This window comes from Pseudomonas sp. ICBG1301, from assembly GCF_016918385.1.
In the GTDB taxonomy this organism is placed as follows: domain Bacteria; phylum Pseudomonadota; class Gammaproteobacteria; order Pseudomonadales; family Pseudomonadaceae; genus Aquipseudomonas; species Aquipseudomonas palleroniana.
Genome location: NZ_JAEKGB010000006.1, coordinates 115,344 through 345,281, shown reverse-complemented (window position 1 = coordinate 345,281; position 229,938 = coordinate 115,344). Strand labels below are relative to the sequence as shown.

General features: G+C 59.8%; 208 protein-coding genes, 4 tRNA genes and 1 pseudogene (2 of these 213 running past the window's edge). 87 read left to right on the top strand and 126 right to left on the bottom strand.

Annotation, left to right across the window (positions count from 1 at the left end):
• The 7 genes from JBE38_RS16895 to JBE38_RS16865 form a co-directional block, all read left to right on the top strand.
• Positions 1-141: the final stretch of a sigma-54-dependent transcriptional regulator gene (locus tag JBE38_RS16895; RefSeq protein ID WP_060754170.1), read on the top strand. The gene continues 1,368 nt to the left of window position 1, outside the view; 141 of the gene's 1,509 nt are visible here — the last part of the coding sequence; its start codon lies beyond the left edge, outside the window; the stop codon is at positions 139-141.
• A 406-nt stretch (positions 142-547) separates the two neighbouring features.
• On the top strand, positions 548-931 hold the full coding sequence (gcvH, locus tag JBE38_RS16890) for a glycine cleavage system protein GcvH (RefSeq protein WP_060754171.1): 384 nt from the start codon (positions 548-550) through the stop codon (positions 929-931).
• Between the two features lie 10 nt (positions 932-941).
• Positions 942-3,782, top strand: coding sequence for an aminomethyl-transferring glycine dehydrogenase (gene gcvP / locus JBE38_RS16885; RefSeq protein ID WP_205344710.1), 2,841 nt, complete (start codon positions 942-944; stop codon positions 3,780-3,782).
• A gap of 148 nt (positions 3,783-3,930) precedes the next feature.
• Positions 3,931-5,307, top strand: a complete 1,377-nt coding sequence (locus tag JBE38_RS16880; protein ID WP_090368888.1) for an L-serine ammonia-lyase — start codon at positions 3,931-3,933, stop codon at positions 5,305-5,307.
• A gap of 39 nt (positions 5,308-5,346) precedes the next feature.
• Positions 5,347-6,471, top strand: a complete 1,125-nt coding sequence (gene gcvT, locus JBE38_RS16875) for a glycine cleavage system aminomethyltransferase GcvT (RefSeq protein WP_090368886.1) — start codon at positions 5,347-5,349, stop codon at positions 6,469-6,471.
• A 390-nt stretch (positions 6,472-6,861) separates the two neighbouring features.
• A complete protein-coding gene (locus JBE38_RS16870) occupies positions 6,862-7,074 on the top strand; it encodes a cold-shock protein (RefSeq protein WP_205344709.1) in 213 nt (70 codons plus the stop codon).
• A 95-nt stretch (positions 7,075-7,169) separates the two neighbouring features.
• Positions 7,170-7,658, top strand: coding sequence for an RDD family protein (locus tag JBE38_RS16865; RefSeq protein WP_104994683.1), 489 nt, complete (start codon positions 7,170-7,172; stop codon positions 7,656-7,658).
• Positions 7,659-7,722: 64 nt separating this feature from the next.
• On the opposite strand, the gene nadA is transcribed toward JBE38_RS16865, so the two are convergent.
• Both nadA and JBE38_RS16855 read right to left on the bottom strand, forming a co-directional pair.
• On the bottom strand, positions 7,723-8,781 hold the full coding sequence (nadA, locus tag JBE38_RS16860; protein WP_060754176.1) for a quinolinate synthase NadA: 1,059 nt from the start codon (positions 8,779-8,781) through the stop codon (positions 7,723-7,725).
• Positions 8,782-8,942: 161 nt separating this feature from the next.
• On the bottom strand, positions 8,943-9,350 hold the full coding sequence (locus tag JBE38_RS16855) for a hypothetical protein (protein WP_205344708.1): 408 nt from the start codon (positions 9,348-9,350) through the stop codon (positions 8,943-8,945).
• 133 nt (positions 9,351-9,483) lie between these two features.
• Between JBE38_RS16855 and JBE38_RS16850 the strand changes: the two genes are divergently transcribed.
• The 6 genes from JBE38_RS16850 (at position 9,484) to pstB (ending at position 20,136) form a co-directional block, all read left to right on the top strand.
• Positions 9,484-11,196 carry a ShlB/FhaC/HecB family hemolysin secretion/activation protein gene (locus JBE38_RS16850; protein ID WP_446731249.1) on the top strand — a complete coding sequence of 571 codons (1,713 nt, stop codon included), beginning with the start codon at positions 9,484-9,486 and terminating at the stop codon, positions 11,194-11,196.
• A gap of 99 nt (positions 11,197-11,295) precedes the next feature.
• The gene (locus JBE38_RS16845; protein ID WP_205344707.1) at positions 11,296-16,239 is read left to right on the top strand and encodes a hemagglutinin repeat-containing protein; all 4,944 of its coding nucleotides are present in this window, start codon (positions 11,296-11,298) and stop codon (positions 16,237-16,239) included.
• A 172-nt stretch (positions 16,240-16,411) separates the two neighbouring features.
• Positions 16,412-17,428: a phosphate ABC transporter substrate-binding protein PstS gene (pstS, locus tag JBE38_RS16840; RefSeq protein WP_205344706.1), complete on the top strand. Its 1,017-nt coding sequence runs from the start codon at positions 16,412-16,414 to the stop codon at positions 17,426-17,428.
• A gap of 64 nt (positions 17,429-17,492) precedes the next feature.
• A complete protein-coding gene (pstC, locus tag JBE38_RS16835) occupies positions 17,493-18,488 on the top strand; it encodes a phosphate ABC transporter permease subunit PstC (protein ID WP_205344705.1) in 996 nt (331 codons plus the stop codon).
• Positions 18,485-19,357 (top strand): phosphate ABC transporter permease PstA, encoded by an 873-nt coding sequence (pstA, locus tag JBE38_RS16830; protein ID WP_090368874.1) that lies wholly within the window; start codon positions 18,485-18,487, stop codon positions 19,355-19,357. Before pstC ends, pstA begins: the two co-directional genes overlap by 4 nt.
• A complete protein-coding gene (gene pstB, locus JBE38_RS16825; RefSeq protein ID WP_090368872.1) occupies positions 19,357-20,136 on the top strand; it encodes a phosphate ABC transporter ATP-binding protein PstB in 780 nt (259 codons plus the stop codon). Before pstA ends, pstB begins: the two co-directional genes overlap by 1 nt.
• A gap of 105 nt (positions 20,137-20,241) precedes the next feature.
• Here pstB and JBE38_RS16820 read toward each other — a convergent pair.
• From JBE38_RS16820 to JBE38_RS16740, 17 genes are all read right to left on the bottom strand, one after another.
• Positions 20,242-20,317, bottom strand: a tRNA-Lys gene (locus tag JBE38_RS16820).
• A gap of 215 nt (positions 20,318-20,532) precedes the next feature.
• Positions 20,533-21,180 (bottom strand): 7-carboxy-7-deazaguanine synthase QueE, encoded by a 648-nt coding sequence (gene queE / locus JBE38_RS16815; RefSeq protein WP_104994690.1) that lies wholly within the window; start codon positions 21,178-21,180, stop codon positions 20,533-20,535.
• A gap of 164 nt (positions 21,181-21,344) precedes the next feature.
• A complete protein-coding gene (gene ybgF / locus JBE38_RS16810; protein ID WP_060754184.1) occupies positions 21,345-22,181 on the bottom strand; it encodes a tol-pal system protein YbgF in 837 nt (278 codons plus the stop codon).
• Positions 22,182-22,187: 6 nt separating this feature from the next.
• Entirely contained in the window at positions 22,188-22,688 is a 501-nt protein-coding gene (pal, locus tag JBE38_RS16805; protein ID WP_003209827.1) for a peptidoglycan-associated lipoprotein Pal, read from the bottom strand.
• Between the two features lie 55 nt (positions 22,689-22,743).
• Positions 22,744-24,024, bottom strand: coding sequence for a Tol-Pal system beta propeller repeat protein TolB (gene tolB, locus JBE38_RS16800; protein WP_060754185.1), 1,281 nt, complete (start codon positions 24,022-24,024; stop codon positions 22,744-22,746).
• 17 nt (positions 24,025-24,041) lie between these two features.
• Entirely contained in the window at positions 24,042-25,115 is a 1,074-nt protein-coding gene (tolA, locus tag JBE38_RS16795) for a cell envelope integrity protein TolA (RefSeq protein ID WP_090368866.1), read from the bottom strand.
• Complete coding sequence (tolR, locus tag JBE38_RS16790) at positions 25,115-25,567, bottom strand: protein TolR (protein WP_161549410.1); 453 nt, start codon at positions 25,565-25,567, stop codon at positions 25,115-25,117. Before tolR ends, tolA begins: the two co-directional genes overlap by 1 nt.
• Before the next feature lie 23 nt (positions 25,568-25,590).
• Positions 25,591-26,286, bottom strand: a complete 696-nt coding sequence (tolQ, locus tag JBE38_RS16785) for a protein TolQ (protein WP_060754188.1) — start codon at positions 26,284-26,286, stop codon at positions 25,591-25,593.
• A 1-nt stretch (position 26,287) separates the two neighbouring features.
• Complete coding sequence (ybgC, locus tag JBE38_RS16780) at positions 26,288-26,743, bottom strand: tol-pal system-associated acyl-CoA thioesterase (RefSeq protein WP_060754189.1); 456 nt, start codon at positions 26,741-26,743, stop codon at positions 26,288-26,290.
• Positions 26,744-26,882: 139 nt separating this feature from the next.
• Positions 26,883-27,941, bottom strand: a complete 1,059-nt coding sequence (gene ruvB, locus JBE38_RS16775; protein ID WP_090368863.1) for a Holliday junction branch migration DNA helicase RuvB — start codon at positions 27,939-27,941, stop codon at positions 26,883-26,885.
• A complete protein-coding gene (gene ruvA, locus JBE38_RS16770) occupies positions 27,942-28,553 on the bottom strand; it encodes a Holliday junction branch migration protein RuvA (protein WP_034128582.1) in 612 nt (203 codons plus the stop codon).
• A 67-nt stretch (positions 28,554-28,620) separates the two neighbouring features.
• Positions 28,621-29,145: a crossover junction endodeoxyribonuclease RuvC gene (gene ruvC, locus JBE38_RS16765; RefSeq protein ID WP_025854762.1), complete on the bottom strand. Its 525-nt coding sequence runs from the start codon at positions 29,143-29,145 to the stop codon at positions 28,621-28,623.
• Positions 29,146-29,299: 154 nt separating this feature from the next.
• Entirely contained in the window at positions 29,300-30,046 is a 747-nt protein-coding gene (locus JBE38_RS16760) for a YebC/PmpR family DNA-binding transcriptional regulator (protein WP_060754191.1), read from the bottom strand.
• Positions 30,047-30,196: 150 nt separating this feature from the next.
• On the bottom strand, positions 30,197-31,972 hold the full coding sequence (gene aspS, locus JBE38_RS16755; RefSeq protein WP_060754192.1) for an aspartate--tRNA ligase: 1,776 nt from the start codon (positions 31,970-31,972) through the stop codon (positions 30,197-30,199).
• 107 nt (positions 31,973-32,079) lie between these two features.
• Positions 32,080-32,301, bottom strand: a complete 222-nt coding sequence (locus JBE38_RS16750; RefSeq protein WP_010208103.1) for an FmdB family zinc ribbon protein — start codon at positions 32,299-32,301, stop codon at positions 32,080-32,082.
• Positions 32,302-32,483: 182 nt separating this feature from the next.
• On the bottom strand, positions 32,484-32,825 hold the full coding sequence (locus JBE38_RS16745; RefSeq protein ID WP_205344704.1) for a ribbon-helix-helix domain-containing protein: 342 nt from the start codon (positions 32,823-32,825) through the stop codon (positions 32,484-32,486).
• A 182-nt stretch (positions 32,826-33,007) separates the two neighbouring features.
• Positions 33,008-33,481 (bottom strand): Dps family protein, encoded by a 474-nt coding sequence (locus JBE38_RS16740; protein WP_090368861.1) that lies wholly within the window; start codon positions 33,479-33,481, stop codon positions 33,008-33,010.
• A gap of 428 nt (positions 33,482-33,909) precedes the next feature.
• Here JBE38_RS16740 and JBE38_RS27820 point away from each other — a divergent pair, with 428 nt between their 5' ends.
• A complete protein-coding gene (locus JBE38_RS27820) occupies positions 33,910-34,512 on the top strand; it encodes a cold-shock protein (protein WP_090368859.1) in 603 nt (200 codons plus the stop codon).
• Between the two features lie 73 nt (positions 34,513-34,585).
• On the opposite strand, the gene JBE38_RS16730 is transcribed toward JBE38_RS27820, so the two are convergent.
• Positions 34,586-34,792: a SlyX family protein gene (locus JBE38_RS16730; RefSeq protein WP_090368857.1), complete on the bottom strand. Its 207-nt coding sequence runs from the start codon at positions 34,790-34,792 to the stop codon at positions 34,586-34,588.
• Positions 34,793-34,795: 3 nt separating this feature from the next.
• Complete coding sequence (locus tag JBE38_RS16725; protein ID WP_060754196.1) at positions 34,796-35,221, bottom strand: HIT domain-containing protein; 426 nt, start codon at positions 35,219-35,221, stop codon at positions 34,796-34,798.
• A gap of 743 nt (positions 35,222-35,964) precedes the next feature.
• Between JBE38_RS16725 and JBE38_RS16720 the strand changes: the two genes are divergently transcribed.
• Entirely contained in the window at positions 35,965-37,266 is a 1,302-nt protein-coding gene (locus JBE38_RS16720; protein WP_205344703.1) for an OprD family porin, read from the top strand.
• A 187-nt stretch (positions 37,267-37,453) separates the two neighbouring features.
• Here JBE38_RS16720 and JBE38_RS16715 read toward each other — a convergent pair whose 3' ends face one another.
• Together JBE38_RS16715 and JBE38_RS16710 are read right to left on the bottom strand one after the other, a co-directional pair.
• Positions 37,454-38,296: a mechanosensitive ion channel family protein gene (locus JBE38_RS16715; protein WP_060754198.1), complete on the bottom strand. Its 843-nt coding sequence runs from the start codon at positions 38,294-38,296 to the stop codon at positions 37,454-37,456.
• A gap of 135 nt (positions 38,297-38,431) precedes the next feature.
• Complete coding sequence (locus tag JBE38_RS16710) at positions 38,432-38,917, bottom strand: YajQ family cyclic di-GMP-binding protein (protein WP_060754199.1); 486 nt, start codon at positions 38,915-38,917, stop codon at positions 38,432-38,434.
• 123 nt (positions 38,918-39,040) lie between these two features.
• On the opposite strand from JBE38_RS16710, the gene JBE38_RS16705 reads away from it, so the two are divergent.
• The 3 genes from JBE38_RS16705 to JBE38_RS16695 are packed head-to-tail and all read left to right on the top strand — an operon-like array spanning position 39,041 to position 42,619.
• The gene (locus JBE38_RS16705) at positions 39,041-39,958 is read left to right on the top strand and encodes a putative 2-dehydropantoate 2-reductase (RefSeq protein WP_205344702.1); all 918 of its coding nucleotides are present in this window, start codon (positions 39,041-39,043) and stop codon (positions 39,956-39,958) included.
• 46 nt (positions 39,959-40,004) lie between these two features.
• Positions 40,005-42,038, top strand: coding sequence for a sensor histidine kinase (locus JBE38_RS16700; protein ID WP_090368849.1), 2,034 nt, complete (start codon positions 40,005-40,007; stop codon positions 42,036-42,038).
• A gap of 2 nt (positions 42,039-42,040) precedes the next feature.
• Complete coding sequence (locus JBE38_RS16695; RefSeq protein ID WP_060754202.1) at positions 42,041-42,619, top strand: cob(I)yrinic acid a,c-diamide adenosyltransferase; 579 nt, start codon at positions 42,041-42,043, stop codon at positions 42,617-42,619.
• Positions 42,620-42,729: 110 nt separating this feature from the next.
• Here the strand turns inward: JBE38_RS16695 and JBE38_RS16690 are convergent, their stop codons facing one another.
• From JBE38_RS16690 to secA, 3 genes are all read right to left on the bottom strand, one after another.
• Positions 42,730-43,674, bottom strand: a complete 945-nt coding sequence (locus JBE38_RS16690) for a Nudix family hydrolase (protein WP_060754203.1) — start codon at positions 43,672-43,674, stop codon at positions 42,730-42,732.
• 20 nt (positions 43,675-43,694) lie between these two features.
• Positions 43,695-44,912, bottom strand: a complete 1,218-nt coding sequence (argJ, locus tag JBE38_RS16685) for a bifunctional glutamate N-acetyltransferase/amino-acid acetyltransferase ArgJ (protein WP_060754204.1) — start codon at positions 44,910-44,912, stop codon at positions 43,695-43,697.
• Positions 44,913-45,035: 123 nt separating this feature from the next.
• Entirely contained in the window at positions 45,036-47,771 is a 2,736-nt protein-coding gene (gene secA, locus JBE38_RS16680) for a preprotein translocase subunit SecA (RefSeq protein ID WP_090368847.1), read from the bottom strand.
• Positions 47,772-48,075: 304 nt separating this feature from the next.
• Here secA and JBE38_RS16675 point away from each other — a divergent pair, with 304 nt between their 5' ends.
• Positions 48,076-48,531 carry a DUF721 domain-containing protein gene (locus tag JBE38_RS16675; protein ID WP_060754206.1) on the top strand — a complete coding sequence of 152 codons (456 nt, stop codon included), beginning with the start codon at positions 48,076-48,078 and terminating at the stop codon, positions 48,529-48,531.
• Between the two features lie 3 nt (positions 48,532-48,534).
• On the opposite strand, the gene JBE38_RS16670 is transcribed toward JBE38_RS16675, so the two are convergent.
• On the bottom strand, positions 48,535-50,013 hold the full coding sequence (locus JBE38_RS16670; RefSeq protein ID WP_060754207.1) for a helicase HerA-like domain-containing protein: 1,479 nt from the start codon (positions 50,011-50,013) through the stop codon (positions 48,535-48,537).
• 205 nt (positions 50,014-50,218) lie between these two features.
• On the opposite strand from JBE38_RS16670, the pseudogene JBE38_RS28050 reads away from it, so the two are divergent.
• A pseudogene (locus JBE38_RS28050) lies at positions 50,219-51,250 on the top strand (HAMP domain-containing protein); the annotation flags it as partial.
• 93 nt (positions 51,251-51,343) lie between these two features.
• Positions 51,344-52,108 (top strand): methyl-accepting chemotaxis protein, encoded by a 765-nt coding sequence (locus tag JBE38_RS28045; RefSeq protein ID WP_372241681.1) that lies wholly within the window; start codon positions 51,344-51,346, stop codon positions 52,106-52,108.
• A 34-nt stretch (positions 52,109-52,142) separates the two neighbouring features.
• Here the strand turns inward: JBE38_RS28045 and JBE38_RS16660 are convergent, their stop codons facing one another.
• Positions 52,143-52,313: a hypothetical protein gene (locus JBE38_RS16660; RefSeq protein WP_178126881.1), complete on the bottom strand. Its 171-nt coding sequence runs from the start codon at positions 52,311-52,313 to the stop codon at positions 52,143-52,145.
• A gap of 80 nt (positions 52,314-52,393) precedes the next feature.
• On the bottom strand, positions 52,394-53,242 hold the full coding sequence (purU, locus tag JBE38_RS16655) for a formyltetrahydrofolate deformylase (protein WP_005790961.1): 849 nt from the start codon (positions 53,240-53,242) through the stop codon (positions 52,394-52,396).
• A 350-nt stretch (positions 53,243-53,592) separates the two neighbouring features.
• On the opposite strand from purU, the gene mvaT reads away from it, so the two are divergent.
• Positions 53,593-53,967 carry a histone-like nucleoid-structuring protein MvaT gene (mvaT, locus tag JBE38_RS16650; protein WP_003175830.1) on the top strand — a complete coding sequence of 125 codons (375 nt, stop codon included), beginning with the start codon at positions 53,593-53,595 and terminating at the stop codon, positions 53,965-53,967.
• Positions 53,968-54,055: 88 nt separating this feature from the next.
• Here mvaT and sbcB read toward each other — a convergent pair whose 3' ends face one another.
• The gene (gene sbcB, locus JBE38_RS16645; protein WP_090368841.1) at positions 54,056-55,483 is read right to left on the bottom strand and encodes an exodeoxyribonuclease I; all 1,428 of its coding nucleotides are present in this window, start codon (positions 55,481-55,483) and stop codon (positions 54,056-54,058) included.
• A 167-nt stretch (positions 55,484-55,650) separates the two neighbouring features.
• Here sbcB and JBE38_RS16640 point away from each other — a divergent pair, with 167 nt between their 5' ends.
• From JBE38_RS16640 to JBE38_RS16615, 6 genes are read left to right on the top strand one after another with little or no spacing between them, the layout of a single operon-like run.
• On the top strand, positions 55,651-56,343 hold the full coding sequence (locus JBE38_RS16640) for an RDD family protein (protein WP_060754210.1): 693 nt from the start codon (positions 55,651-55,653) through the stop codon (positions 56,341-56,343).
• Complete coding sequence (locus JBE38_RS16635) at positions 56,340-57,320, top strand: stage II sporulation protein M (protein ID WP_205344700.1); 981 nt, start codon at positions 56,340-56,342, stop codon at positions 57,318-57,320. Before JBE38_RS16640 ends, JBE38_RS16635 begins: the two co-directional genes overlap by 4 nt.
• Positions 57,307-58,836 carry a DUF4129 domain-containing protein gene (locus JBE38_RS16630; RefSeq protein ID WP_205344699.1) on the top strand — a complete coding sequence of 510 codons (1,530 nt, stop codon included), beginning with the start codon at positions 57,307-57,309 and terminating at the stop codon, positions 58,834-58,836. Before JBE38_RS16635 ends, JBE38_RS16630 begins: the two co-directional genes overlap by 14 nt.
• Positions 58,833-59,990: a DUF4350 domain-containing protein gene (locus tag JBE38_RS16625; protein ID WP_090368836.1), complete on the top strand. Its 1,158-nt coding sequence runs from the start codon at positions 58,833-58,835 to the stop codon at positions 59,988-59,990. Before JBE38_RS16630 ends, JBE38_RS16625 begins: the two co-directional genes overlap by 4 nt.
• The gene (locus tag JBE38_RS16620; protein ID WP_090368834.1) at positions 59,987-60,982 is read left to right on the top strand and encodes an AAA family ATPase; all 996 of its coding nucleotides are present in this window, start codon (positions 59,987-59,989) and stop codon (positions 60,980-60,982) included. Before JBE38_RS16625 ends, JBE38_RS16620 begins: the two co-directional genes overlap by 4 nt.
• 7 nt (positions 60,983-60,989) lie before the next feature.
• Positions 60,990-62,321 (top strand): DUF58 domain-containing protein, encoded by a 1,332-nt coding sequence (locus JBE38_RS16615; RefSeq protein WP_205344698.1) that lies wholly within the window; start codon positions 60,990-60,992, stop codon positions 62,319-62,321.
• Between the two features lie 57 nt (positions 62,322-62,378).
• Here the strand turns inward: JBE38_RS16615 and JBE38_RS16610 are convergent, their stop codons facing one another.
• Positions 62,379-62,738, bottom strand: a complete 360-nt coding sequence (locus JBE38_RS16610; RefSeq protein WP_090368830.1) for a PilZ domain-containing protein — start codon at positions 62,736-62,738, stop codon at positions 62,379-62,381.
• Positions 62,739-62,960: 222 nt separating this feature from the next.
• Entirely contained in the window at positions 62,961-63,335 is a 375-nt protein-coding gene (locus JBE38_RS16605; protein WP_060754217.1) for a tetratricopeptide repeat protein, read from the bottom strand.
• A 175-nt stretch (positions 63,336-63,510) separates the two neighbouring features.
• Between JBE38_RS16605 and pyk the strand changes: the two genes are divergently transcribed.
• Positions 63,511-64,962: a pyruvate kinase gene (gene pyk, locus JBE38_RS16600; RefSeq protein ID WP_060754218.1), complete on the top strand. Its 1,452-nt coding sequence runs from the start codon at positions 63,511-63,513 to the stop codon at positions 64,960-64,962.
• A gap of 173 nt (positions 64,963-65,135) precedes the next feature.
• On the opposite strand, the gene JBE38_RS16595 is transcribed toward pyk, so the two are convergent.
• Entirely contained in the window at positions 65,136-66,068 is a 933-nt protein-coding gene (locus tag JBE38_RS16595; RefSeq protein WP_090368827.1) for an iron-sulfur-binding ferredoxin reductase, read from the bottom strand.
• Positions 66,069-66,282: 214 nt separating this feature from the next.
• On the opposite strand from JBE38_RS16595, the gene JBE38_RS16590 reads away from it, so the two are divergent.
• The 4 genes from JBE38_RS16590 (at position 66,283) to JBE38_RS16575 (ending at position 72,686) form a co-directional block, all read left to right on the top strand.
• Positions 66,283-67,806, top strand: coding sequence for a fumarate hydratase (locus tag JBE38_RS16590; protein ID WP_104994706.1), 1,524 nt, complete (start codon positions 66,283-66,285; stop codon positions 67,804-67,806).
• A 190-nt stretch (positions 67,807-67,996) separates the two neighbouring features.
• Positions 67,997-69,763: an ATP-binding protein gene (locus JBE38_RS16585; protein WP_205344697.1), complete on the top strand. Its 1,767-nt coding sequence runs from the start codon at positions 67,997-67,999 to the stop codon at positions 69,761-69,763.
• A complete protein-coding gene (locus JBE38_RS16580; protein ID WP_205344696.1) occupies positions 69,757-71,082 on the top strand; it encodes a sigma-54-dependent transcriptional regulator in 1,326 nt (441 codons plus the stop codon). Before JBE38_RS16585 ends, JBE38_RS16580 begins: the two co-directional genes overlap by 7 nt.
• A gap of 284 nt (positions 71,083-71,366) precedes the next feature.
• Positions 71,367-72,686: an MFS transporter gene (locus JBE38_RS16575; RefSeq protein WP_060754223.1), complete on the top strand. Its 1,320-nt coding sequence runs from the start codon at positions 71,367-71,369 to the stop codon at positions 72,684-72,686.
• A gap of 121 nt (positions 72,687-72,807) precedes the next feature.
• On the opposite strand, the gene JBE38_RS16570 is transcribed toward JBE38_RS16575, so the two are convergent.
• The gene (locus tag JBE38_RS16570; RefSeq protein ID WP_060754224.1) at positions 72,808-73,563 is read right to left on the bottom strand and encodes a COG4705 family protein; all 756 of its coding nucleotides are present in this window, start codon (positions 73,561-73,563) and stop codon (positions 72,808-72,810) included.
• 193 nt (positions 73,564-73,756) lie between these two features.
• Between JBE38_RS16570 and JBE38_RS16565 the strand changes: the two genes are divergently transcribed.
• Positions 73,757-74,389: a flavin reductase family protein gene (locus JBE38_RS16565; protein ID WP_205344695.1), complete on the top strand. Its 633-nt coding sequence runs from the start codon at positions 73,757-73,759 to the stop codon at positions 74,387-74,389.
• Between the two features lie 115 nt (positions 74,390-74,504).
• Here the strand turns inward: JBE38_RS16565 and JBE38_RS16560 are convergent, their stop codons facing one another.
• Both JBE38_RS16560 and JBE38_RS16555 read right to left on the bottom strand, forming a co-directional pair.
• Positions 74,505-74,783 (bottom strand): hypothetical protein, encoded by a 279-nt coding sequence (locus JBE38_RS16560; protein ID WP_060754226.1) that lies wholly within the window; start codon positions 74,781-74,783, stop codon positions 74,505-74,507.
• Positions 74,784-74,791: 8 nt separating this feature from the next.
• Positions 74,792-75,133: an antibiotic biosynthesis monooxygenase family protein gene (locus JBE38_RS16555; protein ID WP_071484314.1), complete on the bottom strand. Its 342-nt coding sequence runs from the start codon at positions 75,131-75,133 to the stop codon at positions 74,792-74,794.
• Positions 75,134-75,461: 328 nt separating this feature from the next.
• Here JBE38_RS16555 and JBE38_RS16550 point away from each other — a divergent pair, with 328 nt between their 5' ends.
• Positions 75,462-76,391, top strand: coding sequence for an AraC family transcriptional regulator (locus JBE38_RS16550; protein ID WP_060754228.1), 930 nt, complete (start codon positions 75,462-75,464; stop codon positions 76,389-76,391).
• A 123-nt stretch (positions 76,392-76,514) separates the two neighbouring features.
• On the opposite strand, the gene JBE38_RS16545 is transcribed toward JBE38_RS16550, so the two are convergent.
• From JBE38_RS16545 to edd, 4 genes are all read right to left on the bottom strand, one after another.
• The gene (locus JBE38_RS16545) at positions 76,515-77,942 is read right to left on the bottom strand and encodes an ATP-binding protein (protein WP_199777944.1); all 1,428 of its coding nucleotides are present in this window, start codon (positions 77,940-77,942) and stop codon (positions 76,515-76,517) included.
• A gap of 31 nt (positions 77,943-77,973) precedes the next feature.
• Positions 77,974-78,708 carry a response regulator gene (locus JBE38_RS16540; protein ID WP_060754230.1) on the bottom strand — a complete coding sequence of 245 codons (735 nt, stop codon included), beginning with the start codon at positions 78,706-78,708 and terminating at the stop codon, positions 77,974-77,976.
• A 141-nt stretch (positions 78,709-78,849) separates the two neighbouring features.
• Positions 78,850-79,806 carry a glucokinase gene (locus tag JBE38_RS16535; protein WP_205344694.1) on the bottom strand — a complete coding sequence of 319 codons (957 nt, stop codon included), beginning with the start codon at positions 79,804-79,806 and terminating at the stop codon, positions 78,850-78,852.
• Complete coding sequence (gene edd, locus JBE38_RS16530; protein ID WP_205344693.1) at positions 79,803-81,629, bottom strand: phosphogluconate dehydratase; 1,827 nt, start codon at positions 81,627-81,629, stop codon at positions 79,803-79,805. The genes JBE38_RS16535 and edd overlap by 4 nt, the downstream gene beginning before the upstream one ends.
• Before the next feature lie 221 nt (positions 81,630-81,850).
• On the opposite strand from edd, the gene gap reads away from it, so the two are divergent.
• The 7 genes from gap (at position 81,851) to JBE38_RS16495 (ending at position 90,773) form a co-directional block, all read left to right on the top strand.
• Positions 81,851-82,852 carry a type I glyceraldehyde-3-phosphate dehydrogenase gene (gene gap, locus JBE38_RS16525; RefSeq protein WP_090368816.1) on the top strand — a complete coding sequence of 334 codons (1,002 nt, stop codon included), beginning with the start codon at positions 81,851-81,853 and terminating at the stop codon, positions 82,850-82,852.
• Between the two features lie 165 nt (positions 82,853-83,017).
• Positions 83,018-83,536, top strand: coding sequence for an RNA polymerase sigma factor (locus tag JBE38_RS16520; RefSeq protein WP_060754234.1), 519 nt, complete (start codon positions 83,018-83,020; stop codon positions 83,534-83,536).
• A gap of 74 nt (positions 83,537-83,610) precedes the next feature.
• Positions 83,611-84,579, top strand: a complete 969-nt coding sequence (locus tag JBE38_RS16515) for a FecR domain-containing protein (protein WP_205344692.1) — start codon at positions 83,611-83,613, stop codon at positions 84,577-84,579.
• A gap of 116 nt (positions 84,580-84,695) precedes the next feature.
• Positions 84,696-87,254 carry a TonB-dependent receptor gene (locus JBE38_RS16510; protein ID WP_205344691.1) on the top strand — a complete coding sequence of 853 codons (2,559 nt, stop codon included), beginning with the start codon at positions 84,696-84,698 and terminating at the stop codon, positions 87,252-87,254.
• Between the two features lie 135 nt (positions 87,255-87,389).
• Positions 87,390-87,998, top strand: coding sequence for a biliverdin-producing heme oxygenase (locus JBE38_RS16505; RefSeq protein ID WP_060754237.1), 609 nt, complete (start codon positions 87,390-87,392; stop codon positions 87,996-87,998).
• Positions 87,999-88,093: 95 nt separating this feature from the next.
• On the top strand, positions 88,094-88,495 hold the full coding sequence (locus JBE38_RS16500; protein ID WP_060754238.1) for a YbaN family protein: 402 nt from the start codon (positions 88,094-88,096) through the stop codon (positions 88,493-88,495).
• A gap of 139 nt (positions 88,496-88,634) precedes the next feature.
• Positions 88,635-90,773, top strand: coding sequence for a methyl-accepting chemotaxis protein (locus JBE38_RS16495; protein WP_090368810.1), 2,139 nt, complete (start codon positions 88,635-88,637; stop codon positions 90,771-90,773).
• Positions 90,774-90,884: 111 nt separating this feature from the next.
• Here JBE38_RS16495 and JBE38_RS16490 read toward each other — a convergent pair whose 3' ends face one another.
• Positions 90,885-91,448 (bottom strand): NAD(P)H nitroreductase, encoded by a 564-nt coding sequence (locus JBE38_RS16490; protein ID WP_090368808.1) that lies wholly within the window; start codon positions 91,446-91,448, stop codon positions 90,885-90,887.
• Between the two features lie 139 nt (positions 91,449-91,587).
• Between JBE38_RS16490 and JBE38_RS16485 the strand changes: the two genes are divergently transcribed.
• The 3 genes from JBE38_RS16485 to JBE38_RS16475 are packed head-to-tail and all read left to right on the top strand — an operon-like array spanning position 91,588 to position 95,211.
• Positions 91,588-93,015, top strand: a complete 1,428-nt coding sequence (locus tag JBE38_RS16485; RefSeq protein WP_205344690.1) for a di-heme oxidoreductase family protein — start codon at positions 91,588-91,590, stop codon at positions 93,013-93,015.
• A gap of 31 nt (positions 93,016-93,046) precedes the next feature.
• Positions 93,047-94,111 (top strand): imelysin family protein, encoded by a 1,065-nt coding sequence (locus JBE38_RS16480; RefSeq protein ID WP_060754242.1) that lies wholly within the window; start codon positions 93,047-93,049, stop codon positions 94,109-94,111.
• 2 nt (positions 94,112-94,113) lie between these two features.
• Positions 94,114-95,211, top strand: coding sequence for a DUF1513 domain-containing protein (locus JBE38_RS16475; protein ID WP_205344761.1), 1,098 nt, complete (start codon positions 94,114-94,116; stop codon positions 95,209-95,211).
• Positions 95,212-95,277: 66 nt separating this feature from the next.
• On the opposite strand, the gene JBE38_RS16470 is transcribed toward JBE38_RS16475, so the two are convergent.
• The 5 genes from JBE38_RS16470 to colR all read right to left on the bottom strand — a co-directional run bounded on the left by JBE38_RS16470 (position 95,278) and on the right by colR (position 99,049).
• The gene (locus JBE38_RS16470; RefSeq protein ID WP_205344689.1) at positions 95,278-95,505 is read right to left on the bottom strand and encodes a hypothetical protein; all 228 of its coding nucleotides are present in this window, start codon (positions 95,503-95,505) and stop codon (positions 95,278-95,280) included.
• On the bottom strand, positions 95,502-96,221 hold the full coding sequence (locus JBE38_RS16465) for a lipopolysaccharide kinase InaA family protein (RefSeq protein WP_060754245.1): 720 nt from the start codon (positions 96,219-96,221) through the stop codon (positions 95,502-95,504). Before JBE38_RS16465 ends, JBE38_RS16470 begins: the two co-directional genes overlap by 4 nt.
• Positions 96,222-96,225: 4 nt before the next feature.
• Complete coding sequence (locus JBE38_RS16460; protein WP_060754246.1) at positions 96,226-96,906, bottom strand: class I SAM-dependent methyltransferase; 681 nt, start codon at positions 96,904-96,906, stop codon at positions 96,226-96,228.
• Between the two features lie 189 nt (positions 96,907-97,095).
• Positions 97,096-98,376, bottom strand: coding sequence for a sensor histidine kinase (locus tag JBE38_RS16455; protein ID WP_060754247.1), 1,281 nt, complete (start codon positions 98,374-98,376; stop codon positions 97,096-97,098).
• Positions 98,366-99,049, bottom strand: a complete 684-nt coding sequence (gene colR, locus JBE38_RS16450; RefSeq protein ID WP_060754248.1) for a two-component system response regulator ColR — start codon at positions 99,047-99,049, stop codon at positions 98,366-98,368. Before colR ends, JBE38_RS16455 begins: the two co-directional genes overlap by 11 nt.
• A gap of 205 nt (positions 99,050-99,254) precedes the next feature.
• Between colR and JBE38_RS16445 the strand changes: the two genes are divergently transcribed.
• The 4 genes from JBE38_RS16445 to JBE38_RS16430 all read left to right on the top strand — a co-directional run bounded on the left by JBE38_RS16445 (position 99,255) and on the right by JBE38_RS16430 (position 104,796).
• Entirely contained in the window at positions 99,255-101,204 is a 1,950-nt protein-coding gene (locus JBE38_RS16445; protein WP_060754431.1) for an LTA synthase family protein, read from the top strand.
• An 88-nt stretch (positions 101,205-101,292) separates the two neighbouring features.
• Positions 101,293-101,991, top strand: coding sequence for a response regulator transcription factor (locus tag JBE38_RS16440; protein ID WP_205344688.1), 699 nt, complete (start codon positions 101,293-101,295; stop codon positions 101,989-101,991).
• A complete protein-coding gene (locus tag JBE38_RS16435; RefSeq protein ID WP_090368797.1) occupies positions 101,981-103,282 on the top strand; it encodes a sensor histidine kinase in 1,302 nt (433 codons plus the stop codon). Before JBE38_RS16440 ends, JBE38_RS16435 begins: the two co-directional genes overlap by 11 nt.
• Before the next feature lie 86 nt (positions 103,283-103,368).
• The gene (locus JBE38_RS16430; RefSeq protein ID WP_090368795.1) at positions 103,369-104,796 is read left to right on the top strand and encodes a glycosyl hydrolase family 8; all 1,428 of its coding nucleotides are present in this window, start codon (positions 103,369-103,371) and stop codon (positions 104,794-104,796) included.
• 74 nt (positions 104,797-104,870) lie between these two features.
• Here JBE38_RS16430 and groL read toward each other — a convergent pair whose 3' ends face one another.
• The 5 genes from groL to JBE38_RS16405 form a co-directional block, all read right to left on the bottom strand.
• Positions 104,871-106,517, bottom strand: coding sequence for a chaperonin GroEL (gene groL, locus JBE38_RS16425; protein WP_060754252.1), 1,647 nt, complete (start codon positions 106,515-106,517; stop codon positions 104,871-104,873).
• A gap of 50 nt (positions 106,518-106,567) precedes the next feature.
• A complete protein-coding gene (locus JBE38_RS16420; protein WP_060754253.1) occupies positions 106,568-106,861 on the bottom strand; it encodes a co-chaperone GroES in 294 nt (97 codons plus the stop codon).
• A 247-nt stretch (positions 106,862-107,108) separates the two neighbouring features.
• Positions 107,109-107,585: an FxsA family protein gene (locus JBE38_RS16415; protein WP_053257817.1), complete on the bottom strand. Its 477-nt coding sequence runs from the start codon at positions 107,583-107,585 to the stop codon at positions 107,109-107,111.
• Between the two features lie 66 nt (positions 107,586-107,651).
• Positions 107,652-108,383, bottom strand: a complete 732-nt coding sequence (locus JBE38_RS16410) for a HugZ family pyridoxamine 5'-phosphate oxidase (protein ID WP_205344687.1) — start codon at positions 108,381-108,383, stop codon at positions 107,652-107,654.
• 114 nt (positions 108,384-108,497) lie between these two features.
• Positions 108,498-109,505: a DUF481 domain-containing protein gene (locus JBE38_RS16405; protein WP_090368791.1), complete on the bottom strand. Its 1,008-nt coding sequence runs from the start codon at positions 109,503-109,505 to the stop codon at positions 108,498-108,500.
• A 192-nt stretch (positions 109,506-109,697) separates the two neighbouring features.
• Here JBE38_RS16405 and JBE38_RS16400 point away from each other — a divergent pair, with 192 nt between their 5' ends.
• From JBE38_RS16400 to JBE38_RS16385, 4 genes are all read left to right on the top strand, one after another.
• The gene (locus JBE38_RS16400; RefSeq protein ID WP_232965689.1) at positions 109,698-110,012 is read left to right on the top strand and encodes an MGMT family protein; all 315 of its coding nucleotides are present in this window, start codon (positions 109,698-109,700) and stop codon (positions 110,010-110,012) included.
• A gap of 43 nt (positions 110,013-110,055) precedes the next feature.
• Entirely contained in the window at positions 110,056-111,588 is a 1,533-nt protein-coding gene (locus JBE38_RS16395; RefSeq protein ID WP_060754258.1) for an AmpG family muropeptide MFS transporter, read from the top strand.
• A 199-nt stretch (positions 111,589-111,787) separates the two neighbouring features.
• The gene (locus JBE38_RS16390; RefSeq protein WP_060754259.1) at positions 111,788-113,503 is read left to right on the top strand and encodes a proline--tRNA ligase; all 1,716 of its coding nucleotides are present in this window, start codon (positions 111,788-111,790) and stop codon (positions 113,501-113,503) included.
• 20 nt (positions 113,504-113,523) lie between these two features.
• A complete protein-coding gene (locus JBE38_RS16385) occupies positions 113,524-114,477 on the top strand; it encodes a hypothetical protein (protein WP_205344686.1) in 954 nt (317 codons plus the stop codon).
• A gap of 130 nt (positions 114,478-114,607) precedes the next feature.
• On the opposite strand, the gene dinB is transcribed toward JBE38_RS16385, so the two are convergent.
• A complete protein-coding gene (dinB, locus tag JBE38_RS16380; RefSeq protein ID WP_205344685.1) occupies positions 114,608-115,666 on the bottom strand; it encodes a DNA polymerase IV in 1,059 nt (352 codons plus the stop codon).
• A 279-nt stretch (positions 115,667-115,945) separates the two neighbouring features.
• Between dinB and JBE38_RS16375 the strand changes: the two genes are divergently transcribed.
• The 4 genes from JBE38_RS16375 (at position 115,946) to JBE38_RS16360 (ending at position 120,648) form a co-directional block, all read left to right on the top strand.
• Positions 115,946-116,022 (top strand) — tRNA-Met (locus JBE38_RS16375).
• 341 nt (positions 116,023-116,363) lie between these two features.
• Positions 116,364-116,440, top strand: a tRNA-Met gene (locus tag JBE38_RS16370).
• A gap of 279 nt (positions 116,441-116,719) precedes the next feature.
• Complete coding sequence (gene mprF, locus JBE38_RS16365) at positions 116,720-119,362, top strand: bifunctional lysylphosphatidylglycerol flippase/synthetase MprF (RefSeq protein ID WP_090368783.1); 2,643 nt, start codon at positions 116,720-116,722, stop codon at positions 119,360-119,362.
• Positions 119,362-120,648, top strand: a complete 1,287-nt coding sequence (locus JBE38_RS16360) for a virulence factor family protein (RefSeq protein ID WP_060754263.1) — start codon at positions 119,362-119,364, stop codon at positions 120,646-120,648. Before mprF ends, JBE38_RS16360 begins: the two co-directional genes overlap by 1 nt.
• A gap of 133 nt (positions 120,649-120,781) precedes the next feature.
• Here the strand turns inward: JBE38_RS16360 and recJ are convergent, their stop codons facing one another.
• A complete protein-coding gene (recJ, locus tag JBE38_RS16355; protein WP_205344684.1) occupies positions 120,782-122,491 on the bottom strand; it encodes a single-stranded-DNA-specific exonuclease RecJ in 1,710 nt (569 codons plus the stop codon).
• Between the two features lie 51 nt (positions 122,492-122,542).
• Complete coding sequence (locus JBE38_RS16350; RefSeq protein WP_090368781.1) at positions 122,543-123,085, bottom strand: YaeQ family protein; 543 nt, start codon at positions 123,083-123,085, stop codon at positions 122,543-122,545.
• A 149-nt stretch (positions 123,086-123,234) separates the two neighbouring features.
• Here JBE38_RS16350 and JBE38_RS16345 point away from each other — a divergent pair, with 149 nt between their 5' ends.
• Positions 123,235-124,434: a CaiB/BaiF CoA transferase family protein gene (locus tag JBE38_RS16345; RefSeq protein ID WP_205344683.1), complete on the top strand. Its 1,200-nt coding sequence runs from the start codon at positions 123,235-123,237 to the stop codon at positions 124,432-124,434.
• Positions 124,434-125,318 (top strand): TIGR02285 family protein, encoded by an 885-nt coding sequence (locus JBE38_RS16340; RefSeq protein ID WP_205344682.1) that lies wholly within the window; start codon positions 124,434-124,436, stop codon positions 125,316-125,318. The genes JBE38_RS16345 and JBE38_RS16340 overlap by 1 nt, the downstream gene beginning before the upstream one ends.
• Before the next feature lie 170 nt (positions 125,319-125,488).
• On the opposite strand, the gene JBE38_RS16335 is transcribed toward JBE38_RS16340, so the two are convergent.
• The 5 genes from JBE38_RS16335 to xerD all read right to left on the bottom strand — a co-directional run bounded on the left by JBE38_RS16335 (position 125,489) and on the right by xerD (position 130,744).
• Complete coding sequence (locus JBE38_RS16335; RefSeq protein WP_060754268.1) at positions 125,489-125,773, bottom strand: DUF3509 domain-containing protein; 285 nt, start codon at positions 125,771-125,773, stop codon at positions 125,489-125,491.
• A 280-nt stretch (positions 125,774-126,053) separates the two neighbouring features.
• The gene (thrC, locus tag JBE38_RS16330) at positions 126,054-127,463 is read right to left on the bottom strand and encodes a threonine synthase (protein WP_205344681.1); all 1,410 of its coding nucleotides are present in this window, start codon (positions 127,461-127,463) and stop codon (positions 126,054-126,056) included.
• Between the two features lie 67 nt (positions 127,464-127,530).
• Positions 127,531-128,835, bottom strand: a complete 1,305-nt coding sequence (locus JBE38_RS16325) for a homoserine dehydrogenase (RefSeq protein WP_060754270.1) — start codon at positions 128,833-128,835, stop codon at positions 127,531-127,533.
• Between the two features lie 130 nt (positions 128,836-128,965).
• On the bottom strand, positions 128,966-129,697 hold the full coding sequence (locus tag JBE38_RS16320) for a thioredoxin fold domain-containing protein (protein WP_060754271.1): 732 nt from the start codon (positions 129,695-129,697) through the stop codon (positions 128,966-128,968).
• A gap of 150 nt (positions 129,698-129,847) precedes the next feature.
• On the bottom strand, positions 129,848-130,744 hold the full coding sequence (gene xerD, locus JBE38_RS16315) for a site-specific tyrosine recombinase XerD (RefSeq protein ID WP_090368769.1): 897 nt from the start codon (positions 130,742-130,744) through the stop codon (positions 129,848-129,850).
• 107 nt (positions 130,745-130,851) lie between these two features.
• Here xerD and JBE38_RS16310 point away from each other — a divergent pair, with 107 nt between their 5' ends.
• Positions 130,852-132,660, top strand: a complete 1,809-nt coding sequence (locus JBE38_RS16310) for a cation:proton antiporter (RefSeq protein ID WP_205344680.1) — start codon at positions 130,852-130,854, stop codon at positions 132,658-132,660.
• Position 132,661: 1 nt separating this feature from the next.
• Here the strand turns inward: JBE38_RS16310 and JBE38_RS16305 are convergent, their stop codons facing one another.
• The 6 genes from JBE38_RS16305 to ffh all read right to left on the bottom strand — a co-directional run bounded on the left by JBE38_RS16305 (position 132,662) and on the right by ffh (position 136,728).
• Positions 132,662-133,075, bottom strand: a complete 414-nt coding sequence (locus JBE38_RS16305; RefSeq protein ID WP_003193963.1) for an acyl-CoA thioesterase — start codon at positions 133,073-133,075, stop codon at positions 132,662-132,664.
• Positions 133,076-133,156: 81 nt separating this feature from the next.
• Positions 133,157-133,507, bottom strand: coding sequence for a 50S ribosomal protein L19 (gene rplS, locus JBE38_RS16300; RefSeq protein WP_003175895.1), 351 nt, complete (start codon positions 133,505-133,507; stop codon positions 133,157-133,159).
• 45 nt (positions 133,508-133,552) lie between these two features.
• Complete coding sequence (gene trmD / locus JBE38_RS16295; protein ID WP_174554031.1) at positions 133,553-134,326, bottom strand: tRNA (guanosine(37)-N1)-methyltransferase TrmD; 774 nt, start codon at positions 134,324-134,326, stop codon at positions 133,553-133,555.
• Positions 134,308-134,844: a ribosome maturation factor RimM gene (gene rimM / locus JBE38_RS16290; RefSeq protein ID WP_060754274.1), complete on the bottom strand. Its 537-nt coding sequence runs from the start codon at positions 134,842-134,844 to the stop codon at positions 134,308-134,310. Before rimM ends, trmD begins: the two co-directional genes overlap by 19 nt.
• A gap of 5 nt (positions 134,845-134,849) precedes the next feature.
• Positions 134,850-135,101 carry a 30S ribosomal protein S16 gene (gene rpsP / locus JBE38_RS16285; protein WP_025854836.1) on the bottom strand — a complete coding sequence of 84 codons (252 nt, stop codon included), beginning with the start codon at positions 135,099-135,101 and terminating at the stop codon, positions 134,850-134,852.
• Positions 135,102-135,351: 250 nt separating this feature from the next.
• Complete coding sequence (ffh, locus tag JBE38_RS16280; protein WP_060754275.1) at positions 135,352-136,728, bottom strand: signal recognition particle protein; 1,377 nt, start codon at positions 136,726-136,728, stop codon at positions 135,352-135,354.
• Between the two features lie 234 nt (positions 136,729-136,962).
• Here ffh and JBE38_RS16275 point away from each other — a divergent pair, with 234 nt between their 5' ends.
• From JBE38_RS16275 to JBE38_RS16265, 3 genes are all read left to right on the top strand, one after another.
• Complete coding sequence (locus JBE38_RS16275) at positions 136,963-137,775, top strand: cytochrome C assembly family protein (RefSeq protein WP_060754276.1); 813 nt, start codon at positions 136,963-136,965, stop codon at positions 137,773-137,775.
• A 12-nt stretch (positions 137,776-137,787) separates the two neighbouring features.
• Positions 137,788-139,026: a transporter associated domain-containing protein gene (locus JBE38_RS16270; RefSeq protein ID WP_090368765.1), complete on the top strand. Its 1,239-nt coding sequence runs from the start codon at positions 137,788-137,790 to the stop codon at positions 139,024-139,026.
• Positions 139,027-139,247: 221 nt separating this feature from the next.
• Complete coding sequence (locus tag JBE38_RS16265; protein ID WP_205344679.1) at positions 139,248-140,558, top strand: MFS transporter; 1,311 nt, start codon at positions 139,248-139,250, stop codon at positions 140,556-140,558.
• 252 nt (positions 140,559-140,810) lie between these two features.
• Here the strand turns inward: JBE38_RS16265 and purT are convergent, their stop codons facing one another.
• The 5 genes from purT to JBE38_RS16240 all read right to left on the bottom strand — a co-directional run bounded on the left by purT (position 140,811) and on the right by JBE38_RS16240 (position 144,066).
• Positions 140,811-141,992: a formate-dependent phosphoribosylglycinamide formyltransferase gene (gene purT / locus JBE38_RS16260; protein WP_205344678.1), complete on the bottom strand. Its 1,182-nt coding sequence runs from the start codon at positions 141,990-141,992 to the stop codon at positions 140,811-140,813.
• Between the two features lie 70 nt (positions 141,993-142,062).
• Positions 142,063-142,530, bottom strand: coding sequence for a VUT family protein (locus tag JBE38_RS16255; protein WP_090368762.1), 468 nt, complete (start codon positions 142,528-142,530; stop codon positions 142,063-142,065).
• Between the two features lie 160 nt (positions 142,531-142,690).
• On the bottom strand, positions 142,691-142,906 hold the full coding sequence (locus JBE38_RS16250) for a DUF1289 domain-containing protein (protein ID WP_090368760.1): 216 nt from the start codon (positions 142,904-142,906) through the stop codon (positions 142,691-142,693).
• Positions 142,903-143,427, bottom strand: a complete 525-nt coding sequence (locus tag JBE38_RS16245; protein ID WP_060754281.1) for a gamma carbonic anhydrase family protein — start codon at positions 143,425-143,427, stop codon at positions 142,903-142,905. The genes JBE38_RS16250 and JBE38_RS16245 overlap by 4 nt, the downstream gene beginning before the upstream one ends.
• 36 nt (positions 143,428-143,463) lie before the next feature.
• On the bottom strand, positions 143,464-144,066 hold the full coding sequence (locus tag JBE38_RS16240; protein WP_090368758.1) for a CoA pyrophosphatase: 603 nt from the start codon (positions 144,064-144,066) through the stop codon (positions 143,464-143,466).
• A gap of 146 nt (positions 144,067-144,212) precedes the next feature.
• On the opposite strand from JBE38_RS16240, the gene JBE38_RS16235 reads away from it, so the two are divergent.
• The 7 genes from JBE38_RS16235 to nagE all read left to right on the top strand — a co-directional run bounded on the left by JBE38_RS16235 (position 144,213) and on the right by nagE (position 152,726).
• Positions 144,213-144,761 carry an NUDIX hydrolase gene (locus JBE38_RS16235; RefSeq protein WP_090368756.1) on the top strand — a complete coding sequence of 183 codons (549 nt, stop codon included), beginning with the start codon at positions 144,213-144,215 and terminating at the stop codon, positions 144,759-144,761.
• A 38-nt stretch (positions 144,762-144,799) separates the two neighbouring features.
• The gene (locus tag JBE38_RS16230; protein WP_060754284.1) at positions 144,800-145,303 is read left to right on the top strand and encodes a L,D-transpeptidase family protein; all 504 of its coding nucleotides are present in this window, start codon (positions 144,800-144,802) and stop codon (positions 145,301-145,303) included.
• A 263-nt stretch (positions 145,304-145,566) separates the two neighbouring features.
• Positions 145,567-146,325: a GntR family transcriptional regulator gene (locus JBE38_RS16225; RefSeq protein ID WP_060754285.1), complete on the top strand. Its 759-nt coding sequence runs from the start codon at positions 145,567-145,569 to the stop codon at positions 146,323-146,325.
• Positions 146,326-146,335: 10 nt separating this feature from the next.
• Positions 146,336-147,442 (top strand): N-acetylglucosamine-6-phosphate deacetylase, encoded by a 1,107-nt coding sequence (gene nagA / locus JBE38_RS16220; protein ID WP_205344677.1) that lies wholly within the window; start codon positions 146,336-146,338, stop codon positions 147,440-147,442.
• Complete coding sequence (locus JBE38_RS16215; protein WP_104994728.1) at positions 147,423-148,445, top strand: SIS domain-containing protein; 1,023 nt, start codon at positions 147,423-147,425, stop codon at positions 148,443-148,445. Before nagA ends, JBE38_RS16215 begins: the two co-directional genes overlap by 20 nt.
• 36 nt (positions 148,446-148,481) lie before the next feature.
• Positions 148,482-150,992: a phosphoenolpyruvate--protein phosphotransferase gene (ptsP, locus tag JBE38_RS16210; protein ID WP_205344676.1), complete on the top strand. Its 2,511-nt coding sequence runs from the start codon at positions 148,482-148,484 to the stop codon at positions 150,990-150,992.
• 27 nt (positions 150,993-151,019) lie between these two features.
• Positions 151,020-152,726, top strand: a complete 1,707-nt coding sequence (nagE, locus tag JBE38_RS16205) for an N-acetylglucosamine-specific PTS transporter subunit IIBC (RefSeq protein ID WP_205344675.1) — start codon at positions 151,020-151,022, stop codon at positions 152,724-152,726.
• A gap of 151 nt (positions 152,727-152,877) precedes the next feature.
• Here nagE and JBE38_RS16200 read toward each other — a convergent pair whose 3' ends face one another.
• The 3 genes from JBE38_RS16200 to purL all read right to left on the bottom strand — a co-directional run bounded on the left by JBE38_RS16200 (position 152,878) and on the right by purL (position 157,565).
• Positions 152,878-153,165, bottom strand: coding sequence for a hypothetical protein (locus tag JBE38_RS16200; RefSeq protein WP_126870614.1), 288 nt, complete (start codon positions 153,163-153,165; stop codon positions 152,878-152,880).
• Positions 153,166-153,352: 187 nt separating this feature from the next.
• Entirely contained in the window at positions 153,353-153,664 is a 312-nt protein-coding gene (locus JBE38_RS16195; protein ID WP_090368747.1) for an NGG1p interacting factor NIF3, read from the bottom strand.
• Positions 153,665-153,668: 4 nt separating this feature from the next.
• Positions 153,669-157,565, bottom strand: coding sequence for a phosphoribosylformylglycinamidine synthase (purL, locus tag JBE38_RS16190; RefSeq protein WP_205344674.1), 3,897 nt, complete (start codon positions 157,563-157,565; stop codon positions 153,669-153,671).
• A 287-nt stretch (positions 157,566-157,852) separates the two neighbouring features.
• Between purL and mltF the strand changes: the two genes are divergently transcribed.
• Positions 157,853-159,313: a membrane-bound lytic murein transglycosylase MltF gene (mltF, locus tag JBE38_RS16185; protein WP_060754293.1), complete on the top strand. Its 1,461-nt coding sequence runs from the start codon at positions 157,853-157,855 to the stop codon at positions 159,311-159,313.
• Between the two features lie 124 nt (positions 159,314-159,437).
• Here the strand turns inward: mltF and JBE38_RS16180 are convergent, their stop codons facing one another.
• From JBE38_RS16180 to treP, 5 genes are all read right to left on the bottom strand, one after another.
• Entirely contained in the window at positions 159,438-159,716 is a 279-nt protein-coding gene (locus JBE38_RS16180) for a PTS transporter subunit EIIB (protein WP_060754294.1), read from the bottom strand.
• A gap of 2 nt (positions 159,717-159,718) precedes the next feature.
• Positions 159,719-162,244 carry a phosphoenolpyruvate--protein phosphotransferase gene (gene ptsP / locus JBE38_RS16175; RefSeq protein WP_205344673.1) on the bottom strand — a complete coding sequence of 842 codons (2,526 nt, stop codon included), beginning with the start codon at positions 162,242-162,244 and terminating at the stop codon, positions 159,719-159,721.
• Positions 162,245-162,353: 109 nt separating this feature from the next.
• Positions 162,354-163,574: a maltoporin gene (locus JBE38_RS16170; RefSeq protein WP_090372312.1), complete on the bottom strand. Its 1,221-nt coding sequence runs from the start codon at positions 163,572-163,574 to the stop codon at positions 162,354-162,356.
• A gap of 70 nt (positions 163,575-163,644) precedes the next feature.
• A complete protein-coding gene (gene treC / locus JBE38_RS16165; protein ID WP_090368741.1) occupies positions 163,645-165,291 on the bottom strand; it encodes an alpha,alpha-phosphotrehalase in 1,647 nt (548 codons plus the stop codon).
• 125 nt (positions 165,292-165,416) lie between these two features.
• Positions 165,417-166,859 (bottom strand): PTS system trehalose-specific EIIBC component, encoded by a 1,443-nt coding sequence (gene treP / locus JBE38_RS16160; RefSeq protein WP_104994736.1) that lies wholly within the window; start codon positions 166,857-166,859, stop codon positions 165,417-165,419.
• 249 nt (positions 166,860-167,108) lie between these two features.
• Here treP and treR point away from each other — a divergent pair, with 249 nt between their 5' ends.
• Positions 167,109-167,813, top strand: a complete 705-nt coding sequence (gene treR / locus JBE38_RS16155; RefSeq protein ID WP_205344672.1) for a trehalose operon repressor — start codon at positions 167,109-167,111, stop codon at positions 167,811-167,813.
• A 13-nt stretch (positions 167,814-167,826) separates the two neighbouring features.
• Positions 167,827-168,597 carry an APH(3')-II family aminoglycoside O-phosphotransferase gene (locus tag JBE38_RS16150; RefSeq protein ID WP_205344671.1) on the top strand — a complete coding sequence of 257 codons (771 nt, stop codon included), beginning with the start codon at positions 167,827-167,829 and terminating at the stop codon, positions 168,595-168,597.
• Between the two features lie 183 nt (positions 168,598-168,780).
• On the opposite strand, the gene JBE38_RS16145 is transcribed toward JBE38_RS16150, so the two are convergent.
• From JBE38_RS16145 to JBE38_RS16110, 8 genes are all read right to left on the bottom strand, one after another.
• Positions 168,781-168,969, bottom strand: a complete 189-nt coding sequence (locus tag JBE38_RS16145) for a hypothetical protein (protein WP_205344670.1) — start codon at positions 168,967-168,969, stop codon at positions 168,781-168,783.
• 291 nt (positions 168,970-169,260) lie between these two features.
• Positions 169,261-170,961, bottom strand: coding sequence for an ADP-ribosylglycohydrolase family protein (locus JBE38_RS16140; RefSeq protein ID WP_205344669.1), 1,701 nt, complete (start codon positions 170,959-170,961; stop codon positions 169,261-169,263).
• Positions 170,958-171,617 (bottom strand): DarT ssDNA thymidine ADP-ribosyltransferase family protein, encoded by a 660-nt coding sequence (locus tag JBE38_RS16135; RefSeq protein WP_205344668.1) that lies wholly within the window; start codon positions 171,615-171,617, stop codon positions 170,958-170,960. The genes JBE38_RS16140 and JBE38_RS16135 overlap by 4 nt, the downstream gene beginning before the upstream one ends.
• Complete coding sequence (locus tag JBE38_RS16130; RefSeq protein WP_205344667.1) at positions 171,617-173,020, bottom strand: UvrD-helicase domain-containing protein; 1,404 nt, start codon at positions 173,018-173,020, stop codon at positions 171,617-171,619. Before JBE38_RS16130 ends, JBE38_RS16135 begins: the two co-directional genes overlap by 1 nt.
• A 238-nt stretch (positions 173,021-173,258) precedes the next feature.
• Complete coding sequence (locus JBE38_RS16125) at positions 173,259-175,094, bottom strand: hypothetical protein (RefSeq protein WP_205344666.1); 1,836 nt, start codon at positions 175,092-175,094, stop codon at positions 173,259-173,261.
• Between the two features lie 2 nt (positions 175,095-175,096).
• Positions 175,097-175,603, bottom strand: a complete 507-nt coding sequence (locus JBE38_RS16120; protein WP_205344665.1) for an ABC-three component system middle component 2 — start codon at positions 175,601-175,603, stop codon at positions 175,097-175,099.
• On the bottom strand, positions 175,600-176,736 hold the full coding sequence (locus JBE38_RS16115; protein ID WP_205344664.1) for an ABC-three component system protein: 1,137 nt from the start codon (positions 176,734-176,736) through the stop codon (positions 175,600-175,602). Before JBE38_RS16115 ends, JBE38_RS16120 begins: the two co-directional genes overlap by 4 nt.
• Positions 176,737-177,096: 360 nt before the next feature.
• Positions 177,097-177,468, bottom strand: coding sequence for a plasmid mobilization protein (locus JBE38_RS16110; RefSeq protein ID WP_205344663.1), 372 nt, complete (start codon positions 177,466-177,468; stop codon positions 177,097-177,099).
• A 766-nt stretch (positions 177,469-178,234) separates the two neighbouring features.
• On the opposite strand from JBE38_RS16110, the gene trbJ reads away from it, so the two are divergent.
• The 4 genes from trbJ to JBE38_RS16090 all read left to right on the top strand — a co-directional run bounded on the left by trbJ (position 178,235) and on the right by JBE38_RS16090 (position 182,260).
• The gene (gene trbJ, locus JBE38_RS16105; protein ID WP_240202527.1) at positions 178,235-179,128 is read left to right on the top strand and encodes a P-type conjugative transfer protein TrbJ; all 894 of its coding nucleotides are present in this window, start codon (positions 178,235-178,237) and stop codon (positions 179,126-179,128) included.
• Positions 179,129-179,318: 190 nt separating this feature from the next.
• The gene (gene trbL / locus JBE38_RS16100; RefSeq protein ID WP_205344662.1) at positions 179,319-180,929 is read left to right on the top strand and encodes a P-type conjugative transfer protein TrbL; all 1,611 of its coding nucleotides are present in this window, start codon (positions 179,319-179,321) and stop codon (positions 180,927-180,929) included.
• Between the two features lie 2 nt (positions 180,930-180,931).
• A complete protein-coding gene (locus JBE38_RS16095) occupies positions 180,932-181,252 on the top strand; it encodes a hypothetical protein (protein ID WP_122576273.1) in 321 nt (106 codons plus the stop codon).
• 390 nt (positions 181,253-181,642) lie between these two features.
• Complete coding sequence (locus tag JBE38_RS16090; protein WP_126844901.1) at positions 181,643-182,260, top strand: hypothetical protein; 618 nt, start codon at positions 181,643-181,645, stop codon at positions 182,258-182,260.
• A gap of 282 nt (positions 182,261-182,542) precedes the next feature.
• On the opposite strand, the gene JBE38_RS16085 is transcribed toward JBE38_RS16090, so the two are convergent.
• Together JBE38_RS16085 and JBE38_RS16080 are read right to left on the bottom strand one after the other, a co-directional pair.
• On the bottom strand, positions 182,543-183,877 hold the full coding sequence (locus JBE38_RS16085; RefSeq protein ID WP_205344661.1) for a replication protein: 1,335 nt from the start codon (positions 183,875-183,877) through the stop codon (positions 182,543-182,545).
• Between the two features lie 72 nt (positions 183,878-183,949).
• Complete coding sequence (locus JBE38_RS16080; protein WP_058423359.1) at positions 183,950-184,171, bottom strand: helix-turn-helix transcriptional regulator; 222 nt, start codon at positions 184,169-184,171, stop codon at positions 183,950-183,952.
• Between the two features lie 83 nt (positions 184,172-184,254).
• Between JBE38_RS16080 and JBE38_RS16075 the strand changes: the two genes are divergently transcribed.
• Positions 184,255-185,229, top strand: a complete 975-nt coding sequence (locus JBE38_RS16075; RefSeq protein ID WP_240202526.1) for a LuxR family transcriptional regulator — start codon at positions 184,255-184,257, stop codon at positions 185,227-185,229.
• A 64-nt stretch (positions 185,230-185,293) separates the two neighbouring features.
• Here the strand turns inward: JBE38_RS16075 and JBE38_RS16070 are convergent, their stop codons facing one another.
• The 5 genes from JBE38_RS16070 to JBE38_RS16050 all read right to left on the bottom strand — a co-directional run bounded on the left by JBE38_RS16070 (position 185,294) and on the right by JBE38_RS16050 (position 191,525).
• Entirely contained in the window at positions 185,294-186,502 is a 1,209-nt protein-coding gene (locus JBE38_RS16070; protein WP_205344660.1) for a tyrosine-type recombinase/integrase, read from the bottom strand.
• A 306-nt stretch (positions 186,503-186,808) separates the two neighbouring features.
• A complete protein-coding gene (gene guaA / locus JBE38_RS16065) occupies positions 186,809-188,386 on the bottom strand; it encodes a glutamine-hydrolyzing GMP synthase (RefSeq protein ID WP_060754301.1) in 1,578 nt (525 codons plus the stop codon).
• 80 nt (positions 188,387-188,466) lie between these two features.
• The gene (gene guaB / locus JBE38_RS16060; RefSeq protein WP_060754302.1) at positions 188,467-189,936 is read right to left on the bottom strand and encodes an IMP dehydrogenase; all 1,470 of its coding nucleotides are present in this window, start codon (positions 189,934-189,936) and stop codon (positions 188,467-188,469) included.
• A 129-nt stretch (positions 189,937-190,065) separates the two neighbouring features.
• On the bottom strand, positions 190,066-190,614 hold the full coding sequence (locus tag JBE38_RS16055; RefSeq protein WP_060754303.1) for a hypothetical protein: 549 nt from the start codon (positions 190,612-190,614) through the stop codon (positions 190,066-190,068).
• Positions 190,615-190,757: 143 nt separating this feature from the next.
• Positions 190,758-191,525 (bottom strand): sulfite exporter TauE/SafE family protein, encoded by a 768-nt coding sequence (locus JBE38_RS16050; RefSeq protein WP_205344659.1) that lies wholly within the window; start codon positions 191,523-191,525, stop codon positions 190,758-190,760.
• A gap of 99 nt (positions 191,526-191,624) precedes the next feature.
• Between JBE38_RS16050 and JBE38_RS16045 the strand changes: the two genes are divergently transcribed.
• The 4 genes from JBE38_RS16045 to leuA all read left to right on the top strand — a co-directional run bounded on the left by JBE38_RS16045 (position 191,625) and on the right by leuA (position 196,731).
• Positions 191,625-192,515, top strand: a complete 891-nt coding sequence (locus JBE38_RS16045) for a LysR substrate-binding domain-containing protein (RefSeq protein WP_205344658.1) — start codon at positions 191,625-191,627, stop codon at positions 192,513-192,515.
• Positions 192,516-192,524: 9 nt separating this feature from the next.
• Positions 192,525-193,904, top strand: a complete 1,380-nt coding sequence (xseA, locus tag JBE38_RS16040; protein ID WP_205344657.1) for an exodeoxyribonuclease VII large subunit — start codon at positions 192,525-192,527, stop codon at positions 193,902-193,904.
• 3 nt (positions 193,905-193,907) lie between these two features.
• A complete protein-coding gene (locus JBE38_RS16035; protein ID WP_090368730.1) occupies positions 193,908-194,729 on the top strand; it encodes a peptidoglycan DD-metalloendopeptidase family protein in 822 nt (273 codons plus the stop codon).
• A gap of 322 nt (positions 194,730-195,051) precedes the next feature.
• Positions 195,052-196,731 carry a 2-isopropylmalate synthase gene (leuA, locus tag JBE38_RS16030; protein ID WP_205344656.1) on the top strand — a complete coding sequence of 560 codons (1,680 nt, stop codon included), beginning with the start codon at positions 195,052-195,054 and terminating at the stop codon, positions 196,729-196,731.
• Between the two features lie 180 nt (positions 196,732-196,911).
• On the opposite strand, the gene JBE38_RS16025 is transcribed toward leuA, so the two are convergent.
• From JBE38_RS16025 to trmJ, 21 genes are all read right to left on the bottom strand, one after another.
• Entirely contained in the window at positions 196,912-197,703 is a 792-nt protein-coding gene (locus JBE38_RS16025; RefSeq protein WP_205344655.1) for an amidohydrolase, read from the bottom strand.
• Entirely contained in the window at positions 197,691-198,839 is a 1,149-nt protein-coding gene (locus JBE38_RS16020; RefSeq protein ID WP_205344654.1) for a pyridoxal phosphate-dependent aminotransferase, read from the bottom strand. The genes JBE38_RS16025 and JBE38_RS16020 overlap by 13 nt, the downstream gene beginning before the upstream one ends.
• Positions 198,840-198,954: 115 nt before the next feature.
• Entirely contained in the window at positions 198,955-200,424 is a 1,470-nt protein-coding gene (der, locus tag JBE38_RS16015; RefSeq protein ID WP_205344653.1) for a ribosome biogenesis GTPase Der, read from the bottom strand.
• Positions 200,425-200,556: 132 nt separating this feature from the next.
• Complete coding sequence (gene bamB, locus JBE38_RS16010; RefSeq protein WP_090368721.1) at positions 200,557-201,708, bottom strand: outer membrane protein assembly factor BamB; 1,152 nt, start codon at positions 201,706-201,708, stop codon at positions 200,557-200,559.
• Positions 201,701-202,342: a YfgM family protein gene (locus JBE38_RS16005; protein ID WP_060754313.1), complete on the bottom strand. Its 642-nt coding sequence runs from the start codon at positions 202,340-202,342 to the stop codon at positions 201,701-201,703. Before JBE38_RS16005 ends, bamB begins: the two co-directional genes overlap by 8 nt.
• 40 nt (positions 202,343-202,382) lie before the next feature.
• The gene (gene hisS, locus JBE38_RS16000) at positions 202,383-203,672 is read right to left on the bottom strand and encodes a histidine--tRNA ligase (RefSeq protein WP_090368718.1); all 1,290 of its coding nucleotides are present in this window, start codon (positions 203,670-203,672) and stop codon (positions 202,383-202,385) included.
• 21 nt (positions 203,673-203,693) lie between these two features.
• Positions 203,694-204,803, bottom strand: coding sequence for a flavodoxin-dependent (E)-4-hydroxy-3-methylbut-2-enyl-diphosphate synthase (gene ispG / locus JBE38_RS15995; protein WP_060754315.1), 1,110 nt, complete (start codon positions 204,801-204,803; stop codon positions 203,694-203,696).
• Between the two features lie 2 nt (positions 204,804-204,805).
• Positions 204,806-205,807, bottom strand: a complete 1,002-nt coding sequence (locus JBE38_RS15990) for a RodZ domain-containing protein (RefSeq protein WP_090368716.1) — start codon at positions 205,805-205,807, stop codon at positions 204,806-204,808.
• Positions 205,808-205,809: 2 nt separating this feature from the next.
• Positions 205,810-206,565 carry a type IV pilus biogenesis/stability protein PilW gene (pilW, locus tag JBE38_RS15985; RefSeq protein ID WP_205344652.1) on the bottom strand — a complete coding sequence of 252 codons (756 nt, stop codon included), beginning with the start codon at positions 206,563-206,565 and terminating at the stop codon, positions 205,810-205,812.
• 12 nt (positions 206,566-206,577) lie between these two features.
• On the bottom strand, positions 206,578-207,726 hold the full coding sequence (gene rlmN, locus JBE38_RS15980) for a 23S rRNA (adenine(2503)-C(2))-methyltransferase RlmN (protein WP_205344651.1): 1,149 nt from the start codon (positions 207,724-207,726) through the stop codon (positions 206,578-206,580).
• 29 nt (positions 207,727-207,755) lie between these two features.
• Positions 207,756-208,181: a nucleoside-diphosphate kinase gene (ndk, locus tag JBE38_RS15975; RefSeq protein ID WP_060754319.1), complete on the bottom strand. Its 426-nt coding sequence runs from the start codon at positions 208,179-208,181 to the stop codon at positions 207,756-207,758.
• Positions 208,182-208,272: 91 nt separating this feature from the next.
• Positions 208,273-208,473, bottom strand: coding sequence for a Fe-S cluster assembly protein IscX (iscX, locus tag JBE38_RS15970; RefSeq protein WP_060754320.1), 201 nt, complete (start codon positions 208,471-208,473; stop codon positions 208,273-208,275).
• 14 nt (positions 208,474-208,487) lie between these two features.
• Positions 208,488-208,829 carry an ISC system 2Fe-2S type ferredoxin gene (fdx, locus tag JBE38_RS15965; RefSeq protein WP_032890689.1) on the bottom strand — a complete coding sequence of 114 codons (342 nt, stop codon included), beginning with the start codon at positions 208,827-208,829 and terminating at the stop codon, positions 208,488-208,490.
• Positions 208,830-208,832: 3 nt separating this feature from the next.
• A complete protein-coding gene (gene hscA / locus JBE38_RS15960) occupies positions 208,833-210,695 on the bottom strand; it encodes a Fe-S protein assembly chaperone HscA (RefSeq protein WP_205344650.1) in 1,863 nt (620 codons plus the stop codon).
• A 51-nt stretch (positions 210,696-210,746) separates the two neighbouring features.
• Positions 210,747-211,268, bottom strand: coding sequence for a co-chaperone HscB (gene hscB / locus JBE38_RS15955; RefSeq protein WP_060754322.1), 522 nt, complete (start codon positions 211,266-211,268; stop codon positions 210,747-210,749).
• 8 nt (positions 211,269-211,276) lie between these two features.
• Positions 211,277-211,600 (bottom strand): iron-sulfur cluster assembly protein IscA, encoded by a 324-nt coding sequence (gene iscA, locus JBE38_RS15950; protein ID WP_010565230.1) that lies wholly within the window; start codon positions 211,598-211,600, stop codon positions 211,277-211,279.
• Between the two features lie 28 nt (positions 211,601-211,628).
• Entirely contained in the window at positions 211,629-212,015 is a 387-nt protein-coding gene (gene iscU, locus JBE38_RS15945; RefSeq protein ID WP_007929523.1) for a Fe-S cluster assembly scaffold IscU, read from the bottom strand.
• Between the two features lie 99 nt (positions 212,016-212,114).
• The gene (locus JBE38_RS15940; RefSeq protein ID WP_205344649.1) at positions 212,115-213,329 is read right to left on the bottom strand and encodes an IscS subfamily cysteine desulfurase; all 1,215 of its coding nucleotides are present in this window, start codon (positions 213,327-213,329) and stop codon (positions 212,115-212,117) included.
• Positions 213,330-213,379: 50 nt separating this feature from the next.
• Positions 213,380-213,871 (bottom strand): Fe-S cluster assembly transcriptional regulator IscR, encoded by a 492-nt coding sequence (iscR, locus tag JBE38_RS15935; protein WP_003194020.1) that lies wholly within the window; start codon positions 213,869-213,871, stop codon positions 213,380-213,382.
• Positions 213,872-214,173: 302 nt separating this feature from the next.
• Positions 214,174-214,956, bottom strand: coding sequence for a serine O-acetyltransferase (gene cysE / locus JBE38_RS15930; RefSeq protein WP_060754324.1), 783 nt, complete (start codon positions 214,954-214,956; stop codon positions 214,174-214,176).
• Between the two features lie 2 nt (positions 214,957-214,958).
• Positions 214,959-215,729 carry a tRNA (cytosine(32)/uridine(32)-2'-O)-methyltransferase TrmJ gene (trmJ, locus tag JBE38_RS15925; protein WP_060754325.1) on the bottom strand — a complete coding sequence of 257 codons (771 nt, stop codon included), beginning with the start codon at positions 215,727-215,729 and terminating at the stop codon, positions 214,959-214,961.
• Positions 215,730-215,874: 145 nt separating this feature from the next.
• On the opposite strand from trmJ, the gene suhB reads away from it, so the two are divergent.
• The gene (gene suhB, locus JBE38_RS15920) at positions 215,875-216,690 is read left to right on the top strand and encodes a type III secretion system regulator SuhB (RefSeq protein WP_005791195.1); all 816 of its coding nucleotides are present in this window, start codon (positions 215,875-215,877) and stop codon (positions 216,688-216,690) included.
• Positions 216,691-216,894: 204 nt separating this feature from the next.
• Here suhB and JBE38_RS15915 read toward each other — a convergent pair whose 3' ends face one another.
• The 6 genes from JBE38_RS15915 to queA all read right to left on the bottom strand — a co-directional run bounded on the left by JBE38_RS15915 (position 216,895) and on the right by queA (position 222,984).
• Positions 216,895-217,437 (bottom strand): glycine zipper 2TM domain-containing protein, encoded by a 543-nt coding sequence (locus JBE38_RS15915; RefSeq protein ID WP_205344648.1) that lies wholly within the window; start codon positions 217,435-217,437, stop codon positions 216,895-216,897.
• A 124-nt stretch (positions 217,438-217,561) separates the two neighbouring features.
• Positions 217,562-218,476, bottom strand: coding sequence for a protein translocase subunit SecF (gene secF / locus JBE38_RS15910; protein WP_090368705.1), 915 nt, complete (start codon positions 218,474-218,476; stop codon positions 217,562-217,564).
• Between the two features lie 9 nt (positions 218,477-218,485).
• Complete coding sequence (secD, locus tag JBE38_RS15905; protein WP_090368703.1) at positions 218,486-220,354, bottom strand: protein translocase subunit SecD; 1,869 nt, start codon at positions 220,352-220,354, stop codon at positions 218,486-218,488.
• Between the two features lie 62 nt (positions 220,355-220,416).
• A complete protein-coding gene (gene yajC, locus JBE38_RS15900; RefSeq protein WP_003175975.1) occupies positions 220,417-220,755 on the bottom strand; it encodes a preprotein translocase subunit YajC in 339 nt (112 codons plus the stop codon).
• 43 nt (positions 220,756-220,798) lie between these two features.
• On the bottom strand, positions 220,799-221,914 hold the full coding sequence (gene tgt / locus JBE38_RS15895) for a tRNA guanosine(34) transglycosylase Tgt (protein WP_199777945.1): 1,116 nt from the start codon (positions 221,912-221,914) through the stop codon (positions 220,799-220,801).
• 5 nt (positions 221,915-221,919) lie between these two features.
• On the bottom strand, positions 221,920-222,984 hold the full coding sequence (queA, locus tag JBE38_RS15890) for a tRNA preQ1(34) S-adenosylmethionine ribosyltransferase-isomerase QueA (protein WP_205344647.1): 1,065 nt from the start codon (positions 222,982-222,984) through the stop codon (positions 221,920-221,922).
• 108 nt (positions 222,985-223,092) lie between these two features.
• On the opposite strand from queA, the gene JBE38_RS15885 reads away from it, so the two are divergent.
• A tRNA-Leu gene (locus JBE38_RS15885) sits at positions 223,093-223,177 on the top strand.
• Positions 223,178-223,404: 227 nt separating this feature from the next.
• On the opposite strand, the gene JBE38_RS15880 is transcribed toward JBE38_RS15885, so the two are convergent.
• From JBE38_RS15880 to JBE38_RS15865, 4 genes are read right to left on the bottom strand one after another with little or no spacing between them, the layout of a single operon-like run.
• A complete protein-coding gene (locus JBE38_RS15880; RefSeq protein WP_158683646.1) occupies positions 223,405-223,599 on the bottom strand; it encodes a hypothetical protein in 195 nt (64 codons plus the stop codon).
• A complete protein-coding gene (locus tag JBE38_RS15875) occupies positions 223,596-225,653 on the bottom strand; it encodes an FUSC family protein (RefSeq protein ID WP_205344646.1) in 2,058 nt (685 codons plus the stop codon). The genes JBE38_RS15880 and JBE38_RS15875 overlap by 4 nt, the downstream gene beginning before the upstream one ends.
• Positions 225,653-226,555 (bottom strand): efflux RND transporter periplasmic adaptor subunit, encoded by a 903-nt coding sequence (locus JBE38_RS15870; RefSeq protein WP_205344645.1) that lies wholly within the window; start codon positions 226,553-226,555, stop codon positions 225,653-225,655. Before JBE38_RS15870 ends, JBE38_RS15875 begins: the two co-directional genes overlap by 1 nt.
• A 12-nt stretch (positions 226,556-226,567) precedes the next feature.
• A complete protein-coding gene (locus tag JBE38_RS15865) occupies positions 226,568-226,756 on the bottom strand; it encodes a DUF1656 domain-containing protein (RefSeq protein WP_060754331.1) in 189 nt (62 codons plus the stop codon).
• A 143-nt stretch (positions 226,757-226,899) separates the two neighbouring features.
• Here JBE38_RS15865 and JBE38_RS15860 point away from each other — a divergent pair, with 143 nt between their 5' ends.
• From JBE38_RS15860 to JBE38_RS15850, 3 genes are all read left to right on the top strand, one after another.
• A complete protein-coding gene (locus tag JBE38_RS15860; RefSeq protein ID WP_161550071.1) occupies positions 226,900-227,700 on the top strand; it encodes an AraC family transcriptional regulator in 801 nt (266 codons plus the stop codon).
• A gap of 113 nt (positions 227,701-227,813) precedes the next feature.
• Positions 227,814-228,194, top strand: a complete 381-nt coding sequence (locus tag JBE38_RS15855) for a cupin domain-containing protein (RefSeq protein ID WP_060754333.1) — start codon at positions 227,814-227,816, stop codon at positions 228,192-228,194.
• 189 nt (positions 228,195-228,383) lie between these two features.
• Positions 228,384-228,713: a hypothetical protein gene (locus tag JBE38_RS15850; protein ID WP_205344644.1), complete on the top strand. Its 330-nt coding sequence runs from the start codon at positions 228,384-228,386 to the stop codon at positions 228,711-228,713.
• A 24-nt stretch (positions 228,714-228,737) separates the two neighbouring features.
• Here JBE38_RS15850 and JBE38_RS15845 read toward each other — a convergent pair whose 3' ends face one another.
• On the bottom strand, positions 228,738-229,373 hold the full coding sequence (locus tag JBE38_RS15845) for a LysE family translocator (protein WP_060754338.1): 636 nt from the start codon (positions 229,371-229,373) through the stop codon (positions 228,738-228,740).
• 176 nt (positions 229,374-229,549) lie between these two features.
• On the bottom strand, positions 229,550-229,938 hold the 3' portion of the coding sequence (locus JBE38_RS15840; RefSeq protein WP_205344643.1) for a helix-turn-helix domain-containing protein. Its footprint extends 91 nt past the window's final position; 389 of the gene's 480 nt are visible here — the last part of the coding sequence; its start codon lies beyond the right edge, outside the window; it ends in the stop codon at positions 229,550-229,552.

The following is a 229,938-nucleotide window of genomic DNA, read 5'->3' as shown; positions in this document are numbered from 1 at the left end:
GTGGAAGACTTCGAGCGCAACCTGCTGGAGACGCTCTACACCAGCTACCCCTCGACCCGCCAACTGGCGAGCCGCCTGCAAACCTCCCACACGGCCATCGCCCATCGCCTGCGTAAATACGGCATCCCCAACAAACCCTGACTGAACAGCGATCCAATTGTGGGAGGGGGCTTGCTCCCGATGGCGGTGTGTCAGCCAACACATGAGGTGTCTGATTTGCCGCCATCGGGAGCAAGCCCCCTCCCACAGGTGAGTGCACTGCAAAATCAGGTCCAGGAACGACATTGGCTGTACTGAAAGCGCTACAGCGTAACGATATCGCTACAACCCTGTTTTTTGCGCGCCATGCAAGGCTTTGATCCGCATAGGCTTTTTTTCGCAGGTCGCGCTGTAGCGAAATCGCTACAGCCAAAACGCATAGCGCTATAACCATTTTTAATAACTGACTGATTTATAACGGTTTTATAAGATTGGCCGCAATATTGCTAAGCAACTCCCCATTATTCCAATCCCGTCCACCAGACGAATCTGGCCCTGAGGAGTTTCCATGAGCGAGTTGCGTTTCACTGAAGATCACGAATGGCTGCGCGCCGAAGCTGACGGCAGCGTCACCGTGGGTATCACCGCTTTTGCGCAGAATGCGCTGGGTGACGTGGTTTTCGTGCAACTGCCGGAGTTGCAGAGCTACGACAAGGGTGCCGAAGCGTCCACAGTGGAATCGGTAAAAGCCGCCAGCGGTGTGTACATGCCGCTGACCGGCGAAGTGCTGGCAGTGAACGAAGCCTTGAGCGACAGCCCGGAACTGGTCAACGAAGACCCGATGGGCGAAGGCTGGTTCTTCCGCTTCAAACCGGCTGATGCCGGTGCAATGGCTAAGCTGTTGGATCAGGATGCGTACGACCGCCTGATCAAAGCCAACGCTGACGCTTGAGGAGCCCGCCATGACGATCAATCTCAGCACCGCCAACGAATTCATTGCCCGCCACATCGGCCCGCGCCAGGCGGATGAGCAGCAAATGCTCGCCAGCCTGGGTTTCGATTCCCTGGAAGCCCTGAGCGCCAGCGTGATCCCGGAAAGCATCAAGGGCACCAGCGTGCTCGGCCTGGAAGATGGCCTGAGCGAGGCCGAGGCCCTGGCCAAGATCAAGGCCATCGCCGGCAAGAACCAGCTGTTCAAGACCTACATCGGCCAGGGTTACTACAACTGCCACACCCCCTCGCCGATCCTGCGCAACCTGCTGGAAAATCCGGCCTGGTACACCGCCTACACCCCCTACCAGCCGGAAATTTCCCAAGGCCGCCTGGAAGCGCTGCTGAACTTCCAGACCTTGATCAGCGACCTCACCGGCCTGCCGATCGCCAACGCCTCCCTACTCGACGAAGCCACCGCTGCCGCCGAAGCCATGACCTTCTGCAAGCGCCTGAGCAAGAACAAGGGCAGCAATGCCTTCTTTGCCTCGGTGCACAGCCATCCACAAACCCTCGACGTGCTGCGTACGCGTGCCGAGCCGCTGGGCATTGACGTGGTGGTGGGCGATGAGCGCGAACTGACCGACGTCAGCCCGTTCTTCGGCGCCCTGCTGCAATACCCGGCCAGTAACGGTGACGTGTTCGACTACCGTGAGCTGACCGAGCGCTTCCACACCGCCAACGCCCTGGTGGCCGTGGCGGCTGACCTGCTGGCCCTGACGCTGCTGACCCCACCGGGTGAGTTCGGCGCAGACGTGGCGATCGGCAGCGCACAGCGCTTCGGCGTCCCCCTGGGCTTTGGTGGCCCGCACGCGGCGTACTTCTCCACCAAGGATGCGTTCAAGCGCGATATGCCGGGGCGTCTGGTCGGCGTGTCCGTGGACCGTTTCGGCAAGCCGGCACTGCGCCTGGCCATGCAAACCCGCGAGCAACACATCCGCCGCGAAAAGGCCACCAGCAACATCTGCACCGCCCAAGTGCTGCTGGCCAACATCGCCAGCATGTACGCCGTGTACCACGGTCCAAAAGGCCTGACCCAGATCGCGCAGCGCGTTCACCAGTTGACCGCGATCCTGGCCAAGGGCCTGACCGCCCTGGGCCAACAGGTCGAACAAGCGAATTTCTTCGACACCCTGACCCTCAACACCGGCGCCAACACCGCAGCCCTGCACGACAAGGCCCGCGCCCAGCGCATCAACCTGCGTGTGGTGGATGCCGAGCGTCTGGGAGTCTCGGTGGATGAAACCACCACCCAGGCCGATATCGAAACCCTTTGGGCGATCTTCGCCGACGGCAAAGCCTTGCCGGACTTCAACGCCAGCGCTGAAAGCAGCCTGCCGGCCGCCCTGCTGCGCCAGTCGCCGATCCTCAGCCACCCGGTGTTCAACCGCTATCACTCGGAAACCGAGCTGATGCGCTACCTGCGCAAGCTGGCCGACAAGGACCTGGCACTGGATCGCACCATGATCCCGCTGGGCTCGTGCACCATGAAGCTCAATGCCGCCAGCGAAATGATCCCGGTGACCTGGGCCGAATTCGGTGGCTTGCACCCCTTCGCCCCGGCCGAACAAAGCGCCGGCTACCAGCAACTGACGTCCGAGCTGGAAGCCATGCTCTGCGCGGCCACCGGCTACGACGCGATTTCGCTGCAACCGAACGCCGGTTCCCAGGGTGAATACGCTGGCCTGCTGGCCATCCGTGCCTATCACCAAAGCCGTGGCGAAGAGCGCCGCGACATCTGCCTGATCCCCTCGTCGGCCCACGGCACCAACCCCGCGACCGCCAACATGGCCGGCATGCGCGTGGTTGTCACCGCGTGCGACGCGCGTGGCAACGTGGATATCGAAGACCTGCGGGCCAAGGCCATCGAGCATCGCGACCACCTCGCCGCGCTGATGATCACCTACCCGTCTACCCACGGCGTGTTCGAAGAAGGCATCCGCGAGATCTGCGGCATCATTCATGACAACGGCGGTCAGGTGTACATCGACGGCGCCAACATGAATGCCATGGTCGGGCTGTGCGCGCCGGGCAAGTTCGGCGGCGACGTGTCCCACCTGAACCTGCATAAAACCTTCTGCATCCCCCATGGCGGTGGCGGCCCGGGCGTTGGCCCGATTGGCGTGAAATCCCACCTGACGCCATTCCTGCCGGGCCATGCGGCCATGGAACGCAAGGAAGGTGCGGTGTGCGCGGCGCCGTTCGGCAGCGCGAGCATTTTGCCGATCACTTGGATGTACATCAGCATGATGGGCGGCGCGGGCCTCAAGCGCGCTTCGCAGTTGGCGATCCTCAACGCCAACTACATTTCCCGTCGCCTGGAAGAGCACTACCCCGTGCTGTACACCGGCAGCAACGGCCTGGTCGCGCATGAATGCATCCTGGATCTGCGCCCGCTGAAAGACAGCAGCGGCATCAGCGTGGACGACGTGGCCAAGCGCCTGATCGACTTCGGCTTCCACGCGCCGACCATGTCGTTCCCGGTCGCCGGGACCTTGATGATCGAGCCGACCGAAAGTGAATCCAAGGAAGAACTGGATCGCTTCTGCAACGCGATGATCGCCATCCGTGAAGAAATTCGCGCGGTTGAAAACGGCACCCTCGACAAGGACGACAACCCGCTCAAGAACGCGCCGCACACCGCGGCGGAACTGGTGGGTGAATGGTCGCATCCGTACAGCCGTGAACAAGCGGTGTACCCGGTGGCGTCGTTGATCGAAGGCAAGTACTGGCCACCGGTGGGTCGTGTGGACAACGTGTTTGGCGACCGTAACCTGGTGTGTGCGTGCCCTTCGATCGAGAGCTACGCATAACCGAAAGGTCAACTCGGTCCCCTGTGGGAGGGGGCTTGCTCCCGATAGCGGTGGGTCAGCTACAGATTAGCTGGCTGAACCACTGCAATCGGGAGCAAGCCCCCTCCCACACTGACCCAGCCAAATAATAAGAAACCGGAGAACAACCATGTCCCTCAGCGTGTTCGACCTGTTCAAGATTGGCATCGGCCCCTCCAGTTCCCACACCGTCGGCCCGATGCGCGCCGCCGCTCGCTTTGTCGAGGGGCTCAAGCGTGACAACCTGCTGAGTGCCACCGCCTGCGTCAAGGTGGAACTCTATGGCTCCCTCGGCGCCACCGGCAAAGGCCACGGCAGCGACAAGGCCGTGCTGCTGGGCCTGGAAGGCGAACACCCGGATACCGTGAATACCGACACTGTGGCTGCCCGCCTGGCCCACATGCGCCAAGATGGCCGCCTGAATCTGCTCGGTGAACACAGCATTGTGTTCAACGAGAAAGAACACTTGGCGATGATTCGCAAACCCCTCGCCTACCACCCCAACGGCATGATCTTTCGCGCCTTCGACGCCGCCGGCATCCAGATCCGCAGCCGCGAGTACTACTCGGTCGGTGGTGGTTTCGTGGTGGATGAAGACGCGGCCGGCGCCGACCGGATTGTCGAAGACGCCACGGCCCTGACCTTCCCGTTCAAGAACGCCAAGGAGTTGCTGGGCCATTGCACCACCTATGGGTTGTCCATCAGCCAGGTGATGTTGACCAACGAAAGTGCCTGGCGGCCCGAAGTGCAAACCCGCGTCGGCCTGCTGAAGATCTGGCAGGTGATGCAGGACTGCGTGGACGCCGGTTGTCGCAACGAAGGGATTTTGCCCGGTGGCTTGAAGGTCAAGCGCCGTGCGGCCGCCCTGCACCGGCAGTTGTGCAAGAACCCGGAGTCCTCGCTGCGCGACCCACTGTCGGTGCTCGACTGGGTCAACCTCTACGCCTTGGCGGTCAACGAAGAAAACGCCAACGGCGGGCGCGTGGTCACGGCGCCCACCAATGGTGCAGCCGGGATCGTGCCGGCGGTGCTGCATTACTACATGCGCTTTATTCCGGGCGCGAATGAAGATGGCGTGGTGCGCTTTCTGCTCACCGCCGCCGCCATCGGCATTTTGTACAAGGAAAACGCCTCGATCTCAGGCGCCGAAGTCGGTTGCCAGGGCGAGGTCGGCGTGGCCTGTTCCATGGCGGCCGGTGCGTTGTGCGAGGTATTGGGCGGCACGGTATCCCAGGTAGAAAACGCCGCCGAGATCGGGATGGAGCACAACCTCGGCCTGACCTGCGACCCGATTGGCGGGCTGGTGCAGGTGCCCTGTATCGAGCGCAACGCGATGGGCTCGGTCAAGGCGATCAATGCCGTGCGCATGGCCTTGCGTGGCGATGGGCAGCACTTTGTGTCCCTCGACAAGGTGATCCGCACCATGCGCCAGACCGGCGCCGACATGAAAAGCAAATACAAGGAAACCGCCCGTGGCGGTTTAGCCGTCAACATTATCGAGTGCTGACGCCCCACGGCGCGCCGGCACGTTTTTCAGGAGCTGAATATGTCCACCGAAACCCTGTTGAAAACCCCACTGCATGCGCTGCACATCGAACTCGGCGCACGCATGGTGCCCTTCGCCGGCTACGACATGCCGGTACAGTACCCGTTGGGCGTGATGAAGGAGCACCTGCACACCCGTGAACAGGCCGGGTTGTTCGATGTGTCCCACATGGGCCAGATCCGCCTCACCGGCGCCAATGCCGCCAAAGCCTTGGAAACCCTGGTACCGGTCGACATCATCGACCTGCCGGTCGGCATGCAACGCTACGCGATGTTCACCAATGAGCAAGGCGGCATCCTCGACGACCTGATGGTGGCCAACCTGGGTAACGACGAACTGTTCCTGGTGGTCAACGCCGCCTGCAAGGACCAGGACCTGGCGCACCTGCGCAAGCATATCGGCGAGCAGTGCAGCATCGAGCCGCTGTTCGAAGAACGCGCCCTGCTGGCCCTGCAAGGCCCGGCGGCAGTGAAGGTGTTGGCGCGCCTGGCGCCGCAGGTCACCCAGATGACTTTCATGCAGTTCGCCAGCCTGCGCCTGCTGGGCGTGGACTGCTATGTCAGTCGCTCCGGCTACACCGGTGAAGACGGCTTCGAAATCTCGGTGCCGGCCGCCAACGCTGAAAGCCTGGCCCGCAGCCTGCTGGCCGAAACCGAAATACAGCCCATCGGCCTGGGTGCCCGCGACTCGCTGCGCCTGGAAGCCGGCCTGTGCCTGTATGGCCATGACATGAACACTGACACCACGCCGATCGAAGCGAGCCTGCTGTGGGCGATCTCCAAGGCTCGTCGGGCCGACGGCGCACGTGCCGGTGGGTTCCCCGGCGCAGATCGCATCTTCACCCAGCAGCAAACCGGCGTGAGCCGCAAGCGCGTTGGCCTGCTGCCCCAGGAGCGCACACCGGTGCGTGAAGGTGCGGAAATCGTCGACGCCCACGGCACCGTGATCGGCAGCGTGTGCAGCGGTGGCTTTGGTCCAAGTTTGGGCGGCCCACTGGCCATGGGTTACCTGGACAGCACACACACCGCACTGGACACCGAAGTCTCTGCGTTGGTGCGTGGGAAAAAGGTGCCACTTCGTGTAAGTAAAATGCCATTTGTGCCACAACGTTACTATCGTGGCTGAGTGACTGTTCCTATAAGTAACGCGGTTGCGTTAACGTGCACTAAACTGTAACGCAACCGCCATAAAACAGTGCATTGACGATAGTCAATGCACTGGAAGTAAACCTATAACAAGTGATCCTTTCTATCGAATAAGCCAACCGGGCACTGTTGACCAAAGTGTCATGAAGCCAAGCAAAACCTGGGCTTTTGGCGGGGCTTGTATTTTCTGTCTTAGTTGGCGTAGAGTTTGGTTACTGTGTTTGCATGGGTCGCTTTGAACCTGGACCTGGGCAGTAGCCAAAGTTTGCTACAACCCGTTCGACGTCTCTTACTTTCCTGCAACTCAGCCCAGTACTCTTTCATGTGAAAGGGGCTGTCATTAATTTTTAGCGTCAAAGGAAAGAAGAAAATGTCTGATCGTCAGAGCGGCACCGTCAAGTGGTTTAACGACGAGAAAGGGTTTGGTTTTATCACTCCAGAAAGCGGTCCGGATCTGTTCGTGCATTTCCGCGCAATCCAGGGCAACGGCTTCAAGAGCCTGAAAGAAGGCCAGAAAGTTACCTTCATAGCCGTGCAGGGCCAGAAAGGCATGCAGGCTGATCAAGTACAAGCAGAAGGCTGATCCTTCCTGCGACAAAAAGCCCCTGATGGTGACATCAGGGGCTTTTTTATGCGCGTTTGTTCGTAGAATGGCTTTTTTATCTTGAGAGCCCTGCCATGTCCAAACCCCTGCTGAGTCCCCAAGGCGAATTCCCCGCCGTTGGCCTGGGCCGTCGACTGGCAGCAATGTTCTATGACTTCCTGCTGTGCACCGCCTTGCTGATCGTTACGGCGTTTATCTACAAGCTGGTGTGGATCGCCTTTATCGGCGAAGCCAGGATGCGCACCCTCACCGAGTCCGGGGCACTGGACGGTGACCCGTTGTTGTCGACCCTTCTGTTCTTTGTGCTGTTTGGGTTCTTCGCCAAGTTCTGGACCCATTCGGGGCAGACCCTGGGCATGCAGGTGTGGGGCGTGCGCGTACAGAACGCCGACGGCTCACGCATCAGCCTGTGGCAGGCGCTGCTGCGCTTTGTGGTCGCGATTGCTTCGTGGTTGTGCGTGGGGCTGGGGTTTGTCTGGTCGCTGTTCGACAAGCGTAAACGCAGCTGGCATGACATCTATTCGGATACGCAGTTGGTGCGAATCCCGAAGCAAAAGAAATAATCCCAGGGACACCTATCAACTGTGGGAGGGGCAAGTCCCCTCCCACAGTTTGACCCGACTCAAGTCAGGCGTTACCGGCCAGTTTGAGACGCGCTGCCTGGGTGAAATCCAGCATGCGCTTGAGCGGCCGCACGGCCTGCGGGATCACCGAAGGCTCGACGAAGATCTCATTGCTGCCCTCACGCAGGCATTGCAGCGTGCGTTCCAGCGTGTTCATCGCCATCCATGGGCAGTGTGCGCAACTACGGCACGCGGCACCGTTGCCGGCGGTAGGCGCTTCGACAAAGACCTTGTCCGGGCACAGCTGCTGCATCTTGTAGAAGATGCCGCGGTCGGTGGCGACGATAAAGGTCTTGTTCGGCAAACGCTGGGCAGCGGCAATCAGTTGGCTGGTCGACCCCACGGCGTCGGCCAGCTCGATCACCGACGTCGGCGACTCCGGGTGCACCAGGATGGCGGCATCCGGGTACAACGCCTTCATGTCCTCCAATTGCTTGGACTTGAACTCTTCGTGGACGATGCAGGCACCGTCCCACAGCAGCATGTCGGCCCCGGTCTGGCGCTGGATGTAGGTGCCCAGGTGCTTGTCCGGCCCCCAGATGATCGTCTCGCCGTTGTCCATCAGGCTTTCGACGATTTCCAGCGCGCAACTTGAAGTCACGACCCAGTCCGCCCGGGCCTTGACCGCCGCCGAGGTGTTGGCATACACCACCACGGTGCGCTCGGGATGCTGATCGCAGAACGCCGAAAACTCATCCACCGGGCAGCCCAGGTCCAGGGAGCACGTGGCTTCCAGGGTCGGCATGAGAATGCGTTTTTCAGGGGTGAGGATTTTCGCGGTCTCGCCCATGAAACGCACACCGGCGACCAGTACGGTCTTGGCCGGGTGAGCGGCACCGAAGCGGGCCATTTCCAGGGAGTCGGAAACGCAGCCACCGGTTTCTTCGGCCAGGGCCTGAATCACCGGGTCACAATAGAAGTGGGCAACCAGCACCGCGTCTTGAGCTTTAAGCTCAGCGGCGATGGCGGTTCGCAGGCTCGCCTCTTCATCGGCGCTAAGGGCCTTGGGCTGCTTGGCGTCGAGGTGGGCTTGAACCAGTAGGCGTTCGGAAATTTGCGTCATGTTCGCAAGACCTGCAGGCGCAGTTGCGCGAAAGTCGAGTGTACCACCGGCTCTGGAGCCCTTCGGGCACCGCCGGACGAAGTGATTGTATTCATCAAGCACGGGTGAAGCTGCGCAAGGCTACAGAATATCCAATGGATTCAAAAGCCTAATCTGGCTTTCTAAAGGCGCGCCTGTCGGGCAATAACGGCGGGGCCATCCTGCAGCAGAATCGAGTCTTGCAGACTGGCCGGGATTTCCTGGGATTTTTTGCCGGCCCGGGCCGCATGCTCAAGCAGCGTCAGGTAATCGCGCCTGGACGAACCTCCGAAATTGACAGCGCGGGCGGCAACATTGACGCAAAAGAGCCATGTCCAAACTGGCTGATTGCCGTAGCCCTGCTCAGAAGCGGCAAGCAGTGGGTCAGCACACTGCCGATAAACGCGGCGATTAAGATGATTCAACGCAACAATCAAAACCACCCCGCAAGCTACTTCCCGCCAGACCCTCCCGAGAACAAAGACCAAAAAGGCATAAACCCAGCCTGAGCGCACCAAAACTGTGCGATTTTTTACTAAATAACGCGGCATTCCTCACGTTTTTTGCAATAAATCCTACAACCCATGTAACAATTCGTTTAATGATGGCTCAAGTATGGCAAGTCCCCCGGCTTCACGATTTGGCTCAGGGGCATCGTTTGTGTGATTACGTTAAGGAAGTCGAGTGCCGAGTCAGCCCTCAACCGAACGCCTGCGGGGTATCCAGAAACTGGGCATCGCCCTGCTCTGCCTGTGCGCGCTGCCGGCAGGTGCCGCCGATGGGCCGCAGCCCGATCTGGAAGCCCTGCGTTTGCAGCAACAACAACAGCGCGACCTGCAGCAATTACAACTGGAACAGCGCCAGCGCCAACTGCAACGCGGCAGTTTCGCTCCCGTCGTGGCCACGCCGGCCATGCCTGCGACCGCCAAAGATGAGCGTTGCTGGCCCCTGAGCGGCACGCGCCTGGCTGGTGTCACCTTGTTCAGCAAGGCGCAGTTGAACAAACGCATCGAACCCTACGTGGCCCCCTGCATGGGCGTCGCCCAGATCAACCGCCTGTTGGCCGAGATTACCCGCCTGTATGTCGACGCCGGCTACATCGCCAGTCGTCCGTACCTGGTCAGTCAGCCGACCGCCGGCCAGCCGCTGGCGATTCACGTCGAAGAAGGCTACCTCGAAGCCATCGAGCTGGCCGACCAGAGCCTGCCGGTGTCGCTGGGCGGAGCGTTCCCCGGCATGCTGGGCAAGCCGCTGAACCTGCGCGACCTGGAACAGGGCCTGGACCAACTCAACCGCCTGCGCTCGGTCGACCTCACCGCCGACATCGCACCAGGCAGCGCGCCCGGCGCCTCGCGCATCCTCCTGCGCCCACGCAGCAGCGCCTCGCGCTGGGCGCTGGGGCTTGGGCTGGATAACCTCGGCAGCGCCGGCACCGGGCGCGATCGCAACGCCGTCAACCTGAACCTGGACAGCCCGCTGGAGCTCAACGACTCGCTCAACCTGAGCTTCAGCGACACCCTCAACCATGGCCCGCGCTACAGCCGCAGTCACAGTCTGTTTTATTCGATCCCCTACGGGTACTGGACCTACAGCCTGTTCGCCAGCCATGTCGAATACCGCTCGCCCTATACCGTCGGCCGCACGACGCTCTACAACGGCGGGCGCACCGATCAGGTCAGCCTGCGCAGCGACCGGGTGTTGTGGCGCGACCAGGGCCATCAACTCAGCGCCAACCTGCAATTGGCCTACAAGGACGTGGACAGCTACCTGCAAAAAGCCCATCTGGAGATTCAGAGCCCCACGCTGACCGTGGCCCAGGCCGGGGTGAACCTGTTCTGGCTCAACAGCGCCGTGTGGAACCTCGACGTCAATTACGCCCAGGGCCTGACCTGGTTCGGCGCTGATCGTGACGCTGACTCAACACAGAAGAATCTGCCCAAGGCGCAATTTCACAAGTACCGCGCCAACCTGACCCAATGGCGCAACGGCCAATGGGGCGGGCAACCGTGGCAGTGGCATAGCCAGTTGTCCGCGCAATACAGCCCCGACGCGTTGCCCGCTATTGAACAACTGCTGGGCACCGACGATTCGGCGGTACGTGGCTATCGCGAAAACAGTGCGTCCGGCGCCATCGGCGCGCTGTGGCGCAACACCCTGAGCCTGCCGCTCAACAACAACCTTCCAGTGAAGATCACCCCGCGACTTGGCCTCGACAACGGCTGGGTCAAGCGCGAACACGGTGCCCCGGGCCAACGCCTGAGCGGTGCCAGTGCCGGGCTCAACCTGAGCTGGAAGAACGTACAGCTCGACTTCGATTACCAACGCAGCCTCAACACACCCGCAGGTTTCGGCCAGGAGCCCGAAGTCTGGCTGACACGCCTCAGCCTGCAGATTTAACCCGGATCAGCCTGAAACAACCGCTGTACCTGACCACCACAGTGACGTTGCAACGAACAACGCACGTTGCGGATCAGCCAACACAGAGCGAAATTTTATATGCCCAATGACACCCCCGCGTTTCACCTCTCTCCCCAGGGCAAACTGCGCTGGGCCATCGCCAGCCTGTTCCTGCTGCCCCAACTGGTACTGGCCGGTGGCGTGATCGTCGCCGAAGGGCCCGGCGGTACACCGCAACTGCAAAACCAGGGCGGCGTGCCGATCGTCAACATCGTCGCACCGAATGCCGGCGGCCTGTCGCATAACCAGTTCCTGGACTACAACGTCGACCGCCAGGGCCTGGTGTTGAACAATGCCTTGCAGGCCGGCCAATCCCAGCTCGCCGGGCAGTTGGCGGCCAACCCGCAGTTCCAGGGCCGGGCGGCCAGCGTGATCCTCAATGAAGTGATCAGCCGCAACGCCTCGAACCTCAACGGCGCCCAGGAAATTTTCGGCCACGCCGCCGATTACGTGCTGGCCAACCCGAACGGTATTTCCGTGAATGGCGGCAGTTTCATCAACACCCCGAATGCCAACCTGGTGGTGGGCCACCCAGAACTCAACGACGGCAAACTGCAAGCCCTGAGCACCCGCGACGCCCACGGCCAACTGACGGTGCACGGCCAGGGCCTGCAAAACCGCGAAGGCTCGATCAACCTGATCGCGCCGCGCATTGACAGCGACGGTCGCCTCAGCGCCCGTGACCAATTGAACCTGACGGTCGGCCGCAACCAGGTCGACTTCGCCAGTGGGCAAGTCCGCCAGGTGGACCCGGCCGGCAAGGCCCAGGACCAGCGTATCGACGCCAGCCTGTTCGGTGCGATGCAGGCCGGGCGCATCAATATCATCAGCACCGCCGAAGGCGCGGGCGTGCGGGTGGGTGGGGTGCAAGTGCAAGGCCGCGACGGTGTGAAGATCAGCTCGGCCGGCGACCTCGATATCAGCGGGCAGGTCCACGCCAACAGCCTCGACGCTACCCGTGCCGGCGTGCAGAGTCATCAGGGCGATGTGGACGTGCAGGCGACCCGGGACTTGAGCCTGGCCGCCGCCGATGTCGGCGGGCGTAATGTCAAACTCGATGCCGGACGCAACCTGACCCTCAGCAGCCTGGAAAGCCGCAAGCTCCAGCAAAAGCGTGAGCAGTGGGACAACAGCAACTTCCTGTTCACCTACGAAACCTACGACCGCACCACCACCGACAACGACTCGCGCCAGCACGGCAATAACGTCGTCGCCCAGCAGGATGCTGCGCTGTCGTCCGGCGCCACCACCCAGATCAACGCCAGCCATGTGAACGCAGGGGCGGACTTGCGCGTCAACAGCGGCGCCGACCTGCAGGTGAATGCCGCCACCGAAACCCACGAAACCACCGATCAAGGCAAACATCGCAAGCACCTGTGGACAGCCAACTGGGACAAGTCCACCCGCGAACAACGCAGCGTCACCAGCAACCTCAAGGCCGGCAAGGCGCTGGAACTGAACAGCCAACAGACCCTGCAATTGCAAGGCGCCGAGCTGAAAACCCCTGGCGACATTCAATTGGCCGCCCGCCACGTGGCTATCACCAGCGCCAGCCGCACCCAGAGCAGCAGCGACAATGCGTACTCCGGCGACCTAGTCGGCGGCAGCTTCTTCGGCCAGAACGGCGATGGCAACCAAGGCAAGACCTTGAACACCGCGAGCCAGGTGAATGCCGACGGCAAGTTGATCGTCAAGGCGGACGACGTCCGCATCAGTGGCAGCCAGGCGCGGGGCGGCAAACAGGCCAGTGTCATCAGTGACAAGGGCTCGCTGGTGATCGACGGCGTACAGAACACCTCCCACGACAATCGCTACAGCAACGACAGCAAGTTCTTCGGTATCTCCAAAGATGAAAGCCGCAAGAACCTCAAGGACAGCACGGTCGTCGCCAGCCACCTGCGCTCGGACAGCAACCTGAAGCTGCAAAGCGCCAAGGACATCGAAGTCAGCGGCTCAAAAGTCTCGGCCGCCGCTGAACTGCAGGCCGATGCCAAGGGTGATATCAAGATCGCGTCGGCTGAAAATACCGCCCACGACACAACCGACACGCACACGCGCGGTTTTGCTGCTTACGCCAAGGAAACGGCCCCTGGCACCCGCCAGTACCGGGCGGGCGTGAACTATGCAGACCAGCAGCAAACCCGCAAGACCGACACCACCCGGCAGCAGGCGTCCAGCCTCAGCGGCGACAGCCTGGTCGTGACGGCCGGGGGCGATGTGAGCATCAAGGGTTCGGACCTCAAGGCCACCGACGGCGATGCAACCTTGAGCGGTAAAAATGTCGAACTGTTGGCGACCGACGACACCGTCCACAGCGACACGGACAAGACCACCCTCGGCGGTGGCGTCTACTACACCGGCGGCCTGGACAGAGCCGGTAACGGCGCACAGTTCAGCCATCAAAGCAGCCATGACACCCGCAGCACGACCACGGCGCAAACCAGCAGCCTGGCGGCGACGGGCAAACTGACCGTCAACGCCGGCAACACCCTCACCAGCCAGGGCGCACAGGTCAAGGCCGGTTCCGAGTTGCAGGTCAACGCCGGCCAGGTCGATAACCAGGCGGCGCACAACAGCCAGACCAGCACCCACAAGGAGAATGGCTGGACAGCCGACATCGGCGCCAATCTCGAATACCGAGGCCTCACCCGGCCAATCGAAAAAGCCGTCGAAGGGGTAGCCCAGGCCAAATTCCATCAGCCTGGCCTGCTGGATGCGCTCGAACAACCCAACGTCGGGCTGGATGTGGAAGTCGGCCATACCCACAAGACCGGCACACAGCAGGACAGCACAGCGGTGGTCAGCCAGTTCAGTGGCGGTGCGGTGCAGGTCAACGTCGCGGGTAAATTGCAGGATGAAGGTACTCAATACCAGACCACCCAGGGCGCGCTGAAGATCCAGGCTGACGAGCATGTCGCCACGGCGGCGACCGATACCCACAGCAATAGCGAGCAGGGTGTAGACGCCAAGGTTGGCGTACGGGTCTATACCACCACCGGTGAAGACCTGAACGTGCGAGGCAGCGGCAGTGGCGGCAGCAGCGATGTGCGCGAATCGCGCAGCACAGCGGTGGTTGGCAGCTACGTCGCCACTCAAGGCGTTAACATCGAGGCCAAGGGCGACGCGCGGTATGCAGGCAGTCAATTCGATGGCGGCCAGGCGGGCGTCAACCTCAAGACGGGCGGTGAATTGGCGCTGAATCAGGCCAACGACAGCCAACGTACAGCCAGCAACAGCCTGCGCGGCAGTGGTTCGCTGACGGTCGGCACGGCGCCAGGCACCAGCGGTACCAACGTCAACCTCGGTGCCGGCGTGCAACTGGACCACAAACAGCTGGACACGCAGGACAGCCAGGCCCGGGTTGCAACGATTCAGGGCAGCGGTCCGATCCAACTCAGCAGCGCCGGCGACATGACCCTGCAAGGCACCCGGATCGGTAGCAGCACCGATAAAACCGGCGACATCAGCCTCAGTGCCGGCGGCAAGCTGGACCTGCAAGCCGCCACCCACACCCATCTGAGCCATGGCAACAACCTGGGCGGCGGCCTGACCGTCGGCGCCGGCAAGACCAGCAGCGCCGAAAGCAGCAGCACGACCGGCAGCCTGAGCGCCAATTTCAACCTGGGCAAGGTGGCGGAAAATGATAGCGGCGTGAGCGTCGGGCAGTTGCACAGCAACGGCAATGTCGCCCTGCACAGTGGCGCCGACGCAACCGATGCCATCCACTTGCAAGGCACTCAGGTGACGGCGGCCAGCGTCAATCTCACTGCGCAAAACGGCGGCATCCTGCAAGAGTCGGCGCAATCCACGCAGGCCCACAACAGTTGGGGCGTGACCCTGGGCGCGGGCGGCAGTGGCGGAACAACCACCTTGGCCGATGCCGGTGAGCACGACACCCCCAAGACCCAGCACGGCATCAATGCGCGGGCCAAGGTCGACGTAGATCACCTGCAAGGCACCACGCAACACAACAGCCTGGTCAAGGCGGCTAACGTGGTCATCGACAGTGCCGGTGATACCCGCCTGGCAGGGGCACGTATCGAAGCCGATCAGGTGAGTGGCAACGTGGGCGGCGACCTCATCGTCGAGAGCCGCAAGGACCAGGTCAACAGCACCCAGGTCAATGTCGACGCCAAGCTCGATGTCGAGAAGAACCAGCCCGGCGTGGTCAACAAGCTGGCCAAGGCCACCGGCCCGCTCAAGGATAAGGTGCAAGCCAAGGCCGAGAGCACTTTCGACAAGCACCGGGAGAAGCTCGAGAACGCAGTCGACAAAGGCGTCGACCACCTGGCGTCGGCCAAGGACAGCGTGGTCAACGCCAAGGAACGTTTGGCTGAAAAACTCACGCGCAGCGGCAGTTACGACGTCAACCCCGAGCCCCGCGGAGCCTTCGGCACTCGCGTGGACCAAGCCAAGGCCTACCTCGCCGACAAGAAGGATGCGTTGGGGACTCGCCTGTCCAGCTTCAAAGACAAGGTTTGGCCAAAAACCAGTGACAGCTACACCGTCAGCGGCAAGAACACCACCGGCAGCTCGGTAGCTGATACCACGCAAAACGTGCTATTCGGTGATAAGAGCGGCAACACCAACTACACCCCAACGCTGAATCTGGACGTCAGCCATGTGGTCAAGGACAGCGTCGCTCAGGCATCGGGCATTCTCGGTACCCACGGCGTCAGCCTGCAGGTGAATGGCGATACTCGCCTCACAGGCAGCCGGATCAGCGCGCAGAACGGCATGGTCGATCTGGGGTGGTCCACGGTCACGGCGACAACCTTGGCAGGTAGCGACTATCGCGCCGATCTCGGGCTGAATCTGTCGAAGTCACCGGTCAACCTGCTGTTGGGTGCCAAGGACGAACTGACGCAGAAACAGGACGACGCCACGCGCAAGGATCAGGCATTCAACCTGGGGCCGCTGCGGGTCGGCGGGCACAGTGATAGCCAGGCGTTGCAGGCCGGGATTGATCAGGGCATCAACTAAGTAGCACTGCTTCGGTGGAAATGGGCAAGCCTGGCTCCACCGAAGCAAACATTTCTAAATGTTTCTTCATAAAGCCAATGGGTCATTAAACAGACATATATCAGGAATTAAATCGTCACGTCTTAGACAGGTGGACCCTTCCACTTACCCCTTCCCACGAGGTGTTGTCGTGATGTTGCCGACTAAAAAAAGTCTGTCTGTTTTGTTGACCACCCTGTGCCTGAGCGGCGTGGCCCACGCCACTGACGTGACCGGTGCCGGCTCCAGTTTCGTCTACCCGGTGCTGTCCAAGTGGTCCCAGGACTACAGCAAAACCTCCAGCAACCGTATCAACTATCAATCGATTGGCTCCGGTGGCGGCATTGCCCAGATCAAGGCAGCGACCGTTGACTTCGGTGCTTCCGACGCCCCGCTGTCGGCCGAAGATCTCAAAACCGCCGGCCTGGGCCAGTTCCCCAGCGTGATCGGCGGTATTGTCCCGGTAATGAACGTCGAAGGCCTGACGGCAGGTCAGCTTAAGCTCGACGGCGATACCCTGGCGAAAATTTTCCTCGGTGATATCAAGGCCTGGAACGACCCGGCCATTGCAGCGCTTAACCCCGGCGTGAAACTGCCAAGCGCAAACATCACCGTCGTGCACCGCTCCGACGGCTCCGGTACTTCGTACAACTTCACCAACTACCTGGCCAAAGTCAGCGACAGCTGGAAAACCAAAGTGGGTTTCGGCACCACCGTACCCTGGCCGGTCGGCGTTGGCGGCAAGGGCAACGAAGGCGTTTCGGCCTACGTGAAGCAGATCAAGAACTCGATCGGCTTTGTGGAATACGCCTACGCCCTGCAGAACAAGATGGCCTACGCCTCGCTGAAGAATGCTTCAGGCAAGTTCGTCGAACCTGACGCCAAGGCGTTCCAGGCCGCAGCCGATACCGCCGACTGGGCCGGCGCCAAGGACTTCAACCTGATCATGACCAACGCGCCGGGCGAAGGCGCGTGGCCGATCACGGCTACCACCTGGATCATCATGTACAAGCAGCCCAAGAATGCCGAACAAAGCCAGGCAGCCTTCAACTTCTTCAAGTGGTCCCTGGAAAAAGGCCAGCAACAGGCCGCAGCGCTGGATTACGTAGCACTGCCGTCCTCCCTGGTGACGCGAATCGAAGATTACTGGAAGTCTGACTTCACTCACTGATTCGCCCTGCAACCCCTTCCTCCTTCACTTGCGGTGATCGAGGAAGGCGGTGAGTACATCTGATATGAACGACACGGTCCAACCCCTGGTTATGCCTACTCACGCGAGCGACACACGGGGCGACAGCCGCGCCGCCCGCGATCAACGCCACGACCTGTGGTTCAAGCGCTCGATGTTTGGCGCAGCCATGCTGGTGTTGGTGTTGCTTGGCGCCATTGCAGCCTCCACGCTCTGGGGCGGAGGCTTGGCGTTCAAGACCTTCGGTTTCGATTTCCTTACCAGCACCGAGTGGGATGCCGTCAATAACCACTTTGGTGCCGTGGTGCCGATTTACGGCACGCTGGTCACCTCGTTCCTGGCTTTGCTGATCGCTGTTCCGGTGAGTTTCGGCATTGCGATTTTTCTCACAGAGGTCGCGCCGCCCTGGCTGAAGATGCCGGTGGCATCGGCCATCGAATTACTGGCGGGTATTCCTTCGATCATCTTTGGCATGTGGGGCCTGTTCGTGTTCGGGCCCTTTATGGCCGAACATCTCTCGCCGCTGATCAACGACTACCTGGGTGCCCTGCCCTTTGTCGGCTCGCTGTTCCAGGGCCCGCCACTGGGGATCGGCATGCTGACCGCCGGCATCGTGCTGGCGGTGATGATCATGCCGTTTATCACGTCGGTGATGCATGAAGTGTTTCGCAGCGTGCCCACGCAATTGAAAGAATCGGCCTACGCCTTGGGCAGCACCACTTGGGAAGTGGTGTGGGACATCGTCCTGCCCTATACGCGCTCGGCAGTGGTCGGCGGCATCTTCCTCGGCCTGGGCCGCGCCCTTGGCGAGACCATGGCCGTCACCTTCGTACTGGGCAACGCGCAACAGTTTTCCGCCTCACTGTTGATGCCCAGCAGTTCGATTGCGTCGGTGATCGCCAATGAATTCAGCGAGGCCTACACCGACCTGCACCGTTCCGCGCTGATCGCCCTGGGCTTCCTGCTGTTTATCGTGACCTTCGTCGTGCTGGCGGCGGCGCGCTTGCTGCTGATGCGCCTGTCACGCAAGGAGGGCCTATGAACACCAACGAACGCCTGTATCGCAGACGTGCGCTGAAAAACGCCGTGGCCATGTTCCTCAGCTGCGGCGCGACAGCCTTCGGTTTGCTGTGGCTGGCGTGGATTCTGCTGACCACCGTTATCAATGGCTTCCAGGCCCTCAACCTGCGCCTGTTTACCCAGATGACGCCACCACCCGGTACCGAAGGTGGCTTGGCCAACGCGTTTTACGGCAGTGCGCTGATGTCCGGGATTGCCTTGCTGATCGGCACGCCCATCGGGTTGATGGCCGGTATCTGGCTGGCAGAATTCGCACGGCATTCGCGCCTGGGCACCACGGTGCGCTTTATCAACGACATCCTGCTGTCGGCCCCGTCCATCGTGCTGGGGTTGTTTGTCTATACCGCCGTTATTCTGCCGCTGAACCAACTGAGCCATCACCAACTGGGGTTTTCCGCGATCGCTGGTGCCTTGGCCCTGGCACTGCTGGTGATTCCAGTGGTGGTGCGCACCACCGATGAAATGCTTCAGTTGCAACCCTCGACCCTGCGCGAAGCGGCCCTGGCGCTCGGTGTGCCGCAGTGGAAGTTGACACTGCAGATCGTGTTGCGAGCGGCCAAGGCCGGTGTCGTCACCGGCATCCTGCTCGCGCTGGCCAGGATCACCGGGGAAACCGCGCCCCTGTTGTTCACCGCCTTCGGCAACCAGTTCTGGAGCAGCAACCTGCTCAAGCCGATCGCCAGCGTCCCGGTGGTTATCTTCCAGTACGCCATGAGCCCATTCGACGACTGGCACTCACTCGCCTGGGCCGGCGCCCTGGTCCTGACGCTGTTCGTGCTGGTACTCAGCCTGATATCTCGCCTGATTCTTTTACGCAATAGGTCCCACTGATGGACACCACCCGTATCGAACCCGAAAAAACCAAAATCCAAGTCCGCGGGCTGGAGTTTTTCTACAACCAGCAACGCTCCCTGAAATCCATCGACATGGATATCCTGGAAAAACGCATCACCGCCATTATCGGTCCTTCGGGCTGCGGCAAATCCACGCTGTTGCGCGTGTTCAACCGCATCTACTCGATGTACCCCAAGCAAGAGGCCCGTGGCGAAGTGTTGCTCAATAACGAGAACATCCTCGCCCCCGGCTACTCGATGAACCGCCTGCGCAGTCACGTCGGCATGGTGTTCCAGAAACCCGTGCCCTTTCCGATGTCGATCTACGACAACATTGCCTACGCCGTACGCCACCACGAAAAGCTCTCACGGCGGGAAATGGATGAACGCGTCGAGCAGGCCCTGCGCGGCGGCGCCCTGTGGGATGAAGTGAAGGACAAACTCAACCAAAGCGCACAAAGCCTCTCCGGCGGCCAGCAACAGCGGTTGTGCATCGCCCGCACCATCGCGCTGCGCCCGCAGGTATTGCTGCTGGACGAGCCCACTTCGGCACTCGACCCGATCTCCACCGGGCGCATCGAGCAACTGATCACCGAACTGAAGACCCAATACACAGTGATCATCGTGACCCACAACATGCAGCAAGCGGCGCGGGTATCGGACAACACCGCGTTCATGTTCATGGGGGAACTGATTGAGTATGGCAATACCGATGAAATCTTCACCAAGCCCAGGATGAAGCAGACGGAGGACTATATTACCGGGCGGTTTGGCTGAAACCCTGCGCGCCGCCCATTGCAGGCGGCGCTTATTCACAAGGCAAAAAAAAACCCGGAAATCCTCACTTTCGTGGGCCTTCCGGATTTTCTAAACCGCCAAATATGGTGGGTCGTGTGGGATTCGAACCTACGACCAATTGGTTAAAAGCCAACTGCTCTACCAACTGAGCTAACGACCCGCTGTGTGGTGGCGCGTATAATACTGATTTTTAAGGACTATTCAACACTTTATTTAAAATAAATCAGAAATAATGCGTTGGGTGCGTAATTCCGGCCGTTTTGACGCCGTCGGCACGCCGTCGGCAGGCGTTCTATTCCCACAAGCACGGCCGGCATCATCAGGCCGGTAGCAGGATGACCGCGCCCTTTTTGATAAGCAGAGCGACCAACCCTGTCAGCGACCTGGTTCGTCGTTCCACAGGTATTTATGCAACTGCAACTGCAGGCGCACCGGCAGGTTATCGGCCACGACCCAGTCAGCCAGATCACGGGCGTTCAAGTCATGGTGGCTTGGCGAAAACAGCACCTCGCCCGCCCGACGCTCCAGGCCGTATTGAATCAGCTTGGAGGTCGCCCAGTCATAATCCTCACGGGAGCAGATCACGAACTTGACTTGATCGTTAGGCGTCAGCAGGTCCATGTTCGCGTACAAGTTGCGGTGCGCCTCCTTGGAGCCCGGGGTCTTGAGATCGACCACGCGGCTTACACGCGGGTCAACGGCCGAGATATCCAGGGCGCCACTGGTCTCCAGCGAGACCTCGTAACCGGCATCGCATAGCTGCTTGAGCAAAGGGATAGCATTGGGTTGAGCCAGGGGCTCGCCACCCGTCACACAGACGTAGCGCGGCTTGAAACCCGCAACCTGCTCCAGGATGTCGTCCAGGGTGCGCACCGTGCCGCCACTGAAGGCGTAGGCGCTGTCGCAGTATTGGCAACGCAAAGGGCAGCCGGTCAACCGTACAAATACGGTGGGCAGGCCAGCCGTTCGCGTTTCACCCTGCAAAGAGTAAAAAACTTCGGTAATGCGTAATGTGTCTTGCATAGTCGCCACGGGCGTAACAGCTAAACAGGCTGTCCGCCTCCGTCAGGCACTTCAAGGGATTGCGACAACGCGTCAACCCCAGGAAGCGTGTTTCAATAAAAGGGCGTGGATTCTAACGAAAAAACCCGCGTCAGGCGCGGGTTTCTTCTAAACGGCTGCGTGGCTTACAAGCGTTGCAGATCCCGTTGAGCCAACTGTGCGGCGGAAGTGCCCGGATACTGGGCAACCACCTGCTGCAGAATGCCCTTGACCTTGTCGGCATGACCCAGGCGGCGTTCTACGTCAGCCAGTTTGTACAGCGAATCCGGCACCTTGGCATGCTTGGGGTACAGTTGGCTGACCTTGGCAAATGCCTGGCCCGCTGCTTGTAAATCACCCTTGGCCAGGTTGACCTCGCCCAGCCAGTATTGGGCATTGCCCGCGTATTGGCTGTTCGGATATTTACGCAGGAATGCGGTAAAGGCCTGGCTGGCCTTATCGAAATCCTTGGCCTTGATCAGGTCGAAGGCTGCATCGTAATACAGCTTTTCCTTCGCCGGATCACCCGGTTCACTGCTGGCGGCAGGGGCTTGGCTGGCAGCCGCGGCCCCTGCTGCTGCACCACCGGCGGCAGCGCTTGGCGCGCCACCGGTAGAAGAATTGTCAGGAGTAGCGGCTGGTGTAGCGCCGGCTCCAATGCGTCGATCAAGATCCTGGTAACGCTCAAGGCCTTCTTGCTTCAGCTGGTTCACTTGGTTTTGCAGTACTTCAATGGCGCCTTGTTGCTGCGCAATTTGATCCTGCATGCGTTGCAGCTGGTTGAACAGTTCGCCCTGTGCCGAGGGGGCGGACGTAGCCGCTCCCCCAGCATAGGCGCCGTTTGTGCCATAACCTGCCGGCGGATAACTGCTCCCGCTATTGTTATAGCCAGAGTTGCTATCTTCCACAGGAACCGCAGCCCACACCGCAAGCGGCGCGAGGCTGAGAGCCAATACAGTCAGAGCACGACGGCACGTTCGCATGACGAATTACTTACGCAGTTCGACGCGACGGTTTTGAGCCCAGGACTGCTCGTCGTGGCCAGTAGCAACTGGACGCTCTTTACCGTAGGAAACCAGTTCCAGTTGGCCTGGAGCAACACCTTGCAGTACCAGGTAGCGCTGAACGGCTTTCGCACGACGCTCGCCCAGTGCCATGTTGTACTCACGAGTACCACGTTCGTCAGTGTTACCTTCCAGAACAACGCGAGCGCCGTTAGCTTTCAGGTCCTTGGCGTGAACGTCCAGAGCGCGCATGGCTTCTGGCTTCAGGTCAGAACTGTCGTATTCGAAGTAGAAAGTGGTGATAGCGCGCAGAGCAGCTTCTTCGCTCAGGGAGCCGTCAACTGCACCAGTGTTAGCGCCGTAACCAGCGTTTGGATCAACAGCTGCGCCTTCACCGGCATTGTCGCCGCCTTTAGACGAGCAACCAACGGCTACGGACAGAGCCAGAGCCAGAGCAGCAAACTTACCAAACTTCAGCATTTCCATCGTGAAACTCCTAATGAACCCCAGTGTGTTAAGCAAATCTTTTTGTAGCGCCGCGTCAGTTCAGGTAAGGGGACCAGGATGGTTCTCTGACTTCGCCTTGTGCGGTAGGAAGCGGGAGCCTTACACGTCCATTAATGGACACGAGCATCAAGACTCCCCGGCCCTGCTGGCGGGTGGCGTAGATTACCATGGTGCCGTTGGGCGCAACAGTGGCTGACTCATCAAGGTTGGTATCTGTAAGGATTTTTACGGTTCCGCGCTGCAAATCCTGGGCCGCAACCCGGAAATTAGTGAAACCATCCTGACGGTGAATCATCACCAACGTCTTTTCATCGGCCGAAAGCTTAGGGTTGGCGTTGTAGTTACCGATAAAAGTAACGCGCTCTGCGCCCCCGCCATTCACGTTCGCCTTATAGACCTGTGGCTTGCCGCCACGGTCAGAGGTGAAGTAGATGGTCGAACCATCCTTGCCCCAGAACGGTTCGGTGTTGATGCCAGGGCCTGCGGTCACGCGATTGATCTGGCGCGAAGCCATGTTCATCACGTAGATGTCCGGGTTACCGTCCTTGGACAGTACGAATGCCAGGCGCGAACCATCCGGCGACCAGGCCGGCGCACCATTGAGGCCTTCAAAGTTGGTGATCTGCTCACGACGGCCAGTATCGATGTGCTGGACGAAGATACGCGGACGTTTCTGTTCAAACGACACATAGGCAATACGCTTGCCGTCCGGCGCAAAACGCGGCGACAGGATTGGCTCACGCGATTGCAGCAAGGTCACGGCGCGAGCACCGTCGTAGTCCGAACGCTGCAAGGTATAACGGGTGTTGTCTACCGAGAAACGCTCTGCGGTTACGTACAGCAGGCGTGTCGAGAAAGCACCTTTGATACCGGTGAGCTTTTCAAACGACTGGTCCGAGATGTAGTGAGCCATGTCACGCAGTTGTTCGGCAGTGCCCGAAACGCTGCCGGTCAGGACCTGCTGCTCGGTGGCCACGTTGAACAATGCGTACTGGATCTGCAGGCGACCGCCGGCCGGCGTGATGCTGCCGACCATCAGGTACTGGGCGCCCACGGCCTTCCAGTCGCGGAAGATGACTTCGCTGGCCTGGGTCGGCTGGCTGATCATGTTGCCTTTCGGAATCGGTGCGTAGTAACCGGAATTGCGCAGGTCGTCGCTGACGATCTGGGCCATGTCGTCCGGCAATACGCTGCCGCCCTGCCAGCCAAACGGTACCACCGCGATCGGAGTGGCCCGATCGCTACCGCTGGTGACCAGGATGTTCTTTTCATCCGCCGCCGCTATCCCTGCCATACAGCAAATAACGACAAGCATTCCTCGAAGAAGGTTTCTCACAAGGCTAGATCCTCAGGTGTGAATGTCATCTTGAATGAACGATAGGGAGCGAAGTCGCTTGGTTTCATTCCCTGCATCTCGGTCAACCGGCCAATATTCTTGACTGCGGCAACCGCTGAACTGTCGAACGAACCGTCACCACTGGACTTGGCCACGCTGACCGAAGTCACCGTACCGTCCGGCAACATGCCGATCTGCAGCACTACTGTCATGCCTTTGCGTGCCGAAGGTGGACGTGTCCAGCCTTCTGCTGCCCGTGCCCGAATCAGGTCGTCGAAACTGCCCGCGACGTCATCACCACGTTCATCGGCCAGGGCTTGCTGACGCTGAGGCGTGTCGGAAAGCAAATCTGCCAAGGCCTGGGCCTTTTTCTCTTCGGCGGATTTACGTGCTGCTTCCTGGGCCTTTTTCTTCTGGGCGTCGGCGGCAGCTTTCTTCTTCGCTTCGTCGGCGACTTTCTTCTTCGCCTCGTCTGCTTCAGCTTTTTTCTTGGCGTCTTCGGCGGCTTTCTTCTTCGCGTCTTCGACTATCTTTTTCTTGGCCTCTTCAGCGGCCTTTTTCTTGGCCTCTTCTTCGGCAGCCTTTTTGGCTTCTTCTTCAGATTTCTTCTTGGCTATATCAGCCAATTGTTTCTCTTCGGCCTTTTTCGCTTCGGCAGCTTTCTCGGCTTTCTTGGCTTCATCAGCCTTTTTCGCCTCGTCCGCTTTCTTGGCTTCGTCAGCCTTTTTCGATTCCTCGGCCTTTTGAGCCGCCTCTTCTTTCTTTTGTTCCGCAGCAGCCTTCACCGCTTCCTGCTCGACCTTCTTCTGTTCCATCTGCTCGACTTCAGTCTGGCGCGCAGCCGACTTCTGGGCTTCACCCGCAATCTTCTGATTGGTCTGGGTGGTGGCCTGACTTTTCGATTTCAGCTGATACAGGGTCGCCTGCACGATCGGCTTGGCTGGCGGCAGGTCCGGGGTCATGGCAAAGCTGACGAACAGCATGCCAAACACCAGGACGTGCAGGGCGATTGCCCAGACGCTAGGCCAGAAGTAGCTTTCCGAGGCGGACGGCTCTCGCTGTTGCTGCATCAGGGCGCCTCGGTAATCAAGCCAACGTTACCGACGCCGGCCTTCTGCAGCCCGCCCATGGCACCCATGACGGAGCCGTAGTCGACCGCCTTGTCACCGCGGATGAAGACCTGGGTGTGCTTGCCGCCTTCGTTGCCTGCGCGAATGATCTTGGTCACCGCATCGGTCATCGCCGGCAAGGTCATCGCCTTGTCCTGCTGCTTCTGCGTGTCGACTTCGCTGCCAAGGTTCCAGTAATAGGTCTTGTCGGACTTGATCGAAATGGTCAGCACCTGGGTGTTGTTGTCCTGGGGCAAGGCTTCGCTGGAAACCTTGGGCAGGTCAACCTTCACACCCTGGTTGAGCATCGGCGCGGTCACCATGAAGATCACCAGCAGCACCAGCATCACGTCGATGTAAGGCACCACGTTCATCTCGGCGACCGGCTTGCGCTTGGTTCGAGCTCGAGTGATTAAAGCCATCGGGAAGTACCTGCTTATTCTTCGCTGGTGTGCACTTTACGGTGCAGGATCGCCTGGAACTCGTCGGCGAAGGTGTAGTAACGGCCAATCAGGTTTTCGCCGCGAGCGGCAAAACGGTTGTAGGCGATTACTGCGGGGATGGCAGCGAACAGGCCGATCGCGGTGGCGACCAGGGCTTCGGCGATACCCGGGGCCACGGTCGCCAGGGTCGCTTGCTGCGCCTGGGCCAGACCACGGAAGGAGTTCATGATCCCCCATACGGTACCGAACAGGCCGATGTACGGGCTGACGGAACCTACGGTGGCGAGGAACGGCAGGCTTTGCTCCAGCTTCTCTTCTTCGCGGGAGATAGCGACGCGCATGGCACGGGCCACGCCTTCCATCACCGCTTCCGGGTCAACACCTGGCTGCTGGCGCAGACGGGAGAACTCCTTGAAACCGGCGCGGAAGATCTGCTCGACGCCGGAGTCCGGGTCCGGGTTGCTGCCGGCCTGGCGGTACAGTTTGGACAGGTCGATACCCGACCAGAAGCGCTCTTCAAAGCTCTCCAGGGCACGTCGACCGGCACGCAGCAGGTTGCTGCGCTGAAAAATCATGACCCAAGAGGTAACCGATGCGGCTACCAGGGTCAGCATGACCAGTTGAACCACGACACTGGCATTGCTGACCAGGCTCCACATGGAGGAATGGTCGACGACGGTAGGTTCCACGCTAAATCTCCTGCTTTGATTGTTTACCCGCGCCGCTTACGCCGGCAAAGGCCGCACGTAGAGCTTCGGGAATGGCCCGGGGTTTCAAACTATTGGTGCGCACACAGGCCACCAGGAACTGCCCCTCACAGAGCAGCGTTGCATCCGTAGCCCGCCTGACCTGCTGCTTGAAACGCAGGCTGACACGGTTCAATTCGATTACTTCAGCGCTTACCAGCAGCTCATCGTCCAACCGCGCCGGCGCGTGATAGCGCGCCTCGCTGGAATGCACGACAAACAACAGGTCCTCTCCCGCCAGCTCGGATTGGGCAAAGCCCAGCTCTCGTAGCCGCTCGGTGCGGGCCCGCTCCATGAACTTGAGGTAATTGACGTAATACACGATGCCGCCGGCATCGGTGTCTTCGTAATAAACGCGACAGCGATGTACGAACGACTGATCCCCGTTTTGCGCGCGCATACTCTAGTGCTTACTCCTCAGGTTGCCAATCCGGCTGGGCAACTGTTTTTTCGTTGTCTGAAACATTTCTACTGACTGAATGACGACACCAGCCACTAGGACAGCACAAACCTCGGATAAATCGTCTGGCGTGAAGCTTTTAATCGTCCACTGCATCGAGAAATTCGTCTACTACAGGCATCTCGCCCAATCGTGACGGAATGTTTAGCCCAAAGTGCAAATAGGCATGCCGCGTCACCACTCGCCCTCTTGGCGTACGCATGATGTAACCCTGTTGGATCAGGTACGGCTCGAGTACGTCCTCGATGGTATGACGCTCTTCACTGATCGCAGCCGCCAGGCTGTCCACACCGACCGGGCCACCGTCGAACTTCTCGATCAGGGTCAAGAGTAGACGCCGATCCTGGTGATCGAAGCCATGTTCATCCACATCCAGCAGGTTCAAGGCCAGGTCCGCGACGGCCTTGGTGATATGCCCCTTGGCCCGCACCTCGGCAAAGTCGCGAACCCGGCGCAGCAAGCGGTTGGCAATCCGTGGCGTGCCCCGGGCCCGACGGGCAATTTCAAACGCACCGTCCGGGTCCAGCGGCAAGCCGAGAATGCTCGCCGAACGGCTGACAATGGTCGCCAGATCGGCAGTGCTATAAAACTCCAGACGTTGAACAATGCCGAAACGGTCTCGCAACGGGTTGGTCAGCATGCCGGCGCGCGTGGTCGCCCCCACGAGGGTAAAGGGCGGCAGGTCGAGCTTGATCGAACGTGCGGCCGGGCCTTCGCCGATCATGATATCCAGCTGGAAATCTTCCATGGCCGGGTACAGCACTTCCTCGACAATCGGCGACAACCGATGGATTTCGTCGATAAACAGCACGTCGTGGGGTTCAAGATTGGTCAGCAAGGCCGCCAAGTCACCCGGACGCTCCAGCACGGGCCCCGAGGTCGACTTGATCGACACGCCCATTTCCTGGGCGATGATATTGGCCAACGTGGTTTTACCCAGCCCCGGCGGCCCGAAGATCAGCGTGTGGTCCAGGGACTCAGTGCGCCCGCGTGCAGCCTGGATGAACAGCTCCATTTGCTCGCGCACGGTCGGCTGGCCGATGTATTCGGCCAGGCTCAGGGGGCGAATAGCCCGGTCCTGGACTTCTTCACGGTCACGCGGGCCGGTGGCCGCGATCAGACGATCAGCTTCAATCACTTAAATCATTCCCTTCAGGGCTCGGCGGATCATGTCTTCGGCGCTCAGGTTCTTGTCCTTGATGGCCGACACCGCCTTGCTCGCTTCCTGGGGCTTGTAGCCCAGGGAAATCAGCGCATTGACGGCATCGCTTTCTGCACTGGCGATCTGAGCCGCCGGCATATCTGGCTGGTTCGGCACCAGCGCGAACATGCTCGGTACGACCTCCCAGGCTTTGAAACGATCCTTGAGTTCCACCAGCAGGCGTTCCGCAGTTTTCTTACCGACACCCGGCACCTTGGTCAAGGCCGAGGTGTCCTGGGCCGAAACCGCGCGGACCAACTCGTCCACCTCCAGGCTGGACATCAAGGCCAAGGCAAGTTTGGGCCCCACGCCATTCAGGCGGATCAGCTCGCGGAAGAAGTCGCGGTCGCGCTTGCCGATGAAACCATAGAGTAATTGCGCGTCCTCACGAACCACCAGGTGAGTGTGCAACGTAATCGGCTCGCCGACCGACGGCAGGCGATAGAGGGTGGTCATGGGCACTTCCAGCTCATACCCCAGCCCATTGACGTCCAGAATCAGGTGCGGCGGCTGTTTCTCAGCCAGGGTGCCGCGCAAGCGTCCAATCACGGTTCAGATCCTTAAAGCTTGGGGTCAGATCAAAGCCTGACCGGAAATAACGATTGCGCTGATGCTATCAGAGACGCAGCCGCCCGCCACGACTGCGTGCAGTGCCGAGACCATGGGGCAGCAGACTGGAACGGGTGTGCGCATGGCAAATGGCAATGGCCAGGGCGTCGGAGGCGTCGATTTGCGGTTTGGCGGTGAGCTTGAGCATGTGCATGACCATCATCTGTACTTGCTCTTTATTAGCCGCGCCGGTGCCGACCACGGCCTGCTTAACCTGGGTCGCGGTGTATTCGGCGATCTCCATACCCTCCTCGGCACCGGCGACGATGGCGGCGCCACGGGCCTGGCCGAGCTTCAAGGCTGAGTCGGCATTTTTTGCCATGAACACTTTTTCGATGCCCATCGTCACCGGGCCATAGGTCTGGATGACCTCACGCACGCCGCGATAAACGATCTGCAGGCGCTCGGCCAACTCGCCCGCACCGGTGCGGATACAACCCGAGGCCACATACACGCAGCCACGCGGGGTCTGCTGCACCACGCCAAAACCGGTGATGCGTGAACCGGGGTCGATACCTAGGATTAAAGTCATAACGCCTGCGGGTTGAATAAAACAAATGTTGATACATCAACGTGCCAATGCGGGAGGGGGCTTGCTCTCGATAGCGGGGTGTCAGTTATCCATAAGTCGACTGAACCACCGCTATCGGGAGCAAGCCCCCTCCCACATGGATCTACATCGCCCTTCAGCCTAGCTGTTCGGCGACGGATTCCGGGATGTCCGCGTTGGAATACACGTTCTGTACATCATCCAGGTCTTCAAGCATATCCAGCATCTTCAGCACTTTCTGCGCGCCGTCCAGGTCCAGCTCGGCGCTGGTGGTCGGCAGCATCACGATTTCCGCGTCGGTGCCTTTGAAACCAGCGGCGTCCAAGGCGTTACGCACAGCGTAGAAACTGGCGAACGAGGTGAACACGTCGATGGAGCCATCTTCGTTGGTCACCACATCGTCGGCGTCCGCCTCCATCGCGGCCTCCATCAGCGCATCTTCGTCCGTTCCCGGTGCGAAGCTGATCTGCCCCTTGCGCTCGAACAGGTAGGCCACCGAACCGTCGGTACCGAGGTTACCGCCGCACTTGCTGAATGCGTGGCGCACGGCCGCAGCGGTGCGGTTGCGGTTGTCGGTCATGCACTCGACCATTACCGCCACACCGCCTGGGCCGTAGCCTTCGTAGCTCAGCTCGACCATGTCATCGGTGTCGGCGGCGCCGGCGCCACGGGCCACGGCGCGGTCAATGATGTCACGGCTCATGTTCGCGCCGAGGGCCTTGTCGAGCGCCAGGCGCAAGCGCGGGTTGGAACCCGGATCACCACCGCCCTGACGGGCCGCGACGGTCAGCTCACGAATCCACTTGGTAAAGATCTTGCCCTTCTTGGCATCCTGACGCTCTTTGCGGTGCTTGATGTTCGCCCACTTGGAATGGCCAGCCATAACACAACTCCGAAATTCTGTAGAAACCTTATCAACCCCGCCCCAGGGCGGACTTTTCTTTTTAAAGTGCAGCCCTTGTAACGCAAAGGCGCATCCGAAGATGCGCCTTTTTAGACTGCGTAAACCTCAGTGCGCTTTCACGCAGCGGCCTTACTCAGCCTTCGGCGTCTCACGCAGGCGAATGTGCAGCTCGCGCAGTGCCTTGGCATCCACCACACCCGGCGCCTGGGTCATGACGTCCGCAGCACTCTGGGTTTTCGGGAAGGCAATCACTTCACGGATCGACTGGGCGCCGGTCATCAGCATCACCAGACGGTCCAGGCCGAACGCCAGGCCACCATGGGGCGGCGCGCCGTACTTCAGGGCGTCGAGCAGGAAGCCGAACTTCTCTTCCTGTTCCGCTTCGTTGATGCCCAACAGGCGGAACACCGCTTGCTGCATCTCTTTACGGTGGATACGGATCGAACCGCCGCCCAACTCCGTGCCGTTGAGCACCATGTCGTAGGCACGGGACAGAGCGCCCGCCGGGTTGGCTTCCAGCTCGGCCGGCGAGCACTTCGGCGCGGTGAACGGGTGGTGCAAGGCGCTGAAGCTGCCGTCGTCGTTTTCTTCGAACATCGGGAAGTCAACGACCCACATCGGGGCCCACTCACAGGTCAGCAGGTTCAGGTCATGACCGAGCTTGATACGCAGTGCGCCCAAGGCTTCGCTGACGATCTTGGCCTTGTCGGCCCCGAAGAACACGATGTCGCCGTCGACGGCACCGACGCGATCGAGGATCGCGTTCAGGTTCTCCAGCGGAATGTTTTTCACGATCGGCGATTGCAGGCCATCAACACCGTTGGCGCGCTCGTTGACCTTGATGTAAGCAAGGCCCTTGGCACCGTAGATGCCGACGAACTTGGTGTAGTCGTCGATCTGCTTGCGCGGCATGCTCGCGCCGCCAGGCACGCGCAGGGCGGCAATACGGCATTTTGGATCGTTGGCCGGGCCACTGAACACCTTGAAATCAACTTCTTTGAGTTGATCGGCCACGTCCACCAGTTCCAGCGGGTTACGCAGGTCTGGCTTGTCGGAACCGTAGCGGCGCATGGCTTCTTCGAAGGTCATGTGCGGGAACTCGCCGAACTCCAGGCCCAGCACTTCCTTGAACAGGTTGCGGATCATTTGTTCGGTCAGGCCCATGATCTCTTTTTCATCGAGGAAGCTGGTCTCGATGTCGATCTGGGTGAATTCCGGCTGACGGTCGGCGCGCAGGTCTTCGTCGCGGAAGCATTTGGCGATCTGGTAGTAACGGTCGAAGCCGGCCACCATCAGCAGTTGCTTGAACAACTGCGGCGATTGCGGCAGGGCGAAGAACGAGCCCGCGTGGGTACGGCTAGGCACCAGGTAGTCACGTGCGCCTTCCGGCGTGGCACGGGTCAGGATCGGTGTTTCAACGTCGAGGAAGCCGTTCTCGTCGAGGAAGCGACGGATGCTGGTGGTCATGCGCGAACGCAGGCGCAGCTTCTCGGCCATTTCCGGGCGACGCAGGTCCAGGAAGCGGTAGCGCAGGCGGGTTTCTTCGCCCACGTCGGAGTATTCGTTGAGTGGGAACGGCGGGGTTTCCGCCTCGTTCAACACTTCCAGCTCATAGCCCAGCACTTCAATACCGCCGGACGCCATGTTCTTGTTCACGGCACCAGCCGGACGCAGGCGCACCTTGCCGGTGATCTTCACAACGTATTCGCTGCGCACACGGTCGGCGGCGGCGAAGCTCTCGGCGCGGTCCGGGTCGAACACCACCTGGGCCAGACCATCACGATCACGGATATCGAGGAAGATCACCCCGCCGTGGTCGCGACGACGGTGAACCCATCCGCAAAGGGTGATTTCCTGACCTTCCAGGGTCTCGTTCAGTTGGCCGCAATAGTGGCTGCGCATCATGGTAGTGGTTTCACTTCTCGTAATTCGAAATTCGGTGGAGGCCCGCCTCGTCACCGTACATTAAAGCAGGGGACGGATAATGCAGGAGCCTGCGCGTAGAGTTCAACTCAGTCTGCTTTGTCGCCGCCCGCCAGGTTCTTCTTCGAACCGGTCTTGAAGTCGGTTTCGTACCAGCCGCTGCCACTCAGGCGAAAGCCCGGCATCGACAACATCTTCTTCAGCTCAGGCGCCTGGCAGGCAGGGCAATCGACCAGCGGTGCTGCGCTGATCTTTTGAATGGCTTCCAACTGATGACCACAGGAAGCACATTGATAGTCGTACATGGGCATGGAGATGTCTCGGCGATCAGATCGTTACGGCGCCACGCCTGCTCACTGCTCCATGGAGCACGAAGAAAGCCGGCATGCGCGGCAAAGCGCGGGATTATATCTGGTAAATCGGCACAGCGCAGCCGCCTTTCTGCCCGAAGCCCGGCCCGCCTTGACAGTGGGCCGGCTTCGCTACCGCCAGGCTAATCGGGGGGCATGATGGCAACGCGGCCTTTCAACAGGTGAACCACGCATACCACCCTGACCAGCCCGCTGAAGTTTTTCACCCCCCCATACCGCAAGTGCACTTCCCGATCGACATAGGACAACAATGCACTGACCGAGCAGGCATTGATCCTGGCTATTTCCGTGAGGATATTCCAATAGATCTGTTCAAGCCGCAGGCAGGTGGAAAACCCATTGAGCCTCACCGACCGCGACAGCGGCTTGGCCAGCCCCATGTCGAACCCCTTGGCGAAGGGGTCGACCTTTATCTTGTGAAAACCGCAGGTCTCCATCACTCCCTTACCCATTCCGCGTGACATACACCTGACACTCCATTGCCAAACAGCAGCCCATGGGCTTTTCCCATTGGGCAGTGGGCCTATAAAACAGCAGGACGCGAGGAGCAGCCAGAAGACACGGCGTTGATAATCGTAGGACAACGCCAGGAAGTGCACGGAAACAAGCGGGCAGCGCCAGGAAGGCGCCACCCGGGAATTAACCCTTACTGGTTTTCAAGCAGGGAGCGCAACATCCATGCGGTTTTCTCGTGGACCTGCATGCGCTGGGTCAACAAGTCCGCCGTCGGCTCGTCGCTGACCTTGTCGAGCAATGGGAAGATCCCCCGCGCGGTGCGCGTTACCGCTTCCTGGCCGGCGACCAGTTGCTTGATCATCTCTTCGGCGCTCGGCACACCCTCCTCCTCCTTGATGGAAGAAAGACGGGCGTATATCGAATAAGCACCCGGTGCCGGGAACCCCAGGGCACGGATGCGCTCGGCAATGGAGTCCACCGCCAGCGCCAGTTCGTTGTACTGCTCTTCAAACATCAAGTGCAGCGTACGGAACATGGGGCCGGTGACGTTCCAATGGAAATTGTGGGTTTTCAGATACAACACATAGGTATCGGACAGCAGCCGTGAAAGTCCGTCGACGATGGATTTACGATCGTCTTCACTGATACCAATATCGATTGCCATGTTTTTCCCCTTCAATTGACGAGCATTCATTGATCAGGTGCAGGACCACTCTAGCAAGAGTGCCGGCGGCGTGCAGCCCGCCCTCCCGAGGTGGAGTGCGGCAAATCGTCCCTGTGCGGCTTGTCGGCCCGCGACCGGCAAGCCTTCAGGGAGTAGGAAAATGCCGAAAATGCCGCTCAAAAAACCCGCACCTGTCTAGGACAAGTGTTTGACGCAGAAATGCCCAAGCAGCCGCAACACCCCGAAATGCTTGATTTGAGTAGGCACAGCCTTTGCTGTTAAATAGGTGACGTGGGGCGGCCGTTCATTTCTGCGGCACATCCCATAGGCTGATACCCGCGCACGTGCTCAACGCCTCCCATTGTTCAGAAGCGAACCGTGCCGGTCAGCTCTTCCTTAGTGTTCCGTCTTAACGTGAGTTAATCAAAATGTTGAAAATCGTCCACCTGCTAACGGGCGTTGCAGCGTTGCTGCTGTCGTTTATCCCGAGCCTGCAGCCTGAAAGCCTGCCCTATCTGGAACAACACGATGCCCTGTACCTGGCCTTGTTCGGCCTTCTCAACCTGGCGCTCGCACCGGTAATTCCTTACTGGAACAAAGGCACGCGTCATCAACTGCAAAACCTGGTCAGCGCGCTGCTGGTACTGACCGTTGTCGTTCAAACCCTCACCCTCCTGGCACCGATGCCTGAAGTGGGCGGCCATCCGGCCATCCTGCTCAGCCTGGTGATCGCTGTGGTCGCCATCGTTCTTCACCTGGCCATCAGCTTCTACCGCTCGTCCCCTGCGGCCGCGTCGCAAAACTACGACATGACCAACCGGGATACCGGTACCGTCAAGTGGTTCAACACGTCCAAAGGCTTCGGCTTTATTTCCCGCGATTCGGGCGACGATATTTTCGTCCACTTCCGGGCTATCCGTGGCGAAGGCCATCGCGTCCTGGTCGAAGGCCAGCGCGTGGAGTTCTCTGTCATGAACCGTGACAAAGGCCTGCAAGCCGAAGATGTCATCGCTGCACTGCCGCGTCGCTGACCCCAGCCGGCGCAGCAAAAAAAACCGCGATCCAGCCAAGCTGGATCGCGGTTTTTTTATTCGCGCCGATTGATCAATAGTGCGGCGGCGGCGCTTCTTCTTCGGTCGTCTCGAACTGGCCACCCATTTCTTCCTGGCGCTTGAGCAGCGCGGTCATCTGCAGTTGCAGGCGCTCGACGGCCCGCTGCTGGGTAACCAGAATGTCATTGAGGGTTTCGATGGTGTCGTCCTGGAAGGCCAGGCGGCTTTCCAGGTCAGTGACGCGGTCTTGCAGGTCCATGGTTCAATCCTGGGTAAAAATGAAGCTGGCAGGCAATAGCTCGCGCAATCGACTACGGATAGCCGCCACTTGCTCTTCAGTGTAAGGCTGCGCCGGATGCTTGCCCCAGACCGGTGCAGGCCAGGCGGCGTCATCGCGTTTACGCACGATCACATGCACGTGCAACTGGCTGACCACATTGCCCAATGCACCAATGTTCATCTTATCGGCCGCCAGCCCTTCATTGAGCAACTGCGCCAAGGCGGTGGTTTCCTGCCACAGGGTTTGCTGATCGGCAACATCCAGTTGAAACACTTCACTGATACCTTCAATACGCGGAACCAGGATGAACCAGGGGTAATGGGCGTCGTTGGACAGCAGCAGGCGGCAAAGCGGGAAATCCCCTATGACCTTCGTGTCTTGTTGCAGGCGTTGATCCAAGGCGAACACGTGAGTACTCCGTTGCGCAGGTCGATTTCAGGCGCCCAGCATACCTTCGATTGCACGCGGCTTCACGGCGAATGCGCAGGGCCTTGAGTCAACCGACGAAAATTCATGCCCTGTTTCGATGCAGGCCAATAGTTGAGCTACGCTGATCCTGGTCGCCAGCAGTTGCACCAAAATGACCCACTTGTGCCTCAAAGAGATCCGCCGATTACCCACCAAGGAGTGTGAACCGGTAACGTTTTGCTCTGGCACAGGATTCATGGACCACCAAAGGGGTAAACGGCACGTGCGTCAAGCCCAAACCAAACGGCGTAAAAAGCCCGTGCTTATGCGGTTTTTACAGGGCCGTAATGTTTTTCACGAAAAAATGACATTCGGTTACCCCTTTGTGCACGCTTGTTGCATTCACACCCACATCGTCGGCAACGACACTCGCCTGGAAGCCGGTGTTTCGCGATAAAAAACAGCAGCGTTTCAATGCACGCCAAGGATGAGTTCAAACTTCGAAGGGTAGTTTGAAAGAGTATTGAAGTTGTCAGCCCAGTTACACTCGGGCTGTGAATTTGCGACATGGAGCTAGCGATTTACGACAGCCTCGTAAAGAAGCTGAAAGGATAGATGGGTAAGTATCGTCAATAACGTCTGCGTGATATAACTTTGCGCCGACACAAAAAAGAAAGAGCCGCCCAGATAAAAATACAGGTGGGACGGCAGTACTCTTCCTAAAACCAAAGGAGCAAATCACGATGCGCGTGATGAAGTGGAGCATGATCGCCCTGGCTGTTTCAGCAGGCACCTCGCAGTTCGCAATGGCGTCCGCCCAGGACGACTCCAAGGGCTTTATCGAGGACAGTACAGCCAGCATTCTGACTCGTACTCTGTACTTCAGCCGTGACTTCCGTAACAACGCGCCAGGCACCCAGAGCCGCCGCGAAGAAACGGGTCTTGGCTTCCACGGTCTGTTCAGCTCGGGCTACACCCAAGGCACCATCGGGGTCGGTGTCGATGCCATCGGCTTGCTGGGCCTCAAACTCGACAGCGGCAAGGGCCGCGCCGGTACCGGCCTGTTCCCTAACGGCTCCGACGGCCGTGCGCAGGACGACTATTCCAAGGGTGGCGCCGCCATCAAGTTCCGTATTTCCGATACGGTCCTGAAAGTGGGCGACCAATACACCACCGCTCCGGTATTCGCATCCGACGACAGCCGCCTGCTGCCAGAGCTGCCGCAAGGTATCTCGATCACCAGCAACGAGATCAAGGGCCTGAAACTGGAAGCCGGTCACTTCACCTCGATCGTTGCCCAGGACCACACCTACAAGGACAGTATCGCCAGCTCCGAGCCAGGCACCGGTACCGGCCTGCGCGATGCCAACTTCGTCGGCGGCGTGTACTCCTGGACGCCTGAGTTCACCACCAGCCTCTACTACTCGAAAGTAGAAGACTACTGGAAGAAGCTCTACGCCAACGTGAACTGGACTCACGCGCTCGACAAAGATCAGTCGGTAGCCGTTGACTTCAACATCTACAGCACCAAAAGCGACGGTGCCGGCCTGCAACGCGCAGAAAAAGACGGCACCACCAAGCTGGATAACCGTGCCTACAGCTTGCAAGGCGCGTACACCTACCAGGCTCACACATTCACCTTGGCCTACCAGAAGGTCAGCGGTGACGGTGACTACGGCTATGGCGTAGACGGTGGCGGCACGATTTTCCTGGCCAACTCCGTCGCCCGCTCCGACTTCAACGCTGAAGACGAGAAATCCTGGCAAGCTCGCTATGACCTGAACATGGCCACCTTCGGCGTGCCAGGCCTGAGCTTCATGACTCGTTACGTCAGCGGTAGCGGCGCCAACACCGGCACCACGTCGAACGGTAAAGAGTGGGAACGCGACATCGAAGCCAAATACGTGATCCAGAGCGGCCCGGCCAAAGACCTGAGCCTGCGCGTACGTCAAGCGACCTATCGTTCGTCTGACGGCGTGTACTACGGTTCGGCGTCCATCGACGAACTGCGTCTGATCGCGCAATACCCGCTGAACATCTTGTAATTAGCCGCTTGATTACAATGATGACCTAAGGCATCCGCCTTAACTAAAAAGCCGCTCCCCTGTTCACAAGGGAGCGGCTTTTTTATTGCAGTTATATTTCACTGGAAAAATAGCAAGCTAACTAACCAGATAAAAAACCGCACACCTGACCTGACCGTTCAGCCAAGTTTTGCAGCATCACACTTAGTTACTTCGTAGCACTTTCCTGCATTACACGAATAACCCGCTGCGGAAACGGAATATCAATACCTGCCGCTTTCAAACGATCACGCGCCAGTTCATTGAGCATGAACATCACATCCCAATAATCCGCCGTCTTGGTCCAGCAGCGCAGCGAAACGGTGATAGAACTGTCGCCCAAGGTCGACACCACGGCTACAGCCGCTGGGTCGGCCAATACGCGAGGGTCCTTGGCCAGTTCCAGCAGCACTTCACGGGCTTTCTGCAGATCAGCGTCATAGTCCACACCCACATCAAACACCACCTTGCGGGTTGGCTGACGGTTGGTGTTGGTGATGATGCCGTTGGACAGGCTGCCATTCGGGATGATCACCGTCTTGTTGTCGCCGGTGCGCAACACGGTGTGGAAGATCTGGATACTGTCGACGGTACCCGAGGTGCCCTGGGCTTCGATCCAGTCACCAATGCGGAACGGGCGGAACAACAGAATCAGCACGCCACCGGCAAAGTTCGCCAGGCTGCCTTGCAATGCCAAGCCAATGGCCAGGGTCGCGGCACCAATCGCCGCCACGAACGAGGTGGTTGCCACGCCGATCATCGAGGCCACGTTGACCACCAGCATGACCTTGAGCGCGATGTTCGCAAGGCTGGTGATGAAATGCTGCAGCGCCAGGTCCGCATTGCGCAGCGCCAGCAAACGCCCGACCCGATGGGTCAAGACGTTGATCAGCCACCAGCCGATGGCCAGGGTGACCACCGCCAGTAAAAACCGGCTGCCGTATTCCATGATCATCGGGACCCACGACTGCGAGGTCTTGATCAACTGATCCACTTCTGCGTTTAAATCCATGTAGCTTCTCCTGTTGGGCGGTGTGCGGCTTTATCAACTGCCTGAAAACGCAAATGAGCCCCTTGGGGCTCAATGGCAGGCGCAGGTTCCGGGGCGTGGGACGTCAAAAACGCCGACGGGTTCCCCGCAAAGCCATCAGTCGCGGAAGTTATTGAACTGCAGCGGCATGTCGAAGGACTTGGCGCGCAGCGCTGCGATCGCTTCTTGCAGGTCATCACGTTTCTTGCCCGTGACCCGCACCTGCTCACCCTGGATGGCAGCCTGCACTTTGAGCTTGGCATCCTTGATGTGGGCGACGATTTTCTTGGCCAGCTCTTTGTCGATGCCTTCCTTGAGCACGGCTTCCTGCTTCATCAGCTTGCCCGAAGCGTAGGCATCCTTGATTTCAAGGCATTGCGCGTCGATCTTGCGTTTAACCAAGGACAGCTTGAGGATCTCGATCATCGCTTCCAGCTGGAAATCGGCTTCAGCGGTCAGGTTGACGGTCAGTTCCTTTTCCTTGAATTCGAAGCTGCCCTTGCCTTTCAAGTCATAGCGACGGTCCAGCTCCTTGACGGCGTTCTCGACGGCGTTGGTGACTTCGTGTTTGTCCAGTTCGGATACCACGTCGAACGAAGGCATGTCATTTCTCCAATATAAGGGGCGGGCTCAGTAGAGATGGAGCGCGCCCGAGCTAAAATGCCGGGGCATTATAGCGGTTCTTTCGCCGCGTTCACTGCGAGCAGCCCTACGGAGTAAAAACTGATGTCGACCACCTGGCACATTCTCGGCGCCGGCAGCCTGGGCACCCTCTGGGCTGCGCGCCTGGCACGCGCTGGCCTGCCCGTACGGCTGATCCTGCGTGATGATGCACGCCTGGCCAGCTATCGGGCGGGCCCGGGGTTGACGCTGGTCGAACAAGGCATAGCGCACACCTATCCGGTAATCGGCGAAACGCCTGACAGCCCGGAACCGATTCATCGCCTGCTGGTGGCGTGCAAAGCCTACGACGCGCAAAGCGCAGTAGCCCAGTTGCAACATCGATTGGTACCGGACGCCGAACTGGTCCTGCTGCAAAACGGCCTCGGCAGCCAGGACGCCGTCGCCGCCCAACTGCCCCAGGCCCGCTGCATCTTTGCCTCCAGCACCGAAGGCGCATTCCGCGACGGCGACTGGCGCGTGGTATTTGCCGGCCATGGCTACACGTGGCTGGGCGATGCCGCCCACCCCACGCCACCGCTATGGCTGGATGACCTGCACGCCGCGGGCATCCCCCACGAGTGGAGCACCGCGATTCTCACACGCCTCTGGCGCAAGCTGGCCCTCAACTGTGCGATCAACCCTTTGACCGTGCTGTACCAGTGCCGCAACGGTGGCCTGCAAAGCCATCAATGTGAAGTGGCGACCCTGTGCGCCGAGCTGACCGAGTTACTCGAATGCAGCGGCCAGCCTGCCGCTGCCGAGCATTTGCACAGTGAAGTGGAACGGGTGATCCAGGCCACCGCCGCCAACTACTCGTCCATGTATCAGGATGTGGCCAACCGCCGCCGTACCGAAATCAGCTACCTGCTGGGCTACGCCTGCGAAGCCGCTGCCCGCCATCAATTGGCCCTGCCGCACCTGCAACAGGTACAGGCGCGCCTGGTCGAGCACTTGCGTGCACACGGATTGGCCAGCGACTGAGGCACGCGCTACCCTGCCTACCTGTCTATCACCTGGGAAAACCCTGATGCCATTGCGCCAGCGTCTTGAAAATCTACCGGTAGGGCAGAAACTGCTGGCCGCCTTGCTGGTGTTGTTGACCACCGTATTGTTGGTGGCCAACCTGACGTTCATCAGCGCGGCTTACTGGATCTCCCAGGAAAGCATGGCGCCCCAGGCGCTACAGGCTATCGGGCGGTTGGTGTCCAACCCGTCACTGGCCGCTGAAGCCCTCGAATCGTCCACCAAGGCCGAAGCCCTGCTCAATGAACTGACCAGCTATTCACCGCTGCGCGCCGCCGCACTGTATGACGGCGAAGGCACTCGCCTGGCGCAGATGCAGCACGCCAATCGCCTGCACCTGCCGGATAATTACCGGCATATCGAGGCTTGGCGCCTCACTGAGTTTCGCAGCAACCAGGTCATCACCCTGCCCCGTCCCGGCCAGCCTCCCGGGCATCTGCTGCTGGTGGCCAGCAGCGAACTGCCGATGGCCTTTTATACCGGCACGCTGACGGCCAGCCTGGGCATCCTGATTTTCAGCGTGCTGCTGTGGCTGGTCATTGCCCGACAGATCAAGCGCCTGATCACTCGCCCCATCCACGAACTGGAAGAGCTGTCGCGTCAGGTGACTCGCGAAGAGAACTATTCCTTGCGCGCCGGGCGCGGCAACCATGACGAGATCGGCAGCCTGGCGGAAGCCTTCAACACGATGCTGTCGCGCATCGAAGCCCGCGAGCAGCAGCTCAAACGCGCCCGTGATGACTCCCAAGCCGCTTACGACCAAGCCCAGGGCCTGGCCGAGGAAACCCGTCATACCAACCGCAAACTCGAGCTGGAAGTACAGGTTCGCAGCAAGATCGAGAAAAAACTCACCGGCTTCCAGAACTACCTGAACAGCATCATCGACTCGATGCCGTCGGCGCTGATCGCCTTGGACGAACAGCTCTACGTCACCCAGTGGAACCAGGAAGCCAGCGCCCTTTCCGGGACACGCCTGGATGAAGCGCTGAATCAACCGATCTTTCTCGCCTTCCAGCCGCTCAAACCCTACCTGAGGCAACTCAAGGCCGCGGTCGAGCAGCACAGCGTGGAACGCATCGAGCGCGTCACCTGGGTCAAGGATGACGAGCCCAAGCATTACGCCCTGACGTTTTACCCGTTGATGGGCGGTGCCGGGCGCGGCGTGGTAATCCGGATCGACGACATCACCCAGCGCCTGTCGCTGGAGGAAATGATGGTCCAGTCGGAAAAAATGCTCTCCGTCGGCGGGCTTGCCGCAGGCATGGCCCATGAGATCAACAACCCGCTGGGAGCCATCCTGCACAATGTCCAGAACATTCGCCGCCGCCTGTCTCCCGACCTGCCCAAGAACCTGGAACACGCCGAACAGGCAGGCATCGAGCTGGACACCGTCAACCGCTACCTGCAAAGCCGCGAAGTGCCGCAGTTGCTCGACGGCATCCAACAAGCCGGCGCTCGGGCTGCGAAGATCGTCACCCACATGCTCAGTTTCAGCCGCCGTAGCAATCGGCAAATGGCGCCCTGCGATCTGCCGGCGCTGATCGACCAGGCAGTGGAAATCGCCGGTAACGACTTTGACCTGACCATCGGCTTCGACTTCAAGGGCCAGGCGATCATCCGCCAATTCGATCCACTGTTAGGCCCGGTACCGGGCACCGCCAACGAGCTGGAACAGGTGTTGCTCAACTTGCTGAAAAACGCCGCCCAGGCCATTCACCTGCGTGAAGACGACAGCGAGCCGGGGCGCATTATCTTGCGCACCCGCCTCAACCCGCCGTGGGCCGAAATCCAGGTGGAAGACAATGGCATCGGCATGAGCGAAAGCGTGCGCAAGCGCACCTTCGAACCGTTCTTCACCACCAAGGAAATCGGCCAGGGCACCGGGCTCGGGCTGTCGGTCTCGTACTTCATCATCACCAACAACCACAAGGGCCAGATGGAAGTACAGTCGACCCTCGGCCAAGGTACCTGCTTCACGCTGCGCCTGCCCTTGGCTGGCAGCCAATTACCTTACGAACTCACCCAACCGGAGCAATGACCATGGGCTTTCGCTTGTCGAAGATCTACACCCGTACCGGCGACCAAGGCGAGACCGGCCTCGGCGACGGCCGTCGCGTGCCCAAGGACCATCCGCGGGTGGAGGCTATTGGCGAGGTCGACACTTTGAACAGTCAATTGGGCCTGCTGCTGGCCAATCTTGAGGAACAGAGCGGCAAGCACCCTGAACTCAAGGATGTGATCGAGGTGCTGACGCCTTGTCAGCATCGGTTGTTCGACCTGGGCGGTGAACTGGCAATGCCGGTGTACAAAGCCTTGAATGCAGCGGAAGTGGATCGGCTGGAAGCGGCGATTGACCGCTGGAATGAAGAAGTCGGGCCGCTGGAGAACTTCATCCTGCCGGGTGGTTCGGCGCTGATCGCGCAAGCTCATGTATGCCGCAGCCTGGCGCGCAGTGCAGAACGGCGCTGTCAGCAGTTGAATGCGCTTGAGCCGCTGGAGGGCGTGGGGCTTGCGTATATCAATCGGTTATCGGATCTGTTGTTTGTGGCGGCGCGAGTGATTGCCAGGCGCCAGGGTGTTGCGGAGGTTTTGTGGCAGGCGGCGGCTAAACCACACTGAGGGTTGTGTAGTGACTGATCGGGCCCTATCGGGAGCAAGCCCCCTCCCACAGTTGAACAAGTTGCCCTTGTGGGAGGGAGCTTGCTCCCGATGAGGCCATCAATGGCTGATCAGACTTCCGGCCAGAACGCCCGGATCCCTGCCACACCCTGAGCCCCGGCTTCCCAGGCCTGCTCTCGCTCGGCGGGCCCAAGCCCACCCAACAGAAACACCGGCTTGCTGAACCCACTGATCAACTGCGCCGCCTGCTCCCAGCCCAACGGCTGTGCATCTGGATGGGTCAGGGTCGGCTGCACCGGCGACAGCGTGACGAAATCCACATCCATCATTTGCGCCAGAGCCAGTTCTTCGGCGTTGTGGCACGAGGCCGCCAGCCAGCGGTCCTTCGGCAACGGTCGCCCCTTACTCGCGTATTTACGCAGTTGCGCCGAAGTCATGTGCCAACCGGCCGAAGGAAAGTCCCCCAGCCACTCGAACGGCCCCTTGAGCATCAACTGGGCCTTGCCGGCACACAGGCCAACCGCATCCACCGCCAGGTCACGATACTTGGGGTCGTAACCGTTGGGCGCACGCAGTTGAACCAGCTTGATACCACCGGCAATGGCTTTCTGAAGGCCGCGCAGCAGCGTGGGAGTTTCCAGCTCACCCGGGGTGATCAGGTACTCGGCAGGCAAGCGCGCAGCGGCAACGATCGGTGCATTGGCCGCCGGGAACTCATAGTTGATCAAGTCCCGAGGCGCTACCCATTCCAGCGGTTGCCCTTCGGCACCATGAGGCTCGCCGGTAAACGCCGAGACCTCCCAGACATCCAGTAACACCTGCTTGTCCGGGTAGTCGTGTTGCACCTTGATCAGCGGCCGGGCCGTGGTGACCCGGATGCCCAGCTCTTCGTGCAGCTCGCGCGACAAGGCGGTTGCCACCGACTCATCGGCCTCCACCTTGCCCCCAGGAAACTCCCAGAGGCCGCCCTGATGCTGGGTATCGGCACGGCGCGCCAGCAGAATCCTGCCGTCGGCACCGCGGATCACCGCTGCTGCTACATGCACTCGTTTCACCGCGTTTATCCTCTTGGCTATCAGGTACGGTATTCCGCGTTGATCTTCACGTACTCGTGGGACAGGTCGGTGGTCCAGATGGTTTCGCTGCACTCGCCGCGACCCAACTCGATACGGATGGTGATTTCTTCCTGCTGCATCACCGCCGAGCCCTGGGCTTCGGTGTAAGTTTCAGCACGGGCACCGCGGCTGGCAATGCACACATCGCCCAGGAACACGTCGATCTTGCTCACGTCCAGGTCCGGCACACCGGCACGGCCAACGGCCGCCAGGATGCGCCCCCAGTTCGGGTCAGAGGCGAACAGTGCGGTTTTGATCAGTGGCGAGTGGGCCACGGTATAGCCCACATCCAGGCATTCCTGGTGGTTGCCGCCGCCGTTGACTTCAACGGTGACGAACTTGGTAGCGCCCTCGCCGTCGCGCACGATGGCCTGGGCCACGTCCATGCACACTTCAAACACCGCCTTTTTCAGCGCGTCGAACAAAGGGCCTTCGGTGGTGGTGATTTCCGGCAGGTTGGCCTTGCCGGTTGCGATCAACATGCAGCAATCGTTGGTGGAGGTGTCACCGTCGATGGTGATGCGGTTGAACGACTTGTTGGCGCCGTCCAGCATCAGCTTGTGCAGCACCTCGCGGGAAACCTTGGCATCGGTGGCGATGTAGCCGAGCATGGTCGCCATGTTCGGACGGATCATGCCGGCGCCCTTGCTGATACCGGTCACCGTGACAGTCACGCCTTCGTGCACGAACTGACGGCTCGCGCCCTTGGGCAGAGTGTCAGTGGTCATGATGCCGGTGGCGGCGGCAGCCCAGTTATCCACAGACAGGTCGTCCAGGGCGGCTTGCAAGGCGCCTTCGATTTTTTCCACCGGCAGTGGCTCACCGATCACGCCGGTGGAGTACGGCAGCACTTGGCTGGCGTCTACGCCTGCCAATTGGGCCAGCTTGGCGCACGTGCGCGCAGCGGCAACCAGGCCAGGCTCGCCGGTACCGGCGTTGGCATTGCCGGTGTTGGTCAGCAGGTAACGAATCGAACCGGCAACGCGCTGCTTGGCCAGGATCACCGGTGCCGCGCAGAACGCGTTGAGGGTGAACACGCCCGCCACGGTCGAGCCTTCGGCACAGCGCATCACCACCACATCCTTGCGCCCCGGACGCTTGATGCCGGCCGAAGCGATACCGAGTTCGAAACCGGCAACCGGGTGCAATGTGGGCAAAGGACCAAGACCAACAGCCATGAATGCGCTCCTCAAAAATAGGGGGTGTCTGTGCCGTCGTAAGCGACGGTGAAATTAATGGCAAAACGCCGCGACGGCAAAAGCCGGTCGCGGCGCGGAGTATTGCAGCGTCGGGCGAAAATCTTATTCGATCTGGCCGTGGCAGTGTTTGAATTTCTTGCCCGAACCGCAGTAGCACAGTTCGTTGCGGCCCAGCTTCTGATCGTTGCGAACCGGCGTTTGAGCCAGCGCCACATCCACCTCTTCGCCCAAGACTTCAGGCGCTTCCAGGCCCGGTGCCTCGTCATGCTGGAACTGCATGCGGGCGGCCAGCGCTTCGGCTTCCTGACGCAGGCGAGCTTCTTCCTCGGCCGGATCTTCGCGACGCACCTGAACATGGGACAGCACGCGAATCGAATCGCGCTTGATCGAGTCCAGCAGTTCGGAGAACAGCGTGAACGACTCGCGCTTGTACTCCTGCTTCGGGTTCTTCTGGGCGTAGCCACGCAAGTGGATGCCGTGACGCAGGTGATCCATGGTCGACAGGTGGTCTTTCCACAGGTCGTCCAGCACGCGCAGTACGATTTGTTTTTCGAAGGTGCGCAGTGCTTCGGCACTCGCCTGCTCTTCTTTTTCGTTGTACGCGGCCAGCAGCTCGGTCATCAGCTTCTCGCGCAGCGTCTCTTCGTACAGGTGATCGTCTTCGTCCAGCCACTGCTGAACCGGCAGGTCAACACCGAAGTCGCTCTTCAAGGCCGCTTCCAGGCCGGCGACATCCCACTGCTCAGGCAGGGACTGTGGCGGGATATGGGCGCTGACGGTGGCGTTGAGCACGTCCTGACGGAAATCGGCGATGGTCTCGCCAATGTTGTCGGCGGCCAGCAACGTGTTACGCATGTGATAGATCACTTTACGCTGTTCGTTGTTGACATCGTCGAACTCGAGCAGTTGCTTACGAATGTCGAAGTTGCGGCCTTCGACCTTGCGCTGCGCCTTCTCGATGGCGTTGGTCACCATGCGGTGCTCGATCGCCTCGCCGGACTGCATCCCCAGGGCTTTCATGAAGTTCTTCACCCGGTCCGAGGCGAAGATACGCATCAGGCTATCTTCCAGGGACAGGTAGAAACGGCTGGAACCGGCGTCACCCTGGCGACCGGCACGGCCACGCAGCTGGTTGTCGATACGACGCGATTCATGACGCTCGGACGCAATCACCTGCAAGCCACCGGACTCCAGCACGGCCTGGTGGCGTTTCTGCCAGTCGGCCTTGATCTGGGCGATCTGCTCGGGGCTCGGGTTTTCCAGTGCCGCGACTTCCACTTCCCAGTTACCGCCCAACAGGATGTCGGTACCACGACCGGCCATGTTGGTGGCAATGGTCAGCGCGCCTGGGCGACCGGCCTGGGCGATGATCTCGGCTTCTTTTTCGTGGAACTTGGCGTTGAGGACCTTGTGCTCGATACCTTCCTTGTTGAGCAGGTTGGACACGTGCTCGGAAGTCTCGATGGTAGCGGTACCCACCAGGATCGGGCGGCCTTTGGCCATGCCGTCCTTGATATCGTTGATGATTGCCGCGTATTTCTCTTCGGCAGTCAGGAATACCAGGTCGTTGAAATCCTTACGCGCCAGCGGCTTGTTTGGCGGAATCACCATCACGGCCAGGTTGTAGATCTGGTGGAATTCGAACGCTTCGGTGTCGGCCGTACCGGTCATGCCGGACAGCTTGTTGTACAGACGGAAGTAGTTCTGGAAGGTCGTCGACGCCAACGTCTGGCTTTCAGCCTGGATGTTGAGGTTTTCCTTGGCTTCGATGGCCTGGTGCAGGCCTTCGGACAGACGGCGACCCGGCATGGTACGCCCGGTGTGTTCGTCGACCAGCACGACCTGGCCGTCCTGCACGATGTATTCAACATTGCGATGGAACAGCTTGTGGGCACGCAGGCCGGCGTAAACGTGGGTCAACAGGCCCAGGTTGTGTGCCGAGTACAGGCTTTCGCCCTCGGCCAGCTCCCCGATCTGGGTCAGCATTTCTTCGACGAACTGGTGACCGGCTTCGTTGAGTTCGACCTGACGGGTCTTCTCGTCGATCGTGAAGTGACCTTCTTTGGTCACGACGCCTTCCACTTCTTCGATGTGCTGGGTCAGACGCGGAATCAGTTTGTTGATTTCGGTGTACAGGCGCGAGCTGTCTTCGGCCTGGCCGGAGATGATCAGCGGAGTACGGGCTTCGTCGATCAGGATGGAGTCGACTTCGTCGATCACGGCAAAGTTGAGTTCACGCTGGAATTTTTCTTCCATGCTGAACGCCATGTTGTCGCGCAGATAGTCGAAACCGAATTCGTTGTTGGTACCGTAGGTGATGTCGGCAGCGTAGGCGGCACGCTTCTCTTCCGGCGGCTGGAACGGCGTTACCACGCCGACGGTCAGGCCGAGGAATTCATAGAGCGGGCGCATCCAGTTGGCGTCCCGGCGAGCCAGGTAGTCGTTCACCGTCACCACGTGCACGCCCTTGCCGGACAGTGCGTTGAGGTAAACGCCCAGGGTTGCCACCAGGGTCTTGCCTTCACCGGTACGCATTTCGGCAATCATGCCTTCATGCAAGGTCATGCCGCCGATCAACTGAACGTCGAAGTGGCGCATGCCCATGACACGCTTACCGGCTTCACGGGCGACCGCAAAGGCTTCGGGAAGCAGTTTGTCGAGGGTTTCACCTTTGGCTATGCGGGCCTTGAACTCTTGGGTCTTGGCGCGCAATTGGTCGTCCGAAAGGGCAACCATCTGCTCTTCGAGGGCATTGACCAGTTGCACCGTCTTGAGCATGCGTTTGACTTCGCGCTCATTCTTGCTTCCAAAAAGTTTCTTTAACAAAGGCGCAAACATATCGGCAGGTTCTTCCACACATAGGGATGGAGGGCGCACCGTGAGTGGCCCGAGCAGCCCTCACGGCCGCATGCGAACGCGCATTCTACCCGGAATCGTGGGTGAGGAAAGTGGCGTTATTGCACGAGGCAGGCATGGCACTGTGAGAGGCCCTTTTTAAAATAAGGGCTTTTACTGGAACTTCAACCCATGGAAGGCAGAAGTTACCGATTGATTTTACGGGAAAACTACGCGGACGCATGGCCAGGGGGCTTACGGGCGCTTTCTGTTAAGATGACCACTCTGTTACTTCAGGTGTCTATATATGGCGTTACGCCATCAACCAGCCCGCGCGCCCGGCGCGTTGCTTCGCGAAGCCAAGCCGTTGAAAGCCATCTTTGGCCATGCACAACGCCTGGGCCTGCTGCAACGCCTGCTCGAAAGCCAGTTGCAACCGGCCGCGCGTGAACATTGTCATGTAGCGTCGTGGCGGGAAGGCCATTTGCTGCTGATTGTCACCGATGGCCATTGGGCCACCCGGTTGCGCTATCAACAAAAACGCCTGCAACGACAACTGATGGCCTTTGACGAGTTTGCCGGCCTGACGCGCATCCAGTTCAAAGTGCAGCCCCCAGCCGTGCAGCCACGCGCAGTGGGGCATACGGTGGACCTCTCGGAAAATGCGGCCGAAACCATTCAGGCTACGGCCGATGAGATCAGTGATCCGGGCCTGCGCGCGGCGCTGGAGCGGCTGGCCGCCCACGCCAGGCGCAAACCCTGACCGCTATTTGCGCTTGCCGCCGCCCAACAGCGACCCCAACAACCCACGCACCAACTGGCGGCCCATCTGATTGGCGGCCTGCTGCATCGCTGATTTCAGCGCCTTGCCTGCCGTCGTGCCCAGAAATGCGCCGGCCTTGTCGGTAAAGCTCGGCTCTTCGGCCGCCGGCTTGCTTGGTTCCTCGGGCCCCAGGTCCTTGCGAGCCATCAGCACTTCATAGGCCGACTCACGATCTATCGGTTTGTCGTAGCGCCCGAGCAAAGATGAACGGGCGATCAACGCAGCCCGTTCGGTCTCAGTGAGCGGCCCGATCCGCGATTGTGGTGGCGCGACCAGTACCCGCTGGACAACTTCCGGTGTGCCTTTTTCCTGCAAGGTGCCCACCAGCGCCTCGCCGGTGCCCAGTTCGGTCAGCACCGCCAAGGTATCGAACGCCGGGTTGGGGCGAAAACCCTCGGCCACCGCCCGCAGGGATTTCTGTTCCTTGGTGGTGAAGGCTCGCAAACCGTGTTGTATGCGCAGCCCCAGTTGCGCGAGCACCGTGTCAGGCAAGTCACCCGGGGATTGCGTGACAAAGTACACGCCCACCCCTTTGGAGCGAATCAGGCGCACCACTTGCTCCAAACGGTCCTGCAGGGCCTTGGGCGTGTCCGCGAACAACAAATGCGCTTCGTCGAAAAACAACGCCAAGAGCGGCTTGTCGGCATCGCCACGCTCAGGCAGCTGCTCGAACAACTCAGCCAGAAGCCACAACAGGAAGGTCGCGTAGACCTTCGGCGCCTCATGTACCAGGCGGCTGGCGTCCAGCAGGTGGATCCGCCCACGCCCGTCGCCGTCGGGCTGCAAAATATCTTCGAGCTGCAGGGCCGGCTCGCCAAACAAGGCTTCGGCACCCTGCTGCTCCAGCACCGCCAGGCGCCGCAACAGCGCCTGGCTGGAGCCGGTGGTCATCAACGCCGCATCGTCGCCCAGCAGTTCCGGGTGATAGCGCAGGTGGTTGAGCAGTGCCTTGAGGTCCTTGAGATCCAACAGCAGCAAGCCCTCACGGTCCGCTACCTTGAAAGTGGCATAGAGCGCCGACTGTTGGCTGTCAGTGAGTTCCAGCAGGCTGCCGAGCAACAACGGTCCCATTTCGCTGATCGTCGTACGCAATGGATGGCCGGATTGTCCGTGGATATCCCACAGCGTGACCGGGTAAGCCTGCGCGGTGTAATTGAGGAAAGGCATGCCTGCAATGCGCTCGGCGACTTTACCCTGGGGGAAGGCTGCGGCACCCAGGCCGCAGAGATCCCCCTTGATGTCGGCGGCGAATACCGCCACGCCCGCATCGCTGAAGGCTTCCGCGAGGCGTTGCAGGGTGACGGTCTTGCCCGTGCCCGTGGCACCGGCAATCAGGCCATGGCGGTTGGCCAGGCGCATGGCCTGAGCAATGGGCTGGCCGTCAGGGCCGGCACCGATAAGAAGTTGTGTGGAGTCAGGCATTTCGTCACCTATGGTTAATCTTTAGTGCAGCCAAGCCGATACAGGCCAATGTGAGACCCACAAAGTCTAAAAATAGGTCGGAGGGTTCCTACAAAAACCCACAGAGCTATCACCAGAAGTACCACACCTTTTTTGACGCTGCCATTTTGCGCCTCCCAAAAGGACGCGCTTTGGATATTTAAGACCTTAGCGGACCCTACAAGCCATGAATAAAAACCTGCGCTTCAGCCACAAAATCCTGCTTGCAGCCGCCCTTATCGTCATCGCCGCCTTCGCGCTGTTTACCCTCTATAACGACTATCTGCAACGCAACGCGATACGCGACGACCTGAATAACTACCTGCATGAAATGGGCGGTGTCACCGCCAGCAACATTCAAACCTGGCTTGCCGGGCGTATCGTGCTGGTGGAAAACGCCGCACAAAACATCGCCATCAATCCCGAACCGTCCGCCGTCGCCAACTTGCTGGAACAGAAAGCGCTGACCTCTTCCTTTATGGCGACCTACGTCGGCGACAGTAAAGGGGCCTTTACCATCCGCCCCGATGCCAAGATGCCGGACGGTTTCGATCCGCGCGTCCGTCCCTGGTACAAAGGCGCCCAGAGCAGCAATGGTTCGACCCTGACCGAACCCTATATCGATGCGGCCACCGGGCAGTTGATCATTTCCATCGCCACCCCCAGCGCCAAGGGCGGCCAGAGTATTGGTGTGGTGGGCGGCGACCTGAGCCTGCAAACCCTGGTAGATAACATCAGCGCGCTGAACTTCGGCGGTATGGGCTACGCGTTCCTGGTCAGTGCCGACGGCAAAGTGCTGGTGCACCCGGACAAAAACCTGGTCATGAAGACCCTGGCAGAGGTTTACCCGAAGAACACCCCCAAGATCAGCGCCGACTTCAGTGAAGTCGAGGCCAACGGCAAAACCAATATCGTGACCTTTACACCGATCAAGGGTTTGCCATCGGTGAATTGGTACCTGGGTGTTTCGGTGGATAAAGACAAATCCTTCGCGATGCTCAGCCAGTTCCGCACTTCGGCGGTGATCGCCACGATCATCGCCGTGGTGATCATCATCGCCCTTCTGGGCATGCTGATCCGCGTCTTGCTGCAACCGTTGAATCTGATGACACGGGCCATGCAGGACATCGCGGATGGCGAGGGCGACCTGACCCGACGCCTGACCATCCAGAATCATGACGAATTCGGCACCCTGGGCGAGGCGTTCAACCGGTTCGTGGAGCGTATCCATACTTCGATTCGCGAAGTGTCCTCGGCCACCGAACAGGTCAACGAAGTGGCCTTGCGGGTGGTCAGTGCCTCCAACTCGTCGATGGTCAACTCGGACGAACAGGCTAATCGCACCAACAGCGTCGCCGCCGCCATCAACCAACTGGGCGCCGCCGCCCAGGAAATCGCGCGCAACGCGGCACAGGCTTCGCAGCAAGCCAGTGACGCACGGAGTTTGGCCGAAGACGGCCAGCAAGTGGTGGAAAGCAACATCAAGGCGATGAACCAACTGTCCGAGATGATCAGCGCTTCCGGCAACAATATCGAAGCGCTTAACAGCAAGACGGTCAATATCGGCCAGATCCTCGAGGTGATCACCAGCATCTCCCAGCAGACCAACTTGTTGGCGCTCAACGCCGCCATCGAAGCGGCGCGGGCCGGAGAGGCCGGCCGAGGATTTGCGGTAGTTGCCGACGAAGTGCGCAACCTGGCTCATCGCACCCAGGAATCGGCGCAGCAAGTGCAAAAAATGATTGAGGAGCTTCAGGTCGGCGCTCGGGATTCCGTCAGCACCATGAGTGAAAGCCAGCGCCACAGCCAGGACAGCGTGGAGATCGCCAACCTGGCCGGCGAACGGTTGAGCAGCGTGACCCAGCGCATTGGCGAGATAGACGGTATGAACCAGTCAGTCGCTACCGCCACCGAAGAGCAGACCTCCGTGGTGGAGTCGATCAACATGGACATCACCGAAATCAACACCCTCAACCAGGAAGGTGTGGAAAACCTGCAATCAACCCTGCGCGCCTGTACCGACCTGGAGCAACAGGCATCGCGCTTGAAGCAACTGGTGGGCAGTTTCCGGATCTGACGCCCAGGCCCGTCGCTGATACAGCGGCGGGCCGCTATTTTGCCGGGGGCTCGTCTTTACGCCGCTCCTGCTCCCACAACTCGGCGGCGCCAGGAAACTCGGTGCCGTCTTCTGCGTCCAGCGCGTCCGGGTCATACCGGCTCAAACACCCCTCCCCCAATGTTGCCGGGGCTTTTGACGTGGCTTTATCCAGCGGGTCGCTCATCACTCAGTCCTGCGCAGATGTAAAAAGGGCCTGGGTCGATTTAACGCCCAAGCCCTTCTGACTTCAATCACAACGCTGGATCAGAACACGACGGTCTTGTTGCCGTGTACCAGTACGCGATCTTCCAGGTGATAACGCAGGCCACGCGCCAGCACCATCTTCTCGACGTCACGGCCGAAACGCACCATGTCTTCAATACTGTCACTGTGGCTGACACGCACCACGTCCTGCTCGATGATCGGACCTGCGTCCAGCTCTTCGGTAACGTAGTGGCAAGTTGCGCCAATCAACTTCACGCCACGCAGGGATGCCTGGTGATACGGCTTGGCCCCGACGAACGACGGCAGGAAACTGTGGTGAATGTTGATCACCTTGCCGGCGTATTCGCGGCACAGTTCCGGCGGCAGGATCTGCATGTAGCGCGCCAGCACCACCACGTCGGCCTCGTGCTGCTTGACCAGACGCGAGACCTCGGCGAACGCGGGCTCCTTGTCCTGCGGATTGACCGGTACGTGGTAGTACGGGATGCCATGCCACTCGACCATGCTGCGCAGGTCGTCATGGTTGGAGATCACACAGGCGATCTCGCAATCGAGCTCATCGCTGTGCCAGCGGTGCAGCAGGTCGGCGAGGCAGTGGGACTCACGACTGGCCATCAGCACGACACGCTTTTTCTGTTCGGTGTCGGTGATGTGCCAGGTCATCGAGAACTCTTCGGCGATCGGCGCAAACGCCTCGCGGAAGGCCTCAAGACCAAAGGGCAGCGTGTCGGCACGGATTTCGTGCCGCATGAAAAACCAACCGCTGAGATCGTCCGAGTGATGGCTCGCTTCGGTGATCCAGCCATTATGGGAGGCCAGAAAGTTACTGACTTTGGCAACGATGCCAACCCGGTCCGGGCAAGCAATCACCAGCCGAAAAGTGCGCATTAGGGGGAAACTCCAGAACTTCGCAAAGGCCGCCATTCTAGCGATTGCGCAGAAAAACTGCAGTATTCCTTGCACCTTATTCTGAATCCAGACCGAGAGGACACCCCTTAATAGCGTAAGGTTTTACCTCGTCTATATGACCGTACAACGGCCAGCTCAAGGAATTATCAAAAAACAAACAGGATTATCTTTAGGTCGGCGACCGACTAATTAACTCGACTGCGCAGCTTTACCACAAACATTCAAAGTAATTCACATAAATGCCTGCTTAAATGTTTACTTGATGAAATTGCCTGACTATTATTAGCTCACTGTCCCTGTCAATCAGCGCTCTACATAAGGTAGTCCCCATGTCACTGATCAACGAATACCGCGCCACCGAAGAAGCTATCAAAGAGCTGCAAGCGCGTTTGAAAAACCTGTCCCAAGACGACAAGCTGAAAACCGAGCTGGAATTCGAAGGCAAACTGCGCACTCTGATGGGCGAATACTCCAAGTCCCTGCGCGACATCATCGCCCTGCTGGATCCAGAGTCGAAAGTTAAAGCACCGCGTGGCGCCGTGAAAACCACCGGTACCAAGCGTGCGCGCAAGGTCAAGCAATACAAGAACCCGCACAACGGCGAAGTGATTGAAACCAAAGGCGGCAACCACAAGACGCTGAAAGAGTGGAAAGCCAAGTGGGGCGGCGACGTGGTTGAAGGCTGGGCTACTCTGCTGGGCTAAGCCGAGCCGGGCTCTCGCCTGATACGCGATACATAAAAAACGCCAGCTTGCTGGCGTTTTTTATGTCTGAATATTCTGCAATTTCTGACTACGAGTTCAAACGCGCTGCCAGCGAATCGGCATACTCCTGCCATTGGCCCAGTACCTGGCACTGAAACGGTGTAGCACTAACAGCCAACTCCTCGCACGCCTGTTTAAATGCCAGCAGAGTATTGGGTGCCCCCCATTGCGGATTTGACAAACGCTGCTGACAGAAAAGTTTCCAACGTTGTTGCTCGTCCCTGTCCAGGGTTTCAGGAAAGTTACGGGCACGGTAGCGAAATAATAATTCCGGCAAACGATGATCATCGAAAGGCCACTGCTGGCGTGCTAGTTGTGCAGGCTCTGCCGCACGGACTTGTTCACATAAGCGGCGATCGCGGTCGCCAATAAAACCATCGTAGAGCTGCTGCTCCGGGTCGGCACTCGGTGCAAAATCCTCCTCGCTGTAAATGGCGGCCAACTTGTCACGCCAAACTTCCTGTGCGTCAGTTAGTCGCAGCGCCCGCGCCTGACAGGTGTCCATATCCAACTGAAGCCGCTCACGATCCTGCGCCCGCAATACATTCAGTGGAGCAACGACCGGGCAACGGTTGATATGCAACAACTTGAGCGGAACCGGTAGCTCACCTTCCTTCAAGTCATCACGGCGTGTATAGAGGCGCTGACGCAACACATCGGCATCCAGGTCCAGCAAGGCCTGGGGGTCGAGCCCAAGGTCACAGACGATCAGTGCATTGCGATTGCGCGGGTGCCAGGCCAGCGGCAGCACCACCCCCACGTAGTGGCGCTCGGCGGAAAAGCGCCCGGAGATATGCACCATCGGTTGCAACAGACGCACCTGGTCCATCACCCGCTGCTTACTGCGCAATTGAAACAGCCATTCGTACAGCTTGGGCTGTTTTTCTCGAACCAACCGCGCCAAGGCGATGGTCGCACGCACATCGGACAGCGCATCATGGGCCTGCCCGTGATCGATACCATTGGCCTGGGTCAGCCGCTCAAGCTTGAGGGTGACCCGCCCATCCTGCTCCGGCCAGACAATCCCCTCGGGACGCAGGGCGTAGGCGGTGCGAACCACATCAATCAGATCCCAGCGACTGTTCCCCCCCTGCCACTCGCGTGCGTAAGGGTCGAAAAAATTTCGATACAAGCTGTAGCGCGTCATTTCATCGTCGAACCGCAGGGTGTTATAGCCTGCACCGCACGTACCGGGCGCAGCCAGCTCAGTATGCACCCGCGTCATGAAATCGGCTTCGGCCAGGCCCTTCTCCGCCAGTACGCCCGGAGTAATACCCGTGATCGCGCATGCCGCCGGATGGGGCAGGATATCGTCGCTGGGCTGACAATAAAGATTGAGCGGCGGGCCGATCTCGTTGAGTTCGAGGTCGGTACGAATGCCGGCCACCTGGAGCGGACGATCGCTGCGCGGGTTGATGCCGGTGGTTTCATAGTCGTACCAGAAAATGGAGGTCACGGGCTATTCCTGTACTGAAGATCGACAAAGTCTAGGCGCAGCGAGGCGTCCGGGGCCAGCGCCACATGCACTGTACAAACATCCAGCAAAACCTTGAATGGTTGCTTCCGGCGTCGACACTGCTAGCATCCGTGTCTCTGAACCGCTCAGCACTGCCAAGGATCGCAATGTCATCAGCCCCGCTGGACACCCGCTACCAGATCGAGACCCCGGAGGGTATCGACCTGCCCCTGCGCCCCGCCGGCTTGCTGGTACGTGTATTAGCCTTTGCTTTTGACCTGGGTTTGCGTGGGCTGCTCATGGGCCTCCTGCTCGTGCCACTGGCGCTGCTCGGCAACATCGGCATCGGCCTGGGCTCGTTGCTCCTGTTCCTGGTCAGTTGGTGGTACATGGTGCTGTTTGAAGTCCTCAACCAAGGCAGCTCCCCAGGCAAGCAGGTCATGGGCCTGCGTGTCGTACAGGACGACGGTACTCCCATCGGCTGGTCGTCCTCCCTGATCCGCAACCTGTTGCGCTTTGTCGACATGCTGCCTTTCGGCTACTTCCTCGGCGCCATCAGTTGCCTGCAACATCCCCATTTCAAACGGCTCGGCGACCTGGCCGCCGGGACGCTGGTGGTCTATCGCGAGCAGCCGCTGGTTCGGCCCCGCATACCTCAAGCCGCCCCCCTGCGCCTGCCCTTTGCACTGGACCTGAACGAACAACGTGCAATCCTCGCTTTCGCCGAACGCCAGGGCGAACTGTCGGCCGAGCGCGTGCATGAACTGGCCGCAATCCTTGCCGTGCCCCTGCACGTGTCCCCGGCTCGTGCCGCCGAACAACTCAATGGCGTGGCCCGCGGCCTGTTGGGGCCGACATGAAGCAGAGCCAATTTGAAAGCCGCCACCAGCAGCAATGGCAAGCCTTCGCCAAACAACTGGAGCAGTTGGAACAAGGTAAAGCCAAGGCCGCTGATGTCACCGACTTCCCCTATCAGTACCGGCGGTTGTGCCAACACCTGGCCCTGGCCCAGGAGCGCGGCTATAGCAGTTATCTGGTGGACCCGCTGCAGCAACTTGCGCTGCGTGGCCACCAACAACTCTATCGTCATCGCAGCCAATTGGCGGCGAACGTACTGGCCTTCATCCTGGCCGACTTCCCCCGCCTGGTACGCGAACAGTGGCGTTTTGTGCTGATCGCCGGCCTGTTGTTCTTCGGCAGCCTGGTGGCTATAGCCCTGCTGGTCTATCTGTTCCCTGACCTGATCTACAGCATCGTCAGCCCCCAACAGGTCGCTGAAATGCAAGGCATGTACGACCCTGATGCCAGCCACCTGGGCCGTGCGGCCGAACGGGCCTCCAGCGAAGACTGGATGATGTTCGGCTACTACGTGATGCACAACATCGGCATTGCCTTCCAGACATTTGCCGCCGGCTTGCTGTTCGGCGTGGGCAGCGTGTTTTTCCTGATTTTCAACGGGCTGATCATCGGAGCGATATCCGGACACCTGACCGAAATCGGTTACGGCCAGACGTTCTGGTCATTTGTGATCGGTCACGGTGCATTCGAACTCAGTGGCATCGCCCTGGCCGGTGCGGCAGGCTTGCAACTGGGCTGGTCGTTGATAGCCCCCGGGCATTTGACGCGCAGCGAATCCCTGCGCCTGGCAGCGCGCAAAAGCGTGCAGATGCTCTGTGGCGTGATGATATTCCTGCTGATCGCGGCGTTCATCGAAGCGTACTGGTCATCCATCGCCACGATCGCCCCCTGGATCAAATACCTCGTGGGCACCACATTCTGGTGTTTGGTGGTCGCTTATCTGAGCCTGGCTGGACGGACCCGTCATGCGCCTGACTGACGCCAGCGTGGCCATTCGCCCGCGTACCTCCTGGGAAGCCATGGACCTTGGTGGATTGATGGCCAGAGAACATCGTCGTCTGCTGATGAGCAGTTGGGCGATGGTCACTTTGCCGATATTTACCTTGCTCACGGTGTTGCTCTGGGAGTATCCGTCTTTTTCCCTGTTGCTGTTCTGGTGGCTCAAGCCGGCCTTCGACCGCCTCCCGCTGTACATCCTTTCCAAGGCGCTGTTTGGTGAAATACCAGGCATCAGGCAGGCCGTACGCCATTGGCCGCGCCTGCTCAAGGGCCAACTGCTGGCCAGCCTGACCTGGCGCCGACTGAGCCTGAGCCGCAGCTTTGTGCTGCCGGTCAGCCAGCTTGAGGGCCTGGACGGCCCGGCACGTCAGAAGCGCCTGGGGGTATTGCTGCAACATAACGCTGGAGCCGCACGCTGGCTGACCCTCATAGGGATGCACCTGGAAATCGGCCTATGGCTGGGTTGCATGGCCCTGTTCTACCTGTTCATTCCAAAACAGATAGAAATGGATTGGGACTGGCAACGAATGGCATTGGCAGCAGACGCCAACGAACTGTGGCTGGACCATCTGGGCAACGCCTTCTACGCCCTGATCCTGGTGTTCTGGGAACCTATCTACGTCGCCTGCGGCTTCAGCCTGTACCTCAATCGCCGTACCGTCCTGGAAGCCTGGGACCTGGAGCTGATATTCCGCAACCTGCGCCAACGCCTGAGTAGCATCGTACCGCTACTGGTGCTGGTGGTCGGGTTGATGCTCACACCCTTCACCCCACCCGCCATGGCGAGCGAACCGGTTGTTTCCAAACCGCTCAGCACTCACTCGGCCAGCCAATCCATTCAATCGGTGCTGGAAAACCCTCCCTTCAAGAACCCTGAAACCGTCACCCGTTATCGCTTTGGTGAAGAAAAAACAGCCGTCAAAAGCAAAACAAAAGGCGATGGTAAATTGCCAGCCTGGTTGCAGGCACTCTTGGATGACCTCAACAGCAATGCCTTCAAACACGTTGCCCAAGGCTTGGAGATACTGCTGTGGAGCCTGATGCTCGGCGCAGTCGCCCTGCTGCTGTGGCGCTACCGTGAATGGCTGCGCACATTCGTCAGCCGTATCCGGCAGCCTTTACCCAAAACGCTCAAACCGGTTCCCGCTCAGTTGTTCGGGTTGGAACTGGGAGTTGAAACCTTGCCGGAAGACATCGCCGGCGCTGCCGAACAGCTATGGGCCAGCCAACCACGGGAAGCACTGGGCTTGTTGTATCGCGGCCTGCTCAGCCGATTACTGCATGAATTCAATTTGCCGCTGAAAAGCGCCGATACCGAAGGCCAGGTACTGGAACACATTCATCATTTGAGGCAACCGCAATTGCTGGCCTTCAGTGATGAGCTGACGCGCCACTGGCAAAACCTTGCGTACGGTCACCGCCTGCCTCCCGCCGCTGCCCAACAACAGCTTTGCAACGATTGGCGCGCACTCTTCAGTTCGGGAGTGCGCCCATGAACAGGCCATTACTGTGGGTGACGCTGCTGCTGGCTGGGCTGCTGGGAGCCGGTGCTTTGTACGCCTGGCACAAGGCGATCCCTTATGACGAAGTGGTGGACCACGGTCCGTCTGCGCAAGCGCTGGCCAATCCCTACCTGGCAGCCGAGTACTTTCTACGCAGCCAAGGCCTGGCAGTGGAACATGCCTATGGCATCGAACGGCTAACCGATCGCCCAGCTAAAGGCCAAAGCCTGTTACTGCTGGGTGAGCGTAGCAACATGACCCCGCGCCAGGTTGAACAACTGCTGGATTGGGCAAAAGCCGGTGGCCACCTGCTGGTGGTGGCCGAGGCGTTATGGGATGAGGAAACGGGCAAAAGCGGCGACCTGCTGCTCGATCGCCTGAATATCCATCAGGCCCTGAGTGATGCGTTCGACGAGCCGGCATCACCGCGTAAAAAGAAAGCACCGGACCTGACCAAGCTTTACGTCGACAACGAAACCGCCCCGGCCTACTTCAGTTTCGATACCGACTTCAACCTCACCGACCCGAGACACCTTGCCCAGTTTTCAGCCAATAGCGCCAAGTCCAGCCACCTGATGCAACTTGACCTGGGGCAAGGCCATGTGACGGTGGTCACCGACAGCGACCTGTGGAAAACCCCGAATATCGGCAAGCACGATAACGCCTGGCTGCTGTGGTACCTCAACCAGAACACCGACGTCACCTTGCTGTTCAATAGCGACGTGGAAAACTTGCTGACCCTGTTGATGCGTTATTTCCCACAGGCATTGGTAGCGCTCGTCGCACTGATAAGCCTGGCGCTCTGGCACGTCGGCATGCGCCAAGGCCCGATACAGGCGCCCGTCCCCCGAGCGCGCCGGCAGTTGCAGGAACACTTGAAGGCCAGCGCCGATTTCCTGCTGCGTCGCGGTGGGCAGGCCGCACTGTTGCAAGCGCTGCAACGCGACATCCTGCGCACCGCCCGCAAGCGCCATCCAGGCTTTGAACACCTGGACACGGCAGCACAATGGCAGGTACTGGAAAACCTGACTCGACAACCCTCCGATGCCATCCGCCAGGCACTCGGCCCACTCCCGTTGAAACGGCTCTCCAGCGCCGATTTCAGCCGCCAGGTGACCAGCCTGCAAACTCTCAGGAATGCCTTATGAGCGAATACCCACCGTCCACCGTCCTGAACACCACAACCCTGCAGCAGGCCAGCCAGCAAGCCCAGGCTTTGCGCGTTGAATTGCGCAAAGCCGTGATCGGCCAGGATCAGGTCATTGATGACGTGCTCACGGCATTGATCGCGGGAGGCCATGTATTGCTCGAAGGGGTGCCTGGCCTGGGTAAGACCCTGCTGGTCCGGGCACTGGCCCGCTGCTTTGGTGGCGATTTCGCACGCATCCAGTTCACCCCCGACCTGATGCCCAGCGACGTCACCGGGCATGCCGTGTACGACCTGCAAAGCCAACAGTTCAAGTTGCGCAAGGGGCCGTTGTTTACGCACCTGCTACTGGCCGATGAAATCAACCGTGCTCCCGCCAAGACGCAAGCGGCGCTGCTTGAGGCCATGCAGGAGCGCCAAGTCACGCTTGAAGGGGAAGCCTTGCCCATCGGCCAACCGTTCATGGTGCTGGCGACCCAGAACCCCATCGAACAGGAAGGTACTTACCCGCTACCGGAAGCCGAGCTGGATCGCTTCATGCTCAAGGTGCGCATGGATTATCCCGACGCTCGACAAGAGCTGGATATGGTGCGCGAAGTGACCCGGTCATCCAGGGCCGACATGCTGGACGTGCAACCATTACGCACTGTGCTGCAGGCAGACGATGTGGTGCAGCTGCAACAGATAGCCAGTGAGATGCCCCTGGATGAACAAGTCCTCGATTATGCGGTACGGATAGCGCGCGCCACTCGCAGCTGGCCAGGGCTGACCATCGGCGCCGGCCCACGGGCCTCGATCGCTCTGGTACGTGGAGCTCGTGCCCGGGCCCTGTTGCGCGGCGGGGAATTTGTCACGCCAGACGACATCAAGGGCTGCGCCCTGGCGGTACTGCGTCACCGGGTACGTATTGCGCCTGAGCTGGACATAGAAGGATTGGAAGTGGACCAGGTACTCAAGCAGTTGCTTGATCAAATTGCGGCACCAAGGCAATGACCCGGCAATGAAACCAACCCGTCTGCTTCTGACCTGGCTTGGCGTGCTGCTGGGCTTGAATATTGTGCTGGGTGCTGCGGCAGCCTTGCAGCTCAAGGTGCCCGACACGTTGCATTCGGTGGCCTGGGGCTTGTTGCTGGCATTGTTGCTGCTCTCACTGCTGGACGCTTTACGCCTGCGCCGCCGCCCTTCGCCGCGAGTAGAACGGCAATTACCCGGCAGCCTGGCGCTGGGACGCTGGGGGGAAATCAGGCTGGCAGTGCAGCACAGTTATCCACAACCCATCACCTTGACGGTGTTCGATCACGTACCGGATGGCTTGAGCCTGGAGAACCTGCCGCAGTCCATCGAGTTGCGACCTGGCGAGCGCAGCGAGCTGGGCTATCGCGTTCGCCCCTTGCGACGAGGGCATTTCAGCTTCAGTCGTTGCGAAATCCACCTGCCCAGTCACTTAGGGCTATGGTCGGCTCGACGCTTGATCGACGCTCGGGACGCTACCCGCGTTTACCCGGATTTCGCCCGATTGTACGGCGCACAGTTGCAGGGTGTGGATAACTGGCTGAGCCAACTCGGTGTACGTCAACGCCCGCGACGAGGGTTGGGGCTTGAGTTTCATCAGCTGCGCGAGTTTCGCGAGGGTGACAGCCTGCGCCAGATCGATTGGAAAGCGACGGCACGGCAACGCACGCCAATCGCCCGCGAATACCAGGATGAGCGCGACCAGCAAATCGTGTTCATGCTCGACTGCGGTCGGCGCATGCGCAGCCAGGACGACGAGCTCTCCCATTTCGATCACGCCCTCAACGCCTGCCTGTTGCTCAGCTACGTCGCGTTGCGACAGGGCGATGCCGTGGGTGTGTGCACCTTTGCCAGTGACCAGCCGCGTTACCTGGCACCGGTCAAGGGTAGTGGCCAACTGAACGTATTGCTCAATACGGTTTACGACCTGGATACCACCCGTAAAACAGCCGACTATGAGGCCGCCGCAAGCCATCTGCTGGCTCGACAAAAGCGTCGGGCGCTGGTGATCGTGGTGACCAACCTAAGGGATGAAGACGATGAGGCACTCATGACTGCCGTCAACCGTATCAGTCGGCAGCACCGGGTGATGGTGGCCAGCCTGCGAGAACATGTCCTCGATGAACTGCGCCAAGTCCCCGTGCAGACCCTGTCGGAAGCATTGGCCTACAGTGGCGCGATTGATTACCTCAACACCCGCAATGAACTGCATGATCGTTTGAACGCCCATGGGCTATCGGTGCTCGATGCCCTGCCGTCCGAGTTGGGAGCCAAGTTGGTCACGCGCTATCAGAGCTGGAAAAAAGCCGGGGCTTTCTAAAAAAACGTACGGCCCGGTCGAGGACAAGCGCCTGACCGAGCCGACAACACGCAGTGTTCAAGCAGAGGCCTGCAGAGGATCGAAACTGAAATAATGCAACAACGCAGTGATCAACTGCCGATACTCTTCGGACGCCTGACGTATGCAGAAGCCGGAATCATAATGCTGTGGGTTGATGTCCTCATAACTCCACAAACAGGTGGCCGTCAGGTCAACGTACTGAAACTCGCCGTCAGATCCGGGGATCTTCAAGCGCAACTCAAAATCCGCATCGACCATCATGGGTAATTGGCTGATCAACATCAGCCCTTCTTCAGAGAGATTGCCCAGAAAGCCGATAGGCTTGTCGGTAAGACGATTGAACACCTGCAAAAAACAAGGTAACTGATGCCGTTCGATCCTTCGTTCGGTAATCATGATGAAATCGCCATCCAGTGGCCATGTATCTGACCGTGCCAGTGATTCGGAACGAGCCCATTGCCCGCTCTGCCTGGATATCGGTGTGGCAATAGCTATTGCATTGCCAAAACAACTGCCAAATCCGGGCGCCTCATCCGTTTGAATGGAAACTTGTACAAACGGACATTGAAAGGATAGCCCACGCCTGGCAACAGGCCAGCAATCAAATCACAAATATCATTACAACGATGCGGGACGTGGCTGTGCCACGCTGGCTCCCGAGTAGTGCCCCAGCTGCTGCAAGGTATCGAGCCGGGCTCGGGCACGATAGGCGTACTCACTCGATGGGTATTGGCTGATGATGAACTGGTAGGTTTGTGCCGCATCGACGAACAGTTTCTGCCGCTCCAGGCATTGCCCGCGCAACATCGAGACCTCCGGTTGCACATAGCGGCGGGTACGGCTTTCACGGTCGACCTGGGACAGCTCAAGGGTGACACGCTCGCAATCACCCACCCCGTAGGCACGGTAGGCATTGTTCAAATGATGGTCCATCGACCAACGGGTACAGCCGACTACACTGACGGCCAAGGCGGCAACGAGCAAAATTCGCATGGGGGTTCTCCTGTCTTGTGCAGTGTATCGACCCCTTGTCGAAAATCTTCAAGGGCGTTCGCCTATTCAGCCGCAACGAAAACAAGTCAATCGCCGATAAGTAGTGCAAACGAACAATGACTACAACGAAAGAGCATAGTAGCCTTCTCCAGCGCTTGAACTCAGGAGTCTGTGCATGTCCGTCCGTCGTACCAAAATCGTCGCCACCCTTGGCCCGGCCAGCAACTCGCCGGAAGTCCTCGAACAGCTGATTCTGGCTGGTTTGGACGTCGCCCGTCTGAACTTCTCCCACGGCACCCCGGACGAGCACAAGGCTCGCGCCAAACTGGTGCGTGACCTGGCCGCCAAGCACGGTCGCTTCGTTGCATTGCTGGGTGACCTGCAAGGCCCGAAAATCCGTATCGCCAAATTCACCAATAAGCGTATCGAGCTGAAGATCGGTGACACCTTCACCTTTTCCACCAGCCATCCGCTGACCGAAGGCAACCAGCAAGTCGTGGGTATCGATTACCCGGACCTGGTCAAGGACTGCGGCGTCGGTGACGAGCTGCTGCTGGACGACGGTCGCGTAGTGATGCGCGTCGAAACCGCGACCCCGACTGAACTGCACTGCACCGTGATCATCGGCGGCCCGCTGTCCGACCACAAAGGCATCAACCGTCGCGGTGGTGGCCTGACGGCGCCGGCGCTGACTGACAAAGACAAGGCCGACATCAAGCTCGCCGCCGAAATGGAAGTGGACTACCTCGCCGTGTCCTTCCCGCGCGACGCCGCTGATATGGAATACGCGCGTAAACTGCGTGACGAAGCCGGCGGCACCGCCTGGCTGGTGGCGAAGATCGAACGCGCCGAAGCCGTGGCCGATGACGAAACCCTCGACGGCCTGATCAACGCCTCCGACGCCGTAATGGTTGCCCGTGGTGACCTGGGCGTGGAGATCGGCGACGCCGAGCTGATCGGTATCCAGAAGAAAATCATCCTGCACGCCCGTCGCCACAACAAAGCGGTGATCGTGGCGACCCAGATGATGGAGTCGATGATCCAGAACCCGATGCCGACCCGTGCCGAAGTGTCCGACGTGGCCAACGCCGTGCTCGACTACACCGACGCCGTGATGCTCTCGGCTGAAAGCGCCGCCGGCCCGTACCCGCTGGAAGCCGTTCAAGCCATGGCGCGTATCTGCGTCGGTGCCGAAAAGCACCCGACCAGCAAGACCTCCAGCCACCGTATCGGCAAAGTGTTCGAAAGCTGCGACCAGAGCATCGCCCTGGCCGCCATGTACACCGCCAACCACTTCCCGGGCGTGAAAGCGATCATCGCCTTGACCGAAAGTGGCTACACGCCGTTGATCATGTCGCGCATCCGCTCCTCGGTGCCGATCTACGCGTTCACCCCCCACCGCGAAGCCCAGGCCCGCGCGGCGATGTTCCGTGGCGTATACACCATTCCGTTCGATCCGGCCTCGCTGGCACCTAACGAAGTCAGCCAGAAGGCGATCGACGAACTGGTCAAGCGCGGCGTCGTCGAGAAAGGCGACTGGGTCATCCTGACCAAGGGCGACAGCTACCACACCACCGGTGGCACCAATGGCATGAAGATCCTGCATGTGGGCGACCCGCAGGTCTGAGTGACACGCTGAAAAACAAAAGCCCCGCCATGTGAATGGCGGGGCTTTTTGCTTTGCAGATCGGATTTTGTATTGGCTTCATAGCCCCATCGGGAGCAAGCCCCCTCCCACACTTGAATGTGTTCACAAATCACAATGTGGGAGCAACTGTCTTAATGGATTCAATTCAGCCCTCAACCACGGGGCACAAACACATCGGCCAGCAGTTGATTACGCGGCAAGCCGGCCAGGAACAGCCGCTTGGAAAACGCCTCGACACTGGCAGGATGCCCGCAGAGTAGAGCCAGGGTTTGCCGCGAACCAAGCCGCAGTTGCGCCAATGCCTGGGCCAGCTCAGCCGCCGTCCATAGTTCCACAGTCAAGTTGGGATGCTGCGCGGCCAGCTCCGCCAGGGGACCGGCCAAGTAATGAGCCTGCGCATCATGGGCCAGGTGAATCACGCGGATGGCGCCTTGATGATCCTGGCGCAACGCCTCACGCAGCACACCCCACAAAGGCCCCAAGCCGGTGCCGGAAGCCAGCAGCCACAACGGCCGGGTGTGCCAGTCGGGATCGTATTGCAGTGCTCCCCCGCGCAACTCGCCCAATCGCAGCGCATCGCCCACCTGCAACTGCCGGGCAATATCGCTGAACTCACCCGGCTGGCGGCAATCGAGGTGAAACTCCAGGAACGGATCTTCCTGGGGCAAGCTGGCCAGGGAATAGGGGCGCGCTACCTGCCCCGCCCACAACACCAGATGTTGCCCGGCCCGATAACGCAGGCCATGTTCCGGTTGCAGGCGCAGGCGCAGCACGTTTGTGTTCAACCAGTCGGCGCCCACCACCCGGGCCGCCAAACCGTCACGCAGCGGATCAAAGGTCTCAACCTCAAGATCGCCGATAACCTGGCACTGACACGCCAGACGCCAGCCGTCCTGGCGTTGCGCCGGGCTCAAGGCGTCTGGCTGCTGGTCGTCGACCTGTCCCAGGCATCGCACCAGGCACGCATGGCAACTGCCCGCCCGACAACTGTAGGGCACGCCCACACCCGCCTGGTTCAGGGCATCCAGCAGGTTGCTGCCGGTGGTGACCGACCAGTGGCGCTCACCGACGTACAGTTCAGGCATGGGAGGACTCAATCATAAGGGGCACACAGGGAATCACGCCTGCGACAGTTTGACCATAGTCGGGTGTATCGGCCACCGTGCCGGGTTATACTGCCGCGCCTTTTTAGCGTCGCGCCTGCACCACTTTGGCGTGCCTTGGAAAGGTGGTTTCAGCCGACCGATGCAACACTGAAGCCACCTTTATTGAATGTTCCCTTATAGAGGAGCGCGACTCATGACCGTGATCAAGCAAGACGACCTGATTCAGAGCGTTGCCGACGCCCTGCAATTCATTTCCTACTACCACCCCGTTGACTTCATCCAGGCCATGCACGAAGCCTACCTGCGCGAAGAATCGCCAGCGGCCCGTGACTCCATCGCCCAGATCCTGATCAACTCGCGCATGTGCGCCACCGGCCACCGCCCGATCTGCCAGGACACCGGTATCGTCACCGTGTTCGTGCGCGTGGGCATGGACGTACGTTGGGATGGCGCCACCATGGGCCTGGACGACATGATCAACGAAGGCGTGCGTCGCGCCTACAACCTGCCGGAAAACGTCCTGCGTGCATCGATCCTTGCCGACCCGGCAGGCGCGCGCAAGAACACCAAGGACAACACCCCGGCCGTGATCCACTACTCCATCGTCCCGGGTAACACTGTGGAGGTGGATGTAGCAGCCAAGGGCGGCGGTTCCGAGAACAAGTCGAAAATGGCGATGCTCAACCCGTCCGACTCGATCGTCGACTGGGTGCTGAAGACCGTTCCGACCATGGGCGCCGGCTGGTGCCCACCGGGCATGCTGGGCATTGGCATCGGCGGCACCGCCGAAAAAGCCGCCGTCATGGCCAAGGAAGTGTTGATGGAATCCATCGACATCCACGAGCTGAAAAAGCGCGGCCCGCAGAACCGTATCGAAGAGATGCGCCTGGAGCTGTTCGAGAAGGTCAACCAACTGGGCATCGGCGCCCAGGGCCTCGGCGGCCTGACCACCGTGCTCGATGTGAAGATCATGGACTACCCGACCCACGCCGCGTCCTTGCCGGTGTGCATGATCCCCAACTGCGCCGCCACCCGTCACGCCCACTTCGTGCTCGACGGTTCCGGCCCGGCATCGCTGGAAGCGCCACCGTTGGACGCCTACCCGGAAATCGTCTGGGAAGCCGGCCCGTCGGCCCGCCGCGTCAACCTCGATACCCTGACCCCGGAAGAAGTGCAGAGCTGGAAGCCGGGCGAAACCGTATTGCTCAACGGCAAGATGCTCACCGGTCGCGACGCGGCGCACAAGCGCATGGTCGAGATGCTGAACAAGGGCGAAACCCTGCCGGTGGACCTCAAGGGCCGCTTCATCTACTACGTCGGCCCGGTTGATCCGGTGCGCGAAGAAGTGGTTGGCCCGGCAGGCCCGACCACCGCGACGCGGATGGACAAGTTCACCCGTCAGATCCTCGAACAAACCGGCCTGCTGGGCATGATCGGCAAATCCGAGCGCGGCCCAACCGCCATCGAAGCGATCAAGGACCACAAAGCCGTGTACCTGATGGCCGTCGGCGGCGCCGCTTACCTGGTGGCCCAGGCCATCAAGAAGTCGCGCGTCGTGGCTTTCGCCGAACTGGGCATGGAAGCGATCTACGAGTTCGAGGTCAAAGACATGCCGGTCACCGTCGCGGTGGACAGCAAGGGCGAGTCCGTCCACATCACCGGTCCTGCCATCTGGCAGAAAAAGATCAGTGACAGCCTGGCGGTAGAAGTCCAGTAAGCCCGTAGTGAGCGGGCTTGCCCCGCGCTGGGTGGCGCAGCCGCCCCAACCAGGGCGCCACGGTGTTTCAGGAATACCGAGGCGCCTGGGTTTGGGGCGGCTTTGCCACCCAGCGCGGGGCAAGCCCGCTCACTACACCCGATGGCGCATGGTATGGTGCTCACCCCTTACTGTGCCTGCCCATCACCGTATGATCGCGATCCCTCGCCCCCTGCGCCTGACTTTCTACTGCCTGTTGATCATCGCCGGTGCGCTGCTCGCCGCGATCTTCGCCACCCGCCATGCCGAACGCCAGGCCCTGGTGGACGACGCCTCACGCGCCAAACAACAGCTCACGCTGTATGGCAATTCCCTGCACACCCTGATCGAACGTTACCGTGCCCTGCCCGCCGTGCTGGCGCTGGACTCGGAAATGATCAACGCATTGAAGGGCCCGCTGGATGCCACCACCCAGGCTGTGCTCAACCGCAAGCTGGAACGCATCAACAGCGCGGCGCAGTCCTCTACCCTGGAACTGATGGACCGCACCGGCCTTGCTGTCGCCGCCAGTAACTGGAACCTGCCCAGCAGCTATGTCGGGCATAACTACGCGTTTCGTCCCTATTTCAGCCAGACCCTGAGCCAGGGCGCCGGGCGCTTTTATGCGGTGGGCGTGACCACCGGTATTCCCGGCTATTTTCTCTCCAGCGCGGTAGTGGACGAACACGAGCAGTTTCTCGGTGCCATGGTGGTGAAGCTGGAGTTCCCCGAGCTTGAGCGCGAGTGGGCCCAGGGCAATGACCTGCTGCTGGTCAGCGATGCGCGCGGCATCGTATTTATCGCCAACCAGCCGGGCTGGCGTTATCGCAACCTGCGCCCGTTGTCGGACGGCGACCTCGCCGAGCTCAAGGCCACACGCCAATACGACAAGAAGCGCTTGCAGCCACTGGAGACCCAAGCCCTGCAGCGTTTCGACGACAACAGCCACCTGATGCGCGTCAATGGCCCCGACGGCAGCGCCGATTACATCTGGGAATCGCTGCCGCTGAAGGCCGAAGGCTGGACGCTGCACCTGCTGCGCAAACCCCAGCCCGCCCTTGAAGACCAGCGTAATGCCGGCCTCGCCGCTGCCGGCTCCTGGCTGGCATTGGTGTTCCTGACGCTGTTTCTGACCCAGCGCTGGCGCCTGGCCCGTTTGCGCCAGCGCAGCCGCGAAGAGCTCGAACAGCTTGTGGCGCAACGCACCCAAGCCTTGCGCATGGCCCAGGACGGTTTGGTGCAATCGGCCAAGCTGGCGGCATTGGGCCAGATGTCCGCCGCCCTCGCCCATGAAATCAACCAGCCTCTGACCGCCCAGCGCATGCAATTGGCAACCCTGCGCCTGCTGCTGGATCATGGCCGCGTGGACGATGCCTACCAAGCGCTCACCCCACTGGACGACATGCTCACACGCATGGCTGCGCTGACCGGCCACCTCAAGACGTTCGCCCGTAAAAGCCCCAGTGGCCTGCGTGAACGCCTGGACCTGGCCACGGTGGTTGACCAGTCCCTGCACCTGCTCGATGCGCGCCTGCGTAATGAGGCCATCGGCGTGGTGCTGGACCTGACCCGCCCCGCCTGGGTACGCGGCGATGCGATCCGCCTGGAACAGGTACTGATCAACCTGTTGCGCAACGCCCTTGACGCCATGGCCGATAAACCGCGCAAGCGCCTGGAAATCCGTCTGCAGGCCGATCAGCAGCTGTGGCAACTGACCGTCAGCGACAGTGGCGGCGGGATTGACGAAGAGCATTTGAGCTGCGTGTTCGACCCCTTCTTCACCACCAAGCCGGTAGGTGACGGGCTGGGCCTGGGGCTGGCGGTGTCTTACGCTATCGTGCACGAACTGGGCGGGCGCCTGATCGCCGGCAACCGTGGCGACGGTGCCGTGTTCACCCTGACCTTGCCTATCGCACTGGAGACACCCGACCTATGTTGAACGCGGTGATTGTGGTCGATGACGAAGCCAGCATCCGCACGGCCGTCGAGCAATGGCTGAGCCTGACGGGGTTTGACGTGCAGTTGTTCAGCCGCGCCGAGGCCTGCCTGGCGCAACTGCCCAGGGACTTTCCCGGTGTCATCTTGAGCGACGTGCGCATGCCCGGGCTCAGCGGCCTGGAGCTGCTGGCCGAAGTGCAGCGCCGCGATGCCGACCTGCCGGTGATCCTGCTGACGGGCCACGGCGACGTGCCGATGGCGGTGGAAGCCATGCGTGACGGTGCCTACGATTTCCTCGAGAAACCCTTCAGCCCCGATACCCTGCTCAATAGCCTGCGTCGCGCCCTGGACAAACGCGGGCTGATCCTGGAGAACCGCCGCCTGCACCAGCAGGCCGATCACCGGGCACAGCTTGAATCCAGCCTGCTCGGCGTATCCCGGGGTTTGCAGACCTTGCGCCGGCAGGTGCTGGACCTGGCCAGCTTGCCGGTCAATGTGCTGATCCGTGGCGAGACCGGCAGCGGCAAGGAGCTGGTTGCCCGTTGCCTGCATGATTTCGGCCCGCGGGCAAAGAAGCCATTTGTGGCGCTCAACTGTGCAGCGATCCCCGAGCAGCTGTTTGAAGCCGAGCTGTTCGGCCACGAAAGCGGCGCCTTCACCGGCGCCCAGGGCAAGCGTATCGGCAAGTTGGAATACGCTCACGGCGGCACACTGTTCCTGGATGAAATCGAAAGCATGCCCCTGGCCCAGCAGGTGAAACTGCTGCGTGTGTTGCAGGAGCAGAAACTGGAGCGGCTGGGCTCCAACCAGAGTATCCACGTCGACCTGCGAATCATTGCCGCCACCAAACCCGACCTGCTGGAAGAGGCCCGCGCCGGGCGCTTTCGCGAAGACCTGGCTTATCGCCTGAACGTCGCACAGTTGCGCCTGCCGCCCTTGCGTGAGCGCCGTGAAGATATTCCACTGCTGTTCGATCACTTTGCCCAAAATGCCGCCGAGCGCCTTGGCCGCAGCGCCGAGCCGCTCGGCGGCGCGCAATTGGGACGCCTGCTCAGCCATGACTGGCCGGGCAACGTGCGCGAACTGGCCAACGTTGCCGAACGCCAGGTGCTGGGGCTTGGCGAACCTGAGCCTGAGGGTATCGAGGCCGGGCAATCGCTGGCCGCGCAGCAAGAAGCCTTCGAGGCTCATTGCTTGAAGGCCGCATTGACCCGGCACAAGGGCGATATCAAGGCGGTCCTGGCGGAACTGCAACTGCCGCGCCGGACTTTCAATGAAAAGATGCAGCGTCATGGGTTGGTGCGGGAGATGTTTCTCTAAGCCAGGCTTTGCGGTGCCTTTCAGGCCGTCATCGGGGGCAAGCCCCCTCCCGCACTTGAATGTGTTCACAAATCACAATGTGGCAGGGGGCTTGCTCCCGATGAGGCCTGCCGCCATAAGCGGATTTCCGCTCAACCATAAAGAATCATCGGCGACTTTCCGCTCAAAATAATCCTGCAACCCTTCTAGATCGGGCCTTCATCCCCTTGGCACAGCTCCTGCTATAGCCGAACCAGGCTGCGCACGCGCTGCTCCATAAAAACAACTAGATGAAGGATCCTTCAATGGATAACTCCAACACCCTGCCTCTGGGGTCGGCGGCCGTGCCGGCAAAAGAGCGCACCACCTCCAGCCGGATCAAATCGATTTTCAGTGGCTCCGTCGGCAACATGGTCGAGTGGTACGACTGGTACGTCTACGCCGCCTTCTCGCTGTACTTCGCCAAGACCTTCTTCCCGGCAGGCTCCTCCACCGCGCAATTGATGAACACCGCTGCGATCTTCGCCGTGGGCTTCCTGATGCGCCCTATCGGCGGCTGGCTGATGGGCATGTACGCCGACTACAAGGGCCGCAAGGCTGCACTGATGGCCTCGGTATTGCTGATGTGCTTCGGCTCGCTGCTGATCGCCCTGAGCCCTGGCTACGACACCATCGGCATCGGCGCGCCGATCCTGCTGGTCTTCGCCCGCCTGCTGCAAGGTTTGTCGGTCGGTGGCGAATACGGCACTTCGGCCACTTACCTGAGTGAAATGGCGACCAAGGAGCGTCGTGGTTTCTTCTCCAGCTTCCAGTACGTGACCCTGATCTCCGGCCAGCTCATCGCGCTGGCGGTATTGATCGTGCTGCAACAAGTACTGACCACCGAGCAACTGTATGCCTGGGGCTGGCGCATCCCGTTCGCCATCGGCGCCCTGTGCGCGGTTGTCGCGCTGTACCTGCGTCGTGGCATGGAAGAAACCGAGTCGTTCACCAAGAAGGAGAAAGCCAAGGAAAGCGCGATGCGCACGTTGCTGCGCCATCCCAAGGAACTGATGACCGTCGTCGGCCTGACCATGGGCGGCACCCTAGCGTTCTACACCTACACCACCTACATGCAGAAATACCTGGTGAACACCGTCGGCATGAGCATCTCCGACTCCACCACCATCTCGGCGGCGACGCTGTTCCTGTTCATGTGCCTGCAACCCCTGGTCGGCGGGCTGTCGGACAAGGTTGGCCGTCGGCCGATCCTGATCGCCTTCGGCATCCTCGGCACGCTCTGCACCGTACCGATCCTCACCACCTTGCACACCATCCAGACCTGGTGGGGTGCGTTCTTCCTGATCATGGCGGCGTTGATCATCGTCAGCGGCTACACCTCGATCAATGCCGTGGTGAAAGCCGAGCTGTTCCCCACCGAGATTCGTGCCTTGGGCGTGGGCCTGCCGTATGCGTTGACCGTGTCGATCTTCGGCGGTACCGCTGAATACATCGCGCTGTGGTTCAAGAGTATCGGTATGGAAACCGGCTACTACTGGTACGTGACTGCGTGTATCGCGGTGTCGTTGTTGGTCTATGTGACCATGAAAGACACCCGCAAGCACTCGCGCATCACCACCGACTAAAACGGTGCGAGGGGGCTTGCTCCCGATGGCGGTGTGTCAGCCATAAATCGGTTGACTGAACCACTGCTATCGGGAGCAAGCCCCCTCCCACATTGAGTTCTATCTTGCCAGGATAGTCGGATCAGGACAGCTCTGCTGCCGGCTGACGCCCATATCGCCGCTGCGCATACGACGCCCCGGCAATCATCACCACCAGTACACCCGCCAATACCGCCGACGAACCGATGGTGCCGAAATCCAGCCCACCCTTTTCATAGGGTTTGGTAAGGAAGTCACCCAGCGTCGCACCAAACGGCCGGGTCAAGACAAACGCCACCCAGAACAACAGCACCGACGAGATCCGGGTGAAGTACTTGAGCGCCACTACCCCGGCAATCGCCGAGCCGATCAACAAGGCGCCACCGGCAAAGCCGAGCCCAGAGTCATCGGCCAGGAAGTCGCCCAGCGCGGTACCCAAGGTGTTGGAGAACAGGATGGCCATCCAGTAGAACAACTCGCCCCGGAAGGTTTGCACTTTGTTCACGTTCAGCGAGTCGCCGCTGACATGCCACAACGCGAAGATGATCATCAGGATCGCGATCAGGATCATGGAGCCCGTGGCGTAGCCCAGCCCCAGGGTGCGGTCCATGAAGTCAGACATGGTGGTGCCCGCGGTGCTGGTGGACAAAATCACGATCCAGTACAGCACAGGGTTGTAGGTTTTCGACCAGAGTTGCGTCAGCAAGGTGACGAGGAACACGCTGATCAAGATCATCGAGCTGATGGCGTAGCCAACGTTGAGGGTCATCGACAACAAATCCCCGGCGGTTTCGCCCAGGGTGGTTGCGCAGATTTTCATGACCCAGAACGCCAGGGTGATCTGAGGAAGTTTGTTCATGGTACAGAAGGCTCCGAAGCTCAGTCTTTCAACGCGCCGACTTAGAGGGGTGTCGGCCTGGCGCGCAGACTGAATGCAGAGCTGTGAAAATTCGGTGGGCAATCAATGAAAATTCCATACGGTTGATGGAAATTCAGCGCCATGCCTTGCAGTATGGCCTCCTTCCCGAAGCCAATAGCAGGAACGCCCGGTCATGTCTGACGATATCCATTTCTACGAGCCTGCCAACGGTCACGGCCTGCCCCATGACCCGTTCAATGCCATCGTCGGGCCAAGGCCGATCGGCTGGATTTCTTCCCACGATCGCGAAGGTCGCCTGAACCTGGCGCCCTACAGCTTCTTCAATGCGTTCAACTACATTCCGCCGATCATTGGTTTTTCCAGCGTCGGGCGTAAAGACAGCCTTAACAACATCGAACAGACCGGCGAGTTTGTCTGGAACCTGGCCACTCGCCCGTTGGCCGAGCAGATGAACCAGAGTTGCGCCGCCGTAGCGCCGGAGGTGAACGAATTCGAGTTATCCGGCCTGACGCCGGTGGCCTCGAAAATCGTTGGCGTACCGCGGGTGGGCGAGAGCCCGGTCTCGTTTGAATGCAAGGTGACCCAGATCATTCAACTGCAGCGCGCCGACAAGCAACTGGTGCCGAGCTGGCTGGTACTGGGCGAAGTGGTCGCGGTGCACATCGCCAAGTGGTTGCTCAAGGATGGCATCTACGACACCGCCGCCGCCGAACCGATCCTGCGCGGTGGCGGCCCGGCGGATTACTTCCAGTTGGGGCCAGAGGCGCTGTTCAAGATGTATCGCCCTGGTGCCAATAGCCGCTGATAGCATGCAATTGAACCTGTGGGAGGGGGCTTGCTCCCGATAGCATTGGTGAAGTCAACACAGCATCGACTGACTCTCTGCTATCAGGAGCCCCCTCCCTGATCGACGGCGCTTTCTAGTTTGCGGCAGTTGCCCAAGCCAGTTGGCCGTCTTCGTCTACGTCGACCAGGTATTCAAGCTGCAGCGCGGCTGCATCGTCGGCGTCGGAGGCGGTCTTGAACTTCTGGCCATCAAGGATCTTGTGAAACCTGGGTGCGCCCATGCCATCGAGTGCCTTGACGGCGACGGCGGCGCTGTAGCCCCCTTCCCCCGGTACTACGGCGGAAACGGCTTCGTGGTGGGCAAATTGTTTACGTGCCATGTTGCAGGTCCTGGCCAATGGAAAGTCGGCCATTCTAACCCTCAACCGGCGAGTTGCAGGTACTCGCCGTAGGCATGCACGGCAGATGCATCGGTGAAGGTCTGGAAGTCCATGCTGCGCACTACCATGTCGTTCAACAACTCGGTAAAGATCATCAGGGCCGGCGAGTTGAAGTAGGCACTCATCGCCTGCTCGCTACTCCAGAAACCCGAGACCAGCCACACATCGGGGTCGACCTGGGAATGCTGCAACGAAAACTGCAGGCAACCCTGAGCCTGACGGCCCGGTTCGATCAAACTGCTCAAGCGTGCACCGAGTTCGGTGCTGCACCCGGTACGGGCACGGATAAAGGCCATATGGCTCGCGGGAATGGGGGTGGACATGTTCGACTCTCCCGTTGAGAAGTGATACTCGGCAAACACGCTGAGGGCGGGTTGCCACAGGATCAAAGATAACGGCGCGGGTGCAAACGCGGTTAGTCAATTCCTGCAGGCTTATTGCACAATCCTGCGAGAAGCGTAGATAAGCCACTCGGCCAGCAGGTCGTGTTCCAGGCACACGCTCAGTGTTTCAGGGAGATGACGGGCCTTGCGCTTGCCTGATTCACGCCATATCGCAGGATCAGGCAAGGATTGTGCAGAATCGACGTAACACTTTTTGAAAAGCGCCCACTAAGCTGAGCCCATCGAAGAAGCGTGTAGAGGTCACTCCATGTCGTCGCCTGAACATCCGCTGATTCCCCTCGATGCCGAGATGGAAAAGCAGCGCGCCGAACTGGCCAGCATCGTGCAACGCCATACCTGGGAAGACGGTTCCTATGGCACGGCTATCACTTCGCTGTACCTGAACCGCCACAACACACCGCGCGATTTCATGCCGGTGCTGGTGGAGCCGGCCTTGTGCATCCTCGCCAGTGGCAGCAAGGAAGTCCGCCTGGCCGACGAAATCTTTGCCTACGACCCACTCAACTACTTGGTGTTCTCGGTTGCTATGCCCGTGGCGGGACGGATCATCGACGCCACGCCGCACGATCCCAACCTGTCAGTACGCATCAATATCGACCCGGCGCAGCTCACCGCCCTGATCGCCGAGGCCGGGCCGATGGGCGTGCCCTCGCGTCCCACCTCCCGTGGCATGTACGTCGACCGCATCGACAGCCAACTGCTCGACGCGGTGCTGCGCTTGACGCGCCTGCTGGACTCGCCCAAAGACATCGCCATGCTCGCGCCATTGATCAACCGCGAGATCCTCTATCGGCTATTGCGTGGCCCGCAGGGCTATCGGCTGTATGAAATCGCCGTCGCCAACAGCCAGAGCCATCGGGTCAGCCAGGCAATCACCTGGTTAAACGGCAACTACGAACAACCGCTGCGTATCGATGACCTGGCCAAGGAAGTGAACCTGAGCGTTTCGACCTTGCACCATCGCTTCAAGGCGATCACCGCGATGAGCCCGCTGCAATATCAGAAGCAGTTGCGCTTGCAGGAAGCGCGGCGGCTGATGATCGCCGAAGGGCTGGAAGCGTCGGCGGCAGGGTATCGAGTCGGGTATGAAAGCCCGTCGCAGTTCAGCCGCGAGTACAGCCGGTTGTTTGGGGCACCGCCTTTAAGAGACCTGGCCCGATTGCGCCAGAGCATCTGAGCCCATGCAGATCAAAAATGTGGGAGGGAGCTTGCTCCCGATAGCGGTGTGACAGTCAGCTTATCTCTAGCTGACCCAGCGCAATCGGGAGCAAGCCCCCTCCCACATTTTGACCTCATGTATTCAGTCTAATCCACGAGGCAGTTGCAAGGTCACCCGCAGGCCACCCTCACGCAGGTTCTGCAGGCTCACTTCCCCGCCATGGCTGTGCGCGATGTTGCGCGCAATCCCCAGGCCCAGGCCGTAGCCCTGTTGCTGCCCGGCCAGACGGAAATGCGGTTCGAAGACTTGCTCCAGGCGCTGCTCCGGTACGCCGGGGCCTTCGTCGTCGACGTGCAGGATAAAATCCACGCCATCGTCCTCGATATGCAAGTGAGCTTTCTGCCCGTACTTCAAGGCGTTGTCGATCAGGTTGCCGATGCAGCGCTTGAGCGCCAGCGGCTTGCCCGGATAAGGCGCCAGGGCACGACCGTCCTGGGTGATGCGGCCATTGCCATTGGGCGCCAGGTACGGCTCCACCAGGCAGTCGAGCACGTGATTCAAATCCACCGGTTCGATGTTTTCGTGGATGTCAGTGTCTTTCACACATTGCAGCGCGCCCTTTACCAGCAGCTCCAACTCATCCAGGTCGCGACCGAATTTGGTTTGCAGGTTCTCGTCTTCCAGCAGCTCCACGCGCAGACGCAAGCGGGTAATCGGCGTGCGCAGGTCATGGGAGATCGCGCTGAACAATTGGCTGCGCTCGGTCAAGTAACGGCTGATGCGCTCACGCATGGCGTTGAAGGCCCGCCCGACTTCCACCACTTCGCTGCCGCCGCCTTCGGCTACCGGCTCCACATCGGCGCCCAGGGACATATCCCGCGCCGCCCGCGCCAGGCGTTTGAGCGGCCGGCTCTGCCAGTGCACCAGCAGGCCGATGAACAGCAACAGCAAGCCGCTGGTCAGCACGATGAACCACACCTGCTGGGCCGGCAGGCCCTGTTCTTCCAGGCTGGTGTAAGGCTCGGGCAGCAGCGAGGCGATGTACAGCCACTCACCGGGCGCAAGCTGGATCTGGGTCACCAGCACCGGCGGGTTCACCGGTTCCAGGGTCAGCGCGTAATGCGCCCAGGAGCGCGGCAGTTCATCGAGCTTCAAACCGGCGTTGAAAATCCGCAGGTCTTCGGCGCTGACGAACTCCACCGAGATATGCACATCGGCGCCCAGGGTCTGGCGCAGCACTTCATCCACGGCCTCAAGCACGGCCTGCTTGCGCGGCGTCTGCGGCAATATCGCCATGTCCAGCGGCCGGTCATTGAGGGTCACCACGAAACGGGTGCCGCCCATGCTGCGCAGTTGGTCGAGCACCAACGGGCGATAGGCCACCGGCAACGAGCGGAAGTAACTGACGCTGGCGGTCATCGAATGCGCCAGGCTACGGGCACTGGTGACCAGGCCCTCAAGCTGGGTAGCGCGCAATTGCGAGACCCAGATCACGCTGGACAGTGCCTGGGCAAACAGCACCACGAGCAGAGTCAGCAGCAACATGCGCCCCAGCAGCGAACGGGGCACGGGAAAGCGGACGCGGCGCTCGGTCAGGCGCTCAGTGGGCATTGCCGGCAACCACGCTGGCTGCCAGTTGATAACCGCTGCCACGCACGGTGCGGATCAGCCGCGGGGGTTTTTCGGTATCGCGCAGGCGCTGGCGCAAGCGGCTGACCGCCATGTCGACGATACGGTCCAGCGGCATCAGATCGCGGCCACGGGTAGCGTTGCCGATGGTGTCGCGGTCGAGAATCTGTTGGGGGTGGTCAAGGAACAGCTTGAGCAGGGCAAAGTCGGCGCCGGAGAGGATCACCTCCTCGCCATCCACATGGAACAGGCGGTGGCTGATCATGTCCAGCCGCCACTCGTCAAACGCCAGCACATCACCTGCGCCGCTGCGCTCCTGGCCAAACTGGGCACGACGCAACAGGGCCTTGATCCGCGCTTGCAACTCGCGGGGGCTGAAGGGCTTGCCGATGTAATCGTCGGCGCCCAGCTCCAGGCCGATCACCCGGTCGGCTTCGTCGGAACTGGCGGTCAGCATGATGATCGGCACCTGGGCCTGACGTGGGTGCTGACGAACCCAACGACACAGGCTGAAACCGTCTTCGTCGGGCAGCATCACATCAAGAATCACCAGGTCGCACGGCGCCTCACTCATGGCCTGGCGGAACCCCGCACCATCCGACACGCCACGGACTTGGAACCCGGCGCGGCTGAGGTAGGTTTGCAGCAATTCGCGGATTTCCTGGTCGTCGTCGACGAGGAGAATCGATTTACTGATTACGCTCACGGGGTCCTCCTTGTAGTTATGGCCAAGCTTGAGTCATGTGTTGCTTAGGGCCACCATCGGGAGCAAGCCCCCTCCCACATTTTGAATGTATTCACACATCGAAGTGTGGGAGGGGCTTGCCCCCGATGAGGCCATCAAGGTCTATGCAAAAGCCTGCTCAAGCGCCACACCCGCCCCGGTCAACCCGGAATACGGCGCGGTCACCAACCACACCGGAATACCTTTGAAGTAGTCGCTCATGCAGCCTTTGTCACTGAAGCTCTTGGTAAAACCACTGTTGATGAAGAAGTCGGCAAACCTCGGGATCACCCCGCCCACGATATACACACCGCCGCGCGCGCCGGTGGTCAGCACGTTGTTGCCCGCTACGCGGCCCAACCAGATGCTGAACTGGTTCAAGACTTCCACGGCCACCGGGTCACCGGCCAACCCCGCCGCCGTAATGGCTTCGGGCGTGTCCAGCACCGGCGTGTGGCCATCCACCGCACAGATTGCGCGATAGACACGCGGCAGGCCCGCACCGCTCAGGGCGGTCTCGGCGCTGACGTGGCCGATCTCATTGTGGATGTGCTGCCACAGCTGGGTTTCACGCAGGCTGCTCAGGGGCAGGTCGACATGGCCGCCCTCCCCCGGCAACGCCGCCCAACGGCCGCCACCCAGATCCAGCAACGTACCGACGCCAAGGCCAGTGCCCGGGCCGATCACCACCGCAGGGCGAAACGCTTCCGGCGTGCCTTCGCAGACCACGCGAAATTCGTCGGGCTTGAGCCGTGTCATGCCCAGGGCCATGGCCGTGAAATCATTGACCAGCAGCAGGTTATCCACCTGCAGGGTTTTACAGAATGCAGTCTTGCTCAGGCGCCAGTGATTGTTGGTGAATTTAAATTCATCACCGCTCACCGGCCCGGCGACCGACAGGCACACCGCGCCGATGTCACCGATTTCCAGGCCCTCTTCCTTGAGGTAGACCATGATGGCCGCCTCAGGGCTTGAGTGATCCGCCGTGGCGTGCACCCGGATCGAATGCAGCTCCTGATCCTGCCACAACGCAAAACGGGCGTTGGTTCCCCCGATGTCACCGACCAGCGCAAGCTTCACTTAAGCGTCTCCAAGGCAGAGGTAAAGGCGCTGGCGCCCTGCTCTGCGGAGCTTGCGGCCAAGCGCATAAATGCAAACAGTTCACGACCAGCCCCCACGTTGTTGCCCAACAGGCCCGTGGCAGGCGTGCGCGCTGCGAATTCTTCGGCGTCCACCTTAAGCTCCAAGGTGCCCTTCACGCCATCCACGCGAATGATATCGCCATTCTGCACCCGCGCCAGCGGCCCGCCGCTCTGTGCTTCGGGGTTGACGTGGATCGCGGCGGGGATCTTACCTGAGGCTCCGGACATACGCCCGTCCGTGACCAATGCCACTTTGAAGCCTCGGTCCTGCAGCACGCCGAGGAACGGGGTCATTTTATGCAATTCCGGCATGCCGTTGGAGCGTGGGCCCTGGAATCGCATCACCGCGACAAAGTCCTTTTCCAACTCGCCGGCCTTGAATGCGTCGGCCAGGTCCTGTTGATCCTGGAACACCACGGCCGGCGCTTCGACGATTTGATGCTCCAGGGCCACGGCCGAGACTTTCATCACCCCACGGCCGAGGTTGCCTTCCATCACGCGCAAACCGCCCTCGGCCGAGAACGCACGGGCCACGGGGCGCAGGATGGTTTCATCGAGGCTCTCGATCGGGCCGTCGCGCCAGATCAACTCGCCGTCGACCAGGAACGGCTCCTGGGTGTAGCGGCTCAAGCCCTTGCCGGCCACGGTGTTGACGTCTTCGTGGAGCAGGCCGGCCTCAAGCAGCTCGCGAATCAGGAACGACATGCCGCCCGCCGCCTGGAAGTGGTTGATATCGGCCTTGCCGTTTGGATACACGTGGGAAAGGGTCGGCACCACCTCGGAGAGGTCGGCCATGTCCTGCCAGGTGAGAATGATGCCCGCCGACATGGCGATGGCCGGCATGTGCAAGGTGTGGTTGGTCGAACCGCCGGTAGCGTTGAGGGCAACGATGGAGTTGACGATCGACTTCTCGTCGACGATCTCGCCGATCGGCATGAAATTGCCGTTGGCCTTGGTCAGGCGCGTCACTTGATGCGCCGCTTCACGGGTCAGTGCGTCACGCAGCGGCGTGTACGGGTTGACGAACGAAGCGCCCGGCAAGTGCAGGCCCATCACTTCCATCAGCAACTGGTTGGTATTGGCGGTGCCGTAGAAGGTGCAGGTGCCGGGGCTGTGGTAGGACTTCATCTCCGATTCCAGCAGCTCCTCGCGGGTGGCCTTGCCTTCGGCATAGCGCTGGCGCACATCGGCCTTCTGTTTGTTGGAAATGCCCGACGGCATCGGCCCGCCCGGGACGAAGATCATCGGCAGGTGACCATAGCGCAGCGCGCCCATCATCAGGCCAGGGACGATCTTGTCGCAGATGCCCAGCATCAAGGCGGCGTCGAACATGTTGTGGGACAGCGCTACCGCCGTGGACATGGCAATCACTTCGCGGCTGAGCAGGCTCAGCTCCATGCCGGGCTCACCCTGGGTCACACCGTCGCACATGGCGGGGGTGCCGCCGGCAAACTGGCCGACCGAGCCGACTTCACGCAGGGCTTGCTTGATCTGTTCAGGGAAATGTTCGTACGGCTGGTGTGCCGAGAGCATGTCGTTATATGAGGAAACAATTGCCACGTTGGCGGCATTCATCAAACGCAGACTATTTTTATCTTCAGCACCGCAGCCGGCCACGCCATGGGCAAAGTTGGCGCATTGCAGCTTACCGCGCATCGGACCGTCGCTGGCGGCGCCGCGAATGAGCGCAAGGTAGGCCTCGCGGGTGGCGCGGCTGCGGGCGATAAGCCGTTCGGTGACCTCAAGAACGCGGGGATGCATGTGTAGAACTCCAGGCTAACGGATGTGGCGACCCTCGTTCCTATGTTGACCAAACGCCCGCAGCTCATGGGATGGCAGGGTGTCGTTCGGATCATCGGACCAGTTGATTCAGGTCACTCGTTGTAGATTGAACAAAATATTGCCACTAAAAAGGCTTGTTTTCTATTTTTATGCGAATAATCTTGTAATTCTTACAACAAATCGACGACAGGCACTTTCCAATGACTCTTCGCATCGCAATCAATGGTTTTGGCCGCATCGGCCGTAATGTCCTGCGCGCACTGTATACCCAAGGCTACCGCCAGGATTTGCAGATCGTCGCCATCAATGATCTGGGCGACAGCGCGATCAATGCCCACCTGCTCAAATACGACACCGTGCATGGCACTTTTGAAGCAGAGGTCGCCCACGATCAGGAAAGCCTGACCGTCAACGGCGACCGGATTGCCGTCAGTGCCATTCGCAACCCGGCCGAACTGCCATGGGCCGCGCTGAAAATCGATGTGGTGTTCGAATGCACCGGCCTGTTCACCGACCGTGCCAAGGCTGCCGCCCATGTTACCGCCGGTGCGCGCAAGGTGATCATCTCCGCACCGGCCAAAGGCGCGGACGCCACCGTGGTCTACGGTGTGAACCACGACATTTTGCGTCAATCCCACCAGATCATCTCCAACGCCTCGTGCACCACCAACTGCCTGGCACCAGTCGCCCAGGTGCTGCATCGCGAGCTGGGGATCGAAAGCGGCTTGATGACCACCATTCATGCCTACACCAACGACCAGAACCTGACCGATGTCTACCACACCGACCCGTATCGCGCGCGTTCGGCCACCCAGAACATGATTCCGAGCAAGACCGGCGCAGCCGAAGCCGTCGGCCTGGTACTGCCGGAACTGGCGGGCAAGCTGACCGGCATGGCGGTCCGTGTACCGGTGATCAATGTGTCGCTGGTCGACCTCACCGTGCAGTTGAAGAAAGAAGCCACCGCCGAGGAAGTCAACGCACTGCTCAAAGAAGCCAGCCAGCACTCGAAAATCCTCGGATACAACACCTTGCCGCTGGTTTCCAGCGACTTCAACCACAACCCGTTGTCGTCGATTTTCGATGCCAATCACACCAAGGTCAGCGGCAAGTTGCTGAAGGTGCTGGCGTGGTATGACAACGAATGGGGTTTCTCCAACCGTATGCTGGATAACTGCCTGGCGCTGTGTAACGCCGAATAAGGCGACCTGCAGGTTCCCACGCTTTGCGTCCCGGTCCCAAGGTCGTGACGCGGAGCGTCACAGGATGAATTCCCACGCAGGGCGTGGGAACGATCAAAATACCGCACTTGCCATTTCAGTTGATGATAAGCATTATCATTAACTGCAAATCGGTCTGGTATCACTGTGAGCCAATCTCGCTTCAACCAAGTCTTTCTCACCCAACGGGTGATTCTGCTACGCACCTTGCAGCGGATGGTGAATAACCACAGCACCGCCGAAGACCTGTTGCAGGAAACCTACCTGCGCGTCACCCGTGCCCTCAGCGAGCGGCCGATCGACCACCTCGAACCCTTCGTCTATCAGACGGCGCGCAACCTGGCGCTGGATCATCTGCGTGCGCGCAGGATTCAAGCCCGTACGCTGCAGGAAGATGTCCCACTGGATATCCTGCAAAGCGTTGCCGCCCCCATCAGCACCCCGGAAGATGCAACCCAGGCCGAGCAACTGCTTGAACACCTGAGCGTCAGCCTCGGCCAGTTGAGCGCCCGCCAGCAGCAGATCTTTATCCTCAGTCGCCTGCACGGTTGCAGCTATCAAGAGATTGCCGACCAACTCCACGTGTCCTTGAGTACTGTGCAAAAGGAACTGAAATTGATCATGGCCATCTGTGTAGGTGTGGCCGACCGGCTGGATCAGCCTTAAGCTGCACCCGACAGAAATGTTGATCCAGGCTGTAGGAAAGACCAATAAAACGTGGCGAAGCCCCGAGGAACACCGTGACGGACCCGAATAAACTGCGCCCTCATGAGCTGGCTCATGAGGTGCTGCAAGATGTGGCCATGAACCAGGCGCTCGATTGGCTGATCGCCTTGCAGTGCCCACATCCCGGGCAACAGGCCGAGTTCGACGCCTGGTTGGCCAGCGACCCGGCGCACCCGCACGCCTTCGCCAAAGCCGAGGCGGCGTGGGGTAGCGCGCCGGTGCACAGCGCCGCCGTAGCCCTGGACGCACCCCGCAAGCCGAGTGCCTGGCGCCGCCTCAAGCCGCATTGGAAACCCTTGGCCACCGCCGCCGTGCTGCTGCTCGGCCTGTTCAGCTTCAGCAATTTGCCCATGCGCCTGCAAGCCGACCACCTGACCGTCGTGGGCGAACGCCAGCGCCTGCAGTTGGACGATGGCTCGAAGGTATTGCTGAATACCAATTCGGCACTTTCCAGCAGCATCAAGGATCACCAGCGCGTCGCACGCCTGTATCAAGGCGAGGCGTTTTTCGAAGTCGTACCCAGCCGCGGCCTGCCCCTGGAGATTGATGCCGGCCCGGTGCGCGCCAGCGTGCGCGACACCGACTTCGCCGTGCGTTACCTCAATGGCGAAGCGCAGGTGCAGGTGCAACGCGGCGATGTCGACCTGAGCACCACCGCAAACGATGCCCGGGTGCGCCTGAGCGCCGGTGAAAGCATCCGCATCGGCCCCCAGGGCTTTGGCCAACCGGCCAAACTGGATGCCGGCAAGGACCTGGCCTGGGTCCAGGGCCGACTGGTGTTTGAAAACTGCCCGATGGGCGAAGTACTGGCTGAACTGCGCCGCTATTACCCAGGCTGGATCGTCAACAACAACGACAAGCTCGCCAGCGTCGCCGTCACCGGCAATTACCGGCTTGACCAGCCCTTGGACGTGGTGCGCTCCCTGGCGCACATCACCTCGGCCAAGCTTTCGGAGTACCCGGCACTGGTCATCCTGAACTAAATGAGAATTATTTTTACTCGATAGCCTGCAGTGGTACGTCTCGTCTTAGCCAATGCAACTGATTCCTATTTGGTTCAGTGCGCAACTATAAGATTCGTACCTCCGGAGCGCTCTCGATGTCCTCTCGTTTCAACCGCCGGTCTTCCTCGCCCGTCCTGTCCTTGCTGACCGCCGCCATCCTGCTGGCGGGCGCGCCCATGACGGTCGCCATGGCTGCCGAGCCCATCGCCCGCAGCCATGGCAATTACACTTTCAGTATCGAGCAGCAACCCCTGGTCTCGGCGCTGAATGCCTTTAGCGCGGTGATTGGCTGGCAAGTCGGCCTGCCGGCGGAACTGGGCCAGGGCGTATCGTCCCCCGGTGTACGCGGCCCGCTGTCAGCGGAAAAAGCCCTGGACCGGCTGTTGGTGGGGACCAACCTGAGCTACCGCAAACTGGGCAATAACACCATCGTCCTGGAAAAGCGCGCAGCTGGCAGCACGCTAAATTTGCAACAGGTGACCATCAGCGCCACCCGTAATGAACAGGACGTCAACAGTGTGCCGAGCACCGTCACGGTGCATGACCGCGAGGAACTGGACCGCCAGAACGTCAGCACCATTCGCGAACTGGTGCGTTACGAACCTGGCGTCTCCGTCGGCGGCGCGGGCACCCGCTCCGGCAATGCCGGCTACAACATTCGTGGTATCGACGGTGACCGCATCCTCACCCAGGTGGACGGTGTCGAAGTCCCTGACAACTTCTTCAACGGCCCCTACGCCAAGACGCGTCGCAATTATGTCGACCCGGAAATCGTCAAGCGTGTGGAAATCCTCCGCGGCCCGGCCTCAGCCCTGTACGGCAGCAGTGCGATTGGCGGCGCGGTGAGCTATTTCACCCTCGACCCGGACGACATCATCAAGCCCGGCCAGGATGTCGGTGCCCGCCTGAAAACCGGCTACAGCTCCGCCGACGATAGCTGGCTGACCTCCGGCACCGTCGCCGGCCGCGTGCAGGACTTTGACGGCTTGCTGCACCTGAGCCAGCGCAATGGGCATGAAATGGAGTCCTACGACGGCAACAACGCCACCGGCCTGGCCCGCACCGGCGCCAACCCGGAAGAGGCGCGCACCACCAATGTCCTCGCCAAGCTGGGCTGGAACTATGGAGATGACAACCGCCTGGGCCTGACCTACGAGAAGTTCAAGGATGACCGCGACGTCAACCTGAAAAATGCCGTAGGCGGCCCGTTCATCGGCGGACGGGGGTTCAATCTGTACCGTGACCGCCGGGGCAACGACACCATCACCCGTGAACGCTTCGGCCTGGAAAACAGCTTGGCCCTGCAATCGCCGATTGCCGACCGCATCAAGACCAGCCTCAATTACCAGATCGCCAAGACCGACCAGACCACGGCTGAGATCTATCAGTCCGGCCGTCGCGTCCTGCGTACCCGCGATACCCTTTACGAAGAACGCCAGTGGGTGTTCGACGCCCAGTTGGACAAGGCTTTCAGCCTCGGCGAGACCGATCACCAGGTGACCTACGGCACCACGCTCAAGCAGCAGAAAGTCACCGGCTCGCGCGAAGGCTCGGCGACCTGCCTGGCCGTCGGCTCCGGCTGCACCGCCATCGGTGCGCCCAGCCCTTCCGCCGGCGACAGCGTGAAAAAGTCCAGTGATTTCCCGGACCCGACCATCAACACCTATTCGCTGTTCGCCCAGGACCAGATCTCCTGGGACAAATGGACCTTCCTGCCGGCCTTGCGCTACGACTACACCCAGCTCAAACCCAAGCTGACCCAGGAATTCCTCAACACCGTCAACCCGACCGGCCAGGATACGGTCAACGACAAGGACAAAACCTGGCACCGCGTGACGCCCAAGTTCGGCCTGACTTACGCCCTCACCGATCAATACACCTTGTTCGGCCAGTACGCCGAGGGCTTCCGCACGCCATCGGCCAAGGCGCTGTACGGCCGCTTTGAAAACCTCAACCTGGGTTACACCGTGGAGCCCAACCCAGACCTCAAGCCGGAAACCAGCAAAGGCATTGAAACCGGGATTCGTGGCAAGTTCGACGCAGGTTCCTTCGACATCGCGGTGTTCTACAACAAGTACCGCAACTTCATCGACGAAGACAACGCCGTGGTCGGCGGCACCGTCGAACAGTTCCAGGCCGTCAATATCAAGCGTGCCACCATCAAGGGCGCCGAAGCCAAGGGTCGCCTGAACCTGGATGCTTTCGGCGCGCCTCACGGCCTTTACACCCAAGGTTCGGTGTCCTATGCCTACGGTCGTAACGACGAAACCGGCGAGCCGCTCAACAGTGTCAACCCGCTCAAGGGCGTGTTCGGCCTGGGCTACGACCAGGACAATTACGGTGGCCTGCTGAGCTGGACCCTGGTCAAACGCCAGAACCGCGTCGACAGCAGCACCTTCCACGCACCGGATGGCAACGGCCCGTTCAAGACACCAGGCTTCGGTGTGCTCGACCTGACCGGCTACTACAAAGTCACCCGCGATGTGACCCTCAACGCCGGCCTCTACAACCTGACCGACAAGAAGTACTGGAACTGGGATGACGTACGCAGCTACGACAGCGTCGGCGAAGCCGCGGTGACCGGCCCGGCCAACCTGGACCGCCTGACGCAGCCTGGCCGCAACTTTGCGATCAATGTGATCTGGGACATCTGATCGAAGCACCTCACCTCGCCGGCTTCAGTCGCCGGCAGGTGAGGATTTTTTACTGTGCCGCGTCTTCCTGTTCGTCTAGTTGATAACCGCTCTCTTTAGAGCCACAAGGCGCTCCCCCTCTCAAGGACTTTTTCGATGACCGCTTCCCCTACCGCAGAACGCCCAAGCCTGCGCTCCCAGCGCCTGAACCAGATCACCCACGCCCCACACGCCCAGCTCGACGCGCTGGTCAAAGCCCACGCGCCATTCGAAACCCAGGCCAACTTCGCCCGTTTCGTAGTGGCGCAATACCTGTTCCAGTCGGAATTGGTGGCCCTGTACAACGACCCGCAACTGATCGAGATTTTCCCGGACCTGGCCGAGCGCTGCCGTGCCGAAGCCGCCAGGCTGGACTTGGGCGACCTGGACACCGACGTGCCGGCACCGGTCGCAGGCGCAGTGAAGAACCCCAGCAAAGCCCAAGCCTTGGGCTGGCTGTTCGTGTCGGAAGGCTCCAAGCTGGGAGCCGCGTTCCTGATCAAGCGCGCCGTGGGCCTGGGCCTGAGTGAAACCTTCGGCGCCCGTCACCTGGGTGAACCGGCCGGTGGCCGCGCCGAAGGCTGGAAGCGCTTTACCCGCACCCTCGACGGCCTGGAATTGAACGCCGAAGAAGAGGCCGCGGCAGAAAAAGGTGCAATCGATGCATTCGTGCGCTTCACCGTGCTGCTGGAACAGGCGTACGCTAGCGCCCCCGAACTGGCCTGACGCCTGAATTGAAATGCCATCAACCTGTGGGAGGGGCTTGCTCCCTCCCACAGCTAGATCTCATTGCGCCCTGATTTTCTGTGACCATCCCATCCATGACCGGCAAAACCCAATCCCCCTCGAAAATCGCCCGTATCCTGTTCGGCCTGCTGGCCTACGTCAGCCTGGGCATCGGGTTGGTGGCGATTGTCATACCGGGTTTGCCCACCACCGAATTCATCCTGCTCGCCGCCTGGGCCGCCACCAAAAGCTCGCCACGCCTCAGCGCCTGGCTGGAAAACCACCGGCTGTTCGGGCCGATCCTGTTTAACTGGCGCAATGGCAAGATCATCGCGCGTCGCGCCAAAGTCAGCGCCACGGTGAGCATGCTGTTGTGCGCGGGCCTGATGCTGGTGATGCTCGATCATGGCTGGCCGATCTACCTGGCGATTGCCGGAATGAGCCTAGGCAACTTGTGGATCTGGTCGCGTCCGGAACGCCTCGCAACCCCCGTCTAACGCTGCGTGTAGGGTTTTTCCTACCGCTCATCGCCTGCTCCTCATGAATCATCCGACTGCGCCGATGCTCCGGATATAGCGCCGAATGGATTTGGCTTGCCTTGCTTGCATTCCAACACATTCATTCACGAGTGAACCTATGTTCGACACCCTCTCCATTCGCTTGAAAATCGTGCTGCTGTCCGGCCTGTGTCTGTTGGGGGTGATCGCGCTGGTCGTGAGCCTCAACCTCTATAACACCCACCAAAACGACCAATTAGTCAGCGACTCAAGCTCGCGCATGCTCACCTCCAGCGTTGAGCAGTTGCTGCAAGCCAAGGCTGGCGAACAAGCCGCGCAATTGCAGAAAACCTTCAGCGACAGCCTGGTGGCCATTACCGCACTGGCTGACCAGATCAAGGACCTGCGCAACACCGGCGCCAAGCGCGGGCTGGAGGCTGGGGCATTGCGTGAAGAACTCAATCAGAGCCTGAAGACGGCCTTTGAGCGCAACCGTGGCGTGTTGGGTGTCTGGCTCTCGTTCGAACCCAATGCCCTGGATGGCAAAGACAGCGAGTTCATCGATGACAAGGCGCGGGTGTCCAACGAAAAAGGGCGTTTCTCCAGCTATTGGAGCCGCGCCGGCGGTGAAGGCTTGAACACCATCATGGTCGAAGAGGATCTGACCAAGACCACCCTCAACCTCAGTGGCATCCCCTACAACAGCTGGTACACCTGCCCACGAGACAGCCGCAACACCTGCCTGCTTGACCCCTACGAGGACACCGTGGCCGGTAAGCCGGTGCTGATGACCACCATTTCCCTGCCGCTGATCGTGGACGGCAAAGTCATCGGCGTGATCGGCGTCGACATCGCCCTCAACGCCTTGCAAGCCAACACCGACGCCGCGCAGAAAAGCCTGTTCAACGGCGCGGCGCACCTGGAATACCTCTCCAGCACCGGTTTGATCGCAGCCTACAGCGGTGAACCCGCCAAGGTCGGCAAGAACCTGATCGATACCCTGGGTGCGGAAGGCAAGGAGATCGTGCAACTGCTGGCCACCGGCAACCCAATGATCCGCGAACAGGACGACACGATTCGCGCCGTCTACCCGTTCAAACCGATTGCCGACGCCAAGAACTGGGGCGTACTCATCAAACTGCCCAAGAGCGTGATGCTCGCCGATAACATCAAACTGCAAGCGGTACTCGACGAAGCCCAGGCCAGCAGCCTGATCAAGACCTTACTGATCGCCGCCGCCGCCGCGCTGCTGGGCCTGCTGCTGATCTGGCTGACCGCCACCGGCGTCACCCGCCCGATCAACAACGTGGCAGCCATGCTCAAGGATATCGCCAGCGGCGAGGGTGACCTGACCCAGCGCCTGGCGTACGCCAAGAAAGATGAACTGGGCGAACTGGCGAACTGGTTCAACCGCTTCCTCGACAAGCTGCAACCGACCATCGCGCAGATCAAGCAAAGCATCGCCGAAGCCCGTGGTACGGCAGATCAGTCATCCGAGATTGCCCGCCAGACCAGCGAAGGCATGCAAGTGCAGTTCCGCGAAATCGACCAGGTGGCGACGGCGTCCAACGAAATGAGCGCCACCGCCCACGATGTAGCCAACAGTGCCTCCAGTGCCGCCAATGCGGCACGCGGGGCCGACCAGTCGGCGCGTGAAGGCATGTCGATCATCGAGCAGAGCACCCGCGACATCACCACACTCGCCGAAGAGGTCAGCAAGGCGGTGTCTGAAGTGGAAGCCCTGGCGGTGAACAGCGAGCAGATCGGTTCGGTGCTCGAGGTGATCCGCAGCATCGCCGAACAGACCAACCTGCTGGCGCTCAACGCCGCCATCGAAGCGGCGCGGGCCGGGGAAAGCGGCCGTGGTTTTGCGGTGGTGGCCGACGAAGTGCGCAACCTGGCTAAACGCACCCAGGACTCGGTAGAGGAAATCCGCCAGGTGATCGAGCGCATCCAGAGTGGCACCCGTGGCGTGGTGGCGACCATGCATTCCAGCCAGCACCAGGCCCAGAGCAACGCCGGGCAGATCCATCAAGCCGTGCAGGCTCTGGGCAAGATCAGCGATGCGGTGACGGTGATCAGCGACATGAACCTGCAGATCGCCAGCGCCGCCGAAGAGCAGAGCGCGGTGGCCGAAGAGGTCAATCGCAACGTCTCGGCGATCCGCACCGTGACTGAAGCTCTCACCGGCCAGGCGACCGAATCGGCGGCCATCAGCAGCCAGCTCAATGCGCTGGCCGGTCAACAGATGAAGTTGATGGATCAGTTCAAGGTCTGACCCCATGTGGGAGGGGGCTTGCTCCCGATGGCGGTATGTCAGTCAACTTATTGGTAGCTGACCCATCGCTATCGGGAGCAAGCCCCCTCCCACATTTAGATCTGTGACAACCTAAACACCGGTCCAGGCGCTGACAAACGGCGCCACATCTTCTTTCGGCGCCGTACGCGGCGGGTTCTGCGGGGTGCCCAGGTAGAGGAAGCCAATCACTTGCTCATCCGCCGTCAGCCCCAGGCCTTTGGCGACGTGGGCCGAGTAGGACAATTCGCCGGTGCGCCACACGGCGCCAATCCCTTGGGCATAGGCCGCCAACAGAATGCCATGAGCCGCACAGGCGGCTGCCAGCAACTGTTCGGACTTCGGCACCTTGAAGTGTTCCTGCAAGCGCGCAATCACCACCACGACCAACGGGGCACGCAACGGGCCGTTCTGGGCTTTGTCGATGACGGCTTGCGGAGCATCGGCATCTTGCAAGCGGGCGGCTTCGGCCAACAACGTGCCCATTTGCTCACGGGCGGCGCCTTCCACGGTGAGGAAACGCCATGGGCGCAACTGGCCATGGTCCGGCGCGCGCATGGCGGCGGCGAACAGCACATCGCGCTGCTCCTGGGTCGGTGCCGGCTCAAGCAAACGCGGCACGGAAACACGGTTGAGCAAAGCGTCGAGAGCCTGCATTGGCCACCTCCAGAAATAAATGTGCGGCCATTCTAGCGGGAATGAATCGGGTTCCACCAAACGATAATTGCTCTTATTCAATCCGCCCTGCCCTGTTAGACTTTGCGGCCTCATTTTCCGCCTTGTTCCAGGAAACTCGATGTTCCGTTCGTTTTTTCGCCTGTCGGCAGCGTTGATGGCCTTGAGCCTGACCGCCTGCGATGCCCCACCCAGGTTTACCCAGGCAGAGCCGGGGGAATCGCGGGCCGGCGGCGCGACGACGGTGAACAAGCGCGACCAGAATGCGTTTTCCCTGCCCTCAGCCAACCTGGCGCCGAGCCGTCGTCTGGACTTCAGCGTCGGCAACAGTTTTTTCCGCAGCCCATGGGTGATCGCACCGTCCACCACCACCGCGCGTGATGGCCTGGGGCCTTTGTTCAACACCAACGCCTGCCAGAACTGCCATATCAAGGACGGCCGTGGGCACCCGCCGCTGCCCGACGCGCCGAATGCAGTATCGATGCTGGTGCGCCTGTCGATTCCGCCTGCGCCGATCGATGCCAAGCTTATCGAGCAACTCGGCGTGGTGCCCGAGCCTGTCTACGGCGGGCAATTGCAAGACATGGCCGTGCCGGGCGTGGTCCCCGAAGGCAAGGTGCGGGTGGACTACACGCCGGTCAACGTCAGCTTCAAGGACGGCACGGTGGTTGAGTTGCGTAAGCCCAACTTGCAAATCACCCAGCTCGGCTACGGGCCGATGCATCCAGATACACTTTTTTCAGCGCGAATCGCACCGCCGATGATCGGCCTGGGCCTGCTCGAAGCCATCAGCGACGCCGACATCCTGCGCAACACCGACGCGAAAACCGCCGACCAGGAAGCCCTCGTCGGCCGCGCCAACTGGGTGTGGGACGATGCCCAGCGCAAGACCGTCCTCGGGCGTTTCGGCTGGAAAGCCGGGCAACCCAACCTTAATCAACAAAATGTTCACGCGTTCTCTGGTGACATGGGCCTCACCACGTCCCTGAGACCCTTTGATGATTGCACGGATGCCCAGATTGCCTGCAAACAGGCCCCCAACGGCAATGGCCCCGATGGCGAGCCGGAAGTCAGCGATAACATCCTGCGCCTGGTGCTGTTTTACACGCGCAACCTTGCGGTCCCCGCACGCCGTGACATCAATACGCCACAGGTGCTGGCCGGCAAAAACCTGTTTCACCAGGCCGGTTGCCAGGGGTGCCATAAACCGACGTTCACCACGTCCGCCTCTGCGTCCGAACCCGAACTGGCCAACCAGACGATCCGTCCCTACAGCGACCTGCTGCTGCACGACATGGGCGAAGGTCTGGCTGACCAGCGTAGCGAATTCAAGGCCGGGGGCCGCGACTGGCGCACACCCCCGTTGTGGGGCATTGGCCTGACGCAAACCGTGAGTGGCCACACCCAGTTTTTACATGACGGCCGCGCCCGCAACCTGCTCGAAGCCGTGCTGTGGCATGGCGGTGAAGCACAGGCGGCGCAACAACAGGTGTTGTCTTTCAACGCCGAGCAGCGCGCCGCGTTGCTGGCGTTCCTGAATTCTCTATAAGCTTCGCCCCAATTACAGAAGGGAGCTCTACATGTTCCGTCCCAAGTTGTTGTTCACCAGCCTGGCCGCACTCGCTCTCGGCGCCTGCTCGCCCCAGGACCCGCAAGCAGTGACCTCGGCGGCCATCGCCAAGCAAGTCATCCTGCCGACCTACAGCCGCTGGGTTGAAGCCGACCGCCAACTGGCCGTCAGCGCCCTCGCCTATTGCCAGGGCAAGGAAAGCCTGGACACCGCCCGCGCCGACTTCCTCCACGCACAAAAAGCCTGGGCCGAGTTGCAACCGCTGCTGGTCGGCCCGCTGGCCGAGGGCAACCGTTCGTGGCAGGTGCAGTTCTGGCCGGACAAGAAAAACCTGGTGGGCCGCCAGGTCGAACAACTGGTCAGCGCCCAGCCGCAGATCGACGCCGCTGCCCTGGCCAAGTCCAGCGTCGTGGTACAGGGCCTGTCGGCCTACGAATACATCCTCTACGACGCCAAGACCGACGTCGCCGATCCAGCGCAAAAGGCGCGCTACTGCCCACTGCTGGTGGCGATCGGCGAGCGCCAGAAAAGCCTCGCCGAAGAGATTCTCGCCAGCTGGAACAGCACCGACGGCATGCTCGCGCAGATGACCAAGTTTCCCAACCAGCGCTACGCCGATTCCCACGAAGCCATCGCCGACCTGCTGCGTGCCCAGGTGACCGCGCTGGACACCCTGAAAAAGAAACTCGGTACGCCGATGGGCCGCCAGGCCAAAGGTATCCCGCAACCGTTCCAGGCTGACGCATGGCGCAGCCAGTCGTCCCTGCAAAGCCTGGAAACCAGCCTGGCCGCCGCGCAAACCGTCTGGGTGGGGGTCGACAACAAGGGCCTGCGCAACCTGCTGCCGTCGGAGCAAAAGCCGCTGGCCGACAAGATCGACGCCGCCTATGCCGCCGCCCTGAAACTGTTCGCCAGCAACCAGCGCACCCTCAGCGAGTTGTTGAACGATGACGCCGGGCGCCAGCAGCTCAATGACCTCTACGACAGCCTCAACGTGGTCCATCGCCTGCACGAAGGTGAGCTGGCCAAGGCGTTGGGCATCCAGCTGGGCTTCAACGCCAACGACGGTGACTGATGATGCTCAGGCGACAGGCTTTGGCGATTGGCAGCGTGCTGCTCAGCGCGCTCACGTTGGGTGGCTGGACGCTATTCAAGCAAAAGGGCAAAAGCCCACTGCTGCTCTCGGCACGCGATGATGCCGAGGGCAAGCACTACGCGGTCGGTTTCCGCCTGGATGGCAAGCAGGTGTTTGCCACCCAGGTCGGCCAACGCTGCCACGACATCATCAACCACCCGGCGCTGCCGATTGCGCTGTTTGTGGCCCGCCGCCCGGGCACCGAGAGTTATCTGATCGACCTGCGTGATGGCGCGTTGCTGCAAACCATCACCTCGAACGCCAACCGCCACTTCTATGGCCACGCGGTGATTCACCAGAGCGGCGAATGGCTGTATGCCACCGAGAACGACACCTCCGATCCCGGTCGTGGCCTGCTCGGTGTTTACCGGTTCGAAGGTGAGCGCCTGGTGCACAACGGTGAGCTCTCCACCCACGGCATCGGCCCGCACCAGGTGTCGTGGATGCCCGACGGCGAAACCCTGGTGGTGGCCAACGGCGGTATTCGCACCGAAGCCGAAAGCCGGGTGGAGATGAACCTCAACGCCATGGAGCCGAGCCTGGTGCTGATGCGCCGCGATGGCACGCTGATCAGCAAGGAAACCCTCGGCCAGCAGATGAACAGCGTGCGCCATATGGGCATCGCCAACGATGGCACTGTCCTCACCGGGCAACAATTCATGGGGCCTTCCCACGAACGCTCGGAACTGCTGGCGATCAAGCGGCCGGGGCAACCGTTCGTGGCGTTCCCGGTGGCCGATGAGCAATTGCAGGCCATGGGGCACTACACCGCCAGCGTCGCGGTGCACAGCCAATTGCGCCTGGTGGCGCTGACTGCGCCACGGGGCAATCGGTTTTTTATCTGGGATATCGACAGCGGTGAGCTGCGCCTGGACGGCCCTTTGCCCGACTGTGCCGGCGTGGGGGCAGTGGCGGATGGCTTTGTCGTCACCTCCGGCCAGGGACGCTGCCGGTTCTACGATTGCCGTCAGAACCCATTGGTCGCCACCCCCTTGGAGTTACCGGCGGGGCTTTGGGATAACCACCTGCATCTGATTTGAAGGCAAAAAAAAGGGCCTCGCATCGCAAGGCCCTGTTTCGGGGGGGTGAATTTTTTAAGGTTCATCTCAACTCTGTGGCCTCATCCCTTGAGACATCCCGAACATGAACAACAGCAGATCATGATCGGGCCTTGCCTTTACGTTCGCCTTGGCGACACGCGGTAACAGGCATTGCCCGTTACCGTCCACCGCACTGAGCACTTGTGTATGAGGTTGCTCCCACGCAGCCAGGGCTAGGGCTGCAACACCCAACGCGCCGACCAGAAACAAACCTCGTGCTATTTCTAGCTTCATCTGGTTAAACCCTTGATAGCGCTGCCAAACGCCGTCTCGTAAAAGTAGCTGAGTTTTTTCCAGTCGGCATCGCTCCACGACGAATGGCGACGCAGTTGCAGCATGTCGTGGGAAGCGGCCCGATAGGCGGTCAAACGCTGGCGACACTTCTCGAAGTCCAGCAGCGCAACTTCCACATTGGCCGAATCACCTTCGCCCGTTACCCGCACGAAGATGTGCTTGATATACAGGCAACCGTGCTGCCAACGGCCCTTGTGCATGCGCGCCAGGGTGCCGGCCAGTTCCTTGAGCAGGCGCTCATGAACAAGCTCGCCGTACTGTTCGCGGCCGCCGGCGGCATACCAGTTTTCAATCTCGTCGAAACCGTCCAGGGACGCCGTGACCAGCAGTGCTTTCCATCGGTGTTCCGGGTCGCGACGTGCCTCGCAAAACACCAGCTCCGGTACGCGTACATCGAGTAAACGCAAGCCCTTGAGGGCGTCACGCTCACGTAGCACGGTCGGGCGTCCGAACGGGTGAAGCCAACTGCGGTAGATGTGCCCGGTCTGGCGTTTGCTGTAGAGCAAGCGCCCATTGGGGCTGATGACCCGCTGCACACCACTTTCACCGCCACGCCGACGATTGGGTTCCTCGACCCATTCCCCTTTCAGGCGCCAGAAATAATCAAACCGCTCCTCGGGAGCTACATGACTACCTGCTACGCACTCAACTGCCATCCTGTCACCTCTTACGCAATACATAGACTCGCCACATGGCATAGAGCGGCATGAAGTCCAGGGATTCCTGAACACGGAAACCGGCCTGCTCAAATTCTGCCTCGACAGTAGCCGCCGGTAACACAAACCGATTTTGGTAACCTTCCTGCTCACCTCTTTCGCGACGCCGGGACTCGGCGCGCTTGCGTCTCCAGGCCTTGAAGTTGCCATCGACCCACAGCGAGAGGATCACGCTGTCGCGCGTCACACGCTGAAACTCCTGCAATATCGCCAGCCTATGCTCCGGATCACCAATGTGGTGCATCAAGCGCATGCAGAAAATGCTGTCGACCGAGTTGTCCGGCAAATCGATATCAAAGGCCGATGTCTGCAAAGTGCGTACCCGTTTCACCACGTCCGCCGGTTGGGCGACTGTGGCGACCTTCAACATCGATGCCGAATTATCAGCGCCGATAATCACACGGTTGGGTTTTTCGGCCAGTAATGGCCAGAAGCGCCCGGCGCCGCAGGGCAGGTCCAGGACCAGCCCAGGCTCACCGGCCATGGCCAGCGCACCGCGCGCCAATTGCTCGTCGCGTTTGTGGGACAACCGGCGAGCCAGATTGTCCTGATGCTTGAGCAAATAATTTTGCGCGTGTTGGTCGTCGTACTTTTCGGAAAATTCGAGCTTGATCGGGGAAGGCATCTAAACATCTCCAGTTGCTGATGCCTACAACCTTAAGCAGCAAACTGTGAGCGACAGGTCAACTGGTTGTGAAAAACTTGTCCTGTCCAACCCCATACATTTCAAGACTTTACAGACACAAACGGTGGCCTGGGGCCATCTTCGCCGAAAAGCACGCTAACTGCCGCAGCATAGCGGCAGGCTGGCGAGTCAGGGTTTGACCTGGCTCAACTCGACATGAAAGCGGCAGCCGTTGGGCTCCATGGTGCTCAGGCTGACGCTCCAGCCTTGGCTCTCGCAGATGCGTTGCACCAGCGACAAACCCAATCCCAGGCCCTCACCGCGCTTCTCGCTGCCACGCACAAAAGGCTCGAACATCGCTTCACGTTTTTCTTCCGGTATACCGACGCCGGAGTCTTCGACGATAAAACCGCTCGGCTCCAGGGTGAGGCGGATAAACCCTTGCTCGGTGTAATGCAGCGCGTTGCGCAGCAAGTTACCCATCACCGCATGCAAGAACGTGGTGTTGTAGCGGGTCGCCAAGGGGTTGCCAGGAATGTAGATCAACTCAAGCCCTTTTTGCTCGATGGGCTCGCGCCAGATACCGAGCAAGTCATCGGCCACCTGTTTGAGATTGACCTGCGGCGACATGGCAGCATCATCATGTTTGGCACGGGCGAGCATCAGGAAGGTTTGCACCAGCTCGCGCATTTCCTCACTGGCGCGGGCGATGCGCTCGACCTGGGCACGGCCGCGCTGATCAATCGCCGGGTTCTCCAGCAACAGTTCGCAGGAAGTCGCCAACACCATCAAGGGTGTGCGCAATTCATGGCTCACGTCGCTGGTAAACAACTGCTCACGGGACAACGCCTGACGCAAGCGGCCGAGCGTGGCATCGAAAGCCACCGCCAGTTCACCCACTTCATCAGCCGCATAATCCGGGGCCAACGGCGGCGCCAGGCCCAGCAACTGGTCACGATGGCGTACCTGGCGGGCCAGGCGTACCACCGGTGCCATCACCTTGCGGGCCAACACCCAACCCAGGAACACCGCCAGCGCCAGGCTGAGCACGAACCCCACCAGCACCACCGCAAACAACACGCGCTCACGCTCTTCAAAGTCGCTCTGGTCTTGCAGCAGGACATAGCGCCGACCGTCAACCACTTCGACCATGGCGTGGTACGACAGCGCTTCGCGAAACACCTCATGAAAGCCTGGGTCCAGGTGTCGCAAATCCTTGGGCAGTTCGAAATCGCCGCGCCCACCGCTGAAATAGAACAACTGGTCCGGCTCCGGCCGGTGGCTCCAGTCTTCGACGCTGTCCATCAATAGCAACCGTTGCAGGTCGCCACCCAGGCCCGCCGAGATCAGTTTCTCTTCCACCAGGTGCACCGTCGCAACAATGCCCATGGCGAAAGCCCCCGCCACCAGCGCGCTCATCAAGGCAAAGGCGATGATGATCCGCTGGGCAAGGCTTTGCTTAAACTCCATCACGCCCCTCGGCCAGGCGATAACCGACGCCGTGCACCGTCTGCAGCAATGGCTTGGCGAAAGGTTTATCGATCACCTGGCGCAACTGGTGAACGTGGCTGCGCAGGCTGTCGCTGTCCGGGCAGTCATCGCCCCACAGGGCTTCTTCGAGCACTTCGCGGCGCAACACATGCGGACTCTTCTGCATCAGCACCGCCAGCAACTTCAGGCCCACCGGGTTGAGCTTGAGCAGGCGCCCTTCGCGGGTGACTTCCAGGGTATCGAGATCGTAGTACAAGTCGCCCACCTGCAAGGCGCGACGACCACCGCCCTGGGCGCGGCGCAGCACAGCTTCAATGCGCGCAGCCAATTCGGACAAGGCGAACGGCTTGAGCAGGTAATCATCGGCACCCGACTTGAAGCCCTGCAACCGGTCATCCAACTGATCGCGGGCAGTGAGCATGATCACCGGTGTGTCACGGCGCGCGTCTTCGCGCAGGCGTTTGCACAAGGTGTAGCCATCAATGCCTGGCAGCATGATATCGAGCACGATCAGGTCGTAATGCTCGGTGGCCGCCAGGTGCAGGCCCGACAAACCGTCCTGCGCGCAGTCAACGGTATAGCCCTTGAGCCCCAGGTAGTCCGCCAGGTTGGCCAGAATATCGCGGTTGTCTTCAACCAATAGAATTCGCATGAGCAGTGTCTCCGTACTGTCGTGCCAGCCGTGCTGGCTCGCGCAGCTTAAGGCCTGGCGTGGCTCAGGGATAGACCTGTCGGACTTATCGATTAATCTTCTCAACCAACTTTATGATCTAATGAGTTTTTCACTATAGATTCACAGGCCGCCAATAAGGCCTGGCCGAAGATCATCGCCCATTAATAGAAGGATTATGCTGGACATGGGGTTTCTCAAAACCGCGCCTATGCGCTACCTGCTGCTCGTCACCGGCGCATGGTTGGTTATTTTCCTGCTCACCCGCAGCGTCCTGCTACTGACTCACCTGAGTGAAGTCGGAGGCAACGTACTGCCGGTGTTTGGCGTGGGCTTGCTGTACGACTTGGGCTTCCTGACCTATGCAGCCTTGCCGCTGGGCCTGTATTTGCTGCTTTGCCCACCGGGGCTGTGGCGCCGTCGCGGCCATCGCTGGTTCCTGCAAGCGGTGTTGACGGTCAGCCTGTTCGCCATGTTGTTTACCTCGGTGGCCGAATGGCTGTTCTGGGACGAGTTCGGCGTGCGCTTCAACTTTATCGCCGTGGATTACCTGGTGTATTCCGACGAGGTGCTGAACAACCTGCTGGAGTCTTATCCGATCGGCAAGTTGCTCAGCCTGTTGGCGATGCTGGCGGTGGTGCTGAGCGTGGCACTGCGCAAACCCTTCAACGCCGCCTTGAATGCACCGCTGCCGCCGATGCGCGGCCGCTTGCTGAGCGCCTTGAGCCTGTTGATCGCCGCCGGCCTCAGCCTGCAACTGATCAGCCAGGACAGCCCGCGTACCCAGGGCGGCAACGCCTACAAGAACGAACTGGCGAGCAATGGCCCGTATCAGTTTTTCGCGGCATTTCGCAATAACGAGCTGGACTACACGCAGTTCTACAAGAGCCTGCCAACCGAGGTGGTCGCCCAGCAGCTACGCACCGAACTCAGCGAGCCCAACGCGCGCTTTATCGGCAAAGACCCGCTGGATATCCGCCGTGCCATCGAGAACCCCGGCACCTTGCGCAAGCCCAATATCGTGCTGGTGACCATCGAAAGCTTCAGCGCCAAATACATGGGCAGCAACGGTGATGGGCGCAACCTTACGCCCAACCTCGATGCGCTGCGCAAGCAAAGCCTGTACTTCAATAACTTCTATGCCACCGGTACGCGTACCGACCGTGGCCTGGAAGCCATCACCCTGGCCATTCCGCCAACGCCAGGGCGCTCGATCGTCAAGCGCATAGGGCGGGAAAGCGGCTTTGCCAGCCTGGGTCAACAACTCAGCGCCATCGGCTACGACAGTGTGTTTGTCTATGGCGGGCGTGGTTACTTCGACAACATGAACGCGTTCTTCAGCGGCAACGGTTATCGGGTCGTGGACCAGAGCAGCGTGGCCGAATCGGATATCTCGTTTAAAAATGCCTGGGGCATGGCCGACGAAGACCTCTACCGGCAGACCCTGAAACTGGCCGATGCCGACTACGCCAAGCAGCAGCCGTTTCTACTGCAATTGATGACCACCTCCAACCATCGCCCCTACACCTACCCGGACGGGCGTATTGATATCAAGTCCGGCAAGGGCCGAGACGGTGCGGTCAAATACACCGACTACGCCATCGGCCAGTTCCTTGAGGCCGCACGCCAGAAGCCCTGGTTCGATAACACGATCTTCGTGTTCGTCGCCGACCACACGGCCGGCAGCGCGGGCAAGGAAGACTTGCCGATCACCAACTACCAGATCCCCCTGTTCATCTACGCCCCGAAATTGATCGAGGCACGGGAAACCGCGCAACTGGCCAGCCAGATCGACTTGGCGCCCACCTTGCTGGGCCTGCTCAACCTGAGCTACGAGTCCACCTTCTTTGGTCGCAACCTGTTGCAAGACAGTCCATTGCCACCGCGTGTGGTGGTCGGCAACTACCAGCACCTGGGGTTGTTCGACGGCAAGGACCTGGCGATCCTCAGCCCGCGCCAAGGGTTGCGTCGCCATGATCAGGCACTGGGTGAAAGCCAGGAGTTACGCGTGGGCAGCGATGATCCGTTGATCCAGCGGGCGATCACCTACTATCAAGCTGCCAGCTACGGTTACACACAACAACTGCTCGGCTGGAAAGCCCCCAAGAACGCGGCACCGGCGCTCACCGCCGACTGATAAACCCACGAAGTGCGCGTCCCGCCCTTGCCTCCTCCCAGGCAAGGGCGTAACACTTGCGGCCTTGCTTCGGCGACGGCCCTTTTTCATGTCCGACACCCTCCTGCTGATTGAAGACGACCGCCCACTGGCCGCGTTGACGGCCGAGTTCCTGCGCGCCGAAGGTTTTACCGTTGCGGTGGAGCACCGTGGCGATCATGCAGCCCAGCGCATTCTCGATGAACAGCCGGCGCTGTTGATCCTGGACGTGATGTTGCCGGGTATCGACGGCTTCACTCTGTGTCGACAGATTCGTGATCACTACCCCGGGCTGATCCTGATGATGACGGCATTGGATGAAAACGCCGAACAATTGACCGGCTTCGATGTGGGCGCGGACGACTATGTGGTCAAGCCCGTCGACCCGCTGCTGTTGCTGGCGCGTATCCGCTCACTGCTGCGCCGCCGTCCGCAAACGCCCCGCGCCACTTACCAATGGGGTAGTTTCCGATTGGACTTGAACAGCCATTTCGCTTGGCTCAAAGAAACCCCTTTGCAGTTTTCGGTGGCCGAGTTCGAATTGCTGGCGATTTTCGCCCGCCATTGCGGCGTGTTGCTGACCCGCGAAAAACTCCTCCAGAGCCTGCGGGGCCTGGAGTACGACGGGGTCAACCGCTCCATCGATATGCGCGTGTCGCGCCTGCGTAAAAAGCTGATGAACCTGGCTTGCCCGGTGACCATCCAGACGATCACGGCCCAAGGCTATCTCTTTGTCGAAATCCCACCGGACGGCCAAGATGCTGTCTAAAGTGCGCCCCTGGATGGCCGTCGTGGCGGGCACCGCTTGGGCGGCCTTGACGTGTTATCTGTTGTGGCTGTGCGCCAACGCTTCGGTGTTTGTCGGTGAAGACAGCTTTCTACGCTTGATGGCCGGGCCGGGCTACCTAGTGGCCGAGCAGCTCAAGGCCTTGCCGGCCGACCAACGCGAATCGCACATGGACACCTTGCGCGCACATTTCCAGTACCCGGTGGCACTGGTCGCGCTGGATGACGTCGAGCTGCCGCCGGAAGCCTTGGTGATGTTGGAACATCAACAGCCGGCGCTCAATAGCGACGAAGACATCACCTACTTCCCGCTGGACGACGACACCGTGATCCAGTTCGGCCCCATGTGGGGCACGGCTGAGGTCGATGACCTGCTGAAATTTCCGATTTACTGGATAACAGCAGGCGTCGCCGGCCTGCCGGTGTTACTGCTGCTCTGGCTCGGCTTACGCGCACACAGCCGGCGCACCAGCGAACTGGGCAAGCTCAATGCCTGCCTCGGTACACTGGCGCACACGCCGAATGTGATGTTGCCCGCGATGGGCAAGGAATGGGCGCCGTTGCTGCAGACGCTGCAACAACATGCCCAGGCCATCAGCGCCATGGGCGAACGCCACCGCGAAGTCTCCCAAGCGGTGTCGCATGAACTGCGCACGCCCCTGGCACGCATGCGCTTTGCCCTGACCCTGCTGGGCAAAAGTGACGACCCGCCGACACGCACCCGACTTCAGGAGCGCTTGCTCACCGACGTCGAAGAACTGGAAGCCTTGGTGCGGGCCAGCCTGGCTTTCGCACGAATGGCCGGTTCTGCGTCAGACCTGCATTACGAGCCCATCCGCATTCGCGAGTGGCTGCATCAGGAATTTGCCTTGCTGGACGGACATCAGCGCCACCTGAGCCTGGAGACCGACCCACCGGAGCTGGAGCTGATCGGCGACCGTGCGCTGTTGCACCTGATCGTGCGCAACCTGCTGAGCAACGCCATCACCTATGCCCGCGACCAGGTGTGTGTCAGCGCGGCCTACCATGGCCAACACCATCTGATACTGCACGTCGACGATGACGGCCCTGGCGTCGTCGCGGAAAACCGTGAAAAAATCTTCGAGCCTTTCGTACGGCTGGCCATGGGCGGTGACGCTCCAGGCGGCTTCGGCCTTGGCCTGGCGCTGGCCAAACGGGCGACGCAGTGGCACCGCGGTGAACTATCGGTGGCCCGCAGCCCACGGGGGGGCGCACGCTTGAGTCTGGTCCTGCCGCTGCGCCCACCTCAGTAGCGCAGCGCGTGTTACAGCCTGTGACAGCGAACAGTTCGTATCGCCCGTAACCTCGCCACCTGAATTCCAGGTTGGAGAGCCCGCCCATGCGTCCCCCGAAAAAGCACCTTTACCGGCTGATGGGGTCATTGTGCATTGCCGCCAGCTCATTGTTCGTCAGCGATGCCTGGGCTTTTGCCCAAGCGGCGCCTTACCACGCCGGCTCGATCAAGCCGAACCACCTGCCCCAGGCGGTCATGGACCAGCAACTGACCCGGTTCTACACAGAATGGAAGGCGCTTTACCTGTCCGCCGAATGCGGCAACGGGCGCTATTTCATCAAGGTCAATGCCGACGGCAAGCCGGTGGGCGGCGGCACCGCCCCGCACACCATTACCGTATCCGAAGCCCACGGCTATGGCATGCTGCTCAGCGTGATGATGGCCGAGCAGGACCCGGACGCGCAGCAGATCTTTGACGGCATGGTGCGCTATTTCAAAGACCACCCGGCCAAATCCGATCCCGGGTTGATGGCCTGGAACCAGGTCGAAGGCTGCGGCAACTCCACTGGCCGGTTCCGCGGCAACGCCAGCGCCACCGACGGTGACCTGGATATCGCCTACGCCCTGCTGCTGGCTGACCAGGCGTGGGGCAGCCAAGGTGCGATTGACTACCGCAGCCAAGCCAACCAAGTGCTGGCGGCGATCATGCACCATGAGGTACACCCGCGAACCCATCATCTGCTGCTCGGCGACTGGGCCGGCACCGATGGCGATTCCGAGCTTGAATACGCCACCCGCAGCTCGGACTTCATGCAGTCGCACCTCAACAGTTTTTTTGCGATGACCGGTGACAGGCGTTGGCTGGCTGTTCGTGACAAAACCTACTCGATCATCCACACCTTCACCGAGCGCTACAGCGCAGGCAGCGCCCTGCTGCCGGACTTCATCAGCCACCTCGACACCTCAATCACACCCGCCCGCGCCGACCTGCTGGAAGGCAAGCACGACGGCGATTACGCGTGGAATGCGGCCCGCTACCCGTGGCGGGTCGGCCTGGATTACCTGATGTACGGCGACGCACGCGCACTGGAGGCCCTGACTCCGTTCAACCACTGGGCGCGCACAATCACCGGCGATCAGCCCGCCGCTTTCAACAACGGCTACCGGGTCGATGGCAGCGTATTCGACGAAGACCAGGATGACCCGGTGTTTATTTCCGCCTTGGGGGTCAGCGCCATGATCAGCCCCGGCAACCAGCCATGGCTCAATAACATCTGGGACAACCTGCAACACCGTCCACTCAAGGCCCATGACTACTACGCCAATACCCTCAAGTTGCTGGGGATGGTGGTCATGTCCGGCCACTGGGAACGGCCCAGGCCTGCGCCCCCTGAAAGAACCGCGCACCTGCCTGTTCATCAGCCGCTCGACCAAGCTCTATCGCAACCCATGGCCCTCATGTCGAGTACCCGACTGACCTTGGCACGGGGGTTCACGTTCAAGAAACTGCTGAGGCGCCGCTCAATAGGCTGAGCGCCGGCGCTGCATAAAAAAACCCCGCCTGCATCACTGCAGGCGGGGTTTTTCAGGTGCCGGGTAAGGCTGGCTTACATCATGCCGCCCATGCCACCCATGCCGCCCATGTCTGGCATACCGCCGCCAGCTGCGCCTTCTTTCTTCGGTGCATCAGCGATAGCCGCTTCGGTAGTCAGGATCAGACCGCCGATGGAGGATGCCGCTTGCAGCGCGGAACGGGTTACCTTGGTTGGGTCCAGGATGCCCATTTCGATCATGTCGCCGTATTCGCCAGTAGCAGCGTTGTAACCGTAGTTACCTTTGCCGTTCTTGACTTCGTTGACCACAACGCTCGGCTCGTCGCCGGAGTTGGCAGCGATCTGACGCATCGGAGCTTCAACAGCGCGACGCAGAACAGCGATACCGACATTCTGGTCAGCGTTGTCGCCGGTCAGGCCAGTCAGGGCTTCCAGCGCGCGGATCAGCGCAACGCCACCGCCAGGTACCACGCCTTCTTCGACGGCTGCGCGAGTTGCGTGCAGGGCGTCTTCAACGCGGGCTTTCTTCTCTTTCATTTCAACTTCGGAACCAGCGCCAACCTTGATTACTGCAACGCCGCCGGACAGCTTGGCCAGACGCTCTTGCAGTTTTTCACGGTCGTAGTCCGAGGAAGTTTCAGCAACCTGGGCACGGATCTGAGCAATACGGGACTCGATGTCGCCGTCAACGCCAGCACCGTCAACGATGATGGTGTTTTCCTTGGAGATGGTCACGCGCTTGGCGCTACCCAGGTTTTCCAGGGTGGCGCTTTCCAGGCTCAGGCCGATCTCTTCGGAGATAACGGTACCGCCGGTCAGGACGGCGATGTCCTGCAGCATGGCCTTGCGACGGTCGCCGAAGCCCGGTGCCTTGACGGCTGCGACTTTGACGATGCCACGCATGTTGTTCACAACCAGCGTCGCCAGGGCTTCGCCTTCAACGTCTTCGGAAATGATCAGCAGTGGGCGGCCGGCTTTGGCAACGGCTTCCAGCACTGGCAGCATTTCGCGGATGTTGGAGATCTTCTTGTCGACCAGCAAGATCAGCGGGCTGTCCAGCTCGGCAACCATGGTGTCCGGCTTGTTGACGAAGTACGGGGACAGGTAGCCACGGTCGAACTGCATGCCTTCTACAACCGACAGTTCGTTTTCCAGGCCGGTGCCTTCTTCAACGGTGATCACGCCTTCTTTACCGACTTTTTCCATGGCTTCGGCAATGATGTCGCCGATGGAGCTGTCGGAGTTGGCGGAGATGGTACCTACCTGAGCGATAGCCTTGGAGTCAGCGCAAGGCTTGGACAGGTTCTTCAGCTCTTTGACGATGGCGATGGTCGCCTTGTCGATACCGCGCTTCAGGTCCATCGGGTTCATGCCGGCAGCGACGGCTTTCAGGCCTTCGTTGACGATCGACTGAGCCAGAACGGTGGCGGTGGTGGTGCCGTCGCCTGCGTCATCGTTGGCACGGGAGGCAACGTCTTTGACCAGCTGCGCGCCCATGTTTTCGAAACGGTCTTCCAGTTCGATTTCTTTGGCGACGGAAACGCCGTCCTTGGTGATGGTCGGAGCGCCGAAGCTCTTCTCGATGATCACGTTACGGCCTTTCGGGCCCAGGGTCGCTTTTACCGCGTCAGCCAGGACGTTGACACCGGTGAGCATTTTCTTGCGGGCGGAATCGCCGAATTTAACTTCTTTAGCAGCCATGATCGATATTCCTTAAATTCTTTGGAGTAACGGAAAAATGAGCGGGGAAATCAGGCTTCCAGTACGGCGAGAATCTCGTTCTCAGCCATTACCAGGAGGTCTTCGCCGTCAACTTTCACAGTGTTGCTACCGGAGTAAGGGCCGAAAACAACCTTGTCACCGACTTTAACGGCCAGCGCACGTACTTCACCGTTTTCCAGAGTCTTGCCTGGGCCCGCAGCGACGATCACACCGTGGTTGGCTTTTTCAGCAGCCGAACCTGGCAGAACGATACCGCCAGCGGTTTTCTTTTCTTCTTCGCTGCGACGGATTACGACGCGGTCGTGCAGAGGACGAAGCTTCATTGTCGATCTCTCCTAATTGTGTTTTTCATCGGCCGGTATCAATTCCGGCGGGTTAAATTCCGGCGGAGCCGGTCGCGGTTCGCAAAGCAAACCGCTGAAGTCTGTCTGGTGTCGCCACCAGAAACCTTGCGGTGACCGTTACATAAGGGCGCCTGGGCTTATTACAAGGGGCCATGAATGAAATTTTTTATGTCTACGGTCGGGTAAAAGCAACACGGCACCCGAAGGTGCCGTGCCGATAAAGCGCTTATTTGGAGTCGCGGTGTTCGAACTCGCCTTCGATCACGTCACCTTCACGCCCCAGGGGCTGGCGCGGAGCCGGACCGCCACGGGGTTGCAGGTCATCGGCGAAGGCACGCTGGCGAATCGCAGCCTCTTCGGCACGCTGGCGCATCTTGCCGGCCAGCAGCTTGCGGGTGAACGGCAGCAGCATGACCAGACCGACCACGTCGCTGATAAAGCCCGGCAGGATCAACAGGCCACCGGCCAGGGCCATCATCAAGCCTTCGAGCATGGTCTGGGCCGGCAACTCGCCGCGATTCAGGCTTTCACGGGCACGCAGGGCCGTAGCCAGGCCCGCGACGCGCAGCACCAGGACGCCGAGCATCGAGCCGGCAATAATCAGCAACAACGCCGGGAAAAACCCGATTGCGCTGCTGACTTGAACGAATACGAACAGCTCCAGCACCGGGAACAGCAGAAAGAGCAATAAAAAAGGGCGCATCAAATGGTTCCTCAACGCAAGAATGCCTTGCTAGTCCACCTTAGATGACGTCGCCATTTCGTGAATTCAAGCGCCGGCCGCTGCTTTTTTCGGCCAGACCTCGGCGTGAGCCAATGAAACCAAGGCCTCGCGCACTTGTGTCGGAGTATTACAAGACTCGGCAAACGGCAGCCAATGCAACGCTTGGCCGATGCGCAAGTGCATGCCTTCACTGTCGATACCGACCAGTTGCGCAGGCTCGGACGTCGGCAAACCGGCCAGGTCGACGTAATGGGCAATCGCCTTGGTGTGATCGCTGTTCATGTGCTCGATCATGCTGCGCTCAGCCTTGCCCGCGAAGGGGTTGGTCAGGGTCAACTGGTCGACCCAGTGAATCGCGCCAAAACCACCGATATAACGGTGGCGTACCGGCTTGAGTACCCAGAAATCAAAATCATGGGCCTTGTGGTAGTTGGCCGATTCGGGGAAGTAGCGGTAATAACGTTCGGCCGCCGCGTCGATCGCCGCCTGATCGTCCAGTTGCTCGGCTTCGGCCAGGTAGGTCAGGCGCCCGACGGCCTGCACATCATCGGCCTCGCGCTCACCCACCAGCAGCGAGCATTTCGGGTCCTTGTGCAGGCTATGGGTGTGCTGGGCGATGCGGCTGATCAGGATCAGCGGGCGGCCCTGCTCGTCCAGGCAATAAGGCACGACCGAACCGAAAGGGAAGCCGGGCATGGCTTTGGACAGTGTGGAGAGAGCCCCACGGTATTCCTTGAGCAACAGCTCTCGGGCGTTCTTGGCAACGTGCGCGCTCAACGTATGACTCCTTGGGTATTCGGTCGCCCATGGCACATGGGAATGGATCTCAACACAAGGTAATCAATATCCGCGCAGGTTGCCAGCGCCGCCCTGGCCGCTTTGCCGTGTGGGTTACCAGGCCACGCCAAAGCCCGCAGTGTAGCGCGTCTTGCTCAAACTGCTTTCCGAATCGCCACTGATAATGTCGCGCTCGGCCTTGAGATTGAGCGAAGCCCACTCGGTGACTTTGTAGCGCAGGCCCATTTGCGCATCCACGGAGTATTCGGACGGCCCGGCCAGCGGCTTGCCCAATTCACCGCTGGTGAAGAACTCAACGGTCTTGCCCACCAGGTAGCGGTTGTAGTTCCACTTCATGGCCAGGGAGTAGAAGTTGTCCTTGCCGCCGTCGGCGTATTCGTAATCGGTGCGGTTGACCAGGGAACCGAGGGAGAATGCGCCCAGCTCATCATCCCAGAACTGGTAGCCGGGGCCGGTACCCACGGTGCGTTGCCGCGCCAGGTCTTCCACCTTGTCGCGCTTGTAGGTCAGGCGGCCCTGCCAGAACCAGTGTTCGGTGATGAAACGGTCCAGGTCATATTCCAGGGCCCAGTTGTCGGTGGTGGTGACGTCGTCCTGGAACTCGCGGTTGTACTCACCCTTCCCGGTATGGCGCCACTGGCCGTGACGGGCGGTGGTCTTGAAGTCGATGTCGTAATCGTTGGTGTCTTTGTCGGCACGCTTGTAGTCCAGCGCCAGGTCGACATTGCCCTTCCACACCAGGTCCTCGATCACCGGCTTGGGTTTGATGATCTGCTGGATGCTCGCCAGGTCCACGGTCTTGGGCGCTTCACCGTTGGCCAGGACTACCTTTCCATCGTCTGCGGCCTTCAGCGACTTGGCTTTCTCACCGGTATAGGCATCCTGCTTGACCAGCAATTCCTGATCGCTCTCCAGGGTTTTCACCTGCTTCCAGTCCACCGGGATCGAGCCGGCGTAGTCTGTCTGGATCAGCAGTTTGCCGCCGTCAAAGACTTTGATCTTGCCGGTCAGCCGGTCGCCGTTCTTCAACCACACGGTGTCGGCGAGCAAAGGGGTGGAGGCGCTTAAAACAGCAAGGCACAGCAGGGTTCTGGACAACATAAGCAGATTCGGGGCTCGAGGTTGGCGAAAAAAGGGCGCTATCGTGTTAGATAGCTACGACTGACTCAAGGATTTATATTGAGTTCAATTCTCATCGCCATGTTTACAGACGTTTCTTACAAATACGCGAAGATCTCAACGGATATATCCACAGTGAATCCACCTGCCGATACGCCGCAAAACCCCGCCGAGATGCGCCGTACCGCGCTCTACCTGACGCTGGCGCAAGTCCCGCAAGGTTGTGTCGTGAGTTACGGCGAATTGGCGCGCCTGGCCGGCCTGGGTCGGGCAGCACGCTGGGTGGGACGTACCCTCAGCCAACTGCCCGAAGACACTCGATTGCCCTGGCATCGCGTGCTGGGCGCCGGTGGTCGGATAAGTCTGCCGGTGGGCAGTGCTTCAGGTGACGAACAACGTGCGCGTTTACGCAGCGAAGGTGTCAGCATCCTGAACAATCGCGTTGATATTCAGCGTCATGGCTGGCGCCCGGTAGAGCACAGCGGTTAGAGTGCGCGCTTTGTTTCCGCAAATCTGAGGCAGATTCCAGCCCATGCCCCGTAAAACCTGGCGCGCCGCGCTCGCCGCCTATGCCAGCCCTTCGACGTTGGTGCTGTTGTTGCTCGGCTTCGCCGCCGGCTTGCCTTACATGTTGGTGTTCTCGACGCTTTCCGTATGGCTGCGCGAGGCCGGTGTGGCCCGCGAGACCATCGGTTATGCGAGCCTGATCGGCTTGGCCTACGCCTTTAAATGGGTCTGGTCACCGCTGCTCGACCAATGGCGCCTGCCGCTCCTCGGAAAACTGGGGCGCCGCCGTTCGTGGCTGGTGCTTGCCCAGTCGCTGGTGATCCTCGGATTGATTGGCATGGGGTTCTGCGACCCGCAAAAACACCTGTCCTGGTTGATCGCCATTGCGGTGATCGTGGCCTTCGCCTCGGCCACCCAGGACATCGCCGTAGATGCCTATCGCCTGGAAATCGCCGACGACAGCCGCCAGGCCGCACTGGCCGCCAGCTACATGTCCGGTTATCGCATTGCGGCGTTGCTGGCCACAGCCGGCGCGCTGTTCTTTGCCGAAGGTTTCGGCTCTACCGGCTTCAACTATAAGCATTCGGCCTGGACCGGCACCTATGTCATGTTCGGCGTGCTGATGATCCCGGCACTCCTGACCACCTTGTTCATGCGCGAACCCGATGTGCCGCTGCGTACCCAACTGCAGGCCGGCCGCTACAGCTTCTCGCACCAACTGGTCTCGGTATTCGTCTTGATCGTGCTGCTGGTGTCGGTCCCGGCGATGTTCACCCAGCTGTACAACACCGATTTCGCCAGCGTGCTGTTCCACGGCGTCACCCTGTGGGAGCTGTTGATGGAAGATCGCGCCTTCCTGCGTGCCATCCTCTATATCCTGCTCACCACCCTGTGCCTGTCGACCATGGGCCGCCGCGGCCTGGCGCCGGTGCTGACACCGGTCAACGACTTTATCCTGCGCTACCGTTGGCAGGCGTTGCTGCTGCTCGGGCTGATCGCGACCTATCGCATGTCCGACACCGTGATGGGCGTGATGGCCAACGTGTTCTATATCGACCAGGGCTTTACCAAGGACCAGATTGCCGGGGTCAGCAAGATCTTCGGCCTGATCATGACCCTGCTCGGCGCCGGCATGGGCGGCCTGCTGATTGTGCGTTTCGGTATCTTGCCGATCCTGTTTATCGGCGGCGCGGCCTCGGCTGCGACCAACCTGCTGTTCGTGATGCTGGCCGATATGGGCCCGGACCTGCAGATGCTGATCTTCACCATTTCCCTGGATAACTTCAGCTCGGGCCTGGCCACTTCGGCGTTTGTCGCCTATCTGTCGAGCCTGACCAACCTCAAGTTCTCCGCCACCCAATATGCGCTGCTCAGTTCGATCATGCTGTTGCTGCCGCGCCTGATTGGCGGGTACTCCGGCGTGATGGTGGAGAAGTTCGGTTATCACAACTTCTTTATCATCACCTGCCTGTTGGGTGTACCGACGTTGTTCCTGATTGCGTTGCACTGGTTTCAGGAAAGTCGACGGGCGCGGTTGAGTCCTCCAGTAGAAGACTGACAAGCACTCCGTGGCGAGGGCGCTTGCCCCCGGTGGGGTGCGCAGCGCCCTCAAAAAAAAGCGGGCGACTGCTGCGCAGTCGAACGGGAGCAAGCTCCCTCACTACAGACAGCCCTTTATTCTGATACCTGTACGGCGGCGGCTCACGCCCGTACAATCCCAAGTCATTTCAAGTCCAAGCAACCGACAACGGCCTACCATGCGTACCAGTCAATATTTGCTCGCCACACAGAAAGAAACGCCTTCCGACGCGGTTGTGATCAGCCATCAGTTGATGCTGCGCGCCGGCATGATCCGCAAACTGGCCTCCGGCCTGTACACCTGGCTGCCCATGGGCTTGAAGGTGATGCGCAAGGTCGAAGCCATCGTTCGTGAAGAAATGAACGCCGCCGGATCTCTGGAAGTGTTGATGCCGAGCACCCAACCGGCTGAGCTGTGGCAGGAATCCGGGCGCTGGGAAGAGTATGGCCCTGAGTTGCTGCGCTTCAAGGATCGCCATGGTCGCGACTTCTGCGCCGGCCCGACCCACGAAGAAGTGATCACCGACCTGATGCGCAACGAGCTGAGCAGCTACAAGCAGCTGCCGCTGAACCTGTATCAGATCCAGACCAAATTCCGTGACGAAATCCGCCCACGCTTCGGTTTGATGCGCGGCCGCGAATTCATCATGAAGGACGCCTATTCGTTCCACGCCGACCAGGCGTCCCTGCAGGTCACCTACGACCGCATGCACACGGCCTATTGCAACGTGTTCACGCGCCTGGGCCTGAAGTTCCGCCCGGTTGAAGCCGACAACGGCTCCATCGGCGGTGCCGGCTCCCATGAGTTCCATGTGCTGGCCGAGTCCGGCGAAGACGATATCGTATTCAGCAACGGTTCGGACTACGCGGCAAACATCGAGAAAGCCGAAGCCGTGCCACGCGAAACCTCGCGCCCGGCACCGACTGAAGAACTGCGCCTGGTGGACACCCCGGACACCAAGACCATCGCGGCCCTGGTGGAGAAATTCAATCTGCCGATTGAAAAGACCATCAAGACCCTGATCGTGCGCGCCGAAGAAGAAGGCAAGCTGATTGCGCTGGTGATCCGTGGCGACCACGAACTCAACGAAATCAAGGCGGCCCAGCAACCTGGCGTCGCCAGCCCACTGGTCATGGCCACCGATGCCGAACTGCGCGACGCGATTGGCGCCGGCGCCGGCTCGCTCGGCCCGCTGAACCTGCCGCTGCCGATCATCATCGACCGCTCGGTCGAGCTGATGAGCGACTTCGGTATTGGCGCGAACATCGACGACAAGCACTACTTTGGCGTGAACTGGGAACGTGACCTGCCGGTTCCGACCGTGGCTGACCTGCGCAACGTTGTTGCCGGCGACCCAAGCCCGGACGGCAAGGGCACCCTGGAAATCAAGCGCGGCATCGAAGTCGGGCACATCTTCCAGCTGGGCAACAAGTACAGCAAGGCGATGAAGTGCGAAGTGCTGGGCGAGAACGGCAAGCCGATCACCCTGGAAATGGGCTGCTACGGCATTGGCGTGTCGCGCGTGGTGGCCGCGGCCATCGAGCAGAACAACGACGACAAAGGCATCATCTGGAGTGACGCCCTTGCGCCGTTCCAGATCGCCCTGGTGCCGCTGCGTTATGAAACCGAGCAAGTACGCGAAGCCACCGACAAGCTGTACGCCGAACTGACGGCGGCCGGTTTTGAAGTGCTGCTGGATGACCGGGACAAGAAGACCAGCCCGGGCATCAAGTTCGCCGACATGGAGCTGATTGGCATCCCGCACCGGATCGTGGTCAGTGACCGCGGCCTGGCTGATGGCAATCTGGAATACAAGAGCCGGACCGAAGCCGAAGCCCAACCGTTGCCGGTGGCTGACGTGCTGTCTTTCCTTCAGGCGCGTATTCGTCGCTGAAAACCAGATCAAGAGAAGTCATGTTCAAGCGAAACACCAGAGCCCTGGGGGGCGCCGCCTTGTGCGGCGCCCTGCTGGTCAGCGGCTGTGCCAACCATATGTCACAGCGCAGTGAGCACGAGGAGCGGATCGAGCGCAAGTTGCTCGACCACAGCCTGCAGATCGATGTAGGCAAGCCCAAAGTGCTGGAACTGCCGCAACGCCGGGTTCGGATTCACGAGCAAAAGACCTTTGAGGTCACCGAATTCGAAGTGACCCGCCGTTACGATCGCTATACCCCCTATCAACCCTGGCGCAAGGTCTACGAGATGCCTTTGGGCGCGGTAGCCCTGGTGGCGGGCGCGGGAGCCAACGTGGCGAACATCTTCGCCCTCGGCAACCTGCCCACCAGCATGACCCGTGACTGGCTGAGCTACGGCGTGGACGGCATCAACCCGTTCATGAACGTGCAATCCCATGGCCGTGCGCAACAGAACCTGGCGGGTATCGATGAAGTCCAGCGCGACAAGCGCCTGGAGTATTCGAGCCTGCCTTGGAGCGAACGCCCGGTACAAGTCACCGCCGGCAAGCAAACCCACGAACTGACCACCGACCGCAACGGCGTCTTGCGCCTGAACCTGTTGGACAGTCCGTTTGCCGAGCAAGACCTGAACCGGATCAGCACCCTGAAAATCAGCGTCGAAGATGGCCAGGACGACGTGCACTCAGACTCCACCTTGGCGATCAGCAGCACTCTGCGCAGCAAGTTGCTCGAAGCCCATGGCCTGATTTACGACGACCTTGAAGACGACGAAGTCAACCAGTGGGTGCATCGCGTCAAGCGTCTGTCAGAACTGGGCCTGGAAGAAGAAGCCAGTGAGCTGGAGCAAAGCCTGATCGAGCTGACCCGCAATGATCCTGAATTGCAGCAGGAATTCCTGCAGGCACTGACCAAGGATGCGGGGCGACTTGTCGCAGATCCTGGGACTCGCTGATATTCCTGGGCCAATGTAGATCCAAATGTGGGAGGGGGCTTGCTCCCGATAGCAGTGTGTCAGCTATGCATAAGCTAACTGATAGACCGCAATCGGGAGCAAGCCCCCTTCCACATGTTGCTCCCGGTGTTTACCAGGAGAACTCTAATTGCTCGTTGCCACCACTGAGGTCGAGCAAGCGCACGCCAATCCCCAGCAATCGCACCGGTTTGCCGCCGCGATTGAACGCCTGGGTCATCAACTGTTGATAACTCTCCAAATCCCGCCCTGCCCCCGCCTGCTCCAAGGTCGTCTGGGTAAAGTCATGAAATTTCACCTTAACGAACGGCTTGCCCGCACGGTAGCTGCTGTCGATGCGCGCCATGCGCCCGGCCAGGGTTTCCATCAGCTCAGGGAGTTTTGCCAGACAACTTGAGAGATCCGGCAGGTCCACATCGTATGTATTTTCCACACTGATGGATTGCCGACGGCTGTCGTTGTGTACCACGCGGTCATCGATCCCACGCGCAAGGCTCCAAAGCCGCTCACCAAAACTGCCGAATTCGCGCACCAGCGCCAGCTTGTTCCACTCACGTAGTTGCAGGCAGTCCTCAATGCCCAGGCGCGCCAATTTGTCGGCCGTCACCTTGCCCACACCATGCAACTTGTTCACCCGCAACTGGGAAACAAAGTCTTCGACCTGGTCTGGGGTGATCACAAACAGACCGTTGGGCTTCTTCCAATCGCTGGCGATCTTCGCCAGAAACTTGTTCGGCGCTACGCCGGCCGACACCGTGATGTGCAATTGGTTGGAGACGCGGCGACGAATGTCCTGGGCTATACGTGTGGCGCTGCCGCCAAAATGCTGGCTATCGGAGACGTCCAGGTAGGCTTCGTCCAGCGACAGCGGTTCGATCAGGTCGGTGTAGTCACGAAAGATCGCCTGGATTTCCTTCGACGCTTCCTTATAGGCATCCATACGCGGCTTGACGATGGTCAGGTCGGGGCACAATTTCAGGGCGTGGCGTGACGACATCGCGGAACGCACCCCGTACGCCCGAGCTTCATAGTTACAGGTAGCGATCACGCCCCGGCGATCGGCGGAGCCACCCACGGCCAGGGGCTTTTGCGCCAGGCTCGGGTCGTCACGCATCTCAATGGCGGCGTAGAAGCAATCACAGTCGATGTGGATGATTTTGCGCTGCGTCATATAAACGGGGGTGTGGCCCAACGGGTGGTCAGTATCGCATTCGTTACTGTATATAGCACCAGTAGTTTGAAACTTCCGTTTGAGCGGTAGGAAATCGCCCAAAGGAATTTATTTTCTCAATCGAATCCAGCGCCCCAATAGAGCTGAAAGCCTCGGCCAGACTGGCCCCGCGCCCATCCAGAGCTGACTTTTCAGAGCTAACCGATTGAACCACAAGCGCTTTTTTTAGAATCACGGGTTGACACGGTGACATTCCTCTGTAGAATGCCGACCCACAGACGCGGGATGGAGCAGTCTGGTAGCTCGTCGGGCTCATAACCCGAAGGTCGTCGGTTCAAATCCGGCTCCCGCAACCAAACATCAAAAAAGGCTACTCGAAAGAGTGGCCTTTTTTGTGCGTGCTGATTTTTCCTTGTTAAGCCACTACGTGCTGCGGCATAACTCTGTAGTAGTGAGCGGGCTTGCCCCGCGCTGGGTGGCGCAGCCGCCCCAACAAGGACGCCGCGCGATTTCAGAAAGACCGAGGTGGCTGGATCTAGGGCGGCTGCGCCACCCAGCGCGGGGCAAGCCCGCTCACTACAAAGCGTTTTCAATCGCGGACTTAGGCCAGCCCGAGCGGCTGATTCACACTTATTTGACTCATTAGCCCATTAACGGTTGACACCTCGTCGCTGGACTGTAGAATGCCGCCCACAGACGCGGGATGGAGCAGCCTGGTAGCTCGTCGGGCTCATAACCCGAAGGTCGTCGGTTCAAATCCGGCTCCCGCAACCAAATATCAAGAAAGGCCACTCGAAAGAGTGGCCTTTTTTGTATCCTGTGAAAAAGTTCTTCTGAAACAATGGCATGGCATCTTTCATGAAACCGTACACGGTTTGCAGAGTCCATGTCATTGCAAGCTATGCTCAGTACTCAAGCAAGACCCTCTACGACCAATGGCCGCAGTCGCCGCTCCCGGCGATACGCGTTAATATTTGTAATTATTTTGTCCATAGGGATTGGTAACTTGGCTCGATACCTCCATCCTGTCGCGCACGATCCACGAGGTGATTGATGCGCGCCAACTCGTCTGAACCACAAGACACCGTCACAGCAGAACAACCGATCCCACCCACCCGCTTGCGCTGGATAGATCTGTTGAGCAAGTACCGCCAACCCATCGGGCTGGCCGTCACCCTGTTGCTGTTCGCAATCGCCCTGATCGCCTGCCGACACCTGTTGCTGGAACTGGACCTGTACGCCCTCCACGACTCGATCCTGGAAGTGCCCAAGCCGGCGCTGCTGGGTGCATTTGCCGCAGCGGTCGCCGGCTTTATCATTCTATTGGGCTATGAATTTTCCGGCGCACGCTATGCCGGCGTGACACTGCCCGCAAAAACCCTGGCCATGGGCGGCTTCACCGCCTTTGCCATCGGCAATGCCATTGGCCTGTCGATGCTCTCGGGTGGTTCGGTGCGCTATCGTTTATATGCCCGCCATGGTATCGGGGCCACTGAAGTCGCCCACATGACCGTGTTCGCCAGCCTGGCCCTGGGCACCGCCCTGCCGCCGCTGGCCGCATTGGCCACGCTGAGCAACCTGCCGGCGGCGTCCACCTACCTGCATTTGCCGCAAAGCTTGCTGGGCGGTATTGCCGGCGCGGTGCTGGTGCTGTCGGCGGTGCTGTGCATCGGCATTTATCGCCGCCGCCTGCCCGAACAGCCTTACCCGGACAATCTGCTGGTCAAGGCCGGGCGTCGTACCTTGCGCCTGCCAGGCCGTCGCCTGACCTTCCTGCAATTGATCATTACCGCATTGGACGTCGCCGCTGCCGCGACCGTCCTTTATATGCTGTTGCCGGAAGCCCCGCCGTTTGGCCCGTTCCTGCTGGTGTACCTGCTGGCCCTGGCCGCAGGCGTGCTCAGCCATGTACCGGGCGGTGTCGGCGTGTTCGAAGCCATTCTGCTGGCCGCGTTCGCCGACAAACTCGGCGCGGCACCGCTGGCGGCAGCCTTGCTCTTGTACCGCATGATCTACGTGGTACTGCCGCTGTTGATCGCCTGTATCTTCCTGCTGGTCAACGAAGCCCAACGCCTGTTCCAGACCCAGCAGAGCCTGCGGGTGGCATCCGGTCTCGCGGCGCCCGTACTGGCCGTACTGGTTTTTTTGTCCGGCGTGGTCCTGCTGTTTTCCGGCGCAACCCCGGAAATCGACTCACGCCTGGAAAACATCGGTTTCCTGATTCCCCACCGCCTGATTGACGCCTCGCACTTTGGTGCCAGCCTGATCGGCGTACTGTGCCTGCTGCTCGCCCAGGGCTTGCGTCGACGCTTGTCCGCCGCCTGGATGCTGACCATGGTGCTGCTGTTGACCGGCGCCCTGCTCTCCCTGCTCAAAGGCTTCGACTGGGAAGAAGCCAGCCTGATGATCATGACCGCCGTGCTGCTGGCGATCTTCCGTCGTTCGTTCTACCGCGCCAGCCGCTTGACCGAACTGCCGTTCTCGCCGCTGTACCTGGTGGCTAGCGTGTGCGTGCTGGGGGCCTCGATCTGGCTGCTGCTGTTCGCCTATCAAGACGTGCCTTACAGCCACCAGCTGTGGTGGCAATTCACCCTGGACGCCAACGCCCCACGCGGCCTGCGCTCGCTGCTGGGCGCGGCGGTGCTGCTGGTGATCGTCTCACTGACCTGGTTGCTGCGTACCGCACGCCCGATCATTCATTTGCCGACACCGGATGAACTGGAACGCGCCACCAGGATCCTGATGGCCTCCTCCCAGCCCGATGGCGGCCTGGCACTGACCGGCGACAAGGCGTTGCTGTTCCACCCCAACGACGAAGCCTTCCTGATGTACGCCCGTCGCGGGCGCAGCCTGGTGGCCTTGTATGACCCGATCGGGCCGACCCAGCCGCGCGCCGAAATGATCTGGCAGTTCCGCGACCTGTGCGACATCCATCATGCCCGCCCGGTGTTCTATCAGGTACGTGCCGAGAACCTGCCGTACTACATGGATATCGGCCTCACCGCGATCAAGCTGGGCGAAGAGGCCCGCGTCGACCTGAAACGCTTTGACCTGGAAGCCAAGGGCAAAGAGATGAAGGACCTGCGCTACACCTGGAACCGTGGCACCCGGGACGGTTTGTCCCTGGAGATCTTCGATCAGGGCCAGGCCCCGATGGATGAACTCAAAGTCATCTCCGATGCCTGGCTGACCGGCAAGAACGTACGGGAAAAAGGCTTCTCCCTGGGACGCTTCAGCGACGACTACCTCAAGCACTTCAGAATTGCGATCGTCCGCTTCGAAGGGCGCCCGGTGGCCTTCGCCAACCTGCTCGAGACTTACAACCACGACCTGGCCAGCCTCGACCTGATGCGCGCCCACCCCGACGCGCCCAAGCTGACCATGGAATTCATGATGGTTGGCCTGATTCAACACTATAAGAACCATGACTACGCTCGTTTCAGCCTCGGCATGGTGCCCCTGTCAGGCTTGCAGCCACGCCGCGGTGCCCCGCTGACCCAGCGTCTGGGTTCGATGGTGTTCCGTCGTGGCGAGCAACTGTATAACTTCCAAGGTTTGCGCCGCTTCAAAGACAAGTTCCAGCCCGACTGGGAACCTCGTTACATGGCCGTGCCCGCAGGACTTGATCCGCTGGTGGCACTGGCCGATACCGCCGCCCTGATTGCAGGCGGCTTGACTGGATTGGTGAAACGCTGATGATTCGACGCTCCTGGCGGTATGTATTGGCCATCGTAGTGCTGCTCGTCCTGATTGCAGGCGGTGGCTATTGGTACTGGAACCGCCCTGCCCCGCAACCGATCCTAGAACAATTGCCTCAGGCCGATGGTTCGGTGATGACCCGCGTAACCCCCAACGGCACACCGAAAGCCCGCGTGGCGGTAGCCGTGCTGGCCGATGAAGTCCTGAGCGACAGCCAGCTGATTGCCCTGAGCCAGGGCGGCAAGGCACAAATCGTTCAGGTCATCCTGCCAAAGGGTGACTGCACGTTGCAGGAACAAGCGCTGCAAAGCGCTCTGGGCCAGCTTAAAGGCCCGGCGACCCTGGTCAGCGGTATCGGCCCGGGTGCGGCACTGGCATGGCGCTGGCTCGCCACACAGAACGATGACAAGGCCAACGCTATCTCCGTCGGTTTCGCTTTAGTGCAGGAAGGTTGCAAGGACCCGCTGCCGAAAACCGCCGCCCATGGCAACTGGCTGGTGGCCTGGAACGACAACCCCGACGACGAGAGCGCCAGTTTCGTACGTGATACCCCGCGCGCGACCACCAGCATCAGCGACTACGACATTCACTACCCACAAGTGCTGAACAACGAACTGCGCAAGCAACTGGTGGGTTCGGACAACGGCGGCCTGGCGATTCCCGTGGTTGAAGTGCCGGCCGGCCAAGCCAAGGACACCGTCACCCTGTTCCTCTCCGGTGATGGCGGCTGGCGCGACCTGGACCGCGACGTAGCCGGTGAAATGGCCAAGATCGGCTACCCGGTCGTCGGTATCGACACCCTGCGCTATTACTGGCAGCACAAGACCCCTGAGCAAAGCGCCAAGGACCTCACCGAACTGATGCAACACTACCGGCAGAAGTGGGGCACCAAGCGCTTCGTACTGACCGGCTACTCGTTCGGTGCCGATGTGCTGCCTGCCATCTATAACCGCATGCCGGAAAACGAGCAGCAACGGGTTGACGCGATCATCCTGCTGGCCTTCGCACGTACCGGCAGCTTTGAAATCGAAGTGGAAGGCTGGCTGGGCAACGCGGGCAAAGAAGCCGCTACCGGCCCGGAAATGGCCAAGCTGCCGGCTGACAAAGTGGTGTGCATCTACGGCGCCGAAGAAGTCGACGAGAGCGGCTGCACCGACAAGACTGCCGTGGGCGAAGCCGTGAAGCTGCCAGGCGGGCATCACTTCGATGAGAACTACCCGGCACTGGCCAAGCGCCTGGTGGATATCATCGTGAAGCACCAGGCCAAGGACAAAACCGAGTAACTTCTTTACACCCAACAAACTGTGGGAGGGGGCTTGCTCCCGATAGCGGCAAGTCAGTCACATCATCGTTGACTGACACACCGTAATCGGGAGCAAGCCCCCTCCCACAGTTGTTTTGGGGTGTTGCTCGGATCTAGCGCGGTTCTATGTGTGCAATCATCAACTGCACAGTTTCATTGCCTCGAAACTCGTTCACATCCAGCTTGTAGGCCAACTCAACCCAGCGCACGGTCGGGTTCGGCCAGACCTCTCGGTCGACACCAAACGCAATGCCATCAAGCTTCACCGACCCGCATTCGCTCTTGAGCACCACTTTCAGGTGCCGCTCACCGACCACGCGCTGCTCCACCAACTGGAACACCCCGTGAAACAACGGCTCCGGGAAGTGTTGCCCCCAAGGCCCGGCATGTCGCAGTGCGCGTGCCAGCTCCAGATGAAATTCTTCCACCGCCAGCGTGCCGTCAGACAGCAGGCGCCCCGTGAGGTCTTCCTCACGCAGTTGCCGACGTACTTCAGCATCAAACGCTTGGGCAAACAGTGGGAAATTCGCCTCGGGCAACGTCAGGCCAGCCGCCATCGCGTGGCCGCCGTATTTGGTGATCAGGTTGGGATACTGGCTCGCCACGACGGCCAAGGCATCACGGATATGAAAACCCTGTACGGAGCGCCCAGAGCCCTTGAGCAGCCCATCACCGGCATCGGCAAAAGCGATGGTCGGGCGGAAATAGCGTTCTTTCATGCGTGACGCCAGAATGCCGATGACACCCTGGTGCCACTCCGGGTCGAACAGACACAAGCCATAAGGCATCGACTCCACCGGCAAGTCCTTGAGCTGAGCCAGCGCCTCGCGCTGCATGCCTTGCTCAATGGATTTGCGGTCCTGGTTCATGCCATCGAGTTGCGCGGCCATTTCCCGTGCCGCGGCAAAGTCGCTCGTGAGCAGGCACTCAATACCCAGGCTCATGTCATCCAGGCGCCCGGCAGCGTTGAGCCGTGGCCCCAGGATAAAACCGAGGTCGGTGGACGTAATGCGCGCGTGATCACGCTTGGCGACTTCGAGGATCGCCTTGATCCCCGGCCGGGCGCGACCGGCACGGATACGCTCCAGCCCCTGATGCACCAGGATGCGATTATTGGCATCCAACGGCACCACGTCGGCGACACTGCCCAAGGCCACGAGGTCGAGCAATTCACCGATATTCGGTTGCGGCTGGCTGTCGTACCAGCCCAGGCTGCGCAAACGGGCGCGCAGGGCCATCAATACGTAAAAGATCACCCCTACGCCGGCCAGCGCCTTGCTGGGAAACTCGCAGCCCGGCTGGTTCGGGTTGACGATGGCATCCGCCGCCGGCAACTCATCCCCGGGCAAGTGGTGGTCAGTGACCAGCACCTTCAAACCCGCCGCCTTCGCCGCCGCCACGCCTTCGACGCTGGAAATCCCGTTGTCCACGGTAATCAGCAACTGCGGCTGACGCTGCAGCGCCACTTGGACAATTTCCGGGGTCAAACCGTACCCATACTCGAATCGGTTCGGCACCAGGTAATCCACATGGGCCGCCCCCAGCAGACGCAGGCCCAGGGTGCCCACGGTGCTGGCCGTGGCGCCGTCGGCATCGAAGTCACCGACGATCAGGATGCGCTGGCGCTGCTCCAAGGCCGTCACCAACAGGTCTACCGCCGCGTCGATGCCCTTGAGCTGCTGGTAGGGAATCAACCGCGCCAGGCTCTTGTCCAGCTCGGCTTGCGACTGCACCCCGCGTGCGGCGTACAGACGGGTCAACAACGGTGGCAAGTCACCGAGAAACGGCAGGACAGCAGGCAACGGGCGAGGATCGATACGCATGGGACGCTTGGGAAATCTCTTTGGGTAAATGAGGAACTGGCTGGCTTGTTTTCAACCGCGCTCGCCGGCCAGCCATTGCAATTGCACTTCGTGCTGCCCACGGTCGTCGGTGACGAACATCGTGCCTTCGCTGATCATCACATCCCACTTGATAACGCGGGGCATGTCCTTGGCCAGGGTCTCGAGGACGTCCTGCGGCACGGCCGCGATATTTACGTTCTTCAGGTTGTTCGCCACCGGGACCACCTTGCCCTCCCACACACGCAGGCTGCCATAGGCCAAAAGGCTGGTGCGCTCGGTACGGCGTGAACACCAGGTCAGGCGGTCGGCGTCAGGTTGGCCGACTTCTATCCAGTGCAGAACACGGTCATCCAGACTTTTTTCCCACAGGGCCGGCTCGTCTACATCTGACAGACCGCGGCCAAACGTCAACTGCTCGTTGTACCAGAGGGCATAGGCCAGCAGGCGTACAGTCATGCGTTCTTCGGTTTCCGAAGGGTGGCGGGCAATGGTCTGCTTGACGTTTTCGTACACCGAACGGTCAAGGTCGGTGAGGTTGAGTTCGAATTTGTAGGTCGTGGACGGCTGGGCCATGAACGGGCTTCTAGTAGACTGGGAAAGGTTGCCAGTCTACCCGATGCGAGGGCCATTCAACGAATACTGCGCTGCATCATCCTTATCCGTGCGCCGCTCGCCTATGTTAAAAGGCATCACACCACCGTCCTGAGCAGACAAGGAACCTCATGTCGTTTAATGCCAAACCACTCGCCGGCCTGAAAGTCATCGAATTGGGCACCCTGATCGCCGGCCCGTTTGCGTCGCGTATCTGTGCCGAATTTGGTGCAGAGGTCATCAAGGTCGAATCTCCGGACGGCGGCGACCCGCTGCGCAAATGGCGCAAGCTGTATGAAGGCACCTCGTTGTGGTGGTTTGTGCAGGCGCGCAACAAGCAGTCACTGACGCTGAACCTCAAGCATCCGGACGGCCTGGCGATCCTCAAGCAGCTGTTGGCGGACGCCGACATCCTGATCGAAAACTTCCGCCCCGGCGTCCTGGAGAAACTCGGCCTCAATTGGGAAACCCTGCACGCACTGAACCCAAAACTGGTGATGGTGCGTCTGTCCGGCTTCGGCCAGACAGGGCCGATGAAGGACCAGCCGGGGTTCGGCGCGGTGGGTGAGTCCATGGGCGGCTTGCGCTACATCACCGGCTTCGAAGATCGTCCGCCGGTGCGTACCGGGATTTCCATCGGTGATTCGATTGCCGCGTTGTGGGCGGTCATCGGCGCGTTGATGGCGTTGCGTCATCGGGAGGTCAACGGTGGCCTGGGGCAGGTGGTGGACGTGGCGTTGTACGAGGCCATTTTCGCGATGATGGAAAGCATGATTCCGGAGTTCGACGTGTTCGGGTTCATCCGCGAGCGCACCGGCAACATCATGCCGGGCATCACACCCTCCTCGATCCATACCAGTGCCGATGGCAAGCACGTGCAGATCGGCGCCAATGGCGATGCGATCTTTAAACGTTTCATGGCCGCCATTGGCCGTGAGGACTTGGCCAACGATCCGCAACTGGCCGGCAACGATGGGCGCGACAGCCGTCGTGATGAGCTCTACGGCGTGATTGATCGCTGGGTCAATTCGCTGCCGCTGGCTCAAGTGATACAGGTCCTGAACCAAGCCGAGGTGCCCGCCAGTCGCATCTACAGCGCTGAAGACATGCTGGGCGACCCACAATTTCTGGCCCGCGAGATGTTCCTCAAGGCACAGCTGCCGGACGGCAAGGACTTCAAGATGCCGGGGATCGTGCCCAAGCTCTCGGACACACCGGGCAGTTGTGAATGGGTCGGGCCGCAGTTGGGCGAGCACAACAACACCGTGCTCAATAAGCTGGGCTACGACGCCGCTGCCATTACCCGTCTACGTGAGGATGGCGCGATCTGATGACTCGCCGCGCCCTGCGCAGGTTCATGCACGCGTGCCTGGCCAGCGTGATAACCCTCGGCTGGCCCCTGTCGGCCAGCGCCGAAGACACACTGACTTGGCTGCTGCGCGACCTGCCGCCACTGACTATCTTCGAAGGACCGCAAAAAGATCATGGGGCACTGGACCACCTGATACCGATGCTTGAAGCGCAGCTGCCGGAATATCACCATCAGGTGCTGCACGTGAATCGTGCCCGCGGCATGCAGATGCTGCGCAACCCATCATTGACCTGCGACCCCTCAGTGCTGTGGACCCCGGAGCGAGCAGCGTACGTGGCCTTTTCCGAACAGGCATTCGTGGTACTCAGCAATGGGGTGATGATCCGTCGCAGCCAGCGGGAAGCGATGGCACCGTTTATCGTCGATGGGAAGTTTGACCTGCAGGCATTCCTGCAAACCCCCGACGCCCGCCTTGGGGCCATCGCTGAGCGCAGCTACGGACCGGCGATCGATGAGCGTCTCAAGCAAACCGATTCGCACAAGCTCGCCCTGCATTACGGTAATGACGCCCTGGGCAGCCTGCTGCAAATGCAACGCCTGGGCCGGTTGGAAGCCGTGCTTGGTTACTGGACGGAAATCCGCTACCAGGCCACACGACAGGGCATAGCCCCTGATGACCTGATGTTCCTTGCGATAAAAGGCGCTGCGCCTTACCAACGCATCTACATCGGATGTTCGGACACCGTCGAGGGGCGCCGGGCCATCGCGCGGATCAATCAGGCACTGGAAGGCCTGCCACAGGCCGATGCGCAGAACGCCTATGCGCTATGGCTCGACCCGCACATGCGCGAGCGGTATTTGAAGGACAACCCCCACTTTTTCCAGGTTTCGCCGCTGCCCTGACAAATTTCAGGCAAAAAGAAACCCCGAGCAGTGGGGAGACAACTCGGGGTTAAACGTGGCCTACAAAGACCAGTACAGCAAGCCACAAACACCGGAGCACAATGTTTGCTCTTGCTGTTAAAAAATCTGACCGAGCTTGCTGTGGGAAGTTTCCACAGATGAACAATTCTTCATGCGCAGGCGGTGCTGCGGGTCTGGGCAGCGTTGCGCAAGGCCGCGATCACCGACGGCTCGAGGCGCCCCTCAGCAATCTTCAGGTCACGCAGCAGGCAATCCACCACGTCCACCAGGACGCGCTTATCGGTCAATTGTGCGCGATCGACTTCACGCTCCACCACGATGGCGCCGGCAGGGTTCTTCACAGTGACCAGGCACTCGTCCTGCACACCCGCGGTGGTCAACGTAACCTGATAAGGGCTCAGTGCTTCTTCGAGCAATAGGCTGATACTTTCCATCTCGATCACCACTCAATAGTTCGGGAACAATCGTTTCAACGGGAGCTGCATCTATCCTAAGTGACTGGTTGTGACGTAGGAAAGTTCGCTTTTTCGTCTTTATGGGGCCGTTAGGGTGTGACTTGGACCAGCATGCGCTTGCAACATGACAACGAAAAAACGGCCGCACCTAAGTGCTTATGCACGGGGGACTGTTTTTCGGGGTGTCCGAGGACGCCAGAAACAAAAACGCCGCTGACCCAGGGAAGGGAAAGCGGCGTTTTTGCCTACGTGGTTTGCCTTACAGCGGCTTACCGCGGTTGCCATGCTGGCTGACAAACGCCTGCACGGCCTTCAGGTCGTTGGCCAACACCGTGCAACGCTCTTCACGCTCGAACAGGTCAGTCAGGTGCGCCGGCAGTTCCAGCGCCTTGCCCACCCCGGCCTTCTCCACCGCTTCCGGGAATTTTACCGGGTGAGCAGTGCCGAGGATCACCATCGGGACATCCAGGCTGCGACGGCATTCACGGGCGGCCTTCACGCCGATGGCGGTGTGCGGGTCAAGCAGTTCGCCAGTCTGGGCATAGACTTCAGCGATGGTTTCGCAGGTCTGCGCATCGTCCACGGCCAGGGAGTCGAACAGTTTGCGGGTCTCGGTCCAGCGCTCTTGCTCAACGCTGAAACCACCACCGCTTTTGAAGTTGTCCATCAAGCCGGCAATGGCTGCGCCGTTGCGCCCGTGCATGTCGAACAGCAGGCGTTCAAAGTTCGACGACACCATGATGTCCATGGACGGCGACAAGGTGGCGTGCAGGGTTTCCTTGACGTACTGGTTGCCGCTCATGAAGCGGTGCAGGATGTCGTTGCGATTGGTGGCGACGATCAACTGGTTGATCGGCAAGCCCATATTGCGCGCCAGGTAACCGGCGAAGATGTCGCCGAAGTTGCCGGTCGGCACCGAGAACGACACCGAACGCGCCGGCCCGCCCAACTGCAGCGAGGCGTGGAAGTAGTAGACGATCTGGGCCATGATGCGCGCCCAGTTGATCGAGTTCACTGCCACCAGGCGGGTGCCTTTCAGGAAACTCTGGTCAGCGAAGCTGTTCTTGACCATTTCCTGGCAGTCATCGAAATTGCCTTCGATGGCGATGTTATGGATGTTGTCACCCAAAATACTGGTCATCTGGCGACGCTGCACCTCCGACACACGCTTGTGCGGGTGCAGGATGAAGATGTCGACGTTTTTGCAGTGCTTGCAGCCCTCGATAGCCGCCGAGCCGGTATCACCGGAGGTCGCGCCGATAATCACCACGCGCTCGCCGCGCTTCTCCAGCACGTAGTCGAGCAGGCGACCCAGCAGTTGCAAGGCGAAGTCCTTGAACGCCAGGGTCGGGCCGTGGAACAGCTCGAGTACCCACTCGTTGCCGTTCAGTTGACGCAATGGCGCGATGGCGTTGTGGGAAAACACACCGTACGTCTCTTCCAGGATCTTCTTGAAATCCGCGTCCGGAATGCTGCCGGTAACGAACGGGCGCATCACCCGGAACGCCAGTTCGTGGTACGGCAGGCCGGCCCACGAAGCGATTTCTTCCTGGGTGAAACGTGGCAGGTTTTCCGGCACGTACAGGCCGCCGTCAGTGGCAAGGCCCGCCAGCAAAACGTCTTCGAAATTCAGGGCCGGTGCCTGGCCGCGGGTGCTGATATAAAGCATGACTGGCTCCTCTAAAACATTCTCGAACAGAGGCCGCCGCACACACGGGGCCTCTGGATCAAATCGGTTAGCTCAAGTGTTCGACACGAATGCGTACCACCGGGCCGACCACGCCCTGCAGGGCTTCCAGCGCGGTGATGGCATCGTTGATATGCTGCTCGAGCACGCGATGGGTCAGCAGGATCATCGGCACCTGGCCGTTCTGTTCCTCGACTTCCTTCTGCATGATCGACTCGATGTTGATACCGCGCTCCGACAGGATGCTCGCCACCTGGGCCAATACGCCCGGGTGATCCTTGGCCTGGATGCGCAGGTAGTAGGCACTTTCGCAAGCCTCGATCGGCAGGATCGGATGTGCCGACAGCGAATCCGGCTGGAAGGCCAGGTGCGGTACACGGTTTTCCGGGTCGCTGGTCATGGCGCGAACCACGTCCACTAGGTCGGCGATCACCGACGAAGCGGTCGGCTCCATGCCGGCGCCAGCGCCATAGAACAGGGTCGAGCCCGCCGCGTCACCGTTGACCATCACCGCGTTCATCACGCCATTGACGTTGGCGATCAGGCGATCGGCCGGGATCAGGGTCGGGTGTACACGCAACTCGATACCGGCCGCAGTGCTGCGCGCCACGCCCAGGTGCTTGATGCGGTAGCCCAGGGCTTCGGCGTAGTTCACGTCGGCGGTGGTCAGCTTGGTGATCCCCTCGGTGTAGGCTTTGTCGAACTGCAGCGGGATACCAAAGGCGATGGACGCCAGGATGGTCAGCTTGTGGGCGGCGTCGATGCCTTCGACGTCGAACGTCGGGTCGGCTTCGGCATAACCCAGGGCCTGGGCTTCGGCCAGCACGTCTTCGAAGGTACGGCCCTTCTCGCGCATTTCGGTGAGGATGAAGTTGCCGGTGCCGTTGATGATGCCGGCCACCCAGTTGATACGGTTGGCGGAAAGGCCCTCACGGATCGCCTTGATCACCGGGATACCGCCCGCCACGGCAGCTTCGAACGCAACGATCACGCCCTTCTCGCGGGCCTTGGCGAAGATTTCGTTGCCGTGTACGGCTATCAGCGCCTTGTTGGCGGTGACCACGTGCTTGCCATTCTCGATGGCCTTGAGCACCAGCTCACGCGCCACGGTGTAGCCGCCGACCAGTTCGATGACGATATCGATTTCAGGGTTGGTGGCCACTTCGAAGACATCGTTGGTAATCGCGATACCGGTCGTTTGGAACTGAGGCTTTGGCGAACGCGTGGCAATTTGCGCCACTTCAATCCCACGCCCTGCGCGGCGGGAAATTTCTTCGGCGTTACGCTGAAGTACGTTGAAGGTACCGCCACCGACGGTCCCTAACCCACAGATGCCTACTTTGACCGGTTTCACTGAAGAACTCCCCATGAAACGGCCGACGCTAGGTCGGCCGTGGAAAACAGCCGCACGACTGCGGCTTTCAATTTGATGGCCCGTCGATCTGTCGGCGGGCCATGGTCGTCAAAGGTTCGACGACGCTGATTTACTTGGCGCTCAGAGCCAGTTTGGCAACTTGTGGTGCCGGCTGGTAGCCCGGAATTACCTGACCGTCAGCCAAAACGATGGCCGGTGTACCGTTCACGCCGATTGACTGGCCCAGTGCGAACTGCTTGGAAACCGGATTGGCACATTTGGCCGCCTTGATTTCCTTGCCATCGACCATCTTGTCCATGGCCGCTTTCTTGTCGGTCGAGCACCACACCGCCTGCAATTGCTCGTCACCCGGCGAGCCCAGGCCCTGGCGCGGGAACGCGACGTAGCGGACTTCCACGCCGAGCTTGTTCAGCGCAGGCACTTCGGCATGCAGCTTGTGGCAGTACGGGCAGGTGGTGTCGGTGAATACGGTGATGTGGGTCTTGGTCTCGCCAATGGCCGGGTAGACCACGGTTTCAGCCACCGGGATACCGTTGATCAGCTTGGACACACCCAGGCGCTCGGCTTTTTCGGTCAGGTTGACCGGCTTGCCGTCCTTGAGCTGGAACAGGTAGCCCTGGACGATGTACTGGCCATCGGCACTGGCATACAGCACACGGCTGCCCTTGAGCTTGACTTCATACAGGCCGGCCATGGGGCTGGCGCTGATGCTTTCGATCGGGGTGTCGAGTTGCAGGTTGGCCAGGCTTTTGCGGATGGTCTGCTCGGCGGCGTCATCGGCGAATGCGAAGGTGGAAACCAACGCAATGGCTGCGGCGGCAATAATCTGGGTCAAGCGCATGGGAACTCCTGAAGGCAGATGCAGGGACGGGTGCGGAGCACCGCTTGAAGACACCGGGCTATAAACACAGGCGCCGTCCCCCTTACTAACCGGCAAAGCCTACCACAGTTGGGCCGCAGGGCAGCCCGTAGCCGGATAAATTGGCGGTTTTCAGCCACGCGGGTGATGTTTGGCATGCATGTCCTGCAAACGCGCACGCGCGACGTGGGTGTAGATCTGGGTTGTGGATAAGTCGCTGTGGCCCAGCAACATTTGCACGACCCGCAAATCCGCCCCATGGTTGAGCAAATGGGTGGCAAAGGCGTGACGCAATGTATGGGGTGACAACGCTTTGCCAATCCCGGCCACTTTGGCCTGGTACTTGATGCGGTGCCAGAAGGTCTGGCGGGTCATCTGCTCGCCGCGCAGGCTGGGAAACAGTACATCACTGGGCCGCCCACCGAGCAGTTCGCTGCGGGCATCGCGCATATAGCGCTCGACCCACACGATCGCTTCCTCGCCCATCGGCACCAAGCGCTCCTTGCTCCCCTTGCCCATCACCCGCAATACCCCCTGGCGCAGATTGACCTGCTCCAGGGTCAGGCTGATCAGTTCAGTCACCCGCAGGCCGCAGGCATACAGCACTTCGAGCATGGCACGATCACGCTGGCCGATGGCCTCACTGAGGTCGGGCGCGGCGAGCAAGGCATCCACATCGGCTTCCGACAAGGATTTGGGAAGAGGCCTACCAAGTTGCGGCATGTCGACCTGCAGGGTCGGGTCGACAGCGATCAGCTTTTCCCGCAGCAAGTAGCGATAAAAACCACGCACACCAGAGAGAAATCGTGCAGTGGAACGCGGCTTGTAGTTTTGCTCCAGGCGCCAGGCCAGATGATCCAGGATCAACTCGCGACCGGCATTGATCAGTTCGAGATTTTTCTCCTGCAACCAGCCATTGAACAGGGCCAAATCGCTGCGGTAGGCCTGGCGGGTGTTGTCCGACAAGCCTTTCTCCAGCCATAAAGCGTCAAGGAAGCGGTCGATCAGCGGGTGGTCAATGGCAGGCATGGGCACTCAAGCGGCGCAGCACAGGGCTTTGCGCGAATTATTTAGTGAACTGTGACAAGGCCCACTAGTCTTTCATAGCCCGCTATTTCAAGGAACAGGGAGCTTCAATGAACGAACAACAGATCCTGCTGGCACTGGGCGGCATTGGCGTGGCCGCACTGGCCTGCCAATGGCTGGCATGGCGCCTGAAACTTCCAGCCATCCTGTTTCTGTTGTTGAGCGGCATCCTGGCGGGCCCGGTGCTGGGCTGGCTCAATCCCCAGGAAATGTTCGGCCCGCTGCTGATGCCCCTGGTATCCCTGGCCGTGGCGCTGATTCTGTTTGAAGGCAGCCTCACCCTGCACCTCTCGGAATGGAAGGAAATCGGCAGCGTCGTCCATCGCCTGGTCACGCTCGGCGCCCTGTCGACATGGGCGGTGATTACCGTTGCCACCCATTGGCTGCTGGGGTTCGACTGGCTGCTCGCCCTCTTGTTCGGCACCCTGACCCTGGTCACCGGGCCCACCGTGATTGTGCCCATGCTGCGGGTGGTGCGCCCCAAGGCGTCCATCGCCAATATTCTGCGCTGGGAGGGCATTGTCATTGACCCGATCGGCGCGCTGCTGGCCGTGGTGGTCTATAGCTTCATCATCGCCCGCGCATCGGGCGAAGGCCTCAGCCACAGTCTGCTGACCTTCGGCGGGGTCATCCTGTGCGGCAGCCTGTTCGGCATTGCCGGTGGCTGGGTGCTGGGGCAGATCATGCGTCGGCAATGGCTGCCCGAATACCTGCACAACCTGGCCACACTGGCCGGGGTGTTGGGGATATTCATCGCCGCCAACCGGGTGATGCATGAGTCCGGCCTGCTGGCGGTGACCCTCATGGGCATGTGGATGGCCAATATGAAAGGCGTGGATGTACGGCACATCCTGCACTTCAAGGAGAACCTCAGTGTGCTGCTGATCTCCGGGCTATTCATTCTGCTGGCAGCGCGCCTGGACCTGAATGCCTTGATCGCCTTGGGGCCGCTGGTGCTGATTCTGTTGCTGGTCATTCAATTTATCGCACGCCCCTTGAACGTCGCGCTTTCAACCTGGGGTTCCGGGCTGAATTGGCGCGAGCGTGCGCTGCTGTCATGGATCGCCCCACGCGGGATCGTGGCCGCGGCGGTGTCAGCGATCTTCGCCATTCGCCTGGATGAAGCAGGCCATGCCGGCGCATTACTCCTGGTTCCACTGACGTTCGCCGTGATCATCGGCACCGTGGTCCTGCAAAGCGCCACGGCACGCCCGCTGGCCCGCCTGCTGAAAGTCGCCGAGCCTGCGCCCAGCGGTTTTCTGATCGTCGGTGCGAATGGCCCGGCGCGCATTCTGGGCAAGGCCCTGCAGCAACTGGGCAGCCGTGTGTTGCTGACCGACTCAAGCTGGGAGAACATCCGTGCAAGCCGCATGGAAGGACTGCCCACTTACTTCGGCAACCCTGCCTCACAACACGCCGAATCGCATCTGGATCTGGTTGGGCTGGGCCACCTGTTGGCGCTCTCCCCCTCCGGCGAGCTGAATACCCTGGCCGCCATGCGTTTCCGCCACGACTTCGGCCATCGCCTGTTCGCCCTGGCCAGCAGCCAGGAAAGCCGCCGCACCGATAAACACAAGGCCAGCCACGAGCACCGCGGCCACCTGCTGGGCAGCCAACCCTTGAGCTATACCAAACTCGCCAGCCTGTTGGGCCAGGGCGCCGAGCTATACAGCACGCATCTCACGGAGGGGTTTGGGCTGGAGCAGTACCAGGCACTGCATGGTGATCGCGCGACACTGCTGTTTGCCCGCGATATCAGCGGCTGGGTGCACGTCATCACCCCGGACAGCAGCTTGAAGCCCACCGCCGGCTGGACCTTGCTGGCAGTGATTCAACCGCAAACCTGCGCAGCCGGATAAATCAGTCAACAAACCCAGGCAACACCGGCACCGGGCGTTTGTCGGCATCGATCGCTACAAAGCTGAATACGCCCTGGATCGCCTTCTCGCGGCCATCGGCGCTCATGCTCTCGACGAAGACTTCCACTTCGACCTTGAGACTGGTATTGCCCACTTTGATCACGCGGCCGATCAACTCGACGATGGAACCGGCCGGTATCGCATGGTTGAAGTCAATCCGATCAGTGGAAACCGTCACCAATGGCAGGCGGCAAAAACGCGTGGCGGTGATGAACGACACTTCGTCCATCCAGGCCAAGGCAGTGCCGCCGAACAAGGTGTTGTGGTGATTGGTGGTCGGCGGAAACACCGCCTTGGTGACGTGAGTGACGGACAGGTCGGTGCGGCGTTGGATTTCTTCGAGGCGGGTGGTCATGGACAATACCGGCAAATAGACAAATTTCAGGCACAAAAAAGCAGCCCGTAGGCTGCTTTTTTCTGCATCGGGAAGCTGGACTTAAGCCAGTTTTTCCTTGATGCGAGCTGCTTTACCGGACAGGTCACGCAGGTAGTACAGCTTGGCTTTACGTACGTCACCGCGACGCTTGACGGCCATGCTGTCGATTTGCGGGCTGTAGGTCTGGAAAGTACGCTCTACGCCAACACCGTTGGAGATTTTACGAACAGTGAAAGCACTGTTCACACCACGGTTACGCTTGGCGATTACCACGCCTTCGAACGCTTGCAGACGCGAACGGTCGCCTTCCTTCACTTTCACCTGAACGACAATGGTGTCGCCCGGGGCAAAGGTAGGGATCTCTTTGGTCATCTGCTCTGCTTCGAGTGCAAGGATGATTTTGTTAGTCATGCTGTGCTCCTAAGGTAAGTCAATGGACCTACCATCGATACGTTGTTAACTATCGTCCCGCGCGAGGATGTATTCCTCGAGCAGCTTCTTCTCTTCTCCAGAAAGCGAGCGGCTTTCCAGAAGATCGGCGCGTCGTTCATAGGTCCGACCAAGGGACTGCTGTAAACGCCAACGCCGGATGTGTGCGTGATTGCCACTTAGCAATACGTCGGGAACACGCTGATCCGCATACACCTCCGGTCGGGTGTAGTGCGGGCAATCCAGCAAACCATCCGTGAAGGAATCTTCCTCCGCAGAGTCCACATGCCCTAAAGCTCCAGGCAGCAGTCGTGTAACCGCATCTATCAGGACCATCGCCGGCAGCTCGCCGCCAGACAGGACATAGTCCCCAATCGACCACTCTTCATCGACATGAGCTTCAATAAACCGCTCGTCAATGCCTTCATAGCGACCGGCAATCAGGATCAATGCTTCCTCATTCGCCAGTTCGCGTACCGCAGCCTGTTTCAGCTGACGGCCTTGAGGGGACAGGTAAATTACCTTCGCCTTCTCCCCGGCTGCAGCCTTGGCCTGAACCAACGCGTCTTCCAGGGGCTTGATCTTCATCACCATGCCCGGGCCACCGCCAAATGGGCGATCGTCCACAGTGTGATGTCGATCCGTCGTGTAGTCTCGCGGGTTCCAACAGGTAAGCTGCAACAGCCCCTGTTTCACCGCCCGACTGGTGATGCCGTACTCGCTGATGGCAGAAAACATCTCGGGAAACAAACTGATCACTTCAATGCGCAAATTAGCCACGCTTAGAAGTCCGCGTCCCATTCCACCTTCATCTCGCCTGCGACCAGGTCGACGGCCAACACGCATTGCTCCGTATAGGGCAACAGACGTTCGCGATCATCCAGGCTGCCAGCGCAAGGCTTGACCACCATTACATCATTGGCGCCGGTTTCCAGAAGATGATCGATTTTCCCGAGCAGTTGCCCGAGTTGATCAATAACCTTCAGACCTTCCAGCTGATACCAGTAGTATTCGCCGTCGGTCAATTCAGGGAACAGGTTGCGCGGCACGCAGATCTCATAACCGGCCAGAAGACGAGCTTCTTCACGATCATCAAGACCCTTGAGCTTTGCGACCAGGAACTTATCGCTCCCGCGTCCACTGACCAGCTCGACCTGTTTCACACTCCCTTCGCGCTTGAGCGTCCAGGTTTTGTACTGCAACAGGTTTTCAGTCGGATCAGTAAAGGAATACACCTTCACTTCGCCGCGAACGCCATGAACAGAATAAATCTTGCCGATAACGATCAAATCATCAGCAACAGCTGGCGTCGCGCTCATATTGCTCAGGCCGCGGCCTTAGCCGAGTCCTTCAACAGCTGAGCAACACGCTCAGATGGTTGTGCACCAACGCTCAGCCAGTAGGCTACGCGCTCTTGGTTCACGGACAGACGAACTTCTTGACCACGAGCGATCGGGTTGAAGAAGCCAACTTGTTCCTTGTGAGAGCCGTCACGTGGGTTGCGGCTGTCAGTTACGGTCAAGTGGTAAAACGGGCGCTTTTTGGAGCCGCCAAGGGCAAGACGGATTGTTAGCATGTGAACATCGTTCCTGTAGTCGGTGCTGCAAATCTAAATGCACAGCGGGCATAGGTGCCCGAAAGGCCGCATATTCTAAGGAATATCCGGACTTTTGCAAATGTCTTTTTCTGGCGCCTATCGGCGTGCCATTCAGATCTGCTATAGAGCCGTCGGTTAAAACGGCGAGTCAGCCCCCGCCGATGGCGGGTTTGCTGGAGATCCCACATCCTTGTGGGGCGGAGCAGGAGCACGCTCCCGCTCGAAACTTTTACATTTTTGGCATGCCGCCGCCGGGCAACATACCGCCCATGCCGCGCATCATCTTGGCCATGCCGCCTTTGGCGGAGAACTTCTTCATCATCTTCTGCATCTGCTTGTGCTGCTTGATCAAGCGACCGATGTCCTGCACCTGGGTGCCGGAACCCATGGCGATCCGGCGCTTGCGCGAACCGCTGATCAGCTCAGGGTCGCGGCGCTCGGCCGGGGTCATGGAGTTGATGATGGCTTCCATCTGCTTGAACTGCTTCTCTGCCGCACCCTGGGCATTGCCCATCTGCGCCAGGTTCACACCGCCGATGTTCGGCAGCTTGTCCATCAGGCCGCCAAGGCCGCCCATGTTCTTCATCTGTTGCAGCTGGTCGCGGAAGTCTTCGAGATCGAAGCCCTTGCCCTTCTTCAGCTTCTTGGCCAGCTTGTCGGCCTTGTCCTTGTCGAGGGTGGCTTCGGCCTGTTCGATCAGGCTGAGTACGTCGCCCATGCCGAGGATGCGCGAAGCAATACGCTCAGGGTGGAACGGCTCGAGCGCTTCGCTCTTTTCGCCCATACCGATGAACTTGATCGGCTTGCCGGTAATGGCACGCACCGACAACGCGGCACCGCCACGGGCATCACCATCGACCTTGGTCAGGATCACACCGGTCAGCGGCAGCGCGTCACCGAAGGCCTTGGCCGTGTTGGCCGCATCCTGGCCGGTCATGGCGTCGACCACGAACAGGGTCTCGACCGGGTTGATCGCGGCATGCAGCGCCTTGATCTCGCCCATCATCTCTTCGTCGACGTGCAGGCGACCGGCGGTATCGACGATGACCACGTCGATGAATTTGAGTTTTGCTTCTTTAATAGCAGCGTTAGCAATGTCGACCGGCTTCTGGCTCAGGTCGGACGGGAAGAAGGTCACGCCCACTTCGCCCGCCAGCATTTCCAACTGCTTGATTGCCGCCGGACGGTATACGTCGGCCGACACCACCATGACCGACTTCTTCTTGCGCTCTTTAAGGAAGCGCGCCAGCTTGCCGGCGGTGGTGGTCTTGCCCGCACCTTGCAGACCGGCCATCAGCACAACGGCCGGAGGCACGGCGCTGAGGTTCAGATCTTCGTTGGCCGCGCCCATCAGGCTTTCGAGCTCAGCCTGGACGATCTTCACAAAAGCCTGGCCCGGCGTCAGGCTGCGCGATACTTCGGTGCCGACCGCGCGCTCCTTGACCGAGTTGACGAAGTCCTTGACCACAGGCAAGGCCACGTCGGCTTCCAGCAACGCCATGCGTACTTCACGCAAGGTGTCTTTAATATTGTCCTCGGTCAGCTTGGCCTTGCCGGTAACGTGGCGCAGCGTCTGCGAGAGACGGTCAGTCAAGTTTTCAAACATGCGCGATCCTTTCAGGCCCTATTCATCGAAGTGCAATGGTAGACCGAGGTAATGGCAGCCCAGGCTGTGATAAATCGCTATTAAAAACAGCGCACGGCGAGCCTGCGGCGTGGGCAGATCGCGGATTATAGCGAAGACTGCGCCCATGCACACCCGCTGTCTGGCCCGGGAGTCTTTCGTGGAACGCGGGGGTATGCCAAACTCAACGCCTTTCGGGCTTGTCTATCAGGATTTATGCTCCCTTTGTCACCCAGCTTGCTACCCAGCCTCGCCGCCGCCATCTTGTACGCCGCTGCGACCCTCTATCAGGGCACTCGTCTGGCCCAAGGCACTAAAGCGGACAAACGTCTGCTCGTCGGCCTTGGCGTCCTGGCCCTGCTGGCCCATGCCACGAGCCTGTTCATCCACCTGATGACACCGGTCGGCCTGGGCCTGGACTTTTTCAGCGCCGCCAGCCTGATCGCCGCCGCCGTCATCGCGCTGACCCTGCTGGCGTGCTACCGCATTCCCGTCGAGAACCTGCTGGTCCTGCTCTTCCCGCTGGGAACATTGACGGTACTGCTGGCGCACTTCACGCCGACCGGCACCGTGCAGGTCATTGATGAAGGGCCCGGCATCCTGACTCACATCCTGCTGTCGGTCCTGGCCTACGGCATGTTCACCATTGCGGTGTTCCAGGCTCTGCTCCTGCTGTTGCAGGACCACCAGCTGAAAAACAAACATCCGTCCGGGCTGATCAAGAACTTCCCACCGCTGCAAACCATGGAAAGCCTGTTGTTCGGCTTCCTGTGGGCCGGCTGGACGCTGCTGTCGCTGTCACTGATCTCGGGCTGGCTGTTCGTCGAAAACCTGTTCGCCCAGCACCTGGTGCACAAAACCCTGCTGGCGTGCCTGGCCTGGGTGGTGTTCAGCGTGCTGCTGTGGGGGCGCAACCGCCTTGGCTGGCGCGGGCACAAGGCGATCCGCTGGACCCTGGCCGGTTTCTGCCTGCTGATGCTGGCCTATTTCGGCAGCAAGCTGGTTCGCGAATACATCCTGCATATCTGACGGGCAGCAAAAATGGACAACTTGCCCCTGGGGCCGATGCTCGCGGTGATCGCCCTGCTGATTTTATGGGCGGCGCTGTTTACCGCCATCGAAGCCGCACAACAGCACCTGCTGGCCCTCCGCCCCGGTACACGCCAGGGCGACAAGGCCGCCGCCCGCCTGAGCTTCCCGCGTAACAGCCTGATCCTGTGCAACAGCCTGTGCCGCGCTGGCGTGGTGATTCTCTGCACCTTGCTGGCCATCTACGCCTGGGCGCAGAACGGCCCCTGGCTCGGCTGGCTGATTGCCTGCGCGCTGTTGCTGATACTCGCCGACTACCTGCCGCGCGCCCTGGCCACCCGCCACCCGCAGGCGGTATTGGGGTTTGGCAATGCGCTGCTGGGCATCCCCCTGAAAATCCTCTACCCCCTGGCCTGGCTGCTCAATGGCATCAGCCTGTTGCTGCTGCGCCCGTTCGCGCGTAAATCCGGCGTGGTAAAAAACAGCGACCAGCCGTTGCCCGAGCATGACGATGAGCCGCAACCAGACTCGGACGAAGGCCGAACGCCTGGCTTGCCGGGTATCCACGCGCTGGACAACATCACGGTCAACGACATCCTGGTGCCTCGCAGCGAGGTGGACGGGATCAACCTGGACGACTCGACCGAAGAGATCATCGAACAACTGCGCACCTCCCAGCACACCCGCCTGCCGGTGTTCCACAGCGACATCAACCAGGTCGAAGCCGTGCTCAACACGCGGCAGATCCAGCACTTGTTGCCCGATGCCAGCCTGACCAAGGAAGCGTTGCTCGCCGCCTGCCATGAGCCTTACTTCGTACCGGAAAGCACGCCCCTGCAGCTGCAACTGCTGAACTTCCACAAACAGCAACGCCGCCTGGGCATGGTGGTGGACGAATACGGCGAAGTGCTGGGCATCGTCACCCTGGAAGATATCCTCGAAGAAATCGTCGGCGAATTCGAAAGCGAGCAAAGTTCAGACAACCCGCATATCGAAGCCCAGACCGACGGCCGCTATATCATCGACGGCGCTGCCTCGATCCGCGAACTGAACAAGAGCCTGGGCTGGCACCTGCCCAGCGACGGCCCCAAGACCCTCAACGGTCTGGTGACCGAAGCGCTGGAGACCATTCCCGACTGCGCGGTGTGCCTGAAAATCGGCCGTTATCGCCTGGAAATCCTCGAGACCGAGGACAACCGCGTCAGCAAAGTGCTGATCTGGCACACCAGCCGGGTGCCGGTCGCCGCCTGACCCTCTTGTTGGAACTGCACCCCCCTTCCTATAATCGGGCGGCTTATCCAAGCCCCGCCCGACCGCGTGCTACCCGCACGAAGCGCGTCCAGGCACCGCACCATCCTGTCTGACCGGTGTTTGCTCCCATCCCGAGCCACTCCGCGCACTGCCCTGAACCCTGGGTGTTCGACCAATAAAAATCCGCGTCCAAACGCGCAATGACTGTCAGGGATACTGCCATGAGCACCACCTACAACGAGGCCGCGAGCGCCGCCCCGAGCAACTCGACCGCACGGGTCGCCACGGCGAGCATCGTCGGCACTGCCATCGAATTCTACGATTTCTACATCTATGCTACCGCTGCGGCGCTGGTGATCGGCCCGGTGTTCTTCCCACAGACCTCCGGCACCGCACAGATGCTGGCGTCGTTCCTGACCTTCGGTATCGCTTTTATCGCCCGCCCGCTGGGTTCGGCGCTGTTTGGCCACTTTGGCGACCGCATCGGCCGCAAATCCACGCTGGTCGCGTCCTTGTTGCTGATGGGGGTGTGTACCACACTGATTGGCTTGCTGCCCGGCTATGACAGCGTCGGAGCGTGGGCGCCGATCCTGTTGTGCGTGCTGCGTTTCGGCCAGGGCCTTGGCCTTGGCGGGGAATGGGGTGGCGCAGCGTTGCTGGCCACCGAGAACGCGCCGAAAGGCAAACGCGCCTGGTTCGGCATGTTTCCGCAACTGGGGCCTTCGATTGGGTTCCTGGCCGCCAACGGCTTATTCCTGATTTTGGCCATGAGCCTGAGCGACGAGCAATTTCGCAGTTGGGGCTGGCGCATCCCGTTCATCCTCAGCGCCGCGTTGGTGATGGTCGGCCTGTATGCACGCTTGAAGCTGCACGAAACCCCGGTGTTCGCCAACGCCGTGGCCAAAGAGGCCCCGGTGAAAGTGCCGTTGGTGGAGTTGTTCAGCCAGCATTGGGCGCCAGTACTGCTGGGGGCCGCGTCGATGGTGGTGTGTTATGCCCTGTTCTATATCACCACCGCATTTTCCCTGAGCTATGGCGTGTCGACACTGGGCTACAGCCGCGAGACATTCCTCGCCCTGTTGTGCTTTGCCGTGCTGTTCATGGGGTTGGCGACGCCACTGGCGGCCCTGGCCAGTGACCGCTATGGGCGCAAGCCGGTACTGATTGCCGGGGCGATCCTGGCGATTTTGTCGGGTTTCACCATGGAGCCGCTGCTGACCCACGGCTCAACCTGGGCCGTGGCGCTGTTCCTGGCGCTGGAGCTGTTCCTGATGGGCGTGACCTTCGCCCCCATGGGCGCACTGTTGCCGGAATTGTTCCCGACCCGCGTGCGTTATACCGGCGCTTCGGCGGCGTATAACCTGGGTGGGATTGTCGGCGCGTCGGCCGCCCCCTTCTTCGCGACCAAGCTGGTGGCGATGGGCGGGCTGAGTTATGTCGGCGGGTATGTCTCGGCGGCGGCGCTGCTCAGCTTGATTGCGGTGCTGTGCCTGAAAGAGACGCGGGATAACGACTTGAACAAGATCGCCTGATGATCGTTCCTACGCTCCGCGTGGGAATGCAGACCGGGACGCTCTGCGTCCCAAAGCGTGACGCAGAGCGTCACAAGAGGCATTCCCACGCAGAGCGTGGGAACGATCTGTAATGACTTGAACAAGGTCGCCTGATGATCATTCCCACGCTCCGCGTGGGAATGCAGACCGGGACGCTCTGCGTCCCAAAGCGTGACGCAGAGCGTCACAAGCGGCATTCCCACGCAGAGCGTGGGAACGATCTGTACGTGATTACAGCTCTACAACGACAGCCTGGGAAGCACGGGTCGCCTTGGCCCGAGCGGCTTCGATCGACTCATCCCGCGCCAACGCCACACCCATGCGGCGCTGACCATTCACCTCCGGCTTGCCGAACAGTCGCAACGCCGTGTCCGGCTCGCTAAGTGCGGCGCCCAGGTTGGCGAATGCGGTCTGGGTCGACTGCCCTTCCACCAGGATGACTGCCGAAGCCGAAGGCCCGAACTGACGGATCAACGGGATCGGCAGGCCCAGAATGGCACGCGCGTGCAGGGCGAACTGCGACAGGTCCTGGGAGATCAGGGTCACCAGGCCAGTGTCATGGGGACGTGGCGACACTTCGCTGAACCATACCTGATCACCCTTGATGAACAACTCCACGCCAAACAGGCCACGCCCACCCAGCGCCTCGGTGACCGCCTTGGCGACACGCTCGGACTCCGCCAGGGCAATCGGGCTCATCGCTTGCGGCTGCCAGGATTCCTGGTAATCGCCCTTCTCCTGGCGATGGCCAACCGGCGCGCAGAAGGTCGTGCCGCCGATGTGGCGCACGGTCAGCAAGGTGATTTCGTAGTCGAAGTCGATAAAACCCTCGATGATCACGCGGCCTTTGCCGGCGCGCCCGCCCTCTTGCGCGTAATCCCAGGCTTTCTGCACGTCGTCAGTGCTGCGCAGCAGGCTCTGGCCCTTGCCCGACGAACTCATTACCGGCTTGACCACGCAGGGGAAGCCCAGGTCCTGGACGGCCTTGCTGTAGCCTTCGAAGGTATCGGCGAAGTGGTACGGCGAGGTCGGCAGGTCCAGCTCCTCGGCGGCCAGGCGACGGATGCCTTCGCGGTTCATGGTCAGCGAGGTGGCACGCGCGGTCGGGATCACGGTGAAGCCTTCGGCCTCCAGTTCCACCAGGGTGGCGGTGGCGATGGCTTCGATTTCCGGCACGATGAAGTGCGGTTTCTCGGCCTCGATCACTGCGCGCAGGGCCGCGCCGTCGAGCATGTTGATCACATGGCTGCGATGGGCGACCTGCATGGCCGGCGCGTTGGCGTAGCGATCCACGGCAATCACTTCAACGCCCAGGCGTTGCAGCTCGATCACCACTTCCTTGCCCAGCTCACCGCAGCCACACAGCAAAACGCGGGTCGCGGTTGGCGACAATGGAGTTCCGATTCGGGTCATCTCAGGTCCTCAGGGGAGCGGATCATGGGGGAGAAAGGCCGGCATTTTACATGAACTGTAAAAATTGGCCTCAGTTGGCGACGGCACGCTTGCGCAGGCGCCACGCCATGACCAGCCACACCACCGTGACCCCGGCAAATTTCGACACCAATGCCGTCCCCACCACCGCCGGTGTGAGCGCACCAATCAGGCCGAAGAAAATAAAGGTATCGAGCGGAATGCTCAGCGCCGAACTTATCCACAGACGATCGTGGAGGGGGCGCTTGGTGATGGTGAACACCAGCCAGTCAATACACTCGGACACCGCGAACGCCGTGGCACTGGCCAGGGCAATCGCCGGGTCGGACGTCACATATGACAGCACCAGCGCCGCCAGCATGGCGACGATCGCGCCATGACCAAAGCGCGTCTGCACCATGTCGCGCAGGATAAACACCAGGCCACCCCAGGCGGACCAGATGACATCCAGGTGCGGGGCGGTGGAAAAGGCGAAATTGATCAGCACGACGCTGCTGATGTAGGCGATCAGGAAAAGCATGGGAAGGGACCTGTGGGTAATGCCACACAGGGTACACAAATAAAGACATATCGTCTGGGAGTGCCTCTTCGCGAGCAAGCCCGCTCCCACAGTTGACTGTGTTCATCCTGTAGGAACGCGGTCAAAATGTGGGAGCGGGCTTGCTCGCGAAAGCGATCTATCAGGCACCGGATTTGCCGGGCATCATCCACACCAACCCACTCGCTTTCGCCCGTTCATGGCACAGCCCGAGTACCACCCGCCGCTCGGCATTGTCCATGCGGCTCCAGCGGGTGATTTCATCCACGGTGCGCTGGCAGCCGGTGCAAATATCATCATCATCCAGTGCACAAATGCTCACGCACGGTGAGGCGACGGGGCGTTCAACGGGGTTCATTCTGCCTGCTCGACCAGGTCACGCGCATAGCGTTGCGCGTTATGCACATAGTGCGCGGCACTGGCTTCGAGCATGCGTTTCTGCGCTTCGGTCAGCTCACGCACCACCTTGCCCGGCGACCCCATCACCAGCGAGCCGTCAGGAATTTCCTTGCCTTCACCGATCAGCGAGTTGGCCCCGATGATGCAATGCTTGCCGATTTTGGCGCCATTGAGGATCACCGCGTTGATGCCGATCAAGCTGTAGTCGTCGACGGTGCAGCCATGCAGCATGGCGTTGTGGCCGATGGTCACGCCGGTGCCCAGGGTCAGCGGGTAGCCCATGTCGGTGTGCATTACGCTGCCGTCCTGCACATTGCTGTTCTTGCCGATCAGGATCAGTTCGTTGTCGCCACGCAATACCGCGTTGAACCACACGTTCGCGCCCTCCTCCAGCTTGACCTTGCCCACCAGCGTGGCATTGGGCGCCACCCAGCTGTGGGGATGGGTCTCGACGCGGGCTTCGCCCAGGCGATATTTCATGGTGTGTCCTCACGGCGTTGCCACTCAAGCGGTGGCTCAGGTGTTGATGAAACTCTTGGGGGGTTGGTGCAGGCTGATCTGGGCGTCGTCGTACAGCAGGTTGATCAGTTCGACAATCATGATCGCCGTCAGGCCCCAGATCTTGTATTCGCCAAACCGATAACTGGGCACGTACCAACTGCGTCCCTGGTAATCGATTCGGTGGGTGTGTTCGCGCGGGTCCTGGCGGAAAAACTCCAGGGGCACGCTGAAGACTGCGGCGATCTCGGCATCGTTGGCCAGGTAGTCGACGTAATCCGGAATCACCCCGACGTAGGGCGTGACCCGAATGCCATGCAGGGAAATCAATGGACTCAACGGCCCGATCACCTCCACCAGACCAGGTGGCAGGCCGATTTCTTCTTCGGCTTCGCGCAACGCGGTAAAAATCAGGTCGGGGTCTTCCGGATCGCGGCGCCCACCGGGAAAAGCCACTTCACCGCCGTGGGTCGACAGGCCGCTGGCGCGCAAGGTCAGGATCAGCTCCGGTTCGTCACTGCGGGTAATCGGCACCAGCACGGCGGCCTCGGGGAAACGCCCGTCAGTCTCAAGCGTGTGGGGAGTGTGATTGCTTACCCGGCGAAGTAGCTCGTCCAGCATGAGTCATCTCGGTCTGTTGGCTACCTTGCATCATGCACCAAAGCGGGCAGGCACCCAACCCCAAAACCCGGTGCATGTCGCGAAACGACAACTTGCAGGGCCCTGCCCGCCAAGCCAAGATAGGCCCACTCTCCAGGAACCCCAGCATGAACTTCTGCAGCCAGTGCGGTAAACCGGTCACCCAGCGCATTCCCGAAGGCGACAGCCGCCTGCGCTATGTATGCGACCACTGCTCGACCATTCACTACCAGAACCCCAATATCGTCGCCGGCACGGTGCCGGTGTGGGGCGACAAAGTGCTGCTGTGCCGCCGCGCCATCGAGCCGCGCCTGGGTTACTGGACGCTGCCCGCAGGCTTCATGGAGAACGGCGAGACCGTGGAGCAGGCGGCCACGCGTGAAACCCTCGAGGAAGCCTGCGCCCGCGTACGCAACCTGTGCATCTATACCCTGATCGATGTGCCGCACATCAGCCAGGTGCATATCTTCTACCGCGCCGAACTGCTCGACCTGGATTTTGCCGCAGGCCCCGAAAGCCTTGAAGTGAAGCTGTTCGATGAAGCCGAGATCCCTTGGTCAGAGCTGGCTTTCCGCACGGTCGGGCGTACCTTAGAATGCTTCTTCGCTGACCGCCGCCAACACGTATTCCCGGTGCGCAGCGAGTCGGTGCCGCCTATGAAGCCACCGGCCAAATAACACTCAAGGCGGCATCGTCCACAATGGAAACCGTTTCAATGCGTTGGTTGCTCGCTGTTATCTGCCTGTCATTCGCTACGTTGTCTTCGGCCTCCACGGTGGAAATCATCGGCGGCAAGCCGGTCGAAAAAATCCTGGTGCTCAAGTCTGCCCGTCAGTTGCAGTTGATCAACGACGGCAAGCCTCTCAAGACCTACCGCATTTCCCTGGGCCGCAACCCCAAGGGCGCCAAGCTGATCGAGGGCGACCGCCGCACGCCGGAGGGCCTCTACTGGATCGACTGGCGCAAGACCAGCGACAAATTCAACCTGTCGATGCACATTTCCTACCCCAACATCAGCGACGCCGCCCGCGCCCGCCGTGAAGGGGTGAAACCGGGCAGCATGATCATGATCCACGGCACTCCCGACAGCGAGGACTACCCGGAGCAGTTGTTCCACACGCTGGACTGGACCGACGGTTGTATCGGCATGCGCAACGTGGACATGCGCGAAGTCTGGAACCTGGTCAAAGATGGCACCCTGATCGAGATTCGTCCGTAATCTCGTACCGTTCGTAAAATAATTCGAAAAAAATCCTGCCCTCCTACAGCGCCTGCCGGTGAATACCAGTTCACCGCGCCGCGCTGCGTCGTTCTGCACGCGGCAAAGACCTCTCTAATACCACTTCATACAAAGCCCCATTACATGGCCTTAAAACCGTGGTTTTCACTGTTTTTGGCGCATTGACATGGTATTTAAGTGGTATTAATTTCCGGCCAATACCGGGCGACAACACTCCAATAACCGCATCGGACACCTGACAGATGAATGCCATCCAGACCCTGCGCCCCGACGACAAACAATCCACGCCGCTGTACCTGCAACTGGCGCGTAACCTGGAAGCGGCGATCCATGCCGGCCAGTGGAAATCCGAGCAGGCGTTGCCATCGGAACGCGTCCTCAGCGAGCAATTGGGCCTCTCACGGGTCACCGCCCGCAAAGCGCTGGAGGTGCTGCTGGCCCAGGGCCTGATCCGCCGCAGCCAGGGCTCCGGCACCTTTATTACCCCGCGCCTGGAACAGCCGCTGTCACGCCTGTCGGGCTTCAGCGAAATGTTAAGGCTCAAGGGCTTTGTGCCCAGCTCCCAATGGCTGGAACGCGAAATCACCCCGCCGACCCACGAAGAGCTGATCCGCCTGGGCCTGTCGCCTACCGACAAAGTGGCGCGCCTCAAGCGTTTACGCAAAGCCGATGACACCGTAATGGCAATTGAAATGACCGCGATGCCCGCCTCGGTGCTGCCGCAACCGCAGGCCATCGGCAATTCGCTGTACGAATACCTCGAAGGCATCGGCAAACCCATCGTGCGTGCCCTGCAACATATCCAGGCGATCAACGCTTCCGACGAGTTCGCCAGGCTGGTGGGCATTGCCCCCGGCACCGCCATGCTGCTGATGACTCGGGTCGGCTACACCGCCGATAACACGCCGATTGAAATCACCGACACCTACTGCCGCAACGACTACTACGACTTCGTAGCCGAGCTGCGCAGGTATGACTTCGCCGCCGAGTTGCGGCCTTAGAGAACTGCCCATGTCCGAAGACAATATCCTCACGCCCGGCGGCTGGATTCGCGGCCGCCTGGTGCACGCACACGGCAAGGTGATCGCCGTCGAAGGCACGCCGTGCGACCCGGCGCAAAACGATTTGCCGTACCTGCTACCAGGTTTTATCGACCTGCACGTACACGGCGGTGGCGGCGCTGACATCATGGAAGGCAGCGACGCCTTCGAGACCATCACCCGCACCCACGTGCGATTTGGGACGACATCGCTGCTGGCCACCACCATGACTGCGCCGGTAGACGAAATCTCTCGCGTGCTGGGCCAGCTCGGCGCGTTCTGTGAGCAGCGCCCGACAGGCGCCGCCCGAGTGCTTGGCGTACATCTGGAAGGCCCCTACATCAATCCAGGAAAACTCGGCGCCCAACCCAATTTCGCCCACACCGCGCTGATGGCCGAAGTGGAAGCCTACCTGCGCCTGGCGCCGATCCGCGTGATCACCATCGCCCCGGAAATCGCCGGGCATGACGCGCTGATCCGCGCCCTCAGCGAGCGCGGCGTACGCATGCAGATCGGCCACACCCTGGGCAGCTACGAAGAAGGCGTCGCCGCCCTCGCCGCCGGGGCCACCAGCTTCACCCATTTGTACAACGCCATGAGCCCGCTGCATCACCGCGAGCCGGGCATCGTCGGTGCGGCGCTGGCCCACGCCAAGTACGCCGAATTGATCCCGGACCTGCTGCATGTCCACCCCGGCGCCATGCACGTGGCGCTGCGTGCGATCCCATGCCTGTACTGCGTCACCGACTCCACCGCCGCCGCCGGCATGCCCGACGGCGAATACAAGCTGGGCAGCCACACCGTGACCAAATGCCTGGGCGGTGTGCGCCTGCCCGACGGAACCCTCGCCGGCAGCACCCTGACCATGGATCAGGCACTGCGCAACCTGGTGAAAATCGGCCTGCCGATCAGCGAAGCCTCACAACGCCTGTCGCAGTTTCCCGCGGACTACCTGGGCCTGGAAGAACGCGGTCGCCTGCAACCCGGCAGTTTTGCCGACTGCGTGCGCCTGGACCGCTCCCTGCATCTGACCGACGTAATGGTCGAAGGAGAAACCATTGACTTCAAAAATGCTTGAAGAGGCCCTGGCCTCATGTGACGCCGTCGCGGCGCAACTGCAGCGCCTGGATCCGCTGCTGGAAGAAATCGCCGGCCGCCTGCGCCGCCAGCCGCCGCAAGTGGCGATGACTATCGCCCGCGGCAGCTCGGACCACGCCGCCAGTTACTTTGCCTACCTGGCCATGCAGCACGTGGGTATCCCGGTGGCGTCGTTGCCGATGTCGGTGGTGACCTTGTTGCAGGCGCCATTGAAGGTCAGCGGCCAGGTGGCGTTCGGTTTTTCCCAGTCGGGGCAAAGCCCGGACCTGGTCAACAGCCTGCGCCTGTTGCGCAAACGCGGCGCCCTGAGTATCTCGCTGGTCAACGCCGAGGGCTCGCCACTGGAGGCCGCCTGCGAATTCCACGTGCCGCTGTGCGCGGGGCCGGAACAAAGCGTTGCCGCGACTAAAAGCTTTATCGCCACCTTGAGCGCCAGCGCGCTGCTGATCGGCCACTGGAACCAGGAAGAGGCTTTGCTGCAAGCCTGCCGCGCCTTGCCGGACGAGCTGCGTACCGCCGCGCAGCAGGATTGGAGCCTGGCGATAGACGCCCTGCGCGACTGCCGGCAACTGATGGTGATCGGCCGTGGTGCCGGGTTTGCCATCGCCCAGGAAGCCGCGCTCAAGCTCAAGGAAACCTCGGCGATCCAGGCCGAAGCCTTCAGCAGTGCCGAAGTGCGCCACGGGCCGATGGCGTTGATCGACAAGAACTACCCCTTGCTGGTGTTTGCCCCCCGCGGCGCCGAACAGGCCGGCCTGCTGAGCCTGGCCGCCGATATGCGCCAGCGTGGCGCCCGCGTGTTGCTGGCCGCGCCGGATGATATCGGCGAACGCGACCTGACCCTGAGTCGCGCCGAACACCCGAGCCTGGACCCGATCCTGGCGATCCAGAGCTTTTACGTGATGGCCGCCGGCCTGGCGGTGGCACGGGGCATGGACCCGGACCAACCGCGTCACCTGAGCAAAGTTACCCGCACCCACTGAGTGGTGTGCACCGTTTTCCTGATGAGTACCGTGTCCATGTCCAACAACAATAATGCATTGACCCTCAGCGCCCCCTTAAGCGGACCGGTGCTGAGCCTGGGCAACGTTCCCGACGAAGTGTTCGCCAGCCACGCCATGGGCGATGGGATTGCCATCGACCCGCTGAATGATCGCCTGCACGCGCCGTGTGACGGGGTGATCATCCATGTGGCCCGCACCGGGCATGCACTGACGATCCGTGCCGAGAACGGCGCCGAAATCTTGATGCATGTGGGCATCGACACGGTAGAACTCAATGGCGAAGGCTTTGCGCTGTTGGTTGAAAACGGCGCACGGGTGAAACTGGGCCAGGCGCTGGTGCAGTTTGATCTGGACCGCATCGCGCGCCAGTGCAAAAGCCTGGTCAGCCTGATCATTCTGACCAATGGCGAGCGTTTTGAACTACGCGCGCTCGCAGGGCAAACCGTTGAGGTCGGCCAGCCGTTGCTGCAGATCACTGCGCGCTCGACGTCAGCGCTTGAAACGGCTGTGGATAACTGCGCCTTGGAGGCCAGCGCCAGCGTACGCATTACCCACCGTGGCGGTTTGCATGCCCGCCCTGCCGCGTTGATCCGCAAGACCGCACAGGGTTTCAGCAGCACCGCCCATCTGCGCTTCGGCGAGAAATACGCCGCGTGTGACAGCCTGATCGGTTTGTTGGGGCTGGGCATCGGCGAAGGCGATGAGGTGCAGGTGACCTGTCGTGGCAAGGACGCCGAGGCGGCTGTGCAAGCGTTGGTCGCCGCCCTGTCCGCCAGCATTAAAGAGGAGCACCACGCGCCAGCCGTCGCCGCGCCGCGTCGGACCAACACCGAAGCCGGCGTACTGCAAGGCGTGTGCGCCGCGCCGGGGCTGGCCTGCGGGCCGTTGTTCCGCCTGGCCGGCATCGAACTGCCGCACGATACCGGCAATCACATCGCCAGTGAACAACTGCGCCGGCTGGACACCGCGCTGGAGCAGGTACGCGGTGAAATCCGCAGTACGCTGGACCACGCCCGCCAGCGCAAGAGCATCGAAGAAGAAGACATCTTCGCCGCCCACCTCGCCCTGCTCGAAGACCCGGCCCTGCTGGAAGCCGCCACTGCCGCCATCGAACAGGGCAGCGCCGCCACCCACGCCTGGCGCGACGCAATCCAGGCGCAATGTGCCGTACTGCTGGCCCTGGGCAAGCCGCTGTTTGCCGAGCGCGCCAACGACCTGCGCGATTTGCAGCAACGTGTGCTGCGTGCGCTGCTGGGCGAAGCCTGGCATTTCGAACTGCCCGCCGGCGCGATTGTCAGCGCCCATGAGCTGACGCCATCCGACCTGCTGCAACTGACTGCGCAGAACGCCGCCGGCATTTGCATGGCTGAAGGCGGCGCCACCTCCCACGTCGCCATTCTGGCCCGTGGCAAGGGGCTGCCGTGTGTGGTCGCGCTGGGCAGCGAAGTCCTCGACGTGCCGCAAGGCCAACGCGTCGTGCTCGACGCCGCCAACGGCCGCCTGGAACTGGCGCCCAGCGAAGCGCGCCACGCCGAAGTGCACCAGATTCGCGACGCACAAAAACGCCGCCGCCAGCAACAACAGGCACAGGCCCGGGAACCGGCATGCACCACCGATGGCGTACGCATTGAAATTGCCGCCAATGTCGCCTCCAGCGCCGAGGCCCAGGTGGCGTTTGACAACGGCGCCGACGGCGTCGGCCTGCTGCGCACCGAATTCCTCTTCGTCGACCGCCGTACCGCGCCGGATGAACAGGAACAACGCCAAGCCTATCAAGCCGTGCTCGACGCGATGGGCGATAAGTCCGTGATTATCCGCACCATCGATGTGGGCGGCGACAAGCAGCTCGACTATTTACCGCTGCCTGTGGAAGCCAACCCGGTGTTGGGCCTGCGCGGCATCCGCATGGCGCAGGCGCGCCCCGAATTGCTCGACCAGCAATTGCGCGCCCTGCTGCAAGTCAACCCGTTGGGGCGCTGCCGCATCCTGTTGCCGATGGTCAGCGAAGTCGACGAACTGCTGCAGATTCGCCAGCGCCTCGATGAGTTATGCACAACGTTGGAACTGACCACGCGCCCGGAACTGGGGGTGATGATCGAAGTGCCGGCCGCTGCGCTGATGGCCGAACAACTGGCCGAGCACGCGGACTTCCTGTCCATCGGCACCAACGACCTGTCCCAATACACCCTGGCCATGGACCGCGACCACGCCGGCCTCGCCGCCCGGGTCGACGCCTTGCACCCGGCCCTGCTGCGATTGATCGCCCAGACCTGTGCCGGCGCGGCCCGGCATGGGCGTTGGGTGGGTGTGTGTGGCGCCCTCGCTTCCGACCCGCTGGCCACGCCGGTATTGGTCGGCCTGGGGGTCAGCGAGCTGTCGGTGAGCCCGCTGCAGATCGGCGAAATCAAGGACCGCGTCCGGCACCTGGACGCAGCGCAATGCCGGCAACTGAGCCAGGGCCTGCTCGACCTGAGCAGCGCCAGGGCGGTTCGCCAAGCCTGTCAACACCACTGGCCGCTGAGCTGACAACAACAAGAAAAAAGGAGACACGCCATGTACCAACACTTTATCGAAGGTCTGCAACGCCTGGGCCGTGCCCTGATGCTGCCGATTGCGATCTTGCCGATCGCCGGCCTCTTGCTGCGCCTGGGCGACACCGATCTTTTGAATATCGCGGTGATGCACGACGCCGGTCAGGCGATCTTCGCCAACCTGGCGCTGATCTTCGCCATCGGCATCGCGGTAGGCTTTGCCCGTGACAACAACGGCACCGCGGGCCTGGCCGGCGCGATTGGTTACCTGGTGATGATCTCCACCCTCAAGGTGATGGACACCAGCATCAACATGGGCATGCTCGCCGGGATCGCCAGCGGCTTGATGGCCGGCGGGCTGTACAACCGCTTCAAGGACATCAAGCTGCCGGAGTACCTCGCGTTCTTCGGTGGACGACGGTTCGTACCGATTGTGACCGGGTTCAGTGCGGTCGGCCTGGGCGTGATCTTTGGCTTGATCTGGCCGCCCATCCAGCATGGCATCAACAGTTTTGGCGTGCTGCTGATGGAAAGCGGCAGCCTCGGCGCGTTTGTGTTCGGCGTGTTCAACCGCCTGCTGATCGTCACCGGCCTGCACCACATCCTCAATAATATGGCTTGGTTTGTGTTCGGCAGCTTTACCGACCCGGCCACCGGCGCGGTCGTGACCGGCGACCTTACCCGCTATTTCGCCGGCGACCCCAAAGGTGGCCAGTTCATGACCGGCATGTTCCCGGTGATGCTGTTCGGCCTGCCTGCCGCCTGCCTGGCGATGTACCGCAATGCACTGCCGGAGCGCCGTAAAGTCATGGGCGGGATTTTCCTGTCGATGGCACTGACCTCGTTCCTGACCGGGGTGACCGAGCCGATTGAATTCGCGTTCATGTTCCTGGCGCCGTTCCTGTACCTGATCCATGCGGTGCTGACCGGCCTGTCGATGGCGGTCACCAATCTGCTGAATATCCACCTCGGGTTTACTTTCTCCGGTGGGTTTATCGACATGGTGCTGGGCTGGGGCAAGTCCACCAACGGCTGGTTGGTGTTCCCGGTGGGCCTGGCCTATGCGCTGATCTATTACAGCGTGTTCAATTACTGCATTCGTCGGTTCAACCTGAAGACGCCAGGGCGTGAAGATATCCAGGTGGTGCAGGCAGAAGTCATGAGCGACAACCAACGTGCTACGGCTTACATCCAGGCCTTGGGCGGCGCAGAGAACCTGCTGAGCGTCGGTGCCTGCACCACGCGCCTGCGCTTGGACATGGTGGATCGCAACAAGGCGGTGGATGCAGAGTTGAAAGCGCTGGGTGCCATGGCCGTGGTGCGGCCAGGTAACGGTGGGAGTTTGCAGGTGGTGGTCGGGCCGATGGCCGACAGCATCGCCGATGAAATTCGCCTGGCCATGCCGTCATTTGTGCCCAGTACGCCGGTGGGCGTTGCGCCTGCGGATAAGCCGATGACAGTGAATGTGCAAGAAGCCGAGCAATGGCTGAACGCCTTGGGCGGCCGGGCGAATGTGCGCCAGCTTCAAGCCGTGGCGATGACTCGGTTGCGGGTGGAGTTGGGCGATGATTCAGTGTTGTCCGAAGCGGACCTGACTGCGCTGGGTTGCCAGGGTGTGAGCCAACTCGACAGTGGTGTCTGGCACCTGTTGATTGGTGACAAAGCGCCGAGGTTGGGTGAGGCACTGGAGCGGTTGGTAGGAGCTCCGCAGATCGGGGCAAGCGCCTGACGCTTCATCGTTTGAAAAGACCTCTTCGCGAGCAAGCCCGCTCCCACATTTTGATCTGTGAATACATTCAAAGTGTGGGAGCGGGCTTGCTCGCGAATGGGCTTAACGGGCGCCTGATGTTTTGAGGTCTGACACGTCATTCAGAGTGCATTCATGAAAGAAGCTCAATGACATAACTTTTAGACACGTCACTGTCCGAAAGAGCAACGTTAAAAGAGTGTTGCGCCTTCTCCAGGTGTGAAACATCTACAGTGATCGAACCCACCCTATTTGAATCGGACGTTCCTTGGCCCAATACTCGCTTTGAAACCCGAAGCAGATAAGCCTGATTGGGAAAATTGGTTTCAACAAAGCACTTCAGTGTTACATCCCGGGTTTGCCCGCGATCAGGGATCGTATTTCCTTGTGAATCCTCTACGCTAGTGATCTGCAGTGTCATGACTTTATCCTCTGAAGCGAAGTCGGACTTCAAGTAAACACTTCCCCTGTATTTACCGTAACTGTGAACATTGACAGTTGACGCTACAAAATCGCCGTCCTGATGCCTGATCAAGCTCCCTCCTACACAACAAAAAACCCGCTGACCAAACTGGCCCAGCGGGTTTCTTGTTTATGCAGCGTGCGAATCAAAAATCCGCTAACTGCCACACCTCATACGCCGGTGTTTCGTACGGGTGGCTGAGTTTGAGCGCAGCCACGACAGCCACGATCAACTCATCCGCCACCACCAGCTCAACCTTCCACTCTTCAACCACTTCAACCTGGCCCACCTGCCCGATAAACGGCTGGCTGCCGTCCAACGCGCGGAACTGGCCCTGACCCGGCACTTGCCAGGCGCAGCTGTCGTAGTTGCCGATGCGCCCGCCACCCGCGGCGAAGACGGCGGTTTTTACCGTCTCCACGTGGCTGGCGGGCACAAAGAAGGCGAGCTTGTACACAGCCTTAGTTCACCCACACGCGGGCGTTGCGGAACATGCGCATCCAGGCGCCGTCTTCGTTCCACTCTTCCGGACGCCACGAGTTCTGCACGGCGCGGAACACACGCTCCGGGTGCGGCATCATGATGGTGACGCGACCGTCGCGGCTGGTGAGGCCGGTGATCCCACGCGGCGAGCCGTTCGGGTTGGCCGGGTAGGCCTCGGTGACCTTGCCGTGGTTGTCGACGAAACGCATGGCCACGCAACCGGACAGGTCGGCTTCAAGCAAGGCTTCTTCGCTGGCGAACTCGGCATGGCCTTCACCGTGAGCGATGGCGATCGGCATACGCGAACCGGCCATGCCTTGCAGGAAGATCGAGTTGGATTCCTGCACCTGCACCATGGCGACACGGGCTTCGAACTGCTCGGAACGGTTGCGCACGAAGTGCGGCCAGAACTCGCTGCCCGGGATCAGTTCGTGCAGGTTGGACATCATCTGGCAACCGTTGCACACACCCAGGGTGAAGCTGTCGTTGCGTTCGAAGAAGCCCTGGAACGCATCGCGGGCACGGCTGTTGAACAAGGCCGACTTGGCCCAGCCTTCACCGGCACCCAGCACGTCGCCGTAGGAGAAACCGCCGCAGGCGACCAGACCCTTGAACTCATTGAGGTCAACGCGACCGGCGAGGATGTCGCTCATGTGCACGTCGATCGCATTGAAGCCGGCACGGTCGAACGCAGCCGCCATTTCCACCTGGCCGTTGACGCCTTGCTCACGCAGTACGGCAACTTGTGGGCGGATGCCTTTCTTGATGTAAGGCGCGGCGATGTCCTGGTTGACGTCGAAGCTGAGCTTGGTGCTCAGGCCCGGGTTGTCTTCTTCCAGGATCACGTCGAATTCCTGCTGGGCGCAGTCGGCGTTATCACGCAGGCGCTGGATCTGGTAGCTGGTCTCGGCCCACTGGCGCTGCAGCAAGCGGCGCTGACCCGAGAACACCGTATCGCCATCAAAGGAGATATTGATTTCGCCGTTGTTGACCGGCTGGCCAATCACCGCCACGCAGTCGTCCAGGCCGGCGGCGCTGAACTGTGCGAGGACATCCGGGGTAGCGTCCTGGCGAACCTGGATCACCGCGCCCAATTCTTCGTTGAACAGGATGCCGTTGATTTCAGCCGCCGCCTCGGCAACGCTGTCGAGCACGATGTTCAGGCCGCAGTGGCCGGCGAAGGCCATCTCGACAACGCTGGTCAGCAGGCCACCGTCGGAACGGTCGTGGTAAGCCAGCAGGTGACCGTCGGCGTTGAGGCCCTGGATCACGGCGAAGAAGGCTTTCAGGTCTTCGGCGTCATCGACGTCCGGGGCCTGCTTGCCGAGTTTGCCGTGGGTTTGTGCCAGGATGGAGGCACCCATGCGGTTCTGGCCACGGCCCAGGTCGATCAGGATCAGATCGGTGGTGCCCTTGTCCATGCGCAGTTGCGGGGTCAGGGTCTGGCGGATGTCGGTCACGGGTGCGAAGCCGGTGACGATCAGCGACAACGGCGAGGTGACGCTCTTGTCCGTACCGTTCTCATTCCAGCGGGTGGCCATGGACATGGAGTCCTTGCCCACCGGGATGGTGATGCCCAGCTCAGGGCACAGTTCCATGCCGACCGCTTTGACGGTGTCGTACAGACGTGCATCTTCACCCGGGTGACCGGCAGCGGACATCCAGTTGGCCGACAATTTGATGTCGGACAGCTTGCCGATGCGCGACGCGGCAAGGTTGGTCAGGGTTTCGCCAATGGCCATGCGCCCCGACGCCGGAGCGTCCAGCAGGGCCAGCGGGGTACGCTCGCCCATGGCCATGGCTTCACCGGTGTAGACGTCGAAGCTGGTGGCGGTGACGGCAACGTCGGCCACCGGAACTTGCCACGGGCCGACCATCTGGTCACGCGCAACCAGGCCGGTGATGGTGCGGTCGCCGATGGTGATCAGGAAGCTCTTGCTTGCCACGGACGGGTGGTGCAGCACGCGTTCGATGCTGTCGGCCAGGTCCAGGGGGCTTGGGTCGAAATCGTCGCCCAGCTCGGTTTCACGCACGGCCGAACGGTGCATGCGCGGGGCCTTGCCCAGCAGCACTTCCAGCGGCATGTCCACCGGGCTGTTGCCGAAGTGGCTATCAGTCACGGTCAACTGCGGTTCGGCAGTGGCTTCACCGACCACGGCAAACGGGCAACGCTCGCGTTCGCAGATGGCCTGGAAGCGCGCGAAGTCTTCAGCGCCAACGGCCAGCACGTAGCGTTCCTGGGATTCGTTGCTCCAGATTTCGTGCGGGGCCATGCCCGGCTCGTCGTTTGGAATATTGCGCAATTCGAAACGGCCACCCCGGTCGCCGTCGTTGACCAGTTCCGGGAAGGCGTTGGACAGACCACCCGCGCCGACGTCGTGAATGAAGCTGATCGGGTTCTTGTCACCCAATTGCCAGCAACGGTCGATGACTTCCTGGCAGCGGCGCTCCATCTCCGGGTTTTCGCGCTGTACGGAAGCGAAGTCCAGGTCCGCCGAGCTGGTGCCGGTGGCCATGGAGGAAGCCGCGCCGCCGCCCAGGCCGATCAGCATCGCCGGGCCACCGAGCACGATCAGCTTGGAGCCGACCAGGATCTCGCCTTTCTTGACGTGTTCTTCACGGATGTTGCCCATGCCGCCGGCCAACATGATCGGCTTGTGGTAACCGCGCACTTCATCGCCACGCGGGGTGGTGATGGATTGTTCGAAGGTACGGAAATAGCCGGTCAGCGCCGGACGCCCGAACTCGTTGTTGAACGCCGCGCCGCCCAGCGGGCCTTCGATCATGATGTCCAGTGCGTTGACGATGCGCTCAGGCTTGCCGTACGGCACTTCCCACGGCTGTTCGAAACCTGGGATCTGCAGGTTCGACACGGTGAAACCGGTGAGGCCCGCTTTTGGCTTGGCGCCACGGCCGGTGGCGCCTTCGTCGCGGATCTCGCCGCCGGAACCGGTGGCTGCGCCCGGGAACGGGGCAATCGCGGTCGGGTGGTTGTGGGTTTCAACCTTCATCAGGATGTGCACCGGCTCCTGCACCGCGCCGTACTGGCGGGTTTCAGGGTCCGGGAAGAAACGGCCGGCGACGGAGCCGACGATCACCGAGGCGTTGTCCTTGTAAGCCGACAGAACGCCTTCGCTGTGCATCACGTAGGTGTTCTTGATCATGCCGAACAGGCTTTTTTCCTGGCTTTCGCCGTCGATGTCCCAACTGGCGTTGAAGATCTTGTGACGGCAGTGCTCGGAGTTGGCCTGGGCAAACATCATCAGTTCGATGTCGTGCGGGTTGCGCTTCAAGCCGTTGAAGGCGTTGACCAGGTAGTCGATCTCGTCTTCGGCCAGGGCCAGACCCAGTTCGGTGTTGGCCTTCTCGAGGGCGGCACGGCCACCGCCGAGCACGTCGATCACGGTCAGCGGCTTGGGTTCGGCATGGCTGAACAGGCCGGCAGCCTGTTCCAGCTGGCTGACGATGATCTGGGTCATGCGGTCGTGCAGGCTGCTGGCGATCAGCTCGGCTTCGGCCTCGCTGAACTGGCCGGCGACGTAGAAAGCGATACCGCGCTCCAGGCGCTGGATGTTCGAAAGGCCGCAGTTGCGGGCGATATCGCTGGCCTTGCTCGACCAGGGCGAGATGGTGCCGAACCGTGGCAGAACCAGGAACAAGCGGCCGGTCGGCTCTTGAACGGGAACGCTGGGGCCGTACTTCAGAAGGCGTGCGAGCACTTGCTGTTCGTCGGCGGTCAAGACGCCGGTAACGTCGGCGAAGTGAGCAAATTCAGCATACAGGCCTGTAACAGCTGGAACCTTCTGGCTCAGTTGCTCAAGGAGTTTGCTGTGGCGAAAGGCAGAAAGGGCAGGAGCGCCGCGCAGGATCAACATCTTCGGGACAGCCTCGGGAAGGGGGTGTGCTTTGAGGCCGTGCATTCTAGCGTAAACCGCCGCCAACGGCACCCGAAACGCTACGGCCGGCCGCTGCCGAACGTCAGTTGGCAGGTAATGCACGCTCCCGGGGCGTTTTGCCGGGCCGCGCATGCAGTTATTTTAACCGTCATAAACCTTTGCCAACCCGCGTTTCTGCGGGCTGCAGCCCGGTTTTACGGGCGCTAGCAGACAAGTCCCCTGCTGTCGAGATATGGCGCCGAGGGCCGTTTGCGTATACTGCGCCAATGTTCTCCCCAACTGCTTTGCGCCAGCGATGCGCCAAATGGCTCTTCGTCACCGGACTCTTCCTGCTGCTCAGCGCCTGTGTTGATAAACCCAGCACGCTCGAGCGAATCAAGGAGGATGGTGTGTTGCGGGTGGTTACCCGAAACAGCCCGGCGACTTATTTCCAGGATCGCAACGGTGAAACCGGTTTCGAGTACGAGCTGGTCAAGCGCTTTGCCGACGAACTGGGAGTGAAGCTGGAAATCGAGACCGCCGACAATCTCGACGACCTGTTCGGCCAGCTGGGCAAACCCAAGGGCCCGGTGCTCGCCGCCGCCGGCCTGGTCAGCAGTGAACAGCGCCAGCGACAGGTGCGGTTCTCCCATCCTTATCTCGAAGTGACCCCGCAGATCATCTACCGCAACGGCCAGTCGCGCCCGACCAACGCGGCGGACCTGGTCGGCAAGAAGATCATGGTGCTCAAGGGCAGCACCCACGCCGAACAACTGGCGGCGCTTAAAAAGCAAAATCCTGCAATCGAATACGAAGAATCCGACGCCGTTGAAGTGGTCGACCTGCTGCGCATGGTGGACGAGGGCCAGATCGACCTGACCCTCGTGGACTCCAACGAAGTGGCGATGAACCAGGTGTATTTCCCCAATGTGCGCGTGGCGTTTGACCTCGGCAACGCCAGCAACCAGAGCTGGGCAGTGGCGGCGGGTGATGACAACAGCCTGCTCAACGAGATCAACAGCTACCTGGACAAGGTCGAGAAGAACGGCACCCTGCAGCGCCTGAAAGACCGCTACTACGGGCATGTCGATGTGCTCGGCTATGTCGGCGCCTACACCTTCGCGCAACATCTGCAGCAGCGCCTGCCCAAGTACGAGAAACACTTTCGCACCTACGCCAAGGAAGAAAAAGTCGATTGGCGCCTGTTGGCGGCCATCGGCTATCAGGAATCCCTGTGGCAACCGGCCGTCACCTCCAAGACCGGCGTGCGCGGCCTGATGATGCTGACCCAGAACACCGCCCAGGCCATGGGCGTGTCCAACCGGCTGGACGCCAAGCAAAGCATCATGGGCGGTGCCAAGTACCTGGCGAGAATCAAGGATGAATTGGACGACAGCATCGCCGAGCCCGATCGCACCTGGTTCGCCCTCGCCGCCTACAACGTCGGCACAGGCCACCTGGAAGATGCGCGCACCCTGGCCAAGCGCGACGGCCTGAACCCGAACAAGTGGCTGGATGTGAAAAAGATGCTGCCGCGCCTCTCGCAGAAGCAGTGGTACAGCAAGACCCGCTACGGCTACGCCCGCGGCGGTGAGCCCGTGCATTTTGTGGCGAACATCCGCCGTTACTACGACATCCTGACCTGGGTAACCCAGCCGCAGCTGGAGGGCAACCAGGTGGTCGAGGGCAACCTGCACGTGCCGGGTATCGACAAAACCAAGCCGCCGGAAGACACCCCGCAGCTATAAGAACGTTGCAAACTGCCATGTGGGAGGGGGCTTGCTCCCGATGGCGGTGAATCAGCTTTGAATAGGCTGGCTGACACACCGCTATCGGGAGCAAGCCCCCTCCCACAGGTGGATCTTCACTTGGCTATAAGCCGGTGAGCAGATGCACCACCCCACCCGCCAACACCATCACGGCGGGCACACCCGCCGCCTTCAACCTCATCTCATCCAGGCGTCCCACATCCTGCAACTGTACCCGCACCCGCGTCAGCGCCACACGCTGCTGCGACTTGAGGTTATCGGCCCCACCCAATGCGCTCAGCACTTCGGCCGACAACAGACTCTGCGTCGGCGCAGTGGCCGTCTCGGCAACCAGATCCGGGGTCAGGGCTTTCCAGAACGCCCGCTGTACTTTCTCGAACATGCTCAGTGCTCCACAACAGGTGAGGTTTCAACGGTAGCCGCGTGGTACAGGCGCAGGGCTTCACGTACTTGGGCGGCTTCTTCCAGGCCCAGTACCTGGCGGGCGATGAGCTGGCAGTCAGCCAGGTCCAGGTCGCGCACAGTGGCCTTGATGGTCGGGATCAACGGCACGCTGACCGACAGCTCATCCACCCCCAGGCCAATCAACACCGGCACCGCCAGCGTCTCGGACGCCAACGCGCCGCACACCCCTACCCACTTGCCGTGGGCGTGGGCGGCCTTGACGGTGGTGGCGATCAAACGCAATACCGCTGGGTGAAAGCTGTCGGCCTGGCTGGCCAGGCGCGGGTGGTCACGGTCCATGGCCAGGGTGTATTGGGTCAAGTCGTTGGTGCCGATGGAGAAGAAATCCACATGCGGCGCAAACACATCAGCCATCAAGGCGGCAGACGGCACTTCGATCATGATGCCCAGCTTCGGCAGCTCGGTGAGCCCGAGCGCCAGCGCTTCTTCCTGAAGCATCGTGCGGGCCAGGTGCAACTCCGACAGCAGGCTGACCATCGGCAACATGATGTGCAGGCGTGCGAAACCGGCACTGGCAAGGATCGCGCGCAACTGTTCACGCAACAACTGCGGGCGCTCCAGGCACAGGCGAATACCGCGCAAGCCGAGAAAGGGGTTGGCCTCGCTGTCCATCGGTACATAGGCCAATGGTTTGTCGCCGCCCACATCCAGAGTGCGGACCACCAGATTGCGCTCGGTGCCCAAGGCACAGGCAATGGCGGCGTAGGTGCCGGCTTGTTCGTGCGGGCTAGGTGCACGGTTGCGGTCCAGGTACAGAAACTCCGAACGCAGCAGCCCGACGCCCTCACCACCGAGGGCCAGGGATTGTTCTACCTCCTGCAACGAGGCGACGTTAGCCGTGACTTCGACGTGATGGCCGTCGCGGGTAGTGGCCGGCAAAGCCGCCTGCGCCACGTCACGCTGACGCCTGAGCACTTGCTGCTGGCGCGCCGCTTCCAACTGTTCGATTTCAGCCAGGTTCGGCTCCAGGTGCAGTTCGCCCTGGTCGGCGTCGAGCAGCACCTGCTTGCCGTTGGCCAGCGCCAGTGCCTGCACCGGCACGCCGCAGATCGCCGGCAACCCCAACGCCCGCGCAAGAATTGCGACGTGGCTGGTCGCGCCACCGCCGACGGTGACAAAGCCGAGCACCTTGTGCGTGTCCAGGCTGGCGGTTTGCGAGGGGGTCAGTTGTTCGGCGATCAGGATCGTGCGCTCGGGTAAATCCCAGGCGCGGTCCTGAATGCCGAGGATCAACTTCAAGACGCGCTGGCCGACATCGGCCAGGTCAGCCGCACGCTCGGCGAGCAATGTACTGCCCAGGCCCTGGAATAATTTGCCGGTGGTCACCGTGGCACTGTGCCAGGCAAACGCAGCGCTCTTGCCTTGCGCCAGCAGGTCGTGGGCTTGTTCCAGCAAGCTCGGGTCTTCGAGCAACTCCTGGTGGGCGCGGAAAATCTCGGCCTGGGCACTGCCTGTCGCGTTGTCTTGCAACCTTTGCAGGGCGACGGTCGCCGCCAGCAGGCCACGGTCCAGGGCCGCGCGCTCGAGCGCTTCGCCAGCGCCGGCTTCGGTGATCGTCAGTTCAGGCTCGGCCACCTGCACCACCTGGCCAAACGCCGACCCTGGCGAGGCACAAACGCCGCGCAGCACTGTCGATGACGCCGCAGGCGCCGACGGCTCAGCCACCTCGACCGTCGCCACGCCCGCCTCACCACAGCCCTCATTCAACAACGTCACCAGCGCCTTGATCGCTGCCTCGGCATCTTCGCCAGCGGCGCTCACCTGCAAGGTATCGCCCTGTACGGTTTGCAGCGCCATGATCGCCACCAATGACTTGGCATTGGCGCTCTGGGTTTGCTTGTGCAAGTAAATGCTCGCCTTGAACCCTTTCGCCGCCTGGGCCAACACCGCCGCAGGGCGGGCGTGCAGGCCGTTGGCATTGGGCAAGGTCAACGGCTTGGAGAACAGCGCCTCGCCCTCCTCTTCAACCTCCTCATCAGCGGGTTGAGAGGCTGAAACCCGCAGCAGCGGCTGGCCCACCTCCACTCGCCCATTGGCCAGGAGCGTGAAGGGTTCGCCGCTGACCACCAACATCAGGGTCAGCAAACTACGCGCATTGAGCGCCAAGTAGTCGGCATCGAATTCGATCAGCGGCTGCCCCAGCAGCACCCGCTGGCCTTCCTGCACCAGTCGGGTGAAGCCCTGCCCCGCCAGGTTTACGGTATCCAGGCCGATATGCAGCAGCACCTGGACACCATTGTCGTCGGTCACGCTGACGGCATGCCCACTGTCCTGGATATTGCTGATCACCCCGGCCAACGGCGCGCAGAGGGTCTGCGAGGTCGGGTCGATGCACAGGCCGTCACCGATCAGGCGACTGGCAAACACCGGATCGGGCACCTGATCCAGCGCCAGCAGGACACCGGACAAGGGCGCCAGCAGTTCCAGGGGTTGAGTTGTGGTCATGACTTCACCTGCTGTCTTGTTCTTTAAAAATCATTGGGTGGGAGCTAATCCCATCAGTGACAGGAATCAAATGTGGGAGGGGGCTTGCCCCCTCTCACATGGGGCCACGCTATTTCCACCAGTATTCGACTTGCACACCCACATTCGAGCCATGCCGTGCCGTGCCGTAGGCGCCGGTGTCGGACAACGCCGAACCCGCCGCCAGTTCATTCGCCGCACGCTTGGCCGCCTCGTTCCAGCTTGCATAGGTGTAGTACAAGCGCACCTCCGGTCGCGCCCAGAAGTCCGGGCCTTTAGGCGACCAGGTCGGAGCAAACGTGAATTTGCTCAGTTTGCGCGTGCCACCACTGGCCTCGACCTGATCATGGCCAAGCTCGGTGACCAGTTTGAATTGTTCGCTGATCGCATACGCCGGGCGCACGCCGATGGACATCCAGGTCTGGTCCTGGCTGCCGGGACGGATGTCTTTCTGGTACACCGCTTCGACCTGCCCGCCGAAGCGCGGGGTCACCTGCCAGTCGAAAAACTCCACGGCACGGTAGCTCTTGCTGCTTTTGTCCAGCGCCGTATCGCCGGTATAACCGAGGCCGGTGCCGGGGCCTTCACCGTATTGCAGGGCGAATTTGTTCTTGCCACCCAGGAAAGGTTTTTGCACATGCTGCGCCGTGATCGCCCATCCGCTGTGAGCGTCGCGGCCGCCCGCTTTGTCGATGTAGCTCAAGCCGAACTCCAGCTCACCGCCCGGGTTGGTCTTGAAGCCCGCCACGTTGAAGTCGTGACGGGTGGCGTATTCCTTCTGGTACAGATTGTCCTTGCGGGAAATCGCGTAGCTGTATTTGAGGTCGCCGATCAATACGTCCTCGACGCCACCGCCCGTAGCGCTCTGGTTCCAGTAGTAGAAATCGGAGATATGGATATCGTTACGCTTGTAGTAACGCCGCCCCGCCCACAGCGAACCGCCATTGAGGCTGGGCAGCTTGGACCACTGCGCATACATCTGCGGCATACGTGCCGAGCCGTTATCCTCGCCCTGGAACTTCAGGGCACGGTCGTACCGGTTGTAGAGGGACGCCATGGCATCGACGCTCAACACCGAACCGTCATCCAGGGTGAGCAGGTCCTGGCGCAATTCCAACTCGGCGTACTGCTCACATTCATTGCCCAAACGATATTTCGTTTGCGCCCCCGGCAATTGAAAGCACTGCTGTTTACCACTGCCGGTCGAAGTGCCCGCGCCGCTGCGCAGGTAGCCAGCGAACTCCAGGGCCTGAGCGGCAAAGGGGGCAGTGAGACACGACGCAATAAGGCCCAGCTTGATTGTTGTTTTCATGAAGCACTCCACTTTTTTATTATGTTTTTTGAAGCGCCCCTGCACTCCCATACAGGGGTTCCAGCCGGTCTCAATCCTTGAGGTGCAGCACGAACGATTCATAGGGGCGTAACACCACCCGGTTCGAACGACGCGGGCAGTCGGGGTAGTTGCTGATCAGCAGGCGTTGCTCAGTCGCCGCGGTGATGAGCGTTTCCGGCAACTGGATTTCGCAGCGCTCGCCGTAGAAGTTGTTGAGCACCAGCAAGCGCTCGCCATGGCCTTCGCGCACATAGGCCCAGACTTGCGGATGGTCTTGCAGCAGTTGGCGGTAAACGCCTTGCTGAATCAGCGGCTCGTGGCGCCGCAGAGCGATCAGCGCACGGTAGTGATGCAGCACCGAATCCGGATCATCCAGCTGGTTGGCAACGTTGATGTGCGCCGCGTTGGCCGGAATGCCGATCCACGGTTCACCCGTGCTGAAACCGGCATTCGCTTCGTTGCTCCACTGCATCGGCGTGCGGCTGTTGTCGCGGGACTTCTGCATGATCGCCGCCATGCTCGAAGCCTCGGACTCTCCGGCATCGCGCTTGAGACGGAAGATGTTCAGGGTCTCCACATCGCGGTACTGCGAGATGTTGTCGAAACCCGGATTAGTCATGCCGAGTTCTTCACCCTGGTACACAAACGGCGTGCCCTGCAGAAAGTGCAACGCAGTACCGAGCATCTTGGCCGAGACCACGCGGTGCTCGCCGTCATCTCCAAAGCGCGAGACCACACGGGGCTGGTCGTGGTTACACCAGAACAATGCGTTCCAGCCACCACCGGCCTGCATGCCCAGTTGCCAGTCGGAAAAGATCTGCTTGAGTTGCAGGAAATCGAAGTCGGCCTTCACCCACTTCTGCAAGTTCGGATAATCGACTTTCAGGTGATGAAAGTTGAAGGTCATCGACAGCTCTTTCGACTCCGGCCGTGAGTAGCGCACGCAGTGCTCCAGGCTGGTGGAGGACATCTCGCCGACATTGATCAGGTCGTGCCCTTCGAAGACTTCGCGGTGCATTTCCTGCAGGTATTCGTGCACGTTCGGGCCGTCGGTGTAGAAGCGCCGGCCATCGCTGTTGTCTTCGGGAAAATCGGCAGGCTTGGAGATCAGGTTGATCACGTCCAGGCGGAAACCGCCCACGCCCTTGTCGCGCCAGAAGCGCATCAACTTGAACACCTCGGCGCGCACCTGGGGGTTATCCCAATTGAGATCGGCCTGGGTGTGGTCGAACAGGTGCAGGAAGTATTGCCCGGTTTGCGCTTCGTATTCCCAGGCCGAGCCGCCGAACTTGGACTCCCAGTTGTTCGGCTGGTCGCGCCAGATGTAGAAGTCGCGGTACGGATTGTCGAGGCTGCTGCGCGCTTGCTGGAACCACTCATGTTCGATGGAGGTGTGGTTGACCACAATATCCAGCATCAGCTTGATGCCGCGCTTGGCCGCTTCGCTGATCAGCAGGTCGCAGTCGGCCATGGTGCCGTAGCTGGGGTCGATGGCGTAGTAGTCGCTGATGTCGTAGCCGTTGTCGCGTTGCGGCGAACGCAGGAACGGAGTGATCCACAGGCAATCCACGCCCAGCCATTGGAGGTAGTCGAGTTTGTCCACGATGCCCAGCAGGTCACCGGTGGCGTTACCCGCGTGGCTGTGGAAGCTTTTGGGGTAGACCTGGTAGATCACCGAGTGTTGCCAGTCTTGCATGGTGGGTTCCTTCAGTTGATTGGGGGACTGGCCTCTCGGGCCTCATCGGGGGCAAACCCCCTCCCACACTTGAATGCATTCACACATCAAACAGTGGGAGGGGGCTTGCTCCCGATAGCGGTTGATCAGGCGACGCGATACCCGGGCCGAACAATCTTCATGCTCAACGCACAGGTCAAAACAAACGGCACCACGATCGCGACGACCATCCCAATCACAAACATCGGAATGGCGCTCGGTACGATCGAGATAAAACCAGGCAGTCCCCCTACCCCAATGGCCGACGCCTGCACCTTGTTCAGCGAAAGGAAAATGCTGCCCAGCGCCGAGCCCACCAGAGCGGCATAGAACGGAAACTTGAAGCGCAGGTTGACCCCGAACATCGCCGGCTCGGTGATGCCGAAGTACGCGGAGATCGCCGAGGTCGACGCCATGCTTTTGTCCCGCGCATTGCGGGTGGTGTAGAACACCGCGAGTGCGGCGCTGCCCTGGGCCAGGTTGGACATGACGATCATCGGCCAGATAAAGGTGCCGCCCTGGGTAGAGATCAGTTGCAAGTCCACGGCGAGAAACATGTGGTGCATGCCGGTGATGACCAACGGCGCATACAACAGGCCGAAAATCGCCCCGCCGATCATCGGTGCCAGATCAAACAGCGTCACCACGCCTTCAGTGATCAGGATGCCCAGGTGACGGGTCACCGGGCCGATGATCGCCAGCGCCAGCACACCGGTCACGACGATGGTGGTGATCGGCACCACGAGCAGTTGAATCGCATTCGGCACCCGCGCCCGCAGCCATTTCTCGATGACGCTCATCACATATGCCGCCATCAGGATCGGCAGGATCTGCCCCTGGTAGCCCACCTTCTCAATCTTGAACCAGCCGAAAATATCGAAGTACGGCAGGCTCTGGCCGTCGAGCCCGGCCACTGCCTTGCCGTAGTTCCAGGCATTGAGCAGGTCCGGGTGTACCAGCATCAGGCCGAGCACGATGCCGAGGATTTCACTGCCGCCAAAGCGCTTGGCCGCTGACCAGCCCACCAGCGCCGGCAGGAACACGAACGAGGTGTTGGCCATCAGGTTGATCAGGCTCCACAAGCCATCCAGGTTCGGATAGGCCTCCAGCAGCGTCTTGCCCTCGATGAACATGCCCTTGGCGCCCATCAGGTTGTTCACGCCCATCAACAGGCCGGCGATGATCAACGCGGGCAGGATCGGCATGAACACGTCGGAGAACACCCGCACCAGGCGCTGCATGGCGTTGGTCTTGTCGGCGCCCTTCTTCTTCACGTCGGCGATGGTGGCGGCCGCAAGACCGGTCTGCTCGCGCAAGGCGGCGTAGACCTTTTCCACTTCACCGGGGCCGATCACCACCTGGAACAGACCGCCGGTGAAGAACGAGCCCTTGACCAGATCGACCTGGTTCAACGCGCTGCTCTTGACCAGGCTTGGGTCCTTGAGCGCCAGGCGCAGGCGGGTCACGCAGTGGGCAGCTTGCTCAAGGTTTTCGCTGCCCCCGAGGTTTTCGAGAATCTCGCGGGCAATCGTCGAATAGTCGTGGCTCATGCTTGGTTTCCACTTTGATTTTTTTATTGGAGGGCAGTCATTGGCAGCACGCCGAGGGCAAAAGTACTCGTCTGTACGAGTTAAAGCAACAACTCGTACAGACGAGTTACAAATTGTTTACTTTTCCGAACCTTGAGTCAGACATTTCAGCTCTTACGCCGGCCTGCAATGGACAAACCCCACCTCTGCCACTAAGGTTCCTGCCTGAACGCGCAGTCACCTTCATCAGTCGGGCACAGAGCCATCTCCATGAGCAAATACAACCAGATCTATACGGATCTGCTTGCCAGCATCACCACTGAACGCCTGCAACGCGGCACGCGCCTTCCCTCCGAAACCGAATTGATGGACAGCTACCAGGCCAGCCGAGGCACCGTGCGCCGGGCCATCGAGCAGTTGCAGGAACGTGGTTTTGCACAAAAGATCCACGGCAAGGGCACCTTCGTGCTGTCGCCCAACCCGATCGAGTTCCAACTGGGCGGTATCGTCAGCTTCCACGAAACCCACGCCGACCTGGGCGATGACGTACGCACCGAAGTCGTCGAGTTCACCCAGCTCCCATTGGAAGGCACACTGCTGCAACACATCGAAGCAGAGCCCGGCACCCTGATCACCCGCATCAAACGGGTACGGCGCATCGGCGGCAAACGCGTGATCCTGGACATCAACCACTTCGTCGCGGACGTGATCCCGGGGCTGGATCGCGACATTGCCGAACAATCGATCTACGCGTTTATCGAACAGACCCTGCAGTTGCAGATTGCCTACGCCCAACGCACCATCGAAGCCCTGCCGCGCGGCAAAGACGACCAGACCCACCTCGACCTCGAAGGCCAGAGCCATGTGATCGTGGTGAGTAACCAGACGTTTTTGCAGGACGGGCGGCAGTTCGAGTACACCGAGTCGCGGCATACGTTGGATAAGTTTTATTTTTCGGATATTGCACGTCGATAAGCCGGAAACAAACATGAAAATCCCAGGCAAATGGCATAGACAATACCCCCATGCACTCATCGAGCAGCAAGCCATCGGCGAGTCGCGGGCAGACGTCTTTCGCCTGCGCCAGGATGGCCGCACGGATCTGTTCCTGAAATCAGAGCGGATCGATGAACACAGCGAGCTGGCAGACGAAGTCGAACGGCTTCGTTGGCTGCGGCAAATGGATCTGCCTGCACCTGTGGTCCTGGATGAAGTGCAAGACGACCATCGCCATTGGCTGCTGATGACCGCCGTGCCGGGACAGGACCTGGCCAGTGCCACCGGGCTTTCTGCCGCGCAGGTCATCAACATACTGGCGACGGCGCTGCGGACTTTGCATCAAGTCCCCGTCGCGCTTTGCCCCTTCGACCATTCAGTTGAGCAACGTATCACACGCGCCCAGAAGCATGTCAGTGCCGGGCTCGTGGACGAGGCGGACTTCGACGATGAGCGACTGGGACGAAGTGCAGAGGACGTGTTTGCCGAACTGCTGTCGACTCGGCCAAAGATCCAAGATCAGGTTGTCACCCATGGCGATGCCTGCCTACCGAACTTCATGACGGCAGACGCTCGCTTCAGCGGCTTCATCGACTGCGGCCGCCTGGGAATCAGTGACCGTTATCAAGACCTGGCCCTGGCAGCGCGAAGTATTGAACGCAACCTGGGGCAGGCATGGGTGAAAGCCTTTTTTGAGCTTTATGGTGTTGAACCCGATGAACAGCGCATGAAGTTCTATTGTTTGCTGGACGAGTTTTTCTGACCTCGCCTGCCACCTGAAACACAAAACCCCGGCATATGGCCGGGGTTTTGTTATTCAGCACTCACCTGCTATTGCAGGATCACTCCCACTCTATTATCAATAGAGCGCCGAAGCCCTTGGATCTAGGGCGCACAAAGGCGACAAGAATTTTAAAACCATGGAAAATACCATACTAATTAAAAATCAATCTTTATGGCCTGTGTCGTTATGAACCATCTTCAGCAAGGCGACGCCAGTGGAGAGTTGCCGCGTCAGCACGGCCAGTTCGCCAGCGCAGCCCTCACGACAGACTTCTGCATGCAATTCAATAGCGTATGCGGGATCAGCCCGGAAAACCTCGGCCATTGCTTCATCGTGACTACGATCTTTCATATCACCCCCAACAAGCAATGGTTTCGAGCTTCTATTGCATTTTTTGATCAAGCAAGACTTTTCGTCAGTAGAGCCTGAGGTGGCTGTGAGTGCGGCTAAAAGCCTGATCATGATTCAAAAAGCCCGGAAAAGATAAAAACTACTTTACTCACCACTGAACCCACCTTGCCCAACTCTACTTCGTACTCAGATCCTTCACCACTATTTAACGCAGTGAGCCACGATGCAGCTGCATTTCAATGCACTGCATCGCGAGGCATTAAATATCAGTCTCAGATCATTACCATTCTCTCATTTTCGGCGTTTATTTCTGGCGATTCTAGCCTTAGCTACAATTGCCAAAAGGGTCATGGCCGACTCGATCGAGGAAGTCGCATCGATCCGAATTTTAAAAATCTTACCTATTGTGTGGCTATCAAAATTTGATGAGATTATGATATCCGATTCGGCATCAAGATCATTTAAAAACATATCTTCGCACGGTTTTTCTTGTGCTGACTGAGTATTTCCAATTTCGAAATTTAACTCAGGTTGCTGAATATTAAATTGAGAGTCAGGCGCACTTCGGCTTGGTGGCATATAGGAAGGCGCGCTTGGCTTCGGAAGTTGATCTATGCCGACAACATCATTTATGAAAGCTTTTCTCTTAGCAAGAATTGTCTGGCCAAATGGCAGTGTGGACCATTGCCACACGTGATCCCCGAAACTGTATTCGTCACCATAAGTTTCCAGCGCACCAAGTCCGGCAATTGCGAGCCTATCTTCATATACGCGAATGGATGCACCTTGATTGACAGGAGGATTCCATCGCCCAATGTCAGGGTAAGAAAAGCTTGACTGAGGATTTCCGATGGCGATGTTAGCAAGACGTGTCGCGTCAGAGATAATGTAATCCGAATCTTGAATATTCCATATTGGGGAGCGACCTGCTATAGCCCCCAAAAGCGCTCCGGCCATAGTTGCAATAGTATCCGTGTCGCTCTCAAGCACATTGGCAGACAACACAAGCGCTTCCTCTATGGGTTCAGAGCGATACAGATAGCTCAGCACCGAAGCGGCTAGTGCTGTTTTAAACCCAGATCCACGGAAACGATCTGTCAAACACCCAATAGATGAAATTGCTGATTTATATGCAGCAACTGGATTATCGTTTATCGCCTCAGAGACTCGGCTAATATCATGCAGCGCCTCGCCACAAAACCTGGACATGGCTTCTTCTAGGGTATTTTTTGTTTCACGCTCCCAAGAAGCGAGCCAAAAATCTACTAGCTGGCTGTCCTCGCGGATTATCTTCGGTAACTCTAGAAATTGTTGAGCAATTTCTTTCCAACTGGAAGGGCCAGGAATAGAACCTTCTTGCAGCGTTTCCTTTAGGACAAGAGCATGAAATACAGCGCCGCAAAAACCATGAGGATGACCATGGGTTGTGATGGCATCTCTAAATACGTTCAAGAGCATCTCTTGATCATCACCTTTCGATGACCAGACGTGCGGCTGAATTCTCATCGCCGCTCCGTTACCACCACTTTGTATATAACTCTGTGCGCCTTTCACATAGAAATTTGAAAACCAATTAACGCCTCTACGTGAAAGATTGAGAGCTGCTGCTTTTGTGCCTAAACCTGCACCCAATGCGTAAGTAGGCCAAACAGGTAGTTCAATTTTTGCAAATGTCTCAACATCAAACACTCCATTTCCTCGAATGGAGCGTGATACTGCAAGGCGCAGCTGAGTGTCGTCAGAGTAGGTTCCCGCAGGCAGAGCGACTTTGGGACCATTACGACCAGCGATCAATCGCTGCCAGGCGACTGGTTGCTTCACCTCAGTTGACCCAGTCCGGTTCTTAACACCAGCAGGCCCATGCGAAAGCTCTGTAATCCAGCCTAGCGCGTCGCCAGCAGCAGCCCACAAGGCTGACTCAACAACGGTCTGTGTGAAGGCGTGAGACTGTCTGAGATCAGAAGCTTTGCTTGCGGATAGTGGATTGCTCAATTTTTCACTCCTTGGAACTTTTGGGGATTTATTTGGACATCGACATCAGTGTGCCCAAACTCCCCTAGCCAACCTATGACTGTATCATGGCAGGTTTCGTCTAATACGTATATACAGCGTAAATATCGAATTGGAAGTGCACGGGGATAGAGTACTTCCGCCTGCTCACATGTAGGAAGATGCTCAGCTCGTCTTAGGCGACACGCACTCCAACTTGGTGGTTTTCGCCTTATCACAGGTGCAAACAAACCATTAAACCCTTCCAGTCCTTTTTTTCTTATACAGTAATCGTAAGAATTATTAGTTGTAGCAAAATACACGCCATCGTCAGCCATTGCAGCGACATCAAAGGAAAGAATACCCCACCAAACATCCGCATTGAGATGCCAACCCTGAGAGACCTCAAAATATCTTCTATTAATCTCTGAAATTGATAGATTTACAAAATCAATCCAATGCTCGCTCTTATCAAAAAAATCGCTTTCTTCTGGGCGATTTGTTGAATTGCAATGCAGGATGTATTTGAGATTATCTTCTTGTCTTACACGATAACGAGAAAGCAGATAGCCAGAATCAAGCGTACCTACAATTCCTCGATTGGTTGTAAAATGAAGAAGCTCAACAATACCACGCCTCTTAATTTCTTCAATAAGCATTACACATCAACCTCAGCATAGGTGCCTACTTCAAAGAACTGGATCAGTCTCGACTCTTCTCCAGGCTTGTAACCAACGAAGACCGCTTTTCTCGCTCGGGCTACCGCAATAGCGAGCAAGCGACGCAGAACAAGAAGCTGGTCGCCTTTATCTTCCTCAGAAAACTCCGTATTTCTTTGATTGAAACCCAGGATAAAAACGTAGTCGAACTCTAGGCCTTTTGCTGAATGAAAAGAGCATGTGGCCACGTTTTCTTGACCTCGAGGCCATTCTCGCTCTCTGGTAATATTGGCATAAGGAATACGTGCACTATCTAAGGAAGCACGAATGGTATCAAACCATCCGCCACCTAGTGGTTTGAGAAATGCGACCGACTCCTCTTTGAGATTGATTTTACGGCAAATATAATCTATAGCCCAGTCTATTTGGCGCTGATATTTCCCTTTTAGTATGAGAGGTAGAGGCCCGTTCTCCGTTGCTGCATGCAGATTAGGCATGGCACCTTCCCCATCTACAGTTACTCCCGCAAGAATTCCAGCCGCGAAAGCAGCGATTTGTTGAGTATTACGATGATTGTTGCGAAGGTTGGTAATTCTCTCAGAGCGAACTTCATACCCTGCCTCTGCCCATGCCCAGCCCCTAGCATAAACACGCTGAACCGTATCAATCACAAATGTCACGGTGTGATCATCAGCCAAATGATGCTTTATTGCTCTAAGCTGAGTAGCTGAGAAATCCTGGGTCTCGTCGACAATTACAATGTCGTAGCCGATCGGGCTTATATTTCTTGCCATGAAGACTGCAAGTTGATTCCAGTCTATTATATTATTCTCCCGAAGCCATGCATGATAAGGCTCAATAACTTCATCAAGAATTTGTTGCCGCGTAGCTTTGGGGACTCGCGGCATCTGGCCTCGCCCAGTTCGGTCTGCATCTAGATAACTATTAAGCCGCTCCGGCTCAAAGCGACCTAGAATGTAATTGCATTCGTTAACGACATATTGAGGCGAAAGATTCTTAATCTGAGTTGCGAATGCATATAGAACCCCCTCAGCTTTTTTTTGGTCGCCTAGTTGATAGCCGAGTCTATTTAGAGCCCAGCGACTAAAAGTTTCTATTTCTAAGTCGATTTTGAATTTGGGGTCAGGTTGTTGGCGTGCTAGCTCTGAAACATATCCAGCAAGCGTCCGGTTGAACGTGAGAATCAAAATCTTTATAGGTCGATCCTCCTCCTGACGCACAAGTCGACCGTTGAACATGTGAGATAGCGATTTCAGTCTAAGGAGGGCGGTTGTAGTTTTTCCGCTTCCGGCTGCGCCGCAAATAACTTCTACGCCAAGCCTGTTCTGACTCACAAGAGCTCGTTGCTCCGGAGAGGGTCCGACCGGTGGGAGTGTTTTCATAGATGACATCCATTTCGTTAGAGCTAGGCATTCTGCCTGACCAATATCACTATGACATCAACCTTCCGTCGAACCGGTCCTTGCTACGGAACTCACTCCCGTTGCCTTTCTCATACCGCCACACCGCTGTGACACGGGATCTGTGAAGCGCCTCTCGTTGCTTGGTGCAATGCGGTATTTCCTCCCGAAAATGATGGGGCTCGTTTTGTCGCGCATAGTCGTACGTCGCGCGCATGACTCACACGACCGGGATAAAACCCTTTCGATCGTTCGAAGAACCTGTATCTCCCGCGAACCAGTAATATGTCAGGTCATTTGCCACCGTGGCAGGCGGCTCTTTATTCTCAACAATTATGACCTGGACACCGGGATCAATTGCCGTAAGCGAACGCCAGAAAGCGGACTCCATACCTGCATCGATTGGCCCATCTTTGGCGCCTCCGGGTTTTCCTTTTTTATAGCTCGTCAGAGGTGAGTCAATAACGACGACACCCGGATGAGGCAAATCGTTGATCTTGCAGAAGCGGAGCAGTCCGATGGTGAACGCGGTATGCAGAACCGCTCGTACACCTTTACCGTGGGATTGCCGAGACTGGCCGTCTACGATGATATCGAACTCTTTCTGATCAAACTCGACGCGTCCCTCGCCCCTCCATTCCCATTCTGAGAGCACTGCTTCGATTTCTTTGCACAGGCCTCGTAAAGCTGTAGCCGGGAGTTCTTCCCAAGTACTTTTGCCCGGCTTATCGCCAAACATACGTTCAATTTTATCTTTCATCAGCCGCAGCGTGTCCGCTTGATCCTCATCAGCTTTTTGCCTTTCAAGCTCTATCCGGCGGGCCACTAAACTTTCAAGGCGTTCCGCCGTCTCTCGAAGAACTGGAGAAATAACCTCCACAGTCCTCTGATCGGTTTGCACCAGCGCATCGTTGGATGAGATCACTTCAGAAATTCTTGTGTTACGGATACTCTCAAGACTCTTGATAGCCAAAGCGAGATCGCCACGCTGACCAAGGATTTTGGATGCTTCTGCTCTTGCAGACTCATAGATCTTTTTCACGGACTCGTGAGTAGTATGAGCGTGATCGTTTGTCATCGGCTGTTCGCACAATGGACAAGTCACCTCTTGTAGACCATCGAAGAAATGAGCACCTTCTGTGACGAAATCGAGGCGTTGTAGATCGGAGTCATATCGCTTTTCAAGTAAATGATACCGCGCCAAGAGCTCGTCAGCAGCCACCACCTGAGATTGTGCCCGGTGTAGCGCTCGAGTTGATTCTGTCCGCTCAGCCTGCAGCTTGGCGCGCTCGCCGGTTGTTTCGGACAGAGAGGAGGAAAGCTTGGCAATCGCCAGTTCGACCTTTTCGATGGTGTCTTCGTCTGCAGTCGGGTTCTGTCGGATCCTGTGTTCTATTGGCTCAAGGAGCCCGGTGATTAGGCCAAGCTGCGCAGTAAGTCGCGCTCGGGCGATCTCGGACTTTTCGGCGGCGATGACGCCTGTGTCGTCTTTACCTGTGAGCATATGGGCAAACATGCGCTTGCGCGAGGTAACATCAAAGCCGCCTTGTCCTAAAACCGGTGACGCTTCATCGATAATAGCGATCTCATCAACAAGAAAGACGGGGAGATATTGCCTGATGGTTAGGCGCTGCACCTCCCCTCGATCATTTTTGCGGAGAACAGCCTCGCTCAAGCCCGCAAATTGGAACAATACCTCGGTAACATCTCGGGCCTTACTTGTGCCTTTCCGTTTTGGTTTTAGAGGTTTCCCAGCCGCTTGGATATTCTCGACAGGACAGGCATGTGATGCAAGGTCACCACCAGACAAATGGCGCTCCAGCGTCAGAAAGTCTCCTTCTTTATTTTCAAACTGAACAAATAACTTTGAATAAGGATCCGCTGCGGGAATGCGCTTCTTCATCTCATCGGCGCCGAAAATATAGTCAAGGCATCTAAGCAAATAGCTCTTACCGGTATCGGACTCACCGGCTACAATGTTTCCGCCAGGAAAAAAAGTAATTGAGGCATCCTGAACACCTTCTCCTCTTAGAACGATTTTGCGAAGCTGTAACATGCTCAGAGCTCCAATTCGTTCAGGGCGGACATTCGGTCGAACTCGCCACCCCAGCGGCCAACATTTTCATTCATATATTTTTCAAGCTCGCCGTCTGAATACATTCCAAAATGCTCAATAACCCAGCTAGAGCGCTCACGCAACGCCAACGCGTACGACGTTTTCATCAGTGCTAGAAAAGCCGACGTCAGCGTCGTGGCACGGTATAGGATACCTGTAGCATCAAAGGTTTTAAGGAGTAGCTCTCGAGAGCACATTTGATTAAGTCCAGCATGCACAAGATCTCTTTTTACGAGGAACTCGCTACCTCGAAAAGGAACTGCGGGGTGAAGGCTTTCCGGACCACCGACAACATCACCAGAGTGCACTAGCAAGTAGTCGTAGGAAATCAAACGTTGAAGGTCTGTGTCTTGCCCAGTGCTAGCTTCTAGCAAAAACAACATACGCAGGCCACACTCGAGCGGGCTATTGAATGGGCGAACCAGTATCAACTCCGACTTATAAGTCATGATGAGCACCATTCCACGCGACCATCGTTTGCCATTTGATGGCACATTCCCTCACGATCATTTGGTACAACATGTGGCTTCAATACATGATCGCTGAGTTGAAGAGACTGCGCGCCCTTCACTGTGTCCACCACGCGGTCGAGGCCGACACGGCCTTCGTCAGAATAGTAATGATAAAGACCGTCGCAGAATTCGCCGAGTAGCGTGTCAAAGTAGGACATATCGGCCATTTGATCGCGAGCAAGTTCCTTTAAGCCTTCGGCCGAATAGAAAGCCATTCTGGAGCGTTCAAAGAGAGCGGATAGCTTTGCGTCATGATTGAAGTGGACAGTACTGGTCACTTCAATTCCAAGTTTCTGACTTATTGCCTTGTACAGTTGTGCAATGTAAACCGCTTCAAGAGGAGCCACTGACGACGGCGGCTTTTGTGGTAAAGGTCGATCGATTAAAGGAGCTCCGAATACGGCGAGATGATAACGTGTCTGTGCATGCTCTGATATGAGATCAAGCGGCTGCTTTGCGCGAAAAATGCTGAAATCAAACGATTCAATATGCGCTTTGAGCATTGGAGTGAGCTCGACTTTCTTCTTTGTAGTTATCTTATTCCGGCAATGCTTATCCCAATTCGTGAGAAGGCCTGCTCTTAATTTTTCGGGATAGTCAAAAAGATCCTGCAAAGATGACGTCACACCTTTGTGCGTAACAAACCAATACTCCGCCGGTGAAGAGTAGTCATCGACGTACGTGTAGTATAGAACCTTCCCAATTTCCTCGTAAGCAGAGCTTGCCCCTAGCGCGGTGGCGTAATGTTTACATTGATACAGATGCCAACGGCGTGGAACTGCGCTCGGTGGATCGAACCAAACGATGACATCTCGCCCTTTATCACCGGCGCCTCCGCGAAGCTGGACTTCGTACACACCCGGCACTCTTGCCTTTAGGTAGTCGTTCCCCCATTCGAGTACGAAGCGCTCGAATTGGCTATCATCGAAGCTTGCTAGTCGATCAAGCTTGGAAACAGGCAGACCTGCGCCGAGACCTAGAAGCCGGGCATTTGCTCCTGGCCACGGTGTTGGACTAGGAAGGGCGGTCCCCTGGGCACTTGTAGGCACGGTCGTTGTACTCTCGCTCACACTCACCTCCCTGGCGAACAACCTATCCCCTAGATTGTAGGCATGTCCTTATCAACGAATTAGTCAAGGTTTGACTCCGTATGAGCGTAACAACGCAATACAACTGGCTTTTGCGCGCTGGTGCTCTTTAGCCCAACCACGTAACTACGAGCAGTACTTCGTCGTTGGTCGGATAGTAGCGCCCCATATGGCATCAGGCTACTGTGACACGTAAGGTCCGGTGCTGCCTTAGAAATTACGCTTTTCGAACGTGTCAGATGCAGACTGAACTGCTTCACACTACGGGCGAAGGTCTGTCGGCAATTTCTCGACCAAGAGCATATCGGATCGCTACAGATCTAAGCAAAAATGGGCTCACGCTCACTTATGAATTTTGACGATCAATGCCATTTTTTCTCGAACTGTGACCTGTAGTTCCCGGAAATCGACCATCAATGCATCCACATCAATGGCGCTAGCCCCTTCTCCTCGCTTCTCTGCCAGCCAGAGTTTCAGCAGGCCAGCCACCCTCCCAAGATCACCATTGACCTTGGCCAAGTCAGCGACTGCGACCAGATCAACAACCGACCGGATCGGAGTGTTCAAACCAAGGGCGCGCAGATAGCCCGACCGGGACATTCCAGCTTCTCTGGCCTGATCCGTGATCACCGCCTTTTCCTCGTCAGTGACCCAAACCTCGATTGGCTTGCCGCGTCGGCGAGCCGTTGTTTTTTCTTCGGTGCCACCTGTCATGGGTGCTCCTGCCGTTGCTGTGTTTTTGCTCTTAGACGCGGCAGCGACTGCATGCCTCGCAGAGCAAGATACGTTGAGCCGAAGGCGAATAAGGGTAGGTGTTGGGAGGGTGCGGGCTTGCCCGTACCCGTACAACACACATCTTGCCGTCCGATTCGACGCAAATACATGCGTATCTTTGCTAACGGTTCACACCTAGCATACCTACGCATACCTACGCATCTATAGGCTAGATTACGCATGGCAAATAGACAATTTTTTGCGCATACTTGCGTAACTATGCTTAAGCGGAGGTTCGGTGATGAAGACACCAAAAGAAGGGCTTACTGGCGCGGGGCGGGTGGCGTTTTTAGCGCGCCTCGATGAATTTCGGGGTCTCATTCAAGCCGGTTGGCCGGTGACGGTCGTTTATGAGAACCACGGCGGAGATAACACGGGGCTGAGCTATAGCCAGTTCGCTCGATACGTAGGAAAGTACATCCGCAAGCCGACCAAACGTGGCGCCCAGCAGCCCACAATTCCTGACGAAATAACAATTCCGGTAGCGTCGGTGCCAGAACAAATGCAGTCCGCCCTACCAACGGTACCAGCCCCTATGTCGAAGCCCCGACCTGGGTTCCGGCATGACCCAAGCAGCGGAAACAACCGTGATGATCTTATATAGCCTTCTAAGGGTTTAACCTTTGCGGATTGAACAAATAATCGCCACGAATTGATTTTCCCTATGTCAACCTAATTAGCCAATCATTCCATCGATGCAACCGGCATGTCCGGGCACGATCAGGCACTGACCAAAGTGACTGATAGAGGCCGGGAAATGCACCAAAAAATCATAACGTCCATTATCGCCAAAACCCCGCTGGCAGCAATTCCCCTGCGCGAAACGACCGCTTCTCCTGCTCGGAAACTCCGTCGACAGGCGGACTATGGTGCCAAAATTGCCGTAGCCGTCTTTTTCGGATTGGCTATGTACATCGCCCCACCCCCGGCTTACGCCATCTATTGCTCGAACTGCTCGACGTTCTATCAGCAGATGTTCGAGTACGTCGAGGCCGTTAATACCGCCTTGAACACCGCCGAGACATTACAGACGCAAATTCAGCAGTATCAGAACATGGTCACTCAAGGCACCGGCTTGCCCAGCTCAATGTTCAGCAGCGTCGCGGCCGATCTCAAAAAAGTGGCCAACATCTACACCCGCTCGCAGTCTCTAGGCCGCCAGATCCAGAACATGGACTCGCAGTTCAATACGGCTTTTCCCGGCTTTCAATCCTATCTGAATCAAGCTGCAAACTCGGCAGAAGTACCGGCGGGTGAGCGCTATCAGAAGTGGTCAGAGCAAAACCGCGACAGCATGAAAATGGCGCTTCAGGCGGCGAACCTCAACACCAGCACTTTCGAGTCTGAGGATACCCAGCTCGATCACATGGTGGCTCGTTCACAGTCGGCCGTGGGCAGGATGCAAGCCATTCAGGCAGGCAACGAGATAGCCTCTCAGAACGTTCAGCAGTTGCAAAAGCTGCGCGATCTACTGGCCACCCAAATAACCATGCAAGGCAACTATATGGCTCAGCAGGGCGACCGGAAGGCTGCTAGCGAAGCCGCCGAGCAAAAGTTTGAGGCCCGTAAAAATAACTGGGGGCCTTCCGAGGATTTCTAACCATGTTCATATCTAAAAATCTGATCGTTGGGTTATGCATCGCCTCTGCTCTTGGTGGCTCTGCTCTATCTGGATTCATTGTTTCTATCCGCACCGATTGCGTAGCTGTTGAGCGGTCGATGCTATCAGACACGGATAAGAACTTTGAAGCACGAAAAAACAACTGGGGCCCGTCTGAGGATTTCTAACTATGCAACGCTCAGCATTTGTAGCACTGGTTAGTGCAACACTCTTGCTTTCGGCCGGTAGCGCGATGGCAGCAGGAGATGTAACTCAAAGCAATGAAATGAACGGGCTTTTGCGGATGCTCTATCAAGCCGCAAGTGAATGGTCACCACGGCTACAGGGTTATGCACTCAATTTACTGGCATCTCTCGCTCTCATCCAATTGGTTTGGACGTTCATGCCTTTAGTGATGAGACAAGCTGACTTAGGCGAAATTGTCGGCGAGCTGATCCGCTTCTTCATGACCATTGGCTTTTTCTACGCAGTCATTGAACATTCCGTGCCATGGGCGACAGCCGTAGTGGACAGTTTCCGAGAAGCTGCGGGCACGGCTAGCGGTTTGGGCCGTGCGCTTCAGCCCGGTGATATGTTCGCGGTGGCTGTCAACTTCTCACGCACCATCGTGGAAGGCATTTCACTTTTTTCTCCGGGTAAAGCAATTCTTATCGCGCTTGTTGGCTGCTTGGTTTTACTGTGCTTCGCCTTTATCGCGGCATTTATGTTTGTGACGCTTGTAGAGTCGTACGTCATCATTAATGCCTCCGTACTGTTCTTCGGTTTCGGTGGTTCGCAATGGACACGCGATTTTGCAATTGCACCACTCCGCTTTGTTGTTGCAGTAGGTGCCAAGCTGTTCGTCTTAACCTTGATCGTAGGAATTATTGTCACGTCGGCTAAGTCCTGGTTAGCGGCTTATACCAATGACGAAGCATCTCTGATGACATTGGCAGGTTTGGCTTTGGTATGCGCCTACCTGACCAAGACTATTCCCGAACTGATTGGCGGGATGATCAGCGGCACGTCAATGGGTGGAGGTTCGGCCATCGGTGGAATGGCAGCGGCTGGCGCTGCCGGTGCTGCTGCCGCAGTCGCCACCATCGCCACGGCCGGTGCCGCTGCGCCCGCCGCCGCTGGTGCGCTTGGCGCTGCCGGTGGTGGTGCAAGTGCCGCAGGGGCGGCTGGTAGCGGAGGATTGGCTGGCTCTATTAACTCCAGCTTTGCCGGTGCGGCAAACTCCGGCATCGGTGCAGCGGCTTCAATGGGCAACGCCGCGTCCTCTGGAGTGGGTGCCAGCACTGGTGGCGGTGCAGCCATCAAAGTCTCTACATCAGCAGGGTCGAGCGTAGGTGGCAGTGCCGCTAAAGCGACGCCCAGCCCAGCCCAACCACCTAACAGCGGCGTGCAGCAGGCCGCCAAGCAGGCTGGAAAGATAGTGCAAGACAACGACGACAAAGACAAACAACAAGAGACATCAAAAATGGGGAGTGAAGTGTCGGGAAATTCCCTTTCTCAAGCGGCGAATGGAGGTGCGAAGGTGCTCGGGGTGATGGCTTCAATGGCTGTACCGGGCATGGAGAATGCGCACGGCTTATCCCTTGGTGCTGGATCAACCCCACCTTCAAATAGCGAGGCCAATTCGGCCGCTCCAAACAGCGGCGGAGAGTTAGCCGCTAATTCCGAGCAGGGGGATTCCAACGTGATCCGTCCAGCCTCAGACGCAAGCCCTACTAATGGTCGCCTAGCCTCGCTGAGTGTGCCGGGTATGGCCTCCAACAACGAAAAAACGGAGAAATAATCATGATGGGATTTCTGATGCTCGCTGGATTCGCAGTATTCGCCTTTACGTTCGCCGTCGGCATGTGGGCACTCGGCCGGTGGCTGCGAAGCAAAGGTTACGGGCCGCAGCTAGATAAGCTGGATCGGCAGTACACGGCGCTGCAGCTTCGCGTTAGCCCGCTCGCAATGTCGGCTTCGTATCGCATGTTTGTCGGGGCAGAGGCTCTAAATCGACTACCTTTGCTGGGCAGCAAGACTAACGCGAACTTGAACCGGCAAGTTTTGATGGCCATCCAAGCCGCGCAGCAAGCACAGCAGCAGGAAACCCCTGCCAATCGCTAATCACTACCCTGCCCTACAGAAAACCCTGCTCAAGTGCGGGGTTTTGTTTGCCTACTGCACATCAAGAAGGCATATGTGCTGCGCTCGGAGCGATTTTCGCCTCTCACCGGCGTGCACCATTACTAAACAACTGAAAAGCGGCTCACCGCCTCCTGAGGCCTTTCGGGGGAAGTCGATAGACAAACCAGCGCCCTGACTTTCTTTTTGGTGTCCACCGGTCAGGGTGTATCCCTCTCGACGCCTCTCGCGTGCTGATCCATTTACCAATAAAATTTACGACGAATACTTGGCCGATACTGATCGTTGACGCTTTCTCAACTGGCGAGGCGGTCACCCTGGTATTGAAAATACAACCTTGCTTTAACTGACTGAACAATTGAGCGGACGAACGTGCGCATTAAAGAAAAATCAAAGAAGCAGGAATCAGAAACATCGCCTCCCGAATCAGCAGACCGGAAAAAAGGCGGGATCAAGGCGCTATGGATTGCCTTTCTATCCGCTACCGGCGGAGCGTTGATGGAGGCTTACACAAGCTTCCTTTCTCAAAACATCGGCCCCCTGTGCTTGTCGTTTATCGCGTGGGCTCAGGACCACGTCATGCCAATGCCAGCAGACCAACAGATAGTCGCGCAACTCACCTTCTATATGCCGGCGAAGCTCACGACTGATCATTCCGCAGAGATCATGGGAGTCTCACTATTGGGCCGAGACTGCCGACGGCCTGGTGGCAAAAGCGACATCGGGACCTACCAGTTTGGGGACAGTGAAACCTACACAGATGCCGTTGTCCGGGCATCATGTCGTCCATCAGGCAAGACCCGAGTCACAATCACACCGAGGAATGGCAGCCCTATCGTTCTTCACGATGGTTTTTTCAACAACGGGGATCAGGTTGAATTTGGCGCAGTACCTGGTAGCTACGAGCACGGAGTGCTAACCATGCTGTATGTCGGGACAAAACAACCGAGTGGACCGAGGGTGCCGGTGAATCGGACGCCGCCGCAATGAAATAACTACATCCAGCTGCCAAGTCCGATGCGAACACGTGGCCAGATGGAGTGCACCTCTGCGACCTACGAAACCAAAGGCTTTCGATTAGTAATATGCACGGACATGGGACAGCTATCGCGGGAGCCCTCAACATTACAAGCACCGTCGTCTTGGAACACATTAAAGGCCCGCGCCACGAGCTCTACCCCCGCCTGCATCAGCAAGAACAGATAGCAGTCGACGACGCGGAGGCTTCGCCATTAGTAATACGGAGGGACATTGAACACCCAACACGGGGGCTTAGCCATTAGTAATACGCACGGACTCTGAACAATCTAAAGGCTGTGCCTTGAGATAGCCGGAAACGGATCCTACAGAGATGCCCATTTTCTTAGCAATGGCGCGCACGCTCATACCTTCCGCTCTGAGCGCTTGAGCCTTCGCCAGCTTAGCGTTAGCCGCTTCGAGGTAGGTTTTCCGGTCTACGGCACCGGCGGCGCGCCTACGGACCTCATCGCGCCTCCTATCACGCTCTAGGGCCATCTCCGAGCTGATGATCGTCTTGAGCTGCCGCTGTTCGTCCACGGTGATCCTGAATAGGTTAATCAGGGTGCCGTTCTTTGGGGTGTAGAGTGGTGGATAGTCCTTACCTCCGAAACTTACCTTTTCCCCCGCCTCGAAGGCCTTGGCCTTGCAAAATAAAGTCATCAGCTCTTTGGAGCGGCTATTCCATTGCGGATCTAGCTCGCGGGCCAGCGCCGAGGCTTCGTGATACATCTGCTTGCTGTTGGTCGCGCCGGACAGTAGCAGGAAGTTCAAGCGCCAAAATAGGTGCTGCATCCGGCTACCTTCGTTGACGCCGCCGCGCAGCTCGGCAAGCTTGCGCAGGTCTTCGAGGCGATCCCAAGCAAGCTGGCGGCCGGAGAATCCGCGGAGATTGTCAGCTTTACCGCCGGGCACCAAATGGAAGGGCTTAAGCTTGCGTTTGACCCGCTCGGCCTGCTCCTGCCGCTGTTGCTCGATTGTCCAACGGGCAGTTGGTAGCAGGGCCTCGGCCAGAGACTCGAAGTTGTAGCGGACGGGCTGGCCATCGGTGTCGTTCGTGACGTGAACCACGCGGCAGACTTCGCCGCTCTTGCTGTTGACCGTCTCGATGGTTCGTAGCACGCGGCTTGCGTCTTTGGCCATCGGATCGGCACCGACGTGCGCTAGGCGATCCACTAGGTAGCGTTGGCACGCATTCCAGCGGGGCAACGCCTGACGCGGGATAGTGCCGTCGAGTAGCCATTTTGCTTGAATGCCCCGGCCGCTGTAGATCAATACCGATGGTGTTGGCAATCCTTCTTCTGTGCAGAAGTACAGCACAGACGTCGCCAGTTGGTCAGGCGTGCGACCGGCAAGGGCTGGTATGCGGTAGGTGTCAAGATCGGTGAACAACAGCCCCAAACGGGCAAGGTTCACGACCCGCCGATTAGGGCGGATGAACTCTGCTTGAGACATCCATGTGTCGCGGGTTTTATCCACCAAATTGAGAATGGTGGGCATGTCCGCCAACCGGTGGGAGGACTGGCGTTTTTCGCCACGCACGTCAACCAGCAGCGAGAAAAACCCGCTCCTGCTGCTGTCGTGATACATCTGCGCCTCGCCGTGAGAACTGAACAGCGCAAGCTGCGATATGGGCCCTACGTCGGGCCCGATCCGCACTATTCAGGCTCCAACTCCGGGTCTGGGAGCCGGGCCTGAACCCTTGCAAGCATCAATCCATTCTTCGACCTCAGCCAAATCCCAGACCACCTTACGACTGCTGATCGCAATGCGGCGAGGAAATCGACCTTTGCTTTCAAAGTTGTAAATCGTGCGCTCACACAGCGGGATCATCGCTAGAAGCGTCTTCTTGTCGATGAGCGTTCTGTTCGTCGATACGTGCATACCTTAGCCTCTATCAGTCACAGCAAATGTGTGCCTGATCGTGCCCCTATGTGCCGCTTGCTTCGACGGAATGATTGGCTAAAATGGTTGACATGAAAAATTGCTCAGCCATCGCCATCTGGAAGGGATGCGACTCAACCGTCGCAGATGCCATCAGACGATTTCGAGATTGCTGGGAGCCGTACTCCGCAGCATCGAAGCGTTACCCTATCGCTCGCCTTGTAGAAGAACTCATCGACCCCGTTGTTGCTACGTATACGGCAACACTCCCGTCGCGCTATCTAGGGCACGTACCAGGAGCCGGTACCGGCGTAGCATTCAGTGAGATCATGCGATTGGTTGGTGCTGAAGCAATGGTTCGCGTACAGCGCCGATTGCTAAGAGCTTTTGTCATAACAGAAGACCAGCAGTCCAAGAGAGATCAGCGATTTATCGCCACACTCGAAACGCTGATAGAGCTGGTATGGGCATGCAAGCGCAAGCAACCAGCGAAAAGAAATGTTCGTGGTTTGAATGGTCAACGCTTAAAAGTTTTTTGTAGATTTTGCGGCAAGCTTGCGGAGCTGGCCTCATTCGCCGAATCCGGCAACGACAATGACCAACGCGGCATGGATGAAAAACTGCGCCTCAGCAACCTGTACTGCGCGACTCATCGTCCTAAGTTGCCGGATGGCGAGTGGAATCCCGAGTACAGGAAAGCGAAACGGTCTGTAGCGCAATTCGACCTAGAGTTAATCAGGCTCAGCCGACAATGCGCCTCGCGAGTTACTCTGCAAGCGGAATCAGGGGACGAGCTGGTGGACGGCTACATACACAACTACATGCTTGGCCAAACGTTAACGCTAGCAGACGAAGCAGAGCTAAGGAACCTAGCGAGGCTGATGGTGGACTCGAGGCTGTCGGACAGAAAAAAACAAATACTGATGCTCCAACGGTTTGACTTAAATCAATCAGCGATTGCGCGGAGACTGGGTATCGAACGCCAAGCGGTTTCCAAAGCTGTCGCGTCAATTCCAGAGATATTTCGCCTGAGTCGGCCACAACGATCCGGTAAGTAGATTGTTTAGTGTCAACCAAAATAAGCAACTAATAGAAATTCACCAGTCGAATCGGACTTTTAAATCAAACCTTCACTCGTGGTTTCTTTAGCGTCCATTCATCAATCATATCCGCCCAGTCCTGCAACATCGCCCGACGCTGATCACGGTATTCAGCCTTGTTGTAAACGGCCCGTACGCCCTTCTGCTCGTGCGCAAGGCACTTCTCAATCCAGTCTGAGTTGTAACCCGCCTCATGCAGCAGCGTACTTGCTGTGCGCCTCAAATCATGCGGTCCGAACTTGCTCAGCGGCTGCCCTTCTTTCTGCGCAAGCCGGTAGGTGAGCGTCAACACCTGATTGATCGTCGCGGTGCTCATTGGCAAATCTGAATCGTACCGGGAGGGAAAAACGTAATCTGAACCACCGGCAAACGTCTTCAACGCAATGAAGAAATCCAAAGCCTGCTGAGATAAAAACACCAAATGGGGGTTGCGGCGCTTCATTCGCTCTTTCGGAATGGTCCACAGGGCTTCGCTGAAATTGATTTCGTTCCAGGTAGCGTTGGTCAATTCACTTTTACGAACCATGGTAAGCAACAGCAGCTTAGCGGCGACTCTCACGGATGAGGCGGTGCCGATGCGGTCCAGGTACTGATACATCAACGCGATTTCGTCAGGCCCTAAAGCGCGGTCACGTGGCTCAAATTTCGCGATGCTTGCAGGACGTACCAGATCAGCCGGGTTCTCGACGTTCTGGCCACGTTCAATCGCCCATCGGAACACCTGCATCACAATCTCGCGGGAGTGCACCGCCGTGGCGGGAGCTCCACGCTCTACTATTGCATCGGTCAGCGTTCGCAGATCCTCATGATTGATTTCCACGAGCTTCTGATTACCGAAGTGCGGCTTTAGCTCCCGCTCGTAAACAGATCGGCGCATGTCACGGGTCGAGTCGGCCATTTGGTACCCGCGCAGCCACTTCTCTGCCCAAGCATCAAACGTCTCTGCTCCCTTGCTACGAGCCTTGTCACGGGCTTTCTCCTTGGCAGGCGACCTGCCCGCCGCAACCATCTTTTTCGCCTCACCAAGCAGCTCACGCGCTTCCGCAAGCGTGATACCGCCTACGCCATAGCGACCAAATGTGATCGTCTCTTGTCGGCCGTTGATGGAGTAGTTGTAGCGAAAGGAGATCGACCCCGCCTTCGTGACGGCCACGTAGAGTCCGTCTCGGTCATTCACCTTGTAGAGTTTTTCTTTCGATTTTAGATTACGCAGCTTGGTATCAGTCAGCATGGGGCTCGCGGATTCCGTTCAGAAAATACCATGCTCAGAAACGCACCAAAAATTGCGCTAAAACCCAATGAAGACGGGCAAATGGTGAGTTTTGATACCATGGCCCCCTCCACAGAGGCGGCATGGTATCGAACGCCGAGAATGGCACTGGGCTCAGTCAATGCCCCGAACCATGCCACATATACACGTTGCTTGGCGATACACAAAGCTGCCTGAACTTGCCAGACCCAAAAAGCCAAAAGCCCGCAATTACGCGGGCTTCAGAGCATTTTCGCTAGCAAGTACCGGTAAATTCCGGCAACCTAATCATTCCCACTCAATCGTCGCCGGCGGCTTGCTCGACACGTCATACGTCACGCGCGAAATGCCTTCGATTTCATTGATGATACGGCCGCTGACCGTTTCCAGCAGTTCGTATGGCAGGTGTGCCCAACGGGCGGTCATGAAGTCGATGGTTTCTACGGCACGCAGGGCCACGACCCACGCGTAACGGCGGCCATCGCCTACAACACCCACCGATTTCACCGGCTGGAATACCACGAACGCCTGGCTGACTTTGTGGTACCAGTCGGCCTTGCGCAGTTCTTCGATGAAGATGTGGTCGGCGCGACGCAGCAGGTCGGCGTATTCCTTCTTCACTTCACCCAGGATGCGCACGCCCAGGCCCGGGCCCGGGAATGGGTGGCGGTAGACCATGTCGTACGGCAGGCCCAGTTCCAGGCCCAGACGGCGGACTTCGTCCTTGAACAGTTCGCGCAACGGTTCTACCAGCTTGAGGTTCATTTCCTCAGGCAGGCCACCCACGTTGTGGTGGGACTTGATCACGTGGGCCTTGCCGCTCTTGGCGCCGGCCGACTCGATCACGTCGGGGTAGATGGTGCCCTGGGCGAGGTACTTGATGTTGTCCAGTTTGTTGGACTCGGCATCAAACACGTCGATGAAGGTGCGACCGATGATCTTGCGCTTCTTCTCCGGGTCGGACTCGCCGGCCAGGTTGTTCAGGAACTGCTCTTCGGCGTTGGCGCGGATCACCTTGACGCCCATGTTCTCGGCGAACATGGCCATCACTTGCTCGCCTTCATGCAAGCGCAGCAGGCCGTTGTCGACGAACACGCAGGTCAGTTGGTCGCCGATGGCCTTGTGCAGCAGCGCTGCAACCACGGAGGAGTCTACGCCGCCGGACAGGCCGAGCAGCACGTTGTCGGTGCCGACCTGGGCGCGAACCTGGGCGATGGCGTCTTCAGCGATCTTCGACGGCGTCCACAAGGCTTCACAGCCGCAGATGTCGAGGATGAAGCGCGACAGGATGCGACCGCCCTGCTTGGTGTGGGTCACTTCCGGGTGGAACTGCACGCCGTAGTAACGACGCTCGTCGTTGAACATGCCGGCGATCGGGCAGCTCGGGGTGCTGGCCAGGATGTGGAAGTCTTCCGGCATCTTGGTGACCTTGTCACCGTGGCTCATCCACACATCGAGGCCGAACAGGCCGTCGGCGTCGATGTGATCTTCGATGCCGTCCAGCAGGCGGCTCTTGCCGACCACGTCCACACGGGCATAACCGAATTCACGCAGCTCGGAACCTTCAACCTTGCCGCCCAGTTGCTCGGCCATGGTCTGCATGCCGTAGCAGATACCGAACACCGGCACGCCCAGGTCAAATACCGCTTGCGGGCAGCGCGGGCTGTTGGCTTCGTGCACGGACTCGGGGCCGCCGGCGAGGATGACACCCTTGGGGGCGAATTCGCGGATCGCTGCGTCGTCCATGTCGAACGGATGCAGTTCGCAGTACACGCCGATTTCACGCACGCGGCGGGCGATCAGCTGAGTGTACTGGGAACCGAAGTCGAGGATCAGGATGCGGTGGGCGTGAATGTCGAGGGCCATGAAGTCAGTCTCGTCTAATGAATCAGAAACAACTCGGGGCTGAAGAACAGCCCCGGTTACTTAACGTTTTGCTGGAAGCCTCAACCTACGCGGTAGTTTGGCGCTTCCTTGGTGATCTGCACGTCGTGGACATGGGATTCAGCCATGCCGGCGCCGGTGATCCTTACGAACTCTGGCTTGGTGCGCATTTCTTCGATGTTGGCGCTACCGGTGTAGCCCATCGAGGAACGCAGGCCGCCCATCAGTTGATGGATGATGGCGCTCAGCGGGCCTTTGTACGGTACACGGCCTTCGATCCCTTCCGGTACGAGCTTCTCGGCGCCTGCCGAGGAGTCCTGGAAGTAACGGTCGGAAGAGCCTTGTGCCTGGGACATGGCGCCCAGCGAACCCATGCCGCGGTAAGCCTTGTACGAACGGCCCTGGAACAGTTCGACTTCACCCGGGGCCTCTTCGGTACCGGCGAACATCGAGCCCATCATCACGCAGGAGGCACCGGCAACGATGGCCTTGGACAGGTCACCGGAGAAACGGATGCCGCCGTCGGCGATCAACGGCACGCCAGTGCCTTCAAGAGCGGCGGCGACGTTGGCGATGGCGCTGATTTGCGGCACGCCGACACCGGCGACGATACGGGTGGTGCAGATCGAGCCAGGGCCGATACCGACCTTGACGGCGTCGGCGCCCGCTTCGGCCAGGGCCTTGGCGGCTGCACCGGTAGCGATGTTGCCACCGATCACCTGCACTTCCGGGAAATTCTCTTTGACCCAGCGGACGCGGTCGATCACACCTTTGGAGTGACCGTGGGCAGTGTCGACCACCACCACGTCAACACCGGCGGCGACCAGAGCCGAAACGCGGTCGCCGGTATCTTTACCGGTACCGACGGCGGCGCCCACGCGCAGACGACCTTGGTCATCCTTGCTGGCCAGCGGGTAAGCCTTGGCTTTTTCGATGTCGTTGACGGTCATCATGCCTTTGAGGGCGAACTTGTCGTCGACGATCAGCACGCGCTCGATGCGGTGCTTGTGCAGCAGTTCGCGCACATCGTTCTTGTCGGCGCCTTCCTTGACGGTGACCAGACGCTCTTTAGGCGTCATCACTTCGCGCACGGTGACTTCAAGACGGTTCTCGAAACGCACGTCACGGGAAGTGACGATGCCGACCAGGTCGCCATCGTGCAGCACCGGAACACCGGAGATGTTGTGCGTGCGAGTGAGGTCGAACAAGTCACGCACGGTAGCGTCGGCTTCGATGGTGATGGGATCTTTCACCACACCGGCTTCGTAACGCTTGACCTTGCGCACTTCGGCAGCTTGCTGCTCGATGGTCATGTTCTTGTGGATGATGCCAATGCCGCCTTCCTGAGCCATGGCGATGGCCAGACGGGCTTCAGTGACGGTGTCCATGGCAGCGGAAATCAGAGGAATATTCAGCTCGATGCCACGGGTTAGGCGGGTCTTGAGACTGACTTCGTTAGGAAGCACCTCGGAATAACCAGGCACTAGGAGAATGTCGTCGAATGTCAGAGCTTCTTGGCTGATACGCAGCATCGCGGGGGCTCCCGAGCGGGAAAATGGAAGCGCGCCATTATATACACGCACCCTGCTGGGCTCAATGTAAAACTCTGACAAACTTGGTAATACTGATAGATGGAGAAAACCTGCAGCTTTTCAGGTGGGTTACAGCTCGACTTTGACCCAACTGATCTTCTGGTCCAGCCAGTCGGCAAATTCGTCGATAAAGCTTTGCTTGAACCCGGCCTCCGCCCAATTGTTGAAAATGAATCCCAGGTTGGAAAACCCGCATTCCTGCAGGAACAGAAAACCGTTGATGTCATCCTCATGCCCACACAGCGGGCAAGTGAAGTTGTCAGTGTGGCCAGGCATCCAGTCTTCCAGGCTTTCGAACAATGCCTCGCCGACCTCCTTAAGGCATTCCGGGCAGCCGGCTTCTTCGAGAAAGCCTTTGGCTGGCGTATAGATGCAACGCTTGTAGATGATCTCCAGGCCGTTGACCGGCTCGTTGAACGGCAGCGCCTCGGGGTGCAGCACCACGGCGCGGGCGCCATCGGCCAGCGCGTAAGCCATGCGGTTGCCGGTACGCCCGCAGGTGCTCAGCTCTTCCTTGATGATGTTCTTACGCACCAGCCAGCGCACGATCGCCCGGGCGCGGGGTTCGTGGACGGGCAAGGTGGAGATTTTCGGGACAAGGATGCTTTGGGAGTTCATGGGAGTCCTGCGGTATGGCCACTGGCCTCATCGGGGGCGAGCCCCCTCCCACCTTTGAAGGTATTCACAACTCAAAATGTGCGAGGGGGCTTGCCCCCGATGAGGCTCTAAAGGCAGGCAGCTTAATCCCTGCCTCACACAGGTCAAGTACTCAAATACCGCCCGATCAAGGCAATACCGCTGGCCAGCACCAGCCAAGTCACCAACCGCACAAAAGCCTCGCGGGACATGCGCATCGTCAGCCTGCGCCCACACCACAGCCCGAGGGCCATCGCCGGCAACAAGCACAGCGCCAACATCAGCAACGGCCCGTCGGCGTACACCCCGGCGATCAGGAACAGGCTCAGGCGCACCACCGTGCTGCAACTGATCAACGCGCTTTGTGTGGCGCGCGCCGCGTCCTTGGGCAAACGACTGTTCAAGTAGATCGCGTATAAAAAGCCGCCACTGCCGAACAGCGCGCCAAACAGACCGCCGACAGTGCCCATGGGCACCGACCAACCCGCCGCCAGCTGAGTGGGCCGGGCCTTCACGGCCAGGCTGTAGATCGCATAGGCGCTGATGAACAGCCCCATCAACAGCAGCAACAGATCCGAATGCAGATTGAGCAGAAACACCACCCCGAGTGTGCAGCCCACGGCCATGCACGGCAGCAAGCGCAACAACTCCGGCTGGTTAACATCACGCCGCGACTGCAGCAGATTGCCAAACGCCGCGACGAAATCCAGCAGCACCAGCAGCGGGATGATCTTCGACAGCGGCATAAACACAATCAGGATCGGCCCCGCCACCAGCGCCGTACCGAAACCGGCAATACCGAACACGATATAGGCCACGACCACGCCCAGGCCGATCACCGCCCAATCGATCCCACCAAACGACCACTGGCACATCAACTCGACCGGGCTCATGGGTTATTCCTTTAAAGAGAAGGTCATCACTTTAGCCATCGGTGAGAGATGCGACTAATATCTTCAAAGCCCTTCACCTATCTCTAAAAGGCATGACGTGTGATCTCCACCCGCCAACTGCGCTACTTCGTCGAAATCGCCGACAGCGGCAGCTTCAGCGCCGCTGCCGAACGCCTGTTTGTAGCGCAATCGGCCCTGAGCCGACAGATCAAGGAGCTGGAAACCCAGCTGCAAACGCCACTGTTCGAACGCACTGCACGCCAACCTCGACTCACCGCCGCCGGCGAAGCGTTCTATCCACGGGCGCGCAACCTGCTGAATGAGCTACTCAAAGCCAGCGAAATGGCGACACAAGTGGGTCACGGTCAACTTGGCACGTTGCGCCTGAGCCACTCAAGTACCGTGCCGATGAGCGGCCCATTGTTACAGGGCATCAGCACCTGGCTGGAGCGCTGCCCCGGCGTGTCGGTAGATATCGCCAAACTTTCCTCCGAAGCGCAGTTGGAGGAAATCGCCAACGGCCGCCTAGATGTTGGCCTGTTACGCCTGCCGGTGCTGCGCCAACGTGAAGGCGTGCAGGTGGAGCCTTTATACAGTGAGCAACTGCTGCTGGCGGTGCCGCCGAACCATCCACTCGCCCGCACAGACGGGCCGATCGATTGGGCGCAGCTCAAGGATGAAGCGTTTATCTCGATCCCTCATCCCCAGCGTGGCGGTCTGAGTTACCTGTCGGCGGAACTGTGCATGCGTGCTGGTTTTTTCCCCAGGGCGGCGCGGGTGATGTCGCGCAAGACCACCCAACTGCAACTGATCCAGGCCGGTTTCGGCATTGCCTTGTTACCAAAATCCATGCAGGACATTGCGCCACCCAACCTGCACTTTTTGCCCCTTGCCGAAGCGGATTGCCTGAGCACCGTGGCCCTGGCCCGCGCACAGGCGCCCAGCGCGCTGGTGGAGCAATTCTGCCAAACCCTGCACGAATGCCTATAAACTGCCGCCATGATTAAAGATCCCTTTGCCCGTCTGGGCCTGGACCGCGAAGTCCTGACTGTCAGCCAGCTCAACGGCCGCGCGCGGGTGTTGCTGGAAGACGTGTTCACCAATATCTGGGTGGAAGGCGAGATCTCCAACCTCGCCCGCCCAGCCTCCGGCCACGTGTACTTCACCCTCAAGGACAGTGGCGCCCAAGTGCGTTGCGCACTGTTTCGCAACAATGCCGCACGGGTGCGCCAGGCGTTGAAGGATGGCTTGGCGGTCAAGGTGCGTGGCAAGGTCTCACTGTTCGAGGGCCGCGGTGACTATCAGTTGATCCTCGACACGGTGGAGCCGGCCGGTGATGGTGCGCTGCGCCTGGCTTTCGATGCCCTGAAGGAAAAACTCAGCGCCGAGGGCCTGTTCAGTGCCGAACGCAAAGTACCGCTGCCGGCGCACCCTCGGCGTATTGGCATTATCAGCTCACCAACCGGTGCGGTGATCCGCGACATCATCAGCGTGTTCCGCCGCCGTGCACCACAGGTGCAATTGACGTTGATCCCCACTGCCGTACAAGGCCGCGAAGCGATCCCGCAGATCGTGCGGGCGCTGAAACTGGCCGACGCCCGCGGCTTTGATGCGTTGATCCTGGCCCGTGGCGGCGGCTCACTGGAAGACCTCTGGTGCTTCAACGAAGAAGCGGTGGCCCGGGCGGTGGATGCCTGCGTCACACCGATCGTCAGTGCCGTCGGCCATGAAACCGATGTATCGATCAGCGACTTTGTCGCGGACGTTCGCGCCCCAACGCCCTCGGCCGCTGCTGAATTGCTGGCCCCGGATGCCAGCCACCTGGTGCGCCAGGTCGAAAGCCTGCACCGAAGGCTGGTGATGCTGATGCGCAACCGCCTCACCCACGACCGCCTGCGCCTGGAAGGCATGGCCCGCCGCCTGCGCCACCCCGGCGAACGCCTGCGCCAGCAAGCCCAGCGCCTGGATGACCTGGACATGCGCCTGCGTCGTGCGTTCGAACGCAGCCTCAATACCCGCCGCGAACGCCTGATTCGCCTGGAAACCCGCCTCGCCGGCCAACACCCGGGGCGCCAACTGGCCTTGTTGCGCCAGCGCCTGGACAGCCTCGCCGAACGCCTGCCCCGCGCCATGCGCGAAGGCCTCAAGGCCCGCCGCCTGCAACTGCAAAGCCAGGTGCAGACGCTGCAGGTGGTCAGCCCGCTGGCGACCCTGGGCCGGGGTTACAGCATTCTGCTGGACGAACGCGGCCAGGCCGTCCGCAACGCCGCACAGACCCACACCGGCCAGCGGCTGACCGCGCGTCTTGGTGAAGGCCAATTGCAGGTGCGGGTGGAAGACAACCACCTGACACCCGTCACCCTTTCGTTATTGGATTGATCGATGCCACGTTTACTCAGCCTGTTAATGCTGCTGTGCCTTGCCTTTAATGCCCACGCCGACAGCTACATCACCCGCACCCTGAACAAACCGGTGCCCGGCGGCGTTGCGGTGGTCGATCTCGGCCCTTCGGCGACGGCGCCCAAAGCCACTTACCAAGGCAAACCGGTGCTGGTGGTCAAGGAGCAGGACAACTGGCTGGCGATTGTGGGTATCCCGCTGACCGTCAAGCCGGGCAACGAGCGCATCCTCAGCGGCGGGCGCAACCTGCCATTTATCGTCGGTTACAAGAAATACCCGGAACAACGCATCACCTTGAAAAACAAAAGCCAGGTCAACCCCGACCCGGCCCAGCTCAAGCGCATCGAGGGCGAACTGGCGGTGCAGATCAAGGCCTACCGCACCTTCAGCCCCAACCTGCCGAGCAACCTCGTACTGGATAAACCGGTGAATGGGCCGCTGTCGAGCAAGTTCGGCGTGCGCCGCTTCTTCAATGGCGAGGAACGCAACCCGCATTCCGGCCTGGACTTCGCCGTCGGTGCCGGCACCCCGATCAAAACCCCGGCAGCGGGCAAAGTGATCCTGACCGGCAACTACTTCTTCAACGGCAACACTGTGTTCGTTGACCATGGCCAGGGCTTTATCAGCATGTTCTGCCATATGTCGAAGATCGACGTGAAAACCGGCGATCAGCTGGCACGCGGCGCCGTGGTCGGCAAGGTTGGCTCGACAGGCCGCGCGACCGGGCCGCATATGCATTGGAACGTCAGCCTCAATGATGCGCGAGTGGACCCGGCGATCTTTATCGGCGCCTTCCAACCTTGATCGGCTCGATTGCGCGCTCGCCAAAGGGCGCGCAATAAATACCAGTGCGTAGATAATTACCCACTATAAAATCTCGTTTTCTGCAGCAATAGCAGAACTTCTCTCAATTTTTCTCGACTGCTTGCCATCTTTCACCTCGGCGGTTAGGGTTGAGCTTATGAAAACCTCTCACACCCTCATTCAGCTCCGCCAGCACCGCAGCCTGTGCCTCGTCAGCGCACGACTGCCAGGCTGAATCGATCTGTCTCGTCCCCGGTTTTATCCCTAATAAACGCTTTCCGGCAGGCCGCCTCTTCTCGGCCCTACAACAAGGATTTTTCTGATGAGCATGCTCAAAGCCCCGTCTTCCAAGTACCGTGCGTTCCCGACTATCGATATCCCGGACCGCACCTGGCCTTCGAAAACCATCACCAGCGCGCCGATCTGGTGCAGTTCCGACCTGCGTGATGGCAACCAGTCGCTGATCGAGCCAATGGACGCGGTTAAAAAGCTGCGTTTCTGGAAGACCCTGGTGGCGGTCGGCGTGAAGGAAATCGAGGCTTCGTTCCCGGCGGCCTCGCAAACCGACTTCGACTTTGTACGCACCCTGATCGAAGACAACCACATCCCCGAGGACACCACCATCCAGGTGCTGACCCAGGGTCGTGAAGACCTGATTGCGCGGACCTTCGAATCCCTGCGCGGTGCCAAGAAGGCCATCGTGCACCTGTATAACGCCACGTCGCCGTCGTTCCGTCGCATCGTGTTCAATCAGGATAAGGAAGGCATCAAGGCCATCGCGGTCAACGCCGCCAAGCTGTTCGTCAAATACGCCGCCCAGCAGCCTGAAACCCATTGGACCTTCGAATACTCGCCGGAGACCTTCAGCGCCACCGAGCTGGAGTTCGCCAAGGAAGTGTGTGATGCCGTGATCGAGGTGTGGAACCCGACACCTGAGCACAAGATGATCCTCAACCTGCCGGCCACCGTTGAATGCGCGACGCCGAACATCTATGCCGACCAGATCGAGTGGTTCGGTCGCCATATCAACCGTCGTGACAGCGTGATCATCAGCCTGCACACCCACAACGACCGTGGCACGGGCGTTGCCGCCACCGAGCTGGGCCTGATGGCCGGCGCCGACCGTGTCGAAGGCTGCCTGTTCGGCAACGGCGAGCGTACCGGTAACGTCGACCTGGTCACCGTGGCACTGAACATGTACACCCAGGGCCTCGACCCGCAGTTGGACTTCTCCGACATCGACGGCGTGCGCAAAGTGGTCGAGGAGTGCAACCAGATCCAGGTGCATCCACGTCACCCCTACGTCGGCGACCTGGTGCACACCGCCTTCTCCGGCTCCCACCAGGACGCAATCCGCAAGGGTTTCGCCCAGCAGAAGGACGATGCGCTGTGGGAAGTGCCGTACTTGCCGATCGACCCGGCCGACATCGGCCGCAGCTACGAGGCCGTGATTCGGGTGAACAGCCAGTCGGGCAAAGGCGGTATCGCCTACCTGCTGGAGCAGGAATACGACATCAGCTTGCCGCGCCGCATGCAGATCGAATTCAGCCAGGTTGTGCAGGCCGAAACCGACCGCATCGGCCTGGAGATGACCGCACAGCAGATCTACGCCTTGCTGCAACGTGAGTACCTGCAAGCCAACACCCCGTACGCGCTGGTCAGCCACCGCCTGCAGGAAGAGAACGGCAACAGTTCGGTAGAAGTCGAAGTCTCGGGCAAGGGCCAGGGTGAAACCAACCTGCGCTGGCACGGCAAGGGCTACGGTACCCTGGAAGCCCTGGTCGCCGCCCTGCCGATCAAGGTGGAGATCATGGACTACAACGAACACGCCATCGGTGCAGGTACCAATGCCAAGGCGGCGGCCTACATTGAACTGCGTGTGAACGGCGAGCGCCCGGTGCACGGCGTGGGCATTGACGAAAACATCACTACGGCGAGCTTCAAGGCGGTGTTCAGTGCGCTGAACCGTTCGTTGAGCCAGCTGGAAGCGAAAGCGGCGTAAGCTTCATCGCTGCAATGCAAAAGGCCCCTGGGTGAGAATCCAGGGGCCTTTTTTGTTTGAGATATCAGGGCGTTCGGTCTGGCCTCATCGGGAGCAAGCCCCCTCCCACACTTGGAATGCATTCCAAATGGTGGGAGGGGGCTTGCTCCCGATGGCGACATTACCCACAGCAAGAACCGATCAGACAAACTGAAAGCTATCGGCATCCAGGTTCGCTGGGAACCGAGTGCGATAATCCGCCAGCTCCGCCGCGACCAGGCACACCTGGAACACCCCATCCGCCTCGCCGGCACTCAGCAAGGTCTCGCCCTGGAAATCCAGCACCTGGCTGTCACCGGTATAGGCAAAGCCTTTGCCATCGGTGCCCACCCGGTTCACTGCAGCCACGTAACACAGGTTTTCGATGGCTCGCGCCGGCAGCAGGCGGTTCCAATGCAGACGGCGGGCACCCGGCCAGTTGGCGGTGTACAGCAGCAGATCGGTGTCCTGGGCGTCGCGGCTCCATACCGGGAAGCGCAGGTCGTAGCAAATCAGCGGGCGAATACGCCAGCCTTTCAATTCAAACTGTACCTGGCGCTCGCCCGGCGTGTAGTGGTCGTGCTCACCCGCCATACGGAACAGGTGGCGTTTATCGTAATGCAGCACCTCGCCATCCGGGCGCGCCCACAGCAGGCGGTTGCGGTGGCTGCCGTCAGCCGCCTGGATGATGACGCTGCCGGTGATCACCGCGTTGTGCTTCGCGGCCTGGGCCTTAAGCCATTGATGGGTAGGCCCGTGTTCCGGCTCGGCGAGCGTGGCCGACTCCATCGAAAAGCCGGTGGTGAACATCTCCGGCAACACGATCAGATCAGCCCCTGTCGCCTGCTCCAGCAACAGCTCGAAGTGTTCAAGGTTGGCCTGGCGGTCATGCCAGGCCAAGTGGGTCTGGACCAGGGCAATATTCAGATTCGGCAATGTACTCAGATCACGCATAGTTTTTCGGCCGCTTGTCGCAGCGTCTCCTCGCGTTTGGCAAAGCACAGGCGCACCAGGCGCTGGCCTTGGGGTGGCTGCTGATAGAACACCGAGACCGGGATGGTCGCCACACCGTGTTCGCGGGTCATCCACAGTGACATGGCGACGTCATCCAGGTCCGGGCGAATCTGCGAGTAATCCACCAGTTGAAAGTAAGTACCGCTCACCCGGGTAAAGCTCAAGCGCGACGGGGCCAGCAGGTCGCAGAACAGATCACGCTTGGCTTGATAGAACGCCGGCAGTTCGTCGACGTGCTCCGGATGTTCGGCCATGAAGTCGGCCAAAGCATACTGCAGCGGGGTCACTCCGCAGAAGTTGACATATTGATGCACCTTGCGCAGTTCGGTCGTCAGGGCCGGTGGCGCGACGACGTAGCCGGTTTTCCAGCCGGTGACGTGGTAGGTCTTGCCAAAAGAACTGACCACGAACGCACGCGAGTACAGCTCTGCATGGGCCAATACGCTGACGTGGGGCACGCCATCGAATACCAGGTGTTCGTAAACCTCATCACTGACCAGATAAATATCACGGTCGCGGATCAGTTCGGCCAACTGGTCCAGCTCGGCACGACTGATCAATGCGCCAGTAGGGTTGTGCGGGGTGTTGAGGATAATCATGCGCGTGCGCGGCGAAAGTGCAGCCTTGATCTTTTCAAAATCCAGGGCAAAACCTTGCAGGCTCAACTGCACATGGATGCACCGACCGCCGGCGAGTTCGACGGAGGGCTCGTAGCTGTCGTAGCAAGGGTCGAACACGATGACTTCATCACCCTGGCGAATCACCGCCTGGATCGCGCAGAAAATCGCCTCGGTGGCGCCGGGTGTGATGGTCACCTCAGTGTCAGTATTGACCGTGGCGCCATAACTGCGGGCGATCTTGGCGGCCACCTGCTGACGCAGCACCGGCAGGCCGGTCATTGGCGCATATTGGTTGTGGCCCAGGGCGATGTGCTTGCCCACCGCGTCGAGCAAACCCTGGGGGCCGTTGAAGTCCGGAAACCCTTGGGACAGATTGAGCGCGCCGGTTTCGGCAGCGAGTTGCGACATAGTGGTGAAAATGGTCGTGCCGACATTCGGCAGCTTGCTGGTGATCATCGAAAGGCCCCTGCAGGTAAGCCTCAAGTTTTAAGCTGCTGGTTGCATCGGGTCAAGGCACAAACCACCGCGCACAAAAAAGGGCTCATCAAGAGCCCTTTTTGCAAGATCGAAATCAGCGCTTATCGCGGCGCTTCTTGTCGGCCTTCTTATGGTGGCTCATCAAACGACGCTTCTTGTTCACCTGACGGTCAGTCAAGGTGTTCTTGTTGCCTTCGTATGGGTTCTCGCCACCTTTGAACTCGATACGGATCGGCGTACCGACCAGCTTCAAGACACGACGGTAGGTGTTTTCCAGGTAACGCACATAGGACTTCGGCACCTTCTCGATCTGGTTACCGTGGATCACGATAATCGGCGGGTTGGCACCGCCCAAGTGGGCGTAACGCAGTTTGATCCGGCGGTTGTTGACCATCGGCGGCGCGTGCTCGCCAACGGCGTCTTCCAGGATCTGGGTCAGGCGACTTGTGGGCCAGCGGGTGACCGCAGACCTGAACGAGTTCTGTACGGACGCGTAGAGGTTGCCCACGCCGGTGCCGTGCAGTGCCGAGATAAAGTGGATATCGGCGAACTCGACGAAGAACAGGCGACGCTGCAGCTCGGTCTTGACGAAATCGCGCTCGCTCGGCGTCATGCCGTCCCACTTGTTGATCGCGATGACCAGTGCGCGACCGGCCTCCAGGGCAAAGCCCAGCAGGTTGAGGTCGTGGTCTACCACGCCTTCGCGGGCGTCCATCACAAAGATCACCACGTTGGCGTCCTTGATGGCCTGCAGGGTTTTCACCACGGAGAACTTTTCAACTTCCTCGTGGATCTTGCCGCGCTTGCGCACACCGGCGGTGTCGATCAGCGTGTACTTTTCCTCGTTACGTTCGAACGGGATGTAGATGCTGTCGCGGGTGGTGCCGGGTTGGTCGTACACGATAACCCGGTCTTCACCGAGCATGCGGTTGACCAGTGTCGACTTGCCGACGTTCGGACGGCCGATGATGGCGATCTTGATACCGTCTTTCTCGCTCGGGCCTGGAATGCGCTTGGCTTCCTCACCTTCGGCGACGATCTCTCCCTCACCCTCTTCTTCCTCGACATCATCCTTGGGGAAACTGCTCAGGGCAATTTCCAGCATCTGGCTGATGCCACGACCGTGGGCACCGGCGATCGGGATCGCATCACCCAGGCCCATCGGGCTGAATTCGGCACGGGCCAACTCAGGATCGATGTTGTCGATCTTGTTGGCGACCACATAGGAACGCTTGTTGCGCTTGCGCAGGTGCTCGCCAATCATCTGGTCGGCAGCGGTATAGCCCGCACGGGCATCCACCAGGAACAACACGACATCGGCTTCTTCGATGGCGAGCAGCGACTGCTCGGCCATTTTTTCGTCCATGCCATGCTCGTCACCGGAAATACCACCGGTGTCGACAATAATGTAGGAGCGCCCTTGCCACTTTGCCTCACCGTATTGGCGATCACGGGTCAGACCGGACAAGTCGCCGACGATGGCGTCGCGAGTCCTGGTCAGGCGGTTGAACAAGGTGGACTTGCCGACGTTAGGTCGGCCCACCAGGGCGATTACGGGAACCATGCGGCTCTCCACTTCGTTATTTCAGAAAATACAAAAGCCGCTGCAAGGCAGCGGCTGGTGCTCGACTGTAGGGGCGAGCTTGCTAGCTCCTACAGGTGAAGCTGCTTGAGGGGCTAGCCCCAAGCATAGTTCTTACTTGATGGTCAGGGCTTCCAGCTTGCCGCTGTTGCCGTACACATAAAGCATGTTACCCACGACCAACGGACGAACACGCAGGCCGTCGCTGTCGATACGCTCGCGGCCGACAAAACGACCATCCACCTGGCTCAGCAGATGCAGGTAACCTTCGAAGTCACCTACCGCCACGTAGCTGGAGAACACTTCCGGCGCCGACAGTTGACGGCGAGCCAGCGAGTCATTGCTCCAAAGTGCAGTAGTGGAACGCTCGTCGACACTTTCAACGGTGCCGGACGCCAGGCTTACGTAGACGCTGCCAAAACCTTGGGCGACACCGGCGTAGCTGGAAGCATCACGCTGCCAGTTGATCCGGCCGCTTTGCAGGTCCAGCGCAGCAACGCGCCCCTGATAAGTGGCCACGTAGATCGTCTCGCCCGACAGCAGCAAGCCGCCGTCGATGTCGACCACGCGATCCAGCTCGGAGCGACCTTGCGGGATGGCAACACGGGTTTCCCAGGCCGGCACGCCGTTCTGGGTATCCAGGGCGACCACTTTACCGGTGGACAGGCCCGCAACGGCCAGGTTATTGGTCACAATCGGACCACTGGTACCGCGCAAGGTCAACACCGCCGGGGTGCTGTCATACAACCAGCGCTGGTTGCCGGTGGCGGCATCCAGGCCAATCAGACGGTCATCCTGGGTCTGCACCACGACGATATCGCCGTTGGTGGCAGGCGCGGCGAGGACTTCACTGGTCACGCGAGCGCGCCATTTCTCTTCACCGTTGCTCGAGTCCAGGGCGACCACTTCGCCTTTGAGCGTACCGATCAACACCATGCCGTAGCCGACGCCCACACCACCGGAAACCGGCAGGTCGAGGTCTTTCTTCCATTTGACGTCGCCGTTCATGCGGTCCATGGACATAACGACGCCAGTGGAGTCAGTGGCCACAATGTTGTCGCCGTCGATTGCCGGCTGCAACAGGTTGTAGAGATCACCCTGGCCGTCACCGACGGAGCGGCTCCACTGCTTTTGCAGGACCACTTCTTCCTTGAAGCTGGTCAGCTCGGCCGGAGGCAGTTCTTTTTTGCTGTTGCTGCTGCAACCCGCGGCCAGAACGGCCAGAGCCAGCAATGCTGCATGTTTCCAACGGATCACGTCACGCATCCCCTTTGGCCAAGTCGTCCAGCTTGATTTGTAAGCCACCGACCGCCGCTTCATCAGACAGCGCGGCCTTGGCTTTTTGGTACGCAGCATGGGCTTCGTCGGTACGACCCAATTGGACCAACAGGTCGCCCTTGAGCTCTTCACGAGTGGCCACAAATGCCTTGTCAGCATCGCCGTCGAGCAGTTTGAGTGCTTCGTCAGCCTTGTTCTGTGCCGCCAATACCTGTGCCAGGCGCTGACGTGCGATCTCACCCAGGGTCGGGTTGGTCGGCTTGTCGGCGATAGCCTTCAGCTCAACGGCTGCATCATCCAGCTTGCCGGTGTCGACCGCGACTTTCGCGACGAACAGGCTACCGTACTGGGCGTAGGTGCTACCGCCAAATTCGCTTTTCAGCTTGCCGGCCAGGTCGGCAACCTGCGCCGGGTCAGGCTTGCCATTCGGGGTCAGCGTGGTTTCCAGCAATTGCTGATAGAGGATCGAGGCGCCTTGGGACTGGTTGGCCTGATACTTGTGCCAGGCTTGCCAGCCGAACACCACCACTAACGCCAGCAGACCGCCAGTAACCAGGGGCTTGCCGTTACGCTGCCACCAGTCCTTGAACTCGGCCAGTTGCTCATCATCAGTACTCGACACCCCAATACTCCTTAATCGCTAAATTCGGCTGTTCGACAGCTCAACCCTGCACGACGCAGGTGGCCAAGTGCGCGGCGAGCGCATCAAAGGCAATGTTTTGTTGTTCGCCCTGGCCACGCAGGGGTTTGAAACCTATCACTTGCTGGGCCAGCTCGTCATCGCCGAGGATCAGCGCATACAGTGCACCGCTCTTGTCAGCCTTCTTGAACTGGCTCTTGAAGCTGCCGGCACCGGCATTGATCTGCAGGCGCAGGTTCGGCAGTTGGTCGCGTACTTTTTCGCTCAAGGCCAGGGCCGCCAGTTCGGCGGCCTCGCCAAAGGCGCACAGGTACACGTCCACCTGACGGGAAATCTCTTCAGGGATCTGCTCCAGGGTTTCCAGCAGCAGGATCAGCCGCTCGATACCCATGGCGAAACCCACGCCCGTAGTCGGCTTGCCGCCCATCTGCTCAACCAGGCCGTCGTAGCGACCACCGGCACACACGGTGCCTTGGGCGCCAAGCTTGTCGGTGACCCACTCGAACACGGTCTTGCTGTAGTAATCGAGGCCGCGAACCAGTTTCGGGTTGATCACGTAGGGAATACCGGCGGCATCCAGGCGAGCCTTGAGGCCCTCGAAGTGCGCACGGGACTCGTCGTCCAGGTAGTCGGCCATTTTCGGCGCGTCGACCAGTACGGCCTGGGTGTCGGCGTTCTTGGTATCCAGTACGCGCAACGGGTTGGTTTTCAGGCGGCGCTGGCTGTCTTCATCCAACTTGTCCAGGTGAGCGGACAGGTACTCGACCAGGGCTTCGCGATAGCGGCCGCGGGATTCGCTGGTGCCCAGGCTGTTGAGTTCGAGCTTGACCGCATCGCGGATGCCCAACTGGCCCCACAGGCGCCAGGTCAGCACGATCAGCTCGGCGTCGATGTCCGGGCCGTCCAGGTTGAAGACTTCGCACCCGATCTGGTGGAACTGGCGATAACGCCCTTTCTGTGGACGCTCGTGGCGGAACATCGGGCCGATGTACCAGAGCTTCTGGGTCTGGCCACCACCGGTGATGCCATGTTCGAGCACGGCGCGCACGCACGCGGCGGTACCTTCCGGACGCAGGGTCAGGGAGTCGCCATTGCGGTCTTCAAAGGTGTACATCTCTTTTTCAACGATGTCGGTTACTTCACCGATGGAGCGCTTGAACAGCTCGGTAAACTCGACGATCGGCATGCGGATCTGCTTGTAACCGTAGTTATCCAACAGACGCGCGACCGTGCTCTCGAAGTAACGCCACAGTGGCGTCTGCTCCGGCAGGATGTCGTTCATGCCACGGATGGCTTGCAGAGACTTGCTCACATCTAATCCTTAAATTCGTTCTTAGCCGCGCGCGATCAGCGCTGCGTCAGCCGCGACCTTCTCGGCCGCTTTCTCGCGGATCAGCCTTTCAAGCTCATCCACCAGATTGTCATTCGTCAACTTCTGCGCCGGCTTGCCGTCGATGTAGATCAGGTTCGGTGTGCCACCGGTCAAACCGATGTGCGCCTCTTTGGCTTCACCGGGGCCGTTGACCACACAACCGATCACCGCAACATCCAGCGGCACCAGCAGGTCTTCGAGGCGCCCTTCAAGATCGTTCATGGTTTTCACCACGTCGAAGTTCTGCCGCGAGCAGCTCGGGCAGGCAATGAAGTTGATGCCACGGGAGCGCAAATGCAGGGATTTGAGAATGTCGTAACCGACCTTCACTTCCTCTACCGGGTCTGCCGCCAGGGAGATGCGGATAGTATCGCCAATCCCTTCGGCGAGCAGCATACCGAGACCCACCGCAGATTTCACTGTGCCTGAACGCAAACCGCCCGCTTCAGTGATACCCAGGTGCAACGGCTGCACGATTTCCTTGGCCAGCAAGCGGTAGGCTTCGACCGCCATGAATACGTCGGAGGCCTTTACGCTGACCTTGAAGTCCTGGAAATTCAGGCGCTCGAGGTGTTCAACGTGGCGCAACGCCGATTCAACCAGCGCCGCCGGGGTAGGCTCGCCGTATTTCTTTTGCAGGTCTTTTTCCAGCGAACCGGCGTTGACGCCGATACGGATCGGAATGCCACGGTCACGGGCCGCATCCACCACCGCACGCACCCGGTCTTCGCGACCGATGTTGCCCGGGTTGATGCGCAGGCAGTCCACGCCCAGCTCGGCGACGCGCAAGGCGATCCTGTAGTCGAAGTGAATGTCGGCGACCAAGGGCACCTTGACCAACTGCTTGATGCGGCCGAACGCTTCGGCAGCGTCCATATCCGGCACGGAAACCCGCACGATGTCGACGCCGGCGGCTTCCAGACGGTTGATCTGGGCAACGGTGGCAGCCACATCGTTGGTGTCGCTGTTGGTCATGCTTTGTACCGCGATGGGGGCATCACCACCCACCGGCACCGAGCCGACCCAGATCTTGCGCGATACGCGACGTTTGATTGGAGATTCGCCGTGCATGACTATTGTCCCAACTTGAGGCGAGCAGTCTCGCCACTGGTGAACGGCGCCACGTCCACAGGCTGGCCGTTGTAGGCCACTTGCGCGCCACGGGCATAGCCCAGACGCAGCGTCAAAGGAGGCTTGCCGCCTTGGTCGAGCGTATCTCCCTTACGCTTCAGACCGCTAAACAGCACTTTGCCATTGCCATCGGTGACTTGCGTCCAGCAGTCAGCGATGAAGGTAATCTGGACGTGGCCATCGCCGGCGATCAACGCAGGCGTGGTCGGCGCGGAAATCGCCGGAGCAGATGGAGTAACCGGCACGGAGGCGGCTGGGGCCGGCACCGGTGCGACCGGCACATGAGCCTGGGCAGCTGGAGCGGCAGGCGCAGCAGGTACGGCTGGCGTCGGTACGGCCGCCGTCGCAGCAGGCGGGGTTTGCTCTTGCTGGGCCGGCTGATCGGCGACAGCCGGCGCTTGAGGCGCAGCCTGGGCTTCGGTAACGGCCTGGTCTTCCGGCTCATCCAACGGATGAATCTGGGTGGTGCCGTCAGCACTTTCGACTTCGACGTGCTCCAGGGCGTTACTGGTCAAATCCTTGTTGCGCTGGGAGGTCTGGTCCTGCCACCAGACGAAACCACCGCCGATCACGGCGACCAGCAGCAACAGGCTGACAATACGCAAAATGGTGTGGGATACACGCACGGGCTCTTCGATACGCCCCAGGCCATGGACATTGCTGCCCTGGGAGTCGGTACCGGTGAACTGGTCGAATTCCTGGACCAGCACGGCCTGGTCGATGCCCAGCAACTTGGCGTAGGCACGGATATAGCCGCGGGCGAAGGTATGCCCCGGCAACTTGTCGAACGCGCCGGCCTCCAGGTTGGCCAGGGACGTGCTGGTCAAATTGAGCTTGAGGGCCACTTCTGCCAGCGACCAGCCATTGCTTTCGCGGGCCTGACGCAAGGTCTCGCCTGGGTTTACGCGATTAGCTGCTACAACTTCCGGGGGCGCCGCTTTCATCATTACTCCGACAGGTATTGCTGATATTCCGGCGTACCGGGATAGAGTCGTTCGAGTTGCTGGCCAAAACGTGCGGCGGTATCAGGTTCGTCATGAACCGTCGCCAAGCGCACACCGAGCAATAGACTACGTGCATTTTGCCCGCTGAGCAGGCTAAAGCGCTCGTAATAGTCACGTGCCGGCACATAATGCCTGTCTTCGTAAGACAACTCAGCCATTTCGAGCAAGGCCCGTGGCTGGCGACTATTCAAATGCAGGGCTTTTTCCAGTTGCTGGCGGGCACTGTCGCGCTGACCGAGACGCACCGAAGTGACGCCCAGGTTCTCGAATACCCGCGACCGCTCCGGGTAAAGGGTATCGGCGGATGCCTGCTGGAAATAACTTGCGGCCTGGTCATAGCGTTTCTGCTCGAACAGGAAGCTGCCGTAATTGTTCAGCAACCGTGGGTCAGCAGGTCGGGAGGCCAGGGCCTTGAGAAAATACTGCTCGGCCAATTCAGGCTCGGCCTGGGCCTGGAACACCAGGGCCAGGGCGGCATTCGCGTCGGCATCGCCACCGTCCAGTTCAAGGGCCTTTTTCAAGGGCACCTTGGCCTGCTCGCTCATGCCTTGGCGCAGGTAACCCAAGCCCAATTGCACATAGGCAACTCGCGCCTCATCACGGCCTTTACCGGTCTGCAACGGGCGCTCATGGCCCGATGAAACACAACCGGCCACCAGGCCGGCAACAAGCAAGAGCAGCGCAAGGCGCAAGGGCATAGAGATCCTCTCTCAGATTCGATTCACAACAATTTGCGGCAAATCGTCGGCGGCGTTCAATTCACGCACCGCGATGTAACGCTCGCTGCGGCGGGTGCGGTCCATCACCTGCCCTACCAATTGGCCACAGGCGGCGTCGATGTCTTCGCCACGCGTGGTGCGTACGGTGACGTTGTAACCGGCCTGGTGCAGTTGATCCTGGAAACGACGGATGGCGTTGTTGCTCGGCCGTTCGTAGCCAGAATGAGGAAACGGGTTAAACGGAATCAGGTTGATCTTGCACGGGATGTTCTTGAGCAACTCGATCATCTCGACCGCGTGTTCAACCTTGTCGTTGATGTCTTTGAGCAAGGTGTACTCGATGGTCAGCACGCGCTTTTCGCCCAAGGACGACATGTAGCGCTGGCAAGATTCGAGCAGCATCTTAAGCGGATACTTCTTGTTGATCGGCACCAATTGGTTACGCAATGCGTCATTGGGTGCGTGCAGCGACAACGCCAGGGAGACGTCGATGTGCTTGGACAGCTCATCGATCATCGGTACCACGCCGGAGGTCGACAGGGTCACACGGCGCTTGGAGATGCCGTAGCCCAGGTCGTCCATCATCAGGTGCATGGCCGAAACAACGTTGTCGAAGTTCAGCAGCGGCTCACCCATGCCCATCATCACCACGTTGGTGATGGCACGGTCGACGGTCGCCGGGACGCTGCCAAAGGATTTGTTGGCAATCCACACCTGGCCGATGACTTCGGCGGCGGTGAGGTTGCTATTGAAGCCTTGCTTGCCGGTGGAGCAGAAACTGCAGTCCAGGGCACAGCCTGCCTGGGACGAAACGCACAAAGTGCCGCGTTTGCCCTGGGGAATGTAGACGGTCTCGACGCAGCTGCCGGACGCCACGCGCACCACCCACTTGCGGGTGCCGTCGCTGGAGATGTCCTCGCTGACCACTTCAGGACCACGGACTTCGGCAATGGCCTTGAGCTTGTCGCGCAGGGCCTTGCTGACGTTCGTCATGGCATCGAAATCGTCGACGCCAAAGTGGTGAATCCACTTCATTACCTGACCGGCACGGAAACGCTTCTCCCCGATTGAGTCGAAGAATTTTTCCATTTCCTGTTGAGTCAGCCCCAGCAGGTTGGTTTTAACAGTCGATGTAGTCATGGATTCACCCTCACTCTTTAAGCCGATGCTTAGCGAGCGGTTACTTCAGTAGCAGCGAAAAAGTAAGCGATTTCGCGAGCAGCAGCGGCTTCGGAGTCCGAACCGTGAACAGCGTTGGCGTCGATGGACTCGGCGAAGTCAGCACGGATGGTGCCGGCAGCGGCTTCTTTAGGGTTGGTAGCGCCCATCAGCTCACGGTTCAGAGCGATAGCGTTTTCACCTTCCAGAACCTGAACAACAACAGGACCGGAGATCATGAAGGCAACCAGGTCGCCGAAGAAACCACGAGCACTGTGCTCAGCGTAGAAGCCTTCAGCTTCAGCCTTGGACAGTTGCTTGAGTTTCGAAGCTACAACCTTCAGGCCGGCTTTTTCGAAACGAGTGGTGATCTCGCCGATGACGTTTTTTGCAACAGCGTCAGGCTTGATGATGGAGAAAGTACGTTGAACAGCCATGGTGTAACTCCAGAAACGGTAATTTACGAAAAATTAAACCCGCGAATTATACGCGGGTTATTGGGTATTGCCTAACTGCGTGAGGAAGGCGTCAGTCCTGTTCTTCTTTCCAGGCGGTCTGGATAGCTTCCAGGACCTTTTCGCCGCCACGGTCCCGCTCATCCTCAAACCCCGGCAAAGCCATGACCATGTCACGCAAAGCGACAAAGTTCAGCGAATAAGGGTCCAGATCCGGATAACCATCAGCCAGCAGAATGGCGATTTCTTGTACATCAACCCATTTCAGGCTCATGACATTTCCTTGAATCAATGCGGCGCTTCGGCCGCATGGTTGAGCGAATACTTCGGAATTTCGACAGTGATGTCTTCAGTCCCGACCTTTGCCTGACAGCTTAGGCGCGATTGCGCCTCAAGGCCCCACGCACGATCAAGAAAGTCTTCTTCCAGCTCATCGGCTTCTTCAAGGGAGTTGAAACCCTCGCGGATGATGCAGTGGCAGGTGGTGCAGGCGCAGACACCGCCACAGGCACTCTCGATCTCGATGTGGTTGTCATGGGCAACTTCGAGGATGGACTTGCCGGTCTCAGCCTCCACGACCATACCGTCCGGGCAATGCTCGGCGTGTGGCAGAAAAATGACCTGCGGCATTAGTTATTCCTCGATTTCATTCAGGTTGCGCCCGGCCAGTGCGGCTTTCACCGTCTGATCCATGCGGCGGGCGGCAAAAGCATCGGTCACTTGCGACAAGCGCTTGGTCTGTTGCTCGATGGCGTACCCATCGGTGCCTTTCATCAGTTCGGCCAATTCCTGCATCTGCAGGTCGATGACCATGCGCTCTTCGGCATCCAGCAGGCGTTCGCCATCCGCATCGAGGGCACCCTGCACCGCTTCGAGCAGACGCTGGGCATCCACCTGCTGCTCACGCAAGACACGGGCGACCTTGTCATCACCGGCATACTGGAACGAATCCTTGAGCATCTTGGCGATTTCGCCGTCAGTCAGGCCGTAGGACGGCTTGACCTGGATACTGGCTTCAACCCCCGACCCCAGCTCACGCGCAGCCACATTCAGCAAGCCGTCGGCGTCGACCTGGAAGGTCACGCGAATCTTCGCCGCACCCGCCACCATTGCCAGAATACCGCGCAATTCAAAGCGCGCCAGGGAGCGGCAGTCGCTTATAAGCTCGCGCTCGCCTTGCAGCACATGAATCATCATGGCCGTCTGGCCATCTTTGTAAGTGGTGAAGTCTTGAGCGCGGGCGACCGGGATGGTGGTGTTGCGTGGAATCACCTTCTCCATCAGGCCACCCATGGTTTCCAGCCCCAGGGACAGCGGAATCACGTCAAGCAACAGCAGTTCGCCGCCGTCACGCTTGTTACCCGCCAACGTGTCGGCCTGGATCGCTGCGCCGATAGCGACGACCTGGTCCGGGTCGATTTCAGTCAACGGCTGACGACCAAAAGCCTCGGCTACCGCTTCGCGGACACGCGGCACACGGGTAGAACCGCCAACCATCACCACCGCACCGACGTCTTCAAGCTCGACACCGGAGTCACGCACCGCACGACGGCAGGCTTTCAAGCTACGGGCCACCATGGGCTCGATCAACGCATCGAAGGCTTCGCGAGTCAGCTCGGCCGACCAGTCGCCGTAGGACACTTGCACAGAGGCCGCATCCGTCAGCGCTTCCTTGGCCGCGCAGGCAGCTTGCAGCAGGTTGCGCTGGGCGCCCGGGTCCAGATCGGCGGACAAACCGGCATTGGTGATGATCCAGCCAGCGATAGCGTGATCGAAGTCATCGCCACCCAGGGCGCTGTCGCCACCGGTGGCCAGCACTTCGAAGACACCGCCGGTCAGGCGCAGGATCGAGATATCAAAGGTGCCGCCGCCCAGGTCATAGATCGCAACCAGGCCCTCGGCGTGCTGGTCCAGGCCATAGGCCACAGCCGCAGCGGTCGGTTCGTTGAGCAGGCGCAGCACGTTCAGGCCGGCGAGCTTGGCCGCATCCTTGGTGGCCTGGCGCTGGGCGTCATCGAAATAAGCAGGAACCGTGATCACCGCACCGACCAGTTCGCCGCCCAAGGTGTGTTCCGCGCGCTGGCGCAGCACCTTGAGGATATCGGCCGACACCTCCACAGGACTTTTCGGGCCCTGCACGGTGTCGATGAACGGCATGTGCGACTCGCCGCCGACAAAGCGGTAAGGCAGCTGGTCGCCCAATTGCTTGACGTCGGACAGACCACGACCCATCAAGCGCTTGACCGACAGCACGGTATTCAAAGGATCGGTAGACGCTGCCAACTTGGCCGACTCACCGACTTCGGTGCGATCGGCGTGGTAGCGCACGGCGGACGGCAGGATAACCTGGCCGTCAGCGTCGGGCAGCGGCTCGGACAGGCCGCTGCGCAAGGCAGCAACCAGGGAATTGGTGGTGCCCAGGTCAATCCCGACCGCCAGGCGACGCTGGTGCGGTTGAGGGCTTTGGCCGGGTTCGGCGATCTGCAGTAGAGCCATGGTAATCAGGTCTTATCTGTCTATCAGGCGTGCGACACGGGCAGCACTGGGTTAATCGTCGAGGCGCTCTTCTAGCTGGCGCACTTCGTAGGTGAGCTTGTCGAGGAACTGCATGCGCCGCATCAGGCGCTCGGCCTGCTCACGTTGCGCGGCATCATCCCAACAGGCTGCGAAGCTTTCGTTGAGCTCATCCTGGGCCGCTTTCAGACGACGCTTGAAGACCGCGACACCGGCCAGATCGGCTTCGTCCTGCAAGTCTTCAAGCTCTTCGCGCCACTGCATCTGCTGCATCAGGAAGTCCGGATCGTGCACCGTCACTTCCAGCGGCAACTCGCCACCCTTCATCGCGAGCAGGTAACGCGCGCGCTTGGGCGGGCTCTTGAGCGTCTGATAGGCTTCATTGAGGCTGGCAGACTGCTCCAGCGCCAGGCGTTGCTCACGCTCGGAAGCGTCAGCGAAGCGGTCCGGATGTACGCCGCGCGCCAGTTCTCGGTAGCGCGTGGCAAGCTGCTCAAGGTCCAGCCGAAAGCTCGGCTGCAGCTCGAATAAAGCGAAATGACAAGGAGTACCCACGAATAGCCTCAGATGTTGAAGCTTTCGCCGCAGCCACACTCACCGCGCACGTTGGGGTTGTTGAACTTGAAGCCTTCGTTCAACCCTTCCTTGACGAAATCGAGTTCGGTGCCGTCCAGGTAGGTCAGGCTTTTAGGGTCGATGATCACTTTCTCGCCGTGACTTTCGAACACCTGGTCTTCCGCAACCACCTCGTCGACAAACTCCAGCACATAGGCAAGGCCGGAACAGCCCGTGGTGCGCACACCCAGACGAATCCCCTCACCTTTACCGCGCCCATCCAGGGAGCGTCGCACGTGCCGTGCAGCCGCTTCTGTCATGCTGATAGCCATCGTTGACTCCTTACTCGTCGCCAAATGCTTAGATCAAGCCTTTCTTCTGCTTGTAGTCGCGAACGGCCGCCTTGATGGCGTCTTCCGCAAGTACCGAGCAGTGGATTTTCACGGGCGGCAGGGCCAGTTCTTCGGCCAGCTGAGTGTTCTTGATGGTCTCTGCTTCATCCAGAGTCTTGCCTTTCATCCACTCGGTCGCCAGGGAGCTGGACGCGATGGCCGAACCGCAGCCATAAGTCTTGAACTTGGCATCTTCAATGATGCCCTGCTCGTTGACCTTGATCTGCAGGCGCATCACGTCGCCGCACGCCGGAGCGCCGACCATGCCGGTGCCGACATCAGGGTCTTCCGCGTTCATCTTGCCGACGTTGCGCGGGTTTTCGTAGTGGTCGATGACCTTTTCGCTGTAAGCCATGGTACTGAATCCTCACTCATCAGGGCCGCTCTGGAACCCTGTAGAAACGCCTGCGTTTTCCGCCACGTTCCTACAGAGCTTGGGTGGCGGCTTCTATATTTAGTGTGCCGCCCACTCGATCTTGGAGATATCGACACCGTCTTTGAACATGTCCCACAGCGGCGACAGGGTGCGCAGCTTGTTGACGGCTTCGCAGACTTTCTGCGCTGCATAGTCGACTTGTTCTTCAGTGGTGAAGCGGCCGAAGGTAAAGCGGATCGAGCTATGTGCCAGTTCGTCGTTGCGGCCCAGGGCGCGCAGCACGTAGGACGGCTCAAGGGAAGCCGAGGTGCAGGCCGAACCGGACGAAACCGCCAGGTCCTTGAGCGCCATGATCAGCGACTCGCCTTCGACGTAGTTGAAGCTCAAATTCAGGTTGTGCGGTACACGAGCGGTCATGCTGCCGTTGATGTACAGCTCTTCAAGGTTTTCGACCTGCTTGTAGAAGCGATCGCTCAAAGCCTTGATACGCACGTTTTCGGCAGCCATGTCTTCCTTGGCCACACGGAACGCTTCGCCCATGCCGACGATCTGGTGGGTCGCCAGGGTACCGGAGCGCATGCCGCGCTCGTGACCGCCACCGTGCATGGTGGCTTCGATGCGCACGCGAGGCTTGCGGCTCACGTACAGCGCGCCGATGCCCTTAGGGCCGTAGGTCTTGTGGGCAGAGAACGACATCAGGTCGACTTTCAGCTTCGACAGGTCGATATCGACCTTGCCGGTGGACTGGGCAGCGTCGACGTGCAGCAGGATACCTTTGGAGCGGGTCAGCTCGCCGATGGCCGCGATATCGTTGATGGTGCCGATTTCGTTGTTCACGTGGATCACGGAAACCAGGATGGTGTCTTCACGCAGCGCGGCCCCGATCATGGCCGGGGTGACGATACCGTCGGTGGTTGGCTCAAGGTAGGTAACCTCGAAACCTTCACGCTCCAGTTGGCGCATGGTGTCCAGGACAGCCTTGTGCTCGATCTTGGTGGTGATCAGGTGCTTGCCTTTGGTCGCGTAGAAATGCGCGGCGCCCTTGATTGCCAGGTTGTCGGACTCGGTAGCACCGGAAGTCCAGACGATTTCACGAGGGTCGGCGCCAACCAGGTCCGCGACCTGACGACGAGCGTTCTCGACCGCTTCCTCGGCTTTCCAGCCGAAAACGTGGGAACGGGAGGCTGGGTTGCCGAAGTTTCCGTCAACCAGCAGGCATTCGCTCATCTTTTGCGCGACACGCGGATCAACCGGGGTGGTCGCTGAGTAATCAAGGTAAATCGGCAATTTCATGGACTTTCTCCTAAATCAGGCTGGCTGGCGCACCGTTAGCTCTTCGGCTGTCACTCGACGGCGGACGCTTCAATCTTGTCCAGACGCGGCGCCTTGGTGTTGCAACGGCGCTGGTCCTGACGCTGGGCTACTTCTTGCACCTCACGGCGAGTCACAAGATCAGCCAAGCTGATACCACTCAAAAACTCATGGATCTGCAGGCTCAAGTCGCACCACAGGTGGTGCGTCAGGCAGGTGTCGCCGGCATGGCAATCACCCAGGCCCTGGCATTTGGTTGCGTCGACGGATTCGTTGACCGCATCGATCACCTGGGCTACCTGGATGCCCTGCATATCGCGGGACAGTTGGTAGCCGCCACCCGGCCCACGCACGCTGGAAACCAAGTTACTCCGACGCAATTTGGCGAACAGTTGCTCGAGGTAGGACAGGGAAATGCCTTGGCGCTCGGAGATATCGGCCAGGGACACCGGCCCAGTTTGCGCGTGCAAGGCCAAGTCGAGCATGGCGGTCACCGCGTATCGGCCTTTTGTAGTCAGTCTCATGGACAAGTACCAAGGTGTTTCAGAATGGGAGCAAGTATGCGATTCCCGAGTATTTAAGTCAACTATAAGACCTAGTACTTTAGTCAGGATTACCCGTAAAAAGGGCGCGCGAATCATAGCAGGATGGGCTGGGGACGAACAGCGCGAACAAGGCCGTGTAGAAACCCAGGGACCAATGGAGATCAAAATGTGGGAGGGGGCTTGCTCCCGATAGCGGTGCATCAGTCATAAATGTAGTGACTGACACTCCGCTATCGGGAGCAAGCCCCCTCCCACACTGGATTTTTGGGGCTCATAGAGCCTCAGCTGGCCTTGGTAGCGGCTTCGCTCTTGATCTCGGCGAAGTCTTCTTCGCGCAGCTCAGGAAGATCTTTCGCACAGTAGCTGCTACCCAGCTCCTTCAGCGCACCACACATGCCATCCAACTTGCCATCGACCGCCTGCAGGTGGTCGAGCAACTGACCAATGGCACGCGCCACCGGGTCAGGCATGTCTTCGCTGACGCCGTAGGCATCGAAGCCGATCTTCTCGGCCATGGCCTTGCGCTTGGCTTCCTGCTCGTCGTCAGCCTGCGGCTTGACGATAATTCGGCCCGGAATGCCGACAACGGTAGCCCCCGGTGGGACAGCCTTGGTCACCACCGCGTTGGAGCCGACCTTGGCACCGGCACCGACGGTAAACGGCCCGAGCACCTTGGCCCCAGCCCCGACCACCACGCCATCACCCAGCGTCGGGTGGCGCTTGCCTTTATTCCAACTGGTACCGCCGAGCGTCACACCCTGATAGAGAGTGACGTCATCACCAATCTCGGCCGTCTCGCCAATCACGATGCCCATGCCATGGTCGATGAAGAAGCGGCGCCCTACCTTGGCCCCCGGGTGAATCTCGATACCGGTCAACCAGCGCCCGAAGTTCGAGACCAGTCGCGCCAGCCACTTCCATCCCGCGCCCCACAAGGCGCCGGACAGGCGGTGAAGCCAGATCGCGTGCATGCCCGGATAGCAGGTCAGCACTTCAAAGGCGTTGCGCGCCGCCGGGTCACGGTGGAAAACACTCTGGATATCTTCTCGCAAACGCTCGAACATTTTTAATCCTTCCGCTTGATAAGCTCACCACGGGCCGCTTTCTGGGTTTCCGTGAGGATGCCACGCAATATATTCATTTCTGCCCGGCTCACCGAGCTACGCCCGTACAAGCGGCGCAGGCGCGCCATCAAGTGCCGTGGTTTTTCAGGATCGAGGAACTCGATGGCTACCAGGGTTTGCTCCAGGTGCTCATAGAATCGTTCCAGCTCGTCCATGGTGGCCAGTTCGCCACTTTTGGTCGAGGCAACCTCTTCCTTTTCCACTTTGCTCGGCTGGCCGGCAGCCGCCAGCCAGGCCATGCGCACTTCATAGGTCAACACCTGCACGGCCGCCCCAAGGTTCAGCGAACTGAACCCGGGGTCTGATGGAATGTGCACGTGGTAATGACATCGCTGCAGCTCTTCATTGGTCAGGCCGGAGTCTTCACGGCCGAACACCAAGGCGATTTCAGCGCCACCAGCCGCCTCCTCCACCACTTTGGTACCGCATTCACGCGGGTCCAGCAGTGGCCAAGGGATACGACGGTCACGCGCACTGGTGCCGAGCACCAGGTTGCAGCCGACCAAGGCGTCTTCCAGGGTGGCAACAACCTGGGCCTTCTCAAGAATGTCATTGGCGCCCGAAGCGCGAGCATCGGCCTCGTGGTGCGGGAACACACGCGGTTCGACCAGCACCAGGCGCGTCAGCCCCATGTTTTTCATGGCTCGCGCCACCCCGCCGATGTTGCCGGGATGACTGGTATTGACCAAGACGACACGAATGTTTTGCAGCAAGGGAGGCGCTCTCGGACACAGGAAAGGGGAGCAAATCTTACAGAACAGCCTAAGGTTATGCCACGAAAGCGAACGTCATCCTTCACCTGAAGAAAGTTTCTGCTAGAATGCGCGGCTTTCTTTAACAACCTTAGGTGACACATCCATGCAGCCCATGCTGAATATCGCGCTGCGCGCCGCCCGCAGCGCCAGTGAATTGATCTTCCGCTCCATCGAGCGCCTGGATACCATCAAGGTCGACGAAAAAGACGCCAAGGATTATGTATCCGAGGTGGATCGCGCCGCCGAACAGAAAATCATCGACGCTCTGCGCAAGGCCTACCCTACCCACGGCATCCTCGGCGAAGAAACCGGCCTGCACAAAGGTAGCGGCGAAGGCGAAGACTACCTGTGGATCATCGACCCACTGGACGGCACCACCAACTTCCTGCGCGGCATCCCGCACTTTGCCGTGAGCATTGCCTGCAAATACCGTGGCCGCCTGGAACACGCCGTTGTGCTGGACCCAGTACGCCAGGAAGAATTCACCGCCAGCCGTGGCCGTGGCGCCCAACTGAACGGTCGTCGCCTGCGCGTCAGCGGCCGCACCAGCCTGGAAGGCGCCCTGCTGGGCACCGGCTTCCCGTTCCGCGATGACCAGATGGACAACCTGGAAAACTACCTGGGCATGTTCCGCGCCCTGGTTGGCCAGACCGCCGGCATCCGCCGCGCCGGCGCCGCCAGCCTGGACCTGGCTTACGTCGCAGCCGGTCGTTTTGATGCATTCTGGGAGTCGGGCCTGTCCGAGTGGGACATGGCCGCAGGCGCCCTGCTGATCCAAGAGGCCGGCGGCCTGGTGAGCGACTTCACCGGCGGTCACGACTTCCTGGAAAAAGGCCACGTCGTTGCCGGCAACACCAAATGCTTCAAGGCAGTACTGACGGCGATCCAGCCGCACCTGCCGGCTTCGCTGAAGCGCTAAGCGAGCGAGCACAAAAAAAGCACCCCTCGGGGTGCTTTTTTATGCACTGCGTTTGACCCACACCTGACGACCAGCAACAACCAAATAGCAAATGTGGGAGGGGGCTTGCTCCCGATAGCACGGTGCCAGTCGCCACATTTGTGACTGATGCACCGCTATCGGGAGCAAGCCCCCTCCCACACTGAAACTGAACCAGGCTTGGAATTACTGCTGGTTCTGACCCAGGATCAAGCGACCTTCTTTGTCGACCGGAATCTGGCTGCCTGGATCGCGATCCATACGCACGGTGCCTTCCTTGCCATCCAGGTTGTAACGCACGTCATACCCGACAACCTTGTCGCTGATGTCGTTGACGGTGTTACAGCGAGTCTGCGTAGTCGTGTAGGTATCACGGTTCTGCATGCCTTCCTGAACCTTGTTACCGGCATAACCGCCACCGACCGCACCGGCCACGGTGGCCAGCTTCTTACCATTACCGCCACCGACCTGGTTGCCCAACAGGCCACCGGCCAAAGCACCGACCACGGTACCGACGATCTGGTGCTGATCCTGTACCGGCCGCTGCCGAGTAACTGCAACGTCCTTGCACACTTCGCGAGGCGTTTTGATCTGGGTTTTGACCGGCTGCACCGCCAACACTTGCGCATACTCAGGGCCGCTTTTAACCAGGCTGTAGGTGGCAACAGCGCCCCCGGCAGTCACACCGACAGCACCCAGTACCGCACCAACCAGCAACGACTTGTTCACGTTGAACCTCCTGACCATCACAAGCGGACCGAAACGTCCGCGCTATACCCAGCCTTGGAGCAAAAAAAAAGGCGCGAGTTCAATACTCACGCCTTCTTTGTAACAGCAGATCAACGAATACCCATCAAGGGCGGTCGTCGACCTCCTTGCCGGTAGCGGCCGGAGGGATCAAGTCTTCGCTGTTGAGGTTGAGCCAGATCAACACCACGTTGGCGATGTAGATCGACGAGTAGGTACCCGCCAGGACGCCGATGAACAGCGCCAGGGAGAAGCCCCACAGGTTGTCGCCACCGAAGATCATCAGCGCAGCGATCGCCAGCAAAGTGGAGATCGATGTCGCCATGGTCCGCAGCAGCGTCTGGGTGGTGGAGACGTTGATGTTCTCGATCAACGACGCCTTGCGCAGTACGCGGAAGTTCTCACGAACCCGGTCGAATACCACGATGGTATCGTTGAGCGAGTAGCCGATGATCGCCAACACGGCGGCCAGTACGGTCAGGTCGAAGGTCACCTGGAAGTACGCCAGGATACCCACGGTCACGATCACGTCGTGGATCAGCGACACAATGGCGCCGACACCGAACTTCCACTGAAAGCGGAAGGCCAGGTAGATCATGATGCCGACCAGCGCCATCAGCATGCCGAGGCCGCCCTGGTCGCGCAGCTCTTCACCCACCTGCGGGCCTACGAACTCGACGCGCTTGACCGAAGCCGGGTTGTCGCCACCGACCTTCTGCAAGGCATCGGCAACCTGGTGACCCAGTTGCGGGTCTTCGCCAGGCATACGCACCAGCAGGTCGGTCGTAGCACCGAAGCTCTGCACGATGGCCTCGTGATAGCCGGCCTTGACCAGCTCGTTGCGCACCAGGGTGACGTCGGCCGGCTTCTCGTAGGTCAGCTCGATGAGCGTACCGCCGGTAAAGTCCAGACCGTAGTTCAGGCCCTTATGGAACCAGCTGAACAACGCCAGAACGGTAAGGAGCATGGTGAAGCCGAACGCAACGTTGCGAACGCCCATGAAGTTGATTGTACGTAACATGGCAGCCCCTTAAATCCACAACTTCTTGAAGTCACGTCCGCCAAAGATCAGGTTGACCATTGCGCGGGTCACCATGATGGCCGTGAACATCGAGGTAAAGATACCGAGGGACATGGTGACCGCAAAACCCTTGACCGGGCCGGTGCCCATGGCAAAGAGAATCCCACCGACCAGCAAGGTGGTCAGGTTGGAGTCGAGAATCGCGGTAAATGCCCGGCCGAAGCCTTCGTTGATTGCACGTTGTACGCTCATGCCCGCCGCGATCTCTTCACGAATCCGCGAGAAGATCAGCACGTTGGCGTCTACCGCCATACCCATGGTGAGCACGATACCGGCGATACCCGGCAGGGTCAGCGTAGCGCCCAGCAACGACATCAGCGCCAGCAGCATCACCATGTTGCCCGCCAGGGCCACGGTGGCGATGATGCCGAAGAAGCGGTAGATGGCGATGATGAACAGCGACACGAACAGCATGCCCCACAAGGCGGCGTCGATACCCTTGGTGATGTTGTCGGCACCCAGGCTCGGGCCGATGGTGCGCTCTTCAGCGAAGTACATCGGTGCAGCCAGGCCGCCAGCACGCAGCAGCAGTGCCAGTTCGGACGACTCGCCCTGGCCGTTCAGGCCAGTGATACGGAATTGAGCACCCAGTGGCGACTGGATGGTCGCCAGGCTGATGATCTTCTTCTCTTCCTTGAAGCTCTGCACCGGCACGTCTTTCTCGACACCGTTGACCACTTGCTTGGTGTAGGTGGTCACCGGGCGCTGCTCGATGAAGATCACCGCCATGCTGCGACCGACGTTGCTGCGCGTGGCGCGGCTCATCAATTCGCCGCCGTGGCCATCCAGACGGATGTTCACTTCAGGGGTACCGTGCTCGCCGAAACCGGCCTTGGCGTCGGTCACCTGGTCACCGGTGATGATCAGGCTACGCTCGATCAGGGCCGGAGGACGGTTGCCTTCACGGAACTCGAACTCCTCGGCAGTGGCGCGGGAAGCCCCCGGCTCAGCGGCCAGACGGAATTCCAGGTTGGCGGTTTTACCCAGGATACGCTTGGCTTCAGCGGTATCCTGTACGCCCGGCAGCTCAACCACGATGCGGTTGGCGCCCTGGCGCTGAACGATCGGCTCGGCCACACCCAGCTCGTTGACGCGGTTACGCACCGTGGTCAAGTTCTGCTTGATGGAGTATTCGCGGATTTCCGCCAGCTTGGCCGGGGTCATCGCCAGACGCAGTACAGGTTGACCGTTCAGGTCGGCCGGTACGATGTCGAAATCGTTGAAGTTCTTGCGGATCAGCGCACGGGCCTGTTCGCGGGAAGCTTCGTCAGAGAAGCCCAGCTGGATGGCACCGTTGAGCTGCGGCAGGCTGCGATAACGCAACTTCTCTTTGCGCAGCAGGCTCTTCACGTCGCCTTCGTAGACTTTCAGGCGAGCGTCGAGGGCTTTGTCCATGTCGACTTCCAGCAGGAAGTGCACCCCACCGGACAAGTCCAGGCCCAGCTTCATCGGGTGCGCGCCGATCTTGCGCAGCCAGGTAGGCGTGGTCTGTGCCAGGTTGAGCGCGACAACGTAGTCGTCACCCATGGCCTTGCGCACCACGTCTTTGGCCGGCAATTGGTCTTCGGCCTTGGTCAGGCGCAGCAAGCCGCCCTTCGCGTCAGCCGACAGTGTTGCCGCCTTGACCTGGATACCAGCGTCGGTGAGCGCTTTGCTCGCGCGCTCCAGGTCAGCCTGATTGACTTGCAGCGAAGTGCTGGCACCGGTGATCTGGATCGCCGGGTCATCAGGATAGAGATTGGGAGCGGAATAAATAAAACCGATCGCCAGCACCGCCAGGATCAGTACGTATTTCCACAGAGGGTATTTGTTCAGCATCACGCCGCCCGCTTATAACGCGGGGCGCCTTGCGCGCCCCGTCGATTGGTAAAGGTTGTTACTTAGATCGCTTTGAGCGTGCCTTTTGGCAGCGTGGCGGCGATAGCGCCCTTCTGGAACTTCATTTCTACGGTGTCGGAGACTTCCAGTACCACGAAAGCATCGGAAACCTTGGTGATCTTGCCGGCGATACCGCCAGTGGTCACCACTTCGTCACCTTTCTGCAGGCTGCCCAGCAGGTTTTTCTGCTCTTTGGCACGCTTGGCCTGTGGACGCCAGATCATCAGGTAGAAGATGACCAGGAAGCCGACCAGGAAAATCCACTCGAAACCACCGCCCATAGGGCCGGCAGCGGCAGGCGCAGCGGCGTCAGCCATGGCGTTAGAGATAAAAAAGCTCATTTAGCACTCCAGTTGCAAATAGTGAATCTTAGGGTCGGGAAACTCAGTCCAAGGGCGGCACAGGCAGCCCGCGCTTGGCATAGAAGGCATCGACGAAGGCGGCCAATGTACCCTGTTGAATAGCCTCGCGCAAACCAGCCATCAGGACTTGGTAATGACGCAAATTGTGGATGGTATTCAACATGCTACCCAGCATTTCTCCGCACTTGTCCAGATGGTGCAGATAAGCACGGGAGAAGTTCTGGCAGGTGTAGCAATCACAGGTGGGATCCAGCGGCGAATCATCATGGCGATGGAACGCGTTACGGATCTTCAGCACGCCGGTGTCGATGAACAGATGCCCATTGCGGGCATTACGGGTTGGCATCACGCAATCGAACATGTCCACCCCGCGGCGCACACCCTCTACGAGATCCTCCGGTTTGCCAACGCCCATAAGGTAACGAGGTTTGTCAGCAGGCATCAGGCCCGGCAGGTAATCCAGCACCTTGATCATCTCGTGCTTGGGCTCGCCCACCGACAGACCGCCGATGGCCAGGCCGTCAAAGCCGATCTTGTCCAGGCCTTCCAGCGAGCGTTTGCGCAGGTTTTCATGCATGCCGCCCTGCACGATACCGAACAGCGCCGCCGTGTTGTCGCCATGGGCATTCTTCGAACGTTGGGCCCAACGCAACGACAGTTCCATGGACACACGCGCCACGTCTTCGTCGGCCGGGTACGGCGTGCATTCGTCGAAAATCATCACGATGTCGGAGCCCAGGTCGCGCTGCACCTGCATCGACTCTTCCGGGCCCATGAACACCTTGGAGCCATCCACCGGCGAGGCGAAGGTCACGCCCTCCTCCTTGATCTTGCGCATGGCCCCCAGGCTGAACACCTGGAAACCACCGGAGTCGGTGAGGATCGGGCCTTGCCACTTCATGAAATCGTGCAGGTCGCCATGCTTCTTGATCACTTCCGTGCCCGGGCGCAGCCACAGGTGGAAAGTGTTGCCCAGGATAATCTCGGCGCCGGTGGCGACGATATCGCGCGGCAGCATGCCCTTGACGGTGCCGTAGGTGCCGACCGGCATGAAGGCCGGGGTCTCCACCGTGCCACGCGGGAAGGTCAGGCGCCCACGACGGGCCTTGCCGTCGGTGGCGAGCAATTCAAACGACATACGACTCATGGCTGTTCCTCAGGGCCGGCTTCTCCAGGAGCAGTCGGCGCCGGGTTGCGGGTGATGAACATCGCATCACCGTAGCTGAAAAAACGGTACTCGTTGGCGATGGCGGCTTGGTAAGCGGCCATGGTTTCCGGGTAACCGGCAAATGCCGACACCAGCATTAACAGCGTGGATTCCGGCAAATGAAAGTTGGTGACCAGGCAATCGACCACATGGAACGGCCGGCCTGGGTAGATAAAGATATCGGTGTCACCGCTGAACGGCTTGAGCACGCCATCACGCGCCGCGCTCTCCAGCGACCGCACACTGGTGGTGCCCACCGCCACGACGCGACCGCCACGGGCCTTGCAGGCGTTGACCGCATCCACCACGGCCTGGCTGACTTCCAGCCACTCACTGTGCATATGGTGGTCTTCGATGTTATCCACACGCACCGGCTGAAACGTGCCGGCCCCCACGTGCAGGGTCACATAGGCGGTCTCGACGCCCTTGGCGGCAATCGCTTCCAGCAGCGGCTGGTCGAAATGCAGCCCGGCCGTGGGCGCGGCGACCGCGCCCGGGCGCTGGGAGTAAACCGTCTGATAGCGCTCGCGGTCCGCGTCTTCGTCGGGGCGGTCTATATAAGGAGGCAGCGGCATGTGGCCCACGCGCTCCAGCAACGGCAACACTTCCTCGGCGAACTTGAGCTCGAACAGCGCATAATGACGCGCCACCATCTCGGCTTCGCCACCGCCATCAATCAAGATGGCCGAGCCCGGTTTCGGCGACTTGCTGGAGCGCACATGGGCCAGCACGCGATGGCTGTCCAGCACCCGCTCCACCAGAATTTCCAGCTTGCCGCCGGAAGCTTTCTGGCCAAACAGCCGCGCCGGAATCACCCGGGTATTGTTGAACACCATCAGATCGCCTGGGCGCAAATGCTCAAGCAAATCAGTGAATTGACGGTGTGCGAGGGCACCACTGACCCCGTCCAGGGTCAGCAGTCGGCTGGCGCGACGCTCGGCCAAAGGGTGGCGAGCAATCAGCGAATCCGGGAGTTCAAAAGTAAAGTCAGCAACGCGCATGATGGGGTTCGTCTAGCAGGGCCGGGAAGTCTAGCGGAAATAGTGAAAATAGACCATGAAACGTGATTGACCAACGGTAATCTCATCTCTATACTTCGCCGCCATTGAGCCCTGATGGCGGAATTGGTAGACGCGGCGGATTCAAAATCCGTTTTCGAAAGGAGTGGGAGTTCGAGTCTCCCTCGGGGCACCATCTTAAAAAAAGACCTTGAAATTCAAGGTCTTTTTTTTCGCCTGCAGAAAAGTGCGCGGCCGGCGGAATGACTATTCACCGCCCACTATCCACCTGAAACACGATCCCTTTGTAGGAGCTGGCTTGCCTGCGAAGACACCCGCCCCAACACCTCAAATTCCCCACCTACACACCACCTCTATCCCCCCTCCTCCACCACTCCATTCGGCAACATCCCATCCGCCCAATCACCCACCACCGCTGTCACCACCTCCCTGAAATTTCGCATCCTTCGGCAAATGCTCCTCTCGATGACCATGCTCACCCCCATCCTTATTCTGCTGATGCCATCGCGCCAACGCCTCGGCACCGCCTTCGGCCTGCGCGATCAGCGGAGCTGACACCATCAATACAAGCCCCATGCATAAAGTCAGTTTTCTCATCTCATGTCACCTACGTGGGTTGAAACGCAAATGCGGGCACCACGAACCCCATGCTTGCGCCCCTGAAGCCAGCTGCGATTGCGGGGCGATCCGCTGGGATTGGTAGTGTTCGCGTATCGCTCTAACAACCAGGCCAGGTCCTGATAGCACGCCGCCAAGTGATGGGCGCCGAGCCTCGTCATCGACTTCGACGTTCGTCGTGCCTGGGCCGCACCGATCGACGGGGCATGGGCGTAGCGAGAGATCCGTCGTATTCCTGCTTGTGCGCACTTGGCGATGGGGGATGCGGGGTCCACGCGGCTTGCCTTGCGCTGTAGCCGCCCCAGTTCACGGTTCAGTTGAAGCGACAGGTAACCCACCTGGTAGTCGTGCTGATTGTCCGGGCCGAGCAGATTCTTCAGGGACACCATGCGGTGCTGCTGCTTCGCCTGCCATTTGCCCTGATCGATACGCTGCCCGTAGCGAAGCAACAGACGCGTTTCTTTATGCAACGCGCCTTTGAGCGCCAGGATCTGTTTGTTGGCATCCTTGGGCAGGATTTGAAAGGCCAATAAGGAAATGAGCATCGCGGCGAACCAGGCGAGCGCCTGATTGGCAAATTCGGCGAAGTCGTAGTGGGCGGTGCCACCGGTGCTGACCAGCGTATTGAACGCAATCAGGTAGGCGATACCTTGAAGCGTTTGGCGAGGTTGAGTCGTGGCATGAATGCCGAGCGACCAGAACATGGCAAGCGTCATGAACAGAAGCGGAAAGCCGTTGATATGCGGCAACAGCAGAAACTTACACACCGCGGCCGCCAGCACGGCATAGAGCGTGCCCCGGATGAAACCGGAGATGCCGTCGATGGGGGCTGCGGCGACGGCCAGCAAGGTGCAACACGGCCCCAGCACAGCCAGTAGTGTCGGGCCCTGGTCCCAGGCGGTCAGGTACCAGAGCCCGCCGACGGCCAGCGTGGCAAACAGCGCACGCAGGCCGTTGCGTGCCGCGTCCGGATAATTGCGGTGAAAACCTGCGTTGCGCACAGCTACGTATGCCTTGCGGTCGAGGCTTGAAAAACTTTCCAAGGCGCATGCGAAGTCCGCCAGCTGTTCCTGCGAGCGTTCCCTGTGCAACATCGAGTTGGGGTTTAGGTTACTGCCCAAGTCACCATCGCGGCCTATACGTATGCGACCTGCCTGATCCGCCGCCGTCGCGAACCCATAGGATGTGTTTGCGATGCCTTCGCCTAAATGCTGCAACGCCCTACCTGCATCGGCGAGGGCCGATTGGATTTCCAGTTCGGGTTTGCTCAGGGGCGCATTCAGAATCGCGGCTTGAAGTTGCGCGAGGCCGACCTGAATCGCCAGCATCCTGGTGCGAATGAGCGACGACTCTCCCCAGGCTATTCCGAGCAGGTCATCGACCTTGCCGATGTCGATGGCAAGCTGACGTTGCTCCCCAGCCAATTGCGGCGATGATTCACCCGAGAACTGCGCCGCCAGCAGCCGGGCAGTGCGGGCGCATACGTCGGACAAGGCAAGGCGGACTGTCTGCTCCGAGGTCTTGCGACTGAACAACGTGGCGATCAGGCTCAGGCTGAACACGCCCAGCACCACCGCCGTGCCGCGGGTGATGACGTGGTCAAACCCTTGCTCAGGCGCGACGAGCGCGGGCCCCAACGCCAGGCAGACGGTGTAGCCAGCCACCACCGCCGCCGTGGCCCGGTAGTGTTTCAGCAGGGTCATGGCACCGACGCACAGGCCCAACCATAGGCCGATGCCGAGGATGTACAGCAACATCTGCTGGGCGAATAAACCCGTCAGCACTAGGGCGGCGATCATGCCCACCAGCGTACCAATGGCCCGGTTCAAGCCCTTGCCTACTACCGCACCCTGAGTGGGGTGCACCAACAGCAAGACAGTCGATGCGCCAGAGAACGGCGAATCCAGGTGCAAATAGAAGCCGAGCCATAGGGCCAGCCCCGCAGCAGTAATACTGCGCAGCACGTAGCCGAAGCTAGCGGACGTATAGGGGCGGGGGATCGCGCCCATCAGTCGTATCAGGTGACGGGTCATCACATGAACGCCTGCAACCAGCGAGTGAGCCGCCAGCGAGGTTCGGTCTCCATCACCTCGACGCTGGCCGTCATGCCTGCGGCCAGTTCGACGCCGTCGGGCACTTTGTCCAACTCAATACGCACCGGCACGCGTTGCGCCAGCCGTATCCAACTGAAGGTTGGACTCACCTGCGGCAGGCCGCTGTCGCTGCGCAGCTCATTGCCATCGGCGATGCCTCGGCCCATGCTCGCCACGTGCCCGTCGAGCAGCGGGGCGAACCCCATCAACTTGATCGAAACCGGCGCCCCCAGATGGATGCCCGGCAGCTTGGTCTCTTCGAAATAGCCGGTGACCCAGAAGCTGCGGCTGTCGACCACAAAAACGTTGGTGTTGCCGGCCACCGCATAATCACCGGGTTGCAGGCGAAGCTGGGTCACGTAGCCATCCACCGGGGAGCGGATGACAGTGCGCTCAAGGTCGAGCCGGGCCTGGGCTAACTGGCTTTGTGCTACGTCCAGGCGCGCCTTGGCTACCGCCATAGCCCGCGCCGCGTTGTCGATCTCTTCACGGGCAATCGCATCAGCCAGGCGTGTCCGCCGTTTGAACTGGTCGCTGCGTTGTTCGAAGACGCTGCGGGCCTCAGCCAACTCAGCCGTGCGTTGCTGCTCCGCCAAGCGGTAGGCACGCGAGTCTATGCGGTACAACAGGTCACCCGCGCTGACCCATTGGTTGTCGCCCACCAGCAACTGCTCGACCTGGCCGGACACCTCCGGTGCGATGCGGATCACCTGGGCGCTGACCCGTCCATCCCGGGTCCAGGGTGCCAGGACGTAAGCTCGCCAAAGCTGCATGCAAAACAGCAGCGCCAGTACGCCGAGCGACAGGGTTAACGCGGTCTTTAAAGTTTTGACGATAGACATACATGGCCTCCCTCAGCAGTTCACGATCAAGGCCGAAACGACGATGAGTGAGACGAAAAAACGCGCCAGCGTCGGGTGCCAGGCCCAATCCAGCCAGCGCCGGAAAACCCGCTCGAGAAGCCGGTAAGCAAGGGTCGATACGCCCAGGTAGATCAAGAATGGAGGGACGTAGAGATTGGCGATGGAAACTTCGCTAAGCATGCGTGCACCGGCAGTCGGAGGGTCGTCGCGTCAGGGGCCGTCTCGCTGTGGCCTTGTTGAAAGCATAAGCAACGAGCATTCGTGCCGATATTGATTACACTGCCAAAATATAATCAAATCCAGCCAACCTTCGGACACCTCTCATGGCCGACATCCATCGCTATCACGTTGACCATTTTGAATTTGACGCGCTCTCACAACCTGCCGTGGCGTTGATGCTGGAAACCCAACGTAACGACAGCGAATCCGTCGAGCATAAACACCGCAAGGGCCAACTGGTGGTGGCGTACCATGGCGGTATCGTGTGCACCGTGGAGGACGGTGTGTGGATGGTGCCCTCCGGGTTCGGCGTGTGGATTCCCGGCGGTGTCGCCCACAGCAACCGGGTGACCGCGAATGGGCAGGTATGCTTTCTATTTGTGGAACCGGGCGCCGCCTCTATGCCGGAACACTGTTGCACGCTCGCGCTGTCGTCGCTGATCCTGGAACTGATTCGCCACCTGAGTGGCCTGGTGCAGAACTACCAAGGCCACTGCGCCACCGCCCGTCTGGCCGGTGTGCTGCTCGAACAACTGGAGCAGGCCCCTTCGGAACAGCTCTACTTACCCCTACCTGCTTCCCACCAATTACGTGCTATCGCTCGTGGCCTGGCGCAAGATCCTTCAAACCGCGCCACCGTGGCCGAGTGGGCACGACATGTGGCAATGAGCGAACGCTCGCTGGCACGCTTGATCAAGGGTGAAACCGGTCTGACCTTCGGTCAATGGCGCAAGCAATGGCAGATCATCGTCGCACTGCAGAGCCTGGCAGAAGGACAATCGGTGCAGCAAACCGCCGAAACGCTGGGTTATGAATCGGTGAGCTCGTTCATCGCGATGTTCCGCAAGACACTAGGCAACCCGCCAGCGCGGTACGTGCGAGGTACGGCGGCGCGCAAATATTGATTTGAGTGCTCTTTAGCGTGATCTCCCCCGCCCTCCCAACTTGCAGGATCGTTCAAGCCCTCCTGCCCCCTCCCTCGCTAACCTGACAGTCCTCACCCACCGGAGCACCCGTCATGGCCCAGCCACAACATCCCGCCCTCCCCATAAACCTCACCCAAAAAGCCTCCCTCATCGACCAACAATGGAGCCCACGCGTCGTCGCCGAGATGAACGACTACCAATTCAAAGTCGTACGCATCGAAGGCGAATTCATCTGGCACTCCCACCCCGAAACCGACGAGGCTTTCCTGGTGCTGGAAGGTACGCTGCGTATCGACCTGCCAGACGGCCCGGTTTATGTAGCGCCGGGCGAGTTGTATGTGGTGCCGCGTGGCGTCGAGCATCGGACGGCTGCCGAAGGTGAAGCCAAGCTGATGATGATCGAGCCACGGGGGATCTTGAATACCGGGCATGAAGGGGGTGACCGTACCGCGGTGAATGATCTGTGGATCTGAGGGCGGGCATTGTCTTGAGGTCGCCGGCCGTCTCAAACCGTTGATCTTGCGTCTGCCCGAAGCCGAACAGATACAGGTTTCAATGGCTTTACGGGTCCGCGAGCCTGGCGGTTCGCGGCATTGGGGTCTTTTTTTTCCGGTGCGGAACAGTGATCATCGCCCTCCCCCAAAGCCCTAGGAACCAAGACCATGGAGTTGACGCTGGAAGCGGTTGCGCTGTTTGCACTGAAGCTGGTGCACGAGACGGACGGCGGCAGCCCGCTTCTGCGGGATGATCCAGCGATGGGCGGGTATGAGCGGGAGGTATTTGGGTTGCTGGTGCGGCAGGGGAATCTGGCCGCTATTCAATCCAAAATAGCGGAGTGCGTCGATCAGGCACTTGAGGCATTGGACGGTGCCGACACGGTCATGGGCCGTGAATTGCAGCGGTTGGCGGCGGATGTGCAAAACGTAGATCGGCTGGATGAACTGCGCGAGCCGCTGACTACCCTGAAGCATTACCTCAAAGACATTCAGTGAAACACTGACCCGCTGTGCGGCGACCTACCGCCGCCCTTCCGCCGCCATCCGCACTGCCAGACCCATCAACACCGAGCCCATCATCCAGCGCTGCACCACCTGCCATCCCGGCCGGGTGACGAAAAACACCGCAATGGAACCCGCCATGGTGGCAATCACGGCGTTGACGCTCACGCTGATCATGATTTGCGTAAAGCCCAGCACCAGTGATTGCATCAGCACACTGCCGTGGCCGTTCGGGTCGATGAACTGCGGCAACAGCGACAGATACATCACCGCCACCTTGGGGTTCAACAGGTTGGTCACCAGGCCCATGGTGAACAGCTTGCGCGGGCTGTCCTGGGGCAAGTCGCGCACCTGGAACGGCGAGCGCCCACCGGGCCTGACCGCTTGCCAGGCCATATAAGCCAGATACAACGCACCGCCGAAACGCAGCGCGTCATAAGCAAACGGCACCGCCATGACCAACGCCGTGATCCCCAACGCCGCGCACACCATGTAAACCAGAAAACCCAAAGCCACGCCGCCCAGGGAAATCAACCCGGCGGTGCGGCCCTGGCAGATCGAGCGGGAAATGAGGTAAATCATATTCGGACCGGGCGTGAGCACCATACCGAGTGAGATCAGCGCATAGGCCAGCCAGTTGGACATTTCAGGCATTGTTGGGCTCCTGGAGTGTTATTCGGCCGGCGTGAAATCCTTGGCCTGCGGTGCGGGTTGGCCACCATGTTAGGGCGTCCAAAAGCAGGCTGTTAGATACAGATCTGCAAGCAAAACGGCATACAGGCGCGAGCGCTTATTGCAGTACTTATACAAGGACAGGCACATGATCGACCTTAACAACGAAGGCGAACACCTCGTCCGTCGTATCCCATTCCCAACTCCTGGGCCTGTAGCACCAGCGCTTCCATTGCCTCTTGGCTTTCTTCGTCACGTCGCTGCTTGAACGCCATCAAATCCGAAAATCGAATCCGTCGATGACGACCCGTTTTTGTAAAAGGAATAGCACCTTCCTCCTGCATCTTGACCAGATGCTGGCGCGAAACATTGAGCAGGTCGGCTGCTTCATGCGAGGTCAATTCAGCATGCACCGGAACTAGCTTCACGGCATTGCCGCTGGCCAAATCGCCCAGGATATCGACAAGCCGATGCAGCGCTGAAGTTGGGAGTATGAGGGTGTGAGGTTTGTCTTCTTTGTCAAAGATATCGATGCGCTGGGTTTGAA

Bases quoted from the DNA above. Each gene is read 5' to 3' on its own strand.
- gcvH (WP_060754171.1), top strand. From the start codon at position 548: ATGAGCGAGTTGCGTTTCACTGAAGATCACGAATGGCTGCGCGCCGAA.
- gcvP (WP_205344710.1), top strand. From the start codon at position 942: ATGACGATCAATCTCAGCACCGCCAACGAATTCATTGCCCGCCACATC.
- JBE38_RS16880 (WP_090368888.1), top strand. From the start codon at position 3,931: ATGTCCCTCAGCGTGTTCGACCTGTTCAAGATTGGCATCGGCCCCTCC.
- gcvT (WP_090368886.1), top strand. From the start codon at position 5,347: ATGTCCACCGAAACCCTGTTGAAAACCCCACTGCATGCGCTGCACATC.
- JBE38_RS16870 (WP_205344709.1), top strand. From the start codon at position 6,862: ATGTCTGATCGTCAGAGCGGCACCGTCAAGTGGTTTAACGACGAGAAA.
- JBE38_RS16865 (WP_104994683.1), top strand. From the start codon at position 7,170: ATGTCCAAACCCCTGCTGAGTCCCCAAGGCGAATTCCCCGCCGTTGGC.
- nadA (WP_060754176.1), bottom strand. From the start codon at position 8,781: ATGACGCAAATTTCCGAACGCCTACTGGTTCAAGCCCACCTCGACGCC.
- JBE38_RS16855 (WP_205344708.1), bottom strand. From the start codon at position 9,350: ATGCCGCGTTATTTAGTAAAAAATCGCACAGTTTTGGTGCGCTCAGGC.
- JBE38_RS16845 (WP_205344707.1), top strand. From the start codon at position 11,296: ATGCCCAATGACACCCCCGCGTTTCACCTCTCTCCCCAGGGCAAACTG.
- pstS (WP_205344706.1), top strand. From the start codon at position 16,412: ATGTTGCCGACTAAAAAAAGTCTGTCTGTTTTGTTGACCACCCTGTGC.
- pstC (WP_205344705.1), top strand. From the start codon at position 17,493: ATGAACGACACGGTCCAACCCCTGGTTATGCCTACTCACGCGAGCGAC.
- pstA (WP_090368874.1), top strand. From the start codon at position 18,485: ATGAACACCAACGAACGCCTGTATCGCAGACGTGCGCTGAAAAACGCC.
- pstB (WP_090368872.1), top strand. From the start codon at position 19,357: ATGGACACCACCCGTATCGAACCCGAAAAAACCAAAATCCAAGTCCGC.
- queE (WP_104994690.1), bottom strand. From the start codon at position 21,180: ATGCAAGACACATTACGCATTACCGAAGTTTTTTACTCTTTGCAGGGT.
- ybgF (WP_060754184.1), bottom strand. From the start codon at position 22,181: ATGCGAACGTGCCGTCGTGCTCTGACTGTATTGGCTCTCAGCCTCGCG.
- pal (WP_003209827.1), bottom strand. From the start codon at position 22,688: ATGGAAATGCTGAAGTTTGGTAAGTTTGCTGCTCTGGCTCTGGCTCTG.
- tolB (WP_060754185.1), bottom strand. From the start codon at position 24,024: ATGCTTGTCGTTATTTGCTGTATGGCAGGGATAGCGGCGGCGGATGAA.
- tolA (WP_090368866.1), bottom strand. From the start codon at position 25,115: ATGCAGCAACAGCGAGAGCCGTCCGCCTCGGAAAGCTACTTCTGGCCT.
- ybgC (WP_060754189.1), bottom strand. From the start codon at position 26,743: ATGCGCGCGCAAAACGGGGATCAGTCGTTCGTACATCGCTGTCGCGTT.
- ruvC (WP_025854762.1), bottom strand. From the start codon at position 29,145: ATGACTTTAATCCTAGGTATCGACCCCGGTTCACGCATCACCGGTTTT.
- JBE38_RS16760 (WP_060754191.1), bottom strand. From the start codon at position 30,046: ATGGCTGGCCATTCCAAGTGGGCGAACATCAAGCACCGCAAAGAGCGT.
- aspS (WP_060754192.1), bottom strand. From the start codon at position 31,972: ATGATGCGCAGCCACTATTGCGGCCAACTGAACGAGACCCTGGAAGGT.
- JBE38_RS16750 (WP_010208103.1), bottom strand. From the start codon at position 32,301: ATGCCCATGTACGACTATCAATGTGCTTCCTGTGGTCATCAGTTGGAA.
- JBE38_RS16745 (WP_205344704.1), bottom strand. From the start codon at position 32,825: ATGTCACGCGGAATGGGTAAGGGAGTGATGGAGACCTGCGGTTTTCAC.
- JBE38_RS16740 (WP_090368861.1), bottom strand. From the start codon at position 33,481: ATGGCAATCGATATTGGTATCAGTGAAGACGATCGTAAATCCATCGTC.
- JBE38_RS27820 (WP_090368859.1), top strand. From the start codon at position 33,910: ATGTTGAAAATCGTCCACCTGCTAACGGGCGTTGCAGCGTTGCTGCTG.
- JBE38_RS16730 (WP_090368857.1), bottom strand. From the start codon at position 34,792: ATGGACCTGCAAGACCGCGTCACTGACCTGGAAAGCCGCCTGGCCTTC.
- JBE38_RS16720 (WP_205344703.1), top strand. From the start codon at position 35,965: ATGCGCGTGATGAAGTGGAGCATGATCGCCCTGGCTGTTTCAGCAGGC.
- JBE38_RS16715 (WP_060754198.1), bottom strand. From the start codon at position 38,296: ATGGATTTAAACGCAGAAGTGGATCAGTTGATCAAGACCTCGCAGTCG.
- JBE38_RS16710 (WP_060754199.1), bottom strand. From the start codon at position 38,917: ATGCCTTCGTTCGACGTGGTATCCGAACTGGACAAACACGAAGTCACC.
- JBE38_RS16705 (WP_205344702.1), top strand. From the start codon at position 39,041: ATGTCGACCACCTGGCACATTCTCGGCGCCGGCAGCCTGGGCACCCTC.
- JBE38_RS16700 (WP_090368849.1), top strand. From the start codon at position 40,005: ATGCCATTGCGCCAGCGTCTTGAAAATCTACCGGTAGGGCAGAAACTG.
- JBE38_RS16695 (WP_060754202.1), top strand. From the start codon at position 42,041: ATGGGCTTTCGCTTGTCGAAGATCTACACCCGTACCGGCGACCAAGGC.
- argJ (WP_060754204.1), bottom strand. From the start codon at position 44,912: ATGGCTGTTGGTCTTGGTCCTTTGCCCACATTGCACCCGGTTGCCGGT.
- secA (WP_090368847.1), bottom strand. From the start codon at position 47,771: ATGTTTGCGCCTTTGTTAAAGAAACTTTTTGGAAGCAAGAATGAGCGC.
- JBE38_RS16675 (WP_060754206.1), top strand. From the start codon at position 48,076: ATGGCGTTACGCCATCAACCAGCCCGCGCGCCCGGCGCGTTGCTTCGC.
- JBE38_RS16670 (WP_060754207.1), bottom strand. From the start codon at position 50,013: ATGCCTGACTCCACACAACTTCTTATCGGTGCCGGCCCTGACGGCCAG.
- JBE38_RS28045 (WP_372241681.1), top strand. From the start codon at position 51,344: ATGGTCAACTCGGACGAACAGGCTAATCGCACCAACAGCGTCGCCGCC.
- JBE38_RS16660 (WP_178126881.1), bottom strand. From the start codon at position 52,313: ATGAGCGACCCGCTGGATAAAGCCACGTCAAAAGCCCCGGCAACATTG.
- purU (WP_005790961.1), bottom strand. From the start codon at position 53,242: ATGCGCACTTTTCGGCTGGTGATTGCTTGCCCGGACCGGGTTGGCATC.
- mvaT (WP_003175830.1), top strand. From the start codon at position 53,593: ATGTCACTGATCAACGAATACCGCGCCACCGAAGAAGCTATCAAAGAG.
- JBE38_RS16640 (WP_060754210.1), top strand. From the start codon at position 55,651: ATGTCATCAGCCCCGCTGGACACCCGCTACCAGATCGAGACCCCGGAG.
- JBE38_RS16635 (WP_205344700.1), top strand. From the start codon at position 56,340: ATGAAGCAGAGCCAATTTGAAAGCCGCCACCAGCAGCAATGGCAAGCC.
- JBE38_RS16630 (WP_205344699.1), top strand. From the start codon at position 57,307: ATGCGCCTGACTGACGCCAGCGTGGCCATTCGCCCGCGTACCTCCTGG.
- JBE38_RS16625 (WP_090368836.1), top strand. From the start codon at position 58,833: ATGAACAGGCCATTACTGTGGGTGACGCTGCTGCTGGCTGGGCTGCTG.
- JBE38_RS16620 (WP_090368834.1), top strand. From the start codon at position 59,987: ATGAGCGAATACCCACCGTCCACCGTCCTGAACACCACAACCCTGCAG.
- JBE38_RS16615 (WP_205344698.1), top strand. From the start codon at position 60,990: ATGAAACCAACCCGTCTGCTTCTGACCTGGCTTGGCGTGCTGCTGGGC.
- JBE38_RS16610 (WP_090368830.1), bottom strand. From the start codon at position 62,738: ATGATTACCGAACGAAGGATCGAACGGCATCAGTTACCTTGTTTTTTG.
- JBE38_RS16605 (WP_060754217.1), bottom strand. From the start codon at position 63,335: ATGCGAATTTTGCTCGTTGCCGCCTTGGCCGTCAGTGTAGTCGGCTGT.
- pyk (WP_060754218.1), top strand. From the start codon at position 63,511: ATGTCCGTCCGTCGTACCAAAATCGTCGCCACCCTTGGCCCGGCCAGC.
- JBE38_RS16595 (WP_090368827.1), bottom strand. From the start codon at position 66,068: ATGCCTGAACTGTACGTCGGTGAGCGCCACTGGTCGGTCACCACCGGC.
- JBE38_RS16590 (WP_104994706.1), top strand. From the start codon at position 66,283: ATGACCGTGATCAAGCAAGACGACCTGATTCAGAGCGTTGCCGACGCC.
- JBE38_RS16585 (WP_205344697.1), top strand. From the start codon at position 67,997: ATGATCGCGATCCCTCGCCCCCTGCGCCTGACTTTCTACTGCCTGTTG.
- JBE38_RS16580 (WP_205344696.1), top strand. From the start codon at position 69,757: ATGTTGAACGCGGTGATTGTGGTCGATGACGAAGCCAGCATCCGCACG.
- JBE38_RS16575 (WP_060754223.1), top strand. From the start codon at position 71,367: ATGGATAACTCCAACACCCTGCCTCTGGGGTCGGCGGCCGTGCCGGCA.
- JBE38_RS16570 (WP_060754224.1), bottom strand. From the start codon at position 73,563: ATGAACAAACTTCCTCAGATCACCCTGGCGTTCTGGGTCATGAAAATC.
- JBE38_RS16565 (WP_205344695.1), top strand. From the start codon at position 73,757: ATGTCTGACGATATCCATTTCTACGAGCCTGCCAACGGTCACGGCCTG.
- JBE38_RS16560 (WP_060754226.1), bottom strand. From the start codon at position 74,783: ATGGCCGACTTTCCATTGGCCAGGACCTGCAACATGGCACGTAAACAA.
- JBE38_RS16555 (WP_071484314.1), bottom strand. From the start codon at position 75,133: ATGTCCACCCCCATTCCCGCGAGCCATATGGCCTTTATCCGTGCCCGT.
- JBE38_RS16550 (WP_060754228.1), top strand. From the start codon at position 75,462: ATGTCGTCGCCTGAACATCCGCTGATTCCCCTCGATGCCGAGATGGAA.
- edd (WP_205344693.1), bottom strand. From the start codon at position 81,629: ATGCATCCCCGCGTTCTTGAGGTCACCGAACGGCTTATCGCCCGCAGC.
- gap (WP_090368816.1), top strand. From the start codon at position 81,851: ATGACTCTTCGCATCGCAATCAATGGTTTTGGCCGCATCGGCCGTAAT.
- JBE38_RS16510 (WP_205344691.1), top strand. From the start codon at position 84,696: ATGTCCTCTCGTTTCAACCGCCGGTCTTCCTCGCCCGTCCTGTCCTTG.
- JBE38_RS16505 (WP_060754237.1), top strand. From the start codon at position 87,390: ATGACCGCTTCCCCTACCGCAGAACGCCCAAGCCTGCGCTCCCAGCGC.
- JBE38_RS16500 (WP_060754238.1), top strand. From the start codon at position 88,094: ATGACCGGCAAAACCCAATCCCCCTCGAAAATCGCCCGTATCCTGTTC.
- JBE38_RS16495 (WP_090368810.1), top strand. From the start codon at position 88,635: ATGTTCGACACCCTCTCCATTCGCTTGAAAATCGTGCTGCTGTCCGGC.
- JBE38_RS16490 (WP_090368808.1), bottom strand. From the start codon at position 91,448: ATGCAGGCTCTCGACGCTTTGCTCAACCGTGTTTCCGTGCCGCGTTTG.
- JBE38_RS16485 (WP_205344690.1), top strand. From the start codon at position 91,588: ATGTTCCGTTCGTTTTTTCGCCTGTCGGCAGCGTTGATGGCCTTGAGC.
- JBE38_RS16480 (WP_060754242.1), top strand. From the start codon at position 93,047: ATGTTCCGTCCCAAGTTGTTGTTCACCAGCCTGGCCGCACTCGCTCTC.
- JBE38_RS16475 (WP_205344761.1), top strand. From the start codon at position 94,114: ATGCTCAGGCGACAGGCTTTGGCGATTGGCAGCGTGCTGCTCAGCGCG.
- JBE38_RS16470 (WP_205344689.1), bottom strand. From the start codon at position 95,505: ATGAAGCTAGAAATAGCACGAGGTTTGTTTCTGGTCGGCGCGTTGGGT.
- JBE38_RS16465 (WP_060754245.1), bottom strand. From the start codon at position 96,221: ATGGCAGTTGAGTGCGTAGCAGGTAGTCATGTAGCTCCCGAGGAGCGG.
- JBE38_RS16460 (WP_060754246.1), bottom strand. From the start codon at position 96,906: ATGCCTTCCCCGATCAAGCTCGAATTTTCCGAAAAGTACGACGACCAA.
- JBE38_RS16455 (WP_060754247.1), bottom strand. From the start codon at position 98,376: ATGGAGTTTAAGCAAAGCCTTGCCCAGCGGATCATCATCGCCTTTGCC.
- colR (WP_060754248.1), bottom strand. From the start codon at position 99,049: ATGCGAATTCTATTGGTTGAAGACAACCGCGATATTCTGGCCAACCTG.
- JBE38_RS16445 (WP_060754431.1), top strand. From the start codon at position 99,255: ATGGGGTTTCTCAAAACCGCGCCTATGCGCTACCTGCTGCTCGTCACC.
- JBE38_RS16440 (WP_205344688.1), top strand. From the start codon at position 101,293: ATGTCCGACACCCTCCTGCTGATTGAAGACGACCGCCCACTGGCCGCG.
- JBE38_RS16435 (WP_090368797.1), top strand. From the start codon at position 101,981: ATGCTGTCTAAAGTGCGCCCCTGGATGGCCGTCGTGGCGGGCACCGCT.
- JBE38_RS16430 (WP_090368795.1), top strand. From the start codon at position 103,369: ATGCGTCCCCCGAAAAAGCACCTTTACCGGCTGATGGGGTCATTGTGC.
- groL (WP_060754252.1), bottom strand. From the start codon at position 106,517: ATGGCTGCTAAAGAAGTTAAATTCGGCGATTCCGCCCGCAAGAAAATG.
- JBE38_RS16420 (WP_060754253.1), bottom strand. From the start codon at position 106,861: ATGAAGCTTCGTCCTCTGCACGACCGCGTCGTAATCCGTCGCAGCGAA.
- JBE38_RS16415 (WP_053257817.1), bottom strand. From the start codon at position 107,585: ATGCGCCCTTTTTTATTGCTCTTTCTGCTGTTCCCGGTGCTGGAGCTG.
- JBE38_RS16405 (WP_090368791.1), bottom strand. From the start codon at position 109,505: ATGTTGTCCAGAACCCTGCTGTGCCTTGCTGTTTTAAGCGCCTCCACC.
- JBE38_RS16400 (WP_232965689.1), top strand. From the start codon at position 109,698: ATGCGCCGTACCGCGCTCTACCTGACGCTGGCGCAAGTCCCGCAAGGT.
- JBE38_RS16395 (WP_060754258.1), top strand. From the start codon at position 110,056: ATGCCCCGTAAAACCTGGCGCGCCGCGCTCGCCGCCTATGCCAGCCCT.
- JBE38_RS16390 (WP_060754259.1), top strand. From the start codon at position 111,788: ATGCGTACCAGTCAATATTTGCTCGCCACACAGAAAGAAACGCCTTCC.
- JBE38_RS16385 (WP_205344686.1), top strand. From the start codon at position 113,524: ATGTTCAAGCGAAACACCAGAGCCCTGGGGGGCGCCGCCTTGTGCGGC.
- dinB (WP_205344685.1), bottom strand. From the start codon at position 115,666: ATGACGCAGCGCAAAATCATCCACATCGACTGTGATTGCTTCTACGCC.
- mprF (WP_090368783.1), top strand. From the start codon at position 116,720: ATGCGCGCCAACTCGTCTGAACCACAAGACACCGTCACAGCAGAACAA.
- JBE38_RS16360 (WP_060754263.1), top strand. From the start codon at position 119,362: ATGATTCGACGCTCCTGGCGGTATGTATTGGCCATCGTAGTGCTGCTC.
- recJ (WP_205344684.1), bottom strand. From the start codon at position 122,491: ATGCGTATCGATCCTCGCCCGTTGCCTGCTGTCCTGCCGTTTCTCGGT.
- JBE38_RS16350 (WP_090368781.1), bottom strand. From the start codon at position 123,085: ATGGCCCAGCCGTCCACGACCTACAAATTCGAACTCAACCTCACCGAC.
- JBE38_RS16345 (WP_205344683.1), top strand. From the start codon at position 123,235: ATGTCGTTTAATGCCAAACCACTCGCCGGCCTGAAAGTCATCGAATTG.
- JBE38_RS16340 (WP_205344682.1), top strand. From the start codon at position 124,434: ATGACTCGCCGCGCCCTGCGCAGGTTCATGCACGCGTGCCTGGCCAGC.
- JBE38_RS16335 (WP_060754268.1), bottom strand. From the start codon at position 125,773: ATGGAAAGTATCAGCCTATTGCTCGAAGAAGCACTGAGCCCTTATCAG.
- thrC (WP_205344681.1), bottom strand. From the start codon at position 127,463: ATGCTTTATATCAGCACCCGCGGCCAGGCACCGGCCCTGAATTTCGAA.
- JBE38_RS16320 (WP_060754271.1), bottom strand. From the start codon at position 129,697: ATGCGCTTGACCCAGATTATTGCCGCCGCAGCCATTGCGTTGGTTTCC.
- xerD (WP_090368769.1), bottom strand. From the start codon at position 130,744: ATGCCTGCCATTGACCACCCGCTGATCGACCGCTTCCTTGACGCTTTA.
- JBE38_RS16310 (WP_205344680.1), top strand. From the start codon at position 130,852: ATGAACGAACAACAGATCCTGCTGGCACTGGGCGGCATTGGCGTGGCC.
- JBE38_RS16305 (WP_003193963.1), bottom strand. From the start codon at position 133,075: ATGACCACCCGCCTCGAAGAAATCCAACGCCGCACCGACCTGTCCGTC.
- rplS (WP_003175895.1), bottom strand. From the start codon at position 133,507: ATGACTAACAAAATCATCCTTGCACTCGAAGCAGAGCAGATGACCAAA.
- trmD (WP_174554031.1), bottom strand. From the start codon at position 134,326: ATGGGACGCGGACTTCTAAGCGTGGCTAATTTGCGCATTGAAGTGATC.
- rimM (WP_060754274.1), bottom strand. From the start codon at position 134,844: ATGAGCGCGACGCCAGCTGTTGCTGATGATTTGATCGTTATCGGCAAG.
- rpsP (WP_025854836.1), bottom strand. From the start codon at position 135,101: ATGCTAACAATCCGTCTTGCCCTTGGCGGCTCCAAAAAGCGCCCGTTT.
- ffh (WP_060754275.1), bottom strand. From the start codon at position 136,728: ATGTTTGAAAACTTGACTGACCGTCTCTCGCAGACGCTGCGCCACGTT.
- JBE38_RS16275 (WP_060754276.1), top strand. From the start codon at position 136,963: ATGCTCCCTTTGTCACCCAGCTTGCTACCCAGCCTCGCCGCCGCCATC.
- JBE38_RS16270 (WP_090368765.1), top strand. From the start codon at position 137,788: ATGGACAACTTGCCCCTGGGGCCGATGCTCGCGGTGATCGCCCTGCTG.
- JBE38_RS16265 (WP_205344679.1), top strand. From the start codon at position 139,248: ATGAGCACCACCTACAACGAGGCCGCGAGCGCCGCCCCGAGCAACTCG.
- purT (WP_205344678.1), bottom strand. From the start codon at position 141,992: ATGACCCGAATCGGAACTCCATTGTCGCCAACCGCGACCCGCGTTTTG.
- JBE38_RS16255 (WP_090368762.1), bottom strand. From the start codon at position 142,530: ATGCTTTTCCTGATCGCCTACATCAGCAGCGTCGTGCTGATCAATTTC.
- JBE38_RS16250 (WP_090368760.1), bottom strand. From the start codon at position 142,906: ATGAACCCCGTTGAACGCCCCGTCGCCTCACCGTGCGTGAGCATTTGT.
- JBE38_RS16245 (WP_060754281.1), bottom strand. From the start codon at position 143,427: ATGAAATATCGCCTGGGCGAAGCCCGCGTCGAGACCCATCCCCACAGC.
- JBE38_RS16240 (WP_090368758.1), bottom strand. From the start codon at position 144,066: ATGCTGGACGAGCTACTTCGCCGGGTAAGCAATCACACTCCCCACACG.
- JBE38_RS16235 (WP_090368756.1), top strand. From the start codon at position 144,213: ATGAACTTCTGCAGCCAGTGCGGTAAACCGGTCACCCAGCGCATTCCC.
- JBE38_RS16230 (WP_060754284.1), top strand. From the start codon at position 144,800: ATGCGTTGGTTGCTCGCTGTTATCTGCCTGTCATTCGCTACGTTGTCT.
- JBE38_RS16225 (WP_060754285.1), top strand. From the start codon at position 145,567: ATGAATGCCATCCAGACCCTGCGCCCCGACGACAAACAATCCACGCCG.
- nagA (WP_205344677.1), top strand. From the start codon at position 146,336: ATGTCCGAAGACAATATCCTCACGCCCGGCGGCTGGATTCGCGGCCGC.
- ptsP (WP_205344676.1), top strand. From the start codon at position 148,482: ATGTCCAACAACAATAATGCATTGACCCTCAGCGCCCCCTTAAGCGGA.
- nagE (WP_205344675.1), top strand. From the start codon at position 151,020: ATGTACCAACACTTTATCGAAGGTCTGCAACGCCTGGGCCGTGCCCTG.
- JBE38_RS16200 (WP_126870614.1), bottom strand. From the start codon at position 153,165: ATGACACTGCAGATCACTAGCGTAGAGGATTCACAAGGAAATACGATC.
- purL (WP_205344674.1), bottom strand. From the start codon at position 157,565: ATGTTGATCCTGCGCGGCGCTCCTGCCCTTTCTGCCTTTCGCCACAGC.
- mltF (WP_060754293.1), top strand. From the start codon at position 157,853: ATGTTCTCCCCAACTGCTTTGCGCCAGCGATGCGCCAAATGGCTCTTC.
- JBE38_RS16180 (WP_060754294.1), bottom strand. From the start codon at position 159,716: ATGTTCGAGAAAGTACAGCGGGCGTTCTGGAAAGCCCTGACCCCGGAT.
- ptsP (WP_205344673.1), bottom strand. From the start codon at position 162,244: ATGACCACAACTCAACCCCTGGAACTGCTGGCGCCCTTGTCCGGTGTC.
- JBE38_RS16170 (WP_090372312.1), bottom strand. From the start codon at position 163,574: ATGAAAACAACAATCAAGCTGGGCCTTATTGCGTCGTGTCTCACTGCC.
- treC (WP_090368741.1), bottom strand. From the start codon at position 165,291: ATGCAAGACTGGCAACACTCGGTGATCTACCAGGTCTACCCCAAAAGC.
- treP (WP_104994736.1), bottom strand. From the start codon at position 166,859: ATGAGCCACGACTATTCGACGATTGCCCGCGAGATTCTCGAAAACCTC.
- treR (WP_205344672.1), top strand. From the start codon at position 167,109: ATGAGCAAATACAACCAGATCTATACGGATCTGCTTGCCAGCATCACC.
- JBE38_RS16150 (WP_205344671.1), top strand. From the start codon at position 167,827: ATGAAAATCCCAGGCAAATGGCATAGACAATACCCCCATGCACTCATC.
- JBE38_RS16145 (WP_205344670.1), bottom strand. From the start codon at position 168,969: ATGAAAGATCGTAGTCACGATGAAGCAATGGCCGAGGTTTTCCGGGCT.
- JBE38_RS16135 (WP_205344668.1), bottom strand. From the start codon at position 171,617: ATGCTTATTGAAGAAATTAAGAGGCGTGGTATTGTTGAGCTTCTTCAT.
- JBE38_RS16130 (WP_205344667.1), bottom strand. From the start codon at position 173,020: ATGAAAACACTCCCACCGGTCGGACCCTCTCCGGAGCAACGAGCTCTT.
- JBE38_RS16125 (WP_205344666.1), bottom strand. From the start codon at position 175,094: ATGTTACAGCTTCGCAAAATCGTTCTAAGAGGAGAAGGTGTTCAGGAT.
- JBE38_RS16120 (WP_205344665.1), bottom strand. From the start codon at position 175,603: ATGACTTATAAGTCGGAGTTGATACTGGTTCGCCCATTCAATAGCCCG.
- JBE38_RS16110 (WP_205344663.1), bottom strand. From the start codon at position 177,468: ATGACAGGTGGCACCGAAGAAAAAACAACGGCTCGCCGACGCGGCAAG.
- trbJ (WP_240202527.1), top strand. From the start codon at position 178,235: ATGTCCGGGCACGATCAGGCACTGACCAAAGTGACTGATAGAGGCCGG.
- trbL (WP_205344662.1), top strand. From the start codon at position 179,319: ATGCAACGCTCAGCATTTGTAGCACTGGTTAGTGCAACACTCTTGCTT.
- JBE38_RS16095 (WP_122576273.1), top strand. From the start codon at position 180,932: ATGATGGGATTTCTGATGCTCGCTGGATTCGCAGTATTCGCCTTTACG.
- JBE38_RS16085 (WP_205344661.1), bottom strand. From the start codon at position 183,877: ATGTATCACGACAGCAGCAGGAGCGGGTTTTTCTCGCTGCTGGTTGAC.
- JBE38_RS16080 (WP_058423359.1), bottom strand. From the start codon at position 184,171: ATGCACGTATCGACGAACAGAACGCTCATCGACAAGAAGACGCTTCTA.
- JBE38_RS16075 (WP_240202526.1), top strand. From the start codon at position 184,255: ATGGTTGACATGAAAAATTGCTCAGCCATCGCCATCTGGAAGGGATGC.
- JBE38_RS16070 (WP_205344660.1), bottom strand. From the start codon at position 186,502: ATGCTGACTGATACCAAGCTGCGTAATCTAAAATCGAAAGAAAAACTC.
- guaA (WP_060754301.1), bottom strand. From the start codon at position 188,386: ATGGCCCTCGACATTCACGCCCACCGCATCCTGATCCTCGACTTCGGT.
- guaB (WP_060754302.1), bottom strand. From the start codon at position 189,936: ATGCTGCGTATCAGCCAAGAAGCTCTGACATTCGACGACATTCTCCTA.
- JBE38_RS16055 (WP_060754303.1), bottom strand. From the start codon at position 190,614: ATGAACTCCCAAAGCATCCTTGTCCCGAAAATCTCCACCTTGCCCGTC.
- JBE38_RS16050 (WP_205344659.1), bottom strand. From the start codon at position 191,525: ATGAGCCCGGTCGAGTTGATGTGCCAGTGGTCGTTTGGTGGGATCGAT.
- xseA (WP_205344657.1), top strand. From the start codon at position 192,525: ATGATTAAAGATCCCTTTGCCCGTCTGGGCCTGGACCGCGAAGTCCTG.
- JBE38_RS16035 (WP_090368730.1), top strand. From the start codon at position 193,908: ATGCCACGTTTACTCAGCCTGTTAATGCTGCTGTGCCTTGCCTTTAAT.
- leuA (WP_205344656.1), top strand. From the start codon at position 195,052: ATGAGCATGCTCAAAGCCCCGTCTTCCAAGTACCGTGCGTTCCCGACT.
- JBE38_RS16025 (WP_205344655.1), bottom strand. From the start codon at position 197,703: ATGCGTGATCTGAGTACATTGCCGAATCTGAATATTGCCCTGGTCCAG.
- JBE38_RS16020 (WP_205344654.1), bottom strand. From the start codon at position 198,839: ATGATCACCAGCAAGCTGCCGAATGTCGGCACGACCATTTTCACCACT.
- der (WP_205344653.1), bottom strand. From the start codon at position 200,424: ATGGTTCCCGTAATCGCCCTGGTGGGCCGACCTAACGTCGGCAAGTCC.
- bamB (WP_090368721.1), bottom strand. From the start codon at position 201,708: ATGCGTGACGTGATCCGTTGGAAACATGCAGCATTGCTGGCTCTGGCC.
- ispG (WP_060754315.1), bottom strand. From the start codon at position 204,803: ATGCACGGCGAATCTCCAATCAAACGTCGCGTATCGCGCAAGATCTGG.
- JBE38_RS15990 (WP_090368716.1), bottom strand. From the start codon at position 205,807: ATGAAAGCGGCGCCCCCGGAAGTTGTAGCAGCTAATCGCGTAAACCCA.
- pilW (WP_205344652.1), bottom strand. From the start codon at position 206,565: ATGCCCTTGCGCCTTGCGCTGCTCTTGCTTGTTGCCGGCCTGGTGGCC.
- rlmN (WP_205344651.1), bottom strand. From the start codon at position 207,726: ATGACTACATCGACTGTTAAAACCAACCTGCTGGGGCTGACTCAACAG.
- ndk (WP_060754319.1), bottom strand. From the start codon at position 208,181: ATGGCTGTTCAACGTACTTTCTCCATCATCAAGCCTGACGCTGTTGCA.
- iscX (WP_060754320.1), bottom strand. From the start codon at position 208,473: ATGAGCCTGAAATGGGTTGATGTACAAGAAATCGCCATTCTGCTGGCT.
- fdx (WP_032890689.1), bottom strand. From the start codon at position 208,829: ATGCCGCAGGTCATTTTTCTGCCACACGCCGAGCATTGCCCGGACGGT.
- hscA (WP_205344650.1), bottom strand. From the start codon at position 210,695: ATGGCTCTACTGCAGATCGCCGAACCCGGCCAAAGCCCTCAACCGCAC.
- iscA (WP_010565230.1), bottom strand. From the start codon at position 211,600: ATGGCTATCAGCATGACAGAAGCGGCTGCACGGCACGTGCGACGCTCC.
- iscU (WP_007929523.1), bottom strand. From the start codon at position 212,015: ATGGCTTACAGCGAAAAGGTCATCGACCACTACGAAAACCCGCGCAAC.
- JBE38_RS15940 (WP_205344649.1), bottom strand. From the start codon at position 213,329: ATGAAATTGCCGATTTACCTTGATTACTCAGCGACCACCCCGGTTGAT.
- iscR (WP_003194020.1), bottom strand. From the start codon at position 213,871: ATGAGACTGACTACAAAAGGCCGATACGCGGTGACCGCCATGCTCGAC.
- cysE (WP_060754324.1), bottom strand. From the start codon at position 214,956: ATGTTCGAGCGTTTGCGAGAAGATATCCAGAGTGTTTTCCACCGTGAC.
- suhB (WP_005791195.1), top strand. From the start codon at position 215,875: ATGCAGCCCATGCTGAATATCGCGCTGCGCGCCGCCCGCAGCGCCAGT.
- secF (WP_090368705.1), bottom strand. From the start codon at position 218,476: ATGTTACGTACAATCAACTTCATGGGCGTTCGCAACGTTGCGTTCGGC.
- secD (WP_090368703.1), bottom strand. From the start codon at position 220,354: ATGCTGAACAAATACCCTCTGTGGAAATACGTACTGATCCTGGCGGTG.
- yajC (WP_003175975.1), bottom strand. From the start codon at position 220,755: ATGAGCTTTTTTATCTCTAACGCCATGGCTGACGCCGCTGCGCCTGCC.
- tgt (WP_199777945.1), bottom strand. From the start codon at position 221,914: ATGTCGTTTGAATTGCTCGCCACCGACGGCAAGGCCCGTCGTGGGCGC.
- queA (WP_205344647.1), bottom strand. From the start codon at position 222,984: ATGCGCGTTGCTGACTTTACTTTTGAACTCCCGGATTCGCTGATTGCT.
- JBE38_RS15880 (WP_158683646.1), bottom strand. From the start codon at position 223,599: ATGAGAAAACTGACTTTATGCATGGGGCTTGTATTGATGGTGTCAGCT.
- JBE38_RS15875 (WP_205344646.1), bottom strand. From the start codon at position 225,653: ATGACCCGTCACCTGATACGACTGATGGGCGCGATCCCCCGCCCCTAT.
- JBE38_RS15870 (WP_205344645.1), bottom strand. From the start codon at position 226,555: ATGTCTATCGTCAAAACTTTAAAGACCGCGTTAACCCTGTCGCTCGGC.
- JBE38_RS15865 (WP_060754331.1), bottom strand. From the start codon at position 226,756: ATGCTTAGCGAAGTTTCCATCGCCAATCTCTACGTCCCTCCATTCTTG.
- JBE38_RS15860 (WP_161550071.1), top strand. From the start codon at position 226,900: ATGGCCGACATCCATCGCTATCACGTTGACCATTTTGAATTTGACGCG.
- JBE38_RS15855 (WP_060754333.1), top strand. From the start codon at position 227,814: ATGGCCCAGCCACAACATCCCGCCCTCCCCATAAACCTCACCCAAAAA.
- JBE38_RS15850 (WP_205344644.1), top strand. From the start codon at position 228,384: ATGGAGTTGACGCTGGAAGCGGTTGCGCTGTTTGCACTGAAGCTGGTG.
- JBE38_RS15845 (WP_060754338.1), bottom strand. From the start codon at position 229,373: ATGCCTGAAATGTCCAACTGGCTGGCCTATGCGCTGATCTCACTCGGT.